This window comes from Flavobacterium chungangensis (assembly GCF_042654045.1).
Taxonomy (GTDB): domain Bacteria; phylum Bacteroidota; class Bacteroidia; order Flavobacteriales; family Flavobacteriaceae; genus Flavobacterium; species Flavobacterium chungangensis.
In genome coordinates this window covers 461372-692057 of the sequence record NZ_JBHSFY010000001.1, presented here as the reverse complement: position 1 = coordinate 692057, position 230686 = coordinate 461372, and the positions used below count along the sequence as shown (strand labels likewise).

At 33.4% G+C, this 230686-nt stretch carries 205 protein-coding genes, 1 tRNA gene and 1 pseudogene (2 of these 207 cut by a window edge); 102 read left to right on the top strand and 105 right to left on the bottom strand.

The features are described 5' to 3' along the window. A protein-coding gene (locus tag ACFO3N_RS03070) for a fumarate hydratase (protein ID WP_379795174.1) crosses the window boundary here: on the top strand, positions 1–1022 show its 3' portion. Its footprint begins 583 nt before the window's first position; 1022 of the gene's 1605 nt are visible here — the last part of the coding sequence; the start codon falls outside the window, past its left edge; the stop codon is at positions 1020–1022. Positions 1023–1152: 130 nt separating this feature from the next. On the opposite strand, the gene ACFO3N_RS03065 is transcribed toward ACFO3N_RS03070, so the two are convergent. Both ACFO3N_RS03065 and dinB read right to left on the bottom strand, forming a co-directional pair. Then, complete coding sequence (locus ACFO3N_RS03065) at positions 1153–1653, bottom strand: PAS domain-containing protein (protein WP_250834750.1); 501 nt, start codon at positions 1651–1653, stop codon at positions 1153–1155. A 104-nt stretch (positions 1654–1757) separates the two neighbouring features. Continuing rightward, positions 1758–2840: a DNA polymerase IV gene (gene dinB, locus ACFO3N_RS03060; protein ID WP_379795173.1), complete on the bottom strand. Its 1083-nt coding sequence runs from the start codon at positions 2838–2840 to the stop codon at positions 1758–1760. A 140-nt stretch (positions 2841–2980) separates the two neighbouring features. Between dinB and ACFO3N_RS03055 the strand changes: the two genes are divergently transcribed. Beyond that, positions 2981–3715 (top strand): metallophosphoesterase family protein, encoded by a 735-nt coding sequence (locus ACFO3N_RS03055; RefSeq protein ID WP_379795172.1) that lies wholly within the window; start codon positions 2981–2983, stop codon positions 3713–3715. Between the two features lie 49 nt (positions 3716–3764). Next, positions 3765–4292 (top strand): DUF6646 family protein, encoded by a 528-nt coding sequence (locus ACFO3N_RS03050; protein ID WP_379795171.1) that lies wholly within the window; start codon positions 3765–3767, stop codon positions 4290–4292. A gap of 105 nt (positions 4293–4397) precedes the next feature. Here ACFO3N_RS03050 and ACFO3N_RS03045 read toward each other — a convergent pair whose 3' ends face one another. The 7 genes from ACFO3N_RS03045 to ACFO3N_RS03015 form a co-directional block, all read right to left on the bottom strand. After that, positions 4398–7181, bottom strand: coding sequence for a M4 family metallopeptidase (locus ACFO3N_RS03045; protein WP_379795170.1), 2784 nt, complete (start codon positions 7179–7181; stop codon positions 4398–4400). Between the two features lie 485 nt (positions 7182–7666). Beyond that, positions 7667–8323, bottom strand: coding sequence for a CoA transferase subunit B (locus ACFO3N_RS03040; RefSeq protein WP_379795169.1), 657 nt, complete (start codon positions 8321–8323; stop codon positions 7667–7669). A 100-nt stretch (positions 8324–8423) separates the two neighbouring features. Continuing rightward, on the bottom strand, positions 8424–9305 hold the full coding sequence (bla, locus tag ACFO3N_RS03035; protein WP_379795168.1) for a class A beta-lactamase, subclass A2: 882 nt from the start codon (positions 9303–9305) through the stop codon (positions 8424–8426). Between the two features lie 90 nt (positions 9306–9395). Continuing rightward, positions 9396–10097, bottom strand: a complete 702-nt coding sequence (locus ACFO3N_RS03030) for a CoA transferase subunit A (protein WP_379795167.1) — start codon at positions 10095–10097, stop codon at positions 9396–9398. Positions 10098–10262: 165 nt separating this feature from the next. Then, complete coding sequence (locus ACFO3N_RS03025; RefSeq protein WP_379795166.1) at positions 10263–12569, bottom strand: penicillin-binding protein 1A; 2307 nt, start codon at positions 12567–12569, stop codon at positions 10263–10265. A gap of 10 nt (positions 12570–12579) precedes the next feature. Beyond that, positions 12580–13059: a gliding motility lipoprotein GldH gene (locus tag ACFO3N_RS03020; protein WP_095930250.1), complete on the bottom strand. Its 480-nt coding sequence runs from the start codon at positions 13057–13059 to the stop codon at positions 12580–12582. Continuing rightward, on the bottom strand, positions 13043–14449 hold the full coding sequence (locus ACFO3N_RS03015; RefSeq protein ID WP_379795165.1) for a PSP1 domain-containing protein: 1407 nt from the start codon (positions 14447–14449) through the stop codon (positions 13043–13045). The genes ACFO3N_RS03020 and ACFO3N_RS03015 overlap by 17 nt, the downstream gene beginning before the upstream one ends. A gap of 290 nt (positions 14450–14739) precedes the next feature. Between ACFO3N_RS03015 and ACFO3N_RS03010 the strand changes: the two genes are divergently transcribed. The 8 genes from ACFO3N_RS03010 (at position 14740) to ACFO3N_RS02975 (ending at position 22419) form a co-directional block, all read left to right on the top strand. Then, on the top strand, positions 14740–15549 hold the full coding sequence (locus ACFO3N_RS03010) for a tetratricopeptide repeat protein (RefSeq protein WP_379795164.1): 810 nt from the start codon (positions 14740–14742) through the stop codon (positions 15547–15549). Positions 15550–15748: 199 nt separating this feature from the next. Continuing rightward, positions 15749–16111 carry an SMI1/KNR4 family protein gene (locus ACFO3N_RS03005; protein WP_379795163.1) on the top strand — a complete coding sequence of 121 codons (363 nt, stop codon included), beginning with the start codon at positions 15749–15751 and terminating at the stop codon, positions 16109–16111. Between the two features lie 140 nt (positions 16112–16251). After that, a complete protein-coding gene (locus ACFO3N_RS03000; protein ID WP_379795162.1) occupies positions 16252–17100 on the top strand; it encodes a DUF2262 domain-containing protein in 849 nt (282 codons plus the stop codon). 283 nt (positions 17101–17383) lie between these two features. Next, positions 17384–18565 (top strand): ankyrin repeat domain-containing protein, encoded by a 1182-nt coding sequence (locus ACFO3N_RS02995; protein WP_379795161.1) that lies wholly within the window; start codon positions 17384–17386, stop codon positions 18563–18565. Between the two features lie 18 nt (positions 18566–18583). Further along, a complete protein-coding gene (locus ACFO3N_RS02990) occupies positions 18584–19936 on the top strand; it encodes an ankyrin repeat domain-containing protein (RefSeq protein ID WP_379795160.1) in 1353 nt (450 codons plus the stop codon). A 19-nt stretch (positions 19937–19955) separates the two neighbouring features. Then, positions 19956–20498: a hypothetical protein gene (locus ACFO3N_RS02985; RefSeq protein ID WP_379795159.1), complete on the top strand. Its 543-nt coding sequence runs from the start codon at positions 19956–19958 to the stop codon at positions 20496–20498. A 43-nt stretch (positions 20499–20541) separates the two neighbouring features. Further along, positions 20542–21606 carry an ankyrin repeat domain-containing protein gene (locus tag ACFO3N_RS02980; RefSeq protein ID WP_379795158.1) on the top strand — a complete coding sequence of 355 codons (1065 nt, stop codon included), beginning with the start codon at positions 20542–20544 and terminating at the stop codon, positions 21604–21606. Between the two features lie 60 nt (positions 21607–21666). Next, positions 21667–22419, top strand: a complete 753-nt coding sequence (locus tag ACFO3N_RS02975; RefSeq protein ID WP_379795157.1) for a hypothetical protein — start codon at positions 21667–21669, stop codon at positions 22417–22419. Positions 22420–22477: 58 nt separating this feature from the next. Here the strand turns inward: ACFO3N_RS02975 and ACFO3N_RS02970 are convergent, their stop codons facing one another. The 5 genes from ACFO3N_RS02970 to ACFO3N_RS02950 all read right to left on the bottom strand — a co-directional run bounded on the left by ACFO3N_RS02970 (position 22478) and on the right by ACFO3N_RS02950 (position 27223). Beyond that, positions 22478–22708 (bottom strand): ferredoxin, encoded by a 231-nt coding sequence (locus ACFO3N_RS02970; RefSeq protein WP_278020076.1) that lies wholly within the window; start codon positions 22706–22708, stop codon positions 22478–22480. After that, the gene (locus tag ACFO3N_RS02965; RefSeq protein ID WP_379795156.1) at positions 22708–23949 is read right to left on the bottom strand and encodes a peptidase U32 family protein; all 1242 of its coding nucleotides are present in this window, start codon (positions 23947–23949) and stop codon (positions 22708–22710) included. Before ACFO3N_RS02965 ends, ACFO3N_RS02970 begins: the two co-directional genes overlap by 1 nt. A 352-nt stretch (positions 23950–24301) precedes the next feature. Then, on the bottom strand, positions 24302–24736 hold the full coding sequence (tnpA, locus tag ACFO3N_RS02960) for an IS200/IS605 family transposase (protein ID WP_379795155.1): 435 nt from the start codon (positions 24734–24736) through the stop codon (positions 24302–24304). 24 nt (positions 24737–24760) lie between these two features. Continuing rightward, positions 24761–26119, bottom strand: a complete 1359-nt coding sequence (gene trhO, locus ACFO3N_RS02955) for an oxygen-dependent tRNA uridine(34) hydroxylase TrhO (protein ID WP_379795154.1) — start codon at positions 26117–26119, stop codon at positions 24761–24763. 153 nt (positions 26120–26272) lie between these two features. Next, a complete protein-coding gene (locus ACFO3N_RS02950; protein ID WP_379795153.1) occupies positions 26273–27223 on the bottom strand; it encodes a polyphosphate kinase 2 family protein in 951 nt (316 codons plus the stop codon). Positions 27224–27482: 259 nt separating this feature from the next. Here ACFO3N_RS02950 and ACFO3N_RS02945 point away from each other — a divergent pair, with 259 nt between their 5' ends. Genes ACFO3N_RS02945 through ACFO3N_RS02935 form a run of 3 tightly spaced genes read left to right on the top strand, consistent with a single transcriptional unit; the run spans position 27483 to position 33180 of the window. Beyond that, positions 27483–28628, top strand: a complete 1146-nt coding sequence (locus ACFO3N_RS02945; protein WP_379795152.1) for an efflux RND transporter periplasmic adaptor subunit — start codon at positions 27483–27485, stop codon at positions 28626–28628. 18 nt (positions 28629–28646) lie between these two features. Then, entirely contained in the window at positions 28647–31820 is a 3174-nt protein-coding gene (locus ACFO3N_RS02940; protein ID WP_379795151.1) for an efflux RND transporter permease subunit, read from the top strand. Continuing rightward, positions 31813–33180 carry an efflux transporter outer membrane subunit gene (locus ACFO3N_RS02935; protein ID WP_379795150.1) on the top strand — a complete coding sequence of 456 codons (1368 nt, stop codon included), beginning with the start codon at positions 31813–31815 and terminating at the stop codon, positions 33178–33180. Before ACFO3N_RS02940 ends, ACFO3N_RS02935 begins: the two co-directional genes overlap by 8 nt. Positions 33181–33339: 159 nt before the next feature. Here ACFO3N_RS02935 and ACFO3N_RS02930 read toward each other — a convergent pair whose 3' ends face one another. The 8 genes from ACFO3N_RS02930 to ACFO3N_RS02895 all read right to left on the bottom strand — a co-directional run bounded on the left by ACFO3N_RS02930 (position 33340) and on the right by ACFO3N_RS02895 (position 41063). Next, positions 33340–33750 (bottom strand): BrxA/BrxB family bacilliredoxin, encoded by a 411-nt coding sequence (locus tag ACFO3N_RS02930; RefSeq protein WP_111284876.1) that lies wholly within the window; start codon positions 33748–33750, stop codon positions 33340–33342. A 129-nt stretch (positions 33751–33879) separates the two neighbouring features. Continuing rightward, positions 33880–34314: an ArsR/SmtB family transcription factor gene (locus ACFO3N_RS02925; protein WP_379795149.1), complete on the bottom strand. Its 435-nt coding sequence runs from the start codon at positions 34312–34314 to the stop codon at positions 33880–33882. Between the two features lie 220 nt (positions 34315–34534). After that, the gene (locus tag ACFO3N_RS02920; protein WP_379795148.1) at positions 34535–35332 is read right to left on the bottom strand and encodes a tetratricopeptide repeat protein; all 798 of its coding nucleotides are present in this window, start codon (positions 35330–35332) and stop codon (positions 34535–34537) included. Positions 35333–35344: 12 nt separating this feature from the next. Beyond that, positions 35345–36520 (bottom strand): lycopene cyclase family protein, encoded by a 1176-nt coding sequence (locus ACFO3N_RS02915; RefSeq protein WP_379795147.1) that lies wholly within the window; start codon positions 36518–36520, stop codon positions 35345–35347. 18 nt (positions 36521–36538) lie between these two features. Continuing rightward, complete coding sequence (locus ACFO3N_RS02910) at positions 36539–37003, bottom strand: thioredoxin family protein (protein ID WP_379795146.1); 465 nt, start codon at positions 37001–37003, stop codon at positions 36539–36541. A gap of 331 nt (positions 37004–37334) precedes the next feature. Further along, entirely contained in the window at positions 37335–39587 is a 2253-nt protein-coding gene (locus ACFO3N_RS02905) for a TonB-dependent receptor (protein ID WP_379795145.1), read from the bottom strand. Positions 39588–39793: 206 nt separating this feature from the next. After that, complete coding sequence (locus tag ACFO3N_RS02900) at positions 39794–40699, bottom strand: NAD(P)/FAD-dependent oxidoreductase (RefSeq protein WP_379795144.1); 906 nt, start codon at positions 40697–40699, stop codon at positions 39794–39796. Between the two features lie 10 nt (positions 40700–40709). Further along, the gene (locus tag ACFO3N_RS02895) at positions 40710–41063 is read right to left on the bottom strand and encodes a MerC domain-containing protein (protein WP_095930228.1); all 354 of its coding nucleotides are present in this window, start codon (positions 41061–41063) and stop codon (positions 40710–40712) included. A 93-nt stretch (positions 41064–41156) separates the two neighbouring features. On the opposite strand from ACFO3N_RS02895, the gene ACFO3N_RS02890 reads away from it, so the two are divergent. The 3 genes from ACFO3N_RS02890 to ACFO3N_RS02880 all read left to right on the top strand — a co-directional run bounded on the left by ACFO3N_RS02890 (position 41157) and on the right by ACFO3N_RS02880 (position 44223). Continuing rightward, the gene (locus ACFO3N_RS02890; protein ID WP_177211585.1) at positions 41157–41549 is read left to right on the top strand and encodes a Fur family transcriptional regulator; all 393 of its coding nucleotides are present in this window, start codon (positions 41157–41159) and stop codon (positions 41547–41549) included. Between the two features lie 74 nt (positions 41550–41623). Continuing rightward, positions 41624–43492 (top strand): Nramp family divalent metal transporter, encoded by a 1869-nt coding sequence (locus ACFO3N_RS02885; protein WP_095930226.1) that lies wholly within the window; start codon positions 41624–41626, stop codon positions 43490–43492. A 77-nt stretch (positions 43493–43569) separates the two neighbouring features. After that, the gene (locus tag ACFO3N_RS02880; RefSeq protein WP_379795143.1) at positions 43570–44223 is read left to right on the top strand and encodes a metal-dependent transcriptional regulator; all 654 of its coding nucleotides are present in this window, start codon (positions 43570–43572) and stop codon (positions 44221–44223) included. A 153-nt stretch (positions 44224–44376) separates the two neighbouring features. On the opposite strand, the gene ACFO3N_RS02875 is transcribed toward ACFO3N_RS02880, so the two are convergent. The 7 genes from ACFO3N_RS02875 to ACFO3N_RS02845 form a co-directional block, all read right to left on the bottom strand. Beyond that, the gene (locus ACFO3N_RS02875; RefSeq protein ID WP_379795142.1) at positions 44377–44775 is read right to left on the bottom strand and encodes a hypothetical protein; all 399 of its coding nucleotides are present in this window, start codon (positions 44773–44775) and stop codon (positions 44377–44379) included. 168 nt (positions 44776–44943) lie between these two features. Next, positions 44944–45726 carry an enoyl-CoA hydratase/isomerase family protein gene (locus tag ACFO3N_RS02870; RefSeq protein ID WP_379795141.1) on the bottom strand — a complete coding sequence of 261 codons (783 nt, stop codon included), beginning with the start codon at positions 45724–45726 and terminating at the stop codon, positions 44944–44946. 11 nt (positions 45727–45737) lie between these two features. Next, positions 45738–47153, bottom strand: coding sequence for a sensor histidine kinase (locus ACFO3N_RS02865; RefSeq protein ID WP_095930222.1), 1416 nt, complete (start codon positions 47151–47153; stop codon positions 45738–45740). 173 nt (positions 47154–47326) lie between these two features. Next, positions 47327–47875, bottom strand: coding sequence for a CopD family protein (locus ACFO3N_RS02860; protein WP_379795140.1), 549 nt, complete (start codon positions 47873–47875; stop codon positions 47327–47329). 84 nt (positions 47876–47959) lie between these two features. Continuing rightward, entirely contained in the window at positions 47960–48973 is a 1014-nt protein-coding gene (gene hemH / locus ACFO3N_RS02855; protein WP_250834714.1) for a ferrochelatase, read from the bottom strand. Positions 48974–49108: 135 nt separating this feature from the next. Further along, the gene (locus tag ACFO3N_RS02850) at positions 49109–49582 is read right to left on the bottom strand and encodes a hypothetical protein (protein WP_379795139.1); all 474 of its coding nucleotides are present in this window, start codon (positions 49580–49582) and stop codon (positions 49109–49111) included. A gap of 68 nt (positions 49583–49650) precedes the next feature. Next, complete coding sequence (locus tag ACFO3N_RS02845; RefSeq protein ID WP_095930219.1) at positions 49651–50526, bottom strand: helix-turn-helix domain-containing protein; 876 nt, start codon at positions 50524–50526, stop codon at positions 49651–49653. Between the two features lie 227 nt (positions 50527–50753). On the opposite strand from ACFO3N_RS02845, the gene hemA reads away from it, so the two are divergent. From hemA to ACFO3N_RS02785, 12 genes and pseudogenes are all read left to right on the top strand, one after another. Beyond that, a complete protein-coding gene (hemA, locus tag ACFO3N_RS02840; protein ID WP_250834712.1) occupies positions 50754–52004 on the top strand; it encodes a glutamyl-tRNA reductase in 1251 nt (416 codons plus the stop codon). A gap of 182 nt (positions 52005–52186) precedes the next feature. Further along, positions 52187–52591 (top strand): annotated as a pseudogene (locus ACFO3N_RS02835) (GxxExxY protein). A gap of 94 nt (positions 52592–52685) precedes the next feature. Continuing rightward, a complete protein-coding gene (gene hemC / locus ACFO3N_RS02830; protein WP_379795138.1) occupies positions 52686–53609 on the top strand; it encodes a hydroxymethylbilane synthase in 924 nt (307 codons plus the stop codon). Next, positions 53609–54274, top strand: coding sequence for a uroporphyrinogen-III synthase (locus tag ACFO3N_RS02825; RefSeq protein WP_095930217.1), 666 nt, complete (start codon positions 53609–53611; stop codon positions 54272–54274). Before hemC ends, ACFO3N_RS02825 begins: the two co-directional genes overlap by 1 nt. A gap of 97 nt (positions 54275–54371) precedes the next feature. Then, positions 54372–55397, top strand: coding sequence for a uroporphyrinogen decarboxylase (gene hemE / locus ACFO3N_RS02820; protein ID WP_111377708.1), 1026 nt, complete (start codon positions 54372–54374; stop codon positions 55395–55397). A 191-nt stretch (positions 55398–55588) separates the two neighbouring features. Beyond that, complete coding sequence (locus ACFO3N_RS02815) at positions 55589–56140, top strand: transposase (RefSeq protein WP_379795137.1); 552 nt, start codon at positions 55589–55591, stop codon at positions 56138–56140. A gap of 120 nt (positions 56141–56260) precedes the next feature. Beyond that, positions 56261–56638, top strand: coding sequence for a hypothetical protein (locus ACFO3N_RS02810; protein WP_379795136.1), 378 nt, complete (start codon positions 56261–56263; stop codon positions 56636–56638). Positions 56639–56640: 2 nt separating this feature from the next. Continuing rightward, on the top strand, positions 56641–57186 hold the full coding sequence (locus ACFO3N_RS02805) for a GNAT family N-acetyltransferase (RefSeq protein ID WP_379795135.1): 546 nt from the start codon (positions 56641–56643) through the stop codon (positions 57184–57186). Then, positions 57183–58085 carry an oxygen-dependent coproporphyrinogen oxidase gene (hemF, locus tag ACFO3N_RS02800; RefSeq protein ID WP_379795134.1) on the top strand — a complete coding sequence of 301 codons (903 nt, stop codon included), beginning with the start codon at positions 57183–57185 and terminating at the stop codon, positions 58083–58085. The genes ACFO3N_RS02805 and hemF overlap by 4 nt, the downstream gene beginning before the upstream one ends. Positions 58086–58913: 828 nt before the next feature. Further along, positions 58914–59372 (top strand): IS200/IS605 family transposase, encoded by a 459-nt coding sequence (gene tnpA, locus ACFO3N_RS02795; protein ID WP_379795133.1) that lies wholly within the window; start codon positions 58914–58916, stop codon positions 59370–59372. Positions 59373–59463: 91 nt separating this feature from the next. Then, entirely contained in the window at positions 59464–60399 is a 936-nt protein-coding gene (locus ACFO3N_RS02790; protein WP_379795132.1) for a DUF4421 family protein, read from the top strand. 90 nt (positions 60400–60489) lie between these two features. Further along, positions 60490–61377 carry a fructose bisphosphate aldolase gene (locus ACFO3N_RS02785; RefSeq protein WP_379795187.1) on the top strand — a complete coding sequence of 296 codons (888 nt, stop codon included), beginning with the start codon at positions 60490–60492 and terminating at the stop codon, positions 61375–61377. A 46-nt stretch (positions 61378–61423) separates the two neighbouring features. On the opposite strand, the gene ACFO3N_RS02780 is transcribed toward ACFO3N_RS02785, so the two are convergent. Together ACFO3N_RS02780 and ACFO3N_RS02775 are read right to left on the bottom strand one after the other, a co-directional pair. Continuing rightward, positions 61424–63256 carry a hypothetical protein gene (locus ACFO3N_RS02780; RefSeq protein ID WP_379795131.1) on the bottom strand — a complete coding sequence of 611 codons (1833 nt, stop codon included), beginning with the start codon at positions 63254–63256 and terminating at the stop codon, positions 61424–61426. A gap of 4 nt (positions 63257–63260) precedes the next feature. Beyond that, on the bottom strand, positions 63261–63893 hold the full coding sequence (locus ACFO3N_RS02775; RefSeq protein WP_379795130.1) for a hypothetical protein: 633 nt from the start codon (positions 63891–63893) through the stop codon (positions 63261–63263). Between the two features lie 276 nt (positions 63894–64169). Here ACFO3N_RS02775 and hemB point away from each other — a divergent pair, with 276 nt between their 5' ends. Continuing rightward, positions 64170–65165 (top strand): porphobilinogen synthase, encoded by a 996-nt coding sequence (gene hemB, locus ACFO3N_RS02770; protein ID WP_379795129.1) that lies wholly within the window; start codon positions 64170–64172, stop codon positions 65163–65165. A 1-nt stretch (position 65166) separates the two neighbouring features. Next, on the top strand, positions 65167–65565 hold the full coding sequence (locus tag ACFO3N_RS02765; RefSeq protein WP_379795128.1) for a c-type cytochrome: 399 nt from the start codon (positions 65167–65169) through the stop codon (positions 65563–65565). Positions 65566–65830: 265 nt separating this feature from the next. Here ACFO3N_RS02765 and ACFO3N_RS02760 read toward each other — a convergent pair whose 3' ends face one another. Continuing rightward, the gene (locus tag ACFO3N_RS02760; protein WP_379795127.1) at positions 65831–67888 is read right to left on the bottom strand and encodes a M13 family metallopeptidase; all 2058 of its coding nucleotides are present in this window, start codon (positions 67886–67888) and stop codon (positions 65831–65833) included. A gap of 225 nt (positions 67889–68113) precedes the next feature. On the opposite strand from ACFO3N_RS02760, the gene ACFO3N_RS02755 reads away from it, so the two are divergent. From ACFO3N_RS02755 to ACFO3N_RS02740, 4 genes are all read left to right on the top strand, one after another. Further along, on the top strand, positions 68114–68779 hold the full coding sequence (locus ACFO3N_RS02755) for an SCO family protein (protein WP_095930204.1): 666 nt from the start codon (positions 68114–68116) through the stop codon (positions 68777–68779). 103 nt (positions 68780–68882) lie between these two features. Then, complete coding sequence (locus tag ACFO3N_RS02750; RefSeq protein WP_008465698.1) at positions 68883–69122, top strand: FeoA family protein; 240 nt, start codon at positions 68883–68885, stop codon at positions 69120–69122. Continuing rightward, complete coding sequence (gene feoB, locus ACFO3N_RS02745; RefSeq protein WP_379795126.1) at positions 69122–71221, top strand: ferrous iron transport protein B; 2100 nt, start codon at positions 69122–69124, stop codon at positions 71219–71221. Before ACFO3N_RS02750 ends, feoB begins: the two co-directional genes overlap by 1 nt. A gap of 6 nt (positions 71222–71227) precedes the next feature. Next, positions 71228–71353, top strand: a complete 126-nt coding sequence (locus ACFO3N_RS02740; RefSeq protein WP_379795125.1) for a FeoB-associated Cys-rich membrane protein — start codon at positions 71228–71230, stop codon at positions 71351–71353. A 664-nt stretch (positions 71354–72017) separates the two neighbouring features. On the opposite strand, the gene ACFO3N_RS02735 is transcribed toward ACFO3N_RS02740, so the two are convergent. The 3 genes from ACFO3N_RS02735 to ACFO3N_RS02725 all read right to left on the bottom strand — a co-directional run bounded on the left by ACFO3N_RS02735 (position 72018) and on the right by ACFO3N_RS02725 (position 74670). Then, positions 72018–72671 (bottom strand): HD domain-containing protein, encoded by a 654-nt coding sequence (locus tag ACFO3N_RS02735; RefSeq protein WP_379795124.1) that lies wholly within the window; start codon positions 72669–72671, stop codon positions 72018–72020. A 211-nt stretch (positions 72672–72882) separates the two neighbouring features. Next, positions 72883–73878 carry an acyl-ACP desaturase gene (locus ACFO3N_RS02730; RefSeq protein WP_379795123.1) on the bottom strand — a complete coding sequence of 332 codons (996 nt, stop codon included), beginning with the start codon at positions 73876–73878 and terminating at the stop codon, positions 72883–72885. Positions 73879–73923: 45 nt separating this feature from the next. After that, the gene (locus ACFO3N_RS02725; protein WP_379795122.1) at positions 73924–74670 is read right to left on the bottom strand and encodes a lysophospholipid acyltransferase family protein; all 747 of its coding nucleotides are present in this window, start codon (positions 74668–74670) and stop codon (positions 73924–73926) included. Between the two features lie 125 nt (positions 74671–74795). Here ACFO3N_RS02725 and rnpA point away from each other — a divergent pair, with 125 nt between their 5' ends. From rnpA to ACFO3N_RS02705, 4 genes are all read left to right on the top strand, one after another. Then, positions 74796–75200 carry a ribonuclease P protein component gene (gene rnpA / locus ACFO3N_RS02720; RefSeq protein ID WP_250834686.1) on the top strand — a complete coding sequence of 135 codons (405 nt, stop codon included), beginning with the start codon at positions 74796–74798 and terminating at the stop codon, positions 75198–75200. Positions 75201–75270: 70 nt separating this feature from the next. Beyond that, positions 75271–76104: a DUF4349 domain-containing protein gene (locus ACFO3N_RS02715; protein ID WP_379795121.1), complete on the top strand. Its 834-nt coding sequence runs from the start codon at positions 75271–75273 to the stop codon at positions 76102–76104. A 2-nt stretch (positions 76105–76106) separates the two neighbouring features. Continuing rightward, entirely contained in the window at positions 76107–77744 is a 1638-nt protein-coding gene (locus tag ACFO3N_RS02710; protein WP_379795120.1) for a S41 family peptidase, read from the top strand. 3 nt (positions 77745–77747) lie between these two features. Continuing rightward, complete coding sequence (locus ACFO3N_RS02705; RefSeq protein ID WP_379795119.1) at positions 77748–78551, top strand: OmpA family protein; 804 nt, start codon at positions 77748–77750, stop codon at positions 78549–78551. A 109-nt stretch (positions 78552–78660) separates the two neighbouring features. On the opposite strand, the gene ACFO3N_RS02700 is transcribed toward ACFO3N_RS02705, so the two are convergent. The 12 genes from ACFO3N_RS02700 to ACFO3N_RS02645 form a co-directional block, all read right to left on the bottom strand. Then, positions 78661–79107 (bottom strand): GNAT family N-acetyltransferase, encoded by a 447-nt coding sequence (locus ACFO3N_RS02700; RefSeq protein WP_379795118.1) that lies wholly within the window; start codon positions 79105–79107, stop codon positions 78661–78663. Positions 79108–79258: 151 nt separating this feature from the next. Further along, positions 79259–79900 carry a DUF1579 domain-containing protein gene (locus ACFO3N_RS02695; protein ID WP_379795117.1) on the bottom strand — a complete coding sequence of 214 codons (642 nt, stop codon included), beginning with the start codon at positions 79898–79900 and terminating at the stop codon, positions 79259–79261. 153 nt (positions 79901–80053) lie between these two features. Next, entirely contained in the window at positions 80054–81022 is a 969-nt protein-coding gene (locus ACFO3N_RS02690; protein ID WP_379795116.1) for a DUF4837 family protein, read from the bottom strand. A gap of 46 nt (positions 81023–81068) precedes the next feature. Beyond that, a complete protein-coding gene (locus ACFO3N_RS02685) occupies positions 81069–82886 on the bottom strand; it encodes a LysM peptidoglycan-binding domain-containing protein (protein WP_379795115.1) in 1818 nt (605 codons plus the stop codon). Positions 82887–82996: 110 nt separating this feature from the next. After that, positions 82997–84184: a phosphoglycerate kinase gene (locus ACFO3N_RS02680; protein WP_250834678.1), complete on the bottom strand. Its 1188-nt coding sequence runs from the start codon at positions 84182–84184 to the stop codon at positions 82997–82999. Between the two features lie 158 nt (positions 84185–84342). Next, positions 84343–85299, bottom strand: coding sequence for a PorP/SprF family type IX secretion system membrane protein (locus ACFO3N_RS02675; RefSeq protein ID WP_379795114.1), 957 nt, complete (start codon positions 85297–85299; stop codon positions 84343–84345). Positions 85300–85343: 44 nt separating this feature from the next. Further along, the gene (locus tag ACFO3N_RS02670) at positions 85344–102974 is read right to left on the bottom strand and encodes a T9SS type B sorting domain-containing protein (RefSeq protein WP_379795113.1); all 17631 of its coding nucleotides are present in this window, start codon (positions 102972–102974) and stop codon (positions 85344–85346) included. A gap of 130 nt (positions 102975–103104) precedes the next feature. Beyond that, a complete protein-coding gene (locus tag ACFO3N_RS02665; protein ID WP_379795112.1) occupies positions 103105–107739 on the bottom strand; it encodes a PorP/SprF family type IX secretion system membrane protein in 4635 nt (1544 codons plus the stop codon). A 1-nt stretch (position 107740) separates the two neighbouring features. Beyond that, a complete protein-coding gene (gene sprC / locus ACFO3N_RS02660) occupies positions 107741–109174 on the bottom strand; it encodes a gliding motility protein SprC (protein WP_379795111.1) in 1434 nt (477 codons plus the stop codon). After that, positions 109171–109575: a hypothetical protein gene (locus ACFO3N_RS02655; protein ID WP_248728796.1), complete on the bottom strand. Its 405-nt coding sequence runs from the start codon at positions 109573–109575 to the stop codon at positions 109171–109173. The genes sprC and ACFO3N_RS02655 overlap by 4 nt, the downstream gene beginning before the upstream one ends. Positions 109576–109675: 100 nt before the next feature. Next, positions 109676–110968, bottom strand: a complete 1293-nt coding sequence (locus tag ACFO3N_RS02650; RefSeq protein ID WP_250834672.1) for a hypothetical protein — start codon at positions 110966–110968, stop codon at positions 109676–109678. A 180-nt stretch (positions 110969–111148) separates the two neighbouring features. Next, entirely contained in the window at positions 111149–111601 is a 453-nt protein-coding gene (locus ACFO3N_RS02645) for a hypothetical protein (protein WP_008465732.1), read from the bottom strand. Between the two features lie 446 nt (positions 111602–112047). Here ACFO3N_RS02645 and ACFO3N_RS02640 point away from each other — a divergent pair, with 446 nt between their 5' ends. From ACFO3N_RS02640 to recA, 4 genes are all read left to right on the top strand, one after another. After that, positions 112048–113196 (top strand): DNA polymerase III subunit, encoded by a 1149-nt coding sequence (locus tag ACFO3N_RS02640; RefSeq protein ID WP_379795110.1) that lies wholly within the window; start codon positions 112048–112050, stop codon positions 113194–113196. Positions 113197–113202: 6 nt separating this feature from the next. Continuing rightward, the gene (locus ACFO3N_RS02635) at positions 113203–113586 is read left to right on the top strand and encodes a DoxX family protein (protein WP_095930182.1); all 384 of its coding nucleotides are present in this window, start codon (positions 113203–113205) and stop codon (positions 113584–113586) included. A 115-nt stretch (positions 113587–113701) separates the two neighbouring features. After that, positions 113702–114211, top strand: a complete 510-nt coding sequence (locus tag ACFO3N_RS02630) for an acyl-CoA thioesterase (protein WP_095930181.1) — start codon at positions 113702–113704, stop codon at positions 114209–114211. A gap of 143 nt (positions 114212–114354) precedes the next feature. Then, complete coding sequence (recA, locus tag ACFO3N_RS02625) at positions 114355–115362, top strand: recombinase RecA (RefSeq protein WP_095930180.1); 1008 nt, start codon at positions 114355–114357, stop codon at positions 115360–115362. A gap of 555 nt (positions 115363–115917) precedes the next feature. Here recA and ACFO3N_RS02620 read toward each other — a convergent pair. After that, a complete protein-coding gene (locus tag ACFO3N_RS02620; RefSeq protein WP_379795109.1) occupies positions 115918–116658 on the bottom strand; it encodes a lysophospholipid acyltransferase family protein in 741 nt (246 codons plus the stop codon). Between the two features lie 248 nt (positions 116659–116906). Here ACFO3N_RS02620 and ACFO3N_RS02615 point away from each other — a divergent pair, with 248 nt between their 5' ends. The 3 genes from ACFO3N_RS02615 to ACFO3N_RS02605 all read left to right on the top strand — a co-directional run bounded on the left by ACFO3N_RS02615 (position 116907) and on the right by ACFO3N_RS02605 (position 119009). After that, on the top strand, positions 116907–117284 hold the full coding sequence (locus ACFO3N_RS02615) for a GxxExxY protein (protein ID WP_379795108.1): 378 nt from the start codon (positions 116907–116909) through the stop codon (positions 117282–117284). Between the two features lie 501 nt (positions 117285–117785). Then, positions 117786–118760 carry a tryptophan--tRNA ligase gene (gene trpS, locus ACFO3N_RS02610; RefSeq protein ID WP_379795107.1) on the top strand — a complete coding sequence of 325 codons (975 nt, stop codon included), beginning with the start codon at positions 117786–117788 and terminating at the stop codon, positions 118758–118760. 126 nt (positions 118761–118886) lie between these two features. Continuing rightward, positions 118887–119009 carry a hypothetical protein gene (locus ACFO3N_RS02605; RefSeq protein ID WP_284705077.1) on the top strand — a complete coding sequence of 41 codons (123 nt, stop codon included), beginning with the start codon at positions 118887–118889 and terminating at the stop codon, positions 119007–119009. Positions 119010–119025: 16 nt separating this feature from the next. Here the strand turns inward: ACFO3N_RS02605 and dprA are convergent, their stop codons facing one another. Continuing rightward, positions 119026–120126 carry a DNA-processing protein DprA gene (gene dprA, locus ACFO3N_RS02600; protein WP_379795106.1) on the bottom strand — a complete coding sequence of 367 codons (1101 nt, stop codon included), beginning with the start codon at positions 120124–120126 and terminating at the stop codon, positions 119026–119028. 237 nt (positions 120127–120363) lie between these two features. Between dprA and ACFO3N_RS02595 the strand changes: the two genes are divergently transcribed. From ACFO3N_RS02595 to ACFO3N_RS02585, 3 genes are all read left to right on the top strand, one after another. Next, the gene (locus ACFO3N_RS02595; protein ID WP_379795105.1) at positions 120364–121335 is read left to right on the top strand and encodes an HU domain-containing protein; all 972 of its coding nucleotides are present in this window, start codon (positions 120364–120366) and stop codon (positions 121333–121335) included. 128 nt (positions 121336–121463) lie between these two features. Continuing rightward, positions 121464–122231: a DUF2185 domain-containing protein gene (locus ACFO3N_RS02590; RefSeq protein ID WP_379795104.1), complete on the top strand. Its 768-nt coding sequence runs from the start codon at positions 121464–121466 to the stop codon at positions 122229–122231. A 160-nt stretch (positions 122232–122391) separates the two neighbouring features. Continuing rightward, positions 122392–122832, top strand: a complete 441-nt coding sequence (locus tag ACFO3N_RS02585; RefSeq protein WP_379795103.1) for a hypothetical protein — start codon at positions 122392–122394, stop codon at positions 122830–122832. Positions 122833–122874: 42 nt separating this feature from the next. On the opposite strand, the gene ACFO3N_RS02580 is transcribed toward ACFO3N_RS02585, so the two are convergent. From ACFO3N_RS02580 to ACFO3N_RS02545, 8 genes are all read right to left on the bottom strand, one after another. Next, complete coding sequence (locus ACFO3N_RS02580; RefSeq protein WP_379795102.1) at positions 122875–123636, bottom strand: hypothetical protein; 762 nt, start codon at positions 123634–123636, stop codon at positions 122875–122877. A 78-nt stretch (positions 123637–123714) separates the two neighbouring features. Next, positions 123715–125994, bottom strand: coding sequence for a helix-turn-helix domain-containing protein (locus tag ACFO3N_RS02575; protein ID WP_379795101.1), 2280 nt, complete (start codon positions 125992–125994; stop codon positions 123715–123717). Between the two features lie 102 nt (positions 125995–126096). Next, complete coding sequence (locus ACFO3N_RS02570) at positions 126097–126681, bottom strand: OmpH/Skp family outer membrane protein (protein ID WP_095930173.1); 585 nt, start codon at positions 126679–126681, stop codon at positions 126097–126099. A 235-nt stretch (positions 126682–126916) separates the two neighbouring features. Beyond that, positions 126917–127765: a class I SAM-dependent methyltransferase gene (locus ACFO3N_RS02565; protein ID WP_379795100.1), complete on the bottom strand. Its 849-nt coding sequence runs from the start codon at positions 127763–127765 to the stop codon at positions 126917–126919. A 318-nt stretch (positions 127766–128083) separates the two neighbouring features. After that, positions 128084–129955, bottom strand: a complete 1872-nt coding sequence (mnmG, locus tag ACFO3N_RS02560; RefSeq protein WP_379795099.1) for a tRNA uridine-5-carboxymethylaminomethyl(34) synthesis enzyme MnmG — start codon at positions 129953–129955, stop codon at positions 128084–128086. A 411-nt stretch (positions 129956–130366) separates the two neighbouring features. Continuing rightward, a complete protein-coding gene (locus tag ACFO3N_RS02555; protein ID WP_379795098.1) occupies positions 130367–130576 on the bottom strand; it encodes a hypothetical protein in 210 nt (69 codons plus the stop codon). 161 nt (positions 130577–130737) lie between these two features. Continuing rightward, positions 130738–131157, bottom strand: coding sequence for an rRNA maturation RNase YbeY (gene ybeY / locus ACFO3N_RS02550; protein ID WP_379795097.1), 420 nt, complete (start codon positions 131155–131157; stop codon positions 130738–130740). Continuing rightward, positions 131154–134555 (bottom strand): hypothetical protein, encoded by a 3402-nt coding sequence (locus ACFO3N_RS02545; RefSeq protein WP_379795096.1) that lies wholly within the window; start codon positions 134553–134555, stop codon positions 131154–131156. The genes ybeY and ACFO3N_RS02545 overlap by 4 nt, the downstream gene beginning before the upstream one ends. A gap of 163 nt (positions 134556–134718) precedes the next feature. On the opposite strand from ACFO3N_RS02545, the gene gltX reads away from it, so the two are divergent. Both gltX and ACFO3N_RS02535 read left to right on the top strand, forming a co-directional pair. After that, the gene (gltX, locus tag ACFO3N_RS02540) at positions 134719–136224 is read left to right on the top strand and encodes a glutamate--tRNA ligase (protein ID WP_379795095.1); all 1506 of its coding nucleotides are present in this window, start codon (positions 134719–134721) and stop codon (positions 136222–136224) included. A gap of 252 nt (positions 136225–136476) precedes the next feature. After that, complete coding sequence (locus ACFO3N_RS02535; protein ID WP_095930167.1) at positions 136477–137457, top strand: SPFH domain-containing protein; 981 nt, start codon at positions 136477–136479, stop codon at positions 137455–137457. 25 nt (positions 137458–137482) lie between these two features. Here ACFO3N_RS02535 and ACFO3N_RS02530 read toward each other — a convergent pair whose 3' ends face one another. From ACFO3N_RS02530 to ACFO3N_RS02510, 5 genes are all read right to left on the bottom strand, one after another. After that, complete coding sequence (locus ACFO3N_RS02530) at positions 137483–137737, bottom strand: DUF6327 family protein (protein ID WP_379795094.1); 255 nt, start codon at positions 137735–137737, stop codon at positions 137483–137485. A 2-nt stretch (positions 137738–137739) separates the two neighbouring features. Continuing rightward, a complete protein-coding gene (locus ACFO3N_RS02525) occupies positions 137740–138090 on the bottom strand; it encodes a competence protein (RefSeq protein WP_379795093.1) in 351 nt (116 codons plus the stop codon). A gap of 75 nt (positions 138091–138165) precedes the next feature. Beyond that, the gene (locus ACFO3N_RS02520; RefSeq protein ID WP_095930164.1) at positions 138166–138492 is read right to left on the bottom strand and encodes a YtxH domain-containing protein; all 327 of its coding nucleotides are present in this window, start codon (positions 138490–138492) and stop codon (positions 138166–138168) included. Positions 138493–138585: 93 nt separating this feature from the next. Continuing rightward, positions 138586–139065 (bottom strand): hypothetical protein, encoded by a 480-nt coding sequence (locus ACFO3N_RS02515; protein WP_095930163.1) that lies wholly within the window; start codon positions 139063–139065, stop codon positions 138586–138588. 1089 nt (positions 139066–140154) lie between these two features. Further along, positions 140155–142272 (bottom strand): glutamine--tRNA ligase/YqeY domain fusion protein, encoded by a 2118-nt coding sequence (locus tag ACFO3N_RS02510; RefSeq protein WP_379795092.1) that lies wholly within the window; start codon positions 142270–142272, stop codon positions 140155–140157. Positions 142273–142414: 142 nt separating this feature from the next. Here ACFO3N_RS02510 and ACFO3N_RS02505 point away from each other — a divergent pair, with 142 nt between their 5' ends. From ACFO3N_RS02505 to ACFO3N_RS02485, 5 genes are all read left to right on the top strand, one after another. Next, the gene (locus tag ACFO3N_RS02505) at positions 142415–142630 is read left to right on the top strand and encodes a hypothetical protein (protein ID WP_379795091.1); all 216 of its coding nucleotides are present in this window, start codon (positions 142415–142417) and stop codon (positions 142628–142630) included. Continuing rightward, complete coding sequence (locus ACFO3N_RS02500) at positions 142621–142764, top strand: hypothetical protein (protein ID WP_379795090.1); 144 nt, start codon at positions 142621–142623, stop codon at positions 142762–142764. The genes ACFO3N_RS02505 and ACFO3N_RS02500 overlap by 10 nt, the downstream gene beginning before the upstream one ends. Then, positions 142751–142912, top strand: a complete 162-nt coding sequence (locus ACFO3N_RS02495) for a hypothetical protein (RefSeq protein WP_379795089.1) — start codon at positions 142751–142753, stop codon at positions 142910–142912. Before ACFO3N_RS02500 ends, ACFO3N_RS02495 begins: the two co-directional genes overlap by 14 nt. Before the next feature lie 2 nt (positions 142913–142914). Beyond that, positions 142915–143274: a dihydroneopterin aldolase gene (folB, locus tag ACFO3N_RS02490; protein ID WP_379795088.1), complete on the top strand. Its 360-nt coding sequence runs from the start codon at positions 142915–142917 to the stop codon at positions 143272–143274. A gap of 94 nt (positions 143275–143368) precedes the next feature. After that, positions 143369–143439, top strand: a tRNA-Cys gene (locus tag ACFO3N_RS02485). A gap of 452 nt (positions 143440–143891) precedes the next feature. Here the strand turns inward: ACFO3N_RS02485 and ACFO3N_RS02480 are convergent. Genes ACFO3N_RS02480 through rnr form a run of 3 tightly spaced genes read right to left on the bottom strand, consistent with a single transcriptional unit; the run spans position 143892 to position 147461 of the window. Next, entirely contained in the window at positions 143892–144572 is a 681-nt protein-coding gene (locus ACFO3N_RS02480; RefSeq protein ID WP_379795087.1) for a LysE family translocator, read from the bottom strand. 13 nt (positions 144573–144585) lie between these two features. Next, the gene (locus ACFO3N_RS02475; RefSeq protein ID WP_379795086.1) at positions 144586–145254 is read right to left on the bottom strand and encodes a head GIN domain-containing protein; all 669 of its coding nucleotides are present in this window, start codon (positions 145252–145254) and stop codon (positions 144586–144588) included. A 23-nt stretch (positions 145255–145277) separates the two neighbouring features. Next, positions 145278–147461 (bottom strand): ribonuclease R, encoded by a 2184-nt coding sequence (gene rnr / locus ACFO3N_RS02470; protein WP_379795085.1) that lies wholly within the window; start codon positions 147459–147461, stop codon positions 145278–145280. 110 nt (positions 147462–147571) lie between these two features. Between rnr and ACFO3N_RS02465 the strand changes: the two genes are divergently transcribed. After that, positions 147572–147805 carry a putative signal transducing protein gene (locus ACFO3N_RS02465; RefSeq protein WP_379795084.1) on the top strand — a complete coding sequence of 78 codons (234 nt, stop codon included), beginning with the start codon at positions 147572–147574 and terminating at the stop codon, positions 147803–147805. 802 nt (positions 147806–148607) lie between these two features. Then, positions 148608–149039, top strand: coding sequence for a ribose 5-phosphate isomerase B (gene rpiB, locus ACFO3N_RS02460; RefSeq protein WP_379795083.1), 432 nt, complete (start codon positions 148608–148610; stop codon positions 149037–149039). Between the two features lie 150 nt (positions 149040–149189). Here the strand turns inward: rpiB and ACFO3N_RS02455 are convergent, their stop codons facing one another. After that, positions 149190–149459 carry a DUF1294 domain-containing protein gene (locus ACFO3N_RS02455; protein ID WP_379795082.1) on the bottom strand — a complete coding sequence of 90 codons (270 nt, stop codon included), beginning with the start codon at positions 149457–149459 and terminating at the stop codon, positions 149190–149192. A 115-nt stretch (positions 149460–149574) separates the two neighbouring features. On the opposite strand from ACFO3N_RS02455, the gene ACFO3N_RS02450 reads away from it, so the two are divergent. Next, a complete protein-coding gene (locus ACFO3N_RS02450; protein WP_379795081.1) occupies positions 149575–151698 on the top strand; it encodes a Tex family protein in 2124 nt (707 codons plus the stop codon). A 240-nt stretch (positions 151699–151938) separates the two neighbouring features. After that, positions 151939–152565, top strand: a complete 627-nt coding sequence (locus ACFO3N_RS02445; protein ID WP_250834641.1) for a hypothetical protein — start codon at positions 151939–151941, stop codon at positions 152563–152565. A gap of 73 nt (positions 152566–152638) precedes the next feature. Here the strand turns inward: ACFO3N_RS02445 and ACFO3N_RS02440 are convergent, their stop codons facing one another. The 3 genes from ACFO3N_RS02440 to ACFO3N_RS02430 form a co-directional block, all read right to left on the bottom strand. Further along, on the bottom strand, positions 152639–155182 hold the full coding sequence (locus tag ACFO3N_RS02440) for a T9SS type A sorting domain-containing protein (protein WP_379795080.1): 2544 nt from the start codon (positions 155180–155182) through the stop codon (positions 152639–152641). Positions 155183–155297: 115 nt separating this feature from the next. Continuing rightward, positions 155298–156695 carry a glycosyl hydrolase family 8 gene (locus ACFO3N_RS02435; protein WP_379795079.1) on the bottom strand — a complete coding sequence of 466 codons (1398 nt, stop codon included), beginning with the start codon at positions 156693–156695 and terminating at the stop codon, positions 155298–155300. A gap of 98 nt (positions 156696–156793) precedes the next feature. Beyond that, a complete protein-coding gene (locus ACFO3N_RS02430; protein WP_008465789.1) occupies positions 156794–156973 on the bottom strand; it encodes a Sec-independent protein translocase subunit TatA/TatB in 180 nt (59 codons plus the stop codon). 213 nt (positions 156974–157186) lie between these two features. Between ACFO3N_RS02430 and ACFO3N_RS02425 the strand changes: the two genes are divergently transcribed. The 14 genes from ACFO3N_RS02425 (at position 157187) to ACFO3N_RS02360 (ending at position 172045) form a co-directional block, all read left to right on the top strand. Continuing rightward, entirely contained in the window at positions 157187–157693 is a 507-nt protein-coding gene (locus tag ACFO3N_RS02425) for a peptidase (protein WP_379795078.1), read from the top strand. An 11-nt stretch (positions 157694–157704) separates the two neighbouring features. Further along, positions 157705–159189: a GH3 auxin-responsive promoter family protein gene (locus ACFO3N_RS02420; protein ID WP_379795077.1), complete on the top strand. Its 1485-nt coding sequence runs from the start codon at positions 157705–157707 to the stop codon at positions 159187–159189. Positions 159190–159328: 139 nt separating this feature from the next. Beyond that, a complete protein-coding gene (locus ACFO3N_RS02415) occupies positions 159329–161005 on the top strand; it encodes a DUF6909 family protein (RefSeq protein ID WP_379795076.1) in 1677 nt (558 codons plus the stop codon). A 12-nt stretch (positions 161006–161017) separates the two neighbouring features. After that, positions 161018–161995: a hypothetical protein gene (locus ACFO3N_RS02410; RefSeq protein WP_379795075.1), complete on the top strand. Its 978-nt coding sequence runs from the start codon at positions 161018–161020 to the stop codon at positions 161993–161995. 48 nt (positions 161996–162043) lie between these two features. Continuing rightward, positions 162044–162577, top strand: a complete 534-nt coding sequence (locus tag ACFO3N_RS02405) for a hypothetical protein (protein WP_379795074.1) — start codon at positions 162044–162046, stop codon at positions 162575–162577. A gap of 47 nt (positions 162578–162624) precedes the next feature. Then, positions 162625–163860 (top strand): oligosaccharide flippase family protein, encoded by a 1236-nt coding sequence (locus ACFO3N_RS02400; protein ID WP_379795073.1) that lies wholly within the window; start codon positions 162625–162627, stop codon positions 163858–163860. Then, positions 163845–164525 (top strand): class I SAM-dependent methyltransferase, encoded by a 681-nt coding sequence (locus ACFO3N_RS02395; RefSeq protein WP_379795072.1) that lies wholly within the window; start codon positions 163845–163847, stop codon positions 164523–164525. The genes ACFO3N_RS02400 and ACFO3N_RS02395 overlap by 16 nt, the downstream gene beginning before the upstream one ends. A 13-nt stretch (positions 164526–164538) precedes the next feature. Next, the gene (locus ACFO3N_RS02390; protein WP_379795071.1) at positions 164539–165561 is read left to right on the top strand and encodes a glycosyltransferase family protein; all 1023 of its coding nucleotides are present in this window, start codon (positions 164539–164541) and stop codon (positions 165559–165561) included. A 9-nt stretch (positions 165562–165570) separates the two neighbouring features. After that, entirely contained in the window at positions 165571–166851 is a 1281-nt protein-coding gene (locus tag ACFO3N_RS02385; RefSeq protein ID WP_379795070.1) for an O-antigen ligase family protein, read from the top strand. Positions 166852–167449: 598 nt separating this feature from the next. Next, positions 167450–168028, top strand: a complete 579-nt coding sequence (locus ACFO3N_RS02380; RefSeq protein ID WP_379795069.1) for an O-antigen ligase family protein — start codon at positions 167450–167452, stop codon at positions 168026–168028. Further along, positions 168015–169079, top strand: a complete 1065-nt coding sequence (locus ACFO3N_RS02375) for a glycosyltransferase family 4 protein (RefSeq protein ID WP_379795068.1) — start codon at positions 168015–168017, stop codon at positions 169077–169079. The genes ACFO3N_RS02380 and ACFO3N_RS02375 overlap by 14 nt, the downstream gene beginning before the upstream one ends. After that, the gene (locus ACFO3N_RS02370) at positions 169076–170200 is read left to right on the top strand and encodes a glycosyltransferase (RefSeq protein ID WP_379795067.1); all 1125 of its coding nucleotides are present in this window, start codon (positions 169076–169078) and stop codon (positions 170198–170200) included. The genes ACFO3N_RS02375 and ACFO3N_RS02370 overlap by 4 nt, the downstream gene beginning before the upstream one ends. Before the next feature lie 64 nt (positions 170201–170264). Continuing rightward, the gene (locus tag ACFO3N_RS02365; RefSeq protein WP_177211503.1) at positions 170265–171248 is read left to right on the top strand and encodes a UDP-glucuronic acid decarboxylase family protein; all 984 of its coding nucleotides are present in this window, start codon (positions 170265–170267) and stop codon (positions 171246–171248) included. 29 nt (positions 171249–171277) lie between these two features. Then, a complete protein-coding gene (locus tag ACFO3N_RS02360; RefSeq protein ID WP_379795066.1) occupies positions 171278–172045 on the top strand; it encodes a glycosyltransferase family 2 protein in 768 nt (255 codons plus the stop codon). 35 nt (positions 172046–172080) lie between these two features. On the opposite strand, the gene ACFO3N_RS02355 is transcribed toward ACFO3N_RS02360, so the two are convergent. After that, positions 172081–172611: an ORF6N domain-containing protein gene (locus ACFO3N_RS02355; protein ID WP_379795065.1), complete on the bottom strand. Its 531-nt coding sequence runs from the start codon at positions 172609–172611 to the stop codon at positions 172081–172083. 44 nt (positions 172612–172655) lie between these two features. Beyond that, a complete protein-coding gene (locus ACFO3N_RS02350; protein ID WP_379795064.1) occupies positions 172656–173966 on the bottom strand; it encodes a phenylacetate--CoA ligase family protein in 1311 nt (436 codons plus the stop codon). A 122-nt stretch (positions 173967–174088) separates the two neighbouring features. Between ACFO3N_RS02350 and purD the strand changes: the two genes are divergently transcribed. Then, positions 174089–175363, top strand: a complete 1275-nt coding sequence (gene purD, locus ACFO3N_RS02345; protein ID WP_379795063.1) for a phosphoribosylamine--glycine ligase — start codon at positions 174089–174091, stop codon at positions 175361–175363. A gap of 42 nt (positions 175364–175405) precedes the next feature. Here purD and ACFO3N_RS02340 read toward each other — a convergent pair whose 3' ends face one another. After that, positions 175406–175636 carry a DUF6341 family protein gene (locus ACFO3N_RS02340; RefSeq protein WP_041519835.1) on the bottom strand — a complete coding sequence of 77 codons (231 nt, stop codon included), beginning with the start codon at positions 175634–175636 and terminating at the stop codon, positions 175406–175408. A 141-nt stretch (positions 175637–175777) separates the two neighbouring features. Between ACFO3N_RS02340 and ACFO3N_RS02335 the strand changes: the two genes are divergently transcribed. Continuing rightward, the gene (locus ACFO3N_RS02335; protein WP_379795062.1) at positions 175778–176707 is read left to right on the top strand and encodes a DUF6427 family protein; all 930 of its coding nucleotides are present in this window, start codon (positions 175778–175780) and stop codon (positions 176705–176707) included. Here ACFO3N_RS02335 and upp read toward each other — a convergent pair. Next, on the bottom strand, positions 176702–177355 hold the full coding sequence (gene upp, locus ACFO3N_RS02330) for a uracil phosphoribosyltransferase (protein WP_379795061.1): 654 nt from the start codon (positions 177353–177355) through the stop codon (positions 176702–176704). The genes ACFO3N_RS02335 and upp overlap by 6 nt on opposite strands. A gap of 110 nt (positions 177356–177465) precedes the next feature. Between upp and ACFO3N_RS02325 the strand changes: the two genes are divergently transcribed. Further along, entirely contained in the window at positions 177466–178071 is a 606-nt protein-coding gene (locus ACFO3N_RS02325) for a DUF4254 domain-containing protein (RefSeq protein WP_379795060.1), read from the top strand. A 43-nt stretch (positions 178072–178114) separates the two neighbouring features. After that, the gene (locus ACFO3N_RS02320; protein ID WP_379795059.1) at positions 178115–179125 is read left to right on the top strand and encodes a glycosyltransferase family 9 protein; all 1011 of its coding nucleotides are present in this window, start codon (positions 178115–178117) and stop codon (positions 179123–179125) included. A 201-nt stretch (positions 179126–179326) separates the two neighbouring features. On the opposite strand, the gene ACFO3N_RS02315 is transcribed toward ACFO3N_RS02320, so the two are convergent. The 3 genes from ACFO3N_RS02315 to ACFO3N_RS02305 all read right to left on the bottom strand — a co-directional run bounded on the left by ACFO3N_RS02315 (position 179327) and on the right by ACFO3N_RS02305 (position 181427). Next, a complete protein-coding gene (locus tag ACFO3N_RS02315) occupies positions 179327–179671 on the bottom strand; it encodes a hypothetical protein (protein ID WP_379795058.1) in 345 nt (114 codons plus the stop codon). 231 nt (positions 179672–179902) lie between these two features. Continuing rightward, entirely contained in the window at positions 179903–180211 is a 309-nt protein-coding gene (locus ACFO3N_RS02310; RefSeq protein WP_379795057.1) for a hypothetical protein, read from the bottom strand. Positions 180212–180374: 163 nt separating this feature from the next. Further along, positions 180375–181427, bottom strand: a complete 1053-nt coding sequence (locus ACFO3N_RS02305) for a 2Fe-2S iron-sulfur cluster-binding protein (protein WP_379795056.1) — start codon at positions 181425–181427, stop codon at positions 180375–180377. Between the two features lie 128 nt (positions 181428–181555). Here ACFO3N_RS02305 and ACFO3N_RS02300 point away from each other — a divergent pair, with 128 nt between their 5' ends. The 19 genes from ACFO3N_RS02300 to ACFO3N_RS02210 all read left to right on the top strand — a co-directional run bounded on the left by ACFO3N_RS02300 (position 181556) and on the right by ACFO3N_RS02210 (position 200597). Beyond that, positions 181556–183016, top strand: coding sequence for a DUF5687 family protein (locus ACFO3N_RS02300; protein ID WP_379795055.1), 1461 nt, complete (start codon positions 181556–181558; stop codon positions 183014–183016). A gap of 81 nt (positions 183017–183097) precedes the next feature. Further along, positions 183098–183793 (top strand): ABC transporter ATP-binding protein, encoded by a 696-nt coding sequence (locus tag ACFO3N_RS02295; protein ID WP_379795054.1) that lies wholly within the window; start codon positions 183098–183100, stop codon positions 183791–183793. A gap of 90 nt (positions 183794–183883) precedes the next feature. Continuing rightward, positions 183884–186496, top strand: coding sequence for a type IX secretion system periplasmic lipoprotein PorW/SprE (gene porW / locus ACFO3N_RS02290; protein WP_379795053.1), 2613 nt, complete (start codon positions 183884–183886; stop codon positions 186494–186496). Positions 186497–186508: 12 nt separating this feature from the next. After that, entirely contained in the window at positions 186509–186907 is a 399-nt protein-coding gene (locus tag ACFO3N_RS02285) for a bactofilin family protein (protein WP_250834613.1), read from the top strand. Beyond that, positions 186888–187115 (top strand): AtpZ/AtpI family protein, encoded by a 228-nt coding sequence (locus ACFO3N_RS02280; RefSeq protein ID WP_095930601.1) that lies wholly within the window; start codon positions 186888–186890, stop codon positions 187113–187115. Before ACFO3N_RS02285 ends, ACFO3N_RS02280 begins: the two co-directional genes overlap by 20 nt. Before the next feature lie 58 nt (positions 187116–187173). Continuing rightward, positions 187174–187566 carry a hypothetical protein gene (locus tag ACFO3N_RS02275; RefSeq protein ID WP_379795052.1) on the top strand — a complete coding sequence of 131 codons (393 nt, stop codon included), beginning with the start codon at positions 187174–187176 and terminating at the stop codon, positions 187564–187566. A gap of 118 nt (positions 187567–187684) precedes the next feature. Beyond that, positions 187685–188860, top strand: coding sequence for a F0F1 ATP synthase subunit A (gene atpB, locus ACFO3N_RS02270; protein WP_095930603.1), 1176 nt, complete (start codon positions 187685–187687; stop codon positions 188858–188860). 33 nt (positions 188861–188893) lie between these two features. Next, positions 188894–189091: an ATP synthase F0 subunit C gene (gene atpE, locus ACFO3N_RS02265; RefSeq protein ID WP_008465835.1), complete on the top strand. Its 198-nt coding sequence runs from the start codon at positions 188894–188896 to the stop codon at positions 189089–189091. 90 nt (positions 189092–189181) lie between these two features. Then, positions 189182–189682, top strand: a complete 501-nt coding sequence (locus tag ACFO3N_RS02260) for a F0F1 ATP synthase subunit B (RefSeq protein ID WP_095930604.1) — start codon at positions 189182–189184, stop codon at positions 189680–189682. Between the two features lie 4 nt (positions 189683–189686). Beyond that, on the top strand, positions 189687–190220 hold the full coding sequence (atpH, locus tag ACFO3N_RS02255; protein ID WP_379795051.1) for an ATP synthase F1 subunit delta: 534 nt from the start codon (positions 189687–189689) through the stop codon (positions 190218–190220). Positions 190221–190257: 37 nt separating this feature from the next. Further along, the gene (gene atpA / locus ACFO3N_RS02250; protein ID WP_111378768.1) at positions 190258–191835 is read left to right on the top strand and encodes a F0F1 ATP synthase subunit alpha; all 1578 of its coding nucleotides are present in this window, start codon (positions 190258–190260) and stop codon (positions 191833–191835) included. Between the two features lie 90 nt (positions 191836–191925). Beyond that, positions 191926–192786 (top strand): ATP synthase F1 subunit gamma, encoded by an 861-nt coding sequence (gene atpG, locus ACFO3N_RS02245; protein ID WP_320495311.1) that lies wholly within the window; start codon positions 191926–191928, stop codon positions 192784–192786. A gap of 791 nt (positions 192787–193577) precedes the next feature. Continuing rightward, positions 193578–194024, top strand: coding sequence for a GNAT family N-acetyltransferase (locus ACFO3N_RS02240; protein ID WP_379795050.1), 447 nt, complete (start codon positions 193578–193580; stop codon positions 194022–194024). A 95-nt stretch (positions 194025–194119) separates the two neighbouring features. Further along, positions 194120–195580, top strand: coding sequence for a lipopolysaccharide biosynthesis protein (locus ACFO3N_RS02235; protein ID WP_095930609.1), 1461 nt, complete (start codon positions 194120–194122; stop codon positions 195578–195580). A gap of 28 nt (positions 195581–195608) precedes the next feature. After that, on the top strand, positions 195609–196043 hold the full coding sequence (dut, locus tag ACFO3N_RS02230) for a dUTP diphosphatase (RefSeq protein WP_198855027.1): 435 nt from the start codon (positions 195609–195611) through the stop codon (positions 196041–196043). A 64-nt stretch (positions 196044–196107) separates the two neighbouring features. Continuing rightward, the gene (locus tag ACFO3N_RS02225) at positions 196108–197124 is read left to right on the top strand and encodes a sugar phosphate nucleotidyltransferase (RefSeq protein WP_379795049.1); all 1017 of its coding nucleotides are present in this window, start codon (positions 196108–196110) and stop codon (positions 197122–197124) included. 48 nt (positions 197125–197172) lie between these two features. Continuing rightward, positions 197173–198525, top strand: coding sequence for a tetratricopeptide repeat protein (locus ACFO3N_RS02220; RefSeq protein ID WP_379795048.1), 1353 nt, complete (start codon positions 197173–197175; stop codon positions 198523–198525). 14 nt (positions 198526–198539) lie between these two features. Continuing rightward, positions 198540–199319: a lipoprotein insertase outer membrane protein LolB1 gene (gene lolB1 / locus ACFO3N_RS02215; RefSeq protein ID WP_379795047.1), complete on the top strand. Its 780-nt coding sequence runs from the start codon at positions 198540–198542 to the stop codon at positions 199317–199319. Positions 199320–199343: 24 nt separating this feature from the next. Next, positions 199344–200597: a murein hydrolase activator EnvC family protein gene (locus ACFO3N_RS02210; protein ID WP_320495303.1), complete on the top strand. Its 1254-nt coding sequence runs from the start codon at positions 199344–199346 to the stop codon at positions 200595–200597. A 41-nt stretch (positions 200598–200638) separates the two neighbouring features. Here ACFO3N_RS02210 and ACFO3N_RS02205 read toward each other — a convergent pair whose 3' ends face one another. Beyond that, complete coding sequence (locus ACFO3N_RS02205; protein WP_379795046.1) at positions 200639–200806, bottom strand: CBS domain-containing protein; 168 nt, start codon at positions 200804–200806, stop codon at positions 200639–200641. A gap of 83 nt (positions 200807–200889) precedes the next feature. Then, on the bottom strand, positions 200890–201057 hold the full coding sequence (locus ACFO3N_RS02200) for a CBS domain-containing protein (protein ID WP_379795045.1): 168 nt from the start codon (positions 201055–201057) through the stop codon (positions 200890–200892). 124 nt (positions 201058–201181) lie between these two features. Here ACFO3N_RS02200 and rbfA point away from each other — a divergent pair, with 124 nt between their 5' ends. The 5 genes from rbfA to ACFO3N_RS02175 all read left to right on the top strand — a co-directional run bounded on the left by rbfA (position 201182) and on the right by ACFO3N_RS02175 (position 205245). After that, positions 201182–201574 carry a 30S ribosome-binding factor RbfA gene (rbfA, locus tag ACFO3N_RS02195; protein ID WP_095930618.1) on the top strand — a complete coding sequence of 131 codons (393 nt, stop codon included), beginning with the start codon at positions 201182–201184 and terminating at the stop codon, positions 201572–201574. 1 nt (position 201575) lies between these two features. After that, positions 201576–202775, top strand: a complete 1200-nt coding sequence (locus tag ACFO3N_RS02190) for an ABC transporter permease (protein ID WP_379795044.1) — start codon at positions 201576–201578, stop codon at positions 202773–202775. Positions 202776–202947: 172 nt separating this feature from the next. Next, positions 202948–204375 carry an MATE family efflux transporter gene (locus tag ACFO3N_RS02185; RefSeq protein ID WP_379795043.1) on the top strand — a complete coding sequence of 476 codons (1428 nt, stop codon included), beginning with the start codon at positions 202948–202950 and terminating at the stop codon, positions 204373–204375. A gap of 92 nt (positions 204376–204467) precedes the next feature. Further along, positions 204468–205010, top strand: coding sequence for a DUF6934 family protein (locus ACFO3N_RS02180; protein WP_379795042.1), 543 nt, complete (start codon positions 204468–204470; stop codon positions 205008–205010). A gap of 16 nt (positions 205011–205026) precedes the next feature. Beyond that, complete coding sequence (locus ACFO3N_RS02175) at positions 205027–205245, top strand: hypothetical protein (RefSeq protein WP_379795041.1); 219 nt, start codon at positions 205027–205029, stop codon at positions 205243–205245. An 89-nt stretch (positions 205246–205334) separates the two neighbouring features. On the opposite strand, the gene dusB is transcribed toward ACFO3N_RS02175, so the two are convergent. The 27 genes from dusB to ACFO3N_RS02040 form a co-directional block, all read right to left on the bottom strand. Then, complete coding sequence (gene dusB, locus ACFO3N_RS02170; RefSeq protein ID WP_250834596.1) at positions 205335–206327, bottom strand: tRNA dihydrouridine synthase DusB; 993 nt, start codon at positions 206325–206327, stop codon at positions 205335–205337. 149 nt (positions 206328–206476) lie between these two features. After that, complete coding sequence (gene flxY / locus ACFO3N_RS02165; RefSeq protein WP_379795040.1) at positions 206477–207766, bottom strand: flexirubin biosynthesis putative acyl-CoA ligase FlxY; 1290 nt, start codon at positions 207764–207766, stop codon at positions 206477–206479. After that, the gene (locus ACFO3N_RS02160; RefSeq protein ID WP_379795039.1) at positions 207763–209427 is read right to left on the bottom strand and encodes a C45 family autoproteolytic acyltransferase/hydolase; all 1665 of its coding nucleotides are present in this window, start codon (positions 209425–209427) and stop codon (positions 207763–207765) included. The genes flxY and ACFO3N_RS02160 overlap by 4 nt, the downstream gene beginning before the upstream one ends. Before the next feature lie 7 nt (positions 209428–209434). Then, positions 209435–210952, bottom strand: coding sequence for a phytoene desaturase family protein (locus ACFO3N_RS02155; protein ID WP_379795038.1), 1518 nt, complete (start codon positions 210950–210952; stop codon positions 209435–209437). After that, the gene (locus ACFO3N_RS02150; protein ID WP_379795037.1) at positions 210949–214626 is read right to left on the bottom strand and encodes a 1-acyl-sn-glycerol-3-phosphate acyltransferase; all 3678 of its coding nucleotides are present in this window, start codon (positions 214624–214626) and stop codon (positions 210949–210951) included. The genes ACFO3N_RS02155 and ACFO3N_RS02150 overlap by 4 nt, the downstream gene beginning before the upstream one ends. Before the next feature lie 164 nt (positions 214627–214790). Then, positions 214791–215966: a DUF2062 domain-containing protein gene (locus ACFO3N_RS02145; RefSeq protein ID WP_379795036.1), complete on the bottom strand. Its 1176-nt coding sequence runs from the start codon at positions 215964–215966 to the stop codon at positions 214791–214793. 15 nt (positions 215967–215981) lie between these two features. Next, entirely contained in the window at positions 215982–216467 is a 486-nt protein-coding gene (locus ACFO3N_RS02140) for a hypothetical protein (RefSeq protein WP_379795035.1), read from the bottom strand. A 2-nt stretch (positions 216468–216469) separates the two neighbouring features. Then, positions 216470–216841 carry an ApeI family dehydratase gene (locus ACFO3N_RS02135; RefSeq protein WP_308067772.1) on the bottom strand — a complete coding sequence of 124 codons (372 nt, stop codon included), beginning with the start codon at positions 216839–216841 and terminating at the stop codon, positions 216470–216472. Between the two features lie 5 nt (positions 216842–216846). Then, complete coding sequence (locus tag ACFO3N_RS02130) at positions 216847–217458, bottom strand: outer membrane beta-barrel protein (RefSeq protein WP_379795034.1); 612 nt, start codon at positions 217456–217458, stop codon at positions 216847–216849. 2 nt (positions 217459–217460) lie between these two features. Then, positions 217461–218057 carry a porin family protein gene (locus ACFO3N_RS02125; protein ID WP_379795033.1) on the bottom strand — a complete coding sequence of 199 codons (597 nt, stop codon included), beginning with the start codon at positions 218055–218057 and terminating at the stop codon, positions 217461–217463. Positions 218058–218094: 37 nt separating this feature from the next. Next, positions 218095–218730 (bottom strand): flexirubin biosynthesis protein LolB2, encoded by a 636-nt coding sequence (gene lolB2, locus ACFO3N_RS02120; RefSeq protein ID WP_379795032.1) that lies wholly within the window; start codon positions 218728–218730, stop codon positions 218095–218097. Beyond that, positions 218696–219322: a flexirubin biosynthesis/transport protein LolA2 gene (gene lolA2, locus ACFO3N_RS02115; RefSeq protein ID WP_379795031.1), complete on the bottom strand. Its 627-nt coding sequence runs from the start codon at positions 219320–219322 to the stop codon at positions 218696–218698. Before lolA2 ends, lolB2 begins: the two co-directional genes overlap by 35 nt. Before the next feature lie 281 nt (positions 219323–219603). After that, positions 219604–220389, bottom strand: a complete 786-nt coding sequence (locus ACFO3N_RS02110) for a polysaccharide deacetylase family protein (protein ID WP_379795030.1) — start codon at positions 220387–220389, stop codon at positions 219604–219606. Further along, positions 220386–221447, bottom strand: a complete 1062-nt coding sequence (locus tag ACFO3N_RS02105) for a beta-ketoacyl synthase N-terminal-like domain-containing protein (RefSeq protein WP_379795029.1) — start codon at positions 221445–221447, stop codon at positions 220386–220388. The genes ACFO3N_RS02110 and ACFO3N_RS02105 overlap by 4 nt, the downstream gene beginning before the upstream one ends. After that, positions 221447–222646 (bottom strand): beta-ketoacyl-[acyl-carrier-protein] synthase family protein, encoded by a 1200-nt coding sequence (locus ACFO3N_RS02100; RefSeq protein ID WP_379795028.1) that lies wholly within the window; start codon positions 222644–222646, stop codon positions 221447–221449. The genes ACFO3N_RS02105 and ACFO3N_RS02100 overlap by 1 nt, the downstream gene beginning before the upstream one ends. A 155-nt stretch (positions 222647–222801) precedes the next feature. Beyond that, the gene (locus tag ACFO3N_RS02095; protein ID WP_111378796.1) at positions 222802–223059 is read right to left on the bottom strand and encodes a phosphopantetheine-binding protein; all 258 of its coding nucleotides are present in this window, start codon (positions 223057–223059) and stop codon (positions 222802–222804) included. A gap of 2 nt (positions 223060–223061) precedes the next feature. After that, a complete protein-coding gene (locus ACFO3N_RS02090; RefSeq protein ID WP_379795027.1) occupies positions 223062–223679 on the bottom strand; it encodes a beta-ketoacyl-[acyl-carrier-protein] synthase family protein in 618 nt (205 codons plus the stop codon). Positions 223680–223697: 18 nt separating this feature from the next. Continuing rightward, the gene (locus ACFO3N_RS02085; protein ID WP_379795026.1) at positions 223698–224702 is read right to left on the bottom strand and encodes a virulence RhuM family protein; all 1005 of its coding nucleotides are present in this window, start codon (positions 224700–224702) and stop codon (positions 223698–223700) included. Between the two features lies 1 nt (position 224703). After that, positions 224704–225843, bottom strand: a complete 1140-nt coding sequence (locus ACFO3N_RS02080; RefSeq protein WP_379795025.1) for a beta-ketoacyl synthase N-terminal-like domain-containing protein — start codon at positions 225841–225843, stop codon at positions 224704–224706. A 164-nt stretch (positions 225844–226007) separates the two neighbouring features. Then, positions 226008–226457 carry an acyl-CoA thioesterase gene (locus ACFO3N_RS02075; RefSeq protein WP_111284441.1) on the bottom strand — a complete coding sequence of 150 codons (450 nt, stop codon included), beginning with the start codon at positions 226455–226457 and terminating at the stop codon, positions 226008–226010. Further along, positions 226432–227715 (bottom strand): ABC transporter permease, encoded by a 1284-nt coding sequence (locus tag ACFO3N_RS02070; protein WP_379795024.1) that lies wholly within the window; start codon positions 227713–227715, stop codon positions 226432–226434. The genes ACFO3N_RS02075 and ACFO3N_RS02070 overlap by 26 nt, the downstream gene beginning before the upstream one ends. Beyond that, positions 227705–228403, bottom strand: a complete 699-nt coding sequence (locus tag ACFO3N_RS02065; RefSeq protein ID WP_379795023.1) for an ABC transporter ATP-binding protein — start codon at positions 228401–228403, stop codon at positions 227705–227707. Before ACFO3N_RS02065 ends, ACFO3N_RS02070 begins: the two co-directional genes overlap by 11 nt. Positions 228404–228466: 63 nt before the next feature. Then, positions 228467–229465 carry a BtrH-related acyltransferase DarH gene (gene darH / locus ACFO3N_RS02060; protein ID WP_379795022.1) on the bottom strand — a complete coding sequence of 333 codons (999 nt, stop codon included), beginning with the start codon at positions 229463–229465 and terminating at the stop codon, positions 228467–228469. Then, on the bottom strand, positions 229466–229870 hold the full coding sequence (DarG, locus tag ACFO3N_RS02055) for a flexirubin biosynthesis protein DarG (protein ID WP_379795021.1): 405 nt from the start codon (positions 229868–229870) through the stop codon (positions 229466–229468). A 4-nt stretch (positions 229871–229874) separates the two neighbouring features. Continuing rightward, positions 229875–230195: a hypothetical protein gene (locus tag ACFO3N_RS02050; RefSeq protein ID WP_379795020.1), complete on the bottom strand. Its 321-nt coding sequence runs from the start codon at positions 230193–230195 to the stop codon at positions 229875–229877. Beyond that, the gene (locus tag ACFO3N_RS02045) at positions 230188–230655 is read right to left on the bottom strand and encodes a hotdog family protein (RefSeq protein WP_379795019.1); all 468 of its coding nucleotides are present in this window, start codon (positions 230653–230655) and stop codon (positions 230188–230190) included. Before ACFO3N_RS02045 ends, ACFO3N_RS02050 begins: the two co-directional genes overlap by 8 nt. A 9-nt stretch (positions 230656–230664) precedes the next feature. Beyond that, positions 230665–230686, bottom strand: partial view of a hotdog family protein gene (locus ACFO3N_RS02040; protein WP_379795018.1) — the 3' portion only. It continues 407 nt past the right edge of the window; 22 of the gene's 429 nt are visible here — the last part of the coding sequence; its start codon lies beyond the right edge, outside the window; its stop codon occupies positions 230665–230667.

Here is a 230686-nt window from a genome sequence, read left to right as displayed (position 1 = left end):
AACAAACAAAGTCTTTGTTGAATGAAAAATCATTGGATGAATTCATTCGCACAAAAATCAAAGATTTAGGAACTTCTGCTTGTCCTCCATATCACTTAGCTTTAGTAATTGGCGGAACTTCTGCTGAAGCCAACTTAAGCGCGGTTAAAAAAGCTTCTGCTGGATATTATGATCATCTTCCAACTTCAGGAAACATGGCGGGCCAAGCTTTCCGTGATTTTGAATGGGAAGAAAGAGTTCAGAAAATTTGTCAAGAAAGTGCTATTGGAGCGCAATTTGGAGGAAAATATTTCACGCATGATGTTCGCGTAATTCGTTTGCCACGTCACGCAGCTTCTTGTCCGGTCGGACTTGGAGTTTCTTGTTCGGCAGATAGAAATATCAAAGGAAAAATTACTAAAGACGGAATCTTTGTTGAACAGTTAGAAGTAAATCCAAAGCAATTTTTACCAGAAACAGCTCCACATTTAGAAGCTCCTGTAGAAATTGATTTAGATCAGCCAATGGCAGATATTTTGGCTAAATTATCTCAATATCCAGTTAAAACACGCTTAAAACTAAACGGAACTGTAATTGTTGCCCGAGATATCGCTCACGCAAAAATCAAAGAATTATTAGACGCTGGAAAACCAATGCCAGAGTATTTCAAAAATCACCCAGTATATTATGCTGGTCCAGCTAAAACTCCAGACGGAATGGCTTCTGGAAGTTTCGGACCAACAACTGCTGGACGTATGGACGTTTATGTAGATGAATTCCAGAAAAATGGCGGAAGTATGATTATGCTGGCAAAAGGAAACCGTACCAAACAAGTTACTGATGCCTGCAACAAATATGGCGGATTCTATTTGGGTTCTATTGGAGGTCCTGCTGCGATTCTGGCTCAAGATAATATCTTAAAAGTAGAAGTTGTTGACTTTGAAGAATTAGGAATGGAAGCTGTTCGTAAAATCACTGTTAAAGATTTCCCTGCTTTTATTATTACCGACGATAAAGGAAATGATTTCTTTGCTAACTTATAGAGGTCTTTGCCGCAAAGGCACTAAGCCACAAAGTTTTTTATAAAAATAAAGCTATCCCTAATGGATAGCTTTATTTTTTTCTTCTCTTTAAAAAACATCTTTGCGTCTTAGTGCCTTTGTGGCAAAATAACTACGCGCTTATGTCTTGTTTTTCGAAGGCTATAAAATGAGATATTTCGCCTTTCAGGTTATAAACTGGCGAAGCATCGATTTTACATTTATACGTCTGACCGTTTTTTCTATAATTCTCGATGGTTTTGGCAAAGGGAATCTTCTTTTTTACGGCATCTCTAATTTCCTTTAAATCCTTTTCTGAAGTTGCTGGGCCCTGAAACATCTTAGGCGTTTTTCCTAAGATTTCTTCTTCTTTGTAACCCGTCATTTTTTTTATTCCGCTTGACGCGAAAACTATTTTCAAATCTAAATCGGTTATTAAAACCACTTCATTTTTGATTCTTTCTTGAATATTGAGCGTTTTTTCATCCCAGATAAACTCATCTGAGATTTCGCTTACCCTTTTTAAATCAGTACTTAATGCTTTTAGCTCGTTTAGATATTCGTAGTGAAAATCCCAAGAAAGAATTGGAACTGAATTTCGCTGTAACGGATCGTCGGAATTTCTATTTTTCATACAAAATCAATTCAGAAGACAGATATCATCTTTTTACTCAAAGATAGCAGAAAAATCTTGCTATTCATAATCTAGACCTTATTTTAAACTTTTCAAAATTGTTATTAAAAAGTAAATTTTAGCTGTACTACCACCGCTTTTTTCACCTCGTTATTCAAATTGCTCAACGAAATTCCGAGCAATCGTACAGAATCTTTCATTTTTTCCTGATACAATAATTCCTCAACGTTTTCCATAATCAGACTTTTATCAGAAATAAAATAGGGCAGCGTTTTACTTCTCGTCTGTTGTGAAAAATCGCTGTATTTGATTTTGAGCGTGATCGTTTTTCCAGAAATGTTATGCCTTTGAAGACGTTTCTCTAGCGAAGTTGCAATACGCTCCAACTGCTGCATCATAAAAATCTCCGAAGACAAATTCACATCAAAAGTATGTTCTGCAGCAACAGATTTGGTAATTCGTGAAGATTTTACTTCGCTATTATGAATGCCTCTAACCACGTGATAATAAAATGTTCCCGATTTTCCGAAGTGCTTTTCTAAAAACTCTAGAGATTTGCTTTTCAAATCGGTTCCAGTAAAAATTCCGAGCTGATACATTTTTTCTGTAGTTACTTTTCCAACTCCGTAAAATTTACGAATGGGAAGATCCTCCAGAAAAGCTTCTACCTCGTCGGGATTTACCGTTTTTTGTCCGTTTGGTTTGTTATAATCGCTGGCAATTTTAGCTACAAATTTATTGACCGAAATTCCAGCCGAAGCGGTTAACCCTACTTCATTAAAAATTCTTTGTCTAATTTCCTGTGCCAAAAGGCTTGCGCTAGGATTTCCTTTTTTGTTTTGAGTAACGTCCAAATAGGCTTCGTCAAGCGAAAGAGGCTCGACTAAATCGGTATAATCATGAAAGATTTTATGAATTTTGGATGAAATTTCTTTGTAACGATCAAATCTCGGTCTGACAAATATAATTTCTGGACAGTATTTTTTGGCCAAAGCCCCACTAAGAGCGCTTCGTACACCAAACTTTCTGGCTTCGTAACTTGCAGCCGAAACTACACCGCGATTTTCAGAACCTCCAACTGCAACCGGTTTGCCTCTTAATTCTGGATTGTCCATCTGTTCTACCGATGCGTAAAATGCATCCATATCAATATGGATAATTTTGCGATATGTTGGCGTTTCAGACATTTTGCAAATTTACTGAGGAAAAATAATAAAAAAGTATTGTAAGTAGTTATAAATCATATCAATTTTTAAAGAATCTGAATTCGATGAGTTCAAACCAATTATTCTTTCTATTTTTGTTCTTCTACTCGAAAAATTAAATAATGCGAACATTTGTTATAGGTGACATTCATGGCGGATTACTTGCACTTGAACAAGTACTAGAGAGAGCCAACGTTACCACAGAAGATACCCTAATTTTTTTGGGCGATTATGTTGACGGCTGGAGTCAGTCTGTTGAAGTAATCGACTATTTGATTGATTTAAAAAGCAAACAAAACTGCATCTGCATACGAGGAAATCACGATCAGCTGGCTTTGGACTGGCTCGAAAACAGACATGATGATTTTGACGAAGAAATGTGGTACAAACATGGCGGAAAAGCTACGGTTGAAGGTTATGCTAAAATTTCTGAAGAGAAAAAGAAAGCGCATATCGAATTTCTAGAAAATCTTCAGGATTTCTATCTTGACGACCATAACCGTTTGTTTGTTCATGCTGGCTTCACTAATTTAAATGGTGTAAAATGGGAATATTTTTCTAAGCTATTTTATTGGGATAGAACCCTTTGGGAAACAGCACTTTCATTAGACCCCAAATTAAAAGAAGACGATTTACACTATCCAAAAAGATTTACCGTTTATAAGGAAGTTTATATTGGTCACACACCCGTTACCCGAATTGGAGAAACTGTTCCTGTCAACAGAGCTTGTGTCTGGAATGTAGATACAGGCGCAGCATTTAGAGGTCCCCTTACTATTTTAAATATTGACACTAAGGAATACTGGCAAAGTGAGCCATTAAACGAACTCTATTTTAACGAAAAAGGTAGGAATTAATTTATTTAAATTTTACATTTGCTACCCAAATAATTAATATTAAATTTTTATGAAAAAGGTTATTACACTTGTATTTTTAGTGACATTCGGATTTGTTAATGCTCAAGAAGCTTTTAAAGGAAAGGGAGATATTAAAGTAAACGTAGGAGCTAATTTACAAGATGGTGGTTCTGGAATTCAAGGTTCTGTTGATTTTGGTTTAGGAGAAAATTTCTCTTTTGGTTTTGTTGCTAACTACATATTAGGATTTGATAATTTTAACGGTTTCTACCACGGTAGTACAAATCCTTACCGTGATGCTGAGCCAGATTTCTCAGATCGTTTTGATGCAAAAGCAAGAATCAATGCTAACTTATCTAGCGTAATAGGCGTAAAAGAATTGGACGTTTACCCTGGATTAAGTTTAGGTTTACATAATTTTGGAGCTCATGTTGGTGGTCGTTATTTCTTCACAGACGGATTTGGTGTTTTCACAGAAATTGGATTCCCAATTGCAAAATATGGCTCAAACAATGATCCTTTTTATCATTTAAATAATCAAGCTACTTTTAGTTTAGGAGCTTCATTTAATTTATAGTTTTTAAAGTTTCTAAGATACTGAGATCCTAAGTTTTTAAGATTTTGAAAAAGAAAAACCGCCCAAGTAGGCGGTTTTTTACTTTTTTATAGTATTATTAATATTTTATTTTTTAGCGAATTTCTTAACGATTCTTTTTGCACCGTTGTTCAATTCTATAAGATAAATTCCTGTACTTAATTGACTTACATCTATAGGGCTTTCAGAAAGTTCACCATTACTAATTTGCTGACCTAAAACATTTGTAATTCTAAATGTATATCCTTTATTATTTAAAAATGAAACATTTAAGTCATTTGCAACAGGATTTGGATATAATAAAAATTCAGAATTTTCATTCGTCTCTATCAATCCCGCAACAAGTTCTTCATTCACAATTGCTCCTGAAGCTGTTATGTTTATCGAATAATCTTCGACTTGTCCATAAGAAAAACTTTCGCAAGATGTTGGAACTCCATTGTATTTCATAGAAACTCTAAGTCTTGTTGTTCCAAGAGTTGCCGTTGCCGGAATTGTAATAGTTCCAGATGCCGAAGTTGCTGTTGATGTAGCTTTTGTCCAAACCGTTTCACCAGAATCGGCAAAATCACCATCTTGATTGTAATCTATAAATACAGCATATCCTTCACTGTAAACTGTAGATGTCCAGCTTGGTGTGATCGTAATTGTATATGCAGTTCCTCTTGTTGCATTTGTCGAAATTGAGGTGTAATTTTCATAACCCGCTGTTCCTGTAGATGTATTATTGATTGTTCCAAATACAACTTTACCAATTCTTTCGTCTGCTGTACTATTACCCTGAGATGTACAATATGCTAGTCCGGCAGAAGTAGTTGTAACATTTACCGTATTACTTGCTGCTGAAACATTTCCTGCTGCATCTTTAGCTTTTACACTAAAACTATAAGCTGTTAATGCTGTTAAACCAGTTACAGTGTAACTTGTTGTTGTAGACGAACCTTTTAATGTTGTTCCTTGGTAAATGTCATAACCTGTAACAGCAACATTATCTGTTGATGCTGTCCACGATAAATTAGTTGTTGTTCCTGTAGTACCTGAAGCTGCAAGACTTGCTGGAGCTGTAGGAGCAACAGTATCATTAGAACCTACATAAGCAGCGCCAATACCTACTGCATAAAAAGCATTGGTTGTTGCTATAACTTCAGCCGAACCTGCACCATACAAATCTATTGCAGATTGTATTCCTGATGTCCTTGCATTTGCATAAGTAGAATTTGCGGTTAAATACACACTTTCTAAACGATAGGCAATTTTTGCCGCTTTATCGATAGTTATACCAGTCACATTATAGGTGCTTCCAATATCATTTGTTCCTGATTTACCAACTGATAAAATATAAAACCAATGATTCAGAACTCCTGAATTAGTATGAACGCCACAATAATCATTACTACTAGTTGGCGTACAGCTTTGGCTCACCCAATTGGTTCCTCCATAAGTATCTGGTTGCCCCTCAGATTTTGGATTACTCATAGAACGCAAAGCAAGATGCCCTGTTCTTCTTTCGATATCTTCTCCCACTAACCATGTCGATTTTGTTGGTGCAGCACGGTATTCAATACAAGCTCCCCATATATCAGAGAAACCTTCATTCATTGCCCCCGATTCTTTTTGATAAGCAAGATTTGCTGTATAAGTACAAACCGCATGTCCTATTTCATGTCCAGCAACATCAAGTGCCGTCAAGATATCAAATCCTCCAGTTCCTGTTCCGTCGCCATAGGTCATAACGCTTCCGTTCCAGAATGCATTATTGTTATTTGGATATCCAGCAGCTACTAAATTGTAGTGAACATAACTTCTAATTCTTGCTCCGGCATTGTCATAACTGTTTCTTCCATGAACAGCAGACCAATAATCATAGGTCATTTCAGCACCCCAATGTGCATCTAATGCTCCATTATCTTTATTTGTATTATTATACTCTGCAGCTGTCCAATTATTGTCAGCATCGGTGAAATTGGTTGTTGGGTATGTTGCTGTTCTGGCAGAATTATAGGTTTGAATTCCATTTCCGCGAGTTCCATCAGATAAAATATAAGAAGATCCACTTAGAGTAGTCTGAATAGTTTGAGTTCCGCTATAACGTGTCGCTGCATTTGCCGAAACAATGGCAACTTTTGCATTAGATGCTTCCTCTTGCTTTGCTTTCGCAGATTCCAATTTCCCTCCGTGACTATGTCCTCCAAGGTGTTTTATTGTAGCATTATAAAACAAAACATTTCCGGTTTCAGCATCGATATAGAGATCACCTCTGCTCAACGGATTCGTAGCATAGATATCAAACTTATAAGCCAATCGAACTTTGTCTGATTTTCTATCCTGTCCTTGTTCTTCCATATCTGGTAATAAAACCAATTCCCCTTTTGGTTTTTCATAATCCATTGCAGCAGCATCTTCGGGTTTTTCCCACAAGTATTCTTTTGCTCCCGTGTAAGCAATCGCTTTAGCAAATGCATCCTGACTTGATAATTTTGGAGTAGTTTTTACATTATTAAAAGCATAAAACTCACCATTCATAGAAACCAATTTGCCTTCTTTAGAATGTAATGTATAATTGGCAAATTCTACTTTAATTCCTTGTTCATACAACTGAAACTTTTCATGAGTAAACCCCTCTCTATCTGATTCGGTTCTAACTTTCAAAAAAGACTGATTATCTTTTAGTCCAAGTTGCTCTTTAAAAACAGTATTGTAATCTGTTCCCTTGTAGGTAGATTTATCACTAAAGGTGATTAGACTCGGTTGTCCATTTTCTGATAAATTTTTCTGACTTATCCGCTTGTCTGTATTCTGAGCAAATACAGGCGCTGAAAATGTAAGAATAATAACGGCTGATGCCATAATCTTGGGTAATTTTCTTTCCATAATAATGTGGTATTTAATTTTGGTTAAATGGATTACAAACAAAATATTTAATGTAGGTAAATACTTTATTTTTGTGTAAAAATATTTTATTTATGTTACATAATCGATTAAATATGCCGTTAATCGATAAAAAGCAACATTTTTTACATTAATTCCATTTTTATTTAACAAACCATAACAATCTCGTAAGAAAATGCCTTAAAAAATAATTATTTGATTGATTAATAACCACTTATATTTAAAAATAAGTTTTGAATCTGATATAATTTATTAATATCAATAGCTATAAATCCTTTAATTAATTCCTACAAAAAAGGCCAGCTCTTTTAAAAGCTGACCTTGATCGGTTTTTTAGAAAAAAGTATGATTGCCGCAAAGGCACCAAGTCACCAAGTTTTTTTTAAGGCTAAACCGCCTTTTGGGGCGGTTTTTTATTTTTCTCCTTAAAATTACTTCGAGTCCTTGTGCCATCATGGCAATTTCTTTTAAATCGACATCTCAGGAATTTCTCCTTCAATGATTAAATCGGCTTCGGTTGAGGCGATGATATGCTCGACTGAGATGCCTGGCGCTCGTTCTAAGAGCTTAAAACCTTTTTCGGTTACTTCTAGAACCGCAAGCTCTGTTACAACCTTTCTAACGCATCCTACGCCAGTCAATGGCAAAGTGCATCTTTTTAAGATTTTTGACTCTCCTGCTTTGTTTACGTGCATCATGGCAACGATGATATTTTCGGCGGAAGCCACCAAATCCATTGCGCCCCCCATTCCTTTTACCATTTTACCTGGAATTTTCCAGTTTGCGATGTCTCCGTTTTCAGAAACTTCCATCGCTCCTAGAATTGTCAAATCTACTTTTTGGCTACGAATCATTCCAAAACTGAAAGCCGAATCAAAGAAACTTGCACCCGGAAGTGTTGTAATAGTTTGTTTTCCTGCATTGATCACATCCGCATCTTCTTCTCCTTCAAAAGGAAATGGTCCCATTCCAAGAACTCCATTTTCACTTTGAAATTCAACTGCTATATCCTCTCGAACATAATTTGCGACCAAAGTCGGAATCCCAATTCCAAGATTTACGAAATAACGGTCTTTTACTTCTTTTGCAATTCGCTTTGCTATATCTTCTTTACTAAGTGCCATAGTTTTAATGTGTCTTTTTAATGCGTCAATTAGTCAATTTGATAATAAGATAATTCTATACGCAATCCTAAATTAATTATCTAATTGACTCATTTTCTAATTATCTAATAAAATAATTCCAGACTGCTTTTGTGATATCTGCAATTATTTTTTCTGTGTCTTCTTTCTTCTCTGTAATATCCTTTAAATAAACAGAAACAATAAGATGTTTTCCATTTGGAAGTTTTACAATTCCAATGTCATTCATTGCAACTCTCAAATTAACATCATTCGTTCCAGAGATGCCAGTTCTATGTGCCAATTTTGTTCCTTCAGGAAGTCCAGCTTTCATCCAAGTAAGACCTCTTGAGGTTTCAACCATTATCTGATATAGATACTTTGTTGTTTCTTCTTTTAGAACTTCACCTTTAAAAAACTTCTCAAGCAATTCTGTTGTTGCTATCGGAGTGGTAGTGTTGATATACAGGTTTTTCCAGGTTTTCATTTGGTCCTCGTTCACTTTAATAACGAAATCCTTGATTCCCTGTTCATTTATAAACTTCTGAATGTACTTTGTACCTCCAACTAAATTAATCAAAATGTCGCATCCATTATTATCACTGTGCGAAACCGTATATCGAAGTATTTTATCCAAAGTCAAGTTTACATTTCCTTCTGGATAATCTTCTTTCATCGGGCTCCACGTATCTTCCTTTAAATCTTTCTTTTTTACGAAGATTTCCTGCGTAAGATTGAGCTTGCCTTCATCAACTTTATGCAAAACTGCCAAAGCAATATGAAATTTAAACACGCTCATCATTGGCATTTTTAAATTTCCGTTAATGCTCAAAGTGTCTTTGTCTTCAATGTTTTTTATTGAAACTCCGACCGTCGCATTTTTACTTGAAATGATTTGCTGCAATTGATTTCTAAGTTCATTCGTGCCTTGAGCAAAAACCTGAAACGATAAGAACGAAAAAAGAGCTATACTAAATCTAGTCATATTTTTAATGTGTCAATTAGTCAATTTGATAATTAGATAATTCTATACGCAATCTAAATTAATTATCTAATTGCCTCATTTTCTAATTATCTAATTTCTAGCTCTTACAGTTCGTTGTTCAATTCGCTTTTCAAATTTTTCTCCTTGAAAGATACGCTGTACCATAATTCCAGGAATATGAATCTGATTGGGGTCTAAGGCACCAACAGGAACCAACTCTTCTACTTCTGCAATTGTGATCTTTCCTGCACCCGCCATACAAGCATTGAAGTTTCTAGCTGTTCCTTTGAAAATCAGATTTCCAGCTTCATCGCCTTTCCAAGCTTTTACAATAGAAAAATCGGCTTTGAAAGCTTCTTCCATAATATGCATTTTTCCATTAAACTCGCGTGCTTCTTTTCCTTCGGCAACTTCAGTTCCGTAACCTGCTGGTGTAAAGAAAGCAGGAATTCCGGCCTGAGCTGCACGACAGCGTTCTGCCAAAGTTCCTTGAGGCGTTAATTCAACTTCCAATTCTCCCGAAAGCATCTGACGTTCGAATTCGGCGTTTTCTCCCACATAAGAAGAAATCATTTTTTTGATCTGCTTTTTCTGCAACAACAATCCCAAACCAAAATCATCTACACCTGCATTGTTAGAAATACAGGTCAAATCTGAAATTGATGTATTTACTAAAGCTGCTATCGTATTTTCCGGAATGCCACATAATCCAAAACCACCAAACATGATGGTCATGCCGTTTTGAATTCCTTCAATAGCTTCCTGAACGCTATTTACTTTTTTTGTTATCATAACAAACTATCTTTATTGCTGAATATTTTTGATAAAAATAAGATTTTTAGGTGGAATTATAACGATTTCGTAAAAATAAAACCAAAAGAAAAATCCCTTTACAAATCTTTTAGAAGAGTGGTAAAGGGATTGATATATAGTCAGATAAGGGTTATTGCAACAATGTTACAATTCAAACTCATCCGTATTTTGTTCGGTCTGCGTGGTATCTTTCACTATAACTGGCCTAGCATAACAGTCTACTTTTATAGAAAGGTTTGCTGGACGTTCAAATTCACCTTTAGAAACCTGAAGGGTTTTATCAGCATAACACTTTTTCATGTAATACCCCCAAACAGGCAAAGCTGCAGTTGCTCCTTGTCCGTAAGTCAAACTTTTGAAACGTGCTGAACGATCTTCACATCCAACCCAAACTCCAGTTACCAAGTTCGGTACCATTCCCATAAACCATCCATCAGATTGGTTTTGCGTTGTACCTGTTTTACCCGCAATTGAATTTGTAAACATATATGGATATCCTGTCCAACGATTATCTCCACTTCCGCCGCCCTGAGTACGTAAACGTACACCAGAACCACTTTCTGTAACCCCTTGAAGTAATTTGATTACCGCAAAGGCAATATCTTTATTTAAAACGTCGTGAGACTCTGGAATTGGTTCGTAAATAACCTCTCCGCTTTTGTTTTCAATTCTGCTTAAAAACTGTGGTTTTACATAAACTCCTTGGTTTGCAAATGTACTATACGCCGCAACCATATCTTCAACTGTAATATCTACCGCTCCTAATGCGATCGAAGGCTGAACTGGAATTTCTGTTTTTACCCCTAATTTTTTAGTCAATTCTACAACTGCTTCTGGACTTGTTCTATCAATTAATTTAGCAGAAACTGTATTGATCGAAGCTGCTAAAGCTTGTTTTAAAGTTACCATTCCGCGGTATCTGTAATCTGAGTTTCTTGGTTCCCAGTCTTCTGTTACATGATGACGTCCTTTATGGATCATGAAAGGTCCATCAAGAATAGAATCACATGGCGACATATTTAATTCTTCGATTGCTGTTGCATAAACAAAAGGCTTGAAAGTAGAACCTACCTGTCTTGCTCCCTGCCCTACGTGATCGTATTGGAAATATTTGTAATTGATTCCTCCAACCCAAGCTTTAATTGCTCCTGTTTGAGGTTCCATAGACATTAAACCGGATTGTAAAAAGTGTTTGTAATAACGAATAGAATCCAGTGGTGTCATAGTGGTATCTCTTTCACCTTTCCAAGTAAAAACGCGCATTTTAGTTTTTACTTTGAATGATGCAATGATATCTTCCTCGCTTTTATCCATATCTTTCATCTGAGCCCAACGAACAGAATTTTTCATTGCTTGCATGATGATTCTATCTGTCTCAGCTTGTGTAATATTTACGAAAGGAGCATTTTTATTGTTTTTTTGATCAATAAAAAACTGCTGTTGAAGGTTTTGCATGTGCGCAGCAACCGCTTCTTCAGCATAGGTTTGCATTCTAGAATCTATCGTAGTATAAATCTTAAGGCCATCTTTGTAAATATCGTAATCAGATCCATCCGGTTTTTTGTTTTCAGCAACCCATTTTTTCATGTAATCACGAAGATATTCTCTAAAATAAGTAGCGATACCTTCACGGTGGCTTTCCAATTTAAATTTCAGCGTAATTGGAAGAGCTTGAAGTCTTTCTTTTTCAGCTTCCGAAATCATTTTTGCTTTTGCCATTTGCGACAAAACTACATTACGACGGTTTTTTACACCCTGCGGATTTCTTACCGGATTGTACAAACCTGAATTTTTGAACATTCCGACCAAAATAGCCGATTCGTCAACTGTCAAGTCTTTTGGCTCTTTGGAGAAATAAGTCTGAGCGGCAGAACTTACACCAACAGAATAATTTCCGAAATCATAAACATTGCAATACATCGCTAAGATTTCGTTCTTTGTATATTGTCTTTCCAGACGAATGGCAATAATCCATTCTTTTATTTTTTGTACAATTCTAAAAGGTAAAAATTTCGATCCTTCACCATGAAACAACTGTTTTGCAAGCTGTTGTGTCAATGTACTCGCACCACCATTTGTTCCTAAACTAAAAACAGCTCTTAAAGTTCCACGTCCATCAATTCCTGAGTGGTCATAAAAACGTGCATCTTCAGTTGCGACAAGTGCTTCAACTAAATTTTTAGGCAAATCAGAATATTTAAGTTGCGATCTATTGGTCTTGAAATATTTACCAAGTACAACTCCATCAGAAGAGATAATTTCGGTAGCAAGGTTTGAATCTGGATTTTCTAAATCTTCAAATGAAGGCATAGATCCAAACAAACCCCAAGAAGCAAATAAGAAGAAGGCTAGAACTCCTAGTAAAGAGTAGGCAAAAACCCGCCAAAATTTCTTTTTATAATAATTAATATCCTTAACGTTTTTGGATTGATTGTTTTTTTTAGCAGCCATAACTATTTATCTAATCTTTTTGTTCTATTCTAAAACCAACGTCTGTAATTCCTTGCAAAGCTTCAACACCTGGAATTTTACCCGATTGTCTAACCGCTTGCTTGATGTGAACTTTGTATTTTCCTGTAAACTTCACATCTTCTTTGTAATAAAGCTTACTTTCTTTAATATCAGAAAATCCATTTCCTAACAATGTTCCATCTGGCTCTGCCATTTGGTATTCTAATGTATCCACTTTTGTGAAACCGCTTGGTGTTTCAAGAGCAACAATTAAAAATAAATTATTAAACGGATAATTATTATTGTCTCGTATGTTTACAAAGAGGTTGAACTTTTTTGTAGAATCTAAAACTGGCAGATCAAAGCTTACAATACTGTCTTTGTGCCAAGCACTTCCAACAGATTTATACTGATCAAATACTCTTTTTTTATCACAAGAAAAAAGAAGTATCGCTACCAAAAGAAGAATTCCGCTATTTTTTATTCTCATTTTTAGTATTCGTTATTGGTTTTCTAGGTTCAGCAACAGGTTTGTTTTCATTAGAATTTGGCTTATTCGGATTGTTCTTATTCGAACTATGCTTTTTCTTATGATTTTGCTTATTTGGATTATTCTGATTATTTGGCTTGTTTCCATTGCCATTGTTTGCATTACCATTGTTCGGATTACTATTTCCTGCTGGTTTAGCGTGGTTTACATTTTTCTCCTGCTGTGGTTTTGCTGGAGTTGCAACGGTAGCCGCCTCTGCATTTTGCTTGCGCTTGCGATTCGGTTTTTTCTTTCTTTTTGGCTGGTCAAAACGAGTTAAACTTTCTTGACCCATTGCATTATTAAAGTCTTTTTCTGGCTCTGCAATTACCTCAACAGCAAAATCTTCTAAAGAAGAAACTTTATTTTTCTGCTTATTTTCTGCAATAATTTCTTTTACCTGATCAATTTTTAAAACATGCCAGTTTGCGAAGTTGTTTGTATAAGCAAACCACATTAATCCTTTAAAAATATCTTGTTTTTGGCAAACAGCATCTCCTTTTTCTGTGATTAGCTTGGTATCGTAATCTGGAAAATCTTTTAATGCGTCCATGTAAGTATCTAACTCATAGTTTAGACAGCATTTTAATTTACCGCATTGTCCCGCTAATTTCTGCGGATTCAATGATAATTGCTGATAACGAGCTGCAGAGGTATTTACACTTCTGAAATCGGTTAACCAAGTCGAACAGCAAAGTTCGCGTCCGCAAGATCCAACTCCTCCTAAACGAGCCGCTTCCTGACGGAAACCAACTTGTTTCATCTCTACTCTAGTGCTGAATTCTTTAGCAAAATCTTTAATCAACATTCTAAAATCGACACGATCATTTGCTGTGTAGTAAAAAGTCGCTTTAGATCCGTCACCTTGAAATTCAATATCCGAAATTTTCATTTCCAGTTTGTGCTGAATCGCCAATTCACGTGCACGAACTTTCATTGGTTCCTCACGATCACGCGCTACAGACCAGATATCGATATCTTTTTGAGATGCTTTTCTGTAAATTTTTGGAACCTCATTACTTTCGTAATTCACTCCTTTTTTCTTCATTTGAATCTTTACCAATTCTCCTGTAAGAGTCACAATTCCAATATCATGTCCTGGCGAAGCAACAGTTGCTACAATATCGCCAATACTTAAAGTTAATTTCTCCGAATTTCTAAAAAATTCTTTACGTCCGTTTTTAAAACGAACCTCAACACAATCAAAAATCGCCTCTCCATTAGACGGACTCATGTTCGAAAGCCAGTCAAAAACCGTCAATTTATTGCAGCTATCGGTGCCGCAAGTCCCATTATTTTTACAACCTTTTGGTGCGCCACCATCTGAGGTTGAACAACTTGTACATGCCATAATTATATATGTAGTGCTGCCAGAATGCAGCTTAAGTTCATAAACGTTTGATCGGTAAAGATAGTATTTTTTTTATTTGGCTATTTATAGATTAATTGTAAAGGGTTGTTAAATAAAGATTGAGCCAATTTTTAAAAATTATAGTTTTAAAATTCTTTGTTAAAAATAACTTATTCTTCTCTGAATAAAAGGCTTATTCTGTTTGCTTTATGACTTATTGAGGTCGTTTTCAATAATTTTCAAAATTAATTTTGCAGATAATTTTTTAAAACCAAAAATTGGATAGAAATATGGAAAATACAAACGACAGAATTGAAAATATAACTAAAATTTTTTCTCATTTGGAATTAATGGGCGTAGATACAAATCAACCTTTTTTTATAGATGAGGACAATAAAAAGTTAAAAAATTTAGCCCTAAAATTACAGAAGAAATCATTTAAGCCTGTTTTTATTAAAAATCAAGAAGGAATCTTTCAATTGCATATTGAAAAAGCAGAAACACACACAAAAGAAACTTTATTAAAACAATTAGTAGAATTTGATGAACTTGCTAATTCTGAAAAAATCAAATCATTTGATGGCTGGGACATTGGCAATATAGATCCATCAAAACCTATAATTTCGAATCAACTTGAAAATAAAACATATGATTTAACACAAGTTAATCTTTATAATTACGCAGTTGAACTACTAGAAAACAATTTATTTGATAAAGCGATAATGGCGTTTGATAAATGTATTGATATTAAGATTGAAATAGAAAACAGTTTATACAAACAATTTATTTGTTTTGATTATTTAGGAGATGCTGAAAACGCAATTCTTAAACTAAAAGAAGTTTTAAAAATTAATCCAAATCATTTTAAAGCTTGCTATAACCTTGGTGCTCTTTCTTACGATATTAAAGATTATGAAGATTCTGTTGAATATTATGAAAAAGCATCCAAAATAAACAGCGAAGATGACAGTGTCTTTTATGGAATTTCGCTTTCGCAATATTGCTTAGGGAATATGGAAGAAGCGCAAATAAATAGTAAAAGAGCTTTAGAAATAAATCCTAAAAATGAAAATGCAAGGCACCTTTTAAAAATGATTTAAAAAAATAAACTTATTCTATTTGTCTTACAACACCGATAGCGCGGATTTGCAATCCGTGCCTGCAACAGTAAGACACAAAACAAATCATTAAAATAAAACTTACACAAATTAATGTACTTTTTATATTTACAAAGAGAATAAACCAATCTTTGCGGGCACGGATTGCAAATCCGCGCTATCGTTGCTAAGATAAATCTGCGTGATCGGGTTTGAGAAACTTTTTAATTGTTTATTACCCAATTCGTTTAAGGAATTTTATTTTTTAAACAATGGAGGCTTTTTCCCTGACGGAAGTCATAATCGCTTTACTTTGGGAGGATTCAATTCAATAAAGTACGGCGATCTTCCTATTGAACGACTTTATAAAGATGTAACAGATGACTTCGAAAATTTAAACCAAATGATTCCATTTGCGTACGATTATGAAGGGAATTTATTTCTCTTATCTTTAAAAAAAGAAGATTTTAATTGCGTATACATTTGGTTATTGAATGACGAAGAACCTGAATATGTCTCTAAATCTTTTGATTTATTCATTTCCGATTTAGCAGAAGATATTTAAAGCATAATGATTTTCAAGTTTTAGGAAACTAGACTCTCATAATGCTTAAAATATTCTATCTATTTTTAAGCTAGAAAAAACTTTTTAATTTTCCACTTTTTGACACGTGCCAAAAGCAACTTAAAAACACCAATTAAATCATGTTTACAAAAAATAAAGATTACGATTCTTTCTCAAGCAAATACCAAAACATAGAAAAAGAAATACTTGTACTAACAAGTGACAAATCGGGAGGAGCAGCTAAATTCTACAATTCTTGGGACGCTTGCCAATATTTTTTAGCTTATATCGATTTAGATACAAATGAGCTAAAAAATAAAGACGGACGCATTAATTGGCTAATATCCGATAAAGATGAAGATGAAAATGGCATTTCTTTTCCTTACTACTTTAAAAGTGGAACTATATATCATCTTAAAATACGAGAACTTATTGATAAAATAGTTCCAGAGGGAATGCTTCCGTCTGCATACAATCGTTTTATGGTTGTTGAAGTTCTAAAAGAAGATGTTGAAAATGATGAACTACTTTCCATATTAACAGAATATAGAAATCCTGTAAAAATCGTTGATGATAAATTAGGAGAATTTGAACTCAATAAAGATTATGAATGTTTCTTTGGAGAAATTAAATGGCTTAATGAGTACATTTCAGTTTCTTTGGATGTTGATATTGAAGATCAAAATAGTTGGACCAAAACGTTAGAGCTACTAAATCAATTTTTCAATGAACAAGAAAAACGAGATTTTGAATTTCGAACATTTGCAGGAAAACAACTTATTGATTTAGCAAACGATTGGCTGGAAGAAGAAAATGAAGAAATAACAGAAAATGATTTCATAAAAAGAATAAGTCTTTCAGAACTTGTTATAACTTTTGAAGGAGATTATATAGCTTATTATGACGATGACAATATATTTTATGGACATATAATAGAATTATCAGGAAACATAAAGACAGGATTAGGTTCAGCAAATATAGCAGGGTAAAAAAATGCTAAAAAATTCCATAAAAAGAAACCCTATTCTGCTCCATTGCAAAATAGGGTTTTCTTTTAAAATATACTCTTCCTCTATTTTTTCAAAAAATCAGACCAAAAAAAAACCAAAAATCTCTATTTGGTCTATTTCTTAACATAAAAAGCCGTTTTTAATTTTTATCCTGAAATATATTTCTCATTTTTATGTTTTATCTTACACAATGTTTGTGAAGCCACTAATTACAAGCCAAAATTGTGAGTAAAACTTTTAATCATTTTTAAATATATTTCGGATGTCAACACAAAACCAGATTGAAAATTTCCTTTTTCTGGGAAAATTTGACGAGGCCAGAGAATGCCTAAATAACGGAGAAAACTTTAACGATCAATATCTTAAAAATAATTTTTCTCAAATATCCGCCAAAATTATAGAAGCCAAAGAAATTGATTTCATCGCACGGCTAATAAAAGCTGGCTTTATTGAAACCGATATTTACGAATTGGACAGTTTTGACAAATCTATATTCAACCCACTTGCCCGAAACATAAAAAATGACGAAGAATCTCTTTCTTTCTTCAAAGAGATAATGTCAAAAGTCGACAATTTTAATGACGAAATCAGCGATCAGACTTTATTGGGTTATTTTATAGAAAAAGAAGCCGTTCCAGAAGTCATTAAAAGCTTAATAGAAGATTTTGGATGCAATGCGCAATACCAAAACAACGCTCAGGAAAATCTAATTCACAAAATCGTGAACAATTATTCTTTAAATGCTGAAAAAGGCAAAGAATATATTAAAATACTTCTCGAAAACGGGGTCGACATCAACGAGAAAAATGTAGTGGGTACAACACCGCTGATGTACGCTGTAAAAAGAAACAAAAAAGAATACATTCCGACCTTATTAGAAAACGGAGCAGATCCTAACGAAAAAGACAATCAGGAAAATAGTTCTTTCTATTACGCGGTTGGCGAGCAGTTTTCTATTCCGATGTACGAACTTTTAGCCGAATCCTCTTCAGCAGATTTCAGCAGCATCAATAAAGACGGAAGAACTTTATTGACTGAATTTATCCGAATGATGTCTGATTCGGAGAATGATCTCAATTCTTTACAAAGACTATTGTCAGATGGTGCCGACTTAAATCACTGTGCCCAATATTACGGAAATCCGAAATCAGGCATCGATTATATTGCTGAGAAAAAATCGGGTATTTTAAAATCGGCATTAGATAGCGGGGCAATTGATATTAACGAACAAGACAATCAAGGCAATACCATTTTGCACAAAGTCTGCGCCTATAATGTGAATTATGATGCTGAAGCAGCAAAAGAAATTTACAGAAAAGTAAAACTGCTTTTGGAGAATGGTGCAGATAAAGAGATTACAAACGATAAAGACGAAACTGCTCTTGCGCTTGCTTCTACAGACAATTTGAAAGTTAAAACTGTTGAGCTTTTAATGAAAGCCTAAATTTAAAATCACAATTCTATGTCAATGTCATTTATAATTGCCTGTGAAAACGGCAACCGAAAAATAGCTGAATTACTGCTTCAAAATAAAGAAGTAGATGTAAAATATACCGACGAAAAAGGAAGAACAGCCTTGCATTATGCCGCACACAGAGGGTATCTGGATATTGTAAAACTATTAGTTGAAGATGGAGCCGATATCGACTATGAAGATCATGCAGGAGAAACGCCTTTGTTCTTTGCGTGTCTTCAAAAGCAAAAACAGACCGCTTTATTTTTGTTGGACAGTGGTGCCAAAGTTGAAATCAACGATAAAAATGGCAACAGCCTCTTACACTTAACGGTACAGACTGCTCAAATCGAAATTGCAACAAAGTTGCTTGAAGCGGGAATTGATGTTAACTTACTAAATAACAATGGAGAAACTCCGTTGTTGTTGGCTTCTGCAAAACTAAACCGTGAAATTATCCAATTGCTTTTAGATAAAGGTGCCGACATTAATGTAACCGATAAACAAGGCAATACACCATTACTTTACGCATGTTATACAAAGTCATTGCCAATGGTAACGTTACTCTTGGATAACGGCGCGGCTATCAATCATACGAATCATTCTGGAGAAAATGCGCTTTTAATTGCATGCTACGAAACCAATAGAATGTTAGCTAAATTATTGATTGAAAGAGGTTCAGATGTATTCACTTCAAGTAATAATGGATACTCTCCTATTTGGTACGCTTGCGCAAATAATCAAAAGGAGATCGTGGCATTGTTTTTAGAAAATGGCGTCGATGTGAATTACAGCAAACCAGTTGCCAATGATACTTCTTCAATGAATGATTATCTAGATTGGATTGTCAGTGCAACCAATATTTCTAACGAATCTAGTTTTACCTTAAATAATTCTTATACTTACGGAGGAGAAAGTCTTCTACATGTTGCAACCAAAAAAGGCAATCTGAGTATGGTAAAACTACTAATTGAAGCTGGAGCAAATATCAATATTCAAGACGAATCCGGAAATACACCCCTTCACTACAGCGCTGCAAACGGAAAGAAAGATGTTGTAAAATATCTATTAGACAATAAAGCCGATGCTTCCATCGTAAATGTAAAAGAGCAAAAAGCAATTGACTATTCGAATGTAAAAGGTTTCAATGAAATTACAGAATTGATTTTGAAATATGCTCCTTCTGGAACTACCGTAAATCCAATAAACACTGTACCGCAGACCGAAGCTCAAAAAGCAGACACTTCAAATTCGATGGAAGCCAAGAAGAAAGCATTACTAGACTTAAAAGAGCTTTTAGATGCTGGAATTTTAACTTCGGAAGAATTTGATGCTGAGAAAAGTAAAATTTTAAAAGGATAAATAATAAATAAACTCACAAATGAAAAAAATCTTAAATGCCACGACTCTATTTTTAGTATTAATTGCCTCGAGCATAGTTTCTACATCTTGCACCAACCTTTCGCCAGAAAAAACCTTTGAAATTGCTGCTTTAAATTCGAATTTATTGTCTCGTTTTGGAAGCAAAGAAATCAATGAAAAACTGCAATCAGAAGCACAGGTGTATGATGAGAACCAAAAAAAGATGGTTCCTTCTTCTTACTATGATGCTTTTAAATATGACATTACCAATCTAGAAACCCGTTTTCAAACTATTAAAGATATTGCAGAAGATGATGATAACAAAGAACTTCTCCAAGCTTCAAAAGATTTATTTTCTTATGCAATCGCCAAACAAAAAGAAGGCTATTTGCCAATTGCTAAACTAAAAGACGAAAAAGCTTCGCCAGAGCAAATACAAAAAGCAATCTCAGATTTTGACGCCTCAACCCAAAGTGAAATTGATGCAAAATTTGCAAAACTGATGAATGCGGCAAAAGCCTATGTTGAAAAGCATAATATTAATGCTAAAATTGGAGTCTAAAATTAAGTATTTTGACCAATGATTTTAAAAAGAAACTGGTAGAATGGCAAAGAAAAAGAAAACACTTCCGAAAAATTTTAACGAATTAATTGAGAAGAAAGACATTGAAGCTTTGAAAGCAGTATTTGACACCTGCGAATTGGATGCAAGAGGCGGCTACGGGAAAACAACAGCATTAAGCTTTTGGGGTATTCCTGATGAGCTTATACATTGGCTAGTGCAAAATGGTGCAGATTTAGAAGCCGTTGATACTTATAACCGTACTGCATTACATCAAAACGCAATGATACGAACTGGTAAAATTTCAACTTTATTAGAACTCGGTGCCAACATCCATGCAAGAGACAATTATGGAGATACTCCTTTACATTTTGCAAGTGGGAGTGGCTTTAATGTTGATGCTGTCAAAAATTTGATAGAATATGGAGCAGACACCAATGCATTGAATACCTACAAACAAACTCCTTTGGAGCGTGCTTTGGTTAGAGCAAATAACATTGACCTTAAAAATTTGGCCGAAATATCAAAAATACTTTTAAAATCTGATGTCGAAATAACTCAGTCCATGAAAGATGCAGTTGTTCGAAAGGGTGAAGACTTTGAATTTCATAGAGAAAATTTCAACAAAGATTATTTAGAAGAAACAGATAATGCCTTAAACCAACTTTATGAAATGTTTCATGTACCGCCTGTAAAAAGGCGCATACTACATGATGGCGTATCTCCCATTTCTGTAACTGGCACAACTTGGGAAAAACAATTTGAAGAATTATGGGAACTCTTAATACCGTCAAAGGGCAGTTCAAAAACCGTACAAGGCGAAATCGTGCGCATTTCAGGAAAAGTACGAGATGAAATATACAGAAATGGCGGTGGAAATTGGAATATCGATTTTAAAAAAATGTTGGATGCCTTTTTGATCCATTTGTCCTCAAATAATTCACTGTCTGATGACGAACTTGAAAAAGCTGGTTTAATTATAAAAGATGTTCGCAAAAATGGAGACGGAGAAATCGACGAACTTAATTTTTTATGCGAACTTGCAACTAAATGGGTTCTTGCCAATACGACACCGATTTTGCTAAGCCAACCCAATTACAAAAGATAAGATTATAAAACATTTTGAACGATACAACAATGTTTTTCTTATGAAATCTAAAAAACTATTATGATTAGAAACCTACTTATTACAGTCCTTGTTTTACTATTTACTGGATTTTCAAGTTGCAACAAAACCAAAGAAAAAACAGCATCTTCTGAGGTTACAGAAATTCCAACTGTTCCAGAAGTTTTTGAAACAGATACAGCTTCAATCGAAATAAAGAAAAAACCTGAAGATTTTATTCCGAAAGGATATGTCCCTTTTGATACCATTAAGGGGGATTTTAATAAAGATGGGCGTGAAGATTACATTCTAATTATTAAAGGAACTGATAAAAGTAAAGTCATTCAACACGAATATCGTGGAGAACTAGACCGAAACCGCAGAGGAATTATAGCATTATTAAATAAAAATAACGGCTACGAACTGGCTGCTAAAAATTATGACTGTTTTTCTTCTGAAAATGAAGAAGGCGGCGTTTATTACGCTCCCGAACTTGACTTTGAAATAAAAGACGGAAAATTATACATAAACTATGCTCACGGACGATATGGCTATTGGCAGTATACTTTTAGATATCAAAATTCAGATTTTGAACTAATTGGTTATGATGCCAGCAGTAATCGCGGACCTATTGTTCTTACAGAGGCCAGCATCAATTTTCTGACTCGAAAAAAGATTGTAAATCATAACATCAATGAAAACACGTATGATGAGGATGAAGTTTTTGAAAAAAGCGAAAGCAAAATTAAAAGAACCAAACTTCTTAAATTATCTGAAATTAAAGATTTTGATGAGCTTCATCTTTCGGAAGAATAAAATCAAAACCCTATTTTGTAATGTTACAAAATAGGGTTTTTAGTTTGAAAAGCTATTTCTAAGTTTCTTTAACCGTAATAATTTTTACTGGGCAAGCTTTTGCGGCGAGTTCACAACTTTCGACAATGGCATGATTTGGAGATTTTAAAGTAAAAAATCCTTTTGCATTCTGCGAATGAAGCAATACCGATTTTCCGTCTTTTTTCGACATCTGAAAATGAATCGGATCCATTTCGACGCAATAATTACAACCAATGCATTTGTCTCTCTGTAAAGTAATGATAACCATTATGCCTCAACGATTTTATACAGTTTGTCCGACATTCTGATTCTAAACGGAAGCTTGAAGGTACAATCGTCTCCTTTTGTTGCTTTTTCTGCCGTAAGATCGTTCACAAACATTTCGTCGATAATCATTTCCTGAGCTCCTGTGCTTGGTCCAGTTACCAAGATTTTATCTCCGACTTTAATATCGTAAGCTTCTATTTTGAATTGTCCAACTTCGGCTTTCGGGAAATAATGTGTTCCTTTTCCAACATACACTTTCTTTTGAGTTGCTGCAGATCCAGGAATATTGCTCCATTCTCCTAATTCTTGTCCCAAATAATAGCCTGACCAAAAACCACGATTGTAAACAGTATTTAACGCTTCCATCCAAACTGCCGTTTTCTCTTTTGAGAAAGTGCCTTCGTAATACGCATCGATTGCTTCACGATAGGTTTTAATGACTGTTGCCACATATTCTGGCGCACGTCCACGACCTTCGATTTTTAAAACCTGAATTCCAGAATCTATTACTTGATCTAAGAAATCCAGTGTACATAAATCTTTAGGCGACATCATGTATTCGTTATCCAATTCGATTTCGAAACCTGTTTCTTGATCAATAACAGTATATTTTTTTCGACAATTTTGCTTGCAAGCTCCTCGGTTTGCTGACGAATTATGCGAATGCAAACTCAAATAACATTTTCCTGAAACCGCCATACACAAAGCTCCATGACCGAAAATTTCGATTTCTACTAAATTTCCGTTCGGGCCTTTGATCTGATCTTTTTCTATTTGTTCCGTAATTTTCTTTACTTGACGTAAACTCAATTCACGACTTAAAACCATGGTATCGGCAAATAAACTGTAGAATCTAATGGTTTCGATGTTCGTTACATTCAATTGGGTCGAAATATGAACTTCCATTCCAATCGATCTTGCCATTGCGATTACCGCTTGATCTGATGCAATTACGGCAGTAATATTAGCATCTTTAGCTTTCGTCAATAATGTTTTTACGACAGATAGGTCGTGATCGTAAATAATGGTATTTAAAGTAAGATAGCTTCGAACGTTTTTGGCTTCGCAGCGATTGGCAATTTCTTTTAAATCTTCAATAGTAAAATTAACTGTTGATCTTGCACGCATGTTGAGTTGTTCAACACCAAAATATACAGAATCACAGCCATTATCTAAAGCAGCCTGAAGCGACTCAAAATTCCCAGCAGGAGCCATGAGTTCAATTGTATTGTTAATCGTCATTTTTGATTTATTATTCAAATGACAAAAATAATGCGGGTATAGATTAGATTTCTATGATATATATCATAGTCTATATCTTAAAAATTATTTGTAAATCGTTGCGGATATACGTTGTGTTCCTGCGGTTTCAACCGCAGGCTATGTTTTTCTCTGCAAATGTTTTTCAAATATAGCACGTGGTTTCAACCACAGGGAACGTGTCGTTACACATTGCAATTCCAAGACCTATAATCTTTGCGGATATACTTTGCGTTCCTGCGGTTGAAACCGCAGGCTATGTTTTTCTTTGCAAATGTTTTTCAAATATAGCCCGTGGTTTCAACCACGGGGAACGTGTCGCTGCGTCAAGCGATCATTTATCCCCTAACCCATGCAATTTTACAAACTCATCAAATTCATCTTGTCCATTTTTCTTAAGATGATGTTGTTTTTGATTTTTAATATAATTGTAAACAGCATTTAACTGAGATTCGCTGACAGAAAAAGCACCAAAGCCAGTTTGCCACGCAAATTTTTCAAGGATAAATTCTCCTCTATTCATAAAATGAGAAGAACTTCCTTTTATTTGCTTTACAATATCTGTGATAGTTTTTTGTGGATTTTGTAAAAATAAAACATGCACATGATCTGGCATTCCGTTGATGATTCTAACTGGGCATCCAAGTTCTGTTAACTCTTGCCAAATGCAATCGTAAAGGGATTTCTCAATTGAAAAATCAATCAGATCCTTACGATTTTTGGTAGCCCAAATTACATGAATCCATAATTTGGTAAACGATTGTGACATAAATAAATTAGCATAAAAATTTTGCTAATTTACGATTTTATACAATTTATCTGACAAACGAATACGAAAAGGAACCTCAAAAGTAACCTTATCACCCACTTTTGCAGATTGAGTTTCTGCGCCGTTAACAATGATTTTGTCTAAAACTAATTCCTGATCTCCAGTAGTTGGACCAGAAATAAGGATTTTATCACCACTGTTTAATTCGTGATTTTCTACTGTAAATTGTCCAACTTGTGCTTTAACATAGTAATGCTCAGCTTTCCCAAGAAGTACTTTTTTTACTTTTACTTTCTGACGAATATCGGCTGGTTTTTGTGCCGTTGCCAAAGCAGTTTCTGGCAGTTCGCCTGAATGTTTGAATTTTAGATTTTCAGATTTTCCTTTTCTGAACACTTTATTTCCAACTTGTTTTCCAGTTCTTAAACGAACTTGATCAACCAAAGGCATATGAATGATTTCTAAACATTCTGTAGAACAGCAGTTTTCCATTGCCGCTTTACATTCATCACATTGAATAAATAATAAATGGCAACCATCATTTTCACAATTTGTATGATTATCACAAGGTTTCCCGCATTGGTGGCATTGCGAAATGATATCATCTGTGATTCTTTCGCCTAGACGATTATCAAATACGAAGTTTTTTCCAATGAATTTGCTTTCTAAACCTTCTTCTTTCAATTGTTTAGCGTAATTAATGATTCCGCCTTCTAACTGATAAACGTTTTTGAAACCTTGGTGTTTGAAATAAGCACTTGCTTTTTCGCAACGAATTCCTCCAGTACAATACATTACTAGATTTTTATCGTCTTTGTGATCTTTAAGCTGATCGTTGATAATTGGAAGACTTTCTCTAAAAGTTTCCACATCTGGTGTAATAGCATTTTTAAAATGCCCCACTTCACTTTCGTAGTGATTTCTAAAATCAACTACAATCGTGTTCGGATCATCTAAAATCTCATTGAATTCTTTGGCTTTCAAGTGAACGCCTATATTGGTTACATCAAAAGTATCGTCGTTTAAACCGTCTGCAACAATTTTGTGACGCACTTTGATTGTTAATTTCAAAAACGAATGGTCATCATGTTCTACAGCTTCATTCAAACGAATGCCTTTCATGAAATCATAAACTTCAAGAGTGGTTCTAAAAGCCTCCAAATTTTCGGCAGGAATACTCATTTGAGCATTTATTCCTTCATTGGCAACATAAATTCGTCCTAATGCATCAAGGGCATTCCAGGCTACGAATAAGTCATTACGAAATTTTTGTGGATCTTGAATTTTGGCATACGCATAGAAAGACAACGTAAGTCGTTGTTGTCCTGCATCATCGATCATGATAGCTCTTTCTTCTGCGCTCAAAGTGTTATACAGTTGCATGCTATAAACAGTTTTAAGTTAAGAATATATGTTTTTTAGATTTTCTTTAAAATCAGCGGCAAATTTAGGGTTTATTTTGAGATAAAAAATGGTCTTGCTCTAATTATCTGATTTTTTTAACATCTTACGAAATTAAAAACACTCTATTATTGCCTATTCTTCTAACAATGCTTTCTTAACCTCATTGAGTTCTGCAATTTTCTCTGGACTTACTTTAGGATATTCCAGATCCATTTCGTCTAACGCATGAATAATTGCAGAAGCAATCGCAATTCGAGCATACGATTTATCATCGGCAGGAATTACATACCAAGGCGATTTTTTGGTCGATGTATTTTTAATTAATTCCTCATACGCATGCATATAATCATCCCAATAGCCTCGTTCTTTGGCATCGGCTGCACTAAATTTCCAGTTTTTATCAGGATTATCAACCCTTTCAATAAATCTTTTCTTTTGTTCCTCTTTAGAAAGATTCAGAAAAAACTTAATCACAATGGTGCCGTTTCTAGTGAGATATTTTTCAAAGTTTCGAATGTCTTCAAAACGATTATCCCAAATGTCTTTTGTAATCAATTTTTCTGGAATCTTTTGACCTCTCAATATTTGTTCATGAACCCGAACTACAAGCACTTCTTCATAATAAGAACGATTAAAAATTCCTATTCGGCCTCTTTCTGGAAGATGTTTCTGGCAGCGCCATAAATAATCATGGTCTAATTCTTCTGAGCTTGGCCCTTTAAAAGAAGAAACCTGACAGCCTTGCGGATTTATACCCGACATGACATGTTTGATTGCGCCATCTTTTCCGGCTGCATCCATGGCTTGAAAAATAATAAGAACCGACCATTTATCTTGTGCGTACAAAATATCCTGCATGGCAGCAAGTGCTTTGACTCCCATTTTTAATATTTTTCTAACCTGTGTTTTATCTCCTTCTATAGAGTAAGAAGTTGGTTTGTCCTTTAATGTGAAGTTCTTATCGTCTCCAACACAATATTGTTCAGAAAATTTTTTTGCCCGATGTAATAATTCCTTTTTATTTAATTTTTTTAAATCATCATCATCTTCTTTTTGGTGTTTTTTCTTATTATTTTTTGACATAATTACAAAAGTTTTTGAATTATTATTTCTTGTTCATTGAATAATCTATTCTTACAAAAATGCAGTTTATCGGCAATAAATGGCGTTTCATCCGACTTTACATTATCAACTGATAAACAGATAGATGTAATTTTAACTAAAATTAACAAAATTCGCACAATATTTAACCACCTAACCAAAAAAACGCTAACTTAGCTAATGCACTTTACTGGTTTTTAATTAGTTGTATTTAATGAATTTTATCTAAAAGAATTTAACAATGAACAAAATCTACTCCTCAGCAATCTTACTAAGTCTTTTGATGATTTCTTGCAAAAAAGAAACACCTCCAAGCCCCAAACCATTAGAAATTTCAGTTACAACAGTTTTACAGCAAGATGTAAATTTAGAATCTGAATATACGGGGCAGACTTTTGGTCAATCGGATATACAAATTAACCCACGAGTTGATGGTATTATTGAAAGTATGAATTTCAAAGAAGGAAGTTTTGTTAAGAAAGGGCAAGTCCTTTATACAATTGATCCTTTGCCATATAAAGCAAAACTTAACGAAGCGCAAGGAATTGCGGCAGAGTCACAGGCAAGATTATCTAAAACCAAATCAGATTTGGATATGATTACTCCGTTGGCCAAAATGAATGCGGTCAGCCAGCGAGAATTAGTTTCGGCAAAATCAGCATATTCTGCTTCAATAGCTCAAATAAAAGCTTCTGATGCTTCTGTACAAAATGCTAAAATCGAATTGGGTTATTGCCAAATTTTAGCCCCAATTTCAGGATTAATCGGTATTTCTAAAGTTCGTGTTGGTGATTATGTAAGACCTGGTGCCATGTCTATTTTAAACACTATTTCTGATCTTGGCGATGTGAGAGTACGCTTTACTATTAGCGAACAGGAATTTCTGCGCCTCTTTAGAGAGTTTAACAAACCAAATTCTGCCTTAAAAGGCTCTGGTGCAATCGTCACTATAAAATTATCTGACGGTTCTACTTATCCAGAAAAAGGAAAAGTAAGTTTTGCCGACAGACAAATCGATCCTTCTACGGGAGCTATCACATTTGAAGCAGCATTTCCTAATCCCGATAAATTACTACGTCCGGGTCAATATGTAAAAGTCGCTTTGCTTACCGACATTCGCAAAGAAGCCATTGTTATTCCGCAACGAGCTGTTATCGAAGTCCAAGGAATCTACCAAGTTTATGTAGTGGGCAATGATAATAAAGTCCAAATGCAGATTGTAAAACCAGGTCCTTCTGTTAAAAACGGTTATATTATTGAAGAAGGATTAAAACCAGGTGATAAGATAGCCATGGGAGGTACTTCTTTGTTGAAAAACGGAAGTGTTATTACTCCTAAAATTGTTCAATGGCAATTGGGCGATCCAGAAACTGTAGCTACAAAGTAATCTAAATCACATACTATTATGGGAGAATTTTTCGTCCGAAGACCAATTGTTGCCATTGTTATTAGTATTATTATTGTGATACTTGGATTACTGGCACTGCAAAAAACACCTATTTCGCAATATCCGGATATCAATCCGCCAGTTGTAAAAATCACTACTTCTTTTACAGGAGCAAATGCGCTTAATGTAGAACAGGCAGTTGCTACTCCTATCGAGCAAAAAGTGAATGGTGTAGAAAACATGTTGTACATGAAATCAGTTAATACTTCTGATGGTGCTTGTACCATTGAGGTAACTTTTGACGTAGGTACAAATTTGGACAATGCCAATATGCTAACGCAAAACAGACAAAACCAGTCTGCTCCCTTTATGCCTTCAAGCGTAAAACAGCAGGGTGTAGTGGTAAAAAAGTCCCTTTCATTCCCGATGATGTTATTTACCATTACATCCAATAATCCAAAATATGATGCCAAGTTTTTAAATAACTACGCCAGCATTAATGTTGTTGACCAACTTGCTCGTATAAAAGGAGTTGGAGAGGTTGCCCTTTTTGGAGGAAGCGATTATTCTATGCGTATTTGGCTTAAGGCAGACATAATGAATAAACTCGGCGTAACGGTTGAAGATGTTAAAAATGCGCTGAATGCGCAAAACATGATTAGCCCAGGAGGAAAATTTGGAGCTGAACCCGCGCCTCCAAATACTGAATTCACATATGGTGTAACACTCCAAGACCGATTAGTAACCGAACAAGAATTTGGAAATATCGTAGTTCGAAGCAAAGAAGATGGAGCTCAGGTTTTATTGACCGATATTGCCCGAATTGAATTAGGAACCGAAAATTACAGCTCAACAGCCAGAAGAAACAGTTCTCCAAGTGCAGTTATTGCTTTATATCAAATGCCCGGAAGTAATGCTCTTGATGTGGCAGAAATGGCAAAAACAACCATGAAACAATTGTCTGAAAGATTTCCGCAAGACATTGTTTATCAAGAGTCTTTAGATACAACATTGGCTATTACTGCAGGAGTTGATGATATTGTACATACCCTATTTGAAGCCATTATACTAGTTATTTTGGTGGTTTTTATATTCCTTCAAAATTGGCGCGCTACTCTAATTCCGTTAATTACCGTTCCTGTTTCTTTAATTGGTACTATTGCCGTTTTTCCAATGTTAGGTTTTTCTATCAATACACTTTCGCTTTTAGGATTAGTATTAGCGATTGGTATTGTGGTCGATGATGCTATTGTGGTTGTAGAAGCTGTAATACATCATATCGAACATGGGAAAAATCCGCGGGAAGCGACTATTCAGGCCATGAAAGACGTTTCTGGACCCGTAATTGCAATTGCATTAATCCTCTGCGCCGTATTTATCCCAGTTGCTATGACACCTGGAATAACGGGACGTTTTTATCAACAGTTCGCCATAACCATTGCCGTCTCGGTCGCCTTTTCGGCATTTAGTGCTTTGTCCTTAAGCCCCGCACTTTGTGCCATGCTTTTAAAACCAACAAAACCTGTAGATCAGCAAAAAGGGTGGCTAGCTAAATTCTTTTCTTGGTTTAATAGGGTTTTCGAAAATGTTACAGGAAAATATATTGGTGGAGCAACATTTTTCGCCAAAAAAGCAATTCGTATAGTTGTTTTGTTAGCTGTAATTCTCGTTTCAATTGTCCTTTTAGGCAAAAAGATTCCAGTAGGGTTTATTCCTGAAGAAGATCAAGGATATGTTTTAGTAAATATTGCTTTGCCCCCAGCATCATCTTTACAGCGTACCGATGAAATATCGAAAAAAGTTGATAGTTTCCTTAAAGAAGAAAAATCTATTTTATCTTATACTACGATAAACGGATTTAGTATGCTTACCAACTCTTATCAGCCCAACAACGCTTTTATTTTTATTTCCTTAAAACCTTGGGAAGACAGAGCAGAAACGGCTAAACAGTTTGTAGATCGCTTCAATAAAAAATTGGCCACTCAAATTACAACCGCGACCTGTTTTTCATTTGGTCCGCCCGCAATTCAAGGTCTTGGCGCCTCTGCAGGATTTAGTTTAATGCTACAAGACCGAGGAGGAAATACACCTCAATATTTAGCAGAACAGACACAAAATTTTATTGCAGCAGCACAGCAACGTCCTGAAATAAAACGAATCTATACCACTTTTAATGCTGGTACTCCACAGATCAAACTGGATATTGACAATGACAAAGCGATGAAATTAGGAATACCTGTTTCTAAAGTCACCGAAGCTCTTGGGGCATTTTTAGGGGGAAGTTATGTAAATGACTTTAACCGTTTTGGACGCCAATACAAAGTTTATGTGCAAGGAGAAGCTGTCAATCGTGTGAAACCAGAAGATCTAAACATGATTTATGTGAAGAACAATAAAGGCGACATGCTTCCGGTCTCCACATTGGTTACAGCAACCAAAGTATCTGGACCTGATTTTACGAATCGTTTAAATTTATTCCGATCTGCTGAAATTGGAGGAAGTCCAAATGATGGTTACAGTAGTTCACAGGCTTTAACTGCATTAGAAGAAGTGGCCAAACAGACCTTGCCAGCAGATATGAGTTACGATTACATCAACTTGTCTTATCAGGAAAAACATTCGCCTGGAGGATCTTCCGTATTTATTATGGCATTGGTTTTTGTATTCTTAATCCTAGCCGCACAATACGAAAGCTGGAAACTGCCCTTTAGTGTACTCCTTGGAGCGCCTTTCGCCGTATTTGGAGCCTTTTTAGGACTGCTTTTGGCAAGATTTGGAAGTGATGCTTACGTCAATAACGTTTTTGCTCAAATTGGACTCGTTTTACTTATCGGATTAGTGGCAAAAAATGCCATTCTTATCGTTGAGTTTGCGAAAGAAGAATATGAGAAAGGGAAACCGCTTTACGAATCGGCAATGTATGCCGCGAGGCTTCGTTTTCGACCGATCCTGATGACTGCTTTTGCCTTCATCCTTGGAGTTGTTCCGTTACTGACCGCTACAGGTGCGGGTTCACAAGCTCGTATTGTAATGGGAATGGCCGTGTTTAGCGGCATGTTGATCGCCACCGTTTTGGGTGTCTTAATTGTACCAGGTCTATTTGTTATGATTGAAAAAATTGGACATAAGAAAGAAGAAACAATCGCAACAGGAGAAAACAATGTAGAATCAAATACTACAGACCATGAGTAAGAAATATAAGATAATCGCTATTGTATTGGTTCTTTCCTTATTTCCTGTAGGATGTATGGTCGGACCAAAATATAAAAAACCTGAGCAGTTAAAATCAGATTCTTATAGAAACGAAAGAAATTTAGACAGTCTCGCTTCGGTAACCAATTTAAAATGGTTTGATCTTTTTAATGATGATGTTTTAAAAGGTCTTATCCAAAAAGGTCTTGAGAATAATTACGATTTAAAAATTGCGGTTTCGAGAATTGAGCAGTTTCGTGCTGAATTGGGTTATACTAAAGCCGATTTATTTCCGTCTTTTCAATATGGAGCTACTATAAACAGCAACAAGAAATATATTACTCCATCTACAGCTGGTGCTAGCATGTCTTGGGAACTTGATTTCTGGGGAAAATATCGTCATGAAAACAATGCTGTTAAAAATGAACTTCTTGCCACAGAGGAAGCTCGTAAAGTAATATTGTCTGATATTGTTGCCAATATTGCAATAGCGTACTTTCAGATGCGAAATTTTGATGATCAGCTGGAAATAACCAAACATACCCTTGAAACAAGAGAGAAGTACTATCAGATTATAACCGAAAGATTCGAAAAAGGCTACATCTCAGAAGTAGACAAAGTGCAGATTGAACAACAGGTTGCCATTGCTGAAGCGGCAATTCCTAACATTGAAAGACAAATAACCTATCAAGAAAATGCAATTGCGTTGCTTACTGGTCAGCTTCCTTCTGAAATTCCTAGAGGAAAAAGCAATACGGAGTTGCAAATCGTCAGTAAAATTCCATTATCAATTCCGTCTGCCTTATTAGAAAACAGACCCGATGTCAAAGCGGCCGAATTAAGATATGCGGCAGCAAACGAAAGAATTGGCGTAGCTCAAGCCATGCGTTTCCCGTCTATTAATCTAGCGGCCATTGCCGGATTTGCCAGTGCCGATTTGAGTAATCTATTTCTCGGAAGTTCTTATATGCAAAATGCTTCTGGTGGAATTGCAGGGCCAATATTTGCCTTCGGGAAAAACAAAAGAAGAGTTGAAATAAACAGACAACAAGCAGAACAGTTTAAGTTTCTTTATCAACAAACCTATATAGGTGCCGTTTCTGAAGTAGAACAATCGATACAAAACGTTAGAACTTATCAAGAAGAATGGAAAGCCCGCAACAGACAAGTTCAGGCGGCTTTAATAAACTTCAAACTTTCTCATGAAAGATATGATAGCGGTTACGTTTCTTACTTAGAAGTTTTAGACGTAGAAACAAATCTTTTTAATGCACAATTAAGTCTAGCACAATTATCTGAAAGACAATTAAGCTCCATGGTTGAATTGTACAAAGCACTTGGCGGAGGGTGGAATCTCTAAGTTGCTAAGATTCTGAGATACTAAGATTCTAAGTTTTTTGAAGCGAGACGTATAAAAAAACAAAAAGCACTATTAAAATAGTGCTTTTTAGTTTTAAATCATTGTCGCTTTAATCCTAAACTTAGTATCTCAGAATCTTAGCAACTTAGTATCTTAAAATTAACAAAACTCGTTAAACGCATCCTGTAAATTCTCAGCGATTAATTCAGCTGGGCGTCCTTCGATGTGGTGACGCTCTAACATGTGAACCAATTCTCCGTTTTTAAACAAAGCCATAGATGGCGAAGATGGAGGAAATGGAAACATATGTTGCCTTGCAGCATCAACAGCTTCTTTGTCTACACCTGCAAAAACAGTAATTAAATGATCTGGTTTCTTAGCATTATCTAAACTCATTTTTGCTCCTGGACGTGCATTTCTTGCAGCACAACCACAAACAGAGTTTACAACAACTAAAGTGGTACCTTCAGCTTTAATAGCATTCTCTACAGCCTCAGCACTATGTAAATCTTGAAAACCTGCAGCTGTTAATTCAGCTTCCATTGGTTTTACCATGTCTAGTGGATACATATTTTTGTCTTTTAAAATTTTACTTTTGAACTGCAAAGTTACAAAGTTTACTCGCAACTAGTTACTTTCAAGTATAAAGTTTTGTTATAGTTTAATATTAAATTTAATATAGTATCAGTACTCCAATTTTTAAATAAGAATTTCGGTTTCTTCTTTTGATTTTTTATGCGAAAACTGATAATTATATTTCTTCAAATGACTATTCCTTCCTCTTACTTTATGCTTAGTAGTTAGAACTGTCTCTTTATTTTCTTCAGAAATTTCAATTGTCGAAAGATAACTGCTGAAATATTTTTTTAAAGCATTAATATTATCTACCCCAACAGAATAAATGGTCTTTTTGCCTTCATATTGTATAGTAACCAGATTTGCCTTTTTTAGCTCTAGCAAATGCTTAGATATTGTGGATTGCGCCAATGGAATTAATTCCACTATTTCACCACAGGTTCTTTGATCTCTTTTCCAAAGAAGAGTCATAATTTGAACTCTAGTCGGATGACCGAGTGCCTTACAAATTTCAGCTATTGCTTCTGTTTCTTCATCAAATTTTAGAGGCTTGGTCATTCTTATTAATTTACAAATTCTTTTATCGTTAATTGACTATCATAAGAGACATATTATCTCTTTAAACAATTAACAAATCTAAATGCAATGCAAATCTATAACTACCCTTAAAAGTCGTTAGAATAAAACAATAAGACATTTTATTCGCACCAGCTTCTGTTTTGTTATAATAAAAACCACGTACTTTGGGCTATCAACTATTTTTTACGATTATAAAATTCTATTTGCCAAATTTCTTTTGATACGGATACGTCTCATAAATAGTATTGTCTTCATTAATCGAAAATCCTTTTGAAGCATCTTCTCTTGCTATGCCAACCAATGCAATAACTTCATCCCTAGATTTACCTTGCTTAAGCCAGCAAATCGCTTTATAATATTTAGCATCTGAGAATTCCTGATATATCTTTAATGCTTTATCAAAAACAGCAATTGCTTCATCCCATTTTTTAAGTTCATACTTTGCAATTCCCTGATAAAAATAAGCCGTAGGATGCTCCAGTTGCTGTCTGTTTTTATAAATATCATTCACATAATCATCCAAAAGCTTTTCTGCTTTTTCGTATTCATTTAACTGAAGATAGCATAGCGCTTTATAAAAATTAAATGAATGGTCCATAACGTAGCTATTTCCATATAATTTTATAGCTTCATCAAAATCAACAATGGCTGCTTTGTAATTATGTGAAAAAATACATTTCATAAAAGCGCGATAAGAAAGCCAGCGTTCTTCATCATACAATACCGCTTTATCCAAATAAGGCATTCCAACTTCATACTTTTTACATTTAAAATACGGCATTGCTTTCTGTTGCCATAAATAGGCAATTGTACTGTCTTTTTTCAAACCTTCGTCAATACAGCTTTGCCATTCAGACATTTCAAAAACATAATTATGCTTATAAGCACAACTGTCGAGATATTGGGTAACAATCTCATCTTGTGCTTTGTTTTTAGACACTTGTCCAAACGATAAAAGGGTAAAAAATAAACTAAATCCTAGGATAATGTTTTTCAATGGTTACGTTTTTTAATTAGATTTATTTGAAAGAAAAATCACTCTAAATAACGCTTTAATAAATGGGATTTTTGGACACTTTAAAATAACTTTAACATCTTCAGAAAAACTTGTTTCTTCATCTAAAAATTTGAAAATCAGTTTTGGATTTCCTTTTCGAAATAAAGAAGAGAAAATAGAACTTCCCAGTTCGTTATGACGATAGAGAATATCCAAAAGCAATAAATCGTAAAACCAAAACTTAGACTTCTTATGAAAGCTTTTCATTTCGAAATCTTGCTTTTGAAGAAACTCCACCAAGTCTGAAGATTTTTTATCTGCGTTTTTAAAAGTATAACCTGTACTGGCTTTGGTCCAGCCGCCAGCCGTACCAATATTCAAAACCCGCTTGGTGTTTTTCTCCCAAAAAGCATAGCAAGTCATTGGAATACTTCCCTCCTCTTTTTCGAGAATTTCGTAGTTTTCTGTTCCTAGTTTTTTCAGATAAAGTTCAATTGCTTTTTCGTATTCTTCTTTCGGAAGGAGTTTTTCCGAAAACAAAGTATATTCAACCAAAGCCTCGGTTTTTGAAGTCGGCAAAACATACATAAATCGTGTATTTCCTTTTTGTTCAACAGAAAAATCCATGAAAGTGACTTCTTCTGGATTGAAAACTTCCTCTTTCGTTTTTACAAACCAGCCCACAAAATGCTGTTGCAAAACGGGATATTTGTTTTGCCTTTCGGCGAAAGCCTTAGTATAAATGCTATTGAAAAGATAATTGCCAGTATATCGATTCTCTTCTGTTCCAACAAAAAAGTGAGTTTCCAATTCATTGATGTCGGTCACTTTTTCGTTTAAAAAAGTAATATTCGGTTGTTTTGAGATGGTTTTGAAAACAAAATCATAAAAATCTAAACCCTTGATTTTATTGTATGAATAGGGTTTGAGATCCATATCGCGTTTGAAATTCTCATTTGCAAATAAGGCCGAATCCCATTTTTTTGAAATAACCGAATTCCAAACACTTTCTTCTTTCTCCCAAAAACACCAAGTTCTGTCATTGCTTTTCTTTGAATCCTTATCGAGCAGTAAAATCGACTTATCGGAGAATTTTCCAGACAAAACCATTTTGTAAACCGTCATCAAAGATGCTAGTCCTGCTCCAGTAAAAATGTAGTCGAAATGTGGGATTTGTGAAGAATTCATTCTCAAAAATAAGAAAATTTACTTTTCCAGATTTTCTAATAGCGCTTTAAAATCTTTTAGTGCCATATAATTGTTGTATTGAAAGATAATTTCATTCTTATCGTTCAAAACACATAAAATAGGATATGCTATTTGATTGTTTATCGTTCCAAGCTCCAAAGCCAATTCATGAACACCAATATTATTTCCCGAAGGTTGAAATTTAAAAGTGTGATTATTAAATCTAACATCTCGTTTTTCCTCTGCATTGAAATCAATAAAATAGAAATCGTAGTTTAGTTTTTCTATAATCTCGTGATTCTTGAAAGTTGTCGCTTTCATTCTTTGGCAAAACTGACACCAATCGGTATGGATGAAAACAATGATTTTTCGTTTCTGAATTTGTTGCAAGCTATCTATTTCTTCAAAAGTTCTGCTTTTTAATTGGCAAAATCCTGTTGAAGTTATCGAGAAGATGAAAATAAGTAGAGCTAGCTTTTTCATTGTTTTGTTTGCCATAGATTAAAAGGATTTGAAAAGATTGTTTCAATTCGTTTGTCTCCCTGAGCGAAGTCGAAGGGCGCTCCAATTGAAACGGGGCTTCGACTTCGCTCAGCCTGACAAAGAAAAATAATCTTTCTAAAAAAATTTAAACACATCGAGACATAGATTTTTTGCTTTTTAACCACAGATTAAAATGATTAGAAAAGATTTTCACTTCGTTTGTCTCCCTGAACGAAGTCGAAGGGCGCTCCAATTGGAACGGGGCTTCGACATCGCTCAGCCTGACAAAAAGTATAATCCTCTTAATCTGCGTAATCTGTGGCCTATAAATTTACCTAAAAGTATATCGTAATCCCAAAAATCCGCGAATAGTTTGGTTCTGTCCATAAACATAAGTGGTATCGAATGTCAATCCGTATGGATTATCTGGTGTTACTAATACTTTTCCTGCCGAATCATATTGAACATTTTTATCAAATGGATCATTTGTTCTCGAAATCAAAAACGGATTATTTTGTTTTGGTGTAAAGTTCAACAGGTTTTTAATTCCTCCATAAACTTCAAAATCTTTCCATCCTGAATACGTAAACTGAATGTTCTGAATGCTATACCAAGGCGAATTTGGACTTCTCGGATCGGTTTCGCTCAACAAAGGCAATTTCATCGGACTGTAAACATTTCCCGTATAATCCATGGATAAATTCCAAGGTTGAATTTTGTATGAAACACTCCAAGTTCCGGTGAAATTCTCAGTCAAAAAAGGTCTTTCCGAAATTCCGTTTTCAACATTTTTGTTGTCTAAAACCGTTGCTCCAACAATAAATTTTAATCCCGAAGGAAAATTAAGATCGACATTTGTACTGATTCCTTGGCTTATCGCATAACCATCAATATTGTCGTAGATAATTTCGTTTGGATTAGTTTCGTAATCTGAAATAATCTTATTACTGAATCTCGTATAGAAAGCAGTCGTTTCAATTCCCATAAACGTTCCGTTTCCGAAATTGATTTTCTGGATATAATTCAAATTGACATTTACAGATTGTTCTGGTTTCAAATCATTTTTGATAATAACATCTCTTGAACCCGTCAACGCCGCATGATCTTCGGTAAACAAATTCACTACTCTAAAACCCGTTCCAGCATTTAATCTAAAGATAGTGTTTTCGCTTGCCTTAAATCTATAGGCAAATCTTGGTGTAAAAATAGATCCGTGAATAGAGTTGTAATCGTAACGCATTCCTAACAAAACCTGACTTTTTGGAGAAAAGGTAATTTCGTCCTGAATAAAAATTCCTGGAAGCCAAGTATTTTCAGCTTCTTTGGTTGCAGTCGTATTATCGTCATAATAGGTATATCGGCTTGCGATTCCTGCTAATAAATCGTTTCGTCCGATTTTTTTATCCCAAGTCAGCTGTAAAAATCCAATTTTCTGATTGGCAATATAAGATGTTGTCCCGTAACGGCTGTCCTGATAATGAACATTTCCAGAGAAGGAAAGCATCAATTTTTCTTCAAATGGCAATTGGTAACTTCCAATTAATTCGGCTCTTTTGGTGTAAATGCTTTCGCCGTAAATTTCATCTCCGCCACGGTATTTTTTCTCCCAACGAATGTCTCCTCCCCAACGATCTTCATACATTCCTCGTGCTGCAATGGTAAATAATCGATTATGATTTCGTTTAAAACTCCATTTATTAAAAACCGAAATACGTTCAGAAAGCGTAACATCGGTAAAATTATCTTTGTCTTTATCTATAACCTGATCGTAGTTGAAGTAATTAATTCCGATAAGCGAAGTCGCTTTTTTTCCAACATTAAATTTCGTTCCTAAATCGAGATTGCTTTCAAAATAAGAAGTTGTAAAATAATCAGCAGAAAAAGTCGGTGCATTCGTTGGATTTTTAGTGATAATATTAATCAAGCCACCAATGGCTTCACTCCCATAAAGAGACGAAGCTGGACCTTTTACGATCTCGATTCGTTCCACCAAAGAATTCGGAATTCCAGACAAACCATAAACTGTCGAAAGACTGCTTACAATTGGCATTCCATCTATCATAACCAAAGTATAGGGACCTTCCAATCCGTTTATATGAATATCTCCCGTATTACAAACGCCACAATTGAGCTGTGGGCGGACACCATTTATGTTCTGAAGCGCATCGTAAATACTTGGGGTTGGGTTTTTCTTAAAGAAAGTTGGCGAATATACCTCAACGGGAACGGCACTTTCTAATCGTTTTACAGGTTTTAAAGTTCCCGAAACTACCACTTCGTTCAATTCATTTTGATCTTCTTCTAATTCAAAATCCAAATTTAGATTTTCATTTTCTAAAACTGAAATTCTTTGCGTTATGGGTTTGAATCCTGTTGAGGTTACATTTATTTTATATGTCCCGCTAGGAATATTTTCTAATTTATAAAGTCCTAAAGAATCGGTTTGTGTTCTAAAGTTTGTATTTAATAAACGAATGGTAATTTCCTGGCCAATAGGAAGTATACTTTCTACTTTCCCAGAAATATTCTGAGAGAAAATGCTTTGTGTTGAAATTATTAATATTGTCAAAAATAAATATTTCATTATTATAAAATTAAATTTAGACAAAACTAAAAATTATATTTGACAAACATTCATCCTTAAAACAAAAATTTTCAAACTGATTGAGTTCAATATGTTACATTTTCCATTTTAAGAATCGCAAGCATTTTTTTTAATCTCGCAAAGATGCTAAGTCACAAAGCTTTTTTATAAACTTGGCGACTTTGCGAGAGAATTTTACAAATGCATTAAAAATCTTCGTCAATAAGCTCTTTATTAATGACCGCTCCAGCAAAAGAACCCGTAGAAACCGCAATTGCTACAGATCGCATTTGTGTTGTGCAATCTCCGCTAGCAAAAATGCCTGGAATATTTGTTTTCTGCATGCCATCTACTTTTAACAAACCTTGTTCGCTACTATCGCATCCCAAAGTTGCAGGAATTGGACAATGTTGCTCAAAAGGCGGTCTGGCATAAATAGCTTTTACCTCCACTCTTTCTCCGTTCTTAAAAATGATCTTTTTAATATAACCTTCCTTATGATCAAAAGAATCTATTTCTTCTTCGAAAATCTGAACGCCATGATTTTTAAGAATTTGTGTTTGTTCTAAACTCAATTCCGATTTTCCGTTGGTGCATAATCTCAGGTCTTTTGTCCAATTGGAGATTAATTTAGCAAATTCAAATCCCATTTCACCATTGGCTATAATTGCAGTTTTCTCGTTTTTAACTTCATAACCATGACAATACGGACAATGCAAAACCGAAATTCCCCAACAAGCTGCAAAGCCTTCAATTTTAGGAAGCAAATCTTTGACTCCCGTTGCAAACAATACTTTTCTCGCTGTAAAGATTTCTCCTGATTCGGTTATGATCTCGAAACCGCCTTCTGTTTTAAGTGCTTTTATCGCAAGTCCATTGTAAAATTGAACGGTTTTATAAATCTCGATTTGTAATTTGGCTTTCGCCGAAATAACTGTTGGCTTCTCGCCATCTTGAGTAATAAAATTATGAGAATGCGGTGTCTGTCTGTTGCAAGGCAAACCGCTGTCGATAACCAAAACCTGACGCAAGGAACGTCCTAAACTCATTGCAGCAGATAATCCGCTATAACTGCCACCAACGATAATCACTTCAAAATGCTTCTGTTCCATATTTCTATTTTTAATGATTTTGTTTTCTATGTAATTTGTAATTGATTAAATGTCCGATGATCATTCCGATTCCTCCAAAATAGATCAGATCAAGATGAATTTCGAAAAAGAGTTCAGTCAAAATACTAATCCAAATCAGCGCCATTGAAACAACCAAAATTGACGAGACCAAGAGAGCTGATTTTTTTATAATTTTGAGAATTGCAAATAAACCTATCGAAGCAAATAGTAAATCTATAATTGGGTTGTGACTCAAGCCTAAAGGGAGAATCGTTAAAAGAGGAAAAATCAAACAATGCACCAGACAAATGGTCGCGCTCGAAATTCCTAAAATATCGTAAAAGGATGTGCTTATTTTCTTCATTATGTGTACTTTTGCTTAATGCAATTTTGTTGCAAATATATACAATTTTATCAATTGCAACATTGTTGCGTTTAAATTTTAATTTCGTAAAAAATGAAGACTACACGTAATACCGCAGCAAAGACGGCTGTTTTAGAGGTTTTTGAGAAATCTAAAACGGCTCTTTCTCATACCGAAATTCAGAAACAATTAAATGATTTGTGCGATCGCGTTACCATTTACAGAATTTTGGACCGTTTGATTAATGAAGATGTAATTCATAAAATTTCGAATTTGGATGGAACGGTGAAGTATGCCAAATGCAATCATTCGCATCAGCGTGTACACATTCACAACCATGCTCACTTTAGTTGCGAGAATTGTCATGAGATTACTTGCCTTGAGACTGTAAAGCCGAGTTACATTATGCCACACAATTATAAAGTGAACGAAATCAATTTTACATTATCAGGATTATGTCCGAATTGTTTGAATTCTAACATTTAACTTTTAGACTCGTCTAAAAATATTGTTTCGCGAATATAATTTTTCTCTATATTTGTGAAAACAATACTTTTACAATGACCAAATCTTTAGAAGAAGTCCACGAATCGGTTTCTACAGAAAACAAAAAAAAAGGTTTTAGAAAAATTTTAGCCTTCTTAGGCCCTGCATATTTAGTAAGCGTTGGCTACATGGATCCGGGAAACTGGGCGACTGACATTGCCGGCGGAAGCCAATTTGGTTACACTCTAGTTTGGGTTTTATTAATGAGCAATTTAATGGCATTGCTTTTACAGAGTTTAAGTGCACGCCTCGGAATTGTAACACAGCGCGACCTCGCACAAGCTTCTCGAGAAACCTATTCCAAATACATCAATTACATTTTATATTTCTTAGCTGAGATTGCAATTGCAGCCTGCGATCTGGCAGAAGTTCTTGGAATGGCAATCGGAATTAATCTGCTTTTCGGAATTCCGTTGCTTGAAGCCGTTCTAATTACCGTTTTAGACACCTTCTTACTGCTTTTCCTGATCAATAAAGGAATTCGCAAGATGGAAGCCTTCATTATTGCTTTGGTTGCCATAATTGGCTTCTCTTTCATTTTCGAAATGATTTTTGCCGAGCCAGAAATGGGCAAAGTTTTACAAGGGCTAATTCCCTCCATTCCAAATTCAGCCGCTTTATATATTGCAATCGGGATTATCGGTGCAACCGTAATGCCGCACAACTTGTACTTGCATTCGTCTTTAGTACAAACTAGAAAATTTGATCGAACTCCTGCTGGAATCAAGCAAGCTTTAAAATATAACTTTATAGATTCTACTATAGCTTTAAATCTTGCTTTCTTTGTAAATGCGGCTATTTTAATTCTGGCAGCAGCCACTTTCCATAAAAACGGAATGTATGAAGTGGCCGAAATTCAAGACGCGCACAAATTCTTAGAACCACTACTGGGAACAAAATGGGCACCAGCTTTATTTGCTATTGCGCTAATTGCTGCCGGACAAAGTTCGACTGTAACAGGAACACTTGCTGGACAAATTGTAATGGAAGGGTATTTGCATTTTAGAATTCAGCCTTGGGTACGAAGAATCATTACACGTTTAATTGCCATTATTCCTGCCGTAATCGTGATTTTGATTTATGGCGAAAGCGTAACAGGAAAACTACTGATTCTAAGTCAGGTCATTTTGAGTTTGCAATTGGGTTTTGCGATTATTCCGCTTATCCATTTTGTGAGTGATAAGTCGAAAATGAAAGGTTTTCACATTTCGAGAACTACTCAAGTCGTATCTTGGATTATCGCTGCGATTATTGTTTCTTTAAATGCCAAATTGGTTTATGACGAAATCACTTCTTGGCTAGCAAACTCAAACCATCCGATGATTCTTTGGTTTACAGTAGTTCCTTTAGCATTCGGTTTTTTAGGTTTATTGCTCTACATCATTTTCAATCCTTTTATTGCAAAAGCAAAAAACAAAAACATAAATCATTCGCCTCATAATCTTAAATTGAAGTTTTCGCCAAGAGAAAGCCAAAGCATCAAAAACATTGCAGTTTCTGTAGATTTCTCACATGCCGATGAAGCTGCTTTGAACAAAGCCTTTGAATTGGGTGGCATTGACACAGAATATACCCTCATTCACATTGTAGAAACGGTCGGAGCCTTAATGTATGGCGTTCATGTACACGACCATGAAACCACAATCGATGAGAAATTATTGCTCAAATACAAGGACATGCTTTCAGACAAAGGATTCAAGATCAAAACAGAACTTGGTTTTGGAAAACCAAACAAAGTAATTCCGAAAATTATAAACGAAGGAAATTTTGACATTCTTGTCATGGGAACCCACGGCCACACTGGATTGAAAGATATTCTTTTTGGCACAACAGTAGATAAATTGAGACATAAAATTTCAATACCTTTGTTGATTGTTAAATAAAGGGGCAAAGGCTCAGAGTTGCAAAGGAACAAAGCCTTTGTAACTCTCAACCTTTGAACCTTTGAACCTTAAAAAGAATGACCTTTTCAGAAGAAAATTACCTTAAATCGATCTATCACTTGACAGCGGCTTTAGAAACTGAAGTGAGCACAAATGCTATTGCGGAAATTATGGAAACGAAAGCTTCCTCTGTAACCGATATGCTTAAAAAGTTGGCGGAGAAAGATTTAGTAAATTATAAAAAATATCAAGGGGTTTCTTTAACTGAAAACGGAAAACTGGCCGCTAAAATGATTGTGAGAAAACATCGTCTTTGGGAAGTGTTTTTGGTGGAGAAACTAAACTTTAGCTGGGATGAAGTCCACGATATTGCAGAACAGTTGGAACACATCAAATCGGAGCAATTGATTAATCGTCTGGATGATTTTCTTGGAAATCCAACCGAAGATCCGCACGGCGATCCAATTCCAGACGCGAATGGAAGAATTATCAAAATCGAGAAACACCTTTTATCAGAGCTTGAAGAGAATCAAACTGGAATTTGTGTTGGCGTAAAAGATACTTCCTCAGAGTTTTTAAAGTATCTGGATAAACAAGGAATTGCTTTAGGATCAAAAATTGAATTGCTTTCTAAAGAGTCTTTCGATTTATCGGTGAGAATTAAAGTGAATGATAGAGAATTGTCTATTTCGAATAAAATTGCTTCTAATTTGTTTGTGAAGCTGGTTTAATTCTTATTTCGCAGAGATTCACGAAGAAGTTTCACAGAGATACGCTAAGAGTAGTAATAATTGTTTTTGTCAGGCTGAGCGAAGTCGAAGCCCCGCAAAGTGATTCAGCAAACTTAGGCTTCGACTTCGCTCAGCCCGACAAATTAGTTATTATTAAACAATCCCCTTTTCAATCATTTCCAGCATAACTGGCGAAGCATTTTTAAAAGTTGGTGCTTGTTCGATTATACTTCCAGCGTTCTTTTTATTTACTTTAAACGTCACATCATCATCAGTTGTAAAAAGCAATGCAGTCAAAAAAGGATTTTTGATGTGTGAGCCTAAAACCAGCAAGGCTTGATCTAAAGTATGGATGCTTTCTATTTCTTCTGTTTTATATCTAAAAGTCAGCGAAATTGAGAATGTATTATCTTCATTGAGAACCAATCGGAAATACACATTTTTAAGTTCGGTATCGCCCATGGTTTTGGCCAAAGTCAGTTTTGCGAAAGTTCCTTTTTGGATGCTTTCTTTAACTCGTTCACAAAAAAGGGCAAATATTGGTTCGTACATTTTTTTTAAGTTGCTAAGGTTCTGAGATGCTAAGATTCTAAATTTTCAAACTTTGTCTAGTGTTTTACCGCAAAGTTGCACAAAGACTTCGCAAAGTTACACAAAGATTTATATAATTTTTTCCTTTGTGAATCTCTGTGAAGTCTTTGTGTAACTTTGTGAAATAACTTATTTTCCTGTAAATTCAGCTTTACGTTTTTCTAAGAATGCTGTGGTTCCTTCTTTAAAATCCTCGGTTCCAAAACATTCTCCAAATGATTTTATTTCAGTATCAAAACCATTTTTACCGTCTTTAAAGTTGGCATTGATTGCTTTGATTGCTTTTCCAATTGCGAATGGTGCATTTTTGATAATTTTCTGAGCGATTACGTTTGTAAATGACAGAAGTTCTTCTTGAGGCACAACATGATTTACTAAACCGTAATCTTTTGCTTGTTCAGCAGTAATCATAGCTGCGGTCATAATCATTTCCATTGCACGTCCTTTTCCAACTAATTGCGGTAAACGCTGTGTTCCACCATAACCAGGAATTAATCCTAAAGTTACTTCTGGAAGTCCCATTTTTGCATTGTCCGAAGCAACTCTAAAATGACATGCCATTGCCAATTCTAATCCGCCACCAAGAGCAAAACCATTAACGGCTGCAATAACTGGCTTTTTAAGGTTTTCAATAAAATCAAATAAAGACTCCTGTCCTTCAGCAGCTAGTTGTGCGCCTTCAACAGTGGTATAATTTGCAAATTCCGAAATATCTGCTCCAGCAACAAAGGCTTTCTCTCCGCTTCCGGTTAAAATAATAACACGAACATCATCATTTTTAGATAATGATTGAATAGCATTACTCAGATCACTAATGGTTGCTTTGTTTAAAGCATTTAATTTAGTTGGTCTGTTAATAGTGATGGTAGCAACTTTTTCTACAATTGAAATTAAGATATTTTCGTAATCCATGACGCTATATTTTATGAGTTGGTGATAGGGAGAGAAACCGTAAATGTTGTTCCTTTTCCGTAAGTTGACTCAAAGGTAATTGTTCCTTTGTAATTTTCGATAATGTTTTTGATAATTCCTAGTCCAAGTCCCATACCACTAGTTTTGGTAGTAAATTTTGGTTCGAAAATTCTTCCGATATCTTGTTTCTGAATACCGATTCCGTTGTCTTTTACGGCAATTTCAACATCGTTATTTCGCCTTTTTACCGAAACTACTATCGATTTCTGAAATTGACTTTCTGGAATAGCCTGAGTGGCATTTTTAACCAAGTTGGTAATCACACGAATCAATTGCGTACGATCCATTTTGGAAATGATTTCTTCTTCTTCTTTTTCAAAAGAAATATAGTCTTCATTAAAAATATCCAAAGCCAATTCGACAACCTCAACTACATTTAAAGTTTCATTTTGCTGTGCCGGCATCGAAGCAAAGTTCGAAAATGCCGAAGCCACAGCCGTCATGGTATCAATCTGCTGAATTAAAGTTTCGGAGTAATCATTCATTTTCTGTTTCACATCTGGAGCAGCAGGGTCAAATTTTCTTTGGAAACTCTGAACCGTCAAACGCATCGGCGTAAGCGGATTTTTAATTTCGTGCGCGACCTGTTTCGCCATTTCACGCCAAGCTTCTTCACGTTCGCTTTGCGCTAGTTTGATAGCACTGGTTTCCAATTTGTCCACCATTCCGTTGTAAGCTCTAATCAAGAAATTAACCTCTTTGCTGTTGGCTTCCAAAACAATTTTTTCGTTTTTCTGATCCAGATTAGTCTCTTCTAGTCTCTCAGAAATTGTTTTTAATGATTTCGTGATATACGTTGAAAGGAAATACGCCAATGCAAAAGCAACAATCAGCATAAAAGAATACACCTGACTCAAACGAATCAGGAAAGTATTCAACTCATTATCGTAATAGCCATCATCTTCTAAATAAGGAAGATTCAGGATTCCGAGCGGTTTGAATTTTTCGTCTTTAATTAAACTGTATGAAGAGCGGTTTTTGACTCCGTCGATAGTTTTAATATCCACAAAACGTTTTTCGATGGAAGAACGAACCAGTTTAAGAATGTATTCTGGAATTGGAGGTGCAATTTTATCTACAGCAAAAGACTCTTTGGATGACTTTAAAAGTTTTCCATCCAAACTATAAATATTGATTTCAATTTTATGAATTTGCGCTAACTCGTGGATTTTATCTTTAAAAATTAAATCTAAATTCTGAGTTTTTAGTGGATAAGTTGTAGTCGCCAGAACATAATTGATGTGTTCTTTTACCGCATTTTCTTTTCGTTCTAAACGTTCCTGATGGTATTCTTTTGCCTCAGTTTTAAACTGAATAATCGAAATTGAAGCCAATAAAAAAGATGCCACAACAATCAATACAATCATCGACAGGAAAATCCTGGTACGAAGTGAAAGCATTGTCATTTTTATGTTGAGCATAATTTTAGTATTCAGTGTTCAGATTGTTAGTGTTCAGTTATTTTAAAGATTTTAAACTGTGTTACAAAAATTAGAGACAAAGATCGAAAAACTGATCACTAAAAACTGACCACTGACCACTATTTCCTCTCTCTAATTCTTTTATAAAAACGGAAACCCAGCATAATTAAAACCGAAAATAAAATGATTCCGATTACGCCGAAAATCCAGTTGATCGCACTTTTTAAAACTACTAAAAAGACAACCGCAAATAGAATAATCGTTGCGCCTTCATTCCATAAACGCATAAAATTATTGGTATATTTTACCTCATCGTTTTGCAGCTGCTTAAAAATCTGATGACATTTTCCGTGATATAAATATAAAAGAAAAACAAAACATAATTTTACGTGCATCCACGGCATTTTGATCCAAACACTTCCTGCATCTGTAAAAAACAACATCCAAAAAGCAAAAATACTCGCCAAAACCGCCGAAGGCCATGTAATAATATACCACAAACGGTAGGCCATTATTTTGTATTGCGCCTGTAAAATCTCTTTTTCTGGCGAAGGTTTTTCATTGGCTTCAATTTGGTACACAAACAAACGCACAATATAAAACAAACCCGCAAACCAAGTGATCACAAAAATAAGGTGCAGTGATTTTAAGTAATTATAGTATTCCATTATTTTCGGTTTAAAGTTTCAGGTTTAAAGTTTCAAGTTATCAACTTTGAGAAAAACTTGAAACCTGAAACTTGAAACTAAATATTATTTCGCCCAATCATTAATCCAGTTACTTACCGTCTGACACCATTCGTCGTCATCATTCAAACAAGGGATTGCTAAGAACTCTTCTCCTCCATTTGCTTCAAAATCTTCTTTGGCGCGCATGGCGATTTCTTCCAAGGTTTCTAAACAATCTGAAACGAAAGCTGGTGTAACAACTGCCAATTTCTTGATTCCTTTTGCTGGCATGTTATCAATTTCAACATCGGTATAAGGCTCTAACCATTTATCTCCCGCTAAACGCGATTGAAATGTCAGGCTGTATTTATCTTCAGGAAGTCCCAATAACTTTACAACTTGTTTCGTTGTTTCGTAACATTGGTGACGATAACAAAATTCGTGCGCTGGTGAAGGCGTGTTGCAACAAGAACCGTCAATTTTACAATGTGATTTAGTTACATCCGTTTTGCGAATATGACGCTCTGGAATTCCGTGGTAAGAGAACAATAAATGATCGTAATCAAAACCAACTAAATGTTTCTGGATTGAATCGGCTAAATTCTTGATGTAATCCGGTTTATTATAAAATGCCGGAACATCTGTAAACTTCATGTGTGGGAATTTCTTCTTACGAATTTCCTCTGCTTTTACTAAAATAGTCAAAGTAGAAGCCATTGCATATTGCGGATATAATGGAAAAAGCATTACATCTGTAACTCCTTTGTCGCTTAATTCCTGAAGTCCTTTTTCAATGGTCATGCTTCCATAACGCATTGCTAAAGAAACTGGAACATTTACTAAAGGTTGTACTTTTTTCTGCATTCTTTCTGAAAGAACAACTAACGGTGAACCTTCTTCCCACCAGATTTTTGCGTAAGCATGCGCAGATTCTTCTGGTCTTTTTCTTAAAATAATACCTCGAACTAATAATGCTCTCAATAAATACGGAACGTCGATCACGTATTTATCCATTAAAAATTCATCTAAATAAGGTTTAACATCTTTTGGAGTTGGACTTTCTGGAGATCCAAGATTTACTAATAATACGCCTTTCATTATGTTCTTTTGCTTTAAGCTTTTTATTTGTTTTTTAAATTTCGTCAAAAGTATTTCATGATACTTTACCGAAATATGATATTTATTACTTTTTAATTATGTACTTATTTATAAAATTGATATTTGAAAACATCTTTAATTTTTATCTTTTTTATATGTATCGAATAGTTTTCCTAACAATTTAAACTCTTTCTCTGTTCCAAAATTTTCTATTTCAATTTCTTTTTTAGAACTAATAAGATAAAATTGACGGCAGGAAAGACAAATCTTAGCTATACCTGAAATTTGATTTTTCTTTTTAAAAACTAAAATATCTCTATACTGAGGAGCACAAGCATATACACTTTCTAACATCTTTAAAGAAGATTTCTCCAAAAAAATATCGCTTTTTAAATACTCAGCATCTTTTTGAGATATTGTAAACTTAGTAAAACCGTCAGAATTAATAGTTTTATAAAAGAGATCATTATTTATTTTGTCTGGATAATCATCAAAAAAGATTTTATCTAAAACACCATTGTCAATACTTTTACTATTGTTCTTTCCCATTTCTTCTTCTTTACTTTTATTCAATGAATAATATTCAATCTTATCAAAATCAAAAAACATTCTTTCTTCTTTTGATTTACAAGACAGAATTAAGAAAAGAAATAAAACTATAGAATATCTTTTAACCATTAAACATTCGCATTAATCGACATTAAATACTTTTTGGGAGTTGTGGCAAACTTTTTCTTGAATGCCGCAATAAAGTGACTTCCTGTACTGTAACCGATTTTCAACCCTACTTCGTTTACATTATATGATCCGCTATCTAAAAGTTTTCGCGCGAAATCCATTTTGTAATCGAAAAGGAAACCGTATACCGTGTCGCCGTAAATTTGTTTGAAACCCATTTTAAGTTTCTTCAAATTCAAACCAATTTCGTCTGCCAATTCTTGCAATCCTGGCGGTTCGGCCATATTAGCGATAATAATTTCTTTAGCTTTTCTAATTTTCAAAACATTATCTTCATCAATTAAAAACGGACATTGTTCTGCGTTTGGATCTTCGGTTCTATTAAAGTACAAACTCAATAATTCGTATCCTTTTCCTTTATAATAAAGGTTTTTTATAGATGGATGAAGGTTATAATGAAACAACTGACTCAGCACAATCGCCATTGACGGACTGATATTTCCTTCGTTATAATACTTTTTGTCCTTATTGTCTGGGCTTAAAAAAGTAATATAATCGGCTTCGGCAGAAAACAACGCGTGAAATTTTTTAATCGATACAATTACCGAAATCGCCCAAGAGTTTGGAGCCAATTCTAAATTTAGCGGTAATTCTTTCTGCGGGTTATATAAAAGCAATGATTTTTCTTCTTTCAATTCTAAAGCATAATTGCCTTGATTGAACAAGAATTTTGCATTTCCTTTTATCCCGAAGTGAAACTGTATCAGGCCAGTACCTATTATTTCATGCTGTGCATAAAATGGCTCCAGACCATCATTTTGAAAACGGATCAGCGTAAAGTCGTCTTCAATTTTTATAATTTCTTGAGAACCCATAGCGATATTTTTTTGAAACAAAAATCGAAACAAACTCAAAATGTTATTTAGAACGACTCTAAACTAATCACTTCAAATGAGTTGATTTTGCTACAAAAGTAGTCCTTTTTACTCAAAAACACCTATTTAGGTTCAAAAAAACATACAGCGACATAAAAAGTACTTTTAGCGTTATTTTTATCGATGGTATAGTAATAATTTTGTTGCACTTTTATGAAAGTGAATTTATGGAAAACAATAACGTACCGAAACACCTTTATTTTTACTCAGTTGGTCTGAGTTATAAAAAAGCTGATGCTGAGGTTAGAGGTCAATTTAGTTTGGACGCCGTTGCGAAAACGCGATTGCTGGAACAAGCTAAAAACGATGGAATAGAAAGTTTACTGGTTACTTCAACTTGCAACAGAACCGAAATCTACGGTTTTGCCGAACACCCATTTCAATTAATAAAACTGATCTGCGACAACAGCAACGGTTCTGTTGATGCTTTTCAAAAAGTTGGTTTCGTTTACAAAAATCAAGAAGCAATTAATCATATGTTTCGCGTAGGAACTGGTTTAGACAGTCAGATCTTAGGCGACTTTGAAATTATATCTCAAATAAAAACCAGTTTTACACATTCAAAATCAATGGGATTAGCCAATGCTTTTATGGAAAGATTGGTCAATGCGGTAATTCAGGCAAGCAAAAGAATCAAGACTGAAACAGAAATCAGTTCTGGTGCTACTTCGGTTTCTTTTGCATCTGTACAATATATTTTGAAGAATGTTGAAGATATCAGCAACAAAAACATTTTACTTTTTGGGACTGGTAAAATCGGAAGAAATACGTGCGAGAATTTAGTAAAACATACCAAAAACGAGCATATCACTTTAATCAACCGAACTAAAGACAAAGCAGAGAAATTAGCAGGAAAGTTAAATCTTATTGTTAAAGATTATTCTGAATTACATTTAGAACTTCAAAAAGCCGATGTTGTCGTTGTGGCAACAGGCGCGCAAAACCCAACAGTTGACAAAGCGATTTTGAATCTTAAAAAACCTTTGCTGATTCTGGATTTGTCTATTCCGAAAAACGTAAATGAAAACGTAGAAGAATTAGAAGGTGTAACTTTAATCCACATGGATTATTTGTCTCAATTGACAGATGAAACTTTGGAAAACAGAAAATTACACATTCCGGCAGCTGAAGCCATCATCGAAGAAATCAAAGAAGAATTTGTCACTTGGATGAAAGGCCGAAAATTTGCTCCGACAATTAATGCTTTAAAAGAGAAATTAAACGCTATTAAAGCTTCGGAACTAGATTTTCAAAGTAAAAAAATTGCCGATTTTAATGAGGCGCAAGCTGAAATCATCAGTAACAGAATCATTCAAAAAATCACTACACATTTCGCAAATCATTTAAAAGACGACGATACCATGGTTGATGAAAGCATCGAATGGATCGAGAAAGTCTTCAAAATAAAAGCATCTTAGTTTTTAATTTAAACCATTAAGATATTAAGAAAGTTAAGATTTGAGCAGTAATACTTAATAAATATTAAACCATTAAGATATTAAGGAAATTAAGTCCAAGCTTTGTCAAGAGAATTAAGCCAAACTATTCTTGAACACAAAGCTTAATTAACTTAATATCTTAAAGGTAAATAATAAGTTCTATGACAAAAAAAGAGGTAACGCAATTGGCTTATGAAATTACAGGTTTTGCTATAAAAGTGCACAAAGCTTTGTGACCTGGACTTTTAGAAAGCATATATGAAAAGTGCCTTAAATATGAATTAGAACGAAACGGATACGATGTAAAACAACAATTAGTTGTTAAAATTGATTATTATGATCTTGAATTTGAATCAGATTTAAGAATTGATTTACTTGTAAATGATTGTGTAGTTGTGGAATTAAAAGCTATAGAAAATTTATTGCCCATTCACGAAGCCCAATTATTAACATACATGAAATTATTAGAAAGACCTCAAGGTCTATTGATAAATTTCAATACAACAAACATAACAAAATCAATGAAACCTCTTGTAAATGATCATTTTGCAAGATTAATAGATTAAATTTAACCATTAAGATATTAAGAAAGTCAAGCTTAATTTTCTTGACAAAGATTGACTTAATTCTCTTAATGCCCTTAATGGTAAAAAACAAAAAATGGCAGAAAAAACAATCAGAATTGGAACGCGCGATAGCGAATTAGCACTTTGGCAAGCACATACTGTCGAGAAAAAACTAAACGACTTAGGCTATAAAACCTCGATTGTTGCGGTTAAATCTCAAGGCGATATTATTCTGGATAAACCTCTTTACGAATTAGGGATTACCGGAATTTTTACCAAAACGCTTGACATTGCTATGATCAATGGCGATGTTGACATTGCTGTACACTCTATGAAAGATGTTCCAACGGCTTTACCAAAAGGTATCGTTCAAGGTGCTGTTTTACCAAGAGCCAATGTTCTGGATATTTTAGTTCATAAAGGAAATCCTGATTTTACAAATCCAAGTACTATTGCAACAGGAAGTTTGCGTCGCCAAGCACAATGGTTCAATAAATACCCAAATCATACTGTTGTAGATTTACGCGGAAATGTGAATACACGTATGCAGAAATTGCAGGACAATGATTGGGACGGAGCTGTTTTTGCAGCTGCAGGTTTAGAGCGCATCAACTTAAAACCTGAAAATTATATCAATTTAGATTGGATGATTCCTGCTCCAGCACAAGGCGCAATGCTTGTCGTGGGAATGGAAAATGACAATTATACATTAGATGCCCTTTCGCAGTTAAATGATATCGAAACTGAAATTTGTACCTATATCGAACGTCAGTTTTTGAGAACGCTTGAAGGCGGATGTACTGCCCCAATTGGAGCTCTAGTAACATATAATGAAGATGAAGATACTTTGCATTTTCAAGGTGTTTTACTTTCTATTGACGGAAAACAAAAACTAGAAATCAACAAAACGGTTGATATTTCAGAATGGAAAAAATTAGGTTTCAACTCTGCTCAGGAGATTTTGAATAATGGTGGAACAGAATTAATGCAAAAAATTAAAGAATCTTTGAAGAAATAATGGCAAACGCAGTTCAAATACTATCTACTAAAATATTATCCCCTCTTCATAAACAAGAGTTGATGAAATATGGCGTAGAATTAATAGAAGCCGATTTCATTAAAACCGAAAACAAACCCTTCGAATTAAAAGACATTAACGAAAGCCTGATTTTTACAAGTCAGAATGCTGTTCACAGTGTTCTATCAGACCCAAAATCCGAAGAACTAAAAAAGAAAAACGTGTACTGCGTGGGTCTTAAGACCAAAACGCTTTTAAGCGATAATGGTTTTAATGTAGTGGCTTATACCGGCTATGCATCAGATTTAGCAGAAATTATCACTTTGATTTATGCGAATGAAAGCTACACTTTTTTTAGCGGAAATCTTAGAAGAGACACTTTGCCTGAAGCTTTCAAAGAAAACGGAATTAAATTCAATGAAATTCAGGTTTACGAAACCACACTTCAGCCACAGAAAATAAAAGCAAATCCTGAAGCGATTTTGTTTTTTAGTCCTTCTGGAGTCAAAAGTTACTTGAAACATAATACCATAAATAAACAAATCTGTTTCTGTATTGGAGACACTACTGCAGAAGCGCTATCAAAAATCACAAAAAACATCATCATTGCAGATCAGCCCACAATTGAAGATGTGATCGAAGATGTCATTCACGAATACAAATAAATTAAAGCAATAAGCTTTAGGCAGTAAGCCGTAAGCAAAAAAATCATAGTTAAAAACAAGCTTAAAGCCTAAAGCTTAAAGCCTAAAGCAAGAAAAAATGTTAAAAAACGACCTATTTTTAAGAGCATTAAAAGGAGAAACTGTGCAACGTCCGCCGGTATGGATGATGCGTCAGGCAGGAAGATATTTACCTGAATTTAGAGAACTTCGTGATAAATATGATTTTTTTACGCGTTGTGAAACTCCAGAATTAGCTGCTGAAATTACAGTTCAACCTATCCGAAGAATCGCTCCCGATGCTGCGATTTTATTTTCGGATATTTTAGTAGTTCCACGTGCTATGGGAATTCATGTAGAATTAAAAGACAATTTGGGACCAATAATTCCAAATCCGATTCGTTCTTTGGCAGATGTTCATAAAGTTTACGTTCCAGATGTAAATGAGACTTTAGGCTACGTTTTTGACGCTGTGAAATTGACTAAGGAAATGCTGAATGATGAAGTTCCGTTAATTGGTTTCGCAGGTTCGCCTTGGACTATTTTCTGCTACGCTGTTGAAGGAAAAGGTTCTAAAAGTTTTGATACTGCAAAAGGATTCTGTTTCTCAAACCCAGCTGCAGCACATACTTTATTGCAAAAAATTACCGATACGACTATTTTATATTTAAAAGAAAAAGTAAAGTCGGGAGTAAATGCCGTTCAAATTTTTGATTCTTGGGGAGGAATGCTTTCTCCTGTTGATTATCAGGAATTTTCATGGAAATACATCAACCAGATTGTTGACGCTCTAGCTGATATTACTCCTGTTATTGTTTTCGGAAAAGGATGCTGGTTTGCTCTTGGCGAAATGGGTAAAAGTAAAGCTTCTGCATTAGGAGTTGACTGGACTTGTTCGGCTAGAAATGCTCGTTATTTGTCTGGTGGAAACATTACTTTACAAGGAAATTTTGATCCGTCAAGATTGCTTTCTCCAATTCCAACTATCAAGAAAATGGTTCACGAAATGATCGATGAGTTTGGAAAAGATAAATATATCGTAAATTTAGGTCACGGAATTTTACCAAATATCCCTGTAGATCATGCCAAAGCGTTTATTGACGCTGTGAAGGAATACGGGAATTAAGTGGTCAGTTTGCTGTTGACTTCCTGCAAGGTTTTCAAAACCTTGTAGGTATAACTAAGCAACAATCATACTTAGAAAAAAACACCTGCAAGGTTTTCAAAACTTTGTAGGTATAAAACTAAGAACCAATTGAATAAGATAGAACACCTATAAGGTTTTGAAAACCTTGCAGGAAATGAGAATGAGAAAGAATGAAGTTAGAAGTTCTGGAAAAAGATGGTTACTACCATATTTATAATCGAGGAATTAATGGAACAAATATTTTTGAAAATGACTCTAATAAACTTTATTTCTTAAAGCAATTAGCAAAATACTTGGAGAATAAAGTATCCATCTTTGCTTATTGTTTAATGAATAATCACTTTCATTTAGTTATTCGACTAAACTCTGAAGAAAAAGAAGTGACACAAGCATTTTCAAATCTATTTAATTCTTACGCGAAAGCATACAATAAACAAACCAATAGAACTGGAAGCTTATTTGAAAAACATTTTAAAAGAATAAAACTAAAAGATGAAAATTATCTAAAACAACTTATTCTTTACGTTCATTTAAATCCAAAGCATCATTTCGATTCAGATTTTACCGGCTTTAAATTTTCATCTTATCAAGCCTTTTTATCAAATAAAGAAACTAAAATAGAACGAAATGAAGTTTTAAGTCTATTTGGAGATTTAGAAAATTTTATCTTTTGCCATAATCAAAAAAATGAGTTTTTAAATGAAACTTATACTTTTGAATAATTCAGTTCTGTCGTGCAAGGTTTCCAAAACCTTGTATATTTATATTTTTAAAATCTAGATTTAATATCTATTAAGAAATACCTACAAGGTTTTGGAAACCTTGCAGGAAAACTAAAAAAAATGCTCAACAAAGGTTTACGAGACGAAGAAAAAATAAGAATCGACAATGTTCTGAAAACGTTGCGAACTCTTGTTTTTGTGCCTTATCCTCTGAGTCACTTGCAAATAGCGGATATCGAAAATCAGCTAAAAGAATTTGCATTAAACATCGAAACTTTAATCGATTATTCCAACGAAGATTTAATCACATTATTAATGCGTCTTCATTTTGATTGGAATCAATTAGAACAATTTGCTGATATTTTAATTGAATTTTCTAAAACAGAAAACTATAATTTTACAGGAAAATCATTAGCCGTTTATCAATACATCCAACAAGAAAGCAAGGTTTTTTCTTTCGGAATTAACACTAAAATTACTGCTCTAAAAGACAAATAAAAATGAGTTTTACAGATTGGAAAATAGACCGAATTGAAAATATTCTTCCCCAAGAATTCTATAAATTAATTGATAAGAATAGAAATCATATCGGACACACTTTTCCTGTTACGCTGGCTAATTCGGACTCACCAGAAAATGCCGAAAACTTTATATCGGTTAGTAAAGACAAAGAAAAAAACAGCGAAGGATATTATTTTTATGCCCGAGAAATTGACACAAATGATTTAATTGGTTATTTGTGTGTAAAAACGATTGATTATCGCATTTCAAAATGTGAATTGGGTTATTTTATCGACGAAGATTTTCAAGGAAAAGGGATCACATCCAAAATGGTATCACATGCCTTGGAATTTTGCTTTAACGAATTACTGATGAACAAAGTTTTCATTTGTACATCAGAAGTTAATCTGGCGAGTCAGAGTATCGCATTGAAACATAATTTTAAACAAGAAGGAATTTTAAGAGACGAATTTCGAAATGGTGACGGCGAATTGCAAAACACTGTTTACTTCGGATTGCTTAAATCAGAATACATTAAACCATGAAAGACAAATTTTACGCATACATACAAAACTTACAAGACCAGATTTGCGCTGGATTAGAAGCTGTTGAAGGAACTGCAAAATTCCGTGAAGACTTATGGAAACGTCCTGAAGGCGGAGGCGGAAGAACGCGTGTTATAGAAAACGGGAATGTTTTTGAAAAAGGCGGTGTCAACATTTCAGCCGTTCATGGAAAACTTCCTGAAACGATGCAAAAAATGTTTGGCGTTGGCGAAGCCGATTTCTTTGCCTGCGGATTAAGCTTGGTCATTCACCCGAAAAACCCGATGGTTCCTACCGTGCACGCCAATTGGCGATATTTCGAAATGTATGATGAAAACGGAAATGTAATCGAACAATGGTTCGGCGGCGGACAGGATTTAACGCCTTATTATTTGTTTGAAGAAGATGCAAAACACTTTCATCAAACTTGTAAATCGGCTTGCGATAAACACAATCCAGAGTTTTATCCGAAATATAAAAAACAATGCGATTCGTATTTTTGGAACGCACATCGTAATGAAGCCCGCGGACTTGGCGGTTTATTCTTTGATTATTGCAAAGCAAATGAGCAAATGTCAATGGAAAACTGGTACGATTTTGTAACTGAAGTTGGTAATAGTTTTCTGGAAGCTTATGTGCCAATTGTAGAAAGAAGAAAGAATTTAGAATATACTCCAGAAAACAGAAACTGGCAGGAAATCCGTCGCGGTCGTTATGTGGAGTTTAATCTAGTACACGATAAAGGAACTTTATTCGGATTAAAAACCAACGGAAGAATTGAAAGTATTTTAATGAGTTTGCCTCCGCATGTGCAATGGGTTTATGATCATCATCCAGAAGCAGGAAGTGAAGAAGAGAAATTGATTAATGTATTGCAGAACCCTATTGAATGGGTTTAAAAATTTTTTTAAATTATTTGCTATAAATATTCAGCTTCTCCGAAGCTGTTTTTTTTTAAATCTAAAATAGCTTCTGAGAAACCAAATATTTATAGAACAATTAATCTACCTCTCCACAAAGCCCCAGAGGGGGCGAAATAAAGGAAACCATATATAACAATAAACCATCTAAAAAATATCTATGTCGCTCCGCTGGAGCTTTTGAAACTTATCTATAATTTTTTGCTATAAATATTCAGCTTCTCCGAAGCTGTTTTTTTTAATCTAAAATGGCTTCGGAGAAGCCAAATATTTATAGAACAATTGACCTAACTCTAAATAAAGCTCCAGAGGGGCGAAATAAAGGAAACCATATACAACAAATAAACCATCTAAAAATATCTATGTCGCTCCGCTGGAGCTTTTGAAACTTATCTATATTTTTTTGCTATAAATATTTAGCTTCTCCGAAGCTGTTTTTTTTAATCTAAAATGGCTTCGGAGAAGCTGAATATTTATAGAACAATTGACCTAACTCTAAATAAAGCCCCAGAGGGGCGAAATAAATGAAACCATATACAACAAATAAACCATCTAAAAATATCTATGTCGCTCCACTGGAGCTTTTGAAACTTATCTATAATTTTTTGCTATAAATATTCAGCTTCTCCGAAGCTGTTTTTTTTTAATCTAAAATGGCTTCGGAGAAGCCAAATATTTATAGAACAATTGACCTACCTCTGCATAAAGCCCCAGAGGGGCGACATATTTGCCCAATACAAAAAAAGAAATACTTATCTTACAAGTTAAATTTATTAATTAGCTTTACGTTTAATAATTTTAATTAAAATGGCAAACACCTATTCTCAATTGTACGTTCAAATTGTTTTTGCTGTAAAAGGAAGACAAAACTTAATTTCCAAAAAATGCAAAGATGAAATTTACAAATACATTACAGGAATTATTACCAATCAGAAACAAAAATTGATTGCAATTAACGGAATGCCAGATCATATTCATATCTTAGTTGGAATAAAACCCAATGTTTCGATATCAGACTTGGTAAGAGATATTAAAACAAGTTCATCCAAATTCATAAATGAGCAAAAATGGATAAACGGAAAATTCGAATGGCAAACAGGTTTTGGTGCTTTTTCATACGGACATTCACAATTGACACCTGTTATAAAGTACATTGAAAATCAAGAAGAACATCATAGAACTAAAACGTTTAAAGAAGAATATATCATGTTTCTAAAATTATTCAATATTGATTTTAAAAATGAATATATTTTTGATGATGTTTAATTTTATGTCGCTCCTCTGGAGCTTAAATCTGATTTGATTATTATACTTGCTATAAATATTTTGCTTCTCCGAAGCATTTCTTAAATACCACATGATCTTGAAACTGATTTACATCACATTTTTTATCAGCTTTTTTGGATGTTTTGCCCAAAACGTTTCCCTGCACAATTCGTATTTTAAATCTTATAACGATAAAATCACTGCCAGCGTTTATTATTTAGACACTTCCAATAGTTTTCAAATTGCTTCAGGTCAGGATTCGCAAACGTATGTGAATCTAATTCCAAATCGGAGAGAACAGATCGGTTTTACTATAAATTATAAAATCGTTGATATTACGATTGGTTTCGCTCCCAAATTTCTAAGTCAGAACAAGGGTGATTCTCATTCCAAAAACTTTAATTTCAACACCCGTTTTTACTATAAAAAATGGATGCAGTCTTTTACTTTTATCAACCAAAAAGGATTTTACATTAGCGATGATAATATCATTGCACAGCTGCCAAACATGCGAACAACAAAAATTGGCGGATCGACAGCTTACATTTTTAATGATAAATTCTCTTTTAAAACATTGGTGAGCCAAAACGAATGGCAAACCAAAAGCTCTGGAAGTTTTATCCCTTCATTTTCTTTTTACTACACCAATCTCGATTTAAATACTCCCGATTCATCTCCTGGGGATCTTTATGTATTCACTTTGGCTCCCGCCTATTTTTATAATTTCGTAATCAGTGATCGCGTTTTAATTGGTGCAGGACTTGCTTTGGGTGGTGGGTTAAATGTTATTGATAAAGAAACCTCAGCTTTATACCAAGCCGATTTCAATTTAAAACTGGCCTACAACAAAGACCGTTTCTTTGGTTTTGCCAGTCTCAATACCGTAAGTTTTGCGCAAGATGAAAAAGTAGATCCAAGATTGAATGACAATATTGCTACGGTAAAACTTTCTGTTGGTTACCGATTTGATCCTCCAAAAAAAGTAAAAGAAGTCTACGACAATGTCAATAAAAAAATAGGTTTGTAAGAAATCTTAACCCGAAATAAGCATACAGCCCAATTAAAATGCTTAAATTACAGAGATTTATAAAAACTAAAATTCATTGTTATGAAAGGTATAAACAGCGAACAGTTAAATCTCATGCATTCTGGAAAAGGTTTTATTGCAGCATTAGATCAAAGTGGCGGCAGTACACCTAAGGCATTATCGCAATATGGCGTTGAAGAGAGTCAATACACAAATGATGAAGAAATGTACACTCTTGTACATGAAATGAGAACTAGAATTATTAAAAGTCCCGTTTTTGACAGCCAATATATTTTGGGTGCTATTTTGTTTGAAAACACAATGGATCGAAAAATTGACGGACAATGGACAGCAGATTATCTTTGGGAGAAAAAACATATTATTCCATTTCTAAAAGTAGACAAAGGTCTTGCCGATCTTTCCAATGGCGTTCAGTTAATGAAACCGATTTCTAATTTAAACGAATTGCTTGATCGCGCTGTAGAGCGAAAGATTTTTGGAACCAAAATGCGTTCTGTTATAAAAGAAGCAAATCCAAAAGGAATTCAGGAAGTGGTGAAACAGCAATTTGAAGTTGGTCTGCAGATATTTAAGAAAGGACTTGTTCCGATAATTGAACCTGAAGTGGATATTTACAGTACTGATAAAGAAAAATCAGAACAGATTTTGAAAGATGAAATTCAAAAACACCTAAATTCTTTAGACCAAGACGTGAAAGTTATGCTGAAACTTTCTATCCCGACTATAAATAATTTTTACAGCGATTTAATGACTAATCCTCATGTGGTTCGTGTTGTAGCGCTTTCTGGCGGATATTCTCGAGAAGATGCCAATCAGAAACTAGCAGAAAATCATGGACTGATTGCGAGTTTTTCAAGAGCTTTATCAGAAGGGCTTAGCGCTGGGCAATCTGACGCTGAATTTAATTCGCAACTAGGAAATTCAATTAAAGAGATTTACGAAGCTTCCATTCAATAAAATCATAAAAAAATCCCTGAAGAGTTTCAGGGATTTTATTTTTCAATTATTTAGAAGTCATTTCTTCGGCTATGTCTAAAGTCTGTAGAATGATGTTTTTATCAGATTTGAAAGAATTCAGCTTAAAAACAAATTTCAATTTATTGTCGATTAGCTTTTTAGGCGATTCTATAACAATATCCGAAAACTGCGAAGAAATTTTAGTCATTCGATCCAATTCAGAGTCTTTTGCGTTTTTACCAAATGTTTTAACTGTTTGCGCAATATTCAGTTTTCCAGAAATATAGTTTTTGCTCAAATCTTTCTTGGTGTCTTTTGCAAAAGATCCGTTTCCTGAACCAAAATACTCTTTTGTATTGGCAACAATTACCACGTCTTTATCTTTCAGAATAAATATATTATCATATTCCTGAGTTCCAGCAATCGTGTAGATATTTCCATTTTGAACCAATACTTTTTTGCGAACACCCAATTGCAATAATTTATCTCCAAATGTTGGATGTGTAGAAGTAAAAATTACAGAAAACAACGGAATCTCTTTTTTCACTTTCTCCTCCGTTATTTTTTCTTCATAATTCTCATCGTAGCCATATTTTTTGCTCATTACCTCAACTTCTTTCACATCATATAAAAACGCGCTTAAATCGCCATCAAAAAGCTTTGCTGTAGCTTCTTCATCTACAATGGTCGAAATTAAATCTGTTATAAGTGTAATATCTTCTTTGGCGAATTTCGGATTTTGAAATAATTCTGTCATTAATGACGGAAAGTTTTCTAACGCCGCTTTTGTATTGGCATGATACGAAATGTACCCCAAAGGTTTCTGAGCAGGGAAATAAGTAAAGATATTTTTATTGATCTTTCTATTGCTGATTTTACTCACAACATTCGCAATCTCTGGAGAATATTCTACCTCTTCTTCGATTCGGGCATTATCATTATCAAAATAAAAATCTAAATTGATGCCCTTTATAAAATTCCCAAAATTATTCTGCATTGGCAAATATTTATCATAACCGCCAAATAATGAAAGCGGATAATTATACATGGAATACAAACTAGACATCATTCCGCCATAATTTACCCAAGAAGAAATATCAGGAGCAACATTGATTTTTGGAGAAGTCGGAGCTGAAAATCCGTTTTCGAATAACGCTTTTATGATTTCTCGCTGCTTTTCAGCTAATTTTTTATCAAATTCTGCTTGTTCAACAGTATACTCTTCATACGGATTTCCATCGTACAAAGAATCATTCTCTACCGGTTCTTCAAATACTATTGGATCGGTACTTTTTGCTGGAGGTACAGGAATTGTTGGCGGATAAACTGGCGCTTCAATTACAGTAGTCTCTTCATAAGGTTCAGATATTGCTATAGAATCTGTTGCTACAGCAGTTTCTGCAACATCATAAAATTTAGAAGGAAGTCGTTTGGTCAATTCAATAACAACCAAATAATTGTCGTTCCAGACAAACGATCTTTTTACTCCGTTTGGTGTATAAACTTCGTATTTTCCGAAATCTTCAATTGAACTGTTCGTTCCGTTTGCTCCCTGCTTTTCGATTAAATATTTTCTAACAGCTTCTCTGCTTTTTACCGGAATCGTAACTTGGTAAAACGGAACAGAATCTAAGAAGTTCCCGTGAATGGTAATTTTTTCATTCAATTTAATAATAGCAGCATATTTACGAAGATCAAAATCAGGCTTTTTACGGATGTATTTGGTTAAAATCGGATGATTTAAAACCTCATTGATGCTGACTTTTTTAGAAAGCTGACTTCCGTTAAACTGTACAAAATAATCGTATTTTTCTGGAACGGTCTGTCCAAAAGAGAAATACGTGGCGAATAGAAAAATGAGTGTGTAAAAATGCTTCATAAAATCAAGGCGTTAATTGGATGGTATTATTCATTAATGTCGATTTTTTAAAAACGCTGTACATACTTTGTTTTAAAAAAACCGTCTTTTTGTTTTTGGAAATTTTGCTGTTTGCATTGTCTGCAGACAGAATATCTTTATCGAAACTATAAATGGCGATGATGCTAGCTTCTTCGAGATCTTTCTTTTTCTTTGGGTCGTTTACGACTTTTTCTGGAACGGGATACAAAGCAATTCTTTCGAAAGTTTTGCCGCTTCCGCTAAAGTGAATCTGATCGCGCTGATTGTTAATTGTATTTACAACGGCGTTCAGTGCTTTCAGATTGGCGTAGTTGAGTTTGATAATGAAAACGTAATTCTGAAAATCTGTTTTGGTGCTAACGCTGGAAATTCCGTTAATCTTTAAAGCTTTTTCTTTAAAATCACTGAGCTTTGCGGTAATTTCTTGTTCATTCGGAATTTTTACGCCATCGACTTCTTCCAACCAAATAGCCGATTTAGTTTTAAACCATGATCGCGAAAAGTCGATGATAAGAGTATATTCACCACTTTGATCGTCGTGATGTTTGATTCTTTCTGTAATCTCAAAACAACTCGTTAAGAGCAAACAACAAAATAAAGCGAGAATTTTCTTCATTAGACAAATTTAGATGGAATATTCTGAAAAACCATACTTTGGTTGAAACAATAAAAAATTCAAATTTTTAGATAATATTAACTCATTCTACAACAAGCCAAACGCCTTATTTTGTTCCTTTTTCTTTAACTTTGCGCCACTCATTAAAAAGTGAGATAAACTTCAAAAAAAAATAAAAACAACTGCAGTTTTAGAAATAGCTTTTCAGTCTGAGTTTCAAAGAAATCAACTAAAAAATCTAAAATCTAAAATCTAAAATCTAAAATCTAAAATTATATGTTCCCATTACAAAGAGGCAGAAGATTAAGAGTAAATGAATCCATTCGTTCTTTAGTTCGTGAAACCAGTTTAAGTCCATCGGATTTTATGTTTCCAATGTTTATTGCTGAAGGCGAAAATGTAAAAGTTGAAATTCCGTCAATGCCGGGAATCTTCAGAAGATCAATAGATTTAACAGTTGAAGAAGTAAAAGAACTTTTTGATTTAGGAATTCGCGCCGTAAATATTTATGTAAAAGTTAGCGAAGACCTAAAAGACAATACCGGAAAAGAAGCTTGGAATGCTAACGGATTAATGCAGCAAGCCATTCGCGCCATAAAAGCAGCTTGTCCAGAAATGATCGTAATGCCAGATGTGGCATTAGACCCATATTCTATTTATGGTCATGACGGAATTATAAAAAATGGCGATGTAGAAAACGACAGCACAGTTGATGCTTTGGTAAAAATGGCCATTTCTCACGCAGAAGCTGGTGCCGATTTTGTTGCGCCAAGTGATATGATGGACGGACGTGTTTTACGCCTTCGCGAAGGTTTAGATGCTGCTGGATTTCAGAATGTTGGCATCATGAGTTATTCTGCTAAATATGCTTCAGCTTTTTATGGTCCGTTTAGAGATGCTTTAGATTCGGCTCCAAAAGAAGCTGATGTTGTGGTTCCAAAAGATAAAAAAACATACCAAATGGACTATGCAAACCGTATAGAAGCGATTAAAGAAGCGTTGTCTGACGTTGAAGAAGGCGCAGATATGGTTATGGTAAAACCAGGAATTGCTTATTTGGATATTGTTCGCGAAATAAAAAATACGGTACATGTTCCTGTAACTGTTTATCAAGTTTCTGGTGAATATGCCATGATTAAAGCGGCATCTGAAAGAGGCTGGCTAGATCATGACAAGATTATGATGGAACAATTAATGTGCATTAAACGTTCGGGTGCCAATCTTATTTCGACTTATTTTGCTAAAGAAGCAGCAGTACTTTTAAAGAAATAAGATGAAAAAGGTTTTATTTTTAGCTGCTGTTTTAGCTTTTGCTTCTTGTAAAAAAGAAAGTTCCGAAGCTGCAACTACAGTAACAGAATCGGTTTCTGAAGGCGAATCGGCGAAAGCCAAAACTCCAGAAGAATTAGGAAAACAACTTTTTGAAAGCACTGGAAATTGTTTTGCCTGCCATCAGCCAGATCAAAAAGTAATTGGCCCAAGCATTAAAGAAATTGCCAAAATCTACAAAGATAAAAATGGCAATATCGTTACTTTCTTAAAGGGAAATGCAGAACCAATTGTTGACCCAAGTCAGTTTGAGGTTATGAAAACCAATTTTGCTATTACTCAGGCCATGTCTGATGATGAATTAAAAGCAATTGAAGCATACATTTACAGTCATTTAAAATAATCACAGATCAGATTATGTTCCGTAGGAAAATTTCATCGGTAGTAGAAAATTATGTTATAATGCATTTACGTTCCGTAGGAACGTTTGATATGCTAGACGGCTAAAATTTATATCCAAATGAAACGTTCCTACGGAACGTTAATAATTGGGATCATCAATATTTTTTTTCTGAAATGTTCCTACGGAACATCGTTTGATTATCTCAAAATAGTAAAGGGCGGTTCCGAAATTCGGAACCGCCCTTTTTTTGAATTATTAAAATTGATTACCAGATTTTAACTCGTTTTTCTGGTTCAACATACATTTTATCACCTTTCTTGATATCGAAAGCTTTGTAGAAAGCATCAACATTCTGAATTGGAACGTAAGCTCTGTACATTCCTGGAGAGTGCGGATCTGTTTTCACTTGATTTTTGATCGCTTCGTCTCTAGTTTTTGTTCTCCAAACCGTAGCCCAAGAAATAAAGAAACGCTGTTCTGGAGTAAATCCGTCGATTAAACCTGGGTTTCCATGAGCTTTCAAATACAATTGCAAACCGTCATAAGCAGCATTGATTCCGCCTAAATCTCCAATGTTCTCACCTAAAGTAAAATTACCATCAACGTGAATTCCCGGCAACGGCTCAAGAGCACTGTACTGATTTGCTAAATCTGTTCCAAGAGCAGTGAATTGTTTCAAATCATCTTCTGTCCACCAGTCAACCAAATTTCCTTCTGCATTGTAACGTGCACCAGAATCATCAAATCCGTGCGAAATCTCGTGACCAATTACAGCACCAATTCCACCATAATTAACCGCTTCGTCAGCTTGATAATTATAGAAAGGCGGTTGTAAGATTGCAGCTGGGAATACAATTTCGTTATAAGATGGATTGTAGTAAGCATTTACCGTTTGAGGCGACATATGCCATTCTGTTTTATCAACTGGTTTAGACAATTTATCGATGCTTTTCTTAAATCTCCATAACGCTAAGTTTTTAGAATTCTCAAAATAGCTTCCTCCTTCTGCAATGCTTTTAATTTCTAAAGCCGAATAATCTTTCCATTTATCAGGATATCCAACTTTAATCGTTATTTTGTTCAGCTTTTCGATTGCTTTTGCCTTAGTGTCTTTAGACATCCAAGTTAAATTGTTAATACGGTTTTGGTAAGCCGTAATAACATTATGAATCATATCAAGAGCTTTTGTTTTAGCCTCAGCTGGAAAAACCTTCTCTACATAAAGTTTTCCAAGAGCTTCACCAACATTTCCGTTAACAACATTCAATGCTCTTTCTTCAGCCGGAAGCTGTTTAATTGCACCTCTTAATGTTTTGCTGTAAAAATCAAAATTAGCTTGATCAATTGCTGTTGTCAATTTACTTGCAGAATTGTTTAATAAATCCCATTTTAGGTATTCTTTCCATTGTGCAACTTTATTTTCTTTGAAAACAGTTTCTAAAGCCGTCATATATTTAGGCTCAGAAACAATTACATTCTGTAAATTAGTAATTCCTAAACCTGCAAAATATTCGTTCCATTTAATAGCAGGAGTCAATTTTTGAAGTTCAGCAACTGTCATTGGATTGTATTGCAAACGGCTGTCTCTTCTTTCAACTCTGTTTAATCTTGGTTGTGACAATTGTGTTTCAAGAGCTAAAATTTCGGCAGCGCTTTGTTTTGCCTTTTCTGGAGATTCTCCAATAAACTGAAGCATTCTTGCAACATGCAATTCATATTTCGCACGTTTTTCTTTAGAATCTTTGTCATCAGAAGTATAATAATCTTTATCTGAAAGTCCTAATTGGCTTGGGCCTAAATTTACAGAGTTTTTAGAACTGTCTTTATCATCAGCTCCAATGTAAATTCCGAAAAATCCAGCATTTCCTTCTTTTTCCATTTCAACCAAATATTTCTGAACATCGGCAATGTTTTTAATTGCGTCAATTTTTTTCAGATATGGTTTTAATGGCTCGATTCCTTTTTTATTTCTTCCAATAGAATCTAAGTAAGTATTATACAGATTAACCGCTTTTCCTTGATCTGTATTCGATTTGTACTTTGGATTTTTTGAAGCCTCCTGCAAAACTGCCATAACATCTTTGTCAGTTTTCTTAATCAGTTCATTAAAACTTCCCCATGTCGTACGATCACTCGGGATTTCTGTTTTTTCTAGCCAAGTACCGTTTACATATTTGAAAAAATCCTGACTTGGGCTAATATTTGTATTCATGTACGAAACATTAATACCTGGTTCCTTTGGAGCATTTTGAGCTTGGGCTGCGGTAATTGCAAACATTGCAGATATCACACCAAACACAGGTTTAGCAAATTGTTTTTTCATAAAAAATTATAGTTTAAGGGAAAATACAAACATATTGTTATTATTTCAAAAATTATGTTAAAATTCTAACTGTACAGTCAAAAAGACGGATAAATTTCACAAATAGAACTTAAACATTGAGTATATGTCTACAGATACTGGCAAAAGTTACAAAAGCCTGTTAAAAAAATAATCCAGTAAAGTTTTTAGAATCTGCTTTTTGTATTTTTGCGCCAAATTATTTTTATGAAATCGCTTTTATATAAATACCGCAAATTCTTCATTGTTCTAATAGTGTTTTCGGTTGTTACGATATCTTTGTTTTATTCTGCATTAAAACCAAAAAAAACGCTTCCGATTTACAATCCAGCCGATGTAAATCCTGAATTGGTAGATAGTACAGTTCAATATAAAAGCAAATACCATACTATTGCCGATTTTTCTTTTATCAATCAAAATGGCGATACCATTACCCAGAAAAACTACGAAGGAAAAATTTATGTTGCCGATTTCTTCTTTACCACTTGCGGATCGATCTGCCCAAAAATGTCAACTAATCTTGTTGAGGTACAAAAAGCAGTTTTAAACAATCCGAAAGTAATGTTGCTTTCTCATACTGTTTTTCCTGAAGTTGACAGTGTTTCGGTTTTAAAAGCTTATGCCATTAAATATGGGGTTGTGGACAGCAAATGGAACTTGGTTACCGGAGACAAAAAAGAAATCTACACTATGGCTAGAAAATCGTATTTGGCTGTGAAATTGGGTAGACCAGATCAGCTTTATGATATGGTACATACGGAGAATTTTGTTTTGGTCGATCAAAAAAGACGAGTTAGAGGTTTTTATGACGGAACAAATAAAGAAGATGTAAAACGTCTTTTAGAAGACATCGAATTTCTTTCTCAAGAGTAAAATCCCTTATTTTTAGAAACATTTAGCATTTGTGGAAGTGTTAAATGCCTTGAAATAAAGAATAATTGCCTACTTTTGCAATCTAAATTCAATCTAAATAAGCTTGCAAAATACAATACACACTCTGAAAAAAGGCGAAAAAGCCATTATCAAAGATTTTGATATCGATCTTATTCCACTTAAATTATTAGAAATGGGTTGTCTTCCTGGCAGCTTAGTTGAATTGCTTCAGGTTGCTCCTTTTGGTGATCCGTTATATTTAGATATTAATGGTTCTCATGTTGCAATCCGTATTGAAACAGCTCGTGAAATTGAAGTTGAACTTATCAAAACCAATTTGTAATGAGTGTTCAAAATATCAATGTTGCCCTTATCGGAAATCCCAATACCGGAAAAACCTCTGTCTTCAATCAATTAACAGGCCTGAAACAACAAGTTGGAAACTATCCAGGAATCACGGTTGAGAAGAAAATAGGATTTTGCAAATTACCTAATAACGTAAAAGCTAATATTTTAGATTTACCTGGAACGTATAGTTTGAACGCGAGTTCGATGGACGAAAGTGTGGTTATTGAACTTCTATTAAATAAAAACGACAAATTATATCCAGACGTTGCAGTAGTTGTAACAGATGTCGAAAATCTAAAAAGAAACTTACTGATTTATACTCAAATCAAAGACCTTGAAATTCCGACGATTTTGGTGATCAATATGTCAGATCGTATGGAACGTAAAGGAATTTCTTTGGATATTCCGTATTTGGAAGATAAACTAAAAACAAAAATTGCGTTAGTAAGTTCCCGCAAAGGTTTAGGAATTGAAGAATTAAAAGAACTAATTGTTTCTTATAAAACACTTCCGCACGAACCTTGTTTGAATGCTTCTGTGATTGATCCTGAATACTTTGAAAAATTACAAAAAGCATTTCCAAACCAATTGATGTATAAATTGTGGCTGGTAATTACGCAAGATGTCAATTTCTTGAATTTAGACCGTAATGAAATCCGAAGCACTTTTACCAAATCCCATTCAGAATTAAAACGTTTACAACAGAAAGAGACCATCAAAAGATATCAATTTATCAATGATGTTTTAAAAGAAGGTTTAAAGATTGATGCTTCGATGGCGAAAGATATCCGAGCAAAATTGGATCGCGTTTTAACGCACAAAGTTTGGGGTTACTTTATTTTCTTTGCTATTTTATTCTTGATTTTCCAATCGATTTTCAGCTGGTCAACTATTCCAATGGATTTCATTGATAGCACTTTTGCTTCTTTAAGCAGCTGGGTTGCAGCAGAACTGCCAAGTGGTATTTTGACCGATTTACTTTCGCAAGGAATTATTCCTGGAATTGGTGGGGTTATTATTTTTATTCCGCAGATTGCTTTCTTGTTTTTATTCATTTCGATTTTAGAAGAAAGCGGTTATATGAGTCGTGTCGTATTCTTAATGGACAAAATCATGCGCCGATTTGGACTTTCAGGAAAAAGTGTCGTGCCTTTAATTTCTGGAACTGCCTGTGCAATTCCCGCGATTATGGCAACTCGAAATATTGAAAACTGGAAAGAACGCCTTATTACGATCTTAGTAACGCCATTCACGACTTGTTCGGCAAGATTACCTGTTTATGCGATTATTATCTCATTGGTTATTCCGAGCAAAAGAGTTTTTGGAGTGCTAAATCTTCAAGGATTAACACTTATGTCACTTTATGTTTTAGGCTTTTTTATGGCCATTTTATCGGCTTACATTTTGAATAAGGTTTTAAAACTAGACTCAAAAACATATTTTGTTGTTGAAATGCCAAGTTACAAAATGCCACTTCCAAAAAATGTTGGAATCAATGTAGTAGAAAAAACCAAAGCTTTTATTGTTGGTGCGGGTAAAATCATCTTGGCGATATCGGTTATTCTTTGGTTTTTGGCTTCTTACGGGCCTGGAAAAGAATTCAACGAAGCCGAAACTATTGTGAAAGAAAGATTTGTTAATACAACTTTAGACGAAACTCAGTTTGAAAATGAAGTCAATTCTCAAAAATTAGAGAATTCCTATATTGGATTAATGGGACGCGCTATTGAACCAGCTATTCAGCCTTTGGGTTACGATTGGAAAATCGGAATTGCTTTAATCAGTTCTTTTGCTGCCCGCGAAGTTTTCGTAGGAACGCTAGCAACCATTTATAGTGTTGGCGATACCGATAACGAATCGACTATAAAAAGCAAAATGCAGGCAGAAGTTTGGCCAGATACAGGCAAAAAAGTATTTGATTTCGCAACCGGAATTTCTTTATTGCTATTTTATGCTTTTGCTATGCAATGCGCCAGTACGTTGGCGATTACCAAAAAAGAAACCAATTCATGGAAATGGCCTGCAATGCAACTGTTTTTAATGAGTGGTCTCGCTTATTTTACCGCATTAATTGCGTATCAACTTTTAAAATAAAAAGTTATGTTTCAGGAAATAATAGCCTTTGCCATATTAGGAATTGCCGTTGCTTTTTTGATTAAAAAGTTCTTCTTTAAATCAAAAAAGAAAAAAGACTGCGGTAATGGAACCGATTGTGGATGTTCGTAAAAAGTGACAAAGGAGCAAAGGTTAATAGATACAAAATAAAAAAGCTGTTCATTTTGAATGGCTTTTTTTATGAGCTAAAATGTCTTATTCTGTTGTTTTAAAAACCTGCAATAGCTTATTAGTATATTTTCTAAAACTATTTTTGTCTTCTAAATTTATTAAAAAATGACACCAGAAGATAGAATGGAAGTAATACGAGACAACAGAGTTGCCCGCTTACTGTGGTTTGCAATAGGTTTTTTCTGTGCAACAATTATTACTTATTTGATAATGAAACATCATCATTAATTTTTTCTCGATTTTATCTAATTAAGAATATAGAATAAGGAATAAAGAATATAGACTGTAACTTTGACTTAAAGCAAAAACTATGATTAAAAAATGCCTTATTATAATGTTTTAAAAGCTTTTCAAGGCACCCTAGCACCTTAAGTAAAATTATTTTTGAATTATTAAAATACATTTGAAATGACAAGGTTTGAAAAAAGGGAAATGATCAGAAATATCAACATAACTAGGATACTATGGTTTTCAATTGGTTTTTTATGCGCTTTTGTAATAATGTGCTTTTTAAAACCCTGACTATAATTCTGTATAACTATATCAAAATAAAAAACGGCTCTAATCTAGAGCCGTTTTTATGTTTATGATCTGAATGAAATTTCTACTTCAATCCTTCCCATTCCGCATAGAATTGGGCAAGGAAAGTTTCCATAAAGTGATGTCTTTCTGCCGCGATTTCTTTTCCTTTTTCGGTATTCATTTTGTCTTTAAGCAGTAAAAGTTTTTCGTAGAAATGATTAATGGTTGGAGCATTGTTCTTTTTATATTCCTCTTTTGTCATATTGGTCACGGGCTCAATCTCTGGATTGTATAAAGCTCTGTTCTTAAATCCTCCATAGTTAAATGCTCTTGCAACTCCAATTGCCCCAATTGCGTCAAGACGATCAGCATCTTGAACAATATCCAATTCGACAGAAGAAAAATTTCTTTCGAAATTTCCGCCTTTATAAGAGATATTTTCAATGATTTTGACAACATGGGCAATAGTGCCATCAGAAACATTTTCTTCCTCTAAAAACGCTCTTGCTGTTTTTGGTCCAATTGTTTCGTCTCCGTTGTGAAATTTACTATCGGCAATATCATGCAATAAAGCACCCAATTGCACCACTGTAAGATCGCACTCTGTTTCTCTGGCAATCAAAATTGCGTTCTTATAAACTCTCTCAATATGAAACCAATCATGTCCGCCTTCGGCATCATTTAGTTTTTCTTTAACAAAAGCAATGGTTTTAATAATCAGTTGTGAATCGCTCATATAGAGGTTTTTACAGTTAATAAAAAATGTTGATTGTCAAAGATTTTGAATCTCCAACAACCAACAAATATATTTTAAAGCAACAATGTTGCGTTTTTTGAAATTCCAAATTTTATAAATCTCATTCGAAAGACATTTAACATGATCCTTCGACTTCGCTCAGGAGGACAAGCTTTATAAAATCATCTCAAGAAAATCTAAAATCTAAAATTTAAAGTCTCGCAGGTTCTACCCATTTGAAGATATGTGATTCTTGTGGGATTACGATTCTTTCAGAAATTTTGGCCATACGAGATGGCAATTTCATTAAGTAATCACGAGCTTTTTCTGCTTCATCAGTCAAATTAGAAATTTTATCAATTTCCCATTTGTTGATTAATTTCTGCATGATTTCAACATAATCGTTTGCAGTGTAAACACCAATACGTTGTGCTGAATCTGAGAATTGTTCGAAAGCTGTGCTTATTTTTTGACCAGATTCTCTCAAGAAGTGAGCCGGCATAACAATTTTCTGCTTCATCATGTATTGAAAAGCCAACATCATTTCGCTAGGATCTACTTGGAAAATTCTAGTAACAAATTCGCTATAGGCATGGTGGTGACGCATTTCATCACCTGCAATCATTTTACACATTTTAGACAACTTGTTATCGCCAAATTTCTTAGCGATCTGCGCTACTCTATTGTGTGAAACATAAGTTGCTAATTCCTGAAAACTAGTGTATACAAAGTTTTTGTATGGGTCAGTTCCAGTTCCAATATCAAAACCGTCGTTGATCAAATGCTGTGTCGTCATTTCGATTTCACGCATATTCACACGACCAGACAAATACAAGTATTTATTTAAAAGATCTCCGTGGCGGTTTTCTTCTCCCGTCCATTGTTTTACCCACTTAGCCCAACCGTTTCCTTGATTTCCTTCTTGCTGATCTATTCCTTCAACATCCATTAACCATGACTCATATGTAGGCAAGGCTTCCTCAGTGATAGTATCACCAACAAGCGTAACCCAGAAATCGTACGGAAGTTCTTTAGCAATCTCGCGTAATTCTTTTACCTCTTCAAAGAAGTTTTCTCCTTGAGAATTTGGTAAGAAATCCGACGGCTGCCAAATTTTTTCCACTGGAATTAAATACTGTTCAACGAAGCTATCCACGTTTTTTTCCAAAAACTGCATTACTTCTAATCTAATGTTTTTTATAGACATTACTTATTATAGATTTGAGTTGTACGTTTTAGCTCGGACTAAAACTTAAACTTGTTTATATTCATTTATTCCTTCTTTAACTGCTTTTTCAGTTATCTCCATTAGCTCTTCAAACTTGTAATCTTTAACAGCCAAAGCTTTATGAGCTGTAAACTTCAAGTGATTTCCTAAACCAACAGGAAAAAAACCAAACTTTACCATTTTCCAAGAATTATTGATGCTTACCGGTACAACATACGCAGATGGTGCATATTTGCATAAAATTTTTAAACCGCTTTGCGCAAATTCTTTTGGTACTCCCGTTTTACTTCTTGTCCCTTCTGGGAAAATAACGGCAGATCTTGTATTTTTTTCGATATATTCAGACAAGCCTTTAATAACGGGTATCGCTTGTTTAGGGTCTTTTCGGTCAATTAAAACAGATCCTCCGTATTTCAAATTAAAAGAAACACTTGGAATTCCGCTTCCTAACTCCTTCTTACTTACAAATTTACAATGAAAACGTCTAAAGTACCAAATCATTGCCACGATATCGTACATACTTTGGTGATTTGCCACAAAAATAATCGGTACACCTGTTGGAATTGTATCTCTATTTTCAATCGTATATCTTGTTCCTACAAGATTGGTACATCTTAAAAGGAAAAAATTTAAATAATCAACACTTTTTTTGTGAGCCTGATAACCAAAAACATTTAAACAAATCCACTGAATTGGATGAAAAACAGCCAAACACAAACCAAATAATAAATAGTAAATTACCGATATGGGATAAGAAATAATTTTTTCCATGCTTCAAAAATTAATGCGCAAAAGTAGTAAATATATTTTTAGACTTATTAAAATTGAAAACAATAACTGTTTTTATGGTTTAATTGTACCTTTGTACTAGAATTTGCAAATTTTTTCTGAATTAAATGAACTTTACTTACCCTAAAAACGAGCGTTTAAAAAGCAAAACGACAATTGGATTACTGTTTTCTAATGGAAAATCGGTGTCCAAATATCCGCTTCGTTTGGTCTACCGTCAAGCGGAAGCAAATTCAGAAGAACAAACCAAAATTGGCGTTTCGGTTTCTAAGAAATATTTCAAGAAAGCGGTTGATCGAAATTACTTCAAAAGAGTTTTGAGAGAAACCTATCGATTAAACAAACATTTACTTTTAGATAATCTGGATCAACCATATTCTATAATGCTTTTTTATCAGACCAAAGACCGTTTATCCTACGAAGAAATCAATACTAAAATGATTCAATTATTTGAGAAATTTGCAGCTCAAATCAACAAACCTCAAGATTCTGATACGAAAACAGAAGCGTAAATTTCAAAACGTAAGATTATTAATCAAGTTAGACAAAAAAATCGTAGTTTTAGCTCTAAATTGAAATTTTATGCGTCAACTTTTCTTTTTATCCCTTATTGTTTTAATTTTCTCTGGATGTAGTAAATCTGAAGCTTACAGCAAAGATATTGCTGTAAGCGCTGTAATGGTTCCTCCTCCTCCACCTGCTGGAGCGAGCGAGTCTAATAAAAAAGATCAAGATTTAAACGAATCTTCATCTGAGATTCCTAAGAAAATAATTAAACAGGGGTCACTAAGATTCCAAACTGATAATCTTGAAAACACTTTCAATCAAATTCAAAAAGCAGTTCTAGACAACAAGGCAAGAATCGTAAATGATTCTGAAGGAAAAGATTACAACAGTGTTTACAGAAGTCTTACTGTAAAAGTACCAAGCCAGAATTTTGATCGTTTTATAAATAATGTTTCAAAAGGAGTTTCTTATTTTGAAGTTAAAAATATATCTGCAGAAGATGTAACAGAACAATTTATTGATTTAACTTCAAGATTAAATACGAAGAAAAAACTCGAAGAACGTTATCTGCAAATCTTACAGAAAGCGACTAAAGTAAGTGAGATTTTAGAAATTGAAAAACAAATTTCAGCTATTCGCGAAGAAATAGAATCAAAAGAAGGGCAACTGAAATACTTAGAAAGTCGTGTCTCTGAAAGCACTGTCACTATAGACTTTTATAAGACGGTGGCAGAAAAAGAAGGTGTTAAAATATCATACGGTTCAAAACTTTGGGCTGCTGTTAAATCGGGATTCTTTAGTCTATCTGATTTTTTAATTTCCTTAATTAGCGTTTGGCCGTTTGTAATTATATTTTTTGTATTAGCCTATTTTATTAGAAAAAGATTAAAAAGAAGAAAAAAAGAATAATCATGTATCCGTATTTCAAGAAGAAATTTATTATACCAGTCGCTGCGGCGGGAATGTTGTTTGTTGGAACCAGTTTTAAAGAAGACTTTTTTGAAATTGCCAAACAAATTGAGATTTTCACCACTTTGTTTAAAGCCGTAAATACCAATTATGTTGACGAAACCAATCCTGGAGATTTGATGGACAAAGCAATCAAAAGTATGTTGGGAAGTCTAGATCCGTATACGGTTTATTTTAATGAGCAAGATGTTGTTAACTTTAAAATCAATAATACCGGAGAATATACTGGAATTGGCGCTTTGATTTCAAGAAAAAAAGACCGTTTGGTTGTTCGCGAGCCGTATAAAAATTATCCTGCAGATAAAGCTGGACTAAAAGCGGGTGACGAAATTATTCAGATTGGCGATGTGCTGATTGCTGATTTTAAAGATGATGCCTCTCAATTATTGAAAGGAACAAAAAACACGAAAATCAACATCAAATATCTTCGCCAAGGAAAACCAAATACTACTGTTTTGATTTTGGATGAAGTAGATATTAAATCGGTTCCTTTTTACGGAAAAATTGATGACAAAACGGGTTATATAGTTTTAGCACATTTTAGCAGAAAAGCTTCTGCCGAAGTTAAAGACGCATTGGAAAAACTAAAAGCCGACGGTGCCAAACAAATTGTTTTGGATTTAAGAGGAAATCCTGGTGGTTTATTGAACGAAGCCATTGATATCTGCAATTTGTTTGTTCCGAAGAATGAAGTAATTGTTACGACTAAATCTAGAATTGAAAAACACAATAATACTTATAAAACACAGAAGGAACCAGTTGATACTGAAATTCCATTGGCGATTTTGGTGAATGGAAGAAGTGCTTCGGCTTCAGAAATTGTTTCGGGTGCTTTGCAAGATTTGGATCGTGCTGTTGTTTTAGGAAGCAGAAGTTTTGGTAAAGGTTTGGTACAGCGTTCTGTTGATTTAACTTATGGAACTCAATTAAAAGTAACCATTTCAAGATATTATACGCCTTCAGGAAGATGTATTCAGGCTCTGGATTATGCACATAAAGACAAAAATGGCGTAGCGCAAAAAACGGATGCCAAAAACTATAACGCTTTTAAAACTAGAAAAGGCAGAACTGTTTATGATGGCGGAGGAGTTTTACCAGACATAGAATTGGAAGAAGCAAAAACCAGTTCAATTGCTACTGCTTTAATCAAAAATGATGGTGTTTTTGATTATGCCACAACATACTATTACAAAAATCCAAATTTAGGAGATAAGATTCCAACTTTGACTGATGCTGATTATACAGCTTTCAAACAATACTTAAAAACCAACAAAATCACTTTTGACACAGAAACTGAAGTGGCTTTGAAAAATACTTTAGCTGCAGCTAAAAAAGAAAAAATAGACGAGACCATTACTGCCGAATATCAGCAATTGTTAAATGCTTTAGAAAAAAGCGAAACTACTTTACTAGATAAAAACCAAAAAGAGATTAAAAACATGATTTTGGAAGAATTGATTAAAAGATACCAATATCAGGAAGGTTTGTATCAGTATTACTTAAAAAACAATTCTGAAATTAAAAGAGCAGTTAGCGTATTAAATAACCAGACAGAATATAAGACGATTTTAAAAATGTAGTGAATGAAGATAACTCTAGCTCTGATTCTTTTTTCATATTATACAGTAAACGCACAACAAAAACCTGTTGAGACTATTTATTTTGAATTCGACAAGTATGATTTGACAGAAAAGCAAATCAGTGTGGTTTCTAATTTTATAAAAAACATAGACACTTCTAAAGTAGAGTCTATACAGATTTATGGCTATTGTGATGATCGCGGAAATGATGAATACAACTTTAGATTGTCAAACAATCGAGCGAATACGATTCAGGATCTGTTGATCAAAAAAGGGTTCAATCAAAGTAAAATTGTAATTCTGGAAGGAAAAGGACGTGTTGTCGTAAAAGCAGATACAATAGAAAATCTGTACGAAACACGTCTCCGAAATCGGCGGGTTGACTTAATTGTGGTTAAGAAGAATAGTTTCGGAAAAGGAATTCACACTTCTTTTAAAGACAAGTTAAAAGTAGGCGATAAAGTTTGTCTGGAATCTATTTTATTTGAAATTGGAAGTGCCAAACTAACTCCTAATTCTAAAAAAGAACTGGATAAAATTGCGACAACGCTTCAAGATCATCGAAACTTAAATTTTGAAATACGCGGACACGTTTGCTGCACACCTGAAATTTACAGCGACGGAATTGATAGAGCTACTAAAGAAAGAAGACTTTCTTGGAATCGCGCCAAAACTGTTTTTCACTATCTAATGTCTAAAAAAGTATCCAAAAGCCGCATGACCTATATTGGATGCGGCAATAGATATCCTTTAGGCCGAGGCGATAATTACGATCGGCGGGTGGAGTTTGTGATTACTAAAATTTAGTTTTTTCTAAGCTTCTAAGATACTGAGATACTGAGATGCTAAGATTCTAAGTTTTTTTTACTTTTTGGAATATTCTAAAAATCCTTGCGGATTTTTTACTTCATTTTAATCATTCTCTAATCATCTCGATATGCGGTATATCATCTTCTAGATACATTTCGCTGGTTTGAACAAAACCGTGACTTTCGTAGAATTTCTTCAAGTATAATTGAGCTCCAATGGTAATTTTATCTTTTCCAAAATTAGATTTAATTCCAGCTATGGCTTCCTGCATTAGTTCATGTCCCCATTTTCTATCTCTGTAATTGGCGTCTACAACTACTCTTCCGATAGAAGCATTGTCAAAACTAATTCCGGCATCAAATAAGCGCGAATAAGCCACTATTTCACCTTCAAATTCTCCTAAAAGGTGTAATGCTTTCTTGTCCTTGCCATCAAGGTCCAAATAAACGCAATTTTGCTCGACTACAAAGATTTCACTTCGTAATCTGAGCAAATCATATAACTCATGAACAGTTAATGCCTCAAAAGGCTTTATTTTCCACTTTAATTCCATTCTTCTTTGTTTTTGCCACAAAGGCGCGAAGGCGCTAAGTTATATATTTTTTTAGCTGTGCTAAAGTTTCTTATTTAAATCGGAAAGACACAAAGCTATATCTTGTAGAATAAACCTTTGTGTCTTTGCATCTTTGTAACTAACTAGAAAATCACTTTTTCGTCATTACGATTTCCATGCTTTTATATTCAGTTCCGTTTTTTGTATCGTACATTTCCATTTTTCTGGTTTTAGCATCTACGATGGTGTAAACTTCTCTGTACTTGGTATTTTTTGCTGTTACGGGATCGGCCATTTCTCCGTCGTAATCTATACTCTTAGTACTTTCATTATACTTTCCTCTGCCAATCATCATTCCAGTTCCCATATTATCAATAAAAGTGGAGACGTATTCTTTGCTCGCGTTATTATAGCCTACTGTTCCTTTACCATCAAATGGCTGTCCCATCATAGTTCCTTTATAAGTTGCTTCTTGAAAACGTCCGCCTAAGATCATTTTGATTTCGGCTACACAAGTTTCTTTTTCAGGTTTTGCATTGGCATCCGACCAAAATGTCATATCACAATTCCATGTTCCAACTTCATCGGCCAGTATTTTATGCGGATTTCCAGGTGTTGCATATTCTTGCCAAGCTTTCATCTGGGCTGCAGAATCTAATGGCGCTTCGGCAACTGATTCTTCCGTTTTAATAGAATCTGTCGCTGTTGTAGGTGTGGCTTCTTCTTTCACTTCTTTTTTACAAGAAATAAAACACAAGGTTATTATTGCTAAGATTGTGGTTAATTTATTCATAACTAATTGTTTTTATGTTTGTTATGAATAAAAGTACGAAATTTTTTGTTTCAAGTTTGAAGTTTCACGTTTCATGTTTCATGTTGACATACTGAACTCATTGAACCGCAAAGAAACTTGAAACTTCAAACTTGAAACAAAAAACAAAACTACCTATCGTTTGTCTATTCTGACTGTTTTAATAATGGCTTCAAGTTCCAGCATTAGATCGCGTTCTTGATGTGAGGGTGAATAAGAGAATCCTTCAATAACCAAAACACGATTAAAGGTTGGGTCTATAATGGCATAATTGATAAATGGTCCAGTCATGAAATCATTTTTCAATTCCCATGTTCCTTTTGTTTCGAAGGCTTCTTTATTGTCCAACATTATTTTTGAGAAATAGGGTGCGTAAGCTTCGCTTGTAATCATTTGTGTATTGGGTTCGCGTCCCTGAATGTATTTACCGATTGAATCACGCATTTTGACAATAGCATTTACAACATCTTTTTTCTTCTTGAAATTATATAACGGAATCTGGTAAATTAATAAACTGGTATTACCACTGATAATTTCCTTTTTAAGCCAAATGAATTTCTTTTTATGCAACATGTATTCATATCCTGTCGGGATTTGAATATTGATGTGGAATTTGTTTTTTATGATAGCTTTATTCAACAGTGAAGCGCTGTTATCTTCTTGAATTTTCTGAATTTCGGCATCGTGAATAATTTTGATTATTTGCGGTGCGTTCAGTTCAAGACTGCATATAATATCGTCTACCGATTTTCCGTAAATGCGAAAAGTATTGTGAGGAAGGGTTGTGCTTCGAATGATTTCGAATTTCTCTGCGTTTGTTTTTTTGACTACAATGATGCTTCGGCTGTCGGTAACAAAACCTTCAAGCAATCTCGCAGGATATTGATTAATGGTAAAAAGTGGCTCTTCTTGAGTAAGTCCAAGAACCGGTGAGGCAAATTTATTTCTAATACTATCGCCTACTTCTCCGTACCACAACTGATCATCAATAATGACCGAAATGGTATTGGTTTTTCCAGAAACTGTTTCACTTTGTTTTTCACTTTTGAAACAAGAAGTCAGGAAAAATGGAATTAATAGCAATAAAAAATGGGTTTTATTCATTTTTTTAATTTATGAAATAAAACCCAAATTTAATAAGATTTTTCTATTATCCGTTTATTTTAAGTTTCATTCCCGGTTTAATATCTTCATCTTTAATACCATTCCATTTTTTAATATCTGAAATTGTTACTCCAGGATATTTTTTAGAAATGCTGTATAAAGAATCTCCTTTTTTAACGTAATAATCTTCACTAACGTTTTTAGAAGGTGCTTTTTTCTTGAATGAATCAACCGAGTTTGATGCAATTGCTGTTGAAGCCGGCTCTTCTATAACTATTGCTGCTTTAGAAATAATAAGTGTTTTTCCTAAACCAATGTTATTTGAAGTTAAATCGTTAAGTTCTTTTAACTCCGCAATAGTCGTACCGAATTTCTTTGCAATGCTACCTAAATTGTCTCCAGCTACTACAACATAGTCCACATCGACTGCTGTTTTCTCTTTATTTTCAGCAGCTGCGATTGCTTCTTCTTTTTTATCTACAATTGCATTTGCTTTAATAGCTGATGGTGTTGGCTCTTCCGATTTAATTTTTAAACTTCTGCCAATTGCAACGGCATTTGTTTTTAAATTATTCCATTTTTTTATCTCGCCAATGCTCACATTATATTTAGAAGCAATTGCACCTAAATTATCTCCTTTTCTAACTTTATAAAATTCGAAATCTCCATTATCAATCGCAGCAGGTTTAACTGTTGCAGGTTTTGCTTTTGGAGCATATTTTACAGCTAATCTAGAAGATGTCGATCTAAATTCTGTATTGTGTTTTACGTAAGCATAAATTTGCTCTTCGTTTGATACAAAAGTTGCTACTTTATCTTTTGGAAGTCTGATAAAATGCTGTTCTCCCTGATAAAATGGAACAACTCCCATTTTGTATGACGGATTTAAAAGCTGAATCTGTGATTGTGGCATGTCTAACAAATCGGCAATCTGTTTGAAAGACATTTGATTTTTGATTGCTACTGTATCTGTTTCAAAGTTTTTAACCACAGCTCTTTCCGGATTGATTCCGTGTTCTTTGTGGTATTCAAAAAGGTACATTGTTGCTAAGAAAGCGGGTACGTAACCTTGAGTTTCTTTTGGAAGATAATTACGAATGTCCCAGTATTTAGTTTTTCCTCCAGAACGACGAATCGCTTTTGTCACATTTCCTGGACCTGAGTTATAAGAAGCTAAAACCAGCTCCCAGTCACCAAAAATATTGAACATTTTGGTCATGTATTCTGAAGCTGCCGCCGTAGCTTTAAGAGGATCACTTCTTTCGTCGATATAAGAATCGATTTTTAAAGCATATTGTTTTCCGGTTCCGTACATAAACTGCCAAAGTCCCGTAGCGCCCATTTTAGAAACTGCTTTAGGATTTAAAGCAGATTCTACAACGGCTAAATATTTTATTTCCAAAGGAACGTTTTGTTTGGCAAAAGCATCCTCGAACATTGGGAAATAATATTCTGATAAAGCCATTAATCGAGAAAACGATTTTTTACGGTTCTTAAGAAATGACTTTATTATATTTTCTAAACCTTGATTGTATTCTATCTCAAAAGGTGATTTCTGATTCATCGCCGCCAAACGCTGTTTTAGCAATTCGGTTGGGAGTTCTTCATCAACCGTAACATCTTTGTTAATGGTTTGAATGTCTTTGGTCAGATCATCATAAATATCTAGACTTACTAATTCATTCATCCAAAGACTATCTACTTTTGTAGCTAAATGATCTTTTTTGAATGTGCTTTTAATAGAATCTAAATATGAAAGCTTAACCTCTGGCTTCAGTTCTAAATCTGTCTTTGCCGTTTCCTGTGCACAGACTGCTAAGGAAAAGAAAGCGGAAACCACTAATGATAATTTTTTTACAATCATATAACATTTTTTTAAAATTCTGTAATTCAATCTATTACAAGAGTTGTATTTTTGCAAATCTAAGCCCTTTATTGAAGAAAAGTGTTTAAAAAAATGTTAATTGTGATATTTTAGTCTAAAATCGCTGCGATTCCAGGTAAAATTCTTCCTTCTAACATTTCTAGCATTGCCCCGCCACCAGTGGAAACATAGCTCATTTTGTCTTCAAATCCGAACTGTTTTACTGCTGCAACAGAATCTCCACCACCAACTAAAGAAAATGCTCCATTTTCTGTAGCTTCTGCGATATAATCTCCTAATGCGATTGTTCCTTTAGAGAAAGTTTCCATTTCAAAAACTCCTAATGGACCATTCCAAAGAATTGTTTTTGACTCTAAAATAACTTTTTTGAAGTTCTCTAAAGATTTTGGACCTGCATCTAAACCTTGCCATCCGTCAGGAATTGCAGTTACGTCTACAACCTGAGTATTTGCATTATTTGAGAAATCGTCTGCAGCAATAACATCAACAGGAATATGTACCTGAACTCCTTTTTCTTTTGCTAATCTTAAAATTTCTAGAGCCAAATCTAATTTGTCATCTTCACAGATAGACTCACCGATTTTTCCTCCTTGAGCTTTAATGAAAGTAAAAGTCATTCCTCCTCCAATAATCATGTGATCTACTTTATCCAAGATATTTTCGATAACAGTGATTTTAGAAGAAACTTTAGAACCTCCAAGAACAGCAGTTACAGGTTTTTCACTGTTTTTAAGAACTTTATTTAAACTTTCAATTTCTTTTGCCAATAATGTTCCGAAACATTTTTTGTCTTCAAAGAATTGTGCAATAATTGTAGTAGATGCGTGCGCTCTGTGAGCTGTACCAAATGCATCGTTTACATAAATATCTCCAAGAGAAGCTAATTCTTTAGCGAAAGCTACATCTCCTGCTTCTTCTTCGGCATGGAAACGTAAATTTTCTAATAAAAGAACTTCACCTGGTTTTAAATCTTTTGCTGCAGTTTGAGCTGGTTCTCCAACGCAGTTTTCAGCAAATTTTACTTGAACTCCTAAAATATCAGAAGCTGTTTTTAAGATATGTTTTAGAGAGTATTTCTCTTCTGCTCCTTTTGGTCTTCCAAGGTGCGACATTAAAATCACACTTCCACCTTGAGCTAAAATAGCATCAATTGTTGGCTTTGCAGCTTCAATACGTGTTGTATCTGTTACATTAAAATTCTCATCCAATGGTACGTTGAAGTCAACACGGATAATTGCTTTTTTATTTTTAAAATCGAAATCGTTTAAAGTTTTCATCTGCTAATTTTTTTAATTTTTTGAAAGAATAACAAATATAGAACTTTTACAGTAGTCTAAATTTCAAAAAAGCAAAAATAATCCATTAATAAAAACGAAAACGTTGTAAATTATGAAAACAAACAAAATAATTCTTAAAGATGATAAAAATTACTTGTCTAATCGTGAACTGGACTTTGTGTACAAGGACAGTTACTGATAGATTGTAAGAAATCGAATCCGATTGTGATGGAATGTGTTCCTGTGTTATACGTTCCAAGTCCATTAAACATTAACTGGTAAGAGTATGCAAAATAGAATTTAGATTTCATAAAACCAGCCATTGGTCCCATTGCCAAAGGTTTTGGGAACTGGTCATTTAAGAAACGGTAAGATACTCCAATCCAATAGTAATCTTCGTAACGATTGTAACGTCTGTATTTGAAGTTAAAATCGGTTGTAGAACGCTGGTCATTTGCAAAGTACTGTAAGAAAACCGATGGTTCGTATTCGATACGTCTGTTTTCACCATCTTTAAAAGTGAATCCAGAATATACCTGAAAGTTCGATAAAAGATCTGGTTCGTTTGCTCTCTCAAGACTAATGTTCTTTTTCAATACGTTGTTGGCATTGAAACTAAGATAAAACCCTCTGTTACGATACAGCGCACTAAGATCAAAGTTGTTATTTGATGTACGACGATCGTCTGTTATCCCTCCGTCAGTTCCCGTAAAATTATTGGTTTCTAAACGAAAAGTATTGATGTTATACGAAATACCAAATGAAAGGTATTGTTCTGTACGATAATCTAAGATCAAGTGGTGCGCAAATGAAACTTTGGCTCCCGTTTGTCTTGTATTACCATTGCTATCATTATACAATGACAAACCAACTCCAGAACGATCTAAAACACGAAAATCTGCATACAATGACTGGTTATCTGGTGCGTCTTTAATTCCGACCCACTGTGTTAAACCATTGGCTCTAATACGGAGATTATCTCCAATACCAGCATAAGCAGGAGAAAGAATAAAAGGGTTATCAGCTAAATACTGGGTAAACACCGGTAGGTTTAACTCTTGGCTGTAACTTGTTGTTACAGCCATGAGTACTAAGGATAAAATAAGCTTTTTCATTGTATTAATATTTTTTAGATAACATCATTGGGGCTATAATTTTGTTATCTGTATAAAGTGAAATGTCCAACAAATTCTCTTGGATCTTTCGGATCATTTAATTTAAGAACATACCAGTAATCACCTGTTGGCAATTCGTTTCCATGATATCTACCGTCCCATTTTTCACCTACATGGTATTTCGCAACTACTCTACCATATCTATCATAAATATCGAACGTTAGCTCTTTGTATGCTAATGCACCACAATCTGGACCAATAGTATCATTTTGTCCGTCACCGTTTGGAGTGAAGTAGTTTGGCAGACAGAAGTCAAAGAATGTACCCTGAACTGTAATTGTTGCCTCACAACCATTTTTGTCTCTTACGATTACTACATAATCACCCGATTTGTAGATTCTATAGCTATTAGATGATGAGAATGATTCACCATTGAAGCTGTACTCGTAAGGAGCAACTCCACCAGAAGCTTTTACAACAATTGTGTTGATCTCTTTGCTTTGGTTTGTAACGTCAATTAAACTTACTGGATCAACAGCTGCTACTTCAAAAATTGGAGTTGGCACTTCACATCCGTTAGTGTGTCTAGCAACAATGAAGTGGCTTCCTGGAGCAACATTTGTGAAAATGTTACTTGGTTGGAATGTTCCATTATTGTCAAGAGAGTAATCTACCTCTGCAGGGTTTGTGATAGAAGCATCGATTGTTACTACTACCATATTTGCCTGTGCATTGTTAACACAATCATATGTTACTTCTGCAGTTGGGTTAAGAATTACAGCATTTGGCATATTCTCTACGAAATCTACCGGACAGTTGTTTGCATCTTTCACATACACTGTATGTGCTCCACCTTTAAGGTTTGTAAAGTCAAACACTGTTTGTGTTGCAGTACCTGCAGTAAATGGTCCGTTTGGAGCATCTAAACTTACGCTGTAAGGTAAAGTACCACCTTTAATTTCGATACTAAATGCACCATCTTTATCTCCGTCACAAACTTCTGGTATCATTGAGTTTGGAACCTCAGTTACAACTACAGGTCTTGGTTGTGAGATTGTGAAATCGTACAATACAAAACATCCGTTTTCGTCCTGAGCTATAGCTTGGTAATCACCAGGCGCTAATTTTTCAAATAATACTTTAGTATCAAACTGATTCAGATTTGGAGAAATTGCATATTTAATAACTCCTGTTCCACCTGAAGCAATTATTTCAAGTTTACCATTATTCTCACCGAAACAAGTAACATCAGTTGGTTTAAATTGAGCTTGTAAAGCTTCTCTTGGTTCTGTAATAACAACCAATTCAGATCTATCATTACAATCCACACTTTCAACTGCTACTCGATATGTTCCAATTGGAAGATCAGCAAATACTCCATTGTCTTGAGCTGGACGAACAATTCCGTCTGTCGCGTTTAACAATGTATAAGAATAATGACCTAAGCCTCCTACTGCTTCTGCAGTGATTACCCCTGTAGCTTCTCCAGTACATTTTACAACTGCGCTTGAAACATCCAATTTAATATCTAATGGAGTTAATGCATAGATTGTAACTGTATTAGAGACAACACTTCTACATCCTATAGAGTCAAAAACAAAATACTTATAAGAACCTACTGGCACTTCAAATGAAATTGAAGATGCGAATGAACCTAAAATCGTTGTTCCATCTGCACTGTAAGTATATGGTCCTGTTCCACCTTCGGCACTTAGCGTAAGCTGTGTTAAAGTCTGACAAGTTTGTGCTCTAGACTCTACTAAAGTAGCTAATACTTTTAGTGGATCTTTTATTTCAACTTCATTAGTTGTAAACTCACAAGAGAATCCATCAGTTATTGTTACACTATATCTTCCTGCACCTAATCCAGAGAAAACTGGAGAAGAGAATGGACCTGATGAAATTACAGGATTTTCAGAAAGTATATTTAAAGTATACATATAGTTGCTTCCTTGACCACCTGTTGGAGGACTCACGGTAACTACACCAGATTTATCTCCAAAACATGGTAACGTTGTAACGTTTGCACTTGCTGTAGCATTAATTGGCACTGGCACTATTAAAGTCTGACTTGTAGATGCCATACAACCTTTAGCGTCTTTAACGTTTATGGTATAAACACCTGCTGTTAGACCTGGATAGTTTGTCTTACTTGAATAATCTTCTACAACAGTCGTACCTCTTACTAATTGATATTGGTAAGATGTGTTCCAACCTCCTGTTGCGCTAACAGAGATTTCACCGTCATTATTACCAGCAATACATGTAATATCTACTTTTGCTGATGTTGCAACTAATGCTTCGTTTGGCTGACTGATCGTAAATAATGTTTCTACTGAACATCTAGGATCACCCACTAAGGTAGCCACAACTTTGTATAAACCAGCTCTCAAATTAGAAACTCTTTCTGGACCTGCTGTTGGTGATTGACCTGAAGCTACTACCGCAGTACTTGGCAACGGACCAGTCACTATATAATCAAATCTACCTGCATCGTCTTTTGGAACTATCTGGTTGTCAACAAAAGTTAAATCTACGCTTCCATCAGTAGCATTGAAACAAATTTCTCCATTTACAGCAACTGCTTGAATACTGAATGTATTTGGATCAAACACATTGTGAACTTTCTGTAATAGACAGCCAGTATCTTTATTCAGAACTGTAATAATATATTCACCTATTCCTAAATCTGTAAATACTCCATTTGTATTTGGCGCATTTCCTGGTACAGCAGCACCAGAAGAATAAGCAATTGAATACTCTAAATTAGTTGGTGTACCACCTGTTGCATCTACTGATACTGTAATGTTCTCTTTAGTAGGACAAGTGATTGCATCATCAACTCTTACATTTACTTTGTCTAAACGGATAAATGGATTAATTACCCATGTTGTCGGATTAGTACCCTCACAACCATTTTCGTCATAAACTTTTACTACGAAATTTCCACCTGTAAAATCGGTTTGAGTATACACATTTCTTTCTCCTTTGTAAACTCTTACACCATTTTTAATAAACTCATATTCGTACTTATCATAATTTTCAGAACCACCAGTAACACCAGTTACTGTGATTGTTGCAAAATTGCTAGTGTTACCACTAGTACATAAGTACTGCACCACAACTGGATCTGGAACCACAATTGCTTTAGGTCCTTTTACTTCTACATCAATAAAAGCTGTACAACCTCTTCCTGAGAATACTTCAACTCTGTAATCTCCTGCTGCCAATCCTTCAAACAATCCGCTTTCTTGAAGTGGACCATTGTTGATTCTATATTTGTATATAGGGTTGTCATTTACTCCCGGAGTAATACTTGCTCTAATTTTACCATCTGTATAACTGAAACATGTCACAGGAGTAGCAACTGCTTTGAAACCATCAATTTCAGTTGCTGGAGCTATAACCACCATTGTTGAAATTGGACAGTTAGTCGTTGTATCAATCACATCGATTGTGTGAGAACCAGAATCTAAACCTGTAAACTCAGCTGGCGTAGTTGTTACTGCAGGTTTTCCATCAATTGAATAACTGTAATTTCCTGAACCACCAGTTGCTGTAACACTAATTCTTCCGTCTCCTTCATCACAACTTGGCCAATCTAAAATTTTAGTATCCAATTCTAGAGGCTGTAAAATAGTTACTAGTGCTGGGAATTTAGTCTCACAACCAAACTTATCGCGTACTGTGATATCGTAAGCTTTTGCTACGTTCACTGTAAATGATTTAGAAATTTGGAATCCTCCACCAATACTATATGTAAATGGACCTACTCCAATAGCAGCAGAATCGTCTACTACAATTTCATAATTTCCATTACTATCCGCACAATGTGATGTAACTTTTGCTGTAAAGTTACTTGGCAACGGATCAGTCGTAATGTCAACTGTTATCGGTTGAGAGATACATCCGTTTTTATCTTTCGCATATACATACCAGCTAGGCGTAGCAGGATCTAATACTCTAGTAGCTTCTGGTTCAAATGCACCGTAAGTTGCACCTGCTACAACAAAAGAATAGGTATAATCTCCAGCTCCTCCATGTCCTAAAACTGTAACTACAGCACCAATTTTACAATTAGCATTTGCTTTACCTTCTTCTGAAACGGTTACATCAATAGGATCGTTAACTGTAACTTTGAAAGTTGTTGGACAGGTTGTTATATCGTCTACTACACTAATTTCATAATCACCTTTTGCTAAATTAGCTAAAGTAACCTCTGTATCAGCAGTTGTAATTGGTCCAACAAAAGCAGCACCGTCTTTAGTTACTGAATACGTATATGTTCCTTTGAAATCAGACATTGTAAAGACTGCTTTTCCGTCGTCTGTACCGATACAAGATTTCGCGAAAGCATCACCTGTAGCTTGGATTTTAACAACGTCTTTGATAGTCAATATATCAGTGAATGAACATCCAAAACTATCTGTTACCTCAAATTTGTACTCACCAAATGGCAATCCTGTAAATACTGCAGGAACTGCACTTCCAGCTGTTGGTACTGCAGGGTAAAGCGTTGTTGGAGCTCCATTGAATTCTATAATTTTAAATTCTAACGCACCTACACCGTTTGTAGCTGTTACTGTAACAGTACTAGTAGCGTTTGCAGGATTACAAGTAATAGCAGTTGCATTGAATGCTAAAGCTGATGGTTTGTTTAATGGAACAATCGGAACTGTTACCGGAGCTGTTTCACAACCATTAGCATCTCTAACCGTATAGGTAACTGATGCAACTGAACCGTCATTTGGTACAGAGATACTATTTGTATCATCGTATCCATTTCCGTCAAAATTGTATTGGTAAGGTGCCGTACCTTCTTTACCTGTTACCACAATTTCTGTAGATGTGCTACAAGAATTATTTGGTGTAATAGCATACTCTTGATCTAACTCATTTGGCTGAATAATTATAATATTAGCCGAAGTCGTCGTACAACCTTTACCATCTGTAACTTGAACTGTATACGTACCTTGAGGTAAATCGGTATAAACACCGCTTACATCTCCTGTTGTATTTGTAAATGGTCCAGAAAGCACATATGAATATGGTTCTACTCCACCAGTTGGTACAACTTTTAAAGTTCCATTGCTGTCATTCCAACATAATACATCTGTATGCGAATCTGCAAGAGTAATTGGCTCTGGATCTGTAACCGTTACAGGAATAGTTGTAAATATACATGGTAAGTTACTGTCTGAGATTTCAAAAGAGTAATCTCCTTGAGTACTAACGTATTCTTCAAAATTACCTGTAGTATTGCTTTTTACTGGTCCTACTGGATTTCCGTCTAAGTACATTTGATAAGAATAGTCTTTTTTACCACCCTTGATTTCAACAACAATTTTTGCTGCTTCATTACCTACTTCACAATAAAGATCTTTCTCTAATGTTGCTGCAGCTGTTAAACGCTCTTCAATAATATAAGTTTTCTCATCTGAACAACCATGCTCATCTGTTAAAACGATTTTATATGAACCTGCTTTTGTAAATGTCGCTATAGCACCTGTTGGCAATCCATCAATCGTAAATGTTTTAACATTATTGTATGTTGTAGCAAGAGCATCAAGATCTACAGTCAAGTCAACATCTACAAAACACTGTTGTGCAGGCATATTAAGAACTGGAGCTGCGTCAAGATCAATATCTACTGGAATTGGCGCTGAAACGCAACCATTCGCATCTTTAATATAAACATCCCATAATAGGTTTGTCAAATCTGTATCAACCACCAATGGAACAGAAGACGCTGTAAACGCTACTGGAGCTGGTTGATTTCTTATAACTGCTGCATAAGAATAATTTGGCGTTCCACCTACAATGTTTGTAATTGTAATTGTAGAGTTATCCTCAGAACAATATACATTGCTACCCGTTGCAACAAATACAATCGGAGCAGGCATTGTAATGGTAACATCTGCAGATTTTGAACAATTTGTTGTATTATCTGTTACTGTTACTGTGTAAGTTCCTTCAACAAGACCATCTACTGTAACTACGTCACCTGCTGTTAAAGGAGCGTTGTGAGCTAATCCAGTTGGTGTACTTGTAACAACAACTGTGTAACCAGCAGTACTAAAGTCAGAAACTGTGAAAGTTGCCTCTCCGTTGTTATTGGTTCCGTTTATTGTGTTACAGCTTACATTGATTTGTGATGTTTTAACAATATCAATTTTATCTAATTTTTCAATTACATAAGGTCTTTCGATAGAACATCCTCTCTCATCTGTCACTTTAAACATATAAGTTCCAGCAAGTAAGTTGTCAAATACATTTGAAGTTCCGTTGTCTTTAGTGAATGGTGAAACAATTTCATATTTATCAATTGCATAACCACCTATTACTGTTAAAGTAACTTGTGTTTCTTCATCTGGACATGTTGCTACTATCGTTTGATCAAAATCAATATCGTCTAATTTCGTAAACGGATTAACAATTGTAGAACCATTTGTTTTACAACCATTCTTATCGATTACATAGTAATTTACCGTATGAGGGTTTCCGTCATTTGGAATCGTTACTTTATTTTCTTTCGTATAATTTGCACTTCCATCAAAATTGTATAGATATGGTGCTGTACCTCCCGTTCCAGTAATTGTAACTTCTGCAAGTTCTGGATCGCTTCCTGAAAGACATCCAAAATCTTTCAGAGCAACATCGGCTCCTAAAGCAACAGTTGGTCCTCCTATAGTATAATCTTTATATAAAGAACATAATCTCTTAGAAGTCACCGTAATTCTATAATCTCCTATCGGAAGATTGCTAAATACGTTATCTGTTTGTACAATACCTAATGGTAGAGGCGCTCCTGATACTAATGCTATTTCGTAAGTATACGGAGGTTCATTATTACCTGCAAGTAAATTTACTGTAATAGTTCCGTTTGAATCTCCAAGACAAAGTACATCTGTAGCTACAGCATCAAAAGTAACCGGAGTTCCAGCTGGCAATTCGAATTCTGTTGTAGTAGAACAACCAACATTTGTAAGGTCTGTCATTGTTACTACATACTTACCAGCTTGTAATCCTGTAATTGTATTGCCTACTATAGATACACTTGGGAAACTTGGTAAAATACTATAACCATAATTTCCTGATCCTCCACTTGGTACTAATGTTACTCCACCATTATCATCATTACAATTTGGCAGAACAAGATTTGAAGCTTCAAGTTTTAATGGAGCATCAATTGTTATCTTCTTAACATCTGTACAGTTGTTTTTGTCTTTTATCGTAATTTCATGTTCTCCAGAATGTAAATTTGGTATTGTATACGGGAATGTTCCAGTATACGGTACAAAAACTCCATCGTCAACTTTAATAGAATATCCTGGCATTCCTGCATTAGACAATGTTACTACGATTCCGAAAGTATCTTCGCTAACACATTTATTATCTACATCTAAATTAATTTCTGGACTTGGGTCTTTAGAAATTATCTGACCTAAATCTTTCTCACATCCATTAGCATCTATTACAACAATATTATAGTTTGTAGTAGTTGGAGAATATGGCAACTCTAAAACATTTTCACTTCCAAATGAAGCTGGTGCTGTAGCTGGTGCAGTATAGAAACCATAAGTATAAGGTCCTGTTCCTCCACCTGCGCTAATTGTTACAAAAGCATTTTTATCGCAAGTTGCATTCACCACTTTAGTAATACTAGCATCAAGTGCTGAAGCTGGCTGTTTAATTTGGAATTTCGTTGTTGTAGAACATTTAGTTCCGTCTATTTCTTTTACATAAAGAATATAATTACCTGGCAATAAACCTGTAATAGTTCCTGTGTAAGGAGCTGCAGTGATATCACCAAATTTAGGGCTTAGAATTGGCAGATTAGTTAAGTTATCTCTTACTTCATAATAAATATGAGTAGTTCCTGCGCCTAAATCTTTTACTTCAAAACTTAATTCACCATTTCCTGCATTAAAACATGTTACATCTTTTGGCGTAACGTCTGCCGTAATATCTGAAATCTTAGGTGTAGTATATTCTAAATACGATGGACATCCGTTCGCATCTACAACCATAAAATTATAAGTCGTATTTTGCTCTAAATGAGTAAATGTATAATCTCTATCTGGTATAGAACCTGATGACATACCAAGTCCGTAAATAGAATATGTAAAGTTTGGCACACCTGAACCTGCTAACAATTCTAGTTTAACAGAAATCCCATCATCACAAGTTGCACCAATCACTTCAGCACCAAATTCCAAATAAGGAGGCGGTGCTATTCTTAATGCTGTGCTTTCAAACTTACATCCTTTAGCATCAACAATATTAATATAGTAATCACCAAAATATAAATTAGGGAAATTATGTACTGCTGCTGCATCTGCTGCTGTAGCTGCAGTGTAAGTAGCAATTTCTTTCATTGTATTATCATATAAATGATAAATAAATGGTGCAGTACCTCCCGAAGATGGTTTTAATGATATATCAATACTACCTGGTTTTGTACTTAGACATGTAATACCATGAATGTCAATTTTTGGATCGATTGTCGCTGGAGCATCAATAACAGCTGTTCCAGAAGCTTCACAACCTTTGCTGTCTCTTACTGTATAAGGATAGCTTCCTGCTGTTAATCCTCCATAAATAAATTTATCTAAGAAAAGTCCTCCGTTAAAACTAAATTTAAATGGTCCTTCTCCTGCTGTTGCCTCAAGTGTTACAGATCCGTCTGCATCTCCATTACAAGTTGGACTTGTTGGAGTATCTTTTACCAGAACCGTTTGAGGATCTTTTAATTCAACTTGTACTGTTTCTTTTACACAGCCATTAGCATCAGTAATTTCAAACTGATACGTTCCTGCCGCTGTTACTGGATAATCGAAAGATGTTCCTGTAAAAGGTGTTCCTGTAGTTGGGTAAGAACCTGCATCTATTTTTACTCTATAAGTAAAGTTTGGTTTTCCTCCAGTTACCACTCTAACCTTAATGTTTCCATTTACTGGTGTTACAGCAGCACATGTAAGTTCTTTAGTGATGTCTGCACTAACCGTCATTGCATCGTAAACAGTAATTGGTGCTGTTCCTGTACAACCGTTAGCATCTTTCACCGTAATCGTATATGTTCCTGCGCCAACAGTAAATATATTAGCTGGACTTGGTGCAACACCTGTATTAATTGTATAAGTATATGGTGCAACACCACCATTACCTGTTGCTTCTATAATAAATGCGTTACCAGAAACTGTACATTGATTGTTTACTTTAACATCAACAGTTGGTGCTAAATCAGTATCGATAGTTACGTCTATCTTAGCTGTACAATTATTAGCATCTTTAACCCAAACATCCCATTCTGTGTTCATTACTGGGCTAAGATCTGCACTTGCAGCATCTTTGTAATCAGAATCTGTTGGAGCTACATTGTTTTGTTTAAATGCATATTTATAATCTAACGTTCCTCCAGTAGCATGTACTGTTACTTTAGACGTTGCTTTGTTACAGTTTGCATTTACATTAGAATCTAAATGTAAAACTAAAGCATCTGTAGGCTGTGTAATTATAACTTTTGTTGAGAAAATACATAATGTAGTTTCATCTGTAAATACTACATCGTATGTTCCTTCTCCAAGATTAGTTAAATCGAAAGAAGTCGCAGTCTGATTTGTAGCTGTCAAAACTCCATTAACTGTATAGCTATAAGTAGTTACAAATTTACCTACTGTATATCTAATAGCTCCTGTAGTTTCTTTTGGAATCGCATAACAATAAACATCATTAAGTTTATTTGCTGCTGCAGTGATAGAAACTACTGGTGGAATATTAATGCTAAACTCATCATAACAACCATTTGAAGCTGTTGCTCTGAAAGTATAGTTACCAGGATCAAGATCAGTAAATACTCCTGAAGTAGCTCCAGTAATATTAGTTTGTCCTGAAACAATTGTGTAAGAAGTTACAGCTCCGCTACCCGCAACTAATGTAATTGTTGCGGTACTTTTTCTGCTAGCAACTGGATCACAATAAATTTTTGTTACGTCAACTTTTGCAATCTTAGGCGGATTAAGCGGTGAGATTGTAAGTGTTTTAACAGCAGTTGTACAACCATTACCATCCATGATAGAATATCTAACAGTCTGTGTTTTTGTATTGTCTACAACTTCTAAAGTGTTTGATGGACCATATGATCCTCCATTAAAGCTGTATGAATAAGGAAGTACTCCTCCTGTTCCTGTAACGGTAACATTTTTAGGTTCTTTAGTATTTGTAGTGTTACAAGTAAATGGATCAATACTTGCATCGGCTGTTAATTCAGCTGGTTCTGTTATCGTAACATCTGCCGTAGCCGATTTACAACCTAAAGCATCTTCTACCACAATATCATAGATACCTGCACCTAATCCTGAAGGATTATTTACATTATAAACCTCTGCTGGTGAAGAACCTCTTTTGGTAATCGTATATGTAAATGGCGCTTTTCCAGAAGTAGCTGTTACTAAAATACTTCCTGTTTTTGCTCCATTACATTTTACATCAACTTTAGATGTATTAATTGTTAAAACTGTAGGTTTTAGAGTAACCGTAATATCTGCTGTATAAGCATAACAAACTGGGTTTGCAGTATCATTAACTCTAAATTTATAAGTTCCTGCTGCAGTTGCTGTGTAAGGACTTGTTACTGTTGAGTAAGCTCCTCCATTGAATGAAACGGCATAAGTACGTGTTCCTGTTCCTCCTGCAGAAGATAAGCTTATTGTTGTATTAGGCGTACAATATGTATCTGCAACTACTGATGGAGTAATTGTTAATTGCTCAGGAACTATATAATTAATAAAATCAGTACAACCGAATTTATCTTTTACCGTTAATTTATAAGTTCCAGGCGTTAAATTAAATGTATCAGCTGTTCCAAAATTAATACCATCCTTACTAAATGTTGCTGGCAATGCATATGTACCTGTAATTTTTACAGAAATTGGAGTTCCTGGGTAACATTGTGCTGCAATAGGATCCATTTTTGGAAGATCCTCTGTTCCAACAGAAACGGTTTTCTTAACAGCACAATTATTTGCATCTTTAACGTATACATCTATACTTGTTGTAAGAACTGATGTGTCTACTGTTAAAGTTGTTCCGTAAGGTGTTGATGGAGCAGTTGAACCACTTGCTGCAAATGCATAAGAATAGTTGCCTGTTCCTCCCTGTAAATTTGAAATTGTGATTGTTGTAAATTTATTATTACAGCTAATTTTTGAAGCAGCAACATCAAAAGTAATTGGAGTAGCTGCACCAACAGTTACTTGTTTGCTATCAGAAATACAACCTGTTGCTCTATCTGTAGCCACGAAAGTATAAGTTCCAGGTGCTAAATTTGTATAGGTAACTTTATTACCATTAACATTTGGCGTACCTGTATTAGGCGTAAAAGTATAAGTAAAATTACCCGTACTGCTTACATCTGAAACAGTAAATGTAGCACTACCGTTTTTAGAACCCGCACATAGCTCATCTGTTTTAGAACCCTCAGCTTTGATTTTAACTCCATCAGCAATAGTTTTTGATCCTGTAGCAGTACAACCTCTTGCATCTGTTACTTTAAATTCATAGTAGCCTGCTGTTAGACCAGTAAATGTAGCTGTGTTTCCAGTTTGCGCTGCTGGCGTAACTGGTCCAGCAGTAACTTCGTATGTATACGGAGCAATGCCTCCATTTGCTGTTAATGTAAGACTTGTTGTTGTACTTCCTGTATTACATGTAATTGCAGCAGGATTAGAAATCGTAATTCCTGTTGGCGGGTTAAATGCCGGAACTTTAACTTCTCCTTCAGCCGTACATCCATTTCCATCTTTTACATAGAATTTAATCGTTTGCTCAGCATTCGTTAAAGTAACTGTTTTAGTCGTTACATTATTATAATTTGTACCACCATCAAAGTTGTACGTATAGTTACCTGCACCACCTGCACCAACAATTGTAATTACTGCTGTAGAGCTACATGTAGTATTAGCAGGGAAGCTACCAGTAACTTTAACCTCTGTTGGGTTTGTTAATATAACATCGTAAATAGGTGAAAGACATCCTTTACCATCTTTTACTTGATATTTATATGTTCTTGTATTTGTAGCACCAACAAATGCATCTAAGTTAGAATGTGTTGCAGAAGTGGTAAAATTACCTCCGTCAAAACTAAATTCGTATGGTCCACCATTTCCGCCAGCTGGTATAACTGTAAAACTTCCGTTATTACCGTTATAACATTTAGGGTTTATTGGCGTAGTAGATCCTGTTGGTTCAAGTTTAGCATCTACAGTTACTGCAGTTGTTAAAGCAGGACATCCTTTAGAATCTGTAACTCTAAATACATAAGATCCAGTTCCCGAAGCTGGGTAAATATTAGATCCTATCGCTACAAAAGGAGCTCCATTAACCGACACTTCATAAGTATAACCTGGTGTTCCGTTTTGAGCTGTAATTGTAATCTGCGCGTTTGGCGAATTTGTACAATCTAATGCTTTTGTTACCTCTGCATATGCTGTAACTTGTGTTCCTATCGCGATATTTGTAAGTGGCGCAGCGTTACAGCCATTTTCATCTCTAACGTAAATAGTGTAATTACCTGCACCTAAATTCTCGAATTTTTCCGAATCCTGATAATTCACACCATCCAAACTGTAATGGTAAGGTGCTTTTCCGCCGCTAACACTTACAACCAAAGTTGCTTTGTTTCCAGCATCATAACAAAGATCTGAACTAGCATCTAAAGTCGCTGTAGGAGGTACTGCTCCAACAACAGTTACCTTATCAGAAGCTGCTGAAGAACAATCTCCAGAATCTTTTACTACCACTACAAAGTCACCTGTCGCAGTTAATGGCAAGTTGAAAGTATCTTCAGTCTGGAATGCTATTACAATTGTTCCATCTGGACGCTCTAACTGATATTTATAATTTGGTTTTCCGCCTTTTGCAGAAGCCTTAATTACAGCACCATCTATACATGTTGGCTGAGTCGTTACAGTAGCCAATGCAGTAACAGCTTCTGGAGCAGTTATACTTCTTGAATAACTTGTAGAACAATTTCCAGCAGTATCATATTGAACGACTACTGTATAATTTCCTGCAGCTAACTTATCTAAAACTAGAGGAGAAGCACTTGAATTTTGTAAACCTCCACCGTTTACTGTATAATAATATCCTGTCGCAGGATTAAAGTTACTAACCGGAATTGTAATTATTCCGTCAGCTTTATCAATACAAGTCAAGTTATCAACAATTGGCGTATCGGCTTTAAAGCCTTTGTTATCCTCTATAATAACTGTAAATTCTTTCTCTGCATCACAACTTGCAGGAATCTGGCGTACCCAGATATCATCAATCAATACATCGTTACCATTAAATTCGTTACTATAAGATCTAATAACAAAACTTAAATTAGTGTATGCTCCAGGATTTAATGATAATTCTTTGTATTCCCATTGCTCGCTTTTTGGAACTACCCAAGGATTTGAAGTATCTGTTGTTGCAACAATCGTTTCTGTACCTCCAACTCCATTCAAGTTATTAATTAATTGAATAGTTAATTTTGGATCAGCGTGAGAAGTTGATGTTTTAACAATAAGGTTTTCTGCCCAAAGTGAAATAATTACGGGTTGATTTACAATAACATCTCGAATTGGCTTACTGTATAAGATTCCTCCAATACCTGCTGTACCTCCAACGTTCACACATAAAAATCTTCCTAACGGACTAGTAGGCACTGTATGATCTTTAGCTACTATCCAAGAATCACTAAATCTAGTTCTAATTGAACTTGCTACTGCATATTCACCATCATTTATCCATTCATCTCTATTACATTTATAATCTGGAGCTAAATGTGTTGATGTCTCATCTTCAAAACAATAACCTGGGTTAATTCCTGGTGTTGTTGTATACGAACCAAGACCAAAATCCTCTCTTAATAAGTTACTATAAGTAGGAACTTTGGTTACTGTATATTTAACTTTTATTTTATGATTTCCTGCTGGAACATTTGTAAATACGTTATTTGTTATTGGTGTATTAGGTGTTCCATCAATATAATATTCGTAAGTATAATTTGTGTTTTGAGGATTTCTTACCGTTATGGTTGTAGAAGCCTTACCATCACAACTATAAACTGTAATAGGATCATCAATTGTCGGATCTGTTGGTTTAGGATCTAAAATAATTTTATCTGTTATTGTAAAAATACATCCTGCATTATCTTTAACTCTTAAAGTATAACCGGTAGTATTTGGCATAACATCTGCCTCATTTACATTTACCCAACCTTTGCCATCACCAAAATCGTATTGATATGGAGGAGTTCCTCCCTCAACATTGTTAATTCTTAATTTTCCTCCTTGATTATCACCATTTGTATCTGGCAACGTACAGCCTGCTAATGCTGCTACACCTCCAGATGCAGTAAGTGCTGATGTTGGACCTGTAATTGTTACATCGATTGGATCAGTAAAACAGTCTTTTCTTTGTTGTACATTGTTTACTGTATAAGTAACACTATATCTAACAATAACTTTATAAACACCTGGATTCAAATTAAGGAAAGTAGTATTTCCAGAATAACTAAGTCCATTGTCAATACTATAAGCCATAATGTTCCCATTAGGCACAATATTTTCGATTCTAATAGAAGACGTACCATCATAACAAGCACTACTTGTATGATTCACATCAAACGTAGGTTTTGAGACTTCTGGAATAGTAATAGAAGTTGTTGCAGAACAACCAGCATCGTCAACGACCTTAATCTCGTATGTTTTTGCTTCTGTAATAATAACCGGATTGGTATCAACACGTGTTGGAGATCCGTTTATAAAATAAGCATAAGGTGCTTTTCCTCCTGATGCTGATAATAAAAGTTTACCATCACTACAAGCTGTAAAAGGTTCTTGCAAAGTTGCAAATGCTTTTAACTGGCTTGAAGGCGGTTTTATTTCAAAATAATATGATACATCGCATTTTGGCGCTGGAGTCTGGTTTATTGGACTGCTTGTAACTCTGATATAATAGTTTTTACCATAAGTTCCGTAGCTTAAAGATGAGAAACTATAATCTAAAGCTGTAACAGGACCATCTTGTTTCTCAATTTGTCCAGTTGCCTGATTATAAAGATAAATATAATATGGTCCTTCAAAATTTTTGATTCCAACACTTGCACTTCCTAAATCAGTTGGACAGATCGGATCTGTTTTCTTACCATCTAATGTTAGGTTTAATCTTCTGATTAAAATATTAGGTATTTTGAAAATACAAGGGTTTGTAGTTACCCCTTTTTGTCGAATATAAATGGTATACGAATCTGGATTGTAAATAGGGAAAGTATTGCTGTCTTGCCATTCCCAATCTTGGATAGTCGCAGTTGGACTTGTTTTAATTGCATACTGGTATCCTGCAGGAACGTCACGTACTGTAATGCTTCCATTGCTACCACAAAGCATATCAACATGTTCTTCTGTTGGTGCTAATGGATTAGTGAAAACATTAAAGTAAAAACGGTTGAAACAGCTACCAGAATAATTAATTGTCAAACGGTATTGTCCAGCATCTTTTGCAGTAAAATCTGGACCAGTACTTACTTGTATCCATTTACAATCTGTACTTTCGTTAGCACAATTTTCGTTCGTTACAGCTTTACAGCTACTTGTGTCAAGCCTTTCCCAAACGATATTAGAACTATCATTAATTCCTGTCTTAATTAGTCTTGACGCATTTGCTCCACACAAAAATATCTTTGGCAATTCTTTACCGTCATTAGGACAAATTACAATTTGATCTGCAACATCCAATACTGGATTCTTAGCAGTTTGACCAAATCTTTCAACAGTAAATTTCTCAAAAATAGATCTACATGGTGCCGGCGCTTCATTGTAAACATAATAAGTTCCAGGATCTTTAACTGTAAGAGTCTGTCCTGTTCCTATTTTTTTTGTTTTTTCTTTGTCGCTATACCAAGTATATGTTGAGTAACCATTTGCGGCAGTAATATCCAACGTCTCTGTACACAAAGTACGTTTTCTATCATATTGGCAACCTTCAACCCCTACTAAGAAATTGGTTGCTTTTGGTACCAAAATACATCCTGTATTAGTATCCACACTCGGGTCATCCGATATTGTGAAAGAAGTATTTTGAGAACCTTTATATGTAGCATATGCAGAGTTATCGATACTGTTTGAACAAGCTTCATCAAGCATTGTACAATCAGGAATTACCTGTACTTTAAATTTTATTGTTTTTTCAGTTAAACCTACTTTAACGATATCACTACGAACATCAAAAACAATACTTCTTGTAGCAGGATTCCAGCTTTTTACTGTTACACCATCAGGTAATGGCAATAAATCTGTTGGATAATTAAAGATAATATTGATAGGCAGCTGATCACGAATTGTAAAAGAAGTCGCATCATCATTACCTGTATTTTTAAAACCAATTTCGTAATTTAATTGCTGACCTAATGTTACCGTTTGCCCTCCAATATTATCGCCATTCGAGTTTTTAACGATTTTTGTAAGTACAATTTTAGGTTCAATAATTTCAACCGATATGGCAGTAAAGAACATAAAGTACGAATCTTGCGAAGTATTAATTCTTAGCGTAGCACTCGTCTCATTATTTTGAATGATATTATTGCCATCATTTAAAACTTTAACCACTCCAGCATCATAACCTAATGTATTTTTACTCGCTGGTGTACGACCACCCAAAATTGCATCTCCGTCTGTAATAGTACTATTAAAAAAGTTAGGCTTAGCAGGTGTTCCTGCATCCCATCTAGAAGGCGGAACTGCTGGCGTAATTGGTCTAGCTAATGAAGATACATCTCCCCATAGAGTAGATTTTCCACCTTTAAATTGTAATCCGTCACCTTCTAAAGGATTATCCCCTTCTAAGGCACTAAATCCTAATTTTACATTTACATTTCCTTCAGGATTTGTTTTAAAGCCACTAATTGGAATATCTAAAGGAGGATCAGTACTTCTAATCATACTGAAACCATCAAAACTAGTAATGTATTTACTTGGCAGTTTTGGATCTTTATAAATTACATAAATACTCCATCCCGCAGAGTTTCCACCTCCAGGGTTAAGTGACCCTTGAGAACAAACTAAATCTGCTATAGTATATAGACCTGGACCAGCAGCCTTAACTTCTGTCGTAATTTCTTTAAAACAAGCATAAGGCTTTGAAAGATACGCATTGTTTACTCCTGATGCTCCTTCATCCCAAATTATAGTTCCTGTTATATCCTTATAAGCACTAGTGCCCGTTTTTAATTTAACCTTATTAATATTGTTTCTATCAGAGCCTTGATAAGTTCCTGACCAATATAAAGCGGCATAAGCAATTTCGTAACAATCTTTACTGGCATCTGGAATAACCAATGTTGCCGAACTAGAATTGAAAGTTGCTGCATCATTATCTATGTCGATATACTTCATATCCAAGTTATCGTTCGCCGTAGTACCGGTACCTTGAGAATCGAAAGCATTATTTGGACGGTTGTTTCTTCCACCTCCATCTCTATTTAAGATATTGTTTCCAATAACTAAAATATCTCCTTTTAAACTGGTATTATACCTTGGATCGAAATTCTTTCTTAACTGACCGTAAGAAGAAATACCGAGCAAGAGAAATACAGCTGCAATAAATACTTTAAAAATAGTAGGTTTTTTCATAGTCTTCATTTTGTTGTGGCCTTTTTTTAATTTTTTAAGGGGCATTAAAAAATAAATTATAGCATTCTTAACATTTTATTTATGTCCTTCTGAAACGTCAGAAGGACTAACTTATCTATATATATTTCTATTAATTCTCAATTTTTACGACAGCCATTCTACCGTTGTATGGCTTGCTCCCTTTCGCTTCCAAAGCTTTTGTCGCTTCTTGTAGACCGTCGTATTTTTCATAATAGATGTAATATTTACTTGTTGTCACATTATAAAAGAAATTCACATCTGTAAGTCCCGCAGCTACTGCTTTCGTTAAAAACTCATCTCGTTTCTGCACACTGTTGTGTACGGCAAGAATCAAATAATATCCACTATCAGAGTTTTTAATATTTTTAATAATCTGCATGTTTGACTGCTCTTCACCAAAATCAAAATCATTTGCTTTCAGTGGTGTGCTGCTTACTTTTGTTGTCTCTTTTATTCGTTTAAGAGCGGCAACGTCCTGGGCATATCTTCCTTCATCATTCTCATAAGCTGCACGTTTAATTCTACGTTTACGCTCAACTTCGGTGTCTGTTTTAATACGCTCCAAATCGGCAATTAATGCTGCACCTTCTCGTTCCATTTTTAACTGAGCCGCTTTCAATTCGTTTATCTTTTCAAGATAAGCTTTATTCAAAGGATCATCTTTAGGGAACTTTTTACTTCTTTCGTTATAAAGATTTGTCAACTTCGCAATTTCATTTTTCATGCTGTTGTTTGCATCAGCAATCTGAACTTTTAATGCTTCAATCTGACTGTTTTCTGCCGCTACACTCTTAAATGGTTTTGGCTCTTTATAAATACCTTTTTCACTTAAATCATTCTCCTCTTTTAAATCGTTTAAGTCTTTTTGCTTATTCGCAACAGTTGCTTTAAACTGATCTAATAAATCTGTTTGTACTTTACTTGTACTTTCTACAGACTGAGTCAAGTTTTCAATACTTTTTCCAGTATCATCTTTCGCTTTCGCTGCTAGTGCCGCCGCCGCCGCATCTGCCTTAGCTTTGTCCGCCGCTAATTTTGCCTGACGCTCCTCTTCTTCTCTTAACAGTCTAGTTTCTTCTTCCGCTTTCAATTTTTCTGTTGCTTCTGCATCGGCTTTTGCTTTTGCATCTGCAAGAAGTTTAGCTTGAAGAGCTTCCATATCAGCTTTTGCTTTCGCATCTGCAGCTAGTTTTGCTTGAAGAGCCTCAGCATCTGCTTTTGCTTTCGCATCTGCAGCTAGTTTTGCTTGAAGAGCTTCAGCATCTGCTTTTGCTTTCGCATCTGCAGCTAATTTCGCTTGAAGAGCCTCAGCATCCGCTTTTGCTTTCGCATCTGCAGCTAATTTTGCTTGAAGAGCTTCAGCGTCTGCTTTTGCTTTCGCATCTGCAGCTAATTTCGCTTGGCGAGCTTGTTCTTCAACTCTAGCTTTTTCTTCTGCAACTTGTTGCGCTTTTAATGCCTCAGCATCGGCTTTTGCTTTTGCATCCGCAGCCAATTTCGCTTGACGTGCCTCTTCCTCTTCTTGTAATTTTTTAGCTTCTGCTTCTGCTTTCGCTTTTGCCGTTGCTTCTGCGTCTGCTTTTACTTTTGCATCAGCTAATAGTTTTGCCTGAAGAGCTTCCATATCGGCTTTTGCTTTTGCATCTGCAGCCAATTTTGCTTGAAGCGCTTCTGCGTCTGCTTTTGCTTTTGCATCTGCTGCCAATTTCGCTTGACGAGCTTCTTCTTCTACTCTAGCTTTTTCTTCAGCAACTTGTTTAGCTTGTAATGCTTCTGCATCGGCTTTCGCTTTTGCTTCCGCTGCTAATCTTGCTTTCTCTGCTTCAGCATCCGCTTTTGCTTTTGCGTCAGCGGCTAATTTTGCTTGACGAGCTTCTTCTTCTACTCTTGCTTTTTCTTCAGCTACTTGTTTAGCTTGTAATGCTTCAGCATCGGCTTTCGCTTTTGCTTCGGCTGCTAATCTTGCTTTTTCTGCTTCGGCATCAGCCTTTGCTTTTGCCTCTGCTGCCAATCTCGCTTTCTCAGCTTCTGCATCTGCTTTCGCTTTTGCATCTGCTGCTAATTTCGCTTGACGAGCATTTTCTTCTTCTTGTAATTTTTTCGCTTCAGCTTCAGCTTTTGCTTTTGCCGTTGCTTCCGCATCTGCCTTCACTCTCGCATCTGCAATTAATTTAGCTTGTAAAGCTTCCATATCGGCTTTTGCTTTTGCATCAGCTGCTAATCTTGCTTTCTCTGCTTCGGCGTCAGCTTGTGCTTTTGCTTCTGCAGCCAATCTAACTTTTTCAGCTTCAGCATCGGCTTTTGCTTTTGCGTCAGCTTCTAATTTCGCTTTTGCAGCAGCTTCGGCATCAGCTTTCGCTTTTGCATCTGCTACAAGTTTCGCCTGAAGCGCTTCAGCATCTGCCTTCGCTTTTGCTTCTGCCGCCAATTGTGCTTGACGTGCATCTTCAGCTTGTTTTATTTTCAGCGCTTCTGCATCTGCTTTTGCTTTCGCTTCTGCGGCAATAAGTGCTTGTCTAGCTTCTTCATCTGCTTTCACTTTTGCATCTGCAGCTAATTTTTCTTTAAGTGCAGCCTCTTCAGCAGCTTTTGCTTTCTGATCTGCAGCAATTTTTGCTTTATTGGCAGCATCTATAGAAGCTTTAGTCTTCGCTTCTGCAGCAGCTTTTGCTTTTGCTTCTGCAGCCAATCTTGCCTGTAATGCATCTGAATCTGCTTTAGCTTTTGCATCTGCAGCTAATATAGATTGCATGTCTGCGGCTTCGGCTTTTGCTTTGGCATCTGCTTTACGTTTTGCTTCTGCAGCATCTGCTTTTGCCTTATTGTCAGCAATTAATTTTAATCTTGCTGCTTCAGCATCTGCTTTAGCTTTTTCTGCTGCCGCTAATCTTGCTTGTCTTGCTGCCTCAGCATCTGCTTTTACTTTTTCAGCTGCGGCTAATCTTGCTTTTGCTGCCGCTTCTGCATCTGCTCTTGCTTTATCAGCAGCCAGTTGTGCCGCTGTTTTCTGTGGAGCTGGAGCTGTTTTTGCAGCTTCTGCTTTTGCCTTAGCCGCCGCCTCTGCATCTGCTTTCGCTTTTGCATCTGCAGCCAATTTCAATTTCATTGCTTCAGCATCTGCTTGAGCTTTATCAGCAGCTAATTGTGCCGCTGTTTTTTGTTCTGCTTGAACTGATTTTCCAGCTTCAGCTTTTGCTTTAGCTGCTGCCTCTGCATCTGCTTTCGCTTTTGCATCTGCAGCTAATTTCAGTTTCATTGCCTCTGCATCAGCTTTAGCTTTATCAGCAGCCAATTGAGCTTGCGTTTTTTGAGCAGCTGTTGCTGTTGGTTTATTTGCTACTGCTTGCGCTCTCGCTGCTGCTGCTGCATCTACTCTGGCTTTGTTGTCTGCAGCTAATTTTATTCTACGCTCTTCTGCGTCTGCTCTTGCTTTATCAGCAGCTAACTGAGCTTGTGTTTTTTGTGTTGTAGCAACGGCTCTATTTGCTGTTGCAGTTTGTGCTCTCGCTGCGGCTGCGGCATCTGCTTTTGCTTTTGCCTCTGCAGCTAATCTTATTTTAACAGCTTCAGCATCTGCTTTAGCTTTATTGTCTGCTTCTAGTTTTGCTTTCGCTGCAGCTTCAGCGTCGGCTCTCACCTTTTCTGCTGCTGCTAGTCTTGCTTGTTTTGCTTCAGCATCGGCTTTTGCTTTTGCTTCTGCAGCTAACCTATTCTTTTCGGCAATTTCAGTTCTGTTAACCTGAGTTGCTTCTGACTTTGGTTTAGCTGGTACAGATTTTGGTTTTGAAGGATCAATCAACGAACCTTCATCATCATCTCCGTAATAGTAATTTCTATTTTTGAATTTGTAGGCAATGGCGAATTCATGAGAACCACCTAAATTAGAGAAATTGCCCATTCCTCTTTCGTAATTGTATTCTATAGCAATACTTGGAGAAATATTAACCCCAAGTCCTGCCGAAACTCCATATAATGTGTTATATCCTACTTGTGCCCAAACTCCTTGTTGAAGTGCAAGCATTCCTAGACCAGAAATAACTGTTTTATCTTTTTTAATTTCTGTTCTAACCAATCCAGAGAATTTACTTCTATCAAAAAAGCCATAACTGTCAATATATCCAGTATACATGGCATGCAATTGAATGGCTCTTTCTGGATCTTCTTTTACCATTCCAGATCCGAAATTATACAGCACTAAATTGTTAATAGCCAATCCGAAATCTAAAAAAGCAGTACCATAGTTAATTCCAGGATTTACAGTTAAAAGCGTGCTTTTTGGAAAATCTCCAGTTAAAATCGTTGAATCATCAGATATGATTTTTCCTGTATTTAGTCCGCTTTGATAAATACCAGCATTTAAACCGAAAGTTAAGTTACTATCTTCTTCTAAAACGATGTTATGAGCGAAATTGGCAACTCCGCCAAAAACAGTCATAAGCCCGTAATTTTGTTGAAATAACCCAACTGCAAATGCTTCATTTTCTCTAAAACGTCCTGAATAATTGGCCAAATACGTCTGCGGAGCATTCTCAAATTGTACCCACTGTCTTTTGTTATAGAAACTTACGTATGGATTTGATTCTCTAACAAAACTGAATGTTGGGTTAATTAAATATCTATTGAACTTCAAAGAATTTCTAATAGGTAATGAAAACGAAACAACTCCATCCTCACTTGCGTTTTGAGAATAGAGTACATTAGATAAACCGTAAAATAACGTGATGAATAGTAAAAGTTTCTTCATATTATTTTATAACAGTTATTGATCCTTTTTTTTCACCTGTGTCGGATTGAATGACATAGTAATAAACGGGATTTACATTCTTAAAATCTATATTGTTTTGAGGCCAATCGCCTTGGTAATTCACTACATCCAAAACCATATCTCCGTTTGAACTAATGATCATTACCTTAGTATTTGCATTCTTATATTCGTCTGGAATATTCCAGTACGGATTCATACCACTTAATTTGATAATGTTTGGAATAACACTTGATGGCCCAGAATCTCCATTTATTCTAAATGTAAACTCTTTGCTAGAAACACATCCAGATGCCAAAGAAACCTTAGCTTTATAATTACCTTTAACAGCTACAACATACGATCTTGTTGTTTCATTAGGAATTAAGTTATCGTTTAAATACCATTCATAAGTTGCGTCTGCCGCATCTGTAGTAATAGTAACCGTTACTGTTTCTCCTTCGCTTAATTTATATCCATCCTCAGCATCAATACTTGCGTCGAAACTATTGCTTTTCAAATCGATAGTTCCAGTTGCTTTACATCCGCCAAAATCGACTTCAACAGAATACACTCCAGATTCGTTTGTAGAATAAGTACGGTTAGTAGCACCAGCTATTAAGACTCCATCCTTTTTCCAAGTGTAACTATTTCCAGACGTTGCAGTTAAAATAGTTCCAGTTCCACTAGCACAAAATGGGTTTCCTAAACTTGAATTAATAGTTACGTTAGATCCATTAGAAGAAGATACAACATTAACACGATTAGAACTAAAGTTAACATCAGAGCATTGACCATAATCAATCTCTGCATAATATTTTCCTGTACTATTAATAACTATGTCTTTAGAGGATTGTCCTACGATAAGAACATCATCTTTGTACCATTTGTATTTAATATTAGAAATATTGATTGGAGAAGGAGTCTCTGCACTAACAGAAAGGGTTAAACTACCACCAGCGCATAACATTGCTGTATCAGTCTTACCATTGATAAAGAAAGATGATTCGTATGGTTTGAAGTATGCAGGAAATGCAGTATTTCCTAAAGAATTTCTAAATCTTGAACTCGTAACGCCTGTTGAACTTTTTACTCTAAGACTATAGGTATCAGAGCCAACTAAATTTGTAGGCACTGCATATTTAATTGTTTTTTGAGTTGCAGAAACATCAACAGTTTGAAGCAAAGTTGTGGCAACAGGAGTAGTAAAATTTCCCGCAGCGTCTGAAAGCTCCACTACGAAGGTAGTACCTGCGGGAAAATCTATATAACTAAAAGAAGCATAAAACTCGTTGAACGAATTACCAGCACAAAGCTTTTCTAACCCATCAAAGGTTTGAGGCGCTATAGTTTGGGCATAGGCATTCGATCTAGCAAATAGTAAAATGCTAAATAATATTAAAACTTTAAAAAAAGATAAAGTAATTTTTTGAATCATATAGTGCGTGTTCTTGCTAGATCTATACGCTCAAAAAACAAGATATCTATGAATGTTTCTGAGAAATCATACTTGTAGTTTTCAATCACTTCTTTTGCAAGAACTGAAGTAGCCGCAAGTGTAGAATTCTCTTCACAATCGTTAGATAATGTATTTGACTCAGCCGCTATAGTAAGGCTGTCCTTGGGGTTGGACATCCCTACTATAAACTGATTAAAATTGCTGTTTTCAATAACAGCACTATTATTACTGTTCTTTTGGTTATTACAAGCCAAAGTTAAACTGTGCTCAGAACCAGCAGCCTTTGTAGGTTGTTCTGCTGTATTCTGTGCATATAGAGTTAACGAAATAGGCGAAACCAAAAATATTATATATAAAAAATATTTTTTCGTAGATACCATTATGTTTTGATCTTTATTTAGGCCCTTTAGACGATACATAAATTGTGTCTGGGGACTTAATTAATAAAATTTACGCGTGGGAAATAAAAATCGAAACTATTTATCTATTACCGCTAGAAGCTGTGATTTTTCCTAATTGTAATCTAAAATCTGGTTTTTTTGGATTGAACATATCAATGAATGTTTCTTTGTTATCACTTTGTGACATTACATTAAAGAAAACACTGTTTCCATACCAGCTTTCTAGATCTTCATTATTAGAATTGTATTCTGTAAAGATGTTTCCATTACATAAGTTGAAATACATTTCCTCAAATTTGATTTTTTTAAGGTTGGCATCATTGATTTCTGTTTTGCTATCTAATAATACAGCAGGGTTAAATCCAGAGATTACACTTCTTTTCATTTCAAGAGAAGCATTCTCTGCTACATAAACAGCTTCTTTTACTAAACCTGCTTGAATGTCAGCTTTAATGTTTTCGCTGTCGTTAACCATTGTAATATTACTAGCAACAACTAAAGTTTGTTTTTTAGTGAAGTCTGTTTCACTTTTCTTCTCATAAGATTTAACCTCCATACAACGAGATCCGTCTTTAGTACTTGAGAAGTAAGAAGATCTAACTGCTAAAGAGTTGAAGAAACGACATTGAACTCCTTGAGAAAATTTAAAGTCGTCGTTAACTGATTTATAAGATACGAATTTTGTAGCATTTAAGTCACCACCTAAGATCCCGAAAGAATCTCCTCCAGCGTAACTTACCATAATGTTTTCAAGAACAGTTTTGTTTCCAACAGCTGCAAGAGTTAACCCGTTGAAAGTATCTAAACCTTTTACTTTTTTACCAGCAAACTCGATTCTAACGAATCTTAAAACTCCAGAGTTTGAAGCTACATTGTCACCACCATAAGTAGTCATTGTAGGATCTAAGTCAAGGTTATAAGAACCAACATTTCCGAATTTGTTAATTGGTGCATCTCCAAGGATTACAATTCCACCCCAATCTCCAGCTTTTTTCATGCTGCGGTTTGAAGTAAATACAATTGGATCTGTTTCTAAACCATCAGCCACTAATTGTGCACCTTTTGTAACTACCAATGTTCCTTTTGTTTCGAAATCACCAATAATTACAGTTCCAGGTTCGATAGTTAAAACAGCATTGTTTGTAACATAAACGTTTCCTTGTAGAACGTAGATATTTCTTTTTAGCAATTTGGTATTAACAGAAATATTTCCTGCTAAAATTTGGTTTGCTTCTCCATAGTCAACTTTATTAGGCTTAAACTCGGTCCAATTGTTTAACCAATTAGTGTAGCCCATAATTCCTTTCTCTTGTTGAGCACTCATACTCGTAACTGTCAAAAGAACGCAGATTAATTGAGTAATTTTTTTCATGATAAGGGGGTATTACGGTTAATAATAAATTTGGGTATGCGCAAATGCAAAAACTCCTCTCGAGTTTTCTGGAATTTTACAGAACCCTCGAGAATGAGTTTTTTTTATTTTGTTTTCGAAGAATGTCAAAGCAATATTTACTGAGACTTTCCAGAAAAAAATTTCAAAAAAAATGCTTTATTACATTTCGTTCAAATCGTTGAACTCGTGTAATGATTTCAATGTACTTTCGTAGAACAAGATTGCCGCGATTAGATTTCCTTTATCAGAGTAAGGCATCATTTTTCTTTGGAATTCTACAGTTGTATCCAAAAATGTTGATGTACCTACTGCCTGAGCATCTAATACTTTTTTGTGTTCGTTGTCGTCTGGAATACCAAGGTCGGCCATAGTAACTCCAGGTTTAGTAACCAAAGCAATGTAAGGGAGAGTTTTAACTAATACTTTGATACGCTCGATGTATAATTCCAAAAGTTCACCCTTTTGCATACCACTTAATTCTTTTTGATCATGGTATTTTCGGATAAGAGCAGTTGTACTAATAATACTTCTCGGTGCGTTTTTAGCTTGTGCTGAAACAGCTGCAGTAGTTAAGATAAAAAAAGCACTAAATAGAATAATTTTCCCTTTCATAGATTCTTATTTTATAATTGGTTGTTGATAAAAACAAAAATATAGAAATTAACTTAAATTACAACTCTAATGAATTTTTTTTTCAAAAAATTTCCTTAAAAAAACCTTAAAAACCAGTCTTATGTCGAGAAAATGTGCGTTTTAACGGGCTTTTTGTTAAAAATGTTAATTAAAAAATCGTAAGAGATTATCTATAAAAAATAAAAAATTAACTCTATAAATAGCCAAAAAAAACCTACGTTTGTCGAATTTCGAAAAAAAATATTAACAAAAACATCTTGATATTTACTCACTTGAAGATATTTATTAACAAAATTCTGTCGAAAGTGATCCCGAAAATTTAAAAAATCATCTACTCGCTTCGACTCCGAATTTGAAAATTGTGAACTACTAAATAATCTTATCCTGAAAATTTTTGCCTCCACATTTTCTTCTATCTTTGCGCAATGCAATTTTCTCAAATTTTAGGTCAAGATTACATCAAAAGCCACTTGATAAAAAGTGCTGCTTCTGGTAGAATTCCTCATGCACAATTATTCGTTGGTCCAGAAGGAAGTGGTACATTAATAACTGCCATTGCTTATGCTCAATATATTTTGTGCAACAATACCGGCGACGAAAATTCAAACGGAAACGATTCTTGTAATCTAAAGTTTGATAACATCTCTCATCCCGATCTCCATTTTATTTATCCAACCGTTACAACCGAAGATGTAAAAACAAAACCTAAGAGTTTAGATTTTATTCAAGATTGGCGTAGTTTTATTCAAGAAATGCCTTACGGAGGTTTATTCGATTGGTATAAAATTTTGGGTGTACAAAACAAGCAAGGAGAAATTCGCGTTGAAGATGCACAGGAAGTTTTAAAATCGCTTTCGCTAAAATCGTATGAAGGCGGATACAAAATCATGATTATTTGGATGGCCGATAAAATGAATATTGCCGCTTCCAATAAACTTCTAAAACTTCTGGAAGAACCTTCAGAAAAAACCATGTTTATTCTGATTTCTGAAAACGAAGAGGATATTATCCAAACCATACGTTCGCGATGCCAGGTAATTCATTTTAATGGACTGCCAGAAAAAGTTATTGCCGATGCTTTAATTGCCCAAGAAAATATAGATGCCGGCTTAGCCAAAAAAATTGCACATCAGGCACAAGGCAATTTTAGCAAAGCATTGCATTTGTTAAAAGAAGATGATGATGATCTTCCGTTCGAACAATGGTTTGTCAATTGGGTTCGTGCCGCTTTTAGAGCAAAAGGAAATGCAGCCGCCATCCAGGATTTAATTTCGTGGAGCGAGCAGATTGCTACGCTGGGACGCGAAAGCCAGAAAAAATTCATTCAGTATTGTATTGAAATGTTCCGTCAAGCTCTAATGCTAAATTATCAAACGCCAAGTTTGGTTTATATTGAGCCGAAAGTCGATAAATTCAAATTAGAGAATTTTGCGCCTTTCGTAAACGGAAATAACATTCACGAAATATTTAAGGAACTTTCAGATGCTTTGTATCATATTGAAAGAAATGGAAATGCGAAAATAATCCTTACCGATTTATCGATCAAATTGACTCGTTTAATTCATAAAAAATAATTCATAATGAACAATGTTGCCTCAATTTTACTTTTAGCTTTTCTAGCTTTAACTTTTTTACAATCGGGTTACGAAAAAATTTTTTATTGGAAAGATAATGTGGCTTGGCTTAAAGAACACTTTGCCAAAACACCACTAAAAAATCAGGTTCCTCTGGCTCTTTTACATTTACTAATTTTGGAATTAATTTCTGGAATTTTATGTGTTGTTGGGGGAATTCAATTATTTACAAATAATGGCAGAGAATTTGGTTTTTACGGAGCTATATTTTCATGTATCTGTTTGTTAATGATGCTTTTCGGACAGAGACTTGCAAAAGATTACGATGGTGCGAGAACCATTGTTATATATTTTATTCCAGCCGTTATGGCTGTTTATTGGTTGAACTAAAATATGCCACAGATTTCACAGATTCTCACAGATTTTTTAATCATTTTAATCTGTGAAATCTGTGGCAAAAAAAGCCTTTTTATTATAGGCGTTAAAACAAATTTTATTTAAAAAAATGAATCCAAAACATCCTTCAGAATCCCTAACTATTTTAACTGATTTAGTTTTACCGAGCGAAACAAATCCTTTAAACAATCTTTTTGGTGGTGAATTATTAGCCAGAATGGATCGCGCCGCAAGTATTGCAGCCCGCAGGCATTCGCGCCGAATTGTAGTAACGGCTTCTGTAAATCACGTTGCCTTCAATAGAGCAATTTCGCTTGGAAGCGTTGTAACCGTAGAGGCAAAAGTTTCAAGATCATTCAAAAGTTCGATGGAAGTTTTTATTGACGTATGGGTAGAAGACCGCGAATCTGGAAACAGAACCAAAGCCAACGAAGCAATTTACACCTTCGTTGCTGTTGACGATACTGGAAGACCTGTTGAAGTTCCAGCAATTATTCCAGAAACCGAGCTAGAAATTCAGCGATTTGATGCAGCGCTTCGTCGCAAACAATTGAGTTTATTGCTTGCTGGAAAAATAAAACCTTCTGATGCTACAGAATTAAAGGCTTTATTTTTATAGAACGATTTTGTGACAATTTGGAACAATCAAACTTCAAAAAAAGAAGTAATTTTACAAATTATAAAACAGATTAATAAGATTACAGAAGAATTTTCTTATTTTTATCCAGAAAGACAAAACAATAATTTAGATATTAGAAAAAAATGAGTTCAGAGAAAGAAGCCAAATTAAAAGCACTACAATTAACGCTTGACAAACTTGACAAAACCTACGGAAAAGGAACCGTAATGAAAATGGGCGACAGAGCCATTGTAGAAGTAGAAACGATTTCTTCTGGCTCACTAGGTGTTGACTTAGCTCTTGGAGTAAACGGATATCCTAAAGGAAGAATTATCGAAATATATGGTCCAGAATCTTCTGGAAAAACAACTTTGACGCTTCACGCTATTGCAGAAGCTCAAAAAGCAGGTGGTATTGCTGCCTTTATCGATGCCGAGCACGCATTTGATAGAAATTATGCTGAGAAATTAAATGTTGATATCGAGAACTTAATCATTTCTCAACCAGACAACGGAGAGCAGGCTTTAGAAATTGCTGAAAACCTAATTCGTTCTGGAGCTATAGACATTGTTGTAATTGACTCTGTGGCGGCTTTAACTCCAAAAAGTGAGATCGAAGGTGAAATGGGAGATTCTAAAATGGGTCTTCACGCACGTTTGATGTCTCAAGCATTGAGAAAACTTACTGGAACTATCAGTAAAACAAATTGTACTGTTTTCTTTATCAACCAGCTTCGTGAAAAAATTGGTGTAATGTTTGGAAATCCAGAAACTACAACTGGAGGTAACGCACTTAAATTTTACGCATCTGTTCGTTTAGATATTCGTCGTTCTGCTCAAATTAAAGACGGTGAAAACGTAATCGGAAACAGAACCAAAGTAAAAATCGTTAAAAACAAAGTGGCTCCACCATTTAAAACTGCCGAATTTGACATTATGTACGGAGAAGGTGTTTCTAAAACGGGTGAAATCTTAGACTTAGCAGTTGAATTTGATATCGTTAAAAAAGCAGGATCTTGGTTTAGCTACGGCGATACAAAATTAGGTCAAGGTCGTGATGCTGTTAAAACTTTAATTAAAGATAATCCAGAACTTGCTGAAGAACTGGAAATTAAAATTAAAGAACATATAAAAGAATTGGCAAATGCCTAAAAAATAAGTCGAAAAAAGACGCTTTTAAAAAGCCGAGTGATGTAAAAATTACTCGGCTTTTTTTATTTCAAAATAAAAATGAAATTTTCACGCAACCTTTTTACAAAACATCCATCTCTATAAAAAGCAGTTTATAATTGGTACTGCCATATATCAATTTCGAGTTTTTTTTAGAATTTACGTTGGTTGGTTATTTGATTAAAAACCCGTTATTTATCTTCATCTGACGGGTTTTATCAAATTTTTTAAATTTTGACGCAACCTTTTTAATTTTTCTACATCTATAATAATGTGACATTAACTTGAGTTATTAACTAAACTCTTTATTATCAACCATTAATATTTTTAACCATGAAAGAAAAAATGGAATTGTTGTACAGTAAAAACCGAAGAAAAACCAAATTGAGATTTAAAAAAGTATTGCGTTTTATTTCAGAAAAGATAATTCACAGATAATAACTTTTGAATAAAAATAGGGGGTTTTTAATTCAAAGAAAAGCCGGTAGATTCAATCATCTACCGGCTTTTGTATTTTACATAATGTTTTTATGGTTGTTACTTCTGATAATCCAACAAACCATTATAAATTATATTTCTAACTTGATCTCTTAATTCTTTTCTGTTGTCACTTGTCAATCCTTTTGTCTCTACGAAAGGTAAAATTCGCGCTCGCATTTTTCCTGGACTTCCACTCAAAAAAGTATATGAAAAACGTTCTTTATTATCTGGATAAACAATCGGAACAATTGGAATCTGATGATCTATCGCTAACCTGAATGCGCCATCTTTAAACTCATCCAACAAAATGCTTTCGTCATCTGGAACTCCACCCTCTGGAAAAATGCAAATACTTAAACCTTGATTTAATCTGTTTTGAGCTCTTTTAAAAACTTCATTTTTACTTTTAGACGAACTTCTGTCAACTAGAATACAAGTTCTTTTATAGAAAAATCCAAAAAGCGGAATTTTTACTAGCTCTTTCTTCCCAACAAAAACAAACGGATTTTTAATTAAAGCCAACGTAAGCATAATGTCGGTCATAGAGGTGTGATTGGCCACAATCATGTAACTTTTGCCTTTAATAAGTTTCTGTTCGCGTTTTACGGTATAAAAGAAACCCATTCCGAAAAGGATGATTTTAGCCCAAATGCGGGCCATTTTAAAGAAATATGGATATCCTTTCTCAGAAAGGATAGAAACTACCAGAAAAGGTAACATAATAAGTATTGGAATGGCCATCAAAACGTAAAACCAAACTCTCCAAAGAATCCAAAAAGCAATTTTAAATATTTTCATAGCTTCAAATGTAAGAAAACCGAAATGAATTTTCTATATAGAATTTATTCTCCTCACTGCTTTTATTTCTAGCGCAGAGATCGCTGAGTTTTTCCGCAGAGTAAAGAAGTTTAATTTATTTTCGAGATTTACTAAAGTAAAAGTTCTCAAAGATTCGTATTCTTTTGAGTTTAGCTCAAATTTTTCAAAATCTATTAAATATTTTTCTTTATTTTTATACGAAATTCTGCGTTAAAATTAAATAAAAAATGAATGAAAATGAAATTTCGACTATTGTTATTGGTCTAGCAATTGAAATACATAGAAAACTTGGACCTGGTTTGTTAGAAAATGTTTATCAAGAATGTCTATTTTATAAACTGAAGCAAAAAGGTCTCCTAGTAGAAAAGGAAAAACCAATGCCGCTAATTTTTGAGGAAATAAAACTAGACTGTGGCTATCGTATCGATTTATTAATCGAAAACAAATTCATAGTAGAAATAAAAGCCGTTGAAGCTCTCACTGTAAACCATTTAGCTCAAACATTAACGTATTTGAGATTAGGAAACTACAAACTTGGTTTATTAATAAACTTCAACGAAGCACTTTTAAAAAATGGCATCAGGAGAGTAATAAATAATTTTTAAAAACATCAAAAATCACTGTGATCTTCAAAAAACTCAAAAATATTCCTAAACTCTGTGAACTCTGGACTAAATTAAAATTTTTCATGCTATATGATTTTATAAAGCAAACATTCTTTGCTTATCTTTTACAGATAAAGCTTTGTGAACTTATTGCAAAGCAATCTCTTAAAGAAACATAACTTCTTTTCTTTGCGAATCCTTTGCGCGCTTTGCGTTAAAAACAACTCAATAAAACTCTCCGAATTCTGCGCTACAAACAAAATTTTCCATGCTGTCTAATTTTATAAAATAAACATTCTCTGCCCATATTTTATACATAAAGCTTTGTGAACTTATCGCAAAGTAAATCTTCACAATGATAACTTTAAAAACTTTGCGAAAATCCTTTGCGCGCTTTGCGTTAAAAATAACTCAAAAAAAATTCAAAACTTAACGATAAACCATTGCGCACTTTGCGATTAAAAAAAACATCACGACATTTGCATTTCAGAAAAAACTAGAATGGCAAAAATACTTACTGGTGTTCAAAGTACAGGAACACCGCATTTAGGAAATTTATTAGGCGCAATTATTCCGGCAATCGAATTATCAAACGATCCAGCAAATGAATCTTATTTGTTTATTGCCGATTTGCATTCCATCACTCAGATTAAAGACGGAAAGACTTTAAGAGAAAACACCTATAGCACAGCTGCGGCTTGGCTTGCGTGTGGATTAAATCCTGACAAAGTTACTTTTTACAGACAATCTGATGTGGTTCAAACTACAGAATTGACTTGGTATTTGAGCTGTTTTTTTCCATTTCAAAGATTGACTTTAGCGCATTCTTTCAAAGATAAAGCCGATCGTTTAGATGATGTTAACGCGGGACTTTTTACATACCCGATGCTAATGGCTGCCGATATTTTATTATATGACGCTGAATTTGTTCCGGTTGGAAAAGATCAGTTGCAACATTTAGAAATTACTCGTGATGTTGCGGCTCGTTTCAATCACCAAATGGGTGAGACTTTTGTTCTTCCTGAGGCTAAAATTGAGGAAAACATTATGCTGATTCCTGGAACAAACGGAGGAAAAATGAGTAAATCTGCAAACAATATCATCAATATTTTCTTGGACGACAAAACATTACGCAAACAAGTAATGAGTATTGAAACTGATTCGACTCCACTTGAAGCTCCAAAAAATCCAGATACATGTAATGCATTTGCGATCTATTCTTTGCTAGCAAATGAAGAACAAACTGCTCAAATGAGAGCAAACTATTTAGGTGGAAATTATGGTTATGGCCACGCTAAACAAGCTTTGTTTGAATTGATTACAGAGAAATTCAAAACAGAAAGAGAGAAATATAACTACTACATCAATAACCTTGAAGAAGTTGACGCTTTGTTGAAAAAAGGCGCTGCAAAAGCTTCTGTAATTGCCGATGGTGTTTTGGCAAAGGTTAGAGAAGTTTTAGGATTTGGGAAATAATTTAATCCAAAAAAAAAGTTTTAAAAAAAACGCTGATCATTTAAAATTGATCAGCGTTTTTCTTTTAATGTTTGTTTTAATTATTTTTTGTAACTTCAAGAATATTAATCATTTAAAAACCAAAAGATGGATAAGTATATTGAAGATTACAATGTTCCCCCGTATGTATTTCAAATCCTAAATATTGTTTTTGGCTTATTGCTGATTTACATTTTATACCGATTGTACAAACACTTTACAAGAAAATAATATAAGATTTTCTGCGTTAAATTGACTCAAAAAGTTTTCCAGGAAGCGGTCTTATAACGCCTTTTAATTCCATACCAATCAGAATTCCAGATAGTTTAAAGATTGGGATTTCACATTCAATTGCAATGATGTCTAATAATTCCTTTCCGTTTTTCTGGAGAAAATCATAAACCTTTTGTTCTACGGGTTCTAATTCTACAAAAAGCTGTTTCTGAATCGTTTTTGGATTTTCTTTAATATCCCAATTCAACATATAAATCAAATCTGCGGCACTTGTTAACACATTTGCTTTCTGAGTTTTAATCAAATTATTGCAGCCTTGGCTATACTTGTCTGTCACTCTGCCTGGTACTGCAAAAACATCACGATTGTAATCATTAGCCATATTTGCCGTTATTAAAGATCCGCCTTTATCGGCAGATTCTATTACAATCGTAGCTTCAGTCATCCCAGCAACAATACGATTTCGGAGCACAAATTTTTCTTTATCCGGATTCGAATCACTCCAAAACTCGGTTATGAATCCGCCCTTCTCTTCCATTCTGGCCATGTACTTTTTATGAGTTCTCGGGTAAATTTGATTTAAGCCATGAGCCAGTACGCCAACAGTTTGCAAATTAAAATCCATTGCGGCCTGATGCGCCACGATGTCAACTCCATAAGCAAATCCGCTTACAATTACAGGATCAAGAGGAGCAATATCTTCTATCAATTTTTTACAGAAATCTGTTCCATAAGAAGTAATCTGGCGTGTACCTACAATGCTAATTATTTTTTTGTTTTTGAAATCCAGATTCCCAGCGGTAAAAATCAGAATTGGTGCATCAATGCAATGCTTAAGCCGTTCTGGGTAGTTTTCGTCCTGAAAAAAAGAAATCTGAATATTGTTGTTTTTAATAAACGAAAGTTCTTTATCTGCCTTCTCAAAAACACTTTTATCTTTCAGATTTTTCAATAAAACACTTCCAATTCCGTCAACTGCTGCTAATTGCGAATTTTTAGCTTTAAAAATAGCAGAAGCATCACCAAAAGAATTAAGCAACTTTTTGCCCATTATATCTCCCACTCCATCAACCTTTAACAAGGCAAGTAAATTAAATAATTCCTGATCGTTCATTGTTTTTAACATTATGTAAAATAGAAAAAATAAATCTACTTTTTATGAGGCGCAAATATCTATAAAACAAAGTAATTTCTTAATAAATTTTAAAAATAATTCTCGTGATGCTTTCTAAATAAGAAAAACCTACCACTTAATTAATTGAAAACGAATTGTCTAAAAATAATTCTGAATTGTTAATAAAAATTGTGAATAAAATTTTGATAACTATACGCGTTGTCTAACTTTGTTACTATGAAAATCGAAGTATATATCTCACAGTTATTGTATCGTTATCAGTGTGTAACGGTTCCAGGGTTTGGTGCATTTTTAACAGAAACTCACTCGGCGCAGCTGAATGAAAGCACTAATTCGTTTTTTCCGCCAAAAAAAACCATTTCTTTCAACAGCCGTATCAAAAATAATGACGGATTGTTGGCAAATCATATTGCACAAGCAGAAAAAACATCTTATGGTTTTGCTGTTAGCGCAATTGCTTTTGAAATTTTGAATTGGAAAAAAGCATTAGAAGAAGATGGCGTAATTCTTTTAAAAAATATTGGAGAGCTACGTTTAAATTCTGAAAGCAATATTGTTTTCAAGCCAAACGATCAGACCAACTATTTATCTGCTTCTTTTGGACTGAGTCCTTTTGTTTCTCCAATGGTGAAAAAAGAGGCATTCGAGAAAAAAATCGAAAAGATTGCAGCAAAAGAAAAAGATGCCGTTTTAATATACGAAAGTGAAGAAGAAACCAAATCTTCAAATCCGTTATTGCGATATGCTGCAATTCTGGTTTTGGGACTAGGAATTACAGGAAGCATTGGTTATCCATTATACCAAAATCAAATTGATAACCAAACACTTGTTGTAGAACAAGCGGTTCAGAAAAAAGTACAAAACAAAATTCAAGAAGCCACTTTCTTTATCAAAAGTCCACTTCCAGCTGTAACTCTTTCTGTAGATTCTGCTGCTGTTGAAACAGTCGAAACCACAATGCCTTACCACATTATGGCCGGCGCTTTTAGAAGTGAGCAAAATGCCAGAAAAGCTTATAACCAATTAATTAAAGATGGTTTCAAAGCTAGAATGCTCAAAGAAAACAAACACGGTTTATTTCCTGTTTTGTACGGAAGTTATGCTACAATGAAAGAAGCTGAACAAGCCCAAAAAGAAATACAAAAAGGCGAAAATCCACAAGCTTGGATTCTGGTCGAAAATCTATAAAATACTTTTAATCCTGTTCGAAAGAGCAGGATTTTTTTTGTCTTATTCTGTTGTTTTAAAATCTTAAGCTCCCTCTTAAATAAATTATTAGCCTTTAATTTTATAATTTATATAAAAAGAACAATTAAATGAAATTCTTCAAAACAAATAAAAAGTCTAACGAAAATAATTTCGAAAACTTCCCATCGATTGGCGGCCTTATGGTTTCAAAAATGATTGTTGATCAAAACATTAAACCACGTTTTCTGTATAGGGAAAAAAGAACCCGCTCAGAAGATAGTGGCTGGAGAATTTTTACAGGCTTTGAATCTGAGGAATATACTGATGATCCAAATAATATCGGAATATATAATCCGTCTACAATTCTAAAAATTGATCCTTCCCTCGAAAATATTTTATTGAAAGGAATTGGTTCTGTCTACGAGAGAACCGAAGACAACTTGGATTGGTACAGAGTTACCGATTTTGATTTGGAAGATGATTTCATGATAACTAACCGTCTAACAAAAGAATGGTCAATTGAGATAAATAATCTTTTTGAAAGAACTATAGAAAAAGATGGGACTTTATATTATACAACTGGAGATAAGTCTATTAGACTTTCTATATGGAATTCGGATCTAAATAGAGAAGCGCTTTTTGAAGAATACAAAAAAGACGTTGAAAATAGAGATCAGACAAAATCTAAAACATTACAAAAATTTGATTTTTCTGATTCTGAAGTCTTTAGAATTGGATATTTAATAGAAGAAACTGATAAAAATAAAACTTATAACTTGATTATTGGTTTTTCTATAGTAGATCAAGAAGTAATCCAAACAGCATTTTATTTTGATGAAAAAAGTGATTTAAATTGGGCAATTTCTACTTGGAAAAACATAACCTTCAATAGTTAAAATCTCATAAATAACAATATTCCACGTAAAACCATTTTAATACAAATCAACATCTTCCAACAAATAAACTTTTTGTCTTATTCTGTTGTTTTAAAATCTTTGAATGGACACTTTTTAAACTCTATTCAAATAAATTCGTCACGTAAAATTTAAACAAACAATGATGAACAGAATCTTCAAAACATTAGTATTCTTATTATTACTAAGCTCGCAATCTTTCTTTGCTCAACAATCTTCAAACACTGCTCAACAATTAGAAAAACAAAAAGCTGAAGCTCAAATGCAAAAAAGCCTGCAGGAAAATCAAAAAAAACTTGATGATAAAATTGGTCAGTTGAAGAAAGAACAGAAAGAATTGGAAAGTAAAAAGAAAACGCTTTCTAAATCTGAAAGCAATTTGAAATCGACAAAAGAAAAAATCAGTAAACTTGAACTTGCTAATCAGAAAATTGAAAACAAAATTGCAACTTCACCAGTTTCCGATGAAGAAATTCAAAAGCAAAGAATTAAAACCAAAGAGAATGAAGTTACAATTCAGAAATTGAAGCTTACGCAAATTTCTCAAGAAAAAGAATTGGAAAAAGTACTATCAAATATCTAAACAAAAAAGCCTGATTCGTTCTGAATCAGGCTTTTTTAATGTTTATCGTGAAACAATATTGGCGTCTTGAGATAGAATTTCTTTTCCAGATTGATAAACCGTCAATATCGCTGGCGGCGAATCTTTTTGTCCCAAAACAATAAAATAGCATCGGTATTTGAAATTGCCTTTTTTAAAATCAAAGTAATGGTTTCCTCCCGTTCCGTCTGGAACAAAAACTCCTTTTTCGATTACAAGATCTGGAGTTTCAGTCATTTCCTGTTTGATCGACCAAGAAGCATAGCGATAATTTTCATTTCCTAAATCATCAATTCTAATTCTGAACTTTGAAGTTTCAAGAATTGCAACAGGTTCTTTAAAATTTGAAAGTAAAGAATTTACGCTTTTTTTCTGCTTCGCGATTAAGGAATTTTTCAATTTCAATTCTTCCTCAGATTGATGATTGATGCTGATGATTCTTCCGTCTGTATCGATCCATAAATCTCCACGATTTAGCATAATTCCTCGCCATCCCACTTCTGACCAATCTTTTGCTGGATCCGATTTTGTTATTTTCTCAATCAAAACCTTATCAAAAATTTGGTTATATTTTTTCACAAAATCTGCTTTGTCCTTCACCGAAGGAATTGGATAATCTCGTTTAAAAGGAAACTTTATACGTTTTGCAATTGATTCTTTATCGCCATTTTTTACTTCTAGAATAAATTTCGAAATGAACTTTTGATATTCTGGCTTCAAATCTTGGGCAATCAAAAACGAAGAATTAAACACCAGAATTGTTAGTAATATTTTAAATATTTTCATATCCAAAATAATTTAATGCGTTAGAAATTAAATTTTTGAAAAACAGAAAACCGTGTTTCACGTGGGACGTTCAAAAAACTAATTGATGCTCGCTTTGAACATTTTTAGCTCGTCCCAAGTAAATTCATCTCCATATTTTTCTTTCAAAGGACTCAAAGATTCTTCTTGATAAAACTGAAAAGCTTCTCTTAAAGCTAAAATTTTATCATACGGAAGAACATCGGTAATTTCGATTTTCTTCGACTGAATAAGTCTTATCAAATGGCCTTCGATCGTTTGAACATTTAATTTACGCATTCTCGCAATATCTTCAACCGAATTTTTATCCATCCACAAATCGTATGTTTCTTCGACTGTCGTTTTTTTAGCCGTTTTAAGCTCGTTTTTCTCTGTCTTAGGTGATTTGTATCGAACAACGGGTTCTTCTGTTCTAAAAATGTCCGTATTTGTCGTTTTCAGCTCTTCTCGAATCCTTTCTGCTTTGTTCGTTTTGTAATTTTTAATATTTGGCGATGTTAACTTTTCTTTACTGATTTCTTCGCCGGCCACAACCACTTCGATCAATAACTTGGCTTTCATCAATCTCAAAACCGCTTTGGTCTGAAGATCTTCCAAAAAGTTAAGCTCTTCGTAGAACTCTTTTACTTTTTTAAATTTTTGAATTTCAGCCATTTTGTAAATCAAATCATCGACTAATTTGTCCATTGGCTTGAAAAAATAATCGTACGCCGCATCTACCCTTTCTTTCACAAAAAACAAATCGACCGTTTCTTTGATGAAAATTTTATTGAGTTGCGAAATGAATTTCTGCGAAGGATCTAAAAGCTGTTCTATAATTTCCATGCGTTTATGGGCCCAAACCGCATGTTTCGATTTTTCGGAACCGGCCGCATTTTCGTTATAACTGAAACGATGATTTCGCCATTCTTGCGCCAATTCTCCCCAATTAAAACTGTTTATCAAATAGTTGTGAATAAAATTTTTGGTTTCGAACTGAAGCGCTTTCGCTAAAGTTTCTTCTGTTGCTCGGTTCAAAGCGTAATCCATCACATCTTGGTCGTTCGAAATACCATTCATCTGCATCGGAGAAAGCAAAATAAGCCCTTCTAATGAACGCAAACGCGAAAGTGCTACATAGGCCTGCCCAGGAAGAAAAACTTGCGATACATCGAGCGCTGCTTTGTCAAAAGTTAAACCTTGGCTTTTATGCACCGTAATTGCCCATGCTAGCTTGATTGGATAATGGGCAAAAGTTCCTAAAACCTCTTCTTCGATATCTTTGGTTTGTTCGTTGACTTTGTAGCGGATATTTTTCCATTCGTATTTCTCCACTTCGAGTGTCATGTTCTCTTCTGGAAAGTGAACAAAGATTTCTTCGTCTGAAAGCGATTTGATTACACCCATTTTTCCGTTGAAATATCTCTTTTCAAAAGACAAGTCATTTTTGACGAACATGATTTGCGCGCCCACTTTCAATTTCAATTCTTCTTCGACAGGAAATATCTTTTCTGGAAAATCTCCCACCACAAATGGCGTATATACGTATTCTTTACCATCTAAATCATTGATTGACTGTGAGTTGATAGAATCAGCCTTAGCATTATGCGTTGTCAGCGTGATATAGCCTTTGTTCTCTTTGAAGTCAAAATCTGGCTTAACATACTGATTTAGAATAGTTATGTCTTCAGGAGTGATCTGGTTATTTCTCAAATTGTTCAAAACCGAGATAAAAGCATCATCGGTCTGGCGGTAAATTTTTGACAATTCGATATAAATTGGCGGATACGTCTGGAGAACATGAGAATGGAAAAAGAATTTCCCACGGTAGTAGTTTTTTAGTGTTCGCCATTCTTCATCGCGAATCACTGGCGGCAATTGCAGTAAGTCTCCAATAAACAAGACTTGGACTCCGCCAAACGGATGAGTGTTTCTTCGAACGGTCTGCATCATAAAATCGACCGCGTCCAACAAATCGGCACGCATCATACTCACTTCATCAATCACAAGAAGCTCCATGTTTTTGATTACATTTCGCTTAACGTTATTCATTTTGAAATGGCGGCGAAGCGATTCTTTGTTTTCAAATTTTACTGTTTCTGTAAATTGCGCGCTCGCTTCGTACGACGGAATAAAAGCAGAAAACGGAAGCTGAAACATGGAATGGATTGTTACACCTCCAGCATTCAAAGCAGCGATTCCTGTTGGTGCAACGACCACAGTATTTTTATGCGTTGTTGCGATGATTTCACGCAAAAGCGTAGTTTTTCCAGTACCTGCTTTTCCTGTAAGGAAAATAGATTTTTGAGTCTGATTGATGAATTGCAAAGTATAAGCTGCCGCTTCTGAAACGTTCTGCATTGGGCTTGTATTAAAGAAATAAAATTACCGCATTTTTATAAAAAGAAAAAACCTAAATCGCAGTGGATTTAGGTTTTCAGTAATTTAGTTAGTTTGGTAGTTTTATTTTTTAGCTTCGCCTTCTTTTGTTTCAGCTGCTGGTTTTGCATCTGTTTTTGGCTCTGCTTTGTATTTATCATTTAAAGCTTTGATAATTTCTTTTGTAATATCGTATTTCTCTTCAGCATACAAAATTGTAGCAGCATCTCCTGTTCCGTAGATGTAAGAGTAACCGTTTTTCTTTCCGTAGTCTTTAATGAATTTTTTAACTCCACTAACAAGAGAATCCATTTCAACACCACTTTCTTGTTGTAATTGTTGTGCTAATGCTTGTTGTGCATAACCTAATTGCTGCTCTCTCTTTTGCAATTCAGCTCCTCTTTGCTGTGCCCAAGCTTGACCGTTTGCTTGTGCCTGGCTTTGAAAATTAGCAGCGTCTTGTTTAAAACGTGAAATCTCAGCTTGTAATTGTCTACCTTTTTCTTCCGCTTGAGCTTTGTACTTTGCCTCTAAATCTTTTGCCTCAGTGTATTCTTTCATCAAAACCGAAGTATCCACGTAAGCTGTTTTTACTTCCTTTACCTCTGCTGTTTTGTTACAAGAAACTGCGAAAACTGAAAGTGCGATAATAACTAATGCTTTTTTCATTTTTTTTAATTCTATTTTTTTAAGTATTGAAGACAAAAATATAAAAAAATCAATAGCATCAACATAAAGTTTAAAAAATGCGTAAAATTTATGATATTGTTTTTATTTATCGAAAAAAATATCACCATAAACCAACGCTATCGCAGTATTTTAGATGCTTTTTTGCTTTTTTTATATCAACCAGAAAAAGCCAGTCTGCTCTTTTGTGGCAAAATGGCTTTCTGTATTTTTTGTGTTATTTATTTTTTAAAATATAAATATGCGATGAATATTCTTTTGAGTTTTTCGCTTTCCAATTTGATTTCAAACCAATCAAAAAAGCTTTAATATAATTCATCTTTCCCGTTTTGTATTTTTCAGACAAAAGGCTTACGTAAAACGAATCGAACTTCATTGGAAGAACTTTTTCCAATTTCATATTTACTCTTTCAAAAAGCAATTGAATTGATTTTTTTGAAAAATGCCAAAAATGAATTGGCACATCATAAGCAGCCCAAAAAGTTTGATAATGGTTTGCATCAAACGATTTGTAGTTCGGAACCGCAATAATTAATGTTCCAGTTGGTTTTAATAAACGCTTTAATTCTTGGATCTGAAGTTCTAAATCTGGAACGTGTTCTAAAACGTGCCACATAGTAATTACATCCAGAGAATGATTTTCTAAAGTGCTTAATTCTTCTACAAAAGAAATTCCTTTTTCTTTGGCAATGTTTTTAGCACGATCGCTCGGCTCTACTCCAATTGTTTCCCAACCGTCATTTTTTGCTGTCAAGAGGAAATCTCCAGTTCCAGCTCCAATATCTAAAAGTTTTCCTTTTTGTGGTTGTTGGCTATTAATTAAATTCAATTTATTCTTAAGCGCAATATTTTTTACAAAGTGATATGCTTTTTCAAATAATGAACGTTTGTTGTCGGTATGCGAAATATAATCTTCGCTTTCGTAATATTTACCTAAATTTTGAAGTTCAGGTTGGGGAGAAGTAATTAGCATATCTAATTCTTCATCATAATACAAATCAAAAATTTCTTTTGAAACAGAGTGGTCTTTTACCGTAAGAAAATGTTTTTTGTTTAAAACGTTCATTTTTTAAATTTATAGATATTTGGGTTTAATTTATAGGAAATCCTAAAAACGAAATTATATCGTTTTTAGGATTATTTTGTCTTTTTATTTTTTTTATTCTTCTTAGATCTCTTTTCACTTTTATAATTCAGCACACCTGTAAAGTTGCTTTTATCAAATACTCTTTCACTAAAATCTTCAAAAGGTTTCACGTGGAACATTTTTTCAGTATTCAGTATTCAGTATTCAGTATTCAGTACTCAGCATTTAGTGTTCAGTTTTAGTTTTAGTTTGCAGTATTACTGAACACTAAAAACTGAACACTCAACACTAAAAAATCTATCTTCCCATATAAATCAAAAGCACGGAAATATCACTTGGTGATACTCCGCTGATTCTTGAAGCTTGCGAAATGGTTACAGGACGAATCTTGCTTAATTTCTGTTTTGCTTCAATCGACATGGATTTAATTTTATTATAATCGAAATTGTCTGGAATTTTTACTTCTTCCAAACGATTCAACTTATCTGCATTATTTCTTTCTTTTTCGATATAACCAGAATATTTAACTTGAATTACTGCCTGCTCTACAATTTCTTCATCCAGATTATTCTCTTCAATATAAGCTGAAACTTTTTCAAATTTTAACATATCCTCCAATTCAATTTGTGGGCGAGAGAAAATCTTGAACATTTTATCTCCTTGAGAAATTGGAGCCGATTCTTTCGCTTCTAAAATCGGATTTGTTTCGGCAATCGTAACACTTGTTTCTTTAAAGAATTGAACCATCTTTTCAGATTCGTTTAATTTCTTTTCCATTCTTCGTAAACGATCTTCAGAAGCTAAACCAATTTCGTATGACATTGGAGTCAATCTGAAATCGGCATTATCTTGACGCAACAATGTTCTATATTCTGCTCTCGATGTAAACATACGATATGGTTCTTCTGTTCCTTTTGTAATTAAGTCGTCAATTAGAACTCCGATGTATGCTTCATCACGTTTTAAAATTAATGGATCTTTTTCGTGCACTTTTAAATGCGCATTGATTCCCGCCATCAAACCTTGAGAAGCTGCTTCTTCATAACCTGTTGTTCCGTTAATCTGTCCTGCGAAATATAAACCTTCAACCAACTTTGTTTCTAAAGTATGTTTCAATTGCGTTGGCGGAAAGAAATCATATTCGATTGCATAACCAGGTCTAAAGAATTTTACATTTTCGAAACCTGCAACAGAACGAAGCGCTTTAAATTGAATATCCTCTGGAAGCGAAGTCGAAAATCCGTTTACATAAACTTCGCAAGTATTCCATCCTTCTGGCTCAACAAATAATTGGTGACGCTCTTTATCTGCAAAACGATTTATTTTATCTTCAATCGACGGACAGTATCTTGGTCCTAAACTTTTGATTCTTCCATTAAACATTGGAGAACGATCAAAACCTTCTCTCAAAATATCATGTACATTCAAAGACGTATAAGTCATGTAACAAGAACGCTGATGCGTTAACGGAGAAGTTACATCTGAATAAGAAAACTTAGCTGGCTTTGCATCTCCTTTTTCTTCATTCATTTTAGAATAATCTAAAGAACGCCCATCTACTCGAGGTGGCGTTCCAGTTTTCATTCTTCCAGCTTCAAAACCTACTTTGATCAAATCTTCGGTAATTCCGGTTGCAGCACTTTCTCCTGCTCTTCCTCCTCCGAATTGTTTTTCTCCAATATGAATTAAACCGTTCAAAAAAGTACCGTTTGTCAAAACAACAGATTTAGAACGAATCTCCACACCAAGTGAAGTTCTAATTCCTTTTATCTTTCCATCTTCAATAATTAACCCTTTTACCATCTCTTGATAAAAATCAAGATTTGGAGTCGCCTCCAACATCATTCTCCATTCTTCTGCGAAACGCATTCTATCACTTTGAACTCTCGGCGACCACATTGCAGGTCCTTTTGATTTGTTCAGCATCTTGAACTGAATTGCAGTCTTATCAGAAACAATTCCTGAATATCCTCCAAGTGCATCAATTTCTCGAACGATCTGTCCTTTTGCAATTCCACCCATCGCAGGATTACAAGACATCTGTGCTATGTTTTGCAAACTCATTGTAACCAATAAAGTTTTCGATCCCAAATTTGCAGCCGCAGCCGCAGCTTCAGAACCAGCATGGCCTGCACCAACCACAATAACATCGTATTCTTCTAAAAACATTTTGTTTTATTATTCTCCAAAAACCTCTAACGCGGTTTTTAGAATTAAATTTATTTCTTTCTTGTTCCACGTGGAACTTTTTATTTTGTTTCAAGTTTGAAGTTTCAAGTTTGAAGTTTCAAGTTCAAACTGAAACGTGTTAACTAAAAACTTCGAATTCTGGAATCAATAAAAATGTTTCACGTGAAACATTTTACTTCATTCAAATCGGAACTTCCAAATCAGAACTCTCAAAGCAGAACTTCCAAATCAGAACTCTCAAAGCAGAACTCTCAAAGCAGAACTTTCAAATCGGAACTTTCAAATCGGAACTTTCAAATCGGAACTTTCAAACAGAACTCTCAAAGCAGAACTTTCAAATCAGAACTCTCAAAGCAGAACTCTCAAAGCAGAACTCTCAAAGCAGAACTCTCAAAGCAGAACTCTCAAAGCAGAACTTCCAAACAGAACTTCCAAACAGAACTTCCAAACAGAACTTCCAAACAGAACTTCTGAAAGAAATGTTTCACGTGAAACATTTTTAAACTTCCATTTTAAACTTCCAAAGAACATTTTTAACCATGTTCCACGCAAAACATCTTCTTCATTCTCTTTAAAATTCAAACTTAAAAATCGTTCCACGTGGAACGATTTAATTTTTTATTCGAACTCTTTCTATAACGTTCCACGTGGAACGTTATAAAATTCTTTTATTCTTCTTAAATATGTTTCACGTGGAACGTTTAAAAAATCAGAAACCAAAACGTTTCACGTGGAACATATATATATCAAAAGAGATTTAATTACTGTTCCACGTGAAACATCTTCATTTTCTCTTCTTCCTTTTGTCTCATTAATTGAGCTTCTTCCTCAGACTTATCTTTATATCCACAGTAATGTAGTATACCATGAGACAGCACTCTTTTAAGTTCTTCAGCAAATGAAACATTGAAGTCTTTTGCATTATCTGCAACACGTTCTACAGAAACAAAAATATCTCCATTTAACTCGTTACCAACAGTATAATCAAAACTAATAATATCTGTAAGTGTATCGTGATCTAGATATTCAACATTGATCTTATGTAGATATTCATCATCACAAAATATATAGTTGATCTCTCCTTCGTTCTTGTTTTCAGAAACAATTACAGCGCTTAGCCAGTCACTAAAAGCCTGCTCGTCTCCTAAAGTAAAATCTGTTTCGTAATTAAAATTTATCATTTTGTATTAAAATATTCTTGAACTTTTTGATTAAAATTCGAGCGCAAAGGTAGTGATTGTCTGTTTAATATCTCAACGCTGTTTAAATATTCCAATAACGAACTTGGCAAAGCATTTGAACGATTACTAAATTCAGCCTTATTAGTTTCAGATTGTCTTTGTGTATCTTGGCCTTGTTCCTGAACTGCGTTGTTCAATTTCCATAATTCTTGTTGGATATTTAGTATACGTTGCAGGTTCTCATTCTTAAACCCTTTGTTTAAAATCTGCTTTTCAGATTGTTTCATTTGATCTATTATAGATTTTCCTTGAGCATCCAAACCTTTCTTTGCTAACTCCTTTTGCAATGCTTCTCTAAGTTTAACTTGCTCTTTGTATATCTCCATAATAGCTTCTGCATCTCCTTCGCCATCTTCTCCCTCATTACCGTTCTTCTCTCCTTTTCCGCTCTTACCATCTTTACCAGAAGAACCTTTATCTCCACTTTTGTTACCTTGTCCTTCTTTACCCTGACCTTCTTTTCCTTGTCCACTTTGCCCTTGCCCAGACTTTCCATCTTTACCTTCTCCAGGTTTATCTCCAGATTGCTGTCCAGGTTTCATACCTTCTTTCATCTTATCAGCAAGTCCTTTTTGTTTTTGAATAATATCTGGCAATTGCATTCCTTGTCCGTCTCCTGGTTTAGGTTTTCCCGTTCCCGGTTTAGACATAGACATCTGCATATTATTCAATAAATCACTCAAGAAATCGGCTAACTTATTAGCAGATGAAACTGCATATTGTTGGTGTGAAACTCCACGAGGAATTTGAACATCAGTTAAAGTTTCAATCGCCTTATCCATGTTGTATTGTACATTTCCAATTTCTTTAGTTACGTCTTCTGCTACCTTTGGGTTACGTAATGAAAGTGCAAACAAACTATCATCAACATGTCTAAACTGCTGTTTTAAATTCTGCTGAATCTTAATGTTTTTTGTAAACGTAGAAGAACCCAATTTCATTGCTTTGAACTGTTTCATTACATCTTCTTGCGATAAAGAATAAGCTAAAAGGTTATCCAGAATCTGACGAAGCATTGCTACATCTTCTTCCATTTGTTCTTGTTCTCCACCTTCCATTTCGCTCTGCATTTCTTGAGCCATAGACTTCATTTTCTTCGCAGCACTTTTTTGTTTTGGCTTTGCTCCAGAAGTATTCTTTTTACTCAATTCTTCAGAAGCTTTATTCAAATCATTGTCTACATCTTTTTCTTTAGAAGCGTCTGATGGAATATCCAAAGGTTTCTTCAAAGTCTTGTTCTCCTCTTTCAAGTCTTTTAAATCCTCCTGAATCTTATCAAAAGATTTATTGATTTCATCTTGCTTCTCTTTCGTATTTTCTTTCTCTTTATTAGATAACTGTTCCTGTTGTTCCGACAATTTATTTAGTTTCTCAGCAACTTGTTCTGCTTTCTTAGAAACATAAAAACGCTTGGTCAACTCCACCAATTGTTCTAAATTACGAGATTGGTTTTTACTGATTTGTTTGAACTTTTCCATCTTATCAAACAGATCTTCACTGTTTAATTTATCATTCAAGTTCTTCAACTCATCTAATAATTTCTGATTCTTTTCTAAATCTTTCTGTGCATTATCTAAACGCTTTTGTAGATCTTCAGCAGTTTTATCTTTCTTATCATCTTTGAATTTATCTAGATTCTGATTCATTTTCTCAGAGAATTGTTTCATCATTTCGTCTTGTTGTTTCTGACGTTTGATAAAATCATTGATCTTCTGCTGATCTTTAAACTCTAAATTATCTTTTTCTTTTCCGGTATTCTGAAGCTTATCCATTTCTGAAATCTGCTTCGTTTGGTTCTTCAAAGATTTAGATAAACTATTAATATTTTGATTTTGTTGCTGTAATTCCTGATCTTGAATTTCATCTGTTGTAGCTACACGATCTGAAAACGTAGAAGACTTCGTAGACTTAAATCCGTGTGGTGCATCGTTATCAAAAACTTCAAAATAGTACTCGTATGAAACACCTTCTTCTACAGGAAGATTACTTGGAAAATTAAAAACAAACTGATCGAATACTCCAGCCTTTACAGGAATGTTTCCACGCTTAGCAGACTGAGGCTTATTACGTTCGTAGTAAACAATTTGAAGTTTCGAAAGTCCGTAATCATCACCCAATCTACCTAGAATATAGTTCTTATCTAACTTCAAACTATCTGGCGCTGGCCCCACATTGATGGTTGGAAACTGATCTTTTATCACAGACAGCTGATAGTCCAATTTCTCGTAGTTTTTAACCTTATCGTTAGACGTAAGAATTTGATATTCTGTATTTTGACTAATATTTTTACTCAATTTAAAGTCATTATCAACCTTATTGAACTTAAATACTTCGTTCTCTCTTTTCCATTCAATTTCTTGTGTAGATTTAGTATTCATTTTCCAAGTTACGGTCGTTCCTTCTGGTACAATTGCGTTTCCTGTTCCTTGAATTGTTTCTGATTTTTTCTTCAAATAAGAAGGGAAATTTAGAACCATTTCGAAGTTGGCAATAGATGGAACTGTAATAACTTTCAATTCATATTCTTCTGAAACAACTGAATTTCCTTCAAAAGAAAACTGAACATTTTCAGAAGGTTTTTCAATTTTAAATTCAAACTTTCCAGGTTGAGAAGATTCCATAAAGTAACTTTCATCACCAATATGAATCATCACATTTTCTGGAACTATATTTCCAACAGATTCCATTTTGATAACGAAATCTTTATTTTGTTCTGCTTGCAAATTCGAATTCAAAACCACAAACTTGAAAGGAGCTGGTGGTAAAAAAGCAGAATTGAAATGCACTACTCTATTCAAACTTTGAGAAATAATACTGCTATTTCCTGAAATATAAAACACAGCAAAAAGTAAAATTGGAACTAAAGCCAATGGCAAATATTTTTTGTTAGCTTTAAAATTGATTGCATTTCCAAAAGGAATTGGCTGCAGTGAATTTGCTTTTTGCTCGATTGAAGCCAAAACTAATTCTGAACTTTCAGCATTATTTTCAGAAGACAATTGTAAAAAGTTTGTCAGCTTATCGCTCACTTCGGTAAAATGATTTCCAATAATTTTTGAAGCTTGAGTATAATCAATTCCCTTTTGAAGTTTGAATAATTTAAACAAAGGGAAAATAATTAAACGGACCAAAAGGAAAATTTCAACTCCGACAAATAACCAAAATAGAAAAGTTCTTCCCAGAGGTTTTAACCAAAGAAAGTACTCTACAAAAAGCGTAAATAGAAAATATAATAAACCAAAACCAGTAAAAAGTAATATCCCTTTTATCAATTCGTTGGTATAATATTTCTTAATGAAAGCCTCTAGCTTTTGATATATCGCAGATGATGTTTTCAAAATAAATCTGTTTTAATTATAACCTATAAAAGTAGTAATTATAATAATACCTTTTTAAGATTCTAAGTTACTAAGACGCTAAGGTTCTAAGATTTCAAAATCTAAAATCAACATTCTGAAATCTAAAATCATAAAACGTATCTTTGCAACAAAATTTAAACAAATGTCAAAGCAAGTTCGTGTGCGTTTTGCACCAAGTCCGACTGGACCGTTACATATTGGCGGAGTTCGTACTGCCCTATTTAATTATTTATTTGCAAAGAAACATAACGGTGTTTTTTATCTGAGAATTGAAGATACAGATCAAACTCGTTTTGTTCCTGGTGCAGAGGCTTACATTATGGAAGCTTTAGAATGGTTAGGAATTGCTCCTGAAGAAACGGTTGGAAAAAATGAAAAGTTTGGTCCATACAGACAAAGCGAACGTAAAGATTTATACCAACAATATGCTGATCAATTGATAAATTCTGGTTGGGCTTATTATGCATTTGATACTCCTGAAGCTTTGGATGCACATAGAAAACAACACGAAGCTGAAGGAAAAACATTTATTTACAATCATCACAATCGTGAAAAATTAGATACTTCTCTAGTTATTTCTGCAGAAGAAACTGCTAAGAGAATTGCAAATGGAGAACATTATGTAATCCGTTTTAAAACTCCGGTTGATGAAACTTTGCATTTGAAAGATATCATTCGTGGAGATGTGAAGTTTGAAACAAATCTTTTGGACGATAAAGTTTTGTTCAAAAGTGACGGAATGCCAACGTACCATTTAGCCAATATTGTTGATGATCATTTGATGGAAACTTCACATGTAATTCGTGGAGAAGAATGGTTGCCGTCTATGCCACTTCACGTTTTATTATACAAAGCTTTTGGTTGGGAAGCTCCAGAATTTGCTCATTTACCTTTGATTTTGAAACCAATTGGAAATGGTAAATTATCAAAAAGAGATGGAGACAAAATGGGATTCCCAGTATTTCCATTAGAATGGAAAACTGAAGAAGGCGTTTCATCTGGTTATAGAGAAAAAGGATTTTTCCCGGAAGCAGTTGTAAACTTCCTTGCTTTGCTTGGATGGAATGACGGAACAGATAAAGAATTATTTTCTTTAGAAGAATTAGCTCAATCTTTTGACTTGAACAGAGTTCATAAAGCTGGAGCAAAATTTGATCCAGAGAAAAACAAATGGTTCAATCACCAATATTTAGTAAAACAAAATGATGCCGATTTAGCAAAAACCTTCTCTCCTATTTTAGAAGAAAAAGGCTTCTCGACTTCGCTCGAAGTGACAACTCGCATAGTATCACTTATCAAAGAAAGAGCAAATTTCGTTTCTGAATTTTGGGATCTGACCGATTTCTTTTTCCAGGCTCCAACATCATACGATGAAAAAGCAAGTAAAAATTGGAAAGAAGAAACTCCTACTTTAATGCAAGAACTAATTTCTGTTTTAGAAAATATCGAAGATTTTACTTCAGCAAATATTGAAGCAATTGTAAAAGATTGGTTAACCAAAAACGAAATCGGAATGGGTAAAGTAATGCAACCTTTCCGTTTAAGTTTGGTTGGAGCACTTAAAGGTCCTCACCTATTTGACATTGTTGAAATCATTGGAAAAGAAGAAACTATTTCTAGAATTCAGAAAGCAATTTCTTCTTTGTAAAAAATTTTACCATTAAGATTTAAGTTAATTAAGCATTTCTTGATGGTAAAAAACAGAACTTAAAAGTTCATAAAGCTAAGTTTAATTCTCTTGACAAAGCTTTGATCTTAATTTTCTTAATACCTTAATGGTTTAAAAAAAAACGCTAAGCAACATCACAAAAATGTTCTTAGCGTTTTTTTAATGCTTTAAAATTTTAATTTAGAAGAATTTTCGTAATTTACCGAAATTCATAAATTAAACTAAATAACCATGAGTACAGCATTTATTATCTTTTTAGTATTGGCATTCTTCATTTTCATGTCGTCTTTCTTTACTGTAAAACAGCAATCGTCTGTTATTATCGAACGATTTGGAAAATTTCAAAGTGTAAGAAATTCAGGATTACAACTTAAAATTCCGTTGGTTGATAGATTGGCCGGAAGAGTAAATCTTAAAATTCAGCAATTGGATGTTATCATCGAAACTAAAACTAGAGACAACGTTTTTATTAAAATGAAAGTTTCTGTTCAGTTCAAAGTAATTCAAGAAAAAGTATATGAAGCTTTTTATAAACTTGAATATCCACACGATCAAATTACTTCTTACGTTTTTGACGTAGTTCGTGCTGAAGTTCCGAAACTAAAATTGGATGATGTTTTTGAAAGAAAGGATGATATTGCAGTTGCAGTAAAACGCGAATTGAACGAAGCAATGTCTACTTACGGATATGATATCATCAATACTTTGGTTACTGATATTGATCCAGACATTCAGGTAAAAAATGCAATGAATAGAATCAACGCTGCTGATAGAGAAAAAACTGCAGCAGAATTTGAAGCAGAAAGTTCAAGAATTAGAATTGTTGCAAAAGCAAAAGCCGAAGCAGAAAGTAAACGTTTACAAGGTCAAGGTATTGCAGATCAGCGTCGCGAAATTGCAAGAGGTCTTGTAGAAAGTGTTGAAGTTTTGAACAACGTTGGAATTAATTCTCAAGAAGCTTCTGCCCTAATTGTAGTAACACAGCATTATGATACTTTGCAAGCAATTGGAGCTGATGCTAATTCTAATTTAATTTTACTTCCAAATTCTCCACAAGCTGGTAGTGACATGTTGAATAATATGGTTGCATCATTTACAGCATCAAACCAAGTTGGCGAAATGATGAAAAAACACAATAAAAAAGTAGAGAAACCAAAACCTATTCAACCGCAATCTGGTTATGAAGATGACATTCAACCAGATGTTCAATAATAATTTTACAAAATTAAAAAGAGGCTTAATTGCCTCTTTTTTTATTTATAAACCAATTGATCACAAATGGTAAAATAGATTGTAAAATTTCTGGAAATGATCTTTTGATATAACCTGTGTAAGAGATAATAAAACCATTTACAATATTTTGCGGTGTTATGCTTTCCTTAGTTCTCTGAAAACTTAAAACCAATTTTTGATAATTGATTTCTTTTTCTAGTTTTAGAATTTCCAGATCCCTTTCAATCTCAGCATACGAAGAGTATTTTTTTCTTTCCATAATTAATCATTAAAAAAGATTTCTGAAAACTTCTCCAAAATTGGTCCCTCAACAAACTTATCCTTTAAAAAGAAAAGTAAAATGGTAAAGAAAAGATATATCCCTCCTACTGTCAAAAATCCGAGAGCATTACTTTCAAACAAAGAACCAAAAGCATAGGCTGCGGCAAAAGATCCAAAAATCATTACCATACTGAAACACAATAAAATCAAGGTAAACTTAAAGATCAAAGTTGTCGATTTCATTGCAACCTTAAAACCCCAAAGTTTGTAATAAGCTAAATGACTATCAATATATTCTTTAGCCTGATCTTGAATTTTTTCAGTGTTTTCTTTTAATTCTTCAAAAGCCATATTTAAAATTTTAGATAAAAAAAAAGCACAAAACTTTCTTATAAAAATAAGCAAGCAATGTGCTTTATACAATTATTATTTCTGAAATTTAGCGTTTTGTGCTTTTAAATCAGCCAATTTAGTTTCTAAAAAAGTGATTACTTCTTCTGTTTTATGGCTGACATTAGAAAGTAACTCATTCAAAGTTCCGTCAAGATTATGAGTAGCACTCGTAAATTTTTCACGAAGAACTTCAGAGCTGGCATCAAAAGAATCTTTCAGATTATGTTTAGCATCATCTATACCTTCTTTAATTTTTGCCCTAGTTTTTGATCCTTTATCTGGAGCAAATAAAATTCCAATTGCCGCTCCTGCAGCTGCTGCAGCTAAAATTGCTGCTGCTGTATTTAAATTCTTAGACATGATAGTTACAATTTAAAATTATTAATAAAGATACTCTTTTTTAAAATGATAAAACTTTGATTAATTGTAATTTACACAAAATTAACAATAATATTAATACACATAAGCTACAGCTTCATACTTACCATCTGCTTTTTCAACAATACTAACAAACGGATATCCATTTGAAGCTGACTTAGATTTGATTCTCATAGCAGTCTGGTTCTGATTTGCAATTGGCGGTTCCCCTTTTGTCCTTGTTGAGACACCAGTAAAACTAGCAACTTGTTTCAGTCCTATTGTTTTTTCTTGTGGAAGTACAGTTACCATTTTGTAATCATCTTTTGAATCCACTACTATTTTATCAGAAACTTTCTGAGTTTGTTTACTCTGTTTGTTTGTAATTGATGAAACAGCATGTTTACTAATTTTGATTTCTTCAGAACTTCCGTTTAAAGAATAATAAACAAAGCCATTTTCGTTTTTAATAAAATTTACATCAAGTTGTTCTCCATTGTGTTTTGTAATTTGATGTGTTTGCGAAATTGCAACATTTGCAAATAATAGCGCTACTGCGAAATATAAAATTTTCATGATAATTAGATTTAAATTAAAAATTGTCAGACCTGAAATTTAAAAACTAAACTTTCACTCAAATTCAACATTATGGAATTTTGTACATTATGATACAATTTGAAAAAATATCTTTTACGGGAAATATTATCAAAATTACATCATAATAAAAATCAGAACATAAAATTGTCTTTTTAGGAAATCAGTTTTGAAAATCTATTGTTATAAAAATTACAAATTTTTAAAAACAATAAATTTCAACTTAGATTCTTTACGGCAAATTTTAATTTTTTACAAAAATCATCTCTGACTTTTGGTATTGAGTTAAAAATAGCAACTTTATAAACAATTGTGTGTTAACAAGCCGTTAAACTGACTAAAATAACAGTAAAAATTAAAATAAAGCTTCTAAATAAACGATTATTAAAAAAACGAGTTATCTATCAAACACGTTTAAAAAACGTCTTAAAATCAATTTATGAAGGTTAAAATCAATATATAAAAACTATTATTTTTAATTTTATAATCAATTTAGTAAATAATAATTAAATACTAAAATTAAAAAATATCAATAAATAAAACTTATAAACTAAAAATTGAAGTCAAAATTTTAAAAATTAGGAAAAAACTGAAGTTTTCAGATTTGGAGAAGAAAATTGGATTCAAAAAAGCAAAAAAATGAAATAAGGAGTTTTACTGCCTGAAAATTTAAAAAAGGTCTTCTCTATTTAACCAATTTTTATTTCCTCTTAAAATTAATTTATGAAAGTTATTTTTAATCTATAAAATAAATATAAATTTAAAATATAATAGATTTTATAAATAATAAATATAATTAATTTTAAATATTATATTTATAAATTTAATTTATTAAAACTACTTTTCGAGCAAAATTGGGGCTTAAAAGAAGAAAAAACTCAAATAAAGCTTCTAAATAGACGAAAAATTAAAAAATGAATTCCTTATCCAACATAATTTTATTTTCTATTAAAATCAATTTATGAAAGTCACTTTTAATCTATAAAAATTATAAATTTATATATTTCAATAGTAAATCTATATAATAAAAAAAAGCGCTTATAAAAGCGCTTTTCATAAATTTAGTTGATATTACTTCTTTACCATTTCAGAAAGAATTTCAATTTCTCTTTCTGAAGCATTTTTTGGTGGATTTGAATATAATTTCAAAATTTCATCATCATATTGATTTTTGAAACTTCCACTTTCAATATCTCTTAAATTTAAAAGTGCTTTTGATCTAACATAAGTCGATTCACTTTTTAGAGACATTGAATATAATTTCTTAATATCTTCTTCTTCAAAATCTGTAGATTTCCAGTTTGAATACTTCAAAATAAACTGAGAAAACAAGAGCGAAGCCTTATTATTGTTGATATTCTTCTTCAAAGAATTCTGTAAAAGAGAAAAAGTAGAGATGTTTTTGATGTTCTCCCCTATCGCACTTTCAATTGCAATACGCTCTGGTTTAGTCTCAACTTTAAAATATTTGTTGATATCTTTCAAAGAATTATTGATGCTGTTTTCTTCTTTTTTACCCTTTTCTTCCCAAGCATCTTTTAATCCAACTGTTTTGTTAAATACTAATTTCGAAGTAGTTGAGTCTTTATCAACAGTAAAATAACCTAAACGTTGAAACTGAAATTTATCTTCATTTTGAGCTGTTGATAAACTTGGTTCAACATATCCAGTTACAATTTCTAATGAATTTGGATTCACAAAGTCTAAGAAATTTTTCTCTTTATAACTGTCCGGAGCTTCATCTGTAAACAAACGATCGTACAAACGAACTTCTGCTTCTAAAGCATGTTTAATAGAAACCCAATGTAATGTTCCAGATACTTTTCTTTGGCTTGCTTCTGTTCCGCTTCCGCTTAAAGAATCGGTATCATATGTTACATGAATTTCAGTAATATTTCCGTTTTCATCTTTTACAACTGATTCGCCTTTAATGATATAAGCATTTTTAAGACGAACTTCTTTTCCTAAAGTCAAACGGAAAAATTTAGCCGGAGCTTCTTCTAAAAAGTCTTCTCTTTCAATGTATAACTCACGAGAAAATGGCACTTTTCTGAAACCTGCACTTTCATCTTCTTGATTGTTTTCAGCTTCTAGCCACTCTTCTTTTCCTTCTGGATAATTGGTAATTACCAGTTTTACAGGATCTAAAACAGCCATTACACGAGGTGCAATTTTGTTCAAATCTTCACGAATACAGAATTCTAAAACCGATACATTGATCAAATTATCACGTTTTGCAATACCAATTGTATTGGCAAAATTACGCAATGAAACAGCTGTATAACCACGTCTTCTTAATCCAGAAATGGTTGACATTCTCGGATCATCCCAACCGTTAACATGCTTTTCTTTAACTAGTTGCTGTAATTTTCTTTTACTAACAACGGTATGCGATAAGTTACGTCTTGCAAATTCTCTTTGTTTTGGACGCAGTTTATTTTCATCAAAAATCTGATCTAAAAACCAATCGTACAATTCACGGTGAGGCAAGAATTCAAGTGTACAAAATGAGTGCGAAATTTGTTCTAAATAATCACTTTGTCCGTGTGCCCAATCATACATTGGATAGATTTTCCAAGCATCTCCAGTTCTGTGATGTTCTTTATGCAAAATTCTGTACATAATTGGATCACGCATTAACATGTTTGTTGACTTCATGTCAATTTTTGCACGAAGAATATGAGTACCAGCCTCAAATTCACCACTTTTCATTCTTTCAAATAAATCTAAATTCTCTTCAACAGAACGATTTCTGTACGGACTATCAGTTCCTGGAGTTGTTGGAGTTCCTTTCTGGATCGCCATTTCTTCAGAAGATTGGCTGTCAACATACGCTTTATCTTTCTTAATTAAGAAAACTGCCCAATCGTATAATTGTTGGAAATAATCTGATGCATAACATTCTTCAGCCCAAGTATATCCTAGCCATTCCACATCTTTTTTAATAGCATCAACAAATTCCTGTTCTTCTTTTTCAGGGTTTGTATCATCAAAACGTAAATTCACAGGAGATTGATAATCAATTCCTAAACCAAAATTTAACGCAATAGAACTCGCGTGCCCAATGTGTAAATAACCATTAGGTTCTGGTGGAAAACGAAAGCGAAGTTTAGTATTTGAAAGACCTGATTTTACGTCTTCCTCTATGATTTGTTCAATAAAATTGAGTGATTTCTCTTCTGATGCCATTATTTTATAGTAATTTTAGCAAAGATAAAAAAAAGGTTCCAGCTTTCAGGTTTAAAGTTATTTAAGTGACACAAAACATGAAACGTTAAAGCCTAAACTCGAAATTAATTTTATTAGTATTTTTGTACAAATATTCAGAATTATGAGACAATTAACTGTTACAATTCCAGACGATTTTTACGAAACTTTTATTAGTTTTTTTAAACATATTCCAGATGTTTCTATAAATGAAAATATTGAGAATGAAATTCCGCTATGGCAACAAGAAATGGTCTTAGATCGTATAAAGAATGCTAAACCAGAGGATTATATTCCTATAGAAGATGCCTTAAAAGAGTTAGATAAAAAATGGCTTTAGAAGAAAATTATAAAACCATAATTCTTCAGAGAGCAAAACTAGAAGTAGATGAAACAGCTTTTTATTATGAATCTATAAGAAAAGGCTTGGGCAAATTATTTTACAAAGAGTTTAAAAACTATGCCTTTTTTTGAGGAAAAATACAATATTGTCCGTACATTACCTTTAAAGAAATTTCCTTATACCATTCACTTTACAGTTGATGAAATAGAAAAAATTGTTTCTATTCAAGCTGTAACATCCAATTACCAAGATCCAAATATTACAAGAATAAAATTATAAAAATGGGAGTTATTAAACTTAAAAACATTCGCACTTTCTCTTACCACGGATGTTTAATTGAAGAAGGAAAAATTGGATCTGATTACAAAGTAGATCTAAAAATTAAAACCAATTTACAGAAATCAGCAGAAACAGATCATCTTTTAGACACTGTAGATTATGTTCATTTGAACAAAATTGTAGCCGAAGAAATGGCAATTCGTTCGCATTTATTGGAACATGTAGCCAAAAGAATCAATATTCGTGTGCTGGCAGAGATAGAAATGGTAGAAAAAACTACAGTTTGGGTTTCTAAAATAAATCCGCCTATTGGTGGTGATGTTGAGTCAGTTACTATAAAAATGACGGAATTTAGAAAGTAATCATTGCAATTAAATCTGTATTTTTTTAAAATAGTTCATTCGAAACTTTTGAAATTTAAAGATTTTAGTTACTTTTGCCAACCGTTCAAGTAATGGCGTCGTGGCCGAGCGGCTAGGCTGGGCTCTGCAAAAGCTCCTACTCCGGTTCGAATCCGGACGATGCCTCAAACCTTCAAAGCAATTTGAAGGTTTTTTTATGTTTAATTTTTAGAAAAAATTAGATAAAGATTTATGTTCGAATCCAGACGATGCCTCAAACCTTCAAAGCAAATTAAAGGTTTTTTTTATGTTTAATTTTTAGAAAAAATTAGATAAAGATTTATGTTCGAATCTGGACGATGCAAAAAGAGATACAGAAATGTGTCTCTTTTTTTGTGCTTAATTTTTTCACAATCTTGTCATTCTGAGGAACGAAGAATCACACTAGTAATTTCGTAAACAATATCGCCAATCTTTGTCGAGTTCCTAGTGTGATTCTTCGTTCCTCAGAATGACAAACTGGAGTCAACTTTGTCAAAGTTTAAAACTTTGACAAAGTTATACCTGCATGAACGTTATAAACAAAAAAAACCTCTGAAATTCAGAGGTTTGATTTTATATTTTTGAGTTATTAACAACTACTTTTTCTCTATTCTTTCGAAAGCATTTTTAACCATTTCTTTTTCTTTTGGAAACCAGCCTTGAATTACTAAAGCAAATCCGAAAACCATTAAAACAATGCTTATTCCTTTTTTAATTTTAAGAATATTAGTCGGAGTCATTTTCGATTTTAACTGTTTGGCTAATAAAATTTTAGCACAATCAATTAATAAATAAGTGATAATTACGGCAACAAAAAAGGTCATCATTCTTGGAGTCTGCATATCTAACTTTGGTCCTACAGAGATAATTACTGCTAGCCAAAAGCCTAAAACTCCAATGTTAATAACGTTCAATAAGAAGCCTTTTGCAAACAAACTTCCATAGTTTCTTTTCAGAATGTCACGATCAATTTCTTCATCGTTTATTTTTTCCTCTTTCTTTAGTTTTACAAACGAAATAATACCATAGGAAAGCATAATTATTCCTCCAAAGATAAAAAGCGCTGGATCGTCTTTTAAACTCGAAATCAAACGGTAACTTCCTAGATAAGCAATAGCAATAAAAAAAATATCACCTAGTACTACTCCAAGATCAAAAACCATTGCAGCTCTAAATCCTTTTGTAATACTGGTTTCTAATAAAACAAAAAATACAGGACCTACCATAAAACTAAGAACAAGTCCCCAGGGAAGTCCCGCTAGAATATCATTAATCATCAATTGCTACTTGTTATTTTACTTCTTCTATTTTACCGCCAAAAACAGTTTTTTGGTTTATTTGCTTTGGTTTTCCATAAATGTAAATAGAGCCTCCTGCGCTCACTTTTGCATCGACAAGGGTAGAAGCATTAACATCGGCTTTTCCTCCCGCAGAAACGCTTACAGTAGTCTGAGACGTACTTAATTTACTTGCTAACAAATAACCGCCAGCTCCTAAACTTGCAACTTGATTTTCTGCTTTTCCTGTCAAAGTAATAGAACCTCCTGAAACAGAGCTTACTTTGAGTTTATCAACATTCAAATCAACATTAATAACACCTCCTTCTTGTGCACTTACTTTAAAAGAAGTTGCTTTGATAGCTTCACTGCTTTTTACCTCTGCTCCTTCATTAACATCAATAAGTTCTAAATGTTTGTAGTATAATGTAATATCAAGATCATTTCCAGACAAAAGTTTTGGAAAAGGCATTCTTAATTTTAAAATACCATTTTTGTTAACCGCTTCAACCTCTGCTTCTCTTGCTCCTTTGATAACAATTTTATTTTCAGATGACTGAACTAATTTTACACTTAATTTATCAAATACTTTTACGCTATCAAAATCACCTAACTCTTTGGTAACCTGACCAAAAGACATTTGTACAAATAAAATTGCTGCTCCAATAATTAGCTTTCTCATACTTTTATTTTTAAATTAATTATTTATTCTGCTCTTCTTAAAAAATGAAAATCAAGTTGTTTTTTAACTAAATCAGCATTTTTTACTTTAACATAAATCTCGTCTCCTAACTGCAGTAAACGGTTTGAAGTTGCTCCAACCAATGCATATTGCCTTTCGTCAAAAGTATAGTAATCCTCTTTTATTTCTCTGATTCTTACCATTCCTTCACATTTATTAGAAACGATTTCAACATAAATTCCCCATTCGGTAACACCAGAAATAACCCCAAGGAATTCTTCATCCTGATGATCCTGCATGTATTTAACCTGCATGTATTTAATACTATCTCGCTCAGCATTAGTAGCTAAACTTTCCATGTTTGAACAATGCAGACATTTGGTTTCGTAAGTTTCCTCATCTACAGACGCTCCACCATCCAAATAATATTGTAACAAACGATGTACCATAACGTCTGGGTAACGACGAATTGGCGATGTAAAATGGCTATAATAATCAAAAGCTAAACCATAATGACCAATATTATCAGTCGAGTATTTGGCTTTACTCATACTTCTAATGGCAAGAGTATCAATAAGATTTTGTTCTTTCTTACCGTTTACTTCTTCCATCAAAGCATTTATTGATTTTGCTATATCACCTTTTGTTCTAAAATCAATTTTATAACCAAACTTAGCAATTACCGTTTGCATGGCAACCAGTTTATCTTCATTTGGTTCATCGTGAATACGGTAAACAAAGGTTTTCTTTTGTTTTCCAATATATTCTGCTACTTTTCTGTTAGCCAAAAGCATAAATTCTTCAATCAAATGATTGGCATCTTTTGATACTTTAAAATATACTCCTTCTGGTTCTCCTTCTTCATTAAGATTAAATTTAACTTCCACTTTATCAAAAGAAATAGCGCCTTGCTGCATTCTTTTCTTTCTTAAAATCTTAGCTAATTCATCCAATTTTAAAGTGGCTTCAACAATTTCATCTGAAACTACATACGATTCTCCGGTAATAGAAATATCAACTGGAATGGTATTATTTCCTTTTGTTTCAATAATATGCTGAGCCTCTTCGTAAGCAAAACGTTGATCTGAATAAATTACTGTTCTTCCAAACCATTGGTTAATAACCTGTGAAGTTGGCGAAATTTCAAATACAGCAGAGAATGTATATTTCTCTTCATTTGGACGAAGTGAACAAGCAAAGTTAGACAATACTTCTGGAAGCATTGGCACTACTCTATCGACCAAATAAACCGAAGTAGCTCTTTGATACGCTTCATCATCCAAGATTGTTCCTTCTTCTAAATAATACGAAACATCGGCAATATGAATTCCAATTTCAAAGTTTCCATTCTCTAACTTTTTGAAAGACAAGGCATCATCAAAATCTTTTGCATCTTTTGGGTCAATCGTAAACGTAAGTGTATCACGCATATCACGACGTTTTGCAATTTCAGATTCCTGAATCGAGGTGTCCAGCTTTTGTGCAAATACCTCTACTTCAACAGGAAAATCTGCTGGCAAGCCATATTCAGCTAAAATAGCATGAATTTCAGTATTATGTTCTCCAGGTTTTCCTAAAACTCGAATTACAGATCCAAACGGACTATCGGCTCTTTTTGGCCAATCTTCGATCTTAACTAAAACAACATCACCGTTTTCTGCTTCACCGATTTTATCTTTTGGGATAAAAATATCGGTATACATTTTAGGATTTGCAGTAGAAACAAAAGCAAAATTTGGCTGCATATCAATTACACCAACAAATTCTGTTTTATCTCTTTCGACCACTTCAATTACTTCACCTTCAGGTCTTTTTCCTTTTCTACGGTTATAAACGTAAACTTTTACTTTGTCTTTATCTAATGCACGATTCAAATTATTTGTCGGAATAAAAACATCTTCTTCAAATTCATCACAAATAAAATATGCCGTTTTTCTGCTCGTCATATCTATTGTTCCTTCGTAGTAATCCTGGCTTACTGCTTTAATCAAGTATTTTCCAGGTTCTGTTTCTATAATCTTCTTTTGAGCAGCAAGAATCTTTAGTTCTTTTATAATCTGATTTCTACTATTTGTATCATCTAATTCTAGCTTAGCTCCTATTTGTTTGTAATTGAAAGGTTTATTAGCATTTTGCGATAAAATCTTAAGTATTTTTCCAGAGAAGTCTTTCTCCTTTTTTATCGGCTTTCTAATTTTCTTACTCATATATCTTTTCTAATAAGGTTTAAAATTACGAATAAGAAATCAGATTACAGATTTTAACAAATAGAATTATTAAAATTATAACTTTTCGTACATTTACAAAAAGACCTAAAATGGAAAGCTTCAAAACGATTGCCGTATTCAATTATCTGCACGAAACCGTAGTTCTCAAACACTTACTAGAGCAAGAAGGAATTCCGTTCTTTTTTGAAAACGAAATGACACTCTCTGTCATGCCGTTTTACTCCAACGCACTCGGTGGCATCAAACTCAAAGTTCATCCAAACGATTTCGAAGAAGTCAAACAAATTTTGGACAATCTCAACAATCCTCTCAAAATTGTCTGAAACAGATTCAAACAAACTCAAAAAAAGAGTAAAATTCAATTCATCAAAAAAATTTTTTCCTTTTCAACTTTTTTAGTTTTCAACATATATTAAATACAACAAAAAAGATTTTTAAAAATTTAAAAAAATTTGTTGGTTATTATAGTGTGTTAATATGTCGAATAAATTTATTTTTAAAAGTATTGAAATGAAGTTTCTCTTAGTTATTTTGAGTTATCAACATAGTTATTTTTGGTTAAATGATTAATTTATAAGACTTTTTATATTTTAATTAACAACGGTTGACAACCAAATTTGAATTGATTTTGTAGATAAGTTGATATGTTGATTTCTGTTGAAAATGGTATTTTTGATATTGATAACTTTTCCAAAAATTCACGAAACTTTTCTTGCATATTAAAATCAAGTTTTGGATTAGGTATTTTTTTGAAACAACCAAAAAAAACTTCTAATTTTCTTTTCGAACTTATTAACATTTTCTGTTAACTTAAAGTTAATTGAATATCAAGCAATTACAAACTCCTATTAACACCTCAAAATTTTAACAAATATTCTGTTTATTCTTCATTGATTATGAGATAGTTATAGAGTTATCAAAATTGTTAATAACCTATAAGATTTTGACAGTAAGATAGTTGTGATTTTTGTTTTTTTGAAACGAATTACACGAATGTGTACGAACTTATATTGGAATGTTTATATAGTATTGAAAAAGAAAATAATTTGTGAAAATTGGTGTAATTCGTAGCAACCATTTATTAATTGAGTAAATTTGCATAACACAACTTAATAGTATAGAAAAATGAAAATTTCGATAGGAAACGACCACGCAGGACCAGAATATAAAAAAGCAATTGTTGAAATGCTGAATGCTAGAGGATATGAAGTAACTAACTATGGTACAGATACTGATGCTTCTGTTGATTATCCTGATTTTGGACATCCTGTGGCAAATGATGTATCTGAAGGAAAAGCTGATTTTGGAATCGTTATCTGCGGAAGCGGTAACGGAATTGCAATGACTGTTAATAAACACCCTAAAGTAAGAGCTGGTTTATGCTGGACTAAAGAAATTGCCTATTTAACTCGTTTACACAATGATGCAAATGTTGTGAGTATTCCAGCAAGATTTACTTCAATTCATCAGGCTGTTGAAATCGTTGAAACTTTCCTTGATACCGCTTTTGAAGGTGGGAGACACCAAAATAGAGTGAATAAAATTGCTTGTGCATAAAAGTCAAAAAAAAATTCGGTGCTTCGCACCTAGTAATAAACACACCGGGCCGATTTTTTAATTTGCCCGGTTTTTTATTTAAGTATTTATATTCAGTTATTTAAAATTTTGTAAAAACACTATTTTTTGAGTTATCAACAATGTTAATATCTACTTTTTGTAATTCATAAAGGCAATTATAAGTGATGCTTGAATTACTAAAATCAAAACAAACTTCACAATAAAAGAAGTTTTACTCGTTTTATGTCTAAATAATAACATCGCTGTTAATAACCCGAGTGAACCTCCAATTAAAGCCATGAGAAACAAGGTTTTTTCAGGAATTCTTCGGTTATTTTTTCGAGCTTGAGATTTGTCATATCCAGCGAAAATAAAAACGAGAACATTTATAAATAAAAAATATAGTAATAAAACTTCCATTGGTTTAAAATTAGAAACAAAGATATTATTTTAGCCAAATGATTTACTATTTTGCAGAAACGTTTTAACAAGTAAATTACACTATTTTAAGTAAGAAAATCATTTCATTAAAAGTATGACTAATATTCAATTCATTGCCAAGTCTGTGCAGGCGCCAGCAGTTAGTATTCAAAACACAGTAAAATTATTAGAAGAAGACTGTACGATTCCGTTTATTTCGCGTTACCGAAAAGATGCTACCGGAAATCTTGATGAAACTGTAATTGAGCAGATTGCAAAACTTCAAAAAGATTATGATACACTTATAAAACGTAAAGAAGCCGTTTTAAAATCTATTGAAGAACAAAAAGCACTTACGCCAGATTTGAAGAAAAAAATTGAAGACAGTTTTGATTTACAAGAAATCGAGGATTTTTACCTTCCATACAAAAAGAAGAAAAAAACAAAAGCCGATGTTGCGCGCGAATTCGGTTTAGAACCTTTGGCGAAATTGATTATATCTGAAAGTGATGCTGATATAGATTTTATTTCAACACAGTACATTAATGAAAATGTTATTAACGAAGAGGCCGCTATTCAAGGTGCAAGAGATATTGTAGCCGAATGGATCAACGAGAACATCTACGTTCGTAAACAGCTTCGTAGATTATTTCAGCGAAAAGCGACAATCACTACAAAAGTGGTTAAAAAGAAAGCGGAAGAAGAAGGAGCACAGAAATTCAACCAATATTTTGATTGGGAAGAACCTTTAACAAAAGCGCCAGCACACCGTTTATTGGCAATGCTTCGTGCAGAAAACGAAGGTTTTATCAAAATGAAAATTGATGTTGACATCGACGATGCGTACGATGTTATTGACGAAATCATCATTAAAAAACAAAATAATTCAACAGCTCATTTGCAATTAGCAATAGAGGATAGTTATAAACGTTTATTGAATCCAGCAATTGGAAACGAAACCCTGCAGGAAGCAAAAGCAAAAGCGGATGCCAACTCAATTCAGGTTTTTGCCAACAATTTAGGTCAGTTATTATTGGCTCCGCCGTTGGGAGAAAAACGTATTTTGGCAATCGATCCAGGATTTAGAAGCGGTTGTAAAGTGGTTTGTTTGGACGAAAAAGGCGATTTGTTATACAATGAAACCATTTATCCGCACGCGCCTCAAAATGAGGAATCGATGGCGATTAAAAAAATCCGTTCGATGGTTAACGCCTATCAAATTGATGCGATTTCTATTGGAAACGGTACGGCTTCGAGAGAAACTGAATTTTTCATCAAAAAAATTGCGTTTGACAAACCAGTTCAGGTATTTATAGTTTCTGAGGCTGGAGCTTCAGTATATTCGGCTTCCAAAATTGCGAGAGAGGAATTTCCAAATTACGATGTAACGGTACGTGGATCAGTTTCCATCGGAAGAAGGCTTTCTGATCCGTTGGCCGAATTGGTAAAAATCGACCCGAAAGCGATTGGAGTAGGGCAGTATCAGCACGATGTTGACCAAACTAAATTAAAAGAAGAATTAGATAATACTGTTATTCGTTGTGTAAACTCGGTTGGAATTAACATCAACACGGCAAGTAAACACTTATTAAGTTATGTGAGTGGAATCGGAGAGAAGCTGGCTGAAAACATTGTACAATATCGTTCTGAAAACGGACCTTTTGAAGACAGAAAACAGTTGAAAAAAGTGCCGCGTTTAGGAGATAAAGCTTATCAGCAAGGAGCAGCGTTTATTAGAATTACAAATGCTAAAAATCCGCTGGATAATTCGGCAGTGCATCCAGAAGCTTATCCGGTTGTTGAAAAGATGGCGAAGGATTTGAATATTTCTTTAAATGAATTAATTGCAAATAAAGAGAAAACAGCGCTTATTAAGGCCGAAAAGTATGTTACTCCTGAAATTGGTTTACTTACCCTGAAAGATATCATAAAAGAGCTTGAAAAGCCCGGATTGGATCCAAGAAAGTCGGCTAAGGTTTTTGAATTTGATGCCAACGTAAAATCGATTAAAGATGTGAAAACAGGGATGATTCTTCCGGGAATTGTTAATAATATCACCAACTTCGGCTGTTTTGTTGATATCGGAATCAAAGAAAGCGGATTAGTACATATTTCGCAGTTAAAGGCCGGCTTTGTAAGTGACGTGAATGAAGTGGTGAAACTGCATCAGCATGTTGATGTAAAAGTTACTGAGGTTGATGAAGATAGAAAGAGAATTCAGCTAACGATGATTTTATAAAACTCTATTTTTTAATTTGGAAACATAATAATACGCTCAAACTTTTTGAAGTTTGGGCGTTTTTAGTTTAAATCAGTTTCAGTTTAAATTTTGTAAGTCATTTTTATATGTTTTAAAATCTTTGATAATGAGTAAACTAAACTTGATTTAAGATTGAATATTAGTGGTTAGGTTTATTTTTTAAAATAATTCCTACCTATACTACTATATTTGCCCGAAATTAAAACCCCAAAAATACTTATGAAAAAAAACTTTTTAATTCTAATAGCATTATTATGTTCTACTGTAGGACAAGCAAAATTTCTTAAAGCAGTTTTGTATTTAGCAGATGGAACTCAAAAAACAGGTCTAGCAAAACTAGTTGATGATGATGATTCTAAAGTAACTTTTAAAGCGAATGAAGATTCAGATACTGAAAAAATACCAAGCAAAGAGCTTACTAAAATAGTATACACTGGTGAATCAGGCGGTATATTTACAATGGAATATCTTTATTTAACCAGTGCCAATATTTTTTCAGGAAAATTTTCTAATTCAAAAAAGAAACATTGGTTTGAAATTGTGTATGTCAAAGAATTTAAAATAGGTAAAATTTTTGATAAGGGAGATGCTAGAAGAAATACATTCAGGTCACCTAGTTCGTCTTATTTTTTTGGAAAAAAAGAAACAGACCATTTGGTTTTTGGCTATAACACGATGGGAAATGTAGTAAAATCATACGGAACAGATGCGACCATGAAAAAAATGGCCAAGCAGGAATTTGCAGATTGTACTAAAATAAGCAAAGCAATTGAAAAGGAAACATTTGAGCTAGACAAAGTATTAAACCAGATTACATCTATTTTTGATAAAAATAAGTGTAAATAAAATACAATTACTTTAAATAAAAATGCCCAAATTACAATTCGTAATTTGGGCATTTTTTTTGGAAATCAATCGATTATATTTTTATGAACTTTTGCGAAGCTTCTCCGTTTTCGGCTTTAATTTTAATTAAATACAAACCTGATGTAAAAGAGCTTACGTCTATTGAAGTATTTACATTTTCTTTTGTGTAAATCAATCTTCCTAACAAATCATAAATTTTTACGGAGTAATTAGATTCATTTAATGAATTGATATTTAATGTATTTTTTACTGGATTTGGCCATACAGAAAAAAATTTGTTTTCTTTGATGAAATCTTCGTTTGATAAATTAAATTTAGTTGAGTTTAAGCCTATTAAATAAGCAGATTGGTTATTTCCTTGATATGCCGTAAAATCACCTCCAATTATTAACTCATTATTTGATTGTAATATTGTTTTAACATAACTCGAAGTTTTATTATTGTTAAAAAATACAACTCCAATGAGAAAATCATTGTCTTTGCTTCCATCAGAATTTAATCGCACCAAATTATTTTCAGTTAATTTCTGATCATTATAACTATAACTACCAACAATTATTTTTCCATCATTTTGAAGAACCGAAGAATAGATTATACAGTCTTGAAAAGTGAGTCCAACATCAAAAGAATTATCTTTACTTCCATCTGTATTTAAACGAATTAATTTCTTTTGGCTGATTCCTTTATAACTTTCAAAAGCACCTCCTATCAAAATTTTTCCGTCATTTTGTAAAATTATAGAGTAGATATCACTACTAAATCCAGTTCCTATATCTAAAGAAGTGTCCTTTGTACCATCAGAATTTAATCGGATTAAACCATCTTGGGTTAAATTTTGATATTTTTCAAAGCCTCCACCTACAAGTATTTTGCCATCAGGTTGCACTACTATTGCATTTACTATTTTTCCATTAACAGACATACTTGTTAGATAAGTTCCTAATTTAAATGTATCGTCATTACTACCATCGCGGTTTAAACGAATCAAATAACCTTTAGAAATGCCTTGATATTTCTTAAAATCACCTCCTACTAATATTTTTCCATCGGGTTGTATAGTTATAGAATTAACCTGATTATCAAATCCTATACCTATGTTAAAGGAAGAATCTTTGGTTCCATCTGTATTTAAACGAATTAAGTAATTTTGAGTACTCTCTTGATATTTAGTAAACTTACCACCTACTATTATTTTGCCATCATCTTGTAATACAATGCTATTAACAGAGCCATTAAATCCAGATCCGAGAGAAAAAGAATTATCTTTGGTTTTATCAGAATTTAAACGAATTAGATTATTTTGAGAAGCCTCTTTATAGTTAGTAAAATTTCCACCGACAAGTATTTTTCCGTCACTTTGCTTTACTATTGAATTAACAGCAAAATTTAAACCTGTGCCTATTTTTAAAGAAGAATCTTTAGTACCATCTGCATTTAAACGGGTTAAATGTTTTTGAGTGATATTTTGGTTATTTGTAATATCCCATCCTACTAATAATTTTCCGTTAGATTGCAACGTTATGGTTTTAGATTTAGTTGGGTCATTCGTAAATTGGGTATCAATGTTGAAAGAATTATCTCTAGATCCATCTGTATTAATGCGCACCAAGCCGTTTGAATTAATTCCCTGATAACTTATAAAGTTGCCCATGATTAATATTTTTTCATCAGCTTGTATTACTATATTTCTAATTCCATAATAAATGTGATCTGGACTATCAGGAGAAATTTTGTTAAAGCCACTTTTTACGTCAAAAGAAAGATCTTTACTTCCATCGCTATTTAAACGAATTAGACCATTTTCAGTAATTCCTTTATAACTACTAAATGTTCCAGCCACAATTATCTTCCCATCAGATTGTAATGCCATTGATTGAACATTATTATCTTGAAAACCATTTGTTCCTATATCAAATGAAGGATCGTGGCTTCCGTCAGTATTTAAACGAACGATTTCGTTTTGAGGAACGCTAAAATTTCCTTCTATTAGTATTTTACCATTAGGTTGTACAATTATAGATTTTATATATCTGTAATCACTAATTTTTGGTTTAAAGTTAGGATCCGTACTTCCATTTGTATTTAATCTAACCAAACTTTTTGAGCTAATACCATCAAAGCTTTGAAATCCACCTCCTACTAGTATTTTGCCATCAGATTGTATTGCCAAAGCATATACCGTATTGCCTCCATATCCAATTACAAATGATTGATCTTTGCTTCCATCAGGATTTAAACGAATTACAGCATCTTGCGTAGTATCTTGAAATTTACTAAAAGAACCGCCTACTATTATTTTGCCATCGGGTTGTAAAAGAATAGCTTCTACATTAAAATTAAAACCAGTTCCAATATCAAATGAAGTGTCTTTACTTCCATCGGAATTTAAGCGAATCAATCTGTTTTGAATAGCACCTTTATAGGAAGTAAAACGGCCTCCTACTAATATTTTTCCATCGGGTTGTTCTTTTATACAGATAATATCGTCATTAAAACCAGGATAAGATCCAAATGTATTTGTTATTTCTTGCGTGCTCTGTGCAAACGTTCCAGATAATTGTAAAAAGAAAAGTAAAAAAAGTAGAGTTTTTTTCATATAAAAAAAATTTAATCAAATATATACAAATTTTCTCTCAAGAATATTTAACGAAATTTATAAATAAAAAAACTCCCAAATTACAATCGTAATTTGGGAGTTTTTTTATTTAGAGTTATTTCAAAATGACTTTTTTTGTAATGCTTTTAAAATCTTCATTTGATATTTTTACAAAATAAACACCTCTTGACTGGTTAGCTAAATTTATTTCTGTCAATTCTGAAGTTGTTTTTTGCTGATGAATGATACTTCCAGAAGAAGAAATTATCGAGATAGTAGATTGCCCAGGCGCGTTAATTGTGATTCGATCAGCACTCGGATTGGGGTAAAGCGTAACTGTAGATTTTTCAAGATCGAAAGTATCATTAGATAATGTGGCGTTTAGTGGTAAATAGAAATTACCTGTTAGTAATAGGGAATATAATGTTTTAAGGGTATGATTGAAATAACTATTTGGCTCGTTCAGGTTTTTAAGATCAATATAAGAAGCATTTAAATGCGCCTGATCTTCACCAGCCATAGCCGCGCAGGCAAAAGCGCCCACAAAGGTAGCATTATGCCATTGTCCGATTACGTTTCCATTTTGATTGTAACCGTCTTTGATGTTTGCAGAACCTCCTAGATTAACGCGAACAAAGTCGGATGATTTTTTAGAATAGGTTTTGGCATCTGGAGTTCCATACCAAAGATAATCAACGGCAATTCTCCAAGGAGTTCTAGCGGCATCATAAGTATAGGTTTTTCCTGCATTAGCATATCTATTAGCTTCAGCTGAATAAGCCCCAGAAGCTTCGCACCAATCAGATACTAAACCGCCAACGGCTTTATTTTGTGTCAAATTATTGTTGATAACCGTATAAGCTTTAGCAGCAACCTGATTCCAAAAAGCGACATCATTTGTAAAAACACCAAAAGCTCGGTAATAAGCAGGAGAGAAGTAGGATATGTTGGTAATTTGGCTTCCGCCGAATTGATCTCCAGGTTTTAAAACAAAAGTATTGGCTTCAATTTCATAATTTTTAATTGCTGCAATAAGCGCTTTTGCATCACTTTTGTAATTGATGCTTCCAGAACTTGCCCATTGATAATCGGCAACAATTAAAGCAAATGCTGCATCTAGTTCGGCATCTGTAGCTCCGTTTGCACCTGCTGTTCCTGAGCATCCGTTTATTTTCCAGTTCATAACGCCATTTCCATTTACATGGTCTTTGTAGTAAAGCCAGAAACCGTCAAAGAGTACTTTATCGGCCATATAAGCAGATAGGAGCATTCCGTATGCAATACCTTCAGAAACGGTTTCACCCGGATTGTCAAATTTTACCCTGTACCGGCCATTGTTACAGTCTTCGACAAAATTGGTTTTCCAAGTATCGTAATTGTTTTGTGCATCCTGACTGTTTTTGGGTACAGCCATAATTCCGTTTCCGTACACCTTATTGGCGGGAAAGGGTTGAGTTTGCGACCAACTTTCTGCTGTGAGCAGAAAAGCCATCACTAAAAGTAAGTTTTTCATATGTAAAAATTTGGGACTCTAAAAGTAAGAATTTTTAGATATAAAAAAAATCCCAAACTACATTTGTAATTTGGGACTTAATAATTTTTTCGAATTTATTATTTCGTTTCTTCTTCTTGTTTTTTAGAAGCAGCAGGTTGATCGTCTTTAGCAGCGTTTTTAAATTCCTTAATTCCACTTCCTAAACCTTTCATTAATTCTGGAATTTTTTTACCTCCAAAAAGTAATATCACAATACCTACGATAACAAGGATTTCTGTAAGACCTAATCTTCCCATGACTAATATATTTAATGCCGAAGCAAATTGTTTATCTTAATTATTCCGCAAAGGTATATAGAAATATACGAAATAGAAGTATTTTTAGTTTAAAATATTTCGATTAGACCGCGTTAAATATTTTATAAAATCGTAAATTATAGCTCTTCATGAAATTTTTAGAACAAATATCATGACGATTAATTACTATATTTGCTAGCATAAAGAAGCAGAATGACTAAGAATAAGAAAAAGAATTTTAGGAAAAAACTATTCATTAAAAACCGATTAGTAATTTTAAATGAAGACACTTTTGAAGAGATCTTTTCTTTTAAGCTTACTTTAATGAATGTGTTTGTAACGTTTACTTTAGGCGGAATATTTCTAATTTTGGTTACAACTTTCATTATTGCATTTACCCCACTTCGTGAATTTATTCCTGGATATTCTTCGACAGAATTAAAACGAAATGCTACGAAACTGGCTATTAAATCAGATTCTTTAGAAACGGCTTTAAAACAAAATGAGGCTTATATAAAAGGGATTCAGAAAGTTTTAAAAGGGGAATTAGAATATTCAAAATTTAATAAAGATTCTATCTTAGCAGAATCTGTTGAAGATGCTTCAGATTTAAATATGAAAGCATCTGATGCAGAAATAAAGCTAAGAGAAGATGTAGCCGAAACAGAAAAAGAGCCAAAGACAAAATCTCAAGACAAAAAGAAAAGTGACAAAAAATAATACCACTAAAAATGTCAATTAAGTCAATTGCGGCAAAAATTTTTGCCCGAAAAATATATAAACAAACGCTTAAATGGACTGAAAAACCAGTTGAAACCCAACAAAAGGTTTTTAAAAGTTTGATAGAGAATGCAAAAAGTACTGCATTTGGAAAAGATCATCATTTTGATCAGATAAAAAACTTTGAGGATTTTCAGAAACGCGTTCCTGTAAGAGATTATGAAGATTTAAAACCCTATGTTGAAAAGGTTGTAAAAGGCGAATCGGATATTTTATGGAAAGGAAAACCATTGTATTTTGCTAAAACTTCTGGAACAACTTCGGGAGCAAAATTTATTCCGTTAACCAAAGAATCGATGCCTTATCATATAGAAGCGGCTCGAAATGCGATTCTGCATTATATTCATGAAACTGGAAATGCTGATTTTATTGACGGAAAAATGATTTTTTTGCAGGGAAGCCCAATTCTAACCGAAAAATACGGAATCAAATTCGGAAGACTTTCTGGAATTGTAGCACACTTTGTTCCTAAATATTTACAGAAAAACAGAATGCCATCTTGGGAAACCAATTGTATTGAAGATTGGGAAACCAAAGTAAATGCAATTGCCGATGAAACAATCAAAGAAAATATGTCGGTGATTTCGGGAATTCCGTCTTGGGTCCAGATGTATTTTGAACGTTTACAGCAAAAAAGCGGCGGAAAAAAGATTGGCGAGATCTTCAAAAACTTTAATCTGTTTATTTACGGAGGCGTCAATTATGAGCCTTATCGCGCCAAATTTGAAAACATGATTGGCCGAAAAGTTGATAGTATCGAATTGTTTCCTGCTTCTGAAGGATTTTTTGCCTATCAAGACTCTCAGAAAGAAAAAGGAATGTTACTGCTATTGAATTCAGGAATTTTCTACGAGTTCATAAAAGCAGACGAATTCTTTAACGAAAATCCGAAAGTATATACAATAGGTGAAGTTGAGGTAGGAGTAAACTACGTTTTGATTATTTCGACCAATGCAGGACTTTGGCGCTATAATATTGGCGATACTATTCAATTTACCTCTTTGGCTCCGCATCGTGTTATAGTTTCTGGACGTATTAAACATTATATTTCGGCTTTTGGTGAACACGTAATTGCCAATGAGGTCGAAAATGCGATGAAAGAAGCCGTAAATTCTACTAATATTGTAATTAACGAATTTACTGTTGCGCCACAGATTAATCCAGAAAACGGACTTCCGTATCACGAATGGCTGATCGAATTTGAAAAAGAGCCTGAAGACATGGAATTTTTTGCAGAAACGATTGACAATTCAATGCGTAAGCAGAACATTTATTATGATGATTTAATTACCGGAAACGTTTTAAGAAAAGTAGTGATCACGAAAGTTTCTAAAAACGGATTTCAAGATTACATGAAATCGCAAGGAAAACTGGGCGGACAAAATAAACTTCCTAGATTATCAAATAATAGAGATATTGCAGATAATTTAAAGTAGAATTTAGCTTTTTCAAAAAAACCTTCTAACAATTTGTTAAATGGTAATTCTTTAAAGTTATATATATAATTCCTACTTTCGCCTTTCGAAATATTCGAATCTTCTTTACAAAGAGAGTTGATTTTTTAAATAAAAAGACATGAAAGAAACTAAACATATATCAAGATCTAGAGCGCAGGAATCTTCTGCGGCTATAGAAAAAATGTACATTACAATGCGCCATTTATTCAACCGTGGTTTTTACAAACCAATGGGAGTTTCGGGCGATAGTTTAAGAGAATCATTATTAGCATTACGTCCTGAAATTTACGGGAATATTGCCGAAGAAAAAGTAGAACTTAACGGACTTCTGTACGTTATTGAGCGTCTTCCGATAGGAATTGAGCAATGCCGTTTTATCAATTTAACTTCAGACGAAGGATATTCTAAATCGCATTTCCAGGCAATTGTTCCTCCAAAAAGAAGAAGAAATTGCTATAGAATCGACGAAGAACAAATGAATGTCGAAATCACACGCGGACGTTCAGACATTTACGATATTCTAACCCACTTGACTTTCATTTTCATTGAATCTCATAAAATTAAAAATAGAGTTTTAATAGACGATGGAGGAGAGGTTTCTCGCGATTGGCAGAAACTGGAACAAGCTGTTATGCAGACCAAAAAGCTTACTTTGGTAGAAAAAGAAAAAGCGATTTCTCACGTTGCGAATATTTTGGCGAGAACTTTTGAAGAGGTTTTAGACATTTACGACGCATTTGGTTCAGAAACTGCGCCAGATCGTTTCTTGCACGTTATTTATTGGTTAGGAAAATTAGCAATCGAAGAAATTGTTGAAAATAATAAACGTACAATTACTTTTAGCCCAGTTTTACGTGAGCGTCTAGGACACCATATTCACGGAGAAATTTGGGCAACAAATATAAAAGAAGTTCTTAAAGCAAATGATTTGCTAAAAAGACCAATTCACGTCATTAGTGCTAACATGCACAGTGTAATGAATTCGATTTTTGCAACGCCATTGTTAAAAACAAAATACAAAGGAAAAACAGATTTCTTTATTTATGAAGAATTAAGCAGTTCTGGTTCAAAAGAAATTAGATCTCAAGTAGAAGATTTGGCTTTAAAGAACGGAATGATTTCATTGCCAGATTGCTCAGGAACCAATATTGATGTTCAAATTTTTGATACCGCTAAAATTGATTGGTCAAAAACAGCCTTTTCTCACGCTAATGTTGGGGAAGATAAACCAGTAATTATCGTAATGGATTATGCTTTTGGTGAACAAGCTTACGAGACTATCGACGAACTTTTAAAACCATATAAAAAAGAAACTTTACTAAATGTAAAATCGGTTTCTATTATGGGTAAAGCTGGAATTCTAGAAGGTGGAAAAGGAGATATCATGATTCCGTCTGCGCATATTAACGAAGGAACTGCTGATAATTATTTCTTTGAAAATGAACTTACTGGCGCAATGTTCGAAGGAAATGATATTGATATTTATGAAGGAGCAATGGTTACCGTTTTAGGAACTTCATTGCAAAATAGAGATTTATTGAAATTTTTCCACGAATCGACTTGGGGTGTAATTGGTCTAGAAATGGAAGGTTCTTATTACCAAAAAGCAATTCAGTCGGCATCAAAAATTAGAAAAAGCGTTCCGCATGATATTAAGGTTCGTTATGCGTATTATGCTTCAGATAATCCTCTTGAAACAGGAAGCACTTTGGCTTCAGGCGGATTAGGAACAACAGGTGTAAAACCAACTTATTTGATTACCATTAAAATTTTAGAACAGATTTTCAATCTATAATAGCACTTTTAAATGAGTACAAAAGTACCGCAGAATACAGAAGATCAAGAGATTGATTTAGTTCTGATTTCAAAGAAGGTTAATAGTTTTTTTGCTAGAATTAATACTTCTATTTTTAAAGGAATTCAGTTTTTTATAAAAAATTGGGTAATTGTTTTGGTTTTAGTTTTGGTTGGTTTTGTTGTCGGAATGGTTTTAGACCGAACTCAAAAAATCTATGATAGTCAGATAATTGTTACGCCAAATTTTGGAAGTGTTGATTATTTATATGCTAAAATTGAATTGCTAAGATCAAAAATTAATGAACAAGATACTTTGTTTTTAAGAAAGGAAGTAGGATTTAAAGATCCGTTAATTATCAGTAAAATTGAAATTAAACCAATTGCTGATGTTTATAGATTTATAGAAGACAAAGAAAAAAATCTGGAATTAATAAAATTAATGTCTGAAAACAGTGATGTTAACAAAATTATAGAAGATAACACTACCAGTAAAAATTATACTTATCATAAAATTCTTTTTACAACAAGTGGATTGATAGATAATGATAATACCATTCAACCACTTTTAAATTATTTAAATAAGTCTGAATATTATAAAAAAGTTCAAATCGTTGCACTAAAAAATGTCCAAGAAAGAATAGCTCAAAACGATACTATTCTAAATCAGATTAATGCTCTTTTAAATAGTTTTTCAAAATCTGCAAATAAAAGTAATAGTACAGTTTATTATAATGAAAATTTGCAAATAGATGAGGTTTTAAAAACCAAGCAAAAATTAATTGCAGACCAAGGGTACAATCGACTGGAAATAATTAATTCAGATAAAATTATAAAAGAAAACAGTCATGTTTTGAATGTTTTAGACACAAAAAAAATCAATGGGAAATTAAAACTTATACTTCCATTTTTGTTCCTTTTCCTTTTTATTTCTTTTAGATTTGTTTTTAGATTTTACAAAAAACAATCGCAAAACAACAGTAATAATTAAAAGTTAGAAATCTTCACAATTGAGGATTTAAAATATACTTTATTAAATATGAAAACAAAATTACTATTTGGAGCTTTACTATTATTTTTTACTTTGAGTTCATGTAAAAATGAAGTTTTAAAAGAAGAAAGTACCGAAGGAAAAGATAACTTCTCAGTTGTTATTGAAGGTGTTTTTGAAAAGAATGATAAATTACAAGTCTTTTATTTACTTGATGGACAAGATTGGAGCGAAGAAAATTCGTTAGCACAAGCTATCTATGCATCTAAAGATATGCAGAAAATAGAATTGGATTTTCCTAAAAACATTAAATTAAAAAATGTACGCGTAGATTTAGGATTTAATCCAACTCAATCTTATGTTACCATTAAAAACATAAGTTTGAAATATAAGAATGAAATAATTGATGGAGATTTAGAAGGCTATATTCTTTATTTTACACCCAATGAATTTGTTACTTGGGATCCTAATTACTTTGGTTACAAGCTAAATACTATAGATAATAAATACGATCCTTTTATGATAGGAAATGAATTGTTTATGGATAAATTGGCAATAATGACGGAAAAAAAGGAAGAATAGAACTTTATGCGCTTTTTATAATTGTATTTTAATCCAATTATTGATAAATGAAAAAGAATACAATTATAGATTATCTAACGTACGGTTCGGGTCAGTTAATAAATTTAATAGCACCTTTATTAGTTGCTCCAAAAGTTATATCGGTATGTGGTATAGAAAGTTGGGGAAAAATAGGAGTTGTTTTATCTATATTTACATTATTGGGTTTGTTTATTGATTTTGGTTCTAATATTTTAGGAGTCAAAGAGATAAGTATTCATAAAAATAATTTTAGCAAAATTCAGGATTATTTAAACACTTCATTTGCTATTAAACTTTGCTTTTTTACAGTAATAGCTTTTGCAATCGTTTTAAGTAATTTAATTTTTATTGGAATTGATCATAAGCTATATTTCTTGGCAGTAACTTTATTATCTGCACAATTTTTTAATGTTACATGGATTTATCAAGGATTTGAAAAATTTGGCATCATCAACAGGATTATATTTGTATCAAAAACAATTTATGTTGGCCTTGTTTATCTTTTAATAACTAAAAAAGAAGATTATTACCTAGTTTTATTTATTCTTGGATCTGCTAATACGTTAGTTTATTTTTTTTTCTTTATAAAAATATGGAAATCATATCAGCTGTCTTTTTTTAATTTAAAGACAGATCTAATTAGAGAACAATTCAAAAACGAGTTTTCTATTCTCATTTCTAATTTTTCAATTGCTATCTATGTCCAAAGTCCGATTTTGATAATCCAGCATTTACTTGGAGATTATTATGCTGGTATTTACAAAATTGGAGACATGATTTTAAGTATATTTAGAAGTTATTTATCTGTATTTTTTAATGTTAGTTTCCCTAAATTCTGCGAATCCTACAGTAGAAATAAAAAGGAAGGGATTCTATTTTTGAAGAAAATTAATAGCCTTAATATCGCTTTATTAATTACTGGGGTTTTAGTGGTTGTAATTGGCGGAAATCTAATTATCACTAAAGATATTGTAAACCCTAAGATTTACAATCTTTTAAGTTTTTATTCCGGATTTATAATAGTTCCAATTATAACCGCTTTGAATATTCCTTTTTACCAATATTTAATTTATAAAAATGAACAAAAAGTATTATCTATAATTTTATCTTTAGGCTCTTTATTGATGATGATTTTGGGTTATTTTTTGACTTTGTTTTTTAAAATTCAAGGAAGTTTGATAGCCGTTTTTTTAATTGAAAGTTTAATCACAACGTTAATAATATTATTTTCTTTAAAGAAATACAAATGGATTTCAAATTAACAATAAACAATATGCAAGAGTCTTATTTAGAAAAAGAAAAACAGTATTTTTCGAATGTTAGAAAAGATATTATTTCATTTATAGACGCAGGTAAAGATTTATCATTTTTAGAAATTGGAGCAGGAACTGGCGCCACTTTGTTAGAATTAAAAAATAAAGGAATAGCCAAAAAAATAACCGGATTTGATATTGTAGATGTAAATCAGAATAAAGAAAAATTCGAATCATTTATTATTGGAAATATTGAACAAGATGAAATTCCTTTTGAATTAAATTCTTTTGATAGTATAATTTTAGCAGATGTTTTAGAACATTTAATAGAACCTCATAAAACAATTCAAAAATTAATTCCTTATTTAAAAAAAGACGGACATTTTTATATTAGTTTACCAAATGTTAGAAATTATGTAGTTTTCTATAAAGTTTTTGTCAAAGGAAGTTTTGAATATACAGATGAAGGAATTTTTGACAAAACACATATTAGATTCTTTTGTAAAAGAGACATGTCTAATTTAATTAAGCAAATTCCAGAATTAAAGTTGCAAAAGATAGAATCAAATTTAAGACATCTTTCATCGATCAAATCTACTTTTAATAAGATTACATTTGGCCTTTTCGAACCATTTATAAGCACACAGTATTTTTTGAAAGTATCTAAAAATTAGAATAATAAATCTGATGGACATAAAAGTATATATTGTTCTTTTAAATTATAACAATTCTCAAGATTCTATTGAATGTTTAGAAAGTATACTAAAACTGCAATATTTTAATTATCAGGTAATTGTTATTGATAATAGTGAAACATTACAATATATAGAAGAGTTACAATCTTGGGCAGAAGGCAACGTAATGTTACAAGAAACAAGTTTTAAAGATATTCTTTATCCTTTAGAAAAAAAACCGCTAAAATTTTTGAGTATTAGCGAGAAAGATTTTTTATTAGAAAGCAGAAACGAAAAAATAATTTTTGTAAAAGCAGAAGAAAACAAAGGTTTTGCTGCAGGAAATAATGTAGCGCTTAAGTATATTTTAAATCAAAATGATTTTGATTCCTGTATTTGGATTTTAAATAATGATACTATTATAGAAAAAAATAGTCTTTCTGATATCATTGAAGAGATTCAAAAACAAAATGATTCAAAAACAAACATTATTTATGGAACACCATTAATAGAATATGAAAATCCAGAAATAGTCCAATCAATAGGTGGTTGGTATAACACAAAAACAGGATTAACCAAACATGTAGGAGAAGGGATTTTAATTAAAGAGGCAATTCTAAAATTTGAAAAAATAGTCGAAAAAACAGATTATCCTGTTGGCGCATCTATGATAATAAAATATCGAGATCTTGAATCGATAGGATTATTATCAGAAGATTATTTTTTGTTTTTTGAAGAAATAGATTGGATTTCGAGAGCAAAAAAAATAAATGGAGGAGTAAAAATGCTTCCTGTTTTTGGAATTTATCATAAACAAGGAAATAGCACAAAGTCAAAAATAAAGAAAAAGAAATCAGAATTTATAGATCTGATTTCAATGAAAAGCAGAATTACTTTTGCAAAAAAATACAATAGAAAAAATTTAGGATTTATTTATTTATCAATTTTAACCTTAACTATTGGTAATAGAATTAGACAAGGAAATTTTAAAGTAATCCCGAAAATCTTAAAAGTGATTTTTGATACAAAAAAATAAAATAAGTAAATGAAAATTGATATAAAAAAAGTGTTTTTAGTGTTTTTGCCTTTTACTCAGGCATTAACGCTAAATATCTTTTTTCCGCTTAAAATATCAGAAATTGCGCTTGTAATTTTAATTTTCTTCTATATAAATAAAAAAACAATCTCAAAAGATTCGATTTGGTTTATAAACAATAATCTCATTATCGTTTTATTAGGTATTTTAGTTACAATATCTTTTTTTGTAAACATACCTTGGAATTATCCTTATTTGCCAAAAGTAATTCCATTTAGGATAAATAGGGTAGGAGATAGTTTTATAAGGCTCTGCTACTTTTATTTATGTATTGCGGCCTATTTTTATTCATTTCGGTTGTTTACAAAAGACATAAAAATTTTAGAGAAATGGATTTTAGGTGCCATGATAGCAGCCATTTACGGATGGTATTTGTTTATATCTTCAGGATTAAATCTTCCCTATCTTAAACTTCCAGGAATGGGAGAACCACAAACTTTAAACGGTTTTATTCGATGCAGTACTTTTAAAGAGGGTAATTATTATGGTTTGTTTCTATTATTATCAGCATCGGTATCATTTTATTTAAAGAAAATAAAACAAGGATGGTTTTTACTTCTAAGTGTTATTGTGTCAATGTCTACCATTTCAGTAATTTCAGTATTTATTTTTGTCTTTTACTATTATAGAAAAAGAATTTTGAAATTAAACGTAATGCTTAAGCTTGTTCCAGTTTTTATAATTGGGGTGCTAATATTCATTCAAACCGATTTTTACCAAAGATTTGTCTATAAAAAGCTTTTTGAATCAACTAAAACCCTTACCCAAAATAATTTCTCAAAAGTAGATAGGGTAATTACAGGAAAAGTAGCTTTTTATTCAGGAATCGACAATCCCTTTTTTGGAGTTGGACCAGCTAATTACGGATTACATTACGATTATTATAATAAGTATAAAAAAATCGTTGTGAATAGAAGCGAATATTTTGACCGTTTTGCACAGCGAAAAAATGAAAGAGCTATTCCTAACAATGTTTATTTAGAAGTTATGTCGGAATATGGTGTTTTTGCATTATTATTATTTATGCTTTTTTTATTTCTAGTTTTAACAAAAGCCTATTATCTAAAAGAAGATGCTATTGTAGGCGGTATGTTTAGTATAATAATTTCTTTTAATGCATTTCCGTCCTTTATAATGCTTTTTATTTGGGTTTTTTTTGCGATACCATTTGCTATCCATAGAAATAAATTGAATTTAGAAAAAACAGTTGAAACAAATTATGATAATTAAAGATATCTTCAGGAAATTTAGAATAGAAATGTTTTGTCTGCTATTGATATCATACGCATTTGTATTTAAAATTTCTTTAGCAACACCGTTTATCATTCTCTTATTGCTTCTGAATATTTCAAAAATAAAAAAGCAGAATAAAAATAGAACCATTAAAACGTTGGCTTTATTATTTGGTTCCATTTATTTTTTATACGTTCTCTCCTTCTTACTTCACTTCGATGTTACGTCGAGATTGATTGTAAGATCGTTGGGATTTATATTTATTATGGGGTTGTTTTTAATAAAGAAATTTAGCTTTCAGGAGATAAAATATTTTGTTTTTTTCTTTTTAATCTTGCAATTAATACATCTTATATATATAGATTTTATTGTAGTTCAATATCAGCTTTTTTCAGTTTCAAAAAGTTTTGAAAGTTTTAATGCATTAGTCGAAAATAAATTTATTATTGAAAGACCTTATTTTTCTTTAAATTGTTTATTATCAATTTTTTGTATAAAATTTTTACTGGATCATTCTATATTTAAAAGAAGTCTTTTATACGTATATATAGGCTTAATAATATTTACGTTATTCATTATTGCTGCAAGATTGGCAATGGGCATTTCGATCTTATTATGCTTTTTTTTCTTTCTAAAAGAAAGAAAAAGCATTTATCTTTTTTTAGGTATTTTAAGTATTATAACTGTTGTAATTTTAACAAATGAATATACGTTACAAAGATTAGTATTAGAAAAAGGCGAACCAAGAACTGTAATCTGGAAATGCGCAAAAAATATAATTGATGAACAGGATTTTAACTATTTAACCGGAACTTTCAGTAGCGAAGAAGTTGATAAAAAACTAATAGATTGTTATAATTCTAAAGAAGTTTTAAGTGGTCCGTATTGGTGGATCGGAAAAAATAATTACAATTATAATACTCATAATCAATATATTTGGTTCTTCGTTTCTTATGGTTTTATTGGCCTCACTTTATTTTTAGGAATATTCGCAATACAATTTTGGAACTTTATTAAAAACAAAAATGTTTATTCTTTCTTTTTTATTCTAATTTTTTCATTTCAAAGTTTATTTGAAAATATCTTAAGCAGACAATTAGGAATTTATTTGTTTTTATGGTTTTGCTGCATCTTTGTAATTGAACCCGAAAATACGATTAATGATGAAAAATAAAATAATTGTCAACGGTCGTTTTTTAACTCAAAAAAGTACTGGAGTTCAGAGAGTAGCGACAGAAATAAGTAAATATTTTCAAGAACATTATAAGGAAGAAGTCGTTTTCTTATGTCCTAAAAAAACACTTGTAAATCCAAATGCAGATTCATTTAATTGTGTGAAATTTGGTTATTTTTCAGGATATTTCTGGGAGCAAATTGAGCTACCTCTTTTTTTATTTAGAAATAAAGTTTCTTTATTAATTAATTTTTGCAATACAGCTCCCATTCTTTTCAAGAAAAATTTAATTGTCATTCATGATATGGCAGTAAAGGAAAATAGAAGCTGGTTTAATTGGAAATTTGTTTTAGTTTACAATATTTTGTTTTTCTTTAATTTGAAAAATGCTTTAAAAATTATAACGGTCAGTAATTTTTCTAAAAAGGAAATTTTAAAGTTTTATCCAGATATTCAGCAGTCAAAAATAGAGGTTGTTTATTTGGCTAGTTTTTTAAATTTTAATGGAGAAGAATATAAAAAAGGAGATTACTTTATAGCAGTAAATTCTTTAAATTCGAGGAAAAATATTAAAGTAATTTTGGAAGCCTTTGAGCTTTTAGATTCAAATAAATACAAACTCAAAATTATTGGAAATTCATTTGATAATATATTTAATACTGATTCTTTGAAGTTTGATTCTAATATAACGTTCTTAAATGAAATCTCTGATGCTGAATTAATGAGGGAAATATCAGAAGCGAAAGGACTTATAAATGCTTCTTTTTACGAAGGTTTTGGACTTACGGCAATTGAGGCAATGAGTGTTTATACGCCATGCATTTTGTCGGATATTCCAGTATACAGAGAATTATATAATGATACTGCATTGTTTTTTAAAACAGATAATGCAGTGGAATTAGCGCAAAAAATAGAAAAATTAGCACATTCAGATAACTATAAAGATATATGCAAACGCTCATTTGAGGCATCTCAAAAGTTTAGTTGGAAAGCAGCATCTGATGCTTACATTTCTATAGTTGAAAATCTAAAAAATAAAAAGACAAATTGAAAAAAGCCCTAATCAGTGATTGGTATTATGTAAATGGAGGAGCTGAAAAAGTGATTCATTCTATAAATTCAGTTTGGAATGATTTTGACCATTTTGCATTAATTGACTTTTTGAGTGACGAAGACAGAAATTTTATTTTAAACGGAAAAAAAGTAAAAACAAGTTTTATTCAAAAATTCCCAACCGTTAAAAAAAATCATCGAAAATTTCTTCAATTATTTCCTATTGCAATCGAACAATTTGATTTAAGTGATTATGATTTAATAATAAGTTCTTCTTCTGCAGTAGCAAAAGGAATAAAAGTAAAAAAAGAACAGCTTCATATTTGTTATTGCCATTCACCAATGCGTTACGCTTGGGATTTACGGGAACAATACTTAGAAGATGCTGGATTAACTAAAGGCTTAAAAGGTTTATATGCAAAATTTGTTTTAGATAAAATGCAAAAATGGGATCTTTCTAATTCAGAAAATGTAGATTATTTTATAGCCAATTCTAAGTATATTGCGCAAAGAATTAAAAAGACCTACAATAAGGATTCTGTTGTAATTTATCCTCCAGTTGATGTTGATTTTTTTAGTTTAGAAGAAACCAAAGAAGACTACTATCTGACAGCTTCAAGACTAGTTCCCTACAAAAAAATACAATTGACAGTAGAAGCATTTAATGAATTGCCCGATTTAAAATTGATTGTTGCTGGCGAAGGACCAGAATTAGAAAAACTCAAAAAAGTTGCCAAAAGCAATATAGAATTTGTTGGTTTTGTCGAAAACAAAAAACTCCGCAGCCTAATGCAAAAAGCAAAAGCTTTTATTTTTGCAGCAGAAGAAGATTTTGGAATTATTCCAGTTGAAGTACAAGCCTGTGGAACTCCTGTTATAGCTTTATCAAAAGGCGGTACTTTAGAAACAGTTGTTGAGAATCAAACAGGAATTTTCTTTGACGAACAAACTGCAGAGAAAATTAAAGAAGCAGTAATTCATTTTGGAACTAAAAATTTTGATCCTAAAATAATTCGCGAACATGCAATTAAATTTTCAAAACAACGATTTGAAAATGAGATAAGAGAATTTGTTGATATAAAATTTAAAGAATATCAACAGTTACTGAAAGCAAGATAAATTGAAATTATAAACAAAAAATACTTTTCAAATCAACTACATTTGCGTTGGCTAAACAATTAACATGAAAAGAATACTTATTACAGGAGCGGCAGGTTTTTTAGGATCGCATTTATGTGACAGATTTATCAAAGAAGGTTATTTTGTAATCGGAATGGATAATCTGATTACAGGAGATCTTAAAAATATTGAACATTTATTCAAACTAGAAAACTTTGAATTTTATCATCATGATATTACTAAGTTTGTTCATGTTCCTGGAGATTTAGACTATATATTGCATTTTGCTTCGCCGGCAAGCCCAATTGATTATTTAAAGATTCCGATTCAGACTTTGAAAGTAGGATCTTTAGGAACGCATAATCTACTTGGATTGGCGAGAGTAAAAAAAGCTAGAATTTTGATTGCATCAACATCAGAAGTTTACGGAGATCCTTTGGTGCATCCGCAAACAGAAGAATATTATGGAAACGTAAATACAATTGGCCCACGTGGTGTTTATGATGAGGCAAAACGTTTTCAGGAATCTATAACAATGGCGTACCATACTTTTCATGGCGTAGAAACTAGAATCGTTCGTATTTTTAATACCTACGGACCAAGAATGCGATTAAACGACGGACGTGTAATTCCAGCATTTATTGGTCAGGCATTACGCGGAGAAGATTTAACAATTTTTGGAGACGGAATGCAAACGCGTTCTTTCTGTTATGTTGATGACCAAGTTGAAGGTATTTATAGATTGTTGCATTCAGATTATGTATATCCAGTAAATATTGGAAATCCAGACGAAATCACGATCAAAGATTTTGCAGAAGAAATCATAAAACTGACAGGAACAAATCAGAAAGTTGTTTATCATCCATTGCCAATAAACGATCCATTACAGCGTCAGCCCGATACCACAAAAGCAAAAGAATTGCTGGGTTGGGAAGCAAAAGTAAACCGTGCAGAGGGAATGAAAATTACCTATGAGTATTTCAAATCATTATCTCCTGAAGAACTTGCTAAAGAAGAACATAAAGATTTTTCAAGCTACATTAAATAACATTCAACTTTGAAAGAAATTCAATTCTAATGAACGATTTAGTATCTATTTTAACTCCAACATATAATACTGAAAAGTTCATTAGATCAACAATAGAATCAGCTCAAAATCAAATCTATACAAATTGGGAAATGATTTTGGTTGATGATGCTTCTGCAGATAATACGGTTGCTATAATTGAAGAATTTGTAAAAAAAGACAGCCGAATAAAGCTTTTCAAACTACCACAAAATCGCGGAAATGGTTTTGCCAGAAACGCTGCTTTAGAAAAAGCCACAGGAAAATATATAGCTTATTTGGACGCGGATGATTTATGGTTTCCTGAGAAATTAGAAAAACAGATTCATTTTTTAAAAGCAAATAATTTACACTTTACTTTCAGCTTTTACGATTCTATTGATGAGGATGGAAATGATTTGAATAGAAGAGTTGAATCACCAAATCCCTTGACTTATAAACAATTGTTTTTCTGCAATTATGTTGGCAATTTGACTGCTATTTATGACGCGGATTATTTTGGGAAAATTATCTTGGAGACATCGCAAAAAAGACAAGATTGGAGAATATGGCTTACAATTTTAAAACAAATTAAAATAGCAAAACCAGTTCCAGAATCTTTAGCTTTTTACAGAATAAGAAAAGATTCTGTTTCCTCTTCAAAATTTAAATTGATCAAACATAATTTTGGAGTTTATAGAGAATTCCACAGATATAATTTTTTATTTTCTGTTTTATTGATGACGAGGTTTTTGTTTACCCAATTGATAATCAAATCAAAGTATATAAAGAAGATTTAAAATCCTTCAAGGTCGCAATTTGCGACCTTAGAGAATTATTTTTTATATCCAATTTTCACTCTTTCAGACTCATTTTCTTTCTTTTCAGTCAATTCATCCAAATAAGAAAAAACCAACTCTATGTTTTTATCATGATTCTCTAATTTCTTCTGAATTTGAAGAATATCAACTTTAATTTCAGTTGTATCTAAAAGCATCTGTCTCACTTTCGTAAAAATCCTCATAATTTGAATATTGGTTTGAATTGCTTTGTCGCTTTTTAAGATACTTGAAAGCATTAAAATTCCATGTTCTGTAAAAACAAAAGGCAGATATTTTTGATATTTACCTCTTCCTTTCTCTAAGGTCACAAATTGTGACCTTAGAGAATCATATTCTATTTTAGTAAGTTCAAACATAAAATCTTCCGGGAATCGGGATAAATTTCTTTTAACAGATTGTTTTAGAACTTTAGTTTCTATTTCATAAAGCAAAGCCAAATCACGATCAAGCATCACTTTTTGACCACGGATAAAATATATTTTATTAGAAATTGTTTCTTCAGAAAGTAAAGATTGATCTTCCATAAGTTTTTAATTAAAAAAAACAAATGTAAGATTTTATTTATTTTTTATAAATAAGATTTAAATTGTTTTAGTTTCCCGCGATTGGTCCTTTCTAAAACTGTTTTTCGAGTAAAAGTGAAGTTTAAATTCGGTTCTAAATATAAATCAATTGCTTCTTTTATTTTTTGAATTTGTTCTGAAACTAATTCATTTTCAGAAATATATTCAATTTCAAAAGTATCTAATTTAGTTTGTTTGATAATGAATTCTTTGACGTTTCCATCATCTTCAATAATGCTTTTGGTTACATAATAAAAGGTCAAACCTGGAGATTTTTTACCACTTGGCAAAACGGCAACATCATTGGTTCTTCCAATAAGTTTTTTCAGAATTGGTTTTTGAGGTGTACTTTTTTCATCCAAAATTCCGATGTCGCCAATTTCATATCGAATGAAAGGATTGGCTTTATTAAATAAAGAAGTAATTACAATTTTCCCTTCTGTTCCATGTGGAACAGGATTATTGTTTTCATCCAAAATTTCGACAAAAAGGGTTTCGGCATTAACTTGCCACTCGCCTTTTGGATTTTCAAAAGCAATCAAATCCAATTCAGACGCGCCGTATTCGCTGATAATCGGAATGCCAAATTGCTTTTCTAAAAGCTTTTTATCCGATTCAAAAAGCATTTCCGAAGTAACAAAACAAGCCTTTAAGGTGGGGCAGATTTCAATTATAACAATATTTTTTTGCTCTAAATATTTGGCAAACAAAACAATAGAACTAGTATATCCGTTGAGGTAATCGAATTTTTTGGTTTTAAATTTTTGCAGAAATTTTTCCAACACTTCATCAGACAAATCAAAAACGGGAAAACGATAACGATGACTCAAAAAATCTTTGAAACGTTCTTTTTGATATCCAATAAAATCCATTGGAATTCCATAAAAACGTGCCTGATAGGAATGGTTAAAATCAATTCCAAACCAGCCAAAGCGCATAATGTTGGAAGCCCAAGTTAAAGCATGTGAATATTTATCTTTAGCAAAAACAAAAGGCGTTCCGCTTGAACCAGATGTTTTGTTGAGGTAAATGGATTTTTTAGAATAGCCTTTTGAAAGCCTTTCTTCCAGCGGTTTTTGTAGATTTTGTTTGTTTAAAATTGGAAGGTTTTCCCAATTTTGTGCGGTTGTATTTCCTGCTAACTCTTTGTAAAAAAGGTTGTTTTTTAAATGAAAATCAACAATTTCTGCTTTTTTGTTTTGAAGAAACGAAGCAAATTCTTCTTCAGAAAAATGAACAATTTTATCCAATTCGGTTTTGGCTTTCTTTATAGGAAAACCATTTAATTGAAGCGAAATATCAAAAAGGCGAATCATTTTTTAGAATAATTTTCGTCAAAAATAATGTTTCGGAATGATTCAACAACTTTTTAAAGATTTAATTATTTTTTACGTACAAAAGCAAGTATTTTTGCAGCACAACTAAATACAACTACACCATGACAATTTTACTATTGGGATCAGGCGGAAGAGAACATGCATTTGCGTGGAAAATGACTCAGAGTCCGCTTTGCGAAAAACTTTTTGTAGTACCTGGAAATGCAGGAACTGCTGCAATTGCTGAAAACGTTGCGATATCTCCAACTGATTTTGAAGCAGTAAAAGCATTAGTGCTTAAAGAAAATATAAGTTTAGTAGTCGTAGGACCAGAAGATCCGTTAGTAAAAGGAGTTTACGATTATTTTAAAAAAGACGAAAGTTTAAAACATATTCCGGTTATTGGACCATCAAAATTGGGTGCTCAATTAGAAGGAAGTAAAGAATTTGCAAAAGAATTCTTGATGAAACATAATATTCCAACTGCAGCTTATGATAGTTTCACTGCTGAAACAGTTGAAAAAGGATGTGAGTTTTTAGAAACATTACAGCCGCCTTATGTTTTAAAAGCAGATGGATTAGCAGCTGGAAAAGGTGTTTTGATTATTCAAGATCTTGAAGAAGCAAAAACAGAATTGAGAAATATGTTGGTTCATGCAAAATTTGGAACAGCAAGTGCAAAAGTTGTTATCGAAGAATTCTTGGACGGAATCGAATTAAGCTGTTTCGTTTTAACAGATGGGAAAAGCTATAAAATTCTTCCGACAGCAAAAGATTACAAAAGAATTGGAGAAGGAGATACAGGTTTAAATACAGGCGGAATGGGAGCAGTTTCTCCAGTTCCTTATGTTGATGCTGTTTTAATGGAAAAAATTGAAACACGCATTGTAAAGCCAACAATCGAAGGTTTCCAAAAAGATGGAATAGAATATAAAGGATTCGTTTTCATTGGTTTAATCAATGTTAAAAACGAACCAATCGTTATTGAATATAACGTAAGAATGGGAGATCCTGAAACCGAAGTTGTGGTTCCGAGATTAAAATCAGATTTGGTTGAATTGTTCTTGTCTGTTGCAGATCAGAAATTAGGAGAGTTTAATTTAGAAGTTGATCCAAGAAGTGCAACAACTGTAATGGTAGTGTCTGGCGGATACCCTGAAGATTTCGAAAAAGGAAAAGTAATTTCTGGTTTAGAAAATGTTACAGATTCTATAGTTTTTCACGCGGGAACAAAATTAGATGGAGAAAATGTCGTTACTAATGGAGGACGTGTAATTGCTGTAACTTCTTATGGAGATAATTTCCAGGAGGCCATAAAAAAATCTTACCAAAACATAGATAAACTAAGCTTTGATAAGATGTATTTTAGAAAAGATATCGGTTTTGATTTAATCTAAAAATAAATTCACAAGCCCTTTTTAATTAAAGGGTTTGGTTTTTTATTTTAAAAATGAATGAGCCGTTGTATCTTGGTTTTCTGTTCCAGCGTCATCAAAAATACGTAATTGTTTAATCCAATAAACGATTGCGCATGCACAGATGATCATAAAAATCCAGTTAATAGTGTTTGCACCAAACCAAGTAATTAATTCTAAATGACGTAAAAAGTCAAGAGGAGCAAACAAAATGTTAACAAATAGGTATTGAATTCCTTCAAAAAAAGCTGTCATAATTTTAAAAATTATATGTTATTTATTGTTGTGTAATGCTTTGAAGATAAAATTCGGTAAACCAAATCTTTTTTCAACTTGTTAGGTTTTTCCTTTTAAACAAGTATTATCTTTACAATCACAAAAGTATAAAATATCCTTATGATAACAAGTGTTTTTAAAAAATCTACACCATTAAATTATTCATTGGTTGTAATTTTAATACTGGTTTTCTTTTTTATGTTCCAAATTAAAGACCCATCTTGGGTTACTTCTTATTTTTTGGCTTTTCAAAAAGTGAGTTTGTTATGCTTTATTTTGGCTTCTTTTTTTATGATTAATTTTATTGTAAAAAAGAACGGACTTAGTAAAGACAACGGTTACGCGATACTTTTCTACTTGTTGTTCATTTTATTTTTTCCAACAATCTTTAATGATTCAAATGTTGTCTATGCTAATTTTTTCATTTTATTGGCGCTTCGAAGATTAGTTTCGCTGCAATCTCTAAAAGCATCAAAAGAAAAAATATTTGATGCCGCATTTTGGATTTTTGTAGCTTCTTTATTTCAATTTTGGAGTATTCTCTTTATTATATTGGTTTATATCTCTATTATTTTTCACGTTTCAAGAGATTATAGAAACTGGGTTTTGCCTTTTATAGCACTTTTGGCCGTAATAATTTTATTCTACATGACATCATTAATATTGAATATTGATGCTGTAACTTTCATTCAAGAAAGAGCTGTAGTCGATTTTAGAATAGATTATTTTAAGAATAATTACGAAAACGCAGCACTTTCTATATATACAGCTGGAGCGCTCTTTTTTGTTACTTCCATGCTAATGACGCTGTCCAACAGACCACAAATTGTACATTCTTCATACAAGAAAGTTGTCGCTTGTTTTTTTATAGCAGTCTTTGTTTACATTATTTCGCCAAATAAAAGTAACGATTTATTATTGTTCAGTATTGCGCCATTAACAATAATGGCAGCAAGTCATGTCGAATATGTACAGCAGAAACTTAACAACGAAATTGTATATTATACCTTGATTGTGTGTAGTTTATTTACTTTTTTCTCTCAGTTATAATTTGCTTCCGTAAGCAAGATCGCCAGCGTCGCCAAGTCCTGGAACAATGTAGTTTTTTTCGTTTAGTTTTTCGTCTAAAGAAGCAACCCATAAGTGGCAGTTTTCTGGAAGATTTTTTTCTAGGTAAGCAATTCCTTCTGGAGCAGCAATAACAACAACAATATGTATTTCTGTTGGAGTTGCATTTTCTACTAATTTTTTATGAACAGCAACAATTGATTGTCCAGTTGCCAGCATTGGGTCAAGAAGCAGAACGGTCTTATTATTTAAATCTGAAATGGCTTGATATTCAACTCGAATTTCAAATTCATCATCATTATTTGGATGATATCTGCAGGCAGAAACAAAGCTGTTTTCGGCATGATCAAAATAATTTAAAAACCCATTGTGAAGGGGCAATCCAGCTCTTAAAATTGGGCATAATACCAAATCGGCATCAATTTCTGTAGTGTTCTTAATTCCTAGAGGCGTCTGAATTTCAACTTTTTTATAAGGTAAAATTTTGCTTAATTCATAAGCCATAATTTCTCCAATGCGTTCAATATTTCTACGAAAACGCATACTGTCGTTTTGAACATTTACATTTCGAATCTGACCTAAAAAATGATTTAAGACACTGTTGTTCTCAGAGATATAATGGATTTTCATATTATTTTTTTAGAAGAGCAATTGTTTTTTAAGAATAATTGAAAAATTGCTATTTTTTTTCAAAGTATAAAAGTATAAAAAGTATCTTTGTTTTATAAAAAAATAAAAACATGTTTTCAAAATTAGCATATTCTGTTTTCGAGCAAAGCATCAAAGATTATCACCAGTTTGATAATGTAGATCAGCCGATAAATAATCCTTATTCAAAAGATAAGTTCGAGCATTTGTTATATCTAAAGAACTGGATTGACACCGTTCAATGGCATTTTGAAGATATTATTCGTGATCCGCAGATTGATCCAGTTGCGGCATTAACTTTAAAAAGAAGAATTGATGCATCAAATCAGGAACGTACTGATATGGTGGAATATATAGATAGCTACTTTTTACAAAAGTACAGTGATGTTAAAGTAAAAGACGGAGCCAAAATCAATTCTGAAAGTCCAGCTTGGGCTTTTGACAGATTGTCTATTTTGGCTTTAAAAATTTATCATATGAATGAAGAAGCTAATCGTGCTGAAGCTTCTCAGGAACACAGAGATAAATGTCAGGAAAAATTAAATATTCTTTTAGAACAAAGAACAGATTTATCTACAGCAATTGAAGAATTATTGACAGATATCGAAAACGGAGATAAATTCATGAAAGTGTACAAACAAATGAAAATGTACAACGATGATGATTTGAACCCAGTTTTATATCAAAATAAAAAATAATAATTTGGCAGACTTGTCTAGCAAAATTAAGCATATAGCCGTCATGAGACTATCCGCAATGGGAGATGTCGCCATGACGGTTCCTGTTTTACGCACTTTTGTAAAACAATATCCAACGGTAAAACTAACCGTTATTTCTCGCCCATTTTTTAAACCTTTTTTTGACGGAATTCCTAATCTCGAGTTTTTTGCTTTTGATGAAAAAGAAAGGCATAAAGGTTTTCCTGGTCTTGTGCGCTTATATAAAGACGTAAAAAAATTGAAAATTGATGCTTTTGCAGATCTTCATAATGTTTTAAGATCTAAGATTGTGAGTTTGCTTTTCGCTTTAAGCGGAAAAAAAAGAGCAACCGTTGATAAAGGCCGAGAAGGAAAAAAAGAATTAACGCGTGAAGAAAACAAGATTTTCAAACAATTGCCGACCATGTTTGAAAGACATGCAAAAGTGTTTGAAGAGTTAGGTTTTCCTTTAGATTTATCGAAACCAGCATTTCCTGAAAAAGCAGTTTTAAGTTCTGATATTTTACAGATTATCGGAAATGAAAATCAAAAGCTTATTGGAATTGCGCCTTTTGCACAATATGATTCTAAAGTTTATCCCTTGGACTTAATGAAAGAGGTAATTGAAAAATTGGCTGAAAATTCATCATATAAAATTTTGCTTTTTGGTGGAGGAAAAAAAGAAATCGAAATTTTAGATTCTCTTGCTCAACCATTTGAAAATGTAATTAATATGGCTAGAAAAATTAAATTTCAGCATGAATTACAATTGATCAGCAATCTCGATGTAATGCTTTCTATGGACTCTGGAAATGCACATATCGCAGCAATGTTAGGCGTAAAAGTGGTTACTCTTTGGGGCGCAACACATCCGTACGCAGGATTTTTGCCATTTAATCAAACTTTAGAAAATGCATTGACTTCAGACCGAAATCAATATCCACAATTGCCAACCTCAGTTTATGGCAATAAAGTTGTTGAGGGATATGAGGACGCGATGAGGACAATTTTACCGCAACAGGTTGTTGACAAACTTACAGAACAGCTTTTATAAATATTTAGAAAATAGGCAAAAACGATAGTTACTTGCAAGCTTCGGAGAAGCGAAATATTTATAGCAAAGAATAATGTCTACAATATTAAAGCTCCAGAGAAGCGACATATTTTTTCATAATATAGTCGCTTCTCTGGAGCTTCTTTCGTTTGTTTCTGTAAATGTTTTTCCCGGTTGGAGTATTGCTGGTAAAAATAATATTTAAGCAATATTTTTATTTAAATCGTATCTCTCATCAGAATCGAGGAAAGAATATCCGATAGTTTTTTTTCTTTTTTTGTTTACTATAATAGTAACAAAATTATTTTTGTCTTCGGTTGACAATAGAATATGTTCGAATTTATCGGATGAATCTCTATAAATTTTATAAATTAAGTCATGATCTTTAATTTTTTTAGATAAAATTTTAGCCGATTTAAGTCTGCTTACATAAGGCCAGATATTAAAAATATTCGAATCTGTCTTTTTTACTTCTACCATTTTTTCGGTCAAAGTTGAATTGTATTTTTCTCTTTCGAGTAACTTCGGACCTTTTTTGTTTTTCATTTTTATAATAACTGCCAGAACGCATAGCGAAGCAGTTACAACAAGCATAATAAATAGATATAAATGAAAGTGTTGAACGTGAGCTGTCATGATATTTAATGTTTTAAATGTTTTGACAAATTTGATTTAGCTCTACAAATTCTCAGATTATGAGATTGAGATTGCCATAATTATACCCCTAATTTAATGAAAAATCGGCAATATTTCGTCAAAATTTTGCTTTTATTTCAATTAGAGCCAAATCTTCTCATCACGGCAGCGACTGTAAATGTAACTTTTTAGATTTGTAATGGTTTCCTGATAATTTGGTGCGTCATAACCGTAGCGTTCATGTTCCATTTGTTCTCTTTCGATGGCATCACATCCTTTTATAACTTCTTTGATCATGTCGAGTAAAGCAAGTTCTTTATTGTCGGTTTTTTGAAATTTAAATTCAACAATTTCATCCTGAAGTTCTTCGCAGTAATCCACCAGCTTCATAACTTCTGGTTCTTCCAAAAGATATTCTTTATTTCTAAAAATTTCTCGTACAGATTTCATAAACAATTAATTTTCAATTTTTTAAATTCCAAATTCCAAGTCAGATCTTTGACAAAGTTTTAAAGTTTGGCAAAGATTAGAAATAACGCAATTAAACAAAAAAAATTCCAAACCCCAATTGTAAAGTTGGAATTTGGAATTTTTGATATTGGAATTTTACAGATTAAACATCGTCGTAATCAACATAAATGGTCTCTGATGTTGGATGTGCCTGACAAGTTAAAATTAAACCTTCAGCAATTTCGCTATCTGTTAAAATAGAATTTTTAGTCATTTCTGCGCTTCCTTTTGTAACACGGCCTAAACAGCTGCTGCAAATTCCGCCTTGGCAAGAATAAGGAGCGTCAACACCTTGTTTTAGAGCTGCATCAAGAATAGTTTGTTTTTTAGACATTTCAAAAGTAGTTTCTTCATCGTCTACCAAAACAGTAATTTTTGTATGCCCTTCTTGAGAACCTTGAATTTCATGTTCTTCAGAAGAAGAGGTGAACAACTCAAATTTAATTGCAGATTCTTTTACATTTTTCTCTTTCAAAACATCAGAAACGGTGTTAATCATTTCTTCTGGTCCGCAAAGGAAAAACTTATCAAATTGAAGTTCTTTGTGTTTGTTGTTTAAAACAAAATTCACAGCCGATTTTTCAATTCTTCCAAATAAAGCATTTTCAGCTTTTGCTTGGCTGTACACATAATGGACAAAAAATCTGCCTACATATTGTAATTGCAGATCGTGAAGTTCTTGATGAAAGATTGTACCTTCAGGAGTTTTATTTCCGTAAACCAATACAAATGAACTTTTTGGTTCATTTTTTAAAACCGATTTTATGATAGAAAGAACCGGAGTAATTCCGCTTCCTGCAACAAAAGCCGCGTAGTTTTTTTGTCTTTCAGCATCTGGTTCAAAAGTAAATTTACCTTCTGGCTGACCTACTTCAAGAACATCTCCTGCTTTCAGTTTTGTATTAGCAAACTGAGAAAAAAGACCATTTTTTACTGCTTTTACAGCAATTCTTAATTCGCCGCTATCTGGTGCAGAGCAAATAGAATATGCACGTCTAATTTCTTGATTATCAAGAGTTAATTTTAAATTTATATATTGACCAGCTATAAATTTATAGTCAGATTTTAGTTCTTCAGGAACATTAAAAAGAATCGAAACAGCATCTGCAGTTTCGCGTTTAACCTCTTTAATTATAAGTTTTAAGAATGAAGGCATGATAGAATTTTTATGCAAAAGTAGCAAACCACTATTAAAATTTTAGCACGAAATTATTTTTTTTAACTTTTTTTGTAACGTTTTCCTACATTTGGTCTCTTACTACAAAAATATTAAAACCATAAACCATGATTAAGAAGTTTATTTATCTCGAATGGAAGGCCTTTATTCGGTCGGCATCTTTCGGTAAAAATCTAACAATGAAAATAATAATAGGTTTTTTGATGATCTATTTTTCATTGATTTTTATTGCTATGGGAGTGGGGGCATTTTATATGCTTAAGGAAATGAATTTGGAACCTCTGGCAACGTTAAACAAATTTCTAATTTATTATTTTCTAGGCGATTTAGCAGTTCGATTGTTATTACAGTCAATTCCTGTATTAAACATCAAACCTTTGCTAGCTCTTCCTTTAAAGAAAACAACCATTGTTCATTTTTCTTTAGGCAAAACTATTTTATCTTTTTTTAACTGGATACACGCTTTATTTTTTATTCCATTTACAGTTGTCCTAATTTTAAACGGATACGATGTTGTGCAAATTGTTTTTTGGCATTTGGGAGTAATGTCCATTATTTACATTAACAATTTTCTGAACATTATTTTAAGCAATATCGATAGACTATTTGCTCTTTTTCTACTGCTAATTGTAGTTCTAGGAGGTGCGCAGTATTATCAATTATTTGATATTACCGAGTTTACAACTCCATTTTTTCAAAGCTTTTATGAAATAGATGGATTGTTTTTGATTCCGATTCTAGTATTATTTGCGTTGCATTATTTTACATTTAAATACTTCGAAAAGAATTTATATCTCGATGCAGGACTTTCTGTCAAACATGATGTTGCCTCTACAGAAAATCTTTCTTGGCTAAATCAGTTTGGTACTTTGGGTACTTTTCTTAAAAATGATATTAGACTCATCAAAAGAAATAAAAGATCAAAAACTACTATAGTAATGAGTGTGATCTTTTTGTTCTACGGATTGATTTTTTTCGGAAATACACATCAACCGGCTGCTATGCAAATTTTTGCTGGAATATTCGTTTCAGGAGGATTTCTATTTGTCTTCGGACAGTTTGTACCTAGCTGGGACAGTTCATATTATCAATTAATGATGACACAGAATATTCCGTATAGAGGTTATATTACCGCAAAATGGTGGCTAATTGTAATTGCTACTTTTATTTCTACAATTCTAGCATCTTTTTATCTTTTTTACGGATGGGAAGTTTATCTCACCATTGTAGTTGGTGCAATTTATAATATTGGCGTAAATTCTCATTTGGTGCTTTTGGGTGGTGCTTTTACTAAAACACCAATTGATTTAAGCAGTGCTGGTGGCGCATTTGGAGATAAAAAAGCGTTTAATGTAAATTCGATGCTTCTGTCTTTGCCCAAAATATTTCTTCCTTTATTATTGTATTGGCTTGGACTTCGTTTTGCAGATAAAACTGTAGCATTAAGCTTGGTTGCAGGAGCTGGTATCTTGGGCTTTATATTTAAAGAAAAAGTGTTTTCAATAATAGAAAAGAGATACAAAATAGAAAAATACAGTACAATAAGTGCTTATAAACAAAAGGGTTAATTAGATAATTTGTCAATTTGAAAATGAGATCATTATCTTCATTTTATATCTAAAATCTGAAATCAACAATCTAAAATTATTATGATACAAGTAAATCAGCTTTCAAAAACATATAACGGAACAACAGTTTTAAACATTAATAATCTAGAAATCCCAAAAGGACAAAGTTTTGGATTGGTGGGAAATAACGGAGCAGGAAAAACAACTTTTTTCAGTTTACTTTTAGATCTAATCCAGCCTTCAACGGGATATATAAAAAGTAATGATATTCAGGTAAATACAAGCGAGAATTGGAAATCTTTTACAGGATCTTTTTTAGATGAAAATTTCCTTATCGGGTATTTAACTCCAGAAGAATACTTTTATTTTATTGGTGATTTACGCAATCAGAATAAGGCAGATATTGATGCGTTGCTAGCAAAACATGAGGAGTTTTTTAACGGAGAAATTTTGAACAACAAAAAATACCTTCGTGATTTATCTAAAGGAAATCAGAAAAAAGCGGGTATTATTGCGACACTTATTGGTAATCCTAAAGTTGTAATTTTAGATGAGCCTTTTGCCAATCTTGATCCTACGACAGTAAGTAGATTAAAAAAAATTATCAAAGAATTAGCCGATGATCCAAATGTAACTGTTTTGGTTTCAAGTCATGATTTACAGCATACTGTAGAAGTTTGCAATCGTATTGTGGCGCTTAATAAAGGCGAAATTGTTAAAGATATTCAGACCTCAGAAGAAACCTTACAAGAATTAGAATTGTTTTTTGCTGTGTAAGAATTTCTATATTTCAAAAAGAAGCGTATTTTTACAAATGAATATACTAAAACCAATTTTTAGTAGTTATCTGTTTTAAACTCTTTTCTATTGAAAAAGAATACTCTTAAATATAGTTTTACTTTCGTTTTTTTATTCTTTTTGATAGCTTGTTCTACCAAAAAAAATACCTTTTTGGCTCGAAGTTCTCACTCGATCGGGACAAAATATAACATTCTTTATAATGGAGGAATTGGTCTAGATAAAGGTTTAAAGTCCATTCAGGCCAATAACGAAGATAATTTCTGGAAACAACTGCCAATTGAAAAAATGCAGTTTGATGAAAATTTTTCTGAAGCCGAAAAAGCAAAAAATCCTGATTTTGAAAAAGCAGAGACCAAAGCTACAAAAGCCATTCAAAAACACTCCATGAATATTGGCGGAAGAGAAAGAAACTGGCAGATTGATGAAGCGTATTTGATGCTGGGAAAAGCAAGATATTACGATCAGCGTTTTATACCAGCAATTGAGGCATTCAATTATATTTTATACAAATATCCAGAAAGCAATAATATTTATACGGCAAAAATCTGGCGTGAAAAAAACAATATGCGTTTAGGTAATGACGCGATTGCTCTTAAAAACATTAAAATTTTACTTAAAAAAACAGATTTAGATAAGCAAACTTATGCAGATGCCAACGCACTTTTGGCAGAGGCTTTTTTAAATCTGGAACAAAAAGACAGCGCTGTTTCTAGACTTAGAGTTGCAGAGCAATTTACTCGAAATAATGAAGAACGCGCAAGATATCGTTTTATCCTTGGCCAAATGTATCAGGCAGAAGGAAAACGTGACAGCGCCATTTATTTTTATGATGCGGTTATTGATTTAAACAGAAAAGCAGATCGTAAGTACATGATGCACGCTTACGCGAAAAAAGCACAGATGTTTGATTATGGAAAGGATAATGATACGATTTTCTTAAAAACATTTAATAAATTGGTGACTGATCGTGAAAATCGTCCTTATTATGATGTTCTTTTTTATGAAATGGGAGTTTATTATGATAAAAAGAAAGATCAAGAAAACGCATTAAAATTTTACAATAAGTCTTTAGGAAGAAAATCTAAAGATCCATATTTGATGGCTTCTGCTTATAGAAACATTGGAAACATGTATTTTAAAAATACAGATTATTCGATGGCAGCAAAGTATTATGATAGTACTTTGGTTAAACTAGATCCTAAAACTAGAGAGTTTGCATTTATAGAAAAAAACAGAAAAAATCTTGACGATGTAATTAAATACGAAGCGATTGCAAAACGTAATGACAGTATTATAAAAGTATATAATCTGCCACCAAACGATAAGAAAGTTTATTTCGAAAATTATATTGCAGAACTTAAAAAGAAGGACGAAGCAAAAAAACTATTAGAAGAAAAAGAAAAAGAGCGATTAGCTAATATAGACCGAAACTCTCAAGCAGATTTTTCAGGAAATGGAGCTGTTAATCCTAATTCTTTGGGTAAACCAGTAGAACCAGAAGGAGTTGGAATGCCTCCTGGAGGAAATGATAATGCCAGTTCATTCTATTTTTATAATCCAACAACAGTTGCTTACGGAAAACTACAGTTTAAAAAAATGTGGGGTAACAGAACTATGGGTGGAAACTGGCGATTGTCAGGTATAAAAGGTGCAAATAGCGATGCTATGAATGATACTATTTCTACCAAAGAAGTTGCCAATGTACTGAATGATACAATTGTGCCAGAAAAATATACTGTAGCCTATTATGTAAAACAGCTTCCGAATTCGCAAACTGCAATGGATAGTATTGGTAAAGAGCGTAATTTTTCATACTATCAATTAGGACTTATATATAAGGAGAAGTTTAAAGAATATAATTTGGCTAGCAACAAGTTAGAACAACTGCTTCGGAACAATCCTGAAGAAAAATTGGTATTGCCATCAATGTATAATTTGTACAAAATTTATCAAATTACAAATCCGGCAAAAGCCGAAGCTATAAAAGCCGAGATTTCATCTAAATATCCAGATTCGAGATATGCTCACATTTTAAACAATAAAGAAGACGATCCAAATTCTAGTCCAGACAAAGAATATCAAAAATGGTATAAACTTTTTGAAGAAGAACATTTTGATGAAGTCTTGGCCAATATTGATAATCTAATTAATCAATATTCTGGAGATGATATTGTTTCAAAATACGAATTGCTAAAAGCCAATACTTCAGGAAAAGTATATGGTTTAGAAGCCTATAAAAAAGGACTTGAGAACGTTGCAGATAATTACCCAAATAGTGAAGAAGGTAAAAATGCAAGAGAGATTTTAGAAAAACAAGTTCCTGTTTTGGAGAAACTTAACTTTACAACAACAGATACTAAAAACTGGAAAATACTATATCGTGTTGCAAACAACGATACAAAGGCGGTTAAAAGAATAGAAGAAGCAATTAGAGTATTTTTATTAGTTGAAAACTACGAAAGATTGACAACATCTCTAGATAAATACAATAAAACAGAAAGTTTTGTAGTTATTCATGGTTTAAAATCTGAAGCTTATGCAAATGATATTGCTGGAGTTTTTAGAGAAGATAAGAAATATAAAATTCCAGATCAAGCAATCATTATATCAAATGATAATTACAAAATTGTTCAGATTAAAAAGAATCTAGACGCATACCTTACCCCGAAAACCCCTTAAATCTTAACCGCCATGTTTGAAAAAGTAAAAAAAAACGGAACTGAACAATTAGGAAAAACGAATAGAATTGTTGAAGGAACATCAATAATAGGAGATATAGTCTCTAAAGCCGACTTTAGATTAGACGGTGAGTTGATAGGAAATTTTACTTCGCAGGGCAAAATTGTGATAGGAGCAAAAGGAGTTATCAAAGGAGAAATTATTTGTAACAATGCAGACATTGAAGGAGAATTTCATGGAAAAATAAAAGTTCTTGAAACCCTTAATATTAAATCGACTGCTCAAATTCATGGAGAAGTAGCAGTAGGAAAACTTTCTATAGAACCAGGAGCTGACTTTACAGCAACCTGTACTATGCTTGCGCATTCAAATACAGTAATAATGCTAGAAGATGGAAAAGGAGCCGAATAATAATAGGAGAAATAAATGGTTGGCATTTATTAATATTCCCTTTCAAATGGGAGTAATCATTTTCGTATTCTCTTATTTCGGAACCTGGCTCGACGAGAAACATCCAAGTCCAAAAGTATATTATAACACCATTTTTGTATTAGCCGGTGTTGGAGTTGCATTGTACAATGTAATCCGACAAGTAAACGATATCAATAAAACAAAGTAGTTTGTAAATAAAAATGCCTTAAGATAAAAGTTGCATCTTTGCACAAAAATTATTTTAAATGCTTTCAAAAAATTACAAACCAGTATTTTATTTGTTATGTCTTGCTTTAGGAACTTATTGTATTCATAAAGCCGCTTTTTTATTTAGTGAAATTAGTACGGAGAAGTTTCATTACAGTTTAGAAATACTGTATTTTTCTTTCTTCGCGATTTCGTCTTTATTATACCTTATATTATTAGTAGTAAAAAAGAAGAATTTTGAAATTGTCGGAATGGCATTTTTATTTGGAACTTTTACACAAATGTTATTAGCCTATTTATTTCTTCAGCCGATCTTAAAAAATAAAATGGGAGAAAGCGATGTTGAAAAAGTCAGTTTTTTTATAACATTTGTGCTGTTTTTGTTATTTCAGACGCTTTTAACTGTCCGATTATTAAATGAAAAGAGTTAAAATAACAATTCTTTAAAACAAGGTTTAAAAATAATTTTTCATATCCTTTTGAATATTAATAAAAAATGTACCTTTGCACCAAATTTTAGAAACGTAAAAAAATAAGATTTTCCACGATATGGTGATTTCAAACAAACCACTCAGCTTTATTCTTGCAGCTTTTGTAGCTTCTCTACCTATTATGGGTTTTGCAAATCAAGAGAATGATTCGACGCATGTTCAAACTGAAACAGCTCACGAAGAGAAAGTAGTTTCACATACTGCTCACGAAGAAGGAGAGCATGTTGCTCTTGATCCAAAGGCTAAAGTAGATGCTTTTATTGATCACCACTTACAAGATTCTCATGACTTTGTTTTCTTTTCAGATGAAAAAGAAAATAAACACTACGGTTTCCCATTACCAGTTATTTTGATTGATGGTGGTTTAAAAGTTTTTTCTTCTTCAAAATTACACCACGGAGAAGAAGTTGCAGAAGTTGACGGTAGCTACTACAAATTAGTTCACGGTAAAATTTACAAAACAGATGCTGCCGGAACAATCAACTTTGATGAGCACGGTCATCCATCAAATGAAAAACCATTAGATTTTTCAATTACTAAAAATGTTGTTTCAATGCTTTTCGTATCAGTACTATTATTAGTAATGTTTACTGGTTTAGCAAGATCATATAAAAAAGGACCAATCCCAACAGGATTTGGTAGAGTTTTAGAACCATTAGTAATTTTCATCAGAGACGAAATTGCTGTTCCAAATATTGGAGAGAAAAAATACCGTAAATATATGGGTTACCTATTAACTGTATTTTTCTTTGTTTGGATCTTAAACTTATTAGGAATGACTCCGCTAGGAATAAACGTTACAGGAAATATTGCTATTACAGTTTGTTTAGCAGCCTTTACATTCATCATTACTCAATTTAGTGCAAACAAAGATTATTGGGGACACATCTTCTGGATGCCAGGAGTACCAGTTCCAATGAAAATTATTTTAGCTCCAATTGAGGTTTTAGGAACATTAACAAAACCATTCGCATTATTAATTCGTTTGTACGCAAACATTACTGCAGGTCACGTAGTAATTATGAGTTTGATCGCAATGATTTTTGTTGGAAAAAATTTAGCAGCAGATTTGCCAATCTCATTAGGATTGACATTATTTATCTCTGTTATTGAAATTTTAGTTGCATTTTTACAGGCATTCATCTTTACAATGTTATCATCATTGTTTATTGGTATGGCAGTTCAAGATCATGATCATGCTCACCACCATGAAGACGAAACAGCAATTATTTAATTTAGAAGTTTAATTTTATATATATAAATAGTTATGGGAACAATTCCAACTTTAGTAGGTGCTGGTTTAGTAGTAATCGGTGCAGGTTTAGGTTTAGGTAAAATCGGTGGATCTGCTATGGACGCTATTGCTCGTCAGCCAGAAGCTGCTGGTAAAATTCAAACTGCGATGATTATTATCGCGGCTTTATTAGAAGGTTTAGCATTCGCTGCTTTGATCTTAGGAAAATAATAAAGAGAGAAATAACAGCATCTTTAACGGTTGGTTAAAGATGTTGTTACTTTTAAAAAAGAAATTAAATATTTAATATAGTTATATAAAATGGATAAGTTAATTAACGATTTTTCATTCGGATTATTCTTCTGGCAGGCTTTAATCTTGGTAATATTAATTTTGCTTTTAGTAAAATTTGCTTGGAAACCAATTATGGAATCTATTACTGCAAGAGAAGAAGGTATTAAAAATGCATTGCTTTCTGCTGAAAACGCAAAGAGAGAAATGGAAAATTTACAAGCTGATAATCAAAGAATTTTGAATGAAGCTCGTGCAGAACGTGACGCGATGTTGAAAGAAGCTCGCGAAATGAAAGAGAAAATGATTGCTGATTCTAAAAACGAAGCTCAAGAAGCTGGTCAAAAAATGATTGATCAAGCTAAAGCGGCTATCGAAAGCGAAAAAAATGCTGCAATGGCAGAATTGAAATCTCAAGTTTCAACTCTATCTTTGAGTATTGCTGAAAAATTATTGAAAGAAGAACTATCTAATAAAGAATCTCAAACTAAATTGGTAGAGAAATTATTAGGTGACGTAAAGTTAAACTAAGATTATGGCAAGTACAAGAGCAGCAATTCGTTATGCAAAAGCAATTCTAGACTTAGCAAACTCTAAAGGTGTTGCCGAAGCTGTCAATAACGATATGAAATCAATTGCAAATGCAATTGAGACGAATCAAGAATTGAGTACATTTATCCAAAACCCAACAACTACTGTTGAAGTTAAAGAAAGTGCTCTTTTGGAAGTTTTTGCAGATGTAAATGGAGTAACAAAAGGTTTGTTTCATTTATTATTTGAAAATAAAAGATTCGAAATTCTAAATGCAATTGCATTAGAATACAATAAATTATTTGATGAAAGTAATGGTGTTGAAGTAGCAAAAGTTACAACAGCTATTCCAATGGATGCAGACTTAGAAGCTAAAGTTTTGGCAAAAGTTGCAACTTTATCAGATAAAAAAATTACAATAGAAAATGTAGTAGATCCTTCAATTATTGGTGGATTTATTTTGAGAATAGGAGATAATCAGTACAACGCTTCAGTTGCTAACAGATTACAAGTATTAAAAAGAGAGTTAAGTAATTAGTTTTATAACACAAAAAGTGTCTAAATTATAAATTAAGATGGCGGAAATCAAACCTGCTGAAATTTCAGCAATATTAAGAAAGCAAGTAGAAGGTTTTGAATCTGGTGCTACGCTAGAGGAAGTAGGATCAGTACTTCAAGTTGGAGATGGTATTGCTCGTGTTTACGGGCTATCTAATGTTCAATATGGTGAGTTAGTGGAATTTGATAACGGTATGGAAGGTATCGTATTGAATCTTGAGGAGGATAATGTTGGGGTTGTATTATTAGGACCATCAACAGGAATTAAAGAAGGATCTACAGCAAAAAGAACTCAACGTATTGCTTCTCTTAAAGTTGGTGAGCAAATGGTAGGACGTGTAGTTAACACTCTTGGTTTTCCAATTGATGGAAAAGGACCAATCGGTGGTGACTTATACGAAATGCCTTTAGAAAGAAAAGCACCTGGAGTTATCTTCCGTCAGCCAGTAACTGAGCCATTACAAACAGGAGTAAAAGCGGTTGATGCTATGATTCCAGTTGGTCGTGGACAGCGTGAGCTTGTAATCGGTGACCGTCAAACAGGTAAATCTACTGTTTGTATCGATACAATTTTAAATCAAAAAGAATTTTACGATGCAGGAAAACCTGTATTCTGTATATATGTTGCAATTGGACAAAAAGCTTCAACTGTAGCAGGAATCGCTAAAATGTTAGAAGAAAAAGGAGCAATGGCTTATACAGTTATCGTTGCTGCTAATGCTTCTGACCCAGCTCCAATGCAAGTTTACGCTCCATTCGCTGGTGCTGCAATTGGAGAATATTTCAGAGATTCTGGTCGTCCAGCTCTTATCGTTTATGATGATTTATCTAAACAAGCTGTTGCTTACCGTGAGGTTTCTCTTTTATTAAGAAGACCACCGGGACGTGAGGCTTATCCTGGAGACGTTTTCTACTTACACTCTCGTTTATTAGAGCGTGCTTGTAAAGTAATCGCTGATGATGGTATCGCTAAGAACATGAACGATTTACCAGATTCTATCAAATCTATCGTAAAAGGTGGTGGTTCATTAACTGCATTGCCAATTATCGAAACTCAAGCTGGTGACGTTTCTGCATATATCCCAACAAACGTAATCTCTATTACAGATGGTCAGATTTTCCTTGATGGAGATTTGTTCAACTCAGGGGTTCGTCCTGCAATTAACGTAGGTATCTCTGTATCTCGTGTTGGAGGTAATGCTCAAATTAAATCAATGAAAAAAGTTTCTGGAACTTTAAAATTAGACCAAGCTCAATTCCGTGAATTAGAAGCTTTCGCTAAATTTGGTTCTGACTTAGATTCTGTTACTTTAAACGTAATCGAAAAAGGAAAAAGAAACGTTGAGATCTTGAAACAAGGTTTAAATGATCCTTATACAGTTGAAAACCAAGTAGCTATTATCTACGCTGGTTCTAAAAACTTACTAAGAAATGTACCTGTTAATAAAGTAAAAGAATTCGAAGCAGATTTCTTAGCTTACTTAAACAGTAAACATAAAGATACACTTAACGCTTTGAAAGCTGGAAAATTAGATGACGCTATTACAGATGTTATCGAAAAAGCGGCAAAAGAAGTTTCAGCAAAATATAACTAATTAGATAATTGGTAAATTAGATAATTAGATAATGTTCCATCATTATTCTAATTATCTAATTTTAAAATTGTCGCATTTTCTAATTAATAGATGGCAAATTTAAAGGAAATCCGTAATAGAATTACTTCCGTTTCATCGACGATGCAGATTACATCGGCTATGAAAATGGTTTCTGCTGCAAAGCTGAAGAAAGCACAAGATGCAATCACTGCAATGCGTCCTTATGCCGAGAAATTAACGGAGTTATTGCAAGATCTTTCTGCTACACTAGAAGGTGAAATAGGAGGAGATTACACTACACAACGTGAAGTAAAAAAAGTATTGTTAGTTGCTGTAACTTCAAACAGAGGTTTATGCGGTGCTTTCAATTCAAATATTATTAAAGAGATTAAAAATCGTACTGAATTTTATGCTGGAAAGCAAGTTGACGTTTTTGCCATTGGTAAAAAAGGTGGTGATGCTTTAGTTAAAACACATAAAATTCACGGTCATCATAATGCAATCTTTGATCATTTAACATTTGAAAATGTTGCTGGAATTGCAGATAATTTGACTGAGAAATTCTTATCTGGAGAATACGATAGAATTGAGTTAGTATACAATCAGTTTAAAAATGCTGCTACTCAGATTGTTCAAGTAGAGCAGTTTTTACCGTTAGCGCCTATTAATACTGATGGTGCTGCTGTTTCTGGAGATTATATTTTTGAACCAGGAAAAGAAGAAATTGTATTGGCTTTAATTCCTAAGTCTTTAAAAACACAATTGTATAAAGGTATTCGTGATTCATTTGCTTCTGAGCACGGAGCACGTATGACTGCAATGCATAAAGCAACAGATAACGCAACTGAATTAAGAAACCAATTAAAATTAACTTATAATAAAGCTCGTCAGGCTGCAATTACAAGTGAGATTTTGGAAATTGTTGGTGGAGCAGAAGCTTTAAATGGATAATTTATCCTATAATATATAAAAAGAAAAGCCAGCTAATGCTGGCTTTTCTTTTTATTGGAAGTTTTATTCTTTTTTAAAAATAATTTTATAAAATGGTGATTCTCAAATTACAGTTAAGTTGAGAATCACTACCATTTTATAAAAATAGACAGATAACTCTGCGTGCTTTGTCTTTCATGGGAACAAACTAGCTTTATTAGTCCCAATGCTCTGTTTTTTTAAGGGTTACAATACAGCAGAATCAATCCCTTGTGCTTTGTCTTTCTTGGGAACAAACAAGCTTTATCAGTCCCAGTGCTCTGTTTTTGTTAGGGTTACAATACAGCTGAATCAATCCCTTATGCTTTGTCTTTTATGGGAACAAACAAGCTTTATTAGTCCCAGTGCTTTCTTTTTTATGAAGGGTTGTTACTAGCTTTCTCATTCCCTTTGAGACAAATTTAAAAAAAGACTGTAAAAAAAATGTTACATAATTTTCATGTTTGTTTTATATATTTCACATGTTGTGTTAAAAAATAGTTGTAATTGTCTGTGAGTAAGTATATTGTTGAAATATTATTACTGTTTAAGTAATTTGGCTAGACATTCCTCAGTTTTGTCTGTTATCGAGAAGTTTTTAAAGCAATTGCTCTTATATAAAACGTATAAAATGTGAATTTATTTTTTCTGTAATACAATCAATGTCCAATAAATTAGTTAAAGACGTTTAAGTAGAATAGATCTATGATGGAAAACAGATTCTTTCGTGATTATATTTTGAGTATTTTTGAATTCTATTTCATTTTTAAATAATGGCTTTACAAATAAAAGAGCTTACGACCATTGAGGAAATGGTGGCTCAAATCAATACAATTCGATTTCTATATCCTAATATATCTCTAGAAAAGTATCAATCATTTCTTTCTGAGATGGTTCCACATAATTACATTCAGATTGCAATATTTGAAGACGAGATTTGTCTAGGTTTGACGGGGTGCTGGTCGGCTACAAAACTGTGGACGGGAAAATATCTAGAAATTGACAATTTTGTTGTTAATCCAGATCGTCGATCTAAAGGAATCGGAAAATTACTTACCGATTATATAGAGAAAAAAGCAATTGAGTTAAATTGCAGCAGTATAGTCTTAGATGCTTTTACGGGAAATTTTGGAGCGCATAGATTTTATTATAATCAAGGTTATGCTCCAAAAGGATTTCATTTTGTCAAAATTTTAGATGAAAAGAAAATGACTGTCTAAAAACGATCGTAAGTTTTCTTTATTGCATCAACAAAAGCTCTATTAAACAAAAGAAATGGTTATTTTTGTCTTACAAACATTATTAGAATTATATTTTGGGATTATATAAAAATCTATTCAAGCAAACGGCAATTTACGGACTGGCTACAGTTTTACCTAGAATGCTAAGTTTTTTATTAGTGAGATTATATACAGGAATTTTGCCTACAGCTGAGTATGGTGAAGTTTCAATTGTATTGTCTTGGATGGTTTTCTTTAACGTAGTTCTTTCTTACGGAATGGAAACTGCTTTTTTTAGATTTTACAGCGCCGAAGAGGACAAGAAGAATGTAATCGCAACGTCTACCATTTCTATATTTTGGACCTCAATAATCTTTCTTTTTGTTGGATTAATTTTTAGAAACACCTTGGCAAATCTAGCCGAAGTCGATGTTCAATACATTACTTATACGGTATGGATTTTAGTTTTAGATGCATTGGTTTTAATTCCGTTTTCTAAACTTAGAGCCAATCAGAGGCCGATGGTTTATGCGGCAATTAAGATTGGAAATGTGGTGATTAACTTACTGCTGAATATATTTTTCTTGATTTATCTGCCAAAATTGGCAGCAGAAAATCCGAATTCTGTTTGGGATAATTTATATGTACAAAATTTCCAAATTGCTTATATTTTCATTGCAAATCTTTTGGCAAGTTTGGCAACTTTTATTGTACTTTCGCCAAATTATCTTTCGCTTGGGCGAAAATTCGATCCTGTGCTTTGGAAGAAAATGATGAAGTATGGATTGCCTATTTTAGTGGCTGGACTAGCATTTGCAGTAAATGAACACTTCGATAAAATTCTATTAGGATATTTACTTCCAGAAAATTTAGCAAAGTCTGAAGTTGGAGCTTATTCTGCTTGTTACAAACTGGGATTGTTTATGGTTCTTTTTGCAACTGCTTTTAGGTTAGGAATTGAGCCATTCTTTTTTAGTCATGCTAAAAATGAAAACGCACCGCAGACTTATGCGGTAATTACCAAGTATTTCGTGATTTTAGGATCATTGATTTTATTAGGTGTAATTGTTTTCGCCGACGTTTTGAAATATTTGTTATTAGACAATAAATCGTATTGGGAAGCCATGAAAGTTGTGCCATTAATTATTTTGGCAAATTTCTTTTTAGGGATTTACAACAATTTATCGGTTTGGTACAAACTAACTGATAAAACAAAAATTGGAGCTTACATTTCTATTGTAGGAGCAATTGTTACCTTGATTTTAAATTATCTATTAATTCCGAAATACAGCTATTATGGTTCAGCAATTGCGACCATTTCAGCCTACGGAAGTATGATGCTTATTTCTTATGTTTTAGGAAATAAATATTACCCAATTCCTTATGACATGAACAAAATTGGCGCTTATCTAGGCGTTTCAATATTGTTTTCAATTATCTCTTTTTACGGATTTAGAGAAAAATATTATGTTGGAATTCCGCTTCTTTTAGTTTTTATGTATATGGTTTACCATTTTGAAAAAGATACTATTAAAGGAATAATGAAGAGAAAATAAGACACTTTTAAAAATTTTATATTTAAAAATGAAAATTCAAATTATCAATAAATCACAGCACGATTTACCAAATTACGAAACGATTGCTTCTGCAGGTATGGATTTGCGCGCCAATATTATAGAACCAATTACGTTAAAACCTTTAGAAAGAACTATTGTAAAAACAGGACTTTTTATCGAATTGCCAATTGGTTACGAAGCGCAAGTAAGACCAAGAAGCGGTCTGGCTGCAAAAAAAGGAGTAACGGTTTTAAATTCGCCAGGAACTATTGATGCAGATTACAGAGGAGAAATAGGAGTAATTTTAGTAAATTTATCTAATGACGATTTTGTAATCGAAAATGGAGAACGAATTGCGCAGCTAATTATTGCTAAACACGAAAGAGCAGAATGGATCGAAGTTGAAACACTTACTGAAACATCAAGAGGTGAAGGAGGCTTTGGAAGCACTGGAGTGAAATAATAAAAAAGTAAGACCAAACCCAATGAAGATTTTATAAAATCTTCACATAAAATCAAATAAGAAAATGAAGATAATTGTGCCAATGGCGGGCCGCGGATCGAGATTGAGGCCTCATACATTAACCGTTCCAAAACCATTAATTCCAGTTGCAGGAAAATCGATCGTACACCGTTTAGTTGAAGATATTGCAAAAATATTAAAAGAACCAATTGAAGAAGTTGCTTTTATTTTAGGAGATGAAGCTTTCTTTGGAGATGATGTTGTGGCAAGTTTAGAAGATTTAGCAAAAGGATTAGGAGCTAAAGCTTCAATCTACCGTCAAGATCAGCCGTTAGGAACTGGACACGCTATTATGTGTGCTAAGGATTCTCTTTCAGGGCCAGCAGTAATTGCTTATGCTGATACTTTAATTAGAGCAGATTTCGAATTGGATCCAGAAGCAGATGCTGTAATCTGGGTAAAACAAGTAGATCAGCCTGAGGCTTTTGGTGTTGTAAAACTAAACCAAAATAATGAAATTGTGGAATTGGTTGAAAAACCAAAAGAGTTTGTAAGCGATTTAGCCGTTATCGGAATTTATTATTTTAAAGAAGTTGGAGTTTTAAGAAATGAACTTCAAAATGTTTTAGATAATAATATCCAGAATGGTGGAGAATACCAGATAAATGATGGTATCAAAGCGATGATGGCAAACGGAAAAGTTTTTAAAACTGGAAGCGTTGACGAGTGGATGGACTGCGGAAACAAAGATGTTACGGTTGAAACTAATACTAGAATGCTTGGTTTTCTTCACAATGATGGAGAACATTTAGTAGATTATGGTGTTACGTTAGAAAATTCAACAATTATTCCTCCTTGCTATATTGGAGAGAATGTAGTCTTGAAAAATACGACAATCGGACCAAATGTTTCTCTTGGAAATGGATGCCACGTAACAGACAGTACAATCAAAAACAGTTTGGTACAAACGTATTCTAAAATTAAAAATGCTAATCTTGATAATGCAATGATCGGAAATCATGTAAGTTACGATGGTAAATTTACAAGTATCAGCATTGGAGATTACGCTGTTTTAGAATAAAATAAAAATTAGCAAAGTTTCGTTTTGTTTAAAATGTAATTTTTACAAATGATCAAAAAAAGAGTTTTTACAGTTTTGTTTTTTGCTTTATTCAGCACATCATTTTCGGTTTTTGCACAAACAGAACCCGAAGATATTGCTATGGCACCAGACGAATACCAAGACTCGTTTTATGAATCTTTAAAACAAAAAGGAATTGAAAATTATGATAAAGCCATTGTATCATTGGAGAAATGTATCAAACTAAAACCCAATGATGCAGTTGCTTATTTTGAATTAGGAAAAAACTATCTGGCGCTTAAACAATATCCAAACGCGCAAGATGCTTTTGAAAAAGCAACACAGCTTGATCCTAAAAACAAATGGTTTTGGCTTGGAATTTACGATGTAAGTTATGAGACAAAAAACTATCCGCTGGCGATTGAAATTATTCAAAAGATAATTGTTTTTGACGAAGAGTATAAAGACGATTTGATTTCGCTGTACATGATTACCAATCAGTATGATAAAGCATTGATCGCGATTAATGAAATGAACGATAAGTTCGGAAAATCTTCTGATCGCGAAATTTATAAAGCGCAGATTTTATCGCAAGGAAAATATCAGAATGCCGAAATTGATAATTTGATTCAGCAGATTAAAAAAGATCCTAAAGAAGAATCTAATTATCTGAATCTAATTCTCTTGTATTCAAAAAATAATGAAAACGAGAAATCACTTGAAGTTGCAAAACAGCTAGCAAAAGAAATTCCAAATTCAGAATGGGCTCAGGTGAGTTTGTTTAAAACTTACTTAGATGCTAATCAAGCAGATAAAGCTATAAAGTCGATGAATGTGATTTTAGCAAGTTCAAAAATCGATTCAAAAATCAAACATAGAACTTTGAATGAATTTTTGATTTATGTAAATAAAAATCCACAGTATTCTGCCGACTTAGAAAAAGCTATTTCTTATTTTGATAATGACAAAGATGTTGACGTGGCTAAAGAAATCGGAAAGTTTTATCACAGCAAAGGACAATTTGAAAATGCCATTAAATATTATGAAAAAGATTTAAACGCCAATTCAGATACTGAGCTTGAAACTAATATGTTATTGCTGGAAGCTTATGCTCAGGCAAAACAATACGAGCCGATGACCAAAAGAGCCATGATGCTGATTGAAGTTTATCCGAGTCAGGCTCAGTTTTATTACTATGCAGGTTTAGGAAGCAATCAGCTTAAACAGTTTAAAAATGCAAAAACCGTTTTAGAAATGGGTCTTGATTATGTGGTGGATGACGTAAAATTAGAATCAAATTTTAATATTCAGTTAGGAGAGGCATACAATGGATTGGGAGATGCAAAGAAAAAAGAGGAATACTTTTTGAAGGCAAATGAAGTATTAAAGAAGAAAAAATAAAAAAGAGAATTCAGATGAAAAAATATATATCAATATTAGTATTGTCTATTGCCGTAATTTCATGTAAATCGAAAGCAGTAGCAGTGCAAGGAAATACAAGCCAGACAATTGCACCAAAAGAAGACAAAAAAGTAATCGAAAAACATTACGATAATAAGTTGGATTTTTCTACTTTATACATCAAAGCAAGTGCAAAATATGTTGATGAAAAACAAAGCCAAAATGTTACGGCTGAGATTAGAATCGAAAAAGATAAACAGATTTTAATAAGCATTCGTTTCTTAGGAATAACAATGGCAAAAGCTTTAATAACACCTGATGCAGTAAGTTATTATGAGAAAATAAACAGTACATATTACGAAGGTGATTTTACTAGTTTAAGCAAATGGTTAGGAACAGATTTAGATTATTCTAAAGTTCAGAATCTGTTGGTTGGAGAAGCATTTGATGATTTAAGAAAAGGGAAATATATTCAAACTATTGTAGATAATCTTTTTAGGCTAGACGAAGAAAAAGATGCCAATTTGAAGAAAACCTTTTTCTTAGACGGAGAGAAATACTTAATTCAGAAAGAAGAAATTTCACAGCCATCAGAAAATAGAACTTTACAAATTGCGTATTCTGATACTAAAAATTTTGATCAAGGTGCTTTGCCTACAAGCATCGAAATCAATGCAGTACAGCCAAAAGGAAAAACAAGTATTAACTTGAATTACAACAATATTTCATTTAATGAAGAACTTTCTTTTCCGTATAGTGTTCCAAGCGGTTATAAAAAAGTTACAATTAAGTAAATTTGCAAAAATAAAAATAGAAAGATGCCAAAATTTCTCCTAAGCCTAGTTTTAGTTTGTGCCACTACATTTGTTTGGGCGCAAGATTCTCAGCAAGAAAAACTGGAGCAGCGTAAAGCTCAAATTCAGCAGGAAATCAGAGATAACGAAAAGATGCTGCAGTCTGTTCGAAAAAAAGAGAAATCTGCTGTGAATGAATATTTAATTCAGGCAAACAAAATCAAGCTAAAAGAGAAATTAATCAATACTACAGCAAAACAAGAAAAACTGATTAGTAATGATATGTACATTAATCAGGTTCAGGTTAATAAACTTAAAAAAGAACTAAAAGTTCTAAAAGAAGATTATGCCGAGATGATTTTAAAATCATACAAAAGCCGTTCTGAACAGAGCCGTGCTATGTTCATTTTATCTTCGGAAAGTTTCTTACAAGCCTATAAAAGAGCACAATACCTAAAACAATATACTGCTTTTAGAAAAAATCAAGGTCTTGAAATTCAGTCCAAAACGGCTCAATTAGTAGATTTTAATGCTAAATTGGATGGTCAAAGACAAATAAAAAAGAAGGTAATTGCTGAAAACCAGAAAGAGAAAGTTACGTTGGAAGCAGAGAAAAAAGAACAGCAGAAATTAGTTAATGCCCTTAAAAAGGATAAGAATAAAATTGCTGCAGATATCAGATCAAAACAAAGTGAAGCGAAAAGAATTGACAAACAAATTGATCGTTTAATTCGTGAAGCCATTGCTGAAGCCAATAGAAAAGCCGCTGCAGAAAGAGCAAAAGCGAATCCAGGATCTAGCGAAGCAAAAGCACCAGTCTCTTCTTCTAAAATTGCATTGACACCAGAAGACAAAATTTTAGCAGCGGACTTTAAAGCCAACAGAGGTAGATTACCATGGCCAGTAGAAAAAGGATTTATTTCTCTTGGATATGGAGATCAGCCACACCCATTGCATCCTTCAATTACAGTTCACAATTCTGGAGTTGAGATTACAACAGAAGACGGGGCAAGCGCTAGAGCCGTATTTGCTGGAGAAGTTTCTAAAGTAATCGTTTTATCACCTGTGAATAAAGCAGTCGTGATTCAGCATGGAGACTTTTTTACCGTGTATCAGAACTTAAGTTCAGTTTCTGTTAGTCAGGGAGATAAAGTGACTATTAAGCAAAACATTGGAAAAGTGAGAACAAGTGGTGATACAGGAAAAACTATTATTAAATTCTTGATTCTTCAAAACACATCGAATAATAATCCTGAAGGATGGCTGCAAAGCAGATAAAAATAAGAGGGAGTATTTTGCTCCCTTTTTATTTCAGTCATTTAATCGTACTGTTCCAAAAAGTATTTCACAACATCAGTTGTGGTTACTATCCCTTTAAGTTCACCTTTATCAACAACGGGAAGAGCATGAAAATCTTCTTTTACAAAAATCTCAGCCAAATCTCTTATTATGGTATCAGATGATACTGTTTTCGGCTTCGAAGTCATAACCTGAGAAATAGTTAGCATTTCTAATATCGCTTCATCGGCATTTTCCTGACCTTCAAATAAAGCTCCAAAAGTTAATCTGTTTATATCCGTTCGGCTAATAATTCCAACAACTTCTTTACCTTTACAATAGGAATGTGACGTATGGCATGTGCTTTTAATTTTTCGACCACTTTTTTAAGATCATCTTTTTCGTTTGCAGTCACTACAGTTTTAGTCATAATATGACTAATTGATTCTCTTTTTTTCATGATAGATTAGTTTTATATTTATATCAAATATGTAGAATAATTCCCTCAAAAGCTATGACCTTTATCAGCTTTTAAAACAATTAAAAGAGCATGTAATACGACTAAATTTTAGTATTTTTGCAGTATGGAAACAAATAGACAGAAAAAAATAGGCGGTGTTATTCAGAAAGATCTGGTTGACATTTTGCAAGGTGAAGTGAGAAAAAACGGAATTACAAATTTGGTAATTTCTGTATCCAAAGTGAGTGTAACTACAGATTTGTCTGTGGCAACAGTATATTTAAGTATTTTTCCACAAGAAAAAGCAAAAGAAACTTTAGAGGCAATTAAAACCAATACAACATTAATCAAACATGATTTATCACAGCGTGTTCGTTTGCAATTGCGCCGTGTTCCTAATTTAGTATTCTTCATAGACGATTCATTAGATTACATCGAGAAAATCGACAATGCACTTGCAGGAAAAGAAAACCCAATAGAAAATCGTGATCTTTTAGAAAAAAGAAGAAAGTCCTAATTTGAATTTCCCCTTATACATAGCCAAACGATATATTTTTAGCAGCAGTAAAAACAATGCTATAAATATTATCAACCGTATTGCCAGCATGGGAATCATTGTTGGTACTATGGCTTTGTTTGTGGTTTTATCTGTTTTTAGCGGACTTAAAGTTTTTAGTCTTTCGTTTACAAACGAAATTGATCCGGACTTAAAATTGACAAATACCTATGGAAAGTCTTTTTTACTTACACCAGATCAAGAAAATCAGATAAAAAAAATAAATGGTGTAGCTTCTTATACCAAAATAATAGAAGAACGTGTTTTGTTTTTATTTAAAGACAAACAGCAAGTTACTTATCTAAAAGGAGTTGATAGTGTTTACCCAGTTGTCAACGATATTAAGAAAAAGCTTTTTAACGGACAGTGGCTAAAATCAGACAGTTATCAGGTTGTAATTGGTTATGGATTAGCTCAAAATTTCTCAATGGGAATTCTTGATTTTGAAAACCCACTTCAGGTTTTTGCTCCTAAACCAGGAAAAGGCGCAATCGAAAATCCAGAAGAAGCGTTCACTAAAACCGATGTTTTGCCTGTTGGAATTTATTCGATCAGTGAAGATTTAGATTCAAAATATGTATTTGCAGATTTAGCATTGGCACAAGAATTACTCATGTACAAACCAAATCAAATCTCTGGAATTGAATTTAAATTAAAAGAAAACGCAGATGAGGGACCAATAAAGGCACAATTAAATTCTATTTTTAAAAATAAAATCACTTTAAAAAATAGAGCACAGCTAAACGAGTCTTTGTATAAAATGCTCAATACCGAAAACATTGCCGTTTATCTGATTTTTACATTAGTTATTATTGTTGCACTTTTTAATCTGATTGGTGCATTGATTATGATGATTTTAGAAAAGAAAGGAAATCTTAAAACGCTGTTCAACTTAGGGACAGATATTACAGGTCTTCGAAAAATATTTTTGCTTCAAGGAACTTTATTGAGTGTTTTTGGTGGATTAATCGGACTTGCTTTAGGTATAGTCCTTGTCCTATTACAGCAGAAGTTTGAACTTATCATGATCACGCCAACTTTGGCTTATCCTGTTGTTTTTACAATAGAAAATGTTCTAATTGTCATGACAACAATTATTTCATTAGGGTTTGTTGCTTCATTAATTGCAAGCAGCCGAGTAAGTAAAAAATTACTGGATTAATTTCTTCTTTAGAAATATTACTTATATTTACTGCCTTGAAAATCTACAGCATATGATTGTTTCTGCCTAATCCTATTTTATTTTTTTAGAATAATTAGGATACTTACGTTTACTTTTTCAGTTCAGATTGCAACTACATCTGAACCAATTTTATCATTTATCCTAAAATATCATGACAGAAACATCTATAAAGGAAAGTTTGATTTCCAAAATTTTTACCACACTAAAACAAGCTTTAAAAGGCGACGAATCTTTTGATTATACTTCTGGAAGTATCAAAAAAGCCGTAATTCTATTGGCCATTCCGATGGTTTTAGAAATGATGATGGAATCGGTTTTTGCTCTAGTCGATTTATATTTTGTTGGACATTTAGAACATAGCAGTTTTGCCATTCAGACTGTAGGTTTGACCGAATCTGTATTGACAGTAATTTATTCGCTCGCAATCGGAATGAGCATGGCTGCAACCGCAGTTGTGGCACGAAGAATAGGAGAAAAAGATCCTGTCGCTGCGGCAAAAGCTGGAATGCAGGCCATCATAATTGCATTTGCAGTTAACAGTTTGATGAGCATCTTGGGAGTTATTTATGCCAAAGAGATTTTAATTTTGATGGGTTCTTCTATAGAATCTGCCGAACATGGTTTCCGATTTACTCAAATTATGATTGGTTCTAGTTTGTGCATTATGCTTTTGTTCTTAATAAACGGAATATTTCGCGGAGCAGGAAATGCAGCTATTGCCATGAAAAGTCTTTGGATTGCGAACATTTGTAACATTATTTTATGTCCAGTTCTAATTAATGGTTTAGAGCCAATTCCCGCTTTCGGACTAGTTGGTGCAGCTTTGGCAACCACTATCGGAAGAAGTATCGGAGTTTTATATCAGGTTTACCATTTGTTTTTCGGAAACGGCATTTTAAAAATCAAAATACCTTATTTCGCTCCCGATTTTAAACAAATAAGAGCTTTGGTAAAAATTGCGGCACCTGGAATTCTGCAGTTTGTAATAGCCTCTTGCAGCTGGATTTTTTTAGCACAATTAGTCGCGACAACGGGTGGCGATCATGGCTCTGCAGGTTATCAGACCGCTTTAAGAATTATGATGTTTTTCATACTTCCAGCTTGGGGATTGAGTAATGCAGCTGCGACTTTGGTTGGACAGAATTTAGGAGCCAAACAAATTGAACGCGCAGAAAAATCGGTTTATACAACAGCCAGATATAATGTAATTTTCATGGCTTCGATTATGATTATTACGTTGGTTTTTGGACAGTATATTATTTCGTTTTTCACGAATGACGAGCAAGTAAAAACCATTGCAATTGAGGCATTGCAAATCATGAGTATCGGATTTATTTTCTACGGAATCGGAATGGTTTTAATCAATACTTTCAATGGAGCAGGAGATACATGGACACCAACCGGAATTAACTTTTTTGGATTTTGGCTGTTTCAAATTCCGCTGGCTTATGTATTAGCAAAACATTTCAATATGGGACCAACGGGAGTTTTTATTGCTATTCCTGTTGCTGAAACTGCGATTACTTTGGCTGGAATTGTTTTCTATAAAAGAGGAAAGTGGAAGAGAATTCAGGTATAAAAATACTTTTAAGACACTATTGAATTTGTAATATTTTGTAAGAAAATTATATTAAATTTGTTTTTTTGTATGTTGACCAAGTTTAATATTTTATGATTAAAATTAATTTAGAAGAAACCTTTGAAGCTATTTACGTAAGTCCAAATTTTGATCAATATATTTTTGAATCTTTATTAAAAGATGATACAATAATTCAACTTAAGGTTAAGTTTACAAACATAGCGGAATCCCTATTACCAAATGTTTATAATTTGGCATTTGGTCCATTTAATGTAAACGGGAAAATAAATGATTCTATAAATCTTAAACATAAGGATAGTAATAAAGTTTTTTCGACAATCATTTTGTTTTCGGTAACTTTTTTAAAAAAGCATCCTAATTCTACAATAGGTATTGATGGCTCAGATGATTTACGAGCAAATCTATATCATAGAATGTTTAGATATAATTATAAAAATTTGAAAGACTTTTTAGTAATTATCGGAGTAGATTGGTATGTTAGATTACTTCGAAACGGAAAAATTGAATTAGATAATAATGGACAGGCATTTTTCAAACCAAAACCAGAACCTTTTGATTTTCAAAGAAAAACAAATGATCTTTATAGATACTATATGTTCAATTTAAATCAATAATGTTTAAATTTGCTTTATGAAAGAATCCATTCAAAATAAGATTAATAAAATTCAGGAAATTGCTTTAGCCTCGGCTTCTAAAAAAAATGTTTTAGAAAACAGAGATTTTACAGAATCATGTAATACTGATAATTTGACTAAATCAATTCGAAATAAAAAAGAAGCTGAATTATTTTTTTCAGAGTTAAAATCTGCTATTGATCTGGCTAAAAGAAATGCTGTAACAAGTGTTTAAAATAATTTTAGACTACAATATATTATAAACTAAAAGACCTTCAAATTTTTGAAGGTCTTTTAGTTTATACTTCTTTATAAAAGATTATTTTAAACAAACTCATACCCCGCATAAACCTCTTCAATCTCTTTCATAATAGCAAATAAATCTTCAGGTGCATCAGTGGTAACTAATTTTTGTTTGAATTCTTTAAAGGAATGAATTCCTTTGAAATAGTTGGTGTAATGACGACGCATTTCTACAATTCCTAAACGCTCGCCTTTCCACTCCATAGACCATTTTAAGTGGTTTCTTGCAGCTTCAACACGATCAATAACCGTTGGAGCAGGCAAGTGCTCGCCAGTTTTGAAATAGTGTTTGATTTCGTTAAAAATCCACGGATAACCAATCGCAGCACGGCCAATCATGATACCGTCAATTCCGTATTCGTTTTTATATTTTAATGCTTTTTCTGGGCTGTCGATATCTCCGTTTCCGAAAATTGGCATTGTAATTCTTGGGTTGTTTTTTACACGTGCGATGTGCGACCAGTCAGAATGGCCTTTGTACATTTGAGCGCGAGTTCTTGCGTGGATTGTTAAAGCTTGAACACCAATATCCTGAAGCCTTTCTGCAACTTCATCAATATTAATTGAGCTTTCATCCCAGCCTAAACGCGTTTTTACCGTAACAGGTAAATCAGTTCCTTTGATAACCGCTTTCGTTAAACGAACCATCAAATCAACATCTTTTAAAACTCCTGCTCCAGCACCACGGCAAACGACTTTCTTTACTGGACATCCAAAATTGATATCCACTAAATCTGGTTTTACAGTAGAAACAATTTTAGACGACATTTCCATCGCTTCTTCATCACCACCAAAAATCTGAATTCCAACAGGACGTTCGTAATCAAAAATATCCAATTTCATGCGGCTTTTTATAGCGTCACGAATTAATCCTTCCGACGAAATAAATTCAGAGTACATCATGTCCGCTCCATGCGTTTTGCATAACCTGCGAAACGGCGGATCGCTAACATCTTCCATCGGTGCGAGTAGTAAAGGAAATTCGGGTAATTCTATGTTGCCAATCTTGACCATCTTCGTAATTTTTTGCAAAATTACAACTTTTTAGTCGAATTGGCACAATTCGAGGGACAAAGGCTCAAAGTAACAAAGTGATAAAGGTTTTTTTATAGTGCTGATTAACAGCCTTTGAACCTTTGTGCTTTGTTACTTTGCTCCTATTATTAAGACCTATAATCAAAAAATCGAATTGGTTTTCGGCTCATTGGGTTAAAAACCAACGGATTTAAAATTTCTTTTGAAGCAAATTCTATTTTTGGAGTTACTCTTAATTTGGCTCTAAAGTGATCTTTTATTTCTTGTAAAAATTCTGGAGTTTGATTTTTAACGGCAATTTTAATCAAGATTTCGTCTGTGCCTAAATCGTTAGTTGAAATTTCAATCAAATGATTTTCGATATTATCAAAACTGCTTAGAACATCGTTCATCGCTGGCGGATAAAGCGTTGTTCCTTTATATTTGATCATTTGTTTTTTACGGCCCACAACTGGACCAACACGTAAAGTATTTCTTCCGCAAGCGCAAGGTTCGTCGTGAAACTGAACCATATCACCCGTTTTAAAACGAAGCAAAGGCATCGCTTCAATTCCTAAAGTAGTGAAGGTTAATTCGCCCGTTTCCCCATTTTTTACTGGCTGATTATTTTCGTCTAAAACTTCAACAATGATCAATTCCGGATGATGATGTCCGCCTTTTCCGTGTTCGCATTCTGTAAAAGCAGTGCTCATTTCGGTAGAAGCATAAGTCGAAAACAACTTAATATTCCATTTATCAGTGATTTTTTTGGATAGAATATTCATGGAGAAATCCTGTTCTCTCAAAGATTCCCCAATACAGATGGCACCTTTTATGCTTGAATTATTATAATCGATTCCGTGAATTTCGGCATATTCAATTAATTTCAAAAGGAAAGAAGGAACCGTAATTAAATAAGACGGATTGTATTTAAGAATAGAATCCCACTGCATTTCTGGAATTCCTGCACCAACACGAATTACGCCCACTTTCAGTTTTCGAAGTCCTAGAAAATAAGCCAAACCAGCCATAAATTTTCTATCGATTGTGGTCATTAATTGCACCAAATCACCTTCTGCAATTCCAGCGCAGGCAAATGAAATCGCTTCATTATAAGCCAAACGATCTAAGTCAGAATCTGTTAGGCCAAAAGTAACGGGATCGCCTAAAGTTCCCGAAGTTGAAGCGTAATCTATAATTTTATGTTGCGGAACGCACAAAAAATCATCATTATATTGCTGTAAATCTTCTTTGGTTGTAACAGGTAAATGTTGTAAATCTTCCAGTGTTTTTACTTTCGAAATATCAATATTTTGTCCTGCAAAAAGTCTTTTATAAAAAGGAGAATTCTCACTGATATAAGCTAAAAGTTCGGCTAATTTTTTTTCTTGAAAAATTTTAATCTCTTCTAAAGAATCTTTTTCTATTGCTGGAATCATTGTAATTTTCTTTTGACTTTTTTTAAATATTTTTCAATCTCTTCTTTTTGGGGAACTGTAGTGATTTCACGACTTAAAGCCTTTTCAAAATTAAGCCTAGCCTGAAGAAATTCCTTTTTTTGGTAAAAGTACAATCCTGCCTTATAATATACAACCCAATAATTAGGGTTTAATGCTTGATAATTCTGAAGAAACTCGGGAGAAACGTTTTTTTTCCTTTCTAAAATAGAATCTATTTTATGATCTTCAATTTTAAATTTTTTAAAATTCTGAAAAGCGGTCGTTTTCAGAAAAGGATCTTTGGCAATATTCAGATTTTCTTTTTGAAAAGATTTTGCTGCATTTCTATTTTCAGCAAAAATGGAATTTAAATCATAACAAACAAATTCGCCCAATTGAAACGGATTTGCCGAAACCCAAACTAATTTTTCTTTTGGTTTAAAGATAATTCCGTGATGTGCCAAAAGTTGATTCAAGGCTTTTTCATTTCCATATCCTAAAGAAATATTTTTTAAGCCTTCTTTGTCTCGAAGAATTTCCGAAGCAATCTCAGGATTTACTTTCGGATTTTCAGACAGCAATTCCTGCATTCTTTCATAACGGTATTCTGAATGGCTGTTGGCAATTTGTTCCAGATTTCGTTTATCTGCTGCAAAAGCTTCACCTTGAAAATGATTCGAACAAATTAATTGATCGCTGTTTGGAACATCATAAACGTCCATTTTATTTGGAGAAACTTCAATTAAAATGGCTTTGTTATCACTAGCGCTTCCAACCATAATGGATTCAGAAACAAATACTTTTCTTTTTTTTGCAATGGCAATGGCTTCGTCCAGATTTTTCGAATGTTGCAAAATTTCTCGGGTCAAGATCGAAATCGGAGTTTTGGCACTCAACGGAATTTTAGATTTAGAAGCATTTATCGTTACAGTCAATCCTTCATAATTCATTCCAGAAACGGCTCCGATCATTCCGGGCCACGTTACCATCATAAACGGATATCCTTCTTTTGGTTTGATAAAGGCCACTATTTTATTTTCCGCGAAAGCGTCATTCACATAAAAATCAAAATTTCGGGCCAGAATTAAATTTCCATCTTCCGATTTTTCGTTCCAAGCCGCAAAAGAAGAACAGCCCACTAAAGCCAAATCCTGTAACGCGTGCCCAATATCGTGTGCAGCATGCAGATACAAACCGCGTTGATATTGTGGTGCGATATTATCAAAGTCATTCGAAGTATATTGCGAAACGCCATAAATTTCGGTTTGATATTCGTCGGGAACATTTAAATACAATTTTCGATTGTACCATTTTAAAAACTGGCGAAGCATTTTCTGCTGGAATTTTGACGGAATTAAATCGGTTATTTTCGAGAAAAAAATACGCTGCTGTTTGTGCAAAAGAGAATCAGTCAGCGCGCCAGTCGAAAGTCCAATTTCTAGCGGATCACCTTCTACGTATAATTCCCAAAGACCTTGTTTGTTTTTTAAAAATGAATTTTTTCCAGAGAGAAAAATACTGTCTGATATTTTTTCAACAACAGGTTTTGTCGAATTAAAAGCAGTGATATCTGGTATATGTTTTTTTGATTTTGAAGTACCGCAGGAAGTCATCAAGCTTAAAAAACCGATAAGGAAGAAATAAAAAATTCGGCTTTTCATGATGCAATTATTCAGATGCTTTTTTAATTTTTTCCAACAGATATTCTTTTCCTACAATTTCAGAGCAGGTTATGACCGCTCCAACCGTAACTCCCAAGACACCATGCATGTTAATACTTTGGCCTGTAAGATAAAGATTTTCTACCTTAGTTTTAGTCGGAATCATAGTTTTCATCGGATTATTTGAATCTTTAACATATCCGTACATATTTCCGCCATCTCCGCCAATATAATCGCGATAGGAAAGTGGAGTAGAAGTATGCACCGATTTGATGCAATCTTTTATCCCAGGAAATTTTTTCTCTATTTCTTCTAAAAATTTGGTTGCTTTTTTCGCTTTGAAATCCTCATAACTTTCTCCTCGATCATTTTCTTCAAAAGTGGTGTTGAAAGTGTTTTCCCAAGCTTTGACATCATCGTATTTCATATAAGTCAAAAACGTCATTCCGTCTGCCCATTCTTCGTCTTTTTTTGATGGATTTATAGAAGCCATAAAAGTTTTTGGCCATGAATTTTCATCATAATCGTAAGCGGCCCAAACATCATTAACACTTTTAAAATGGTAATAATTATGATTGATGTATTTAAAAGTTTTAGGTTTAAAAACGATATACAAACTGAAAGCAGAAAGTACACTTTCAAGATTTTGAATTCTATTGAAAAATGGTTTTCTAAAGTTTTCCTGACCCGCCATTTTCAAAGTCGTTTTTGGTTCGATGTTCGAAATAAAATAGGTTCCAGAAACCTCGGTTCCGTCTTTAATTTGTACCGAATTTACCTTTTGGTTTTCGACTTCGATTTTTGTGACTTCTTTGTGTTTGAAAAACTCTCCACCATATTTTTTTAATTGTTTTAGCAATTGTTTGGTAATCTGACTTCCGCCATTTACACATCGCCATGAACTTTCGATATACGAATTGACCACAAGCGCATGAACGTAAAAAGGCGATTTATCAGGAATTCCGGCATAAAGAAAATTAGATCCAGCCAAAACCGCTTTCAGCTTTTCATTTTGAGTAAACGAATCAATGGTTTCTTTCGCGTTAAGCGCTAAGATTTCATCATCGTATTTTCCTTCCGATTCTAGATTGTAAAGCGGAAATGCTTTGCAGACCGTTTTTATTTTCTGGCAATATTGTTCGAGATTTTCTTTTTCTTCAGGAAAGTAATTCGTCAGTTGCTGAATGAAATTTTCGAAACCTTGCGCATGCGGATATTCAGTTTGATCGTCATCAAAAGAAATAATATCAAAACCATTTTCGTCCAGTTTTTTCAGATTCAAATGATCCATTATTCCAATATATTTGAAATATTGATGAAGATTCTGGCCTTCGCCCAATCCTCCGATATAATGAATTCCCGTATCAAAAATGGTTTTATCTCTTACAAAAGTCTGAAGATTTCCACCATATTGATTGTTTTTTTCGAGTACACAAACGCTGTAGCCTTCTTTCGCCAGAATTACCGCAGAAACCAATCCGCCTAAACCGCTGCCAATTATGACTACATCGTACTGTTTTTTCATTCTTTTTTCTTTAAAACTAGCAAAGCATTTTCTTCAGAAACAATTTCAAAATTCTCCAACTGATTTTTCAAACGAGAACAATTGACTAAAATTATAAAAGCAATATTCGAAATTGCTTTTTCGATTTCAATGTTATAATTTTCATCAGAAATTAAAAGTACATCATATTGATTTTCAAATGCCGATTCTAACTTTTCGAGATATGTTATTTTTCTCTTTTTAACTAAATAATTCGTTTTGGCCACCAGCAATTTTTCTTCATTATTTATAAAAGAAACTATTTTTCGCTGTGGTTCCTGCAAAGCGAGCAAAACATCCAATTGTCCGTAATCATTTCCTAAATGAAGGATTTTTGCTTTTGGCGCAATTTGTTTGTTTAAATTATAATAAACTTCCAGATTCTGTTTCAAATCTTTTTTCACGCTATTTCCAACCTCGATTTCTTTATAATCGTAACTGTTGATTAGCATTGTTTTGAAATAATCTGGACCTTCAAGTTCTTGTCTTATTTTGCGATATTCTGCTTTAAAGAAAGTACTTATTTGCTTGGTTCTTTCGGTATAATTAGTTCCAAACGAAAGATCAGCTGGAGCGATTCTTTCTAAAATTGTAACCGTCAATTTTCCGTGGTGAATGACAAAATCGCCTTTTGGAATTAACTCTGAAGCACCATGAATAACCACCGGAATAATGTCAATTTTAAATTCTTCGGCAAGGAAAAATGCACCTTTGTGGAATCGTTTCACGACATTATTTTCTGATCGAGTTCCTTCTGGAAAGACCATTAAAGAATAACCTTGTTCTACTTTTTTGCGTAAATGTTCAACACCGCCCTCCAAACCTTCAGAAACGGGATAAAAACCTGCTTTTCTCACAACACCGCCAAAAATTGGAGAGTTGTACACCCAGTCGCTCACTAAGAAAATGATTTTCGGGCTTAACATTCCGATTGCTAGAATATCTAGAAATGAAGAATGATTGGCAATAATTACAGCTGGTTTCTCAAAAGTTTCATTGAAATTATTAACGACTTTTTTACGAATAAACGGATTCGAATACAGTACCGATTTCATGAATTTTGAAATCACATATCGGAAAGCTTTCATTTTGGATTTTTTACTGAAAGGCAAAATCGGCATAATGGTAAAACTGAAAACCGACATTACAATTCCGCCCAAACCATAATACGCAAATGAAATTACACCATGAATAAAAGTTCGCAATTGAAAAGGTGGATTTCCTTTTTTCGGGCGATTCGATAAAAACAGTTTGAATAAAATCGGATAGAAAATAAATGTAATAATCAGCGCCGCAAAAACCCCGATTAAGGAAACCAGTGAAATGGAAGTAAGCGCTGGATGTTTGGCAAAAATCATTGCGCCGATTCCTAAGATTGTCGTGATAACTGCCAGAATAATTGAGGTTCTGTAAATGGCAATTTCGTTAACGCCATTGGTATATTCTTTTTGCAAGGCACTGGTCATGAAAATACTAAAATCGACTCCGTGACCAAAAATCAAGGTGCAGACAATCATACTGAAAATGTTCATTTGAATGCCAAAAAGCCCCATAATTCCTGCCGTTACAATTCCGGTTAAAGCAATTGGAATACAGCTGATAATGACCAATTCGATTCTTCGGAAAAAGAAAAACAGAATTAAAATTACAGCTACAAAAGAATAATTTACGAGTGAATTAAAATCGGTTTTTAAAGTGCTGAAAAACGTTTCGTTCATCTGCTGGCGATCAATCGCGATTATGTTTTCTTTTGCGGAAGCCGATTTTACAAAAACATCTCGTTGTTCTGGTGATACTTTTACTAAAGTCGAAATCGTATAAAAACCATTTTTTTCGGTTATAAATTCTTGTAACTGGAGCGCTTTAATTTTTAAAAATTCAGATGCAGAAATAGGTTTGAAATCAAAATCTAAATGATCAAAAAACAGATTGTATGTTGTGGATTTAAAGCCAAGCTTAGAACCTTCGGCAATTAATTCAGATTTTATAAATTGTTTTTTCTGCGAAGTCCAAAACGAATTCCATTTCTTAATTTTTTCAATTTGAGCTTGTTGCGAAAGAACAATGCCGCCAACTGAACTGAAATTTAAAATTTTATCCTGATTTTTTGCTGTAGATAAATCCTCAAAAAGTTTACTATTATGTTGTAAAGCTTCTTCCATGGTTTTTCCGTACGAAGCGACATAAATCGTTTTGGAAGTTAAACTCGTGCTTTCCTCCAATTGTTTTTCGGCAGCTTTAATTTCTTTCGGAATAAAATTCAGCTGCGATAAATCGTTGTTGAAACCCACATCATTATAAGTAAAACAGCAAATAATGGTAATGATAACGCAAAGCCCGATTAAGATTTTATTATTGTGAAAAGAAAAATGAGCCATTTTATCAATCACATTCTTTTTATGATCTGCCGGATTTTCTTTTGGTTTATATAAATGAGGAATAATCAAAAGAGAGAAAATAGCTGAAGCCATAACGATAACAGCAGCGAAAATTCCGAGATCGTTTAACGCATCCGATTTTACAAAAAGCAGACATAAAAAAGCAACCGCAGTTGTAGAACTGCTCATAATAACGGGCATTGTAATGTCTTTGTACAACGTTTTTACATCGCTATTATGCTTGTAGTGTGTGAGAATGTGAATAGAATAATCAATCGTAATTCCCAATAAAATAGAACCAATTCCTAAAGAAATTGCCGAAATCTGTTCTCTCACAAAGTATAAAAACGCAACTGCAAACAAACCACCAAAAACGGTCGGCAGAAAAATAATTAGCGGAATTAATACTTTTCTATAAAATAAAATCAGAATCAGCATTAAAGTAAACATCGCGATTGATGTTGTCAAGATAATATCTCCTTTAATCTGATTGGCATTGGCAACGGCAATTAAAGCAGAACCAAAATAACTGATAGATGTTTTTCCTTTAAATTGTGTATTTAGATTTTCCTGAATTGATTTCAGTTTTTCAGCAAAAATCGTATTCTTTTCGGTTTCGCTTGACGGAATATTGGATGTGATAAAAAGCAGTAATTTCTTTTTATCCTTTGTCATTACAAAACCATTTTCGAGCGTAAAATCGTCTCCAATATTTAATTGCTGTAATTTTTTTAAAGCAATAAAAGAAATCCCAAACGGATCTTGCAGAATAAAATCTTTGGTTATAAATCCAGACGGAGAAATAATCGATTTGTAATTTCCTTGAACGGTTGCGGCAATACTATCCTTCTGCAATTTCTTTTCTATAGCGACATAATCTTTATCATCTAGAAAAAGCGGCAGATTATTGTAAACAAAATCAATCGTTTCCTGAATGTTTTCTTCGTCAATTTTTCCTTGAATTCCCGTTATATATGGTTTGCAAGATTTAGAAACGCTATCAGAAAATACTGTTGCCATTTCTTTCAAATCTTCGGCAGAACCATTTTTATCCAAGCTGAAAATTACGGTTGTTTTATCGGCAAAATTTAATTGTTTTAAAACTTTGGCGGTAACATCGGTTTTGTCGTTGGTCGGAATAAGTTTGGTAATGTCTTCTTCAAATTTTAGTCTTGAAGCGAAAAATCCAAAAACAAGAAGCATCAAAACAGCCAATACAACCGAAAGAGATTTTCTTCGGTTTACAAATAAATGAATGGCGTAGAAATATTGATGCATGGTTGTTTATTATTTTTTTAACACGGATTAAAAGATTAGCTTTAGTTTGTCACCCTGAGCGAAGTCGAAGGGTGTTCCAATTGGACGTGGGCTTCGACTTCGGTCAGCCTGATAAACTAGATGTAAAAATCATTTTAATCCTTTTAATCTGTGGCAAACTTAACTTAAATATTCGGTTTGTTTTTAGAACTAAAAGCCGTTAAAAGCAAATAACTTATGAGACCAACTGATAGTGCTGAAACGGTTGCTAAAATAAGACTTCCTACGATATATTGCGTAGCATTTTTTTGAATATCATCGAGCGTAATCGAACTGTCCAAAACCAATGGTGCATCGCTGGATACAAAAACACTTCCAACTTGCAGCGAAGCAAAAATAATAAACGGAATAAAAGGCGGAAAACTTACATTTGAAGTAAGATAAGCAATGACTTTGTTGAGTCGGAACAAGGCCGCAAAAGTAAAAAGCAGAATGGTTTGAAATCCCCAAAATGGCGAAAGTCCGATAAAAATACCTAGAGCAATGGCGGCCGACTTTTTAAAATTAGAATCGTTGCTTTCTAAAATATCTTCTAGGAAGAATTTTTTAAAACCTTTTTTTTTAGCTCTTCTAAAAAAATCTCTTGGCTTTATATACAGCAAAGCATTGGTCACCAAAACCGTATTTAAAATACTGATTCGGGTAAAATCTTGAAACGGACGAAAATGTGAAACTCTCTCAGCGGGATCGTATAAAACCTGAATCGGAATATTTTTAATAACAATTCCTTTCCACGAAGCACGAACAATAACTTCGATTTCAAATTCAAATTTATTGGTATAAAAACGTTTTGGTAGTAATCGAAGCGGATACAATCTAAAACCAGATTGTGTATCGTCTAGTTTTATTCCGGTTTCAAACTTGAACCAGAAATTAGAAAACTTGTTTCCAAAACTGCTTTTCTTCGGAACATTTTCCTGAGTCATATTTCGGCTTCCGATCAAAAGAGCGTTTGGCTCATCTTGAATTGCTTCCAAGAAAACCGGAATATCTGCTGCAAAATGCTGTCCGTCAGAATCGATTGTTATGGCATATTCAAAATCCAATTCAAGCGCTTTTCTGAATCCATTTCTCAGTGCTCGTCCCTTTCCTAAATTTTTAGGATGATGAATTTGAGTCAGCTGTGAATATGATTTTAGAATTTCGCTCGTAGAATCAGTTGAACCGTCATTGACAATAATGACATTTGTGGTGAAATCTAAAATAGAATCCAATACTTTTTTCAGCGTTTTTTGATTATTGTACGTAGGCACAATAACGCAAAAGTTGGTCGAACTAAGTAATTCTTGCTGTGATTTCATGAGGTGTTATTGAGCTTACTTTACAAATTGCTTCTCTTTTTCGGAGAAACTTTTAGATTGTAAAACAAAGTCTTTAAGATAATCTTTCAAAGCCGCACCTTGTGATGCATAATACGTGGTTATGAATTTTTTATCTTCTTTAATGTTTTTCTTGTAGCCTGTAATACCAGGAACATTTTCCTGAATACTCAATCGAATCATTCGCATTTCGATATTGCTTGGATCACTTTTTATTGTTGCTTCAAGTAATTTTGCGCCTTCTTTAAAACGTTCCATTTTCTGGCTTAATTTCTTTTCAAATTTAGAATCCAATAAAATAGAAGCCGCTTTATAAGCCACTAAAACTTTATCATCATTGCTTGAAACACCCGCAAGTTTGTCTACAAACTCTTTGGCGTTGGTTTCTGATTTTGCCACATCAGAATACATTTTGCGTATCGAAGCCAAATCTGGCGTTCCAGCAAAACCTATCCATAAAAATAAGGTCAATAATAGTTTCATAATTATATTTTTTTGTACACATTGCTCAATTTAAGAGCAGTTGTGTCGTTAAAGTAAGTCGTGTTTTTCACTTTTACCAAACCGTCTTCAGTTGTTGTAACATCCAATTCCAAACGTAATTCTGGAGTAACTTCAGGATTAATCAGTGCCATGAATTTTACATTTGCCAAAGACTGGATCATCAGCGAACTTTTGGTAATCGATTCTGTAAGTTCTTTGATAATCTGAATCATACAAACACCAGGCATAATTGGATTTCCAGGAAAATGCCCTTTAAAAACCTCATGTTTTTCGTTGACTAAAATTGTAATCGTATATTTTGAATCAGATACTTTTTCTTCTGATAGTATTTTATAAAAATCTTGTAAAATCATATTTTTTATTTTCCAAATGAATAGGAAACCCCTAACTGAAAATTAATATTTGTGTTATAATCTCCAAATAAATAATGGTTATTGGAGTCATTTTGATAATAATCGCTGCTTAAAACATCTAGCAGTCCTTTTTTAAATCGAGCTTCAAATGTCAAACCTGACGGCAGGGCATAAGCAACTCCTAAAACCAAACCAAGATCATTTTGCGCTTTTCTAACCGCAAGATTATCATTCAATAAAATATCTAATGTTGGTCCTGCTTGAAACTGAATTCCTTGTGGCAACGTAAACTTATTTATCATAGAAAGAGACAAATAGTTGATGTCCAGATCTAAATGTTCTACTTTATTGGTCTGTGTATTTTCGTCATAATAATTTCGCGCTACATTATTAGAACCTTGTCTGCTGTAATTAATTTCAGGCTGAAGAGAATAAATTCTTGTTATCTTAATTTCAGTAAAACCACCAGCATAAAAATCGGTTTTATAATCGGCGTGCATTTCAGAAATAGTCGAAAAACTAAATCCAGCTCTTAAACCTGGTTTAACTGATACTTGGGCTTGTATATTTAAAACCAAGAAAAAAACAGCAATAAAGAAGAATATTCTCTTATTCATTTTTATTTTGTTTTAAACGTATAACTAATTCCGATTTGGAAAACTTGATTTAAGATTACATCATTATAGTAATATCCATTATTGTCATAATCATATCCGTTATAACCATAAATATCAATTAATCCTTGTTTAAGTCGAGCTTCAAAAGTTAAACCATTTGGCAAAGTATAACCAAGACCCCCAACAAATGCAAGATCAAAATCTTCAGGGTTAGTATTTATATAATTATCACTAACTTTTAAATCTAAAGAAGGGCCTGCTAATAAATGAAAACCTCCACCTCCAAAGTTAAATTTTGCAACCGCTCCCAGTGTTATATAATTCAACTCATACTTTTCAGAATAATAACGGCCGTTTTCTAAATATCTTCCTTCATCACCTTGTCTGGAATAATTTATCTCTGGTTGAACCGAGAAAAATTTATTGAATTTAATATTTACCAATCCACCAACATAGAAATCAGTTTTAGAGCTATTATCATCAATATTCGTTAATGTTGATACATTCAAACCACCTCTTAGTCCTGGACTAACTTTTACTTGCGCGTCTGCTTGGATTCCGATTAGTAAAACAAATGCAATTAAAACAAATTTTCTCATTTTGGGCTTGGTTTAAGTTTAGGATTAGTTTAAATTTTTATTCTGATTTGAAATAATTCAGTTCGATTTTCAATTTAATATTCTGATGGATTATCTGAATCCTTTCGGCAAAAATATTGTTTTCTGAACTGAAAAGCAGTGTAAATTTTTCTTTTGTTTGAGAAGCATGGACGATCTTTTCTAATTTCTGATCTTTTTTGGAGATAAAAATGTAATTGTCGCGTTTGCCATCTGCCGATTTGTAAATGTCATCCGATTCGTTTTCGAATTGTTCCTGAATCGAATATTCTTTCTTTAAAAGCAATCGGAAATCTTCTTTTAAAGTATTGATCAATATTTTTCGATCCAATTCTGAAACGATAGAATTGACTTTAAAATCGGTTTCTGAAATTTCGAAATCCATTAATTTGTTTCCGAATTCGGTTGTAAAAACAATTCGGTGTGTGGTGTCATTTATTTTCTTGGCAATAAAAATTCCAGACAATTCATTTCCGTAAATACTAATGTTGGTTTTATAAACATAATCGGTTTTTGAGTCTGAAAAATACGGAACCTCGTAAGATGTTTTGTCTAATTTTTTAGGCGTATAATTTTTTGTGACCGAGCCACAAGAAACCAAAACAATTGCCAGAAAGCAATTAATTAGTAAAAACTGAATCGTCGATTTTTGCATTGATCACTTTATTTTTAAGTACAATTCGAGTATAATCTTCAGATGATTCTAATAATTTTACCTGAACAACAGTCGCTTCCTCTTTGTCAAAAGTCAGTTCGATTTGTTTGATGTATTTTTTAAGCGTCGCATCTTTCGGAATAAATTTCGCCAGATTCTGACCTTTCAATTTAAAATACGAAATTGTAAATTCTTTATCGTCAAACATATTGCCGCTTACGCTTCCCACAATCAACTTATTGATTCGGGCAAAGATTTTACTGTTTCCAATATCAACCGCGCTTTTCTTTCCTTCATCGTTAATCAGGATTTTTCCGTTTTTGAAAGTGATGCTATAATTGTACGGTTTTTTATATTGCCATTGAAGTAAAGCAGGTTCTTTAAAAATCATTTTTCCTGAAGTTTCAATATCTTTTGAAAGAAAATCTAAATGTTTATACTGAACAAAATCAGTAGTCAAAGTCTTGATTTTTTTGGCAACAACGTTTACGTCTTGTTTAAAAGAAGCAATTTCGGCATCGGTCATTTTTTGTTCTTGCGCGAACAAATTGCCTGAAATAAATAGAATGAGTAGTGCTATTTTAGTTTTCATATTTTTCAAAAATGTGCTTTAATTTTTTTTGCCACAGATTAAAATGATTTCCACAGATTACTATTTAATGAATACCTATAATTTTATTAAACACATAGAGACATAGGTTTTTATGTGTATAAGAGAATATAAAAAGAAACAGGTTTCTAACACATAGCTTTCTATGTGTATTTTAATCAAGTGAAACGCTTTTTTAAGTATCCTAAATATGTTTCTATGTGTTAAAATTTAAATTATAAAAATCCGTTTTTTATCCGCGTCTTCGCGCAAGCGAATCTGTTTTATCCGCGTCCAATTTCATAAGCATTAAGATTCAGTAATTCTTCAACAGAAATCACTTCATAATTATTTTGCTGTAAAAATTGCAAAAACTGTTCCAGTACCAAAACAGAATGTTCTGCTGTATCATGCAAAAGTACAATTCCGCCGGGAGAAATGTGCTTAATGAGTCGATTGAAAATTAATTCCTTATTTTTGGTTCCGCCGTCAAGCGAACGAATATTCCAGCCAATTGTTTTATGTCCAGTAGTTTTTAAAGCTCTTCTTATCGAAGGTGTAGTTACTCCGTAAGGCGGACGAAAAAAATTGATTTTTCTAGAAGTGAATTTTTCAAGCAGTTTATCTGTTTTACGAATTTCCTCTGTTATTTTATCTTCATGATAAAAATCAAAAAACTTAGAATGTGAATAAGAATGATTTCCAACTAAATGACCATCGTCAATTACTTTTTGGAGAATTTCGGGATGTGTTTCGATATTTTTTCCAATACAGAAAAAGGTCGCTTTGGCATCGTATTTTTTCAGAAGTTCCAAAACTTCCAAAGTATAAATGCTTGGACCGTCGTCAAAAGTAAGCGCGATTTTTTTTTCGGTTTCTAACCGATTACTGCAAAACGCTTTTACATGATAATTGGAAGAAATTCGTGCAGAACCAAAAGCGTTTATTCCAATCCAAACGAGAATTATAACAACAAACCACAGAAAATGAATTGCGTTATACAGATTCAGAAGAAACAATAAAAGCAATAAAAAGATAAAAAACAGTGATATGTTTTTGTGCGTTATCATTTTGACAGCAGCGTAAAACTATGGTTTTTTCCGTTTAATTGATTGTATAATAAAATCGTTTTGTACTCTGATTTTTCGATAGCATTTACTTTTACGATTTCAGGAATTTCCTGAGTTTTCAAAATTTTAGCCGCCATCCAAAAAGCAAAAGCCGAAGCTGTATCGTATTCACCGCTCAAATGTTTGTAATATAAAACAGGAGTTTGCGTAAATGCATTTTCGGCAAGATTTCTATAATAATTCTCAAAATCGGCATTTCCGTCAAAACCTAAAACAAGCGCATCAACAGCTGAAATTTCTAAACGATTTGATTTTAAGAATGAAATAATTGCTGCTTCAACTTCATTTTCTTCCAGCGTATTTATAATAGAAACATCTAGAAGTTCGGCATAAGTGTTTTCTTTTCTTTCGTTTTCTAAAACAAAAAAATTGGCACCTTCACCATAAACGGCACCACTCGTTGTAGAATTTAAAACGTCGTACGGAGCAGTATTATCTGCTTTAATCCGACCGTTTAGTTTAAAAAGCGAAGTCGTATAATCGCCATTTTCATCAACACCGCCTACTAAAATTGAATTGGCTTCAGCTTCTTCAATCTGCATTTTAGCATCAATAAGAGCCGATTCAAAAGAAACAGCGCCATTAACATAGGTAAAATTATAACCTTTACATTGTTGTAAAAGTGCAATCTGCGCGCCCACAGTATTATGAGTCGATTGAATGAAAGAAGTCGGAGTTAAAAACTCTTCGTTGTTATCTAAAATACTTTTCAGGAATTTTTCAGAGTCTTCGATACAGCCTAAACCAGTTCCGGTAATAATCGCATCGACTTTTTCAACATTAGCATCTTTCATGGCCAAAGCCGAAGCTACGATTCCGTTTTTTACACCTTTTGCCATTCTTCGGCTGGCAGCAGGCGAAATATATTCTTTGTATACTGGCGGAATAATTGCCAATACATTTTCGTCATGATTCACAACAGCTTCTTCCAAAAAAACAGTATCAAATGTTTTTTGAGTCGAAATACAGCCTACTCCATTTATATATGTTTTCTTCATTAGCTTTTTGAAAATATAAGGGTTGAACAGTTTCCTCCAAAACCAAAAGAGTTGGATAAAACGTGCTCGATAGTTTTATTCTTTAAAGTTGTCTGTGGTTTCAAGTCAAATTCTTCCATCGGAACTTCAAAATTCAAATTTTGGTAAACCACATTATTCTGAATTGCCAAAACACTGTAAACGGCTTCAATCGCAGCCGCGGCCGCTAAAGTATGTCCCGTAAAAGGTTTTGTAGAACTGAAGTCTGGAACTTTTTCGTTTTCATAAATTCGAAGTAAAGCTCTTCCTTCAGATAAATCGTTGTTTGGCGTTGCTGTCCCATGAACATTGATGTAATCAATTTCAGAAGGTTTTAAACCCGAAACTTCAAACGCTTTTTTCATGGCCAAATAAGCGCCGTCTCCATTTTCTGAAGAAGCAGTTTGGTGAAAAGCGTCGTTGGCATTTCCGTAACCCGAAACTCTTGCCAGCACTTTTTTGTTTTGTTTTGCTACAATTTCATCCGATTCTAAAACTAAAAATGCGGCAGCTTCTCCAAGATTCAATCCTTTTCTGGTGTTGTCAAAAGGTTTATTATAATCGTCAGATAAAATCATAAGAGTCTTAAATCCGTTGATGGTGAATTTAGCCAAAGCATCGGCACCGCCCACAATTACGCGATCTAATTTTCCCGTTTTGATCAATCTTGCACCCAACATAATCGAATTGGCAGCAGACGAACAAGCAGTGCTTATGGTTGTTACCATTCCTTTTAAACCTAATTCTTCAGCAATTTTTTCGGCAACATCGCCACCATCGTGGCAAGTAATGTACTTGATCAATTCTGGTTTTTCGAAATAATCGTAATAATGTCTTTCCGTCATGTCCATTCCGCCCACACTTGTCGCCGAAATAAGTCCCGTTCTAAATTCATTTATATCGGTAATGCCAGCATTTTCAACAGCTTGTTTTGCTGCCAAAGTGCCAATCATAGCGGTTCTGGAGAAATTATTATTCTCATTTAATTTCAGTTCAGCAACAAGATCTTCGTTGGTTTTTTTGATCTCACCAACTTTGATAACATCTGCATGAACAGTCGAAATATTTTGAATACGAGAAATACCGATTTTGTTTTCAATCAAGGAAATGTAATTTTCCTCAACCGAATTACCAATCGCAGAGATAATTCCCATACCCGTTATTGCAACACCTCTTGCCATTTTAGATTTTAGATTTGTGATTGTAGATTAACTTTGCGTCTTCGCGTCTTTGCGAGCATATTTCTCAGCTAAGAAACAAAGCTTATAAAATTTAATCTCGCAAAGTCGCTGAGTCGCTAAGCTTTTTTAGCAATCTTTGACAAAATTTCTACCGATTATTTCGTTCTATTTGCGCTGATATAAGCAGCCATAGTTTCGATAGATTGGAAAATAGATTTTCCTTCTTTCGGATCTACTAATTTAATTCCGTAATCTTTATCTAAAATCACGATCAATTCAAGTGCATCAATCGAGTCTAAACCTAAACCGTCTCCAAACAAAGGATCATTATCAGCAATATCTTCTACTGCGATATCTTCAAGGTTTAAAGTTGTTATGATTTTATTTTTTAATTCTTCTTTTAATGCTTCCATGATTATTTATTGTATAATGTATTGATAGTCTCGTTTGTATATTTTGCATTTTCTTCTGTACTAATTGTACATAAAAAAGCTTTATAATTGTCGTTAAAATATTCTACCCAACCGCACAAAACTACATCTGCTTTATTCGTATTCAGAAGAATTTTCGAATAATTCGACATAAATTCGGTGTTAAAGGCATCAAATATAAAGAAAGAATTTTCACTTTTCAGCTGATGACGGATACTTATTTCGCCCAAACAAATATTTGGCAGCGTATAAACAAAGACCGCCGGACTCGGATAATAGTTTTCTTTGTCTGAAATAGATTCCTGATATTTTACATCGGTATCCAAACTTGACGATTTATTGGCCAAAACCAAAGCGATATTATTTTCCTGCTCTGTTGAGGTTATCGGACTCAAAAGCAATTCTGATCCTAAAAAAGCCAGTTTGCTCAAAGCATCCATTTTGAAAAACTTTGGATATTGCATTTCAAAATTTCGATAGGTTTGTTTGGAGAAATCAGCAAAATCGGTTGGTTCAATTTTGAATACAGAAGTTCCGTTCAAAACAATTTCGTTGTTTTGAATGGTGATGTAGGATTGTATGTAGGTTTTGTTTTGATTCATTTTTTAAATTATCAGACACTATTTTTTCTTCCCGATTTGCTTTATCTCTTTATCAAAATCTGAAATAATTTTTTGAGTTTTATTGAACTCATCATATTCTTTAATTGCTTTTTTATCTGCTTGGATTTTCGATATTTTTCCTTTTCCTTCTAGAATTTTATATTCATTAAAAGAAAGAAATTTATTTACACTGGCAGCCAATTGTTCCATAGTAAAAGTATTTTCTCTCTCAATTAAACCTTCTATGTAATCAAAGTAACCTGTAACAGTTCTTTCTAATTGATTAATTTCTTTTTCTTGTAAATAATTTTTGGCGACAATTACATCAGATTTTATAATTCTTCCTTTTGGAGCATTTTTCCAAGTTGTAAGCCCCATATTGTCCTTAGATTTATCCGCATTATTATGGATAATTTCTGCAGCGGTATTTCCTGTTATAGCAAAGTGAAATTTATTTTGAACCATTGCATAAAAACTTTTGGTAACTTCTGAATTTTTATCATAATCAATACTACATTCTGCAAAAATATCACTTACTTGTTGGTAAATTCGACGTTCGCTGGCTCGGATTGAACGTACTCTACGTAATAATTCTTTGAAATAATCTTTACCGAAAACTGTCTGTCCTTGTTTTAGACGTTCATCATCTAAAACAAAACCTTTGATTATATATTCTTTTAGTGTTTGAGTTGCCCAAATTCTAAATTGTGTAGCTTTCGCTGAATTTACGCGATAACCAACTGAAATTATTACATCAAGATTATAATATTCTAATTCTCTATTAACTAATCTTTTACCTTCTTTTTGAACTGTTCGGAAATTCCGAACAGTTGCTTCTCTTTGTAATTCGTTAGATTCAAACGTATTTGTAATATGCTCACTAATTGTCGATTTTACTACACCAAACAATTCACCCATTGCTTTTTGTGTAAGCCAAACTGTTTCGTCTTGCACAAAAACATCAACTCTGACTTGTCCATTAGGATTGTCGTAAATAATAAATTTAGTTTCCTTATTTTCCATTTCATTTCATCTTTTCAAAAACCACAGCCGTATTACAACCTCCAAATCCAGAAGCCGTTTTCAGGAAATATTCAATTTTCTTTTCTTCATTTTTCTCAATAACATTAATAGCTTCACTAACCCCAATTTCATCAAAACCTTTCGATTCAAAGAGTTTATTTTGATTAGCAGATTCAATCGCAATTACGGTTTCCAATAATCCTGAAGCGCCAAGTGTATGACCGTAAAATCCTTTTAAACTATTTACTGGAACATTTTGTAAATCTAAACGAGTTAGAGCAATCGCTTCCATTTCGTCGTTATAAGGCGTTGCAGTTCCGTGTGCTGAAATATAATCTAATTTGTTCGCCTCAATTTGTGCTTCTTTTAAAGCATTCTGAATACTTCTAAACAAACCTTCACCTGTTCTTGACGGACCCGAAATATGATTCGCATCGTTTATCGAACTGTCGCCAATTACTTTTATTTTAGCGTTTCTGGCTTCCGCCGAAACTAAAACTGCTGCTGTCGCTTCGCCTAAACTTACACCAGTTCTGTTTTTAGAATACGGTTTGCAAGGCAGTTCGCTCATCGCTTGGAAAGCATTAAAACCAGATAAAACAAATTCTGAAACTTCGTCGCCAGCGACCACAAAAATGTTGTCATAAAGTTCAGATTGAATCATTCTTTTGGCAACAGAAACGGCTAAAATTCCAGAAACACAAGCATTTGAAACGACAATGGGCTGTGTTTGAAATTTAAAGAAATCGGCAACGTTTTTAGCTAGAACATCTAAATGTGCGTTGTTGAAACTTTCTTCAGAGTCATTTGCTAGAGCGGTTACATTTCCTTTTGTGGTAGAAAGAATAAAAGCGGTTTTTGAATTTAGTTCTACGTTTGAGTTTTTGATAATCGGCTCTAAAGCCAAAATCATCATTTTCTCTAAACGAGAATATTTGGTTTCAGTGCTGATTTTTGAAAATGCACTGTTTATTTTTTCATCAGAAATAATCGAAGCATAAAACGAATTCGGCATAAGAGAAATATCACTATGAAGCTGAATTCCAGAATCACCACGAAGAATGGCGCTGATATTAGATTCAACATCAAAACCTAAAGGCGTGATACAATTCGTTTCTGTAATGTATATTTCTCTTAACATTTTAAATTTCGATTTCTCTTGCAAGGTTTTTAAAACCTTGTAGGTATTTATTTTAAAGCTTTATCTGAAAAATGGTTTCACGCAGATTTTGCATATTTAAGCAGATTTGCACAGATTCTTTTATTTTTAATTCGTGTTAATTCGTGAAATTAGTGGCTAAAACTTTATTTCAACAACCCGACTTTCTTTTTCCATTCCTCATAAAAAGGAGGATTTGTCAGCATTAAATTTCCTGCTGCATCTAAAAAAACCTGAGTCGTTTCGCCTGTGCAGGCCACTTCTCCTTTGTCATCAATTATTTTAAAACGGTAAATCATTTTGGCTGCGGGAGTGTCAACAACCGTTGTTTCAATTGTTACCACATCTCCATAACGCAAAGACAATTTATGTTCGCAAGTCGATTTTACAATTGGCGTTGTATAACCTGTTTTGGCAATATCCAAATAAGTAAGTCCGTGCTGGCGTCCAAAGGCTTCACGTCCATCTTCGAAATACGTAATGTAATTGCCGTGCCAAACAATTCCAAGCGGATCTGTTTCGTTAAAACGAATCCTGATTTCGTGCGAAACGGTTAGATCTGTAGCTTCTTTAAACTGCTCTTTTCTTTTTATCATAAAATAATGCGATGGAAGTGGTAATAATGAAAAACAAAAATAATAAACTTATTCTTGGTATGATTTCGACGAAAGAAACGTTTCGAAGCAATACATCGTAAAAAGCTTCTAATCCCCAGTTCATTGGAGATGATTTTGCGATATATTGCATGATTTTTGGCATAGCAAAAACAGGAACCCAAACACCGCCAATTGCTGCTAAAATAATTACACTTGTAGCGCCAAAAGGAGCAGATTGTTCTTGAGTGCTGGCTACAGTTCCTAATAAAATTCCGAATCCGATGGCTGCAAATCCTGAAAATAATGCGACAACACTTGTCAATACAAAATGACCTTCAATATTAAGAGAAGGCAATCCGATTGATGGGAATAAGAAAACGGCAACGGCAACCATCATATAAAACTGAATCATACAAATGATCGAGTAGGTGATGGTTTTACCAATAATGACAACCAAATTAGAAACCGGATTGGTTCTTAATCGAACAAAAGTTCCCTGCGATTTTTCTTTTACAATATTGATAGATAACGGAATGACAATAAAAAAGATCGCAAAAAGTGTCCACGCCGGAACGTTATGCTGAACTGAATTCGGACGAACTTCTTTGTTGTTGATTCTCGGAATTATTTCTTTGAAAGTAATAAAGTTTTTTTGCTCAAAATCTATGGTTTCTTCTCCTAACTGTTTTTGAAAAGTGCTGTAAATTGATTTGGTTTCAATCTGCGAAATCATTTTGTCTATCGAACTCATAACGGCATTTTTGAAACTCATTTGTACCGCTGGATCAAAATACAGTTTTACTTCTTTTTCTTTAATAACGCGTTGAGGTTCAGCTGTCGTTGTACTGTCGGTCAAACCTAAATTACTGACAATTTTCTCTACATTCTGATTTACTTTTTCCTGTAAGTCGGAACTTAAGTTTTCTGGAATTACAATTGCCAATTGAAATTTTCCTTTGTAGACATTTTCTTTGGCAATTTCTTCGGTAATCGGTTTATTGTCGATTTGGGTTACAACGGTAAAATATTTGCTTTTTTCTAAATTTTCAAAAACGGTTTTAGAAACAGATCCGTGGTCTTTATCGACCAAAAGAATCTGAAGTTTAGAATCGGTTACGGCTTTAAAAGTGCTGTCTTGAATTAAGGTTACGGCAATTACCAGAACCAAAGGCATGATAAATAAAATAATCAATCCGCCTAAATCTCTTTTTAGCAAAAGGAATTCTTTTACTACCGACATCCAAATTTTATATATCATCTCTCAATGCTTTACCGGTTAATGAAATAAAAACATCTTCGAGATTTCGAGCATCTTTTGTAGATTCAATCAATGCCGACGGAGTTTCTTGTGCGTAAATCTGTCCTTGATCTAAAATTGCAATTTGCGAACAGAAATCTTCGGCTTCAGCCAAATGATGCGAAGTATAAATAATAGTTGTTCCGTTTTGGTTCAACACTTTCAAATAATCGATAATGGCAGTTTTAGAATGCACATCGACACCAACTGTTGGTTCATCCAAAAACAAAACTTTCGGATTATGAAGAATTCCGGCAATCAGGTTGACACGGCGTTTCATTCCGCCTGAGAAAGTCTGAACTTGTTTATCGGCAAATTTCAATAAACCCAAAAGATCCAAAGTTTCTATTACTTTATCCTTTAAATCAGAACCTTTTAAACCGTACATACTTCCAAAATAAAGCAGATTTTCTCTTGCTGTTAAAGTTGGATACAAAGCATATTCTTGAGGAACAACGCCTATGATTTTTTTAATTTTTGAGGAATGATGCTGATAGTCTAAACCATCAATGGTAAAATGTCCCGAAGTTGGTTTTACCAATCCGCAGAGCATGGAAATCAAAGTGGTTTTTCCAGCACCGTTTGGGCCAAGCAAGCCAAAAATCTGACCTTCATTTATATTTAGCGAAACGTTGTTCAAAGAATACATTTCTGTATTTTTGTACTTTTTCGAAAGGGATTCTATTTGAATGATAGATTGCAAAATATGATTTTAGCTGATCGCTTTTTTTAGTTTTTTGAAAAAGATTTCTTCTCTATTGGCGATGTCCAAAAGTTCATCAGCAATAGTGTTGTAGGCGTCTTCTTTGGCACTTCTGTTTTTGTAAATTCTTGAAGCTTCAACAGCAAAATCACGCCATGAATCTCCAATTTGAGTCATTTCTTTAGAAAGTTCTTTCAGTTCTTCATTACCCAAAATAACTGAAGCTTCCTGTAAAAATGCCGCATAAATAAAACGGAAACCACCGCCTCCAGTTCCAATTTCTTCTTGCATACGAACCATTTGAGCCAAGTAATGATTGGCTTTTCTAACACCATGCTTTTTAGGCCATTTACGAATCTGACGAGAAACCATTTTGATGCCGCGAACACCAACAATTGGCATTGGCGCCAGCATATCTCGACACGTATTTTTGATTCCTTTAATGATGGCGCTTTTTAAATCGACTTCTTTTGGAATCTGAATCGGATAGTACATTTGTCCGCGAGGCGCAAAAGCTCCTTTGGCAAAACGTACTTTATTCATGTCTTCGTAAGTTAAAGTCGTAACGGTCTCCATAACAGGATCGCTCACTAAATATCCCGTTTCGGTTTTTCCGTAAACGACTAAATTGTGCGCGTTGAAATGAAAACGATATTCGTCTGGGAAATAACTTAAATTGTAAACGCCAACCTGTAATCCTGTTGGAATATTATTTTTTAAATTTTCGTCTAAAGCTTTATTGGCACTTGAAATAGAGGAAAATTTTTGTCTTTTTATTTTTAAATTTAAACGGGTCGCCACTTTATTGAAAATCTGTCCTGGCAAAGTTCTATAACTGATTGCTGGTGCATGATTCACTTTTATAAAAGGCAGATAAACAAAGAATAATCCAGAGCCAATACCAAAAACCATCGGTTCGCTAATGTTTAGTCCGCTGTTTTTTAGCAGATTTGACGCTACTCCATTCTCGCAATGAGCAGACTGATGATGTGTGAAAGTTAATTCCATTTATTTGGTAATGCTGTTTTTTAATTCTTCGATTGATACTCCAAAAGTATCAGCATATTTTTTCAGGATTTTATCGTTTAGTTTGGCAAAAACACTTGGTTTAAAATGTCTTTTTACGCGCCATTTCCAAAACCCAACATAGCTGGATAATATGTTAAGATCCATTTTATTGACTTCCATAAAATACACAATCGGACTTGCTTCACCATTTAAAACCTGTTGTTTGGCATCGGCAATTCGTTCGTTTATTTCATCAATAGAATTTGAAAGGGCAATTGTTTTCGGTTCCCAGCCCGTACTTAATGTTGTGGTATAATTGCCATTTTCATCAGTTGCGTACAAAAGCTCTTTAACGTTGTTTTTCGTTAAGTTGCTTTGGTCTTGTGGTACATTTTCTTTTTCCATATTGTTAATTTAATATATTAGGAAACATATAGACTGAAATTATGTATAGGCTAATTATTAAAAATCCAAGATTTGTAAAAGCTAAAATTTTGTTTTTCCTTAAAAATAAATCAACCATTTCTATAAATAATACTATATTAAAAATAAGTACTATAACAGATATTATCATTACCATTGCTAAAGCACCAGCGTTATGTTTATCTCCTTTTTCTACAGAAAAGTGAGAAGGGCCAAAATACCAAATTAAGAAAACTAAACCAAGTAAAAGAGCCAAAACACCGATTCGAGTTCCTAGATGTAAAATGATTTTTTTTGGATTATCCAACCGAGATTGTTTTCTGAATGAACAAATTAATTTCACATTCTAAGAGTATCTGGTCTTCCAATAAGCTTTTACAGCTCATTGTACACAAAGTATAATCGTCGCCCACAAATTTAGAAACCAGATTGGCTTTTGTTATGATCGTATCGCCAACCTTTGGCAATGCATGAACTTTTACACTTTTTAAAGCGCTGATAAATCCAATTACATTTACGTTTTCATTTTCGATTCCGTTATCGTCAAAAAAGTATTTTTTTCCAACAATTGCAGAACAAGTCTGCGCTGTATTTTCGATTAATCCTGCTTCTATAAAAACATTGTTCTGAATAAAAATATTGTCTTCTTTTATCAAAAATATGGTTTCTACAAAGTTGGCATCTATATCCAAAATCAAGTCCACCATAAGCATTGGTGCTCGGTGTGGTAAATAATTTTGTATGTCAACAGCAGAAGTAGTTTTCATCGATTGCTTTTATTTTGCCAAAACGGTTTTC

What these genes read in the sequence shown, in the direction of transcription:
- ACFO3N_RS03065 (WP_250834750.1), bottom strand. Translation starts at nt 1,653, where the DNA reads ATGAAAAATAGAAATTCCGACGATCCGTTACAGCGAAATTCAGTTCCA.
- dinB (WP_379795173.1), bottom strand. Translation starts at nt 2,840, where the DNA reads ATGTCTGAAACGCCAACATATCGCAAAATTATCCATATTGATATGGAT.
- ACFO3N_RS03055 (WP_379795172.1), top strand. Translation starts at nt 2,981, where the DNA reads ATGCGAACATTTGTTATAGGTGACATTCATGGCGGATTACTTGCACTT.
- ACFO3N_RS03050 (WP_379795171.1), top strand. Translation starts at nt 3,765, where the DNA reads ATGAAAAAGGTTATTACACTTGTATTTTTAGTGACATTCGGATTTGTT.
- ACFO3N_RS03045 (WP_379795170.1), bottom strand. Translation starts at nt 7,181, where the DNA reads ATGGAAAGAAAATTACCCAAGATTATGGCATCAGCCGTTATTATTCTT.
- ACFO3N_RS03040 (WP_379795169.1), bottom strand. Translation starts at nt 8,323, where the DNA reads ATGGCACTTAGTAAAGAAGATATAGCAAAGCGAATTGCAAAAGAAGTA.
- bla (WP_379795168.1), bottom strand. Translation starts at nt 9,305, where the DNA reads ATGACTAGATTTAGTATAGCTCTTTTTTCGTTCTTATCGTTTCAGGTT.
- ACFO3N_RS03030 (WP_379795167.1), bottom strand. Translation starts at nt 10,097, where the DNA reads ATGATAACAAAAAAAGTAAATAGCGTTCAGGAAGCTATTGAAGGAATT.
- ACFO3N_RS03025 (WP_379795166.1), bottom strand. Translation starts at nt 12,569, where the DNA reads ATGGCTGCTAAAAAAAACAATCAATCCAAAAACGTTAAGGATATTAAT.
- ACFO3N_RS03020 (WP_095930250.1), bottom strand. Translation starts at nt 13,059, where the DNA reads ATGAGAATAAAAAATAGCGGAATTCTTCTTTTGGTAGCGATACTTCTT.
- ACFO3N_RS03015 (WP_379795165.1), bottom strand. Translation starts at nt 14,449, where the DNA reads ATGGCATGTACAAGTTGTTCAACCTCAGATGGTGGCGCACCAAAAGGT.
- ACFO3N_RS03010 (WP_379795164.1), top strand. Translation starts at nt 14,740, where the DNA reads ATGGAAAATACAAACGACAGAATTGAAAATATAACTAAAATTTTTTCT.
- ACFO3N_RS03000 (WP_379795162.1), top strand. Translation starts at nt 16,252, where the DNA reads ATGTTTACAAAAAATAAAGATTACGATTCTTTCTCAAGCAAATACCAA.
- ACFO3N_RS02995 (WP_379795161.1), top strand. Translation starts at nt 17,384, where the DNA reads ATGTCAACACAAAACCAGATTGAAAATTTCCTTTTTCTGGGAAAATTT.
- ACFO3N_RS02990 (WP_379795160.1), top strand. Translation starts at nt 18,584, where the DNA reads ATGTCAATGTCATTTATAATTGCCTGTGAAAACGGCAACCGAAAAATA.
- ACFO3N_RS02985 (WP_379795159.1), top strand. Translation starts at nt 19,956, where the DNA reads ATGAAAAAAATCTTAAATGCCACGACTCTATTTTTAGTATTAATTGCC.
- ACFO3N_RS02980 (WP_379795158.1), top strand. Translation starts at nt 20,542, where the DNA reads ATGGCAAAGAAAAAGAAAACACTTCCGAAAAATTTTAACGAATTAATT.
- ACFO3N_RS02975 (WP_379795157.1), top strand. Translation starts at nt 21,667, where the DNA reads ATGATTAGAAACCTACTTATTACAGTCCTTGTTTTACTATTTACTGGA.
- ACFO3N_RS02970 (WP_278020076.1), bottom strand. Translation starts at nt 22,708, where the DNA reads ATGGTTATCATTACTTTACAGAGAGACAAATGCATTGGTTGTAATTAT.
- ACFO3N_RS02965 (WP_379795156.1), bottom strand. Translation starts at nt 23,949, where the DNA reads ATGACGATTAACAATACAATTGAACTCATGGCTCCTGCTGGGAATTTT.
- tnpA (WP_379795155.1), bottom strand. Translation starts at nt 24,736, where the DNA reads ATGTCACAATCGTTTACCAAATTATGGATTCATGTAATTTGGGCTACC.
- trhO (WP_379795154.1), bottom strand. Translation starts at nt 26,119, where the DNA reads ATGCAACTGTATAACACTTTGAGCGCAGAAGAAAGAGCTATCATGATC.
- ACFO3N_RS02950 (WP_379795153.1), bottom strand. Translation starts at nt 27,223, where the DNA reads ATGTCAAAAAATAATAAGAAAAAACACCAAAAAGAAGATGATGATGAT.
- ACFO3N_RS02945 (WP_379795152.1), top strand. Translation starts at nt 27,483, where the DNA reads ATGAACAAAATCTACTCCTCAGCAATCTTACTAAGTCTTTTGATGATT.
- ACFO3N_RS02940 (WP_379795151.1), top strand. Translation starts at nt 28,647, where the DNA reads ATGGGAGAATTTTTCGTCCGAAGACCAATTGTTGCCATTGTTATTAGT.
- ACFO3N_RS02935 (WP_379795150.1), top strand. Translation starts at nt 31,813, where the DNA reads ATGAGTAAGAAATATAAGATAATCGCTATTGTATTGGTTCTTTCCTTA.
- ACFO3N_RS02930 (WP_111284876.1), bottom strand. Translation starts at nt 33,750, where the DNA reads ATGTATCCACTAGACATGGTAAAACCAATGGAAGCTGAATTAACAGCT.
- ACFO3N_RS02925 (WP_379795149.1), bottom strand. Translation starts at nt 34,314, where the DNA reads ATGACCAAGCCTCTAAAATTTGATGAAGAAACAGAAGCAATAGCTGAA.
- ACFO3N_RS02915 (WP_379795147.1), bottom strand. Translation starts at nt 36,520, where the DNA reads ATGAATTCTTCACAAATCCCACATTTCGACTACATTTTTACTGGAGCA.
- ACFO3N_RS02910 (WP_379795146.1), bottom strand. Translation starts at nt 37,003, where the DNA reads ATGAAAAAGCTAGCTCTACTTATTTTCATCTTCTCGATAACTTCAACA.
- ACFO3N_RS02905 (WP_379795145.1), bottom strand. Translation starts at nt 39,587, where the DNA reads ATGAAATATTTATTTTTGACAATATTAATAATTTCAACACAAAGCATT.
- ACFO3N_RS02900 (WP_379795144.1), bottom strand. Translation starts at nt 40,699, where the DNA reads ATGGAACAGAAGCATTTTGAAGTGATTATCGTTGGTGGCAGTTATAGC.
- ACFO3N_RS02895 (WP_095930228.1), bottom strand. Translation starts at nt 41,063, where the DNA reads ATGAAGAAAATAAGCACATCCTTTTACGATATTTTAGGAATTTCGAGC.
- ACFO3N_RS02890 (WP_177211585.1), top strand. Translation starts at nt 41,157, where the DNA reads ATGAAGACTACACGTAATACCGCAGCAAAGACGGCTGTTTTAGAGGTT.
- ACFO3N_RS02885 (WP_095930226.1), top strand. Translation starts at nt 41,624, where the DNA reads ATGACCAAATCTTTAGAAGAAGTCCACGAATCGGTTTCTACAGAAAAC.
- ACFO3N_RS02880 (WP_379795143.1), top strand. Translation starts at nt 43,570, where the DNA reads ATGACCTTTTCAGAAGAAAATTACCTTAAATCGATCTATCACTTGACA.
- ACFO3N_RS02875 (WP_379795142.1), bottom strand. Translation starts at nt 44,775, where the DNA reads ATGTACGAACCAATATTTGCCCTTTTTTGTGAACGAGTTAAAGAAAGC.
- ACFO3N_RS02870 (WP_379795141.1), bottom strand. Translation starts at nt 45,726, where the DNA reads ATGGATTACGAAAATATCTTAATTTCAATTGTAGAAAAAGTTGCTACC.
- ACFO3N_RS02865 (WP_095930222.1), bottom strand. Translation starts at nt 47,153, where the DNA reads ATGATTGTATTGATTGTTGTGGCATCTTTTTTATTGGCTTCAATTTCG.
- ACFO3N_RS02860 (WP_379795140.1), bottom strand. Translation starts at nt 47,875, where the DNA reads ATGGAATACTATAATTACTTAAAATCACTGCACCTTATTTTTGTGATC.
- hemH (WP_250834714.1), bottom strand. Translation starts at nt 48,973, where the DNA reads ATGAAAGGCGTATTATTAGTAAATCTTGGATCTCCAGAAAGTCCAACT.
- ACFO3N_RS02850 (WP_379795139.1), bottom strand. Translation starts at nt 49,582, where the DNA reads ATGTTTTTTGATTTTGATAAGATTGAATATTATTCATTGAATAAAAGT.
- ACFO3N_RS02845 (WP_095930219.1), bottom strand. Translation starts at nt 50,526, where the DNA reads ATGGGTTCTCAAGAAATTATAAAAATTGAAGACGACTTTACGCTGATC.
- hemA (WP_250834712.1), top strand. Translation starts at nt 50,754, where the DNA reads ATGGAAAACAATAACGTACCGAAACACCTTTATTTTTACTCAGTTGGT.
- hemC (WP_379795138.1), top strand. Translation starts at nt 52,686, where the DNA reads ATGGCAGAAAAAACAATCAGAATTGGAACGCGCGATAGCGAATTAGCA.
- ACFO3N_RS02825 (WP_095930217.1), top strand. Translation starts at nt 53,609, where the DNA reads ATGGCAAACGCAGTTCAAATACTATCTACTAAAATATTATCCCCTCTT.
- hemE (WP_111377708.1), top strand. Translation starts at nt 54,372, where the DNA reads ATGTTAAAAAACGACCTATTTTTAAGAGCATTAAAAGGAGAAACTGTG.
- ACFO3N_RS02815 (WP_379795137.1), top strand. Translation starts at nt 55,589, where the DNA reads ATGAAGTTAGAAGTTCTGGAAAAAGATGGTTACTACCATATTTATAAT.
- ACFO3N_RS02810 (WP_379795136.1), top strand. Translation starts at nt 56,261, where the DNA reads ATGCTCAACAAAGGTTTACGAGACGAAGAAAAAATAAGAATCGACAAT.
- ACFO3N_RS02805 (WP_379795135.1), top strand. Translation starts at nt 56,641, where the DNA reads ATGAGTTTTACAGATTGGAAAATAGACCGAATTGAAAATATTCTTCCC.
- hemF (WP_379795134.1), top strand. Translation starts at nt 57,183, where the DNA reads ATGAAAGACAAATTTTACGCATACATACAAAACTTACAAGACCAGATT.
- tnpA (WP_379795133.1), top strand. Translation starts at nt 58,914, where the DNA reads ATGGCAAACACCTATTCTCAATTGTACGTTCAAATTGTTTTTGCTGTA.
- ACFO3N_RS02790 (WP_379795132.1), top strand. Translation starts at nt 59,464, where the DNA reads ATGATCTTGAAACTGATTTACATCACATTTTTTATCAGCTTTTTTGGA.
- ACFO3N_RS02780 (WP_379795131.1), bottom strand. Translation starts at nt 63,256, where the DNA reads ATGAAGCATTTTTACACACTCATTTTTCTATTCGCCACGTATTTCTCT.
- ACFO3N_RS02775 (WP_379795130.1), bottom strand. Translation starts at nt 63,893, where the DNA reads ATGAAGAAAATTCTCGCTTTATTTTGTTGTTTGCTCTTAACGAGTTGT.
- hemB (WP_379795129.1), top strand. Translation starts at nt 64,170, where the DNA reads ATGTTCCCATTACAAAGAGGCAGAAGATTAAGAGTAAATGAATCCATT.
- ACFO3N_RS02765 (WP_379795128.1), top strand. Translation starts at nt 65,167, where the DNA reads ATGAAAAAGGTTTTATTTTTAGCTGCTGTTTTAGCTTTTGCTTCTTGT.
- ACFO3N_RS02760 (WP_379795127.1), bottom strand. Translation starts at nt 67,888, where the DNA reads ATGAAAAAACAATTTGCTAAACCTGTGTTTGGTGTGATATCTGCAATG.
- ACFO3N_RS02755 (WP_095930204.1), top strand. Translation starts at nt 68,114, where the DNA reads ATGAAATCGCTTTTATATAAATACCGCAAATTCTTCATTGTTCTAATA.
- feoB (WP_379795126.1), top strand. Translation starts at nt 69,122, where the DNA reads ATGAGTGTTCAAAATATCAATGTTGCCCTTATCGGAAATCCCAATACC.
- ACFO3N_RS02740 (WP_379795125.1), top strand. Translation starts at nt 71,228, where the DNA reads ATGTTTCAGGAAATAATAGCCTTTGCCATATTAGGAATTGCCGTTGCT.
- ACFO3N_RS02735 (WP_379795124.1), bottom strand. Translation starts at nt 72,671, where the DNA reads ATGAGCGATTCACAACTGATTATTAAAACCATTGCTTTTGTTAAAGAA.
- ACFO3N_RS02730 (WP_379795123.1), bottom strand. Translation starts at nt 73,878, where the DNA reads ATGTCTATAAAAAACATTAGATTAGAAGTAATGCAGTTTTTGGAAAAA.
- ACFO3N_RS02725 (WP_379795122.1), bottom strand. Translation starts at nt 74,670, where the DNA reads ATGGAAAAAATTATTTCTTATCCCATATCGGTAATTTACTATTTATTA.
- rnpA (WP_250834686.1), top strand. Translation starts at nt 74,796, where the DNA reads ATGAACTTTACTTACCCTAAAAACGAGCGTTTAAAAAGCAAAACGACA.
- ACFO3N_RS02715 (WP_379795121.1), top strand. Translation starts at nt 75,271, where the DNA reads ATGCGTCAACTTTTCTTTTTATCCCTTATTGTTTTAATTTTCTCTGGA.
- ACFO3N_RS02710 (WP_379795120.1), top strand. Translation starts at nt 76,107, where the DNA reads ATGTATCCGTATTTCAAGAAGAAATTTATTATACCAGTCGCTGCGGCG.
- ACFO3N_RS02705 (WP_379795119.1), top strand. Translation starts at nt 77,748, where the DNA reads ATGAAGATAACTCTAGCTCTGATTCTTTTTTCATATTATACAGTAAAC.
- ACFO3N_RS02700 (WP_379795118.1), bottom strand. Translation starts at nt 79,107, where the DNA reads ATGGAATTAAAGTGGAAAATAAAGCCTTTTGAGGCATTAACTGTTCAT.
- ACFO3N_RS02695 (WP_379795117.1), bottom strand. Translation starts at nt 79,900, where the DNA reads ATGAATAAATTAACCACAATCTTAGCAATAATAACCTTGTGTTTTATT.
- ACFO3N_RS02690 (WP_379795116.1), bottom strand. Translation starts at nt 81,022, where the DNA reads ATGAATAAAACCCATTTTTTATTGCTATTAATTCCATTTTTCCTGACT.
- ACFO3N_RS02685 (WP_379795115.1), bottom strand. Translation starts at nt 82,886, where the DNA reads ATGATTGTAAAAAAATTATCATTAGTGGTTTCCGCTTTCTTTTCCTTA.
- ACFO3N_RS02680 (WP_250834678.1), bottom strand. Translation starts at nt 84,184, where the DNA reads ATGAAAACTTTAAACGATTTCGATTTTAAAAATAAAAAAGCAATTATC.
- ACFO3N_RS02675 (WP_379795114.1), bottom strand. Translation starts at nt 85,299, where the DNA reads ATGAAAAAGCTTATTTTATCCTTAGTACTCATGGCTGTAACAACAAGT.
- ACFO3N_RS02670 (WP_379795113.1), bottom strand. Translation starts at nt 102,974, where the DNA reads ATGAAAAAACCTACTATTTTTAAAGTATTTATTGCAGCTGTATTTCTC.
- ACFO3N_RS02665 (WP_379795112.1), bottom strand. Translation starts at nt 107,739, where the DNA reads ATGAAGAAACTTTTACTATTCATCACGTTATTTTACGGTTTATCTAAT.
- sprC (WP_379795111.1), bottom strand. Translation starts at nt 109,174, where the DNA reads ATGATTCAAAAAATTACTTTATCTTTTTTTAAAGTTTTAATATTATTT.
- ACFO3N_RS02655 (WP_248728796.1), bottom strand. Translation starts at nt 109,575, where the DNA reads ATGGTATCTACGAAAAAATATTTTTTATATATAATATTTTTGGTTTCG.
- ACFO3N_RS02650 (WP_250834672.1), bottom strand. Translation starts at nt 110,968, where the DNA reads ATGAAAAAAATTACTCAATTAATCTGCGTTCTTTTGACAGTTACGAGT.
- ACFO3N_RS02645 (WP_008465732.1), bottom strand. Translation starts at nt 111,601, where the DNA reads ATGAAAGGGAAAATTATTCTATTTAGTGCTTTTTTTATCTTAACTACT.
- ACFO3N_RS02640 (WP_379795110.1), top strand. Translation starts at nt 112,048, where the DNA reads ATGCAATTTTCTCAAATTTTAGGTCAAGATTACATCAAAAGCCACTTG.
- ACFO3N_RS02635 (WP_095930182.1), top strand. Translation starts at nt 113,203, where the DNA reads ATGAACAATGTTGCCTCAATTTTACTTTTAGCTTTTCTAGCTTTAACT.
- ACFO3N_RS02630 (WP_095930181.1), top strand. Translation starts at nt 113,702, where the DNA reads ATGAATCCAAAACATCCTTCAGAATCCCTAACTATTTTAACTGATTTA.
- recA (WP_095930180.1), top strand. Translation starts at nt 114,355, where the DNA reads ATGAGTTCAGAGAAAGAAGCCAAATTAAAAGCACTACAATTAACGCTT.
- ACFO3N_RS02620 (WP_379795109.1), bottom strand. Translation starts at nt 116,658, where the DNA reads ATGAAAATATTTAAAATTGCTTTTTGGATTCTTTGGAGAGTTTGGTTT.
- ACFO3N_RS02615 (WP_379795108.1), top strand. Translation starts at nt 116,907, where the DNA reads ATGAATGAAAATGAAATTTCGACTATTGTTATTGGTCTAGCAATTGAA.
- trpS (WP_379795107.1), top strand. Translation starts at nt 117,786, where the DNA reads ATGGCAAAAATACTTACTGGTGTTCAAAGTACAGGAACACCGCATTTA.
- ACFO3N_RS02605 (WP_284705077.1), top strand. Translation starts at nt 118,887, where the DNA reads ATGGATAAGTATATTGAAGATTACAATGTTCCCCCGTATGTATTTCAA.
- dprA (WP_379795106.1), bottom strand. Translation starts at nt 120,126, where the DNA reads ATGAACGATCAGGAATTATTTAATTTACTTGCCTTGTTAAAGGTTGAT.
- ACFO3N_RS02595 (WP_379795105.1), top strand. Translation starts at nt 120,364, where the DNA reads ATGAAAATCGAAGTATATATCTCACAGTTATTGTATCGTTATCAGTGT.
- ACFO3N_RS02590 (WP_379795104.1), top strand. Translation starts at nt 121,464, where the DNA reads ATGAAATTCTTCAAAACAAATAAAAAGTCTAACGAAAATAATTTCGAA.
- ACFO3N_RS02585 (WP_379795103.1), top strand. Translation starts at nt 122,392, where the DNA reads ATGATGAACAGAATCTTCAAAACATTAGTATTCTTATTATTACTAAGC.
- ACFO3N_RS02580 (WP_379795102.1), bottom strand. Translation starts at nt 123,636, where the DNA reads ATGAAAATATTTAAAATATTACTAACAATTCTGGTGTTTAATTCTTCG.
- ACFO3N_RS02575 (WP_379795101.1), bottom strand. Translation starts at nt 125,994, where the DNA reads ATGCAGAACGTTTCAGAAGCGGCAGCTTATACTTTGCAATTCATCAAT.
- ACFO3N_RS02570 (WP_095930173.1), bottom strand. Translation starts at nt 126,681, where the DNA reads ATGAAAAAAGCATTAGTTATTATCGCACTTTCAGTTTTCGCAGTTTCT.
- ACFO3N_RS02565 (WP_379795100.1), bottom strand. Translation starts at nt 127,765, where the DNA reads ATGAACGTTTTAAACAAAAAACATTTTCTTACGGTAAAAGACCACTCT.
- mnmG (WP_379795099.1), bottom strand. Translation starts at nt 129,955, where the DNA reads ATGTTTTTAGAAGAATACGATGTTATTGTGGTTGGTGCAGGCCATGCT.
- ybeY (WP_379795097.1), bottom strand. Translation starts at nt 131,157, where the DNA reads ATGATAAATTTTAATTACGAAACAGATTTTACTTTAGGAGACGAGCAG.
- gltX (WP_379795095.1), top strand. Translation starts at nt 134,719, where the DNA reads ATGTCAAAGCAAGTTCGTGTGCGTTTTGCACCAAGTCCGACTGGACCG.
- ACFO3N_RS02535 (WP_095930167.1), top strand. Translation starts at nt 136,477, where the DNA reads ATGAGTACAGCATTTATTATCTTTTTAGTATTGGCATTCTTCATTTTC.
- ACFO3N_RS02530 (WP_379795094.1), bottom strand. Translation starts at nt 137,737, where the DNA reads ATGGAAAGAAAAAAATACTCTTCGTATGCTGAGATTGAAAGGGATCTG.
- ACFO3N_RS02525 (WP_379795093.1), bottom strand. Translation starts at nt 138,090, where the DNA reads ATGGCTTTTGAAGAATTAAAAGAAAACACTGAAAAAATTCAAGATCAG.
- ACFO3N_RS02520 (WP_095930164.1), bottom strand. Translation starts at nt 138,492, where the DNA reads ATGTCTAAGAATTTAAATACAGCAGCAGCAATTTTAGCTGCAGCAGCT.
- ACFO3N_RS02515 (WP_095930163.1), bottom strand. Translation starts at nt 139,065, where the DNA reads ATGAAAATTTTATATTTCGCAGTAGCGCTATTATTTGCAAATGTTGCA.
- ACFO3N_RS02510 (WP_379795092.1), bottom strand. Translation starts at nt 142,272, where the DNA reads ATGGCATCAGAAGAGAAATCACTCAATTTTATTGAACAAATCATAGAG.
- ACFO3N_RS02505 (WP_379795091.1), top strand. Translation starts at nt 142,415, where the DNA reads ATGAGACAATTAACTGTTACAATTCCAGACGATTTTTACGAAACTTTT.
- ACFO3N_RS02500 (WP_379795090.1), top strand. Translation starts at nt 142,621, where the DNA reads ATGGCTTTAGAAGAAAATTATAAAACCATAATTCTTCAGAGAGCAAAA.
- ACFO3N_RS02495 (WP_379795089.1), top strand. Translation starts at nt 142,751, where the DNA reads ATGCCTTTTTTTGAGGAAAAATACAATATTGTCCGTACATTACCTTTA.
- folB (WP_379795088.1), top strand. Translation starts at nt 142,915, where the DNA reads ATGGGAGTTATTAAACTTAAAAACATTCGCACTTTCTCTTACCACGGA.
- ACFO3N_RS02480 (WP_379795087.1), bottom strand. Translation starts at nt 144,572, where the DNA reads ATGATTAATGATATTCTAGCGGGACTTCCCTGGGGACTTGTTCTTAGT.
- ACFO3N_RS02475 (WP_379795086.1), bottom strand. Translation starts at nt 145,254, where the DNA reads ATGAGAAAGCTAATTATTGGAGCAGCAATTTTATTTGTACAAATGTCT.
- rnr (WP_379795085.1), bottom strand. Translation starts at nt 147,461, where the DNA reads ATGAGTAAGAAAATTAGAAAGCCGATAAAAAAGGAGAAAGACTTCTCT.
- ACFO3N_RS02465 (WP_379795084.1), top strand. Translation starts at nt 147,572, where the DNA reads ATGGAAAGCTTCAAAACGATTGCCGTATTCAATTATCTGCACGAAACC.
- rpiB (WP_379795083.1), top strand. Translation starts at nt 148,608, where the DNA reads ATGAAAATTTCGATAGGAAACGACCACGCAGGACCAGAATATAAAAAA.
- ACFO3N_RS02455 (WP_379795082.1), bottom strand. Translation starts at nt 149,459, where the DNA reads ATGGAAGTTTTATTACTATATTTTTTATTTATAAATGTTCTCGTTTTT.
- ACFO3N_RS02450 (WP_379795081.1), top strand. Translation starts at nt 149,575, where the DNA reads ATGACTAATATTCAATTCATTGCCAAGTCTGTGCAGGCGCCAGCAGTT.
- ACFO3N_RS02445 (WP_250834641.1), top strand. Translation starts at nt 151,939, where the DNA reads ATGAAAAAAAACTTTTTAATTCTAATAGCATTATTATGTTCTACTGTA.
- ACFO3N_RS02440 (WP_379795080.1), bottom strand. Translation starts at nt 155,182, where the DNA reads ATGAAAAAAACTCTACTTTTTTTACTTTTCTTTTTACAATTATCTGGA.
- ACFO3N_RS02435 (WP_379795079.1), bottom strand. Translation starts at nt 156,695, where the DNA reads ATGAAAAACTTACTTTTAGTGATGGCTTTTCTGCTCACAGCAGAAAGT.
- ACFO3N_RS02430 (WP_008465789.1), bottom strand. Translation starts at nt 156,973, where the DNA reads ATGGGAAGATTAGGTCTTACAGAAATCCTTGTTATCGTAGGTATTGTG.
- ACFO3N_RS02425 (WP_379795078.1), top strand. Translation starts at nt 157,187, where the DNA reads ATGACTAAGAATAAGAAAAAGAATTTTAGGAAAAAACTATTCATTAAA.
- ACFO3N_RS02420 (WP_379795077.1), top strand. Translation starts at nt 157,705, where the DNA reads ATGTCAATTAAGTCAATTGCGGCAAAAATTTTTGCCCGAAAAATATAT.
- ACFO3N_RS02415 (WP_379795076.1), top strand. Translation starts at nt 159,329, where the DNA reads ATGAAAGAAACTAAACATATATCAAGATCTAGAGCGCAGGAATCTTCT.
- ACFO3N_RS02410 (WP_379795075.1), top strand. Translation starts at nt 161,018, where the DNA reads ATGAGTACAAAAGTACCGCAGAATACAGAAGATCAAGAGATTGATTTA.
- ACFO3N_RS02405 (WP_379795074.1), top strand. Translation starts at nt 162,044, where the DNA reads ATGAAAACAAAATTACTATTTGGAGCTTTACTATTATTTTTTACTTTG.
- ACFO3N_RS02400 (WP_379795073.1), top strand. Translation starts at nt 162,625, where the DNA reads ATGAAAAAGAATACAATTATAGATTATCTAACGTACGGTTCGGGTCAG.
- ACFO3N_RS02395 (WP_379795072.1), top strand. Translation starts at nt 163,845, where the DNA reads ATGGATTTCAAATTAACAATAAACAATATGCAAGAGTCTTATTTAGAA.
- ACFO3N_RS02390 (WP_379795071.1), top strand. Translation starts at nt 164,539, where the DNA reads ATGGACATAAAAGTATATATTGTTCTTTTAAATTATAACAATTCTCAA.
- ACFO3N_RS02385 (WP_379795070.1), top strand. Translation starts at nt 165,571, where the DNA reads ATGAAAATTGATATAAAAAAAGTGTTTTTAGTGTTTTTGCCTTTTACT.
- ACFO3N_RS02380 (WP_379795069.1), top strand. Translation starts at nt 167,450, where the DNA reads ATGGGCATTTCGATCTTATTATGCTTTTTTTTCTTTCTAAAAGAAAGA.
- ACFO3N_RS02375 (WP_379795068.1), top strand. Translation starts at nt 168,015, where the DNA reads ATGATGAAAAATAAAATAATTGTCAACGGTCGTTTTTTAACTCAAAAA.
- ACFO3N_RS02365 (WP_177211503.1), top strand. Translation starts at nt 170,265, where the DNA reads ATGAAAAGAATACTTATTACAGGAGCGGCAGGTTTTTTAGGATCGCAT.
- ACFO3N_RS02360 (WP_379795066.1), top strand. Translation starts at nt 171,278, where the DNA reads ATGAACGATTTAGTATCTATTTTAACTCCAACATATAATACTGAAAAG.
- ACFO3N_RS02355 (WP_379795065.1), bottom strand. Translation starts at nt 172,611, where the DNA reads ATGGAAGATCAATCTTTACTTTCTGAAGAAACAATTTCTAATAAAATA.
- ACFO3N_RS02350 (WP_379795064.1), bottom strand. Translation starts at nt 173,966, where the DNA reads ATGATTCGCCTTTTTGATATTTCGCTTCAATTAAATGGTTTTCCTATA.
- purD (WP_379795063.1), top strand. Translation starts at nt 174,089, where the DNA reads ATGACAATTTTACTATTGGGATCAGGCGGAAGAGAACATGCATTTGCG.
- ACFO3N_RS02340 (WP_041519835.1), bottom strand. Translation starts at nt 175,636, where the DNA reads ATGACAGCTTTTTTTGAAGGAATTCAATACCTATTTGTTAACATTTTG.
- ACFO3N_RS02335 (WP_379795062.1), top strand. Translation starts at nt 175,778, where the DNA reads ATGATAACAAGTGTTTTTAAAAAATCTACACCATTAAATTATTCATTG.
- upp (WP_379795061.1), bottom strand. Translation starts at nt 177,355, where the DNA reads ATGAAAATCCATTATATCTCTGAGAACAACAGTGTCTTAAATCATTTT.
- ACFO3N_RS02325 (WP_379795060.1), top strand. Translation starts at nt 177,466, where the DNA reads ATGTTTTCAAAATTAGCATATTCTGTTTTCGAGCAAAGCATCAAAGAT.
- ACFO3N_RS02320 (WP_379795059.1), top strand. Translation starts at nt 178,115, where the DNA reads ATGAGACTATCCGCAATGGGAGATGTCGCCATGACGGTTCCTGTTTTA.
- ACFO3N_RS02315 (WP_379795058.1), bottom strand. Translation starts at nt 179,671, where the DNA reads ATGAAAAACAAAAAAGGTCCGAAGTTACTCGAAAGAGAAAAATACAAT.
- ACFO3N_RS02310 (WP_379795057.1), bottom strand. Translation starts at nt 180,211, where the DNA reads ATGAAATCTGTACGAGAAATTTTTAGAAATAAAGAATATCTTTTGGAA.
- ACFO3N_RS02305 (WP_379795056.1), bottom strand. Translation starts at nt 181,427, where the DNA reads ATGCCTTCATTCTTAAAACTTATAATTAAAGAGGTTAAACGCGAAACT.
- ACFO3N_RS02300 (WP_379795055.1), top strand. Translation starts at nt 181,556, where the DNA reads ATGATTAAGAAGTTTATTTATCTCGAATGGAAGGCCTTTATTCGGTCG.
- ACFO3N_RS02295 (WP_379795054.1), top strand. Translation starts at nt 183,098, where the DNA reads ATGATACAAGTAAATCAGCTTTCAAAAACATATAACGGAACAACAGTT.
- ACFO3N_RS02285 (WP_250834613.1), top strand. Translation starts at nt 186,509, where the DNA reads ATGTTTGAAAAAGTAAAAAAAAACGGAACTGAACAATTAGGAAAAACG.
- ACFO3N_RS02280 (WP_095930601.1), top strand. Translation starts at nt 186,888, where the DNA reads ATGGAAAAGGAGCCGAATAATAATAGGAGAAATAAATGGTTGGCATTT.
- ACFO3N_RS02275 (WP_379795052.1), top strand. Translation starts at nt 187,174, where the DNA reads ATGCTTTCAAAAAATTACAAACCAGTATTTTATTTGTTATGTCTTGCT.
- atpB (WP_095930603.1), top strand. Translation starts at nt 187,685, where the DNA reads ATGGTGATTTCAAACAAACCACTCAGCTTTATTCTTGCAGCTTTTGTA.
- atpE (WP_008465835.1), top strand. Translation starts at nt 188,894, where the DNA reads ATGGGAACAATTCCAACTTTAGTAGGTGCTGGTTTAGTAGTAATCGGT.
- ACFO3N_RS02260 (WP_095930604.1), top strand. Translation starts at nt 189,182, where the DNA reads ATGGATAAGTTAATTAACGATTTTTCATTCGGATTATTCTTCTGGCAG.
- atpH (WP_379795051.1), top strand. Translation starts at nt 189,687, where the DNA reads ATGGCAAGTACAAGAGCAGCAATTCGTTATGCAAAAGCAATTCTAGAC.
- atpA (WP_111378768.1), top strand. Translation starts at nt 190,258, where the DNA reads ATGGCGGAAATCAAACCTGCTGAAATTTCAGCAATATTAAGAAAGCAA.
- atpG (WP_320495311.1), top strand. Translation starts at nt 191,926, where the DNA reads ATGGCAAATTTAAAGGAAATCCGTAATAGAATTACTTCCGTTTCATCG.
- ACFO3N_RS02240 (WP_379795050.1), top strand. Translation starts at nt 193,578, where the DNA reads ATGGCTTTACAAATAAAAGAGCTTACGACCATTGAGGAAATGGTGGCT.
- dut (WP_198855027.1), top strand. Translation starts at nt 195,609, where the DNA reads ATGAAAATTCAAATTATCAATAAATCACAGCACGATTTACCAAATTAC.
- ACFO3N_RS02225 (WP_379795049.1), top strand. Translation starts at nt 196,108, where the DNA reads ATGAAGATAATTGTGCCAATGGCGGGCCGCGGATCGAGATTGAGGCCT.
- ACFO3N_RS02220 (WP_379795048.1), top strand. Translation starts at nt 197,173, where the DNA reads ATGATCAAAAAAAGAGTTTTTACAGTTTTGTTTTTTGCTTTATTCAGC.
- lolB1 (WP_379795047.1), top strand. Translation starts at nt 198,540, where the DNA reads ATGAAAAAATATATATCAATATTAGTATTGTCTATTGCCGTAATTTCA.
- ACFO3N_RS02210 (WP_320495303.1), top strand. Translation starts at nt 199,344, where the DNA reads ATGCCAAAATTTCTCCTAAGCCTAGTTTTAGTTTGTGCCACTACATTT.
- ACFO3N_RS02205 (WP_379795046.1), bottom strand. Translation starts at nt 200,806, where the DNA reads ATGACTTCGAAGCCGAAAACAGTATCATCTGATACCATAATAAGAGAT.
- ACFO3N_RS02200 (WP_379795045.1), bottom strand. Translation starts at nt 201,057, where the DNA reads ATGAAAAAAAGAGAATCAATTAGTCATATTATGACTAAAACTGTAGTG.
- rbfA (WP_095930618.1), top strand. Translation starts at nt 201,182, where the DNA reads ATGGAAACAAATAGACAGAAAAAAATAGGCGGTGTTATTCAGAAAGAT.
- ACFO3N_RS02185 (WP_379795043.1), top strand. Translation starts at nt 202,948, where the DNA reads ATGACAGAAACATCTATAAAGGAAAGTTTGATTTCCAAAATTTTTACC.
- ACFO3N_RS02180 (WP_379795042.1), top strand. Translation starts at nt 204,468, where the DNA reads ATGATTAAAATTAATTTAGAAGAAACCTTTGAAGCTATTTACGTAAGT.
- ACFO3N_RS02175 (WP_379795041.1), top strand. Translation starts at nt 205,027, where the DNA reads ATGAAAGAATCCATTCAAAATAAGATTAATAAAATTCAGGAAATTGCT.
- dusB (WP_250834596.1), bottom strand. Translation starts at nt 206,327, where the DNA reads ATGGTCAAGATTGGCAACATAGAATTACCCGAATTTCCTTTACTACTC.
- flxY (WP_379795040.1), bottom strand. Translation starts at nt 207,766, where the DNA reads ATGATTCCAGCAATAGAAAAAGATTCTTTAGAAGAGATTAAAATTTTT.
- ACFO3N_RS02160 (WP_379795039.1), bottom strand. Translation starts at nt 209,427, where the DNA reads ATGAAAAGCCGAATTTTTTATTTCTTCCTTATCGGTTTTTTAAGCTTG.
- ACFO3N_RS02155 (WP_379795038.1), bottom strand. Translation starts at nt 210,952, where the DNA reads ATGAAAAAACAGTACGATGTAGTCATAATTGGCAGCGGTTTAGGCGGA.
- ACFO3N_RS02150 (WP_379795037.1), bottom strand. Translation starts at nt 214,626, where the DNA reads ATGCATCAATATTTCTACGCCATTCATTTATTTGTAAACCGAAGAAAA.
- ACFO3N_RS02145 (WP_379795036.1), bottom strand. Translation starts at nt 215,966, where the DNA reads ATGAAATCACAGCAAGAATTACTTAGTTCGACCAACTTTTGCGTTATT.
- ACFO3N_RS02140 (WP_379795035.1), bottom strand. Translation starts at nt 216,467, where the DNA reads ATGAAACTATTATTGACCTTATTTTTATGGATAGGTTTTGCTGGAACG.
- ACFO3N_RS02135 (WP_308067772.1), bottom strand. Translation starts at nt 216,841, where the DNA reads ATGATTTTACAAGATTTTTATAAAATACTATCAGAAGAAAAAGTATCT.
- ACFO3N_RS02130 (WP_379795034.1), bottom strand. Translation starts at nt 217,458, where the DNA reads ATGAATAAGAGAATATTCTTCTTTATTGCTGTTTTTTTCTTGGTTTTA.
- ACFO3N_RS02125 (WP_379795033.1), bottom strand. Translation starts at nt 218,057, where the DNA reads ATGAGAAAATTTGTTTTAATTGCATTTGTTTTACTAATCGGAATCCAA.
- lolB2 (WP_379795032.1), bottom strand. Translation starts at nt 218,730, where the DNA reads ATGCAAAAATCGACGATTCAGTTTTTACTAATTAATTGCTTTCTGGCA.
- lolA2 (WP_379795031.1), bottom strand. Translation starts at nt 219,322, where the DNA reads ATGAAAACTAAAATAGCACTACTCATTCTATTTATTTCAGGCAATTTG.
- ACFO3N_RS02110 (WP_379795030.1), bottom strand. Translation starts at nt 220,389, where the DNA reads ATGATAACGCACAAAAACATATCACTGTTTTTTATCTTTTTATTGCTT.
- ACFO3N_RS02105 (WP_379795029.1), bottom strand. Translation starts at nt 221,447, where the DNA reads ATGAAGAAAACATATATAAATGGAGTAGGCTGTATTTCGACTCAAAAA.
- ACFO3N_RS02100 (WP_379795028.1), bottom strand. Translation starts at nt 222,646, where the DNA reads ATGGCAAGAGGTGTTGCAATAACGGGTATGGGAATTATCTCTGCGATT.
- ACFO3N_RS02095 (WP_111378796.1), bottom strand. Translation starts at nt 223,059, where the DNA reads ATGGAAGCATTAAAAGAAGAATTAAAAAATAAAATCATAACAACTTTA.
- ACFO3N_RS02090 (WP_379795027.1), bottom strand. Translation starts at nt 223,679, where the DNA reads ATGAATCAAAACAAAACCTACATACAATCCTACATCACCATTCAAAAC.
- ACFO3N_RS02085 (WP_379795026.1), bottom strand. Translation starts at nt 224,702, where the DNA reads ATGGAAAATAAGGAAACTAAATTTATTATTTACGACAATCCTAATGGA.
- ACFO3N_RS02080 (WP_379795025.1), bottom strand. Translation starts at nt 225,843, where the DNA reads ATGTTAAGAGAAATATACATTACAGAAACGAATTGTATCACGCCTTTA.
- ACFO3N_RS02075 (WP_111284441.1), bottom strand. Translation starts at nt 226,457, where the DNA reads ATGATAAAAAGAAAAGAGCAGTTTAAAGAAGCTACAGATCTAACCGTT.
- ACFO3N_RS02070 (WP_379795024.1), bottom strand. Translation starts at nt 227,715, where the DNA reads ATGATATATAAAATTTGGATGTCGGTAGTAAAAGAATTCCTTTTGCTA.
- ACFO3N_RS02065 (WP_379795023.1), bottom strand. Translation starts at nt 228,403, where the DNA reads ATGTATTCTTTGAACAACGTTTCGCTAAATATAAATGAAGGTCAGATT.
- darH (WP_379795022.1), bottom strand. Translation starts at nt 229,465, where the DNA reads ATGGAATTAACTTTCACACATCATCAGTCTGCTCATTGCGAGAATGGA.
- DarG (WP_379795021.1), bottom strand. Translation starts at nt 229,870, where the DNA reads ATGGAAAAAGAAAATGTACCACAAGACCAAAGCAACTTAACGAAAAAC.
- ACFO3N_RS02045 (WP_379795019.1), bottom strand. Translation starts at nt 230,655, where the DNA reads ATGAAAACTACTTCTGCTGTTGACATACAAAATTATTTACCACACCGA.